This window comes from Mycolicibacter algericus DSM 45454, assembly GCF_002086455.1.
Lineage (GTDB): Bacteria > Actinomycetota > Actinomycetes > Mycobacteriales > Mycobacteriaceae > Mycobacterium > Mycobacterium algericum.
In genome coordinates this window covers 113,555-316,068 of record NZ_MVHC01000003.1, presented here as the reverse complement: position 1 = coordinate 316,068, position 202,514 = coordinate 113,555, and the positions used below count along the sequence as shown (strand labels likewise).

The following is a 202,514-nucleotide window of genomic DNA, read 5'->3' as shown; positions in this document are numbered from 1 at the left end:
CGTTTGCCCCCCCGCCGCCTCCCGCGCCGGCGCCGCCGCCCGCGGACCCGTTGGTGTTCCCGCCCCCGCCGGAGCCCGCACCGCCTGTGCCCGGTGAGCCGGGTGCGATGCCGGGCGAGCCGGGTGCCGTGCCGGGTGAGCCCGGCGGGCCCGGTGAGCCGGGCTCGGCACAGCAGGGTGCGGTTCCGGTCGCGGCCGGCCCGGTCGCCGGGCAGAATCCCGAACCGTTCACCGGCACCGCGCCGTTCCTGCCCCCGTCGTTCAACCCCTTGGACGGATCGATGGTGGGCGTCGCGAAACCGATCATCATCAACTTCCAGCGGCCGATCGCCGACAAGGCGATGGCTGAGCAGGCCATCCACATCTCGTCGAACCCGCCGGTACCCGGCAAGTTCTACTGGATGACCCCCAGCCAGGTGCGGTGGCGCCCGTTCGACTTCTGGCCCGCCCACACCACCGTCAACATCGACGCGGCCGGCACCAAGTCGAGCTTCCGCACCGGCGATTCCCTGGTGGCCACCGCCGACGACAAGACACACCAGATGACGATCACCCGCAACGGCAAGCTGGAGAAGACATTCCCGATGTCGATGGGCATGTCGAGCGGTGGGCACGAGACTCCCAACGGCACTTACTACGTGCTGGAGAAGTTCCCCACGCTGGTGATGGACTCCTCCACCTACGGGGTGCCGATCAACTCCACCTACGGCTACAAGGTGACGGTGCAGGACGCGGTCCGCATCGACAACAGCGGCGGCTTCGTGCACAGCGCCCCCTGGTCGGTCAATGACCAGGGCAAGCGCAACGTCAGCCACGGCTGCATCAACCTGAGCCCGGCCAACGCCAAGTGGTTCTACGACAACTTCGGCAGCGGCGACCCGGTCGTGGTGAAGAACTCCGTCGGCACCTACACCAAGAACGACGGCGCCCAAGACTGGCAGATGTAGCGGCACCCTTTCGCGTCTGCTCGCCGGGGAAAACCGGGCCCGGGGGTCAGTTCCAGATGCGGACGCGCTGTGCGGGCTCGAGATACAGCGCGTCGTCGGGCGTGACATCGAACGCCTCGTAGAACGCGTCCATGTTGCGTACCACCCCGTTGCAGCGGAACTCCGGCGGTGAATGTGGGTCCACCGCCAGCCGCCGGATCGCCTCGGCATCACGGGATTTGGTGCGCCACACCTGCGCCCAGCCGTAGAAGACGCGCTGCACTCCGGTCAGTCCGTCGATCACCGGCGCCTCGGCGCCGTCCAGCGACAACTGATACGCGAGCAGGGCGATCGAAAGCCCGCCGAGATCGCCGATGTTCTCCCCGACGGTGAACGCCCCATTGACATGTGAGTCGTGCTGTCCGTCGCGCAGCGCCCGCGGCACATACGTCTCGTACTGGGCGATCAACGCGCTGGTGCGGGTACCGAACTCGGTGCGGTCGGCGTCGGTCCACCAGTCGATCAGGTTTCCGTCGCCGTCGTACTTGGCGCCCTGATCGTCGAACCCGTGCCCGATCTCGTGGCCGATCACCGCGCCGATCCCACCGTAGTTGGCGGCGTCGTCGGCGTCGGCGTCGAAGAACGGCGGCTGCAGGATCGCGGCCGGGAAGACGATCTCGTTCATCCCCGGGTTGTAGTAGGCGTTGACGGTCTGCGGCGTCATGAACCATTCGTCGCGGTCGACCGGGGAGCCCAGCTTCGCCAGTTCACGGTCGTAGTTGACCGCGTAGCCGCGCAGGAAGTTGCCGTACAGGTCGGCGCGATCGGTGACCAGCGCCGAATAGTCGCGCCAGTTGGCGGGGTAGCCGACCTTGGCGGTGAACTTGTCCAGCTTGGCCAGTGCCCGCTCCCGGGTCTGCGGCGTCATCCAGGCCAGCCCGGTGATGCTCACCCGGTAGGCCTCCCGCAGATTGGCGACCAGCGCATCGATGCGCGCCTTGGCGTCCGGTGGGAAATACTTTGCCACGTAAAGTCTTCCGACGGCATCACCCATCAGTGATTCCACCAGGGACACGCCGCGCTTCCACCGCTCCCGGATCTGTTCGGTGCCCGACAGCCGTCGACCGTAGAACTCGAAATCCTCGGCGACCAGCGCATCGGTGAGGATCCCGGCGCGGCCGTGAATCAGCCGCCAGCGCGCCCAGTCCTGCCAATCGGCGAGCTCGACCGAGGACCACAGCGCGGCGAACGCAGTCAGATAGTCGGGTTGGCGTACCACCAGTTCGGTCGTGACATCGCCGGCGACACCGAGGGCGCCGACCCAGCCCGCCCAGTCGAACCCGGGTGCCTCCTGCGGCAGCCCGGCGAAGGTGCGCAGGTTGTAGCCCAGCTCCGCGTCGCGGCGCTTCACCACGTCCCAGTGCGCGCCGGCCAACCTGGTCTCCAGCGCGACGATCCGGGCCGCGACCGCGGCGTAGCCGCTCGGCTCGCCGCCGTAGACGAGCGCGAACATCGCGGCGATGTGGCCCGGGTAGGCGGCCAGGATCTCGGCGTGCTGGTCGTCGCGGTAGTAGGACTCGTCCGGCAACCCGAGACCCGACTGGGTCAGGTGCAGCAGATAACGGGTGGAGTCCTTGGAGTCGGTGTCGACATACAGGCCGACGCCCCCGCCGACCCCGGTGCGCTGACATGCGCCCAGCACCCGCGCGAGGGTGTCACGGTCACCGGCTGCGTCGATCGCGGAAAGCTCCGCCAGCAGGGGTTCCACCCCGCGCTCGGCCACGGTCTGTTCGTCGAGGAAGCTGGCGAACAGGTCGCCGATCCGGCGCTCGTCGCTGCCGGCCGCCGCGCCCGAGGCCGCGGGTTGATGCGCCGGTTCCAGCGTCGCCGCTCCGCTGCCGAGACTCGCCAAACCGGCGGCTTCGGCGAGCAGGTCGCGGACCTGGCGTTCGGCCCGGTCGAACAGGGCGCGGAACGCACCGTCGGTGGCGCGGTCCGGCGGCATCTCGTAGCCGTCGAGCCAGCGGCCGTTGACATGTCCGAACAGGTCGTCCTGCACGCGGATGGTGCCGTCGAGGTGGCTGAGGTCAAGGCCGGAACGGGTGGCTGGTGAGATCATCGGGCCCATCCTTTCACGGCGAACCGTACAGCCGTCCTGTAGCGTCACCGCCATGCCTGACGAGGAGCAGCCCGACATCTCCACCGCAGCGGACGGCGACGTCGTCGAACCCGGCGAGACCACCGTCGAGACGCCCCGGGACGACCAGAAACCCGCCACCAAGAAAGGCGCCCCGCCGGCGGCCAAGGCGCCCAAGGGCGGCATCTCCGGCTACGGACTGGCATCGGCGTTCCTGGGCCTGGTCGCGATCGGCGCGCTGGTGTTCGGCTTGATCACCTGGAGCATGCACCGCGACGACGTCGACGAGCGCGCCTATCGCAGCCGGGTGCTGCAGACCGCCGCCAGTTGGACCAGCGTGCTGATCAACCTCAATGCCGAGAACGTCGAGAAGGGGATGACGCGGCTGCGCGACAAGACCGTCGGCGAACTCAACAGCGAGTTCGACGCCGCGCTGGAGCCCTACCGGGAAGTGGTGCAGAAGATCCAGTCCCGAAGCAGTGGCCGGATCGAGGCGGTCGCCATCGAGTTGGAGCGCCACAACCTCGACGACCCGGCCGCCGGGAATGACCAGCCGCCGAGCCCCGGCCGCACCGACCCGGTGATGGTGATCGCCACCTCGATCGCCGAGAACGTGGGAGGCCGACCGCAGACCGTGCACTGGGCGCTGCACCTCGACGTCACCGACGTGGACGGGCACCTGATGATTTCCCGATTGAGGTCGATCCGATGAGCAAGCTGGGGCTCCTGAAGTCGCGAACGCTGTGGCGGGTGCTGGCCTTCGACATCGCCGCGCCGCTGGCCGCGATCGGTGGCCTGCTGCTGGTCGGGCTGATGCTTGACTGGCCGCTGTGGTGGGTGTCGGTCTGCTCGGTGCTGGTGCTGCTCATCGTCGAGGGCATGGTGGTGAACTTCCTGCTGCTGCGTCGCGATGCCGTCACGGTCGGCACCGACGACGACCGGCCGGGCCTTCGCATGGGGGTGGTCGCCCTGGCCGCCTCGGCGCTGGTGGCCGCGGCGGTGCTCGGATACCTGCGCTGGACGGTGCCGGACCAGGAGCTGGAGGCGGACTCCGGCGAGGTGGTCAAGACGGCGGTCGCCATGGCTGAGGCGGCGGCGACGGTGTCACCGGCCAACCCGGACGCGTCGATCGAGAAGGCGGCGACGTTCATGGTCCCGGACCGGGTCAACGCCTTCCGGGAAAGCATCGGCCGGACCGCCACCGAGATGGCCAACCGCAACATCGCGGTCGACGCGCAGAACCTCAGTGCCGGCGTCGAGGCGCTCGGTCCGTCGGCGGCTCGGGTCGCGGTGGTGCTGCGCAGCGTTCAGACCGTGGCGAACCAGCAGGTCAAGCAGGCGGTGGTGCCGGTGCGGGTGACCCTGACCAAGCGGGGCGGCCAGTGGATGGTGCTGGAGATGTCACCGATCCACGCGCGCTGACCCCGGCGGCTACAGCACGTCGGGTGCGCCGCGAGTCTGCAGTTTGACGAACCGGTCCGACAGTCGGCGCATCCGGATCATCAGCGAGGCCGGCGGGCTGACGGTGCCGTCGAGGTACTCGCGAAGCGTGTCGGCGGGCACGCCGGCCCGCGAGCAGAACTCCTCCTGGCTCAGGCCCGACCGCTCGATCAGCACTCGCACGTGGCGGGCGACCTCGGCGCGCTCGTTGGCCTCCAGGTGGGCCCGGGCACGGGTCAGCACCTCCGACAGCGCCTTGGAGATGCCGTAGGGGCCGGTACCCGCCAGGACTTCTTCGACCTGCCGGGCGGTGCGCCCGTACGGGTCGCGCTTGAGTGCGACCACGATGAGCTGCCAGGTGGCGATGTCGCCGGTCTGCAGTGCGGCGCGGATGGCCGACGTCGACCAGAACTCCACCGGCCGGTCGGTGCTGCCGGACCGGGGTGGCTGCGGTGCACGGCGTCGGTCCGGGGCCAACGTCACCTCGCCTCCTCCAGCATCGACACCGCAACCGCCAGGCAGCGCGCCCGGACGTGTTCCCACTCCGTTCCGGCCGGGGGCGCACCGTCGCCGGAGTTGTCCACTTCGCGTTCGACCGGTTCCGGGTCGGCGAGCCGACAGACCAGCTGCGTGGCCATCCATTGGCGGTCGGCTGGTTGCCCAGAGTAGTACCTGTCGACCCCGCCAAGTGCCGCAGCAACGGTTTGCGGGTCGAGCACGTCGACGAGCTCGGCCAGTTCGCGGTAGTCCCGCGGGCTGTTGCGCGACATCAGCAGGTACCCCTTGAGGCGCAGCGTCTCTGCGCAGGTGGGGACCTGCAGCCGGTCGCCGGTCGGCAGCTGGACCGCCGCGGTCTCCATCGGCCGGCACCGGGTCAACGCCGGGCCCTCGAATCCGATCTCGTTCGCGACCCAGGACTCGGTCTCGAGCGCGTCGAGGGCCACCGCGAGCCGGCGCCGCCACACGGTGACGGGATGCACCGGCCGTATCGCCCGGGGTAGGGCCCGGCCGCCACCGCCACGAGACGGCCAGCCGCCGGCCAGCTTGGCCAGCGCGTTGCCCACCGCCTTACCGCCGGCGGGCGCGGTCGCCGCAGCTACCGGCAGCGCTTCGATCTTGCTGGTGGCCACCTCGGCCATGCCGCAGCCTCGCAGCGCCAGCGGGTCGCCGACGCAGACCGCATCGGGAACCAGTTCCTTGAGCCGGGCCGCCGACTTCACCACCGCCCGCAGATCGGCACTGGGGGTGATCAGCGCGGAGATGTCATCGGGAATCATCACCACATCGCCCAGATCCACTGTGGGCAGCGGTTTTTCGAAGTCCACCGACGGCAGCAGCCAGGCCAGCCAGCGCGGCAGCCACCAGTTCCATTCGGCGAAAATCGCCATCAGCGCCGGCACCAGCACCAGCCGCACCACCGTGGCGTCGACCGCGATCGCCACCGCACAGGCCACCCCCAACTCGGCGACCAGCGGCATCCCGGCAAACGCGAAGCCGATGAACACCGCGATCATGATCAGCGCGGCGCTGGTGATGGTGCGCGCACTGGTGCTCACGCCATGGGCGACAGCGTCGTGGGTGTTGCCGGACTGCAGGAAGCGTTCCCGGATCCGGGTCAGCAGGAAGATCTCGTAGTCCATCGACAGCCCGAACGTCATCGCTAGCACGATCGGTGGGATGAAGCTGTCGACCGACCCGGTCGGTGTCAACCCGAACCGCTCCAGCCAGCCCCACTGGAACACGATCACCAGGCTCCCGTAGGCGGCCCCCACCGACAGCACCGTCATCACGACGCCCTTGAACGCCAGGAACACCGACTGGATTGAGATCAACAGCATCACGAACGCGATCAGCGCCACGAACACCAGCACCAGCGGTTCGGTCGCCGCGACCCGGTCGTCGAAATCCTTGATCAACGCCGTGGGCCCGCCGACATCCACCCGCACCGACGACGAACCGGCCGCCGCCGGCAGCTGGTCGCGCATCCAGTCGATGGTCTCGCGGGCGGCCATGTCCTCCGGGTCGACCGACAGCACCGCCGACAGCAGCCCACTGCTGTCGTCGTCGCCGAAGACCGGAGGCGAGACCGAGGCGATATTGGGCGCGCGGCTCATCTCCTGGCGCACCGCGGCGAACGTCTCGGCGTGCGAGGGTGCCGAGGCGTCCGCGCCGGGAATGGTGACCAGCACCCGGACCGGCCCCAACGCACCCGGACCCAGTGCCTGGGCCGCCGCGGCCACCCCGCCCCGGATCTCGTGGGAGGAGTCGAACTGCCGCAGCATGCTGTTGCCCTGTTCCAGCGACAGCGCCGGCGCCGCCAGCGTCAGCAGCAATCCGGCGGCCAGCAGTGCCGACACCCACGGGCGGCGCATCACCCAGGCCGTCCAGCGGGTCCAGAAGCGCGACTGGGCGGCCGGGCTGCGCGACCAATTCAGCAGCGCCGACCGTTTGGCGACCGGGCGGCCGAACACGGCCAGCACCACCGGAGTGAGGCTGACCGCCGCCAGCACCGCGACGGAGACGGCCAGGATCGCGCCGGTGGCCATCGACACCAGCACCGGGGTGTTGATCAGATAGATGCCGGTGAGCGACGCCACCACGGTCAGGCCGGACAGCACCACCGCCAGCCCGGACGTCGCCATCGCCGCGTCGACGGCCTCCTGCGGTTGGCGGCCGGCCCGCAGCTCTTCGCGGTAGCGCATCAGGATGAACAGCGAATAGTCGATCGCCAGCGCGATGCCGAACATCGACACCGTCGAGGTGACGAACACCGACATCGTGGTGAACATCGACAGCAGATAGACCAGCCCCATCGTGACGATCACCGTGCCGATCCCGAGGGCCAGCGGGATGGCGGCGGCCGCCAGGGAGCCGAACACCGCCAGCAACACGATCAGCACGATCGGCATGTTCCACTGTTCGGCCGCCGCGATGTCCTGCTTGGTCTTGGCCGACGCCGCGGCCCCCAGAGCGCCCTGCCCGATCACATACAGGTTCACCGAGCCGTTCTCGATCCGGCCGGGGTGTTCGCCTTCCACGCCCAGCCTGGCGCGCAGCTTCTTGGCGATGTCGACCGCGCCGGTGTTGTCGAAGTCCACCCGCAGCGACACCACATAGGGCCGGTCGGGCCGCGGCGGCGGCTGCATTTGATCGGGAACCACCGTCACGCTGGGCACCTCGCCGGCGACACGCTGCAACAGCGCCACGGCGTCCTGCATGTCGTGGTAGGTGGCGTCGGCGCGCGGAGCCGCCACCAGGGCCAGCGGCGAGGCACCCTGGTCGGGGAAGTGATCCTCGAGTTGATACTGCACATACAGCGACTGCGATCCCTCGACCTCGAAGCCCCCGCCGGTGAGGTGACCGGAGTGGTTGGCGGCCAGATAGAGCGATGGGAGCACAGCCAGAAGCCAACCTGTGAAGACCACCCAGCGGAATCTGCGCAGGTTGCTGCTGAAGCGCATCATGAACTGCTGGATTTCGGTTCTCCCCGCTCTCGCCCGCACCGGTGCGTCGCGTGCTGCGAGCCTACCGCAGCAAGCGGTGGCGCCGGCGCTTTCTCGTCGCCTCTGAGCTGGTCCGATGCGGTCCGGGAACCGCACTGTGACCAGGCCGACGTGCGCTCGGGTGGCGGCGTACTGCCGATGCTGACAGGATGGCGAGCGGTCCCGCCGGGTTCGGCGAGCGGTGTAGTTCCGCGAGCAAGAGATTCGGCGACGACGGCCCCGTCCCATCGTGCCGCTGCTGCCGGGAGACCTCCCGCCACATCCGACCAGCCGAACGTCTCCGCAACGTGGCGGAACCGCCGGAAATCTCACCAGTTGTGAGGAGAATTCGTGAACACCACCCGTGCCGTCCTGCTTCGCACGCGGACCCTCGGCGCCGTCGCCGCCCTGTTGGTGGGCGGCGCCGCGACCGTCGCCTTGCTGTCGGTGCCGTCGGTGCCGTCGGCGACCGCCTCCAAGGATCCCTGCGTGGCCAGCGAGCTCGCCCGGACCGTCGGCAAGGCCGTCACCTCGACCGGCGACTACCTCGACTCCCACCCGGACACCAACCAGGTGCTGACCGGGGCGCTGCAGCAGCAGCCCGGCCCGCAGACGCTGGCGGACCTCAAGAGCTACTTTGACGCCAATCCGAAGGTCGGCGACGACCTGGCCAAGATCACCGCACCGGTGACCGAGGTGAGCGACCGGTGCAAGCTGGCGGTCAACCTGCCGCAGGTACTCGGGCTGCTGCAGGCCGCCCAGGGCCAGGGTGGCCTGCCGGGAGGTCTGCCCGGCGGTGGCCTGCCGGTGAGCGGTCCGCCGGCCGGGGGAGTGACCCAACCGATCGCGGTTCGCTGACGGCGGTTTCGCAGCCGGGAGTGTCCCGGCAGCCGGAATCCTGGGTGCGGAAGACGAAGAGGAACAGCACCCACCCGACGGCGCCGACGAGCAACCAACTGATCATCCGGTAGACCAGCACCGCGGAGATGGCATCCGGCCAGCTCAAGCCGCTAGACACCAGGCCCGGGACCAATACGGCCTCGACGACCAGCAGTCCGCCTGGGATCAGCGGAATCGTTCCCGCGGCGCGGGCGGCGGCATAGGCCACCGTCAATCCGGCCACCGACGCGCTGCCGCCGGTAGCGTAGGCCGCGCACGCCAAGCAGGCGACGTCGGCGATCCAGTTGAACAACGACCAGCCGAATGCCGTCGACGCATCCCGGCGGCCCAGGCTGACCGACTCCAATTGCCCCAGCATTCGGCGCCAGGTAGTCACGCCGGTGTCGGCGGGCTTGTCGCGCACCGAGTTGAACCAGCACAGGACGCGCACCCCGATGCCGTCGATCAACTCCGGGCGCGACGCGACCGCCTGGGCCAGCAGCAGCAGCGCGACGAAACCACCGAGGGTGAACAGCAGCGAGAACGGATTGTCGCGTGCACCCAGCAGAAAGGCGCCGCCCAGGCCCAACAGCGCCAGCCCGACCGCCTGCAGCACCCCCGACATCACCAGCTGCCAGGACGCCACCACCGGCGAAGCGCCCCAGCGCCGCTGTTGGCGGTACAGGAAGGTGGTCGACAGCACCGGACCGCCGGGCAGCGTGGTGCTCAGCGAGTTGGCGGCGTAAAAGGCCGCCTCGGATCGCCACTGCGTGACGTGCACCCCGGCCGAGCGCAGCAGGGTGCGCTGGATCTGCGCGAAGCTGTGCATGGATGCCGCCGCCGCCAGGGTCGCGCCGAACAGCCAGCGGCTGTCGGCGCGCCACAGACTGCCCCACGCCGTGGCGAGCTGGTCCCACACCAGCACGATCTCAACCGTCAGCACCACTGCGACAAGCCCGGCGATGACCGGACGCACCCAGTTGCGGGCACCGGCCGGACGTTGCGGAGCCCCGGCCGGGACGTCGATTACGTGGTGCGACACGGGATTAGAGGTTAGCCGCGTGACAGCGATATCCGGCTACTGTATGTGCTCTCGCTGCGGCATCGTTACGCTACCGGAATGTCAGCCAGCGCAGCCGAATCCGTCCATCCGACCGTGCGCAAGGCGGCAGCCTGGGCCTGGCGCCTGTTGGTGTTGTTCGCTGCGGTGCTGGTGGTCCTGCTGATCGCCCGACGGCTCGAAGTCATCGTCGTCCCGGTGGCGCTGGCGATGATGATGTCGGCGTTGCTGCTGCCCGGCGTGGACCGGCTGGACCGGGCCGGGGTCCCCCGAGGCCTGGCGGTGTTCCTGCTGTTGCTCACCGGTGTGGCGGTGCTGGCCGCGCTGCTGAGCTTCGTGATCGACGAGTTCATCGACGGCCTGCCCGAGCTGGTCGAGCAGGTCACCCAGATGGTCAACTCGACACAACACTGGCTGATCGAAGGCCCACTGCACCTGAGCAGCGACCAGATAGACAAGGCCGGCGCCACCGTGATCACCGAGTTGCGCAACAACCAGGCCAAGCTGACCAGCGGCGCGTTGTCGACGGCCGAGACCATCACCAAGATCTTCACCGGTGCGTTCGTCGTGCTGTTCACGCTGATCTTCTTCCTCTACGGCGGCCGCGACATCTGGCGGTTCACCGTCCGGTTCTTCCCCAGTGACGTGCGGGCCAAGGTGCACGCGGCGGGGGTCGCCGGCTTCGAGTCGCTGATCGGCTACATCCGGGCGACCTTCCTGGTGGCGCTGGTGGACGCCGTCGGGATCGGCATAGGCCTGGCTGTCATGGCCGTGCCGTTGGCGTTGCCGTTGGCATCCCTGGTTTTCCTGGGAGCCTTCATTCCGCTGGTGGGTGCCGTGCTCACCGGACTGTTGGCGGTGCTGGTCGCCCTGATAGCCAAGGGCTGGATCTATGCGTTGGTCACCCTGGGCCTGATCGTCGCCGTCAACCAGCTCGAGGCCCATGTGCTGCAGCCGCTGGTGATGGGCCGGGCGATGTCGATCCACCCGCTGGCGGTGGTGCTGGGGATCTCCACCGGGGCGATCCTGGCCGGTATCGTCGGCGCGCTGCTGGCCGTCCCGACGATCGCGTTCATCGACCGGGCGGTGCGGGTACTGGTCGGCTCACACGACGCCGAAGATGCGGCGCCCGAAGAGGATGCGACGCCCGAGCAGGATGTCGAACCCGGGGCGGATGCGGCGCCCGAGGAGGAGATCAGTACCGGCCCTCCCGGCGCAGCAACTCCGCCGCACTGAGACCACCGGCGGCGCCGCGCCGCTGCGGATTGTCGCCGCTCTTGTCGCCCTTATCGCCCTTGTCTCCCTGGTCGCGGGGGGCGGTGAGCTTCTCGGTCGCCGGACTGTCCGGGCCCGCCGGGTCGCCCTGAACCGGAATGGCGGTGGTGGGGGCGTTCTCGGTGTCCTCCGGGGGCCCGGCGGGTTTGGGCAACGACCGCGTCCGCTCGTCGGACGGCCGCGGTTCGGCAGGGTCCTGCCGGCCACGCGAGCGTGGCGATCCCGCATCCCGGCCGCCGCGCAGCTCGCCCAGCCAGGACTCGATTTCGCGGTCCCCACCGGCCGGACCCTCGGCGGGGGACTCGACCCGCTCGGTCACCGGATCAGCCGCCTGGAACCGCGTGGTCGGCGCCTCGGGAGGTCCGGCGTTGATCCGGCTGGTCCGAGCGCCCGACGGGCTGCCCGTCACGGGCCGCGTCGGCAACTGTTCGGTCGCCCGCGGCCGGGCCTGACCACCGGCGGTGGGATGGGTCGGGTCGTGCGATGGCCGCGCCGGGGCCGCGCCCGCCGGTGCCGTGGCAAGCGGTGCCGGCGCGCTGGGGCGGGTCACCCTGCGCTTGCGCTCGTCGGGCAGCCGGATCTCGCCCAGCCCGATCCGGTTCTGGATGCGCTTCATCCAGCGCGGCGCCCACCAGCAGTCGTCGCCGAGCAGTTTCATCACCGACGGCACCAGGAACATCCGGATCACGGTGGCATCGAGCAGCAGCGCCGCCATCAGGCCGAACGCCAGGTACTTCATCATCACCAGGTCGGAGAACACGAACGACGCGGCAACCACCGCGAGGATCAGTGCGGCAGCGGTGATCAGCCGCCCGGTGGTCGCGGTGCCGATCCGGATGGCCTCGGAGGTCGACATCCCGGACTCGCGGGCCTCCACCATCCGGGACACCAGGAACACCTCGTAGTCGGTGGCCAGCCCCCAGCCGACGGCCACCACCAGGGCGATGATCACCACCATCAGCGGCGTCGGGGTGAAGTTCATCAGCCCGGCGCCGTGTCCGTCGACGAAGATCCAGGTCAGGATGCCCATCGTCGAACCGATGGTCAGGGCGCTCATCACCGCGGCCTTCAGTGGCAGCACCAGCGAACCGAATGCCAGGAACATCAACAGCGTAGTCGTGGTCAGCAGGATCACCAGCATCAGCGGACCGCGGTCGATCATCGTGTGGATGCTGTCCTGCTCGAGCGCCGGGGTGCCGCCGACCAGCACGGACAGCCCTTTCGGTGTGCTCAGTGAGCGCAACGCCTTGATCTTCTGCGCCGCGTCGTTGCGGTTGACCAGACCGTTCTCGATCACCCGGGTGCTGTCGTCCTTCGACGCACCGGGCAGGTAGGGCCGTTCCTTCCACATGTCGTCGGGGTTGTCGTCGGGGACGACGAACCCGCTGATCGACATCGCGCGGTTGCGGATGTCGGCGACCTGCTGGTCGGTCACCGGCTTGTCGGCGGTGCTCTTGATCACCAGCGTCAGCTTCTCGGTGCGAAAACCCGGGAAGATCTCGTCGAAGTGCTCCTGGGCCATCCGGGCGGTGTTGTCGGGCGGCAGATACTTCTCGCTCATCCCGCCGAACGTCAGCTTGCCCAGGGGGATGATCAGCAAGATCATTCCGACCACGATCGGGATCGCGAACGCCAGCGGCCGCTGCATCACGAAGTTGACCAGCTTGCCCCAGAACCCGGCCTCGACCTCTTCGCGAGTCTTGGTCTTCTGGGTCTTCTCGGCGAACCAGCCGATGATCCGGTTGGAGAACTCCCAGTCGCGCAGGAACGGGATGCGGTACAGGGTGCGCACCCCGAGGGCGTCGACGTTGGTGCCCAGCACGCCGAGAATGGCCGGCAGCAGGGTGATCGACAGCAGGGCCGCCAGGCCCACCGAGGCGAAGATCGCATACGTCAGCGAATGCACGAATCCTTGCGGCAGCACCAGCAGGCTGGCGCTGGAGGCGATGATCAGCACCGCCGAGAACACCACGGTGCGCCCCGCGGTCATCACCGATCGCCGCACCGCCGCCTCGGTGTCGTAGCCCTCGGCGATCTCCTCACGGAACCGGCTCACCACGAACAGGCCGTAGTCGATCGCGATACCGAGGCCGATCAGTGACACCACCGGTTGGGCGAAGAAGTGCACCGGACCGAACATCGCGGCGAACCGCAGGATGCCCGTGGCCCCGGCGATGCTCAAACCGCCGACGATGACCGGCAGGCTGGCGGCGACCACACCGCCGAACACGAAGAACAGCACCACCGCCACCAGCGGAAGCGCCAACACCTCCATCCGCTTCTCGTCGCTGGCGATGGTGCCGGTCAGCGCGCTGGCGATCGGCTGCAGGCCGCCCAGCTCGACCTTGCCGCCGTCGAGCTCCTGCAGCGCGGGCTCGGCCGCCTGGTAATTCTTGAGGATGGTGTCGTCGTCGTCACCCTTGAGCTGGATCGATGCGAACGCGTGCTTCTTGTCCGCGTCGGCCATGGTGGCCAGCGCCTCGGGGTTGGTGAAGTAGCCGACCCAGCTCAGGATCTGGTCGGGGTGGTCGTCCTTGACCTTGTTCAGTCCGTTCTTGACCCCGTCGAACCACTGCTTGTCATCGACTGTCTCGCCCTTGGGGGCGGTGAAGACCGCCACGACGTGACTGGTCCGGTCCCGGCCGTAGACCTCGTCGCCGAGTACCGACGCCTGGACCGACTGACTGCCGTCGTCGTAAAAACCACTCTGGGTGACGTGGTCGCCCAGACTCATGCCGTAGACCCCACCGCCCAAGCAGAGCGCCACCATCACGCCGATTACGATGAACCGGTAGCGGTATACAGTTCGACCCCACCAGGCGAACACCTATACGCTCCTCACTAAAGTCTGTTGCGACATCTTTCGGACCCGCGCGTCCCTTGCCAGGTTGTCCAATTGTTACTCGCGCGAGGCCAGCAGTGAGCTCAGCGGCCGGAACGGCTGCAGCCACGCCCCTTGCTCCGGCAGCGAATCCAGGCTGATCCGCGGCAGCCGCTCCCGGAACACACCAGGAATGTCTTCCAGGTCGACAAACTCCAAGGTATCCGAGGCTAGCGCCCAGCTGGCATGTTCGCGAAATCCGAGCACCGAGACGGTTATGCCGAGTGCACAGAGTTCTTCCAGCGGTTCCCGGAACGCCTGACCGTCGGCCGACGCCACTGCGACCGCCGCCAGCCCCTGGTCCCGCCGCAGCGCGATGTGTTCGAGCATGTCGGAGTCGACATCACTGTTCTCGCCGATCTTCGGTTTGGCGAAGACCGCGAAACCCACGTTACGCAACGCCTCCACCCACGGCCGGACGACGTCGGCGCTGCCCGGGGCGATGTTGGTGAACACGGTGGCCTCCGGCTCGACCGGCTGCTGCGGGTGACGTGCCGAGATCTCGGCGGTGCGGTTCAGCAGCCAGCGGCCCAAGGCGTCGAACCGGGGCCGTTCGGCTCCCGTCGGGCGGCGGCCCAGGATCGCGCCCAAGCCCATGTCCAGGTTCGGCGCGTCCCACACCAGCAGCACCCGACGGGCCGGTGGTGCGTCGGAGGTCGCGTCGTCCGGGAGCTGCGTCGACCGGGCAGGAACCTCCGCCACAGCGTCGCTCACCGCGGCTTCTCCCAGATCAACTCGGTGATGGCACTGCCGGCGTCGCGGCCCTTCGCTTCGTACTTGGTGGTGGGCCGGGCAACCGAGATCGGCAGTGTCGGAACGGGATTCGTCACCCGGCGCAGGCCGGGCTCGCCGTCGCCGGACTCGGCGATCTGTTCGGCGTAGCCGGCATGGTCGGTCGCCGCGTGCAGCACCCCGCCCGGCTGCAGCCGATCGGCGATCAGGGCCATGGTGGCCGGTTGCAGCAGCCGCCGCTTGTGGTGCCGCGCCTTGGGCCACGGGTCGGGAAAGAACACCCGCACCCCGGTCAGTGACTCCCGGGCGATCAGGTGCTCCAGCACGTCGAGGCCGTCGCCGCGCAGCAGCCGGACGTTGGTGAGCTGTTCGCGTTCGATGGCACACAGCAACTGTGCCAGCCCGCGCTCGTAGACCTCCACGGCGATCACGTCCAAGTGAGGCTCGGCCCGGGCCATCGCGACCGTCGAGGTGCCGGCTCCGCAGCCGATCTCCAGCACCAGCGGGGCCGCGCGGCCGAACCAGCGTTGCGGATCCAGCGGATCGGGGCGGTCGGCACCGTCCGGCGGCACTGGGACGTCGGCGCCCAGTTCGGGCCAGAGTCGCTCCCAGGTTCGGCGCTGGCCGGCGGAGAGTGCGGAGTGCCGGTAGCGGACGCTGAAATTTCGGGCCCGCCGCGCAGCCGGTGCGTCGATGCCGGCGACGTCCGATGACGATTCGACGTCGCGCTGCGCATGCATGCAGTCCATGGTGGCCCATGTCCTCGGGTGTACCCACGGCGCGGTCCACATTGATACCCAACAGTTGCTTTGCGGGGCCGCCGGGATCGGCGCGCGGACACCGTGGCACGGTGACTCGCATCCCGGCGGCACAGCTGACACCATGGCCTGCAAGTGGTGGGCCGATTGGGCGATGCGGGAGGGCATGGTCGTGACACAGGGGCGCCAGCTCTTCGCCGACGGGCTGACCCGGCTGGCCGCCGACCTCTCCGATCCACGGCTGTCGTCGATCGCCGTGGACGTCAACGCGCCGTTGCGGGTCGCGGTGTGCGGGCGGCGCGGGGTGGGCCGACGCACCGTGGCCGCCGCGCTGGCCGCCGCCGGGCTGGAGGTCAGGTGCGCACCCGACAGCGGGCCGAAAGCCGCGACCGCCGACGCCGCGGTGTATGTCGTGGCCGAAGCGGTCAAACCGGAGGACCCGGCGGAGATCGTCAAGGTGCGCTCGGCGCGGCGCCGACCGGTGCTGGTGGTGCTGAACAAGGCGGACCTACCCGGACGAGCCTGCGTTGACGGCATCGCGACGGCCAGCAGGGCGCCGGCCGCACCGCTGTCGGGCTTGTTCGCGCTCGCCGCACTGGCTGGTCGCCTGGACGGTGAGCTGTGGGCCGCGCTGGGCACGCTAGCCTCCGCACCCGCCGATCTCCGCTCGGCCGACCACTTCATCAGTTGTGCGCACCCGGTGCCACGGCAGCTGCGCGAGCGGCTCTGCGCCGCCCTCGACCTGTCCGGAATCGAGCAGCTGCTCGAGCCTGCCCGGCGCGGCGAGACGGTGACGCAGGGCAGGGCGTTGCTGCGCCGGCTCAGCGGCATCGATGGCGTCGTCGCACGCCTGGCCGCGCTGGGTGCCGGCGTTCATCACCGGCGGACGTCGGAGGCGGTGGTCCGGCTTGAGGCGCTGGCGGTCGGCCAGGACTTCGCGGCCCGCATCGATGAGTTCCTCAACTGCGACGGGACGGTGGCGGCCCGGATGGCCGCAGCAGCCGCGGTGGTCCAGGAGCAAGGCACACCGGGAGAACGGGCGCTGCGCCGGGCGCGTCGCTGGCAGGGCCACCGCAGCGCACCGGTGGGCGTCATCGAGCGTGCCTGCGCCGCCGACATCGCCAGGGGTTCGCTGCGGGACTGGGCCAGGACGCGAGGCCGCCGATGACCACCCTCGACCCGGACCCGGCCGCCGAGGACCCGGTCGCGGCGGTGGACGCCCTGGTGGCCGAGATCGCCCCCGTTCTACGGCCGCCTGCGGTGCGGCGCCGCGACGTGGTCATGGTCACCGGGCCCTGGCTGGCCGGGGTCAGCGCGGTGGCCGGGGTGCTGGCCGAGCGCCTGCGGCAGTGGCCGGTCGTCGAAGCCGCCGAACTGCCGCCGGGCGAGGTGCCGACGGCGGTGGTGTTCGTGGTCTCGGCCGCGGCGGCAATGACCGAGTCCGACTGCGCGCTGCTCGACGCCGCGGCCGCCCACACCGACGTGGTGATCGGAGTGGTGTCCAAGATCGATGTGCACCGGCAGTGGCGGGAGATGCAGCAGACCGCCCGCGAGGCGCTGGCCGACTACGCGCCGCGCTACCGCGACGTGGCGTGGGTGGGGGCGGCCGCGGCGCCCGAGCGCGGCGAACCCCGGGTGGACGACCTGGTCGCGGAACTGGCCAAACAACTGGGTGACAGCGATGTGCAGCGGCGGAACCGGTTGCGGTCCTGGGAGTTCCAATTGCGCACCGACGCCGACCGGATCGACCGCGACGCCCGCGCGGAGGGGCGGCGAGCACGGGTGACATTGCTGCAGGAGCAGCGCGACGAGGTGGTGCGGCAGCGGCGGATGTCGAAATCGGAGCGGGTGATCGGATTGCGCAGCCGCATCGCCCAGGCCCGGGTGCAGCTGTCCTATTTCGCCCGCAAGCGCTGCGCCTCGGTGCGCGGCGAGCTCGCCGAGGACGCCGCGGGCATGACCCGGCGCCGGTTGCCGCAGTTCGAGGCCTATGTGCGCGGCCGGCTGGAGGAGGTTGTGGCCGACGTCGACCAGGGCGTCTCGGAGCACCTGGCCGACGTGGCCCAGGAGTTGGGCCTGTCCGGCGACGCCGCGGCGACGACTTCGACCCCGCAGTTCGAGACCGGCGCGCCGGCGTTGTCGTCGCGGCGGTTGGAGACCCAGCTGATGACCCTGCTCGGTGCCGGCTTCGGGCTGGGGGTGGCGTTGGCGCTGAGCCGGTTGTTCGCCAACCTGGCCCCGGGGTTGACCGCAGCCGGCGCGGTGGCGTGCGTTGTAGTCGGCGTCGCGGTCACGGTGTGGGTGGTCCGCATCCGTGGCCTGCTGCGAGACCGGGCGGTGCTTGATCGCTGGGTGGGCGAGGCCACCGCCGCGCTGCGCTCCGCCTTGCAGGAACTGGTGGCGCTGCGGGTGGTGGCCGCCGAGTCCGCACTCACCGCCGAGCTCGCCGAGCGCAACGAAACCGAGGCGGTGCGGGCCGCTGACCGGATCGCCGGGCTGGACCGGGAACTGCGTGAGCACGCGGCCGCGACCGCCCGGGCCGCCGCGGTGCGGGATCGGCAGCTCCCGACGCTGCACCGGGCGCTGGCCGCGGTGCGGTCCGAGCTCGGCGGTTCAGTGAGGCTCGACGGAGGAGAGGCGAAGCTGGGACCGCCGCGTGGGCCCGGCGGTTCAGTGAGGCTCGACGGAGGAGAGGCGAAGCTGGGACCGCCGCGTGGGCCCGGCGGTTCAGCGAGGCTCGACGGAGGAGAGGCGAAGTTGGGACCGCCGCGTGGGCCCGGCGGTTCAGCGAGGCTCGACGGAGGAGAGGCGAAGTTGGGAGCGCCGCGTGGGCCCGGCGGTTCAGTGAGGCTCGACGGAGGAGAGGCGAAGTTGGGACCGCCGCGTGGGCCGCATGAGCTGGGCCAACTCGATCCCCCGAACACCGCCCGGACGGCGGCCGATTAGCGGCGTGTATGCCCGCTTCGCCGCTCGTGGTTCTGCACGGTAACCTCTTATCTAATGAAGGTATAAGAGGTGGACTGCGGCGCACACCAGCGGCAATGCCACGACGTGACACGGGTTACAACAGGAGAGTTCAATGACCTCAGCGACCATCCCCGGTCTGGACAACGCCCCGACGAAACACCGCGGGTTGCTGGCCTGGGTTCAGGAGGTCGCGGAGCTCACCCAGCCGGACCGGGTGGAGTGGTCGGACGGTTCGGAGGCCGAGTGGGACCGGCTGATGGCCGACCTCGTGGCGGCCGGAACCGCGGTCAAACTCGACGACGAGAAGAAGCCCAACTCCTACCTGGCGCTCTCCGACCCCGCCGACGTGGCCCGGGTCGAATCCCGAACCTTCATCTGCACCCGCACCAAAGAGGGAGCCGGCCCCACCAACAACTGGGTGGACCCCGACGAGATGCGGGCCACCATGACCGAGCTGTACCGGGGCTGCATGCGCGGGCGCACCATGTATGTGGTGCCGTTCTGTATGGGACCGCTGGGTGCTGAGGACCCGAAGCTCGGCGTCGAGCTGACCGACTCGCCCTACGTGGTGACGTCGATGAAGATCATGACCCGGATGGGCACCGCGGCGCTGGAGAAGATCGGCACCGACGGGGCGTTCGTCAAGGGCCTGCACTCGGTCGGTGCGCCGCTGGCCGAGGGCCAGCAGGACGTGCCGTGGCCGTGCAACTCCGAGAAATACATCACCCACTTCCCCGAGACCCGCGAGATCTGGAGTTACGGCTCCGGCTACGGCGGCAACGCGCTGCTGGGCAAGAAGTGCTACGCACTGCGGATCGCGTCGGCGATGGCCCACGACGAGGGCTGGCTGGCCGAGCACATGCTGATCCTCAAGCTGATCTCGCCGGAGAACAAGGCTTACTACATCGCCGCCGCCTTCCCGTCGGCCTGCGGCAAGACCAACCTGGCGATGATCCAGCCCACGATCCCGGGCTGGCGGGCCGAGACCCTCGGCGACGACATCGCCTGGATGCGGTTCGGCAAGGACGGCCGGCTCTATGCGGTGAACCCGGAGGCAGGCTTCTTCGGGGTGGCGCCGGGCACCTCCAACAGCTCCAACCCGAACGCGATGAAGACCATCGAGGCCGGCAACACCATCTACACCAACGTCGCCCACACCGACGACAACGACATCTGGTGGGAGGGCATCGACGGCGAGACGCCGGAGCACCTGACCGACTGGAAGGGCAACGACTGGACTCCCGAGTCGGGCACCCCTGCCGCGCACCCGAACTCGCGCTACTGCACCCCGATGTCGCAGTGCCCGATCCTGGCTCCCGAGTGGGACGACCCGGCCGGCGTGCCGATCTCGGCGATCCTGTTCGGCGCCCGCCGCAAGACCACCGTTCCGTTGGTGAGCGAGGCCCGCGACTGGCAGCACGGGGTGTTCACCGGCGCCACGATGGGTTCCGAGCAGACCGCCGCCGCTGAAGGCACGGTGGGCAAGGTCCGGAGGGACCCGATGGCGATGCTGCCGTTCATCGGCTACAACGCCGGCCACTACATGCAGCACTGGATCGACATCGGCAAGAACTCCGATGAGTCCAAGCTGCCGAAGGTGTTCTTCGTCAACTGGTTCCGCCGCGGCGAAGACGGCCGTTTCCTGTGGCCGGGCTTCGGTGAGAACAGCCGGGTGCTCAAGTGGATCATCGACCGGGTCGAGGGCAAGGGCTCCGGGGAGTCGACGCCGATCGGCACGGTGCCCCGCGCCTCGGATCTGGACCTCACCGGGCTGGACGTCGACACTGCTGACGTGGAGCAGGCGCTGGTCGTCGACGCCGACGAGTGGCGTGCCGAGTTGCCGCTGATCGAGGAGTGGTTCGAGTTCATCGGCGACCAATTGCCCACCGGTCTGCGCGACGAGTTCGACGCGCTCAAGCAGCGCCTGGGCTGAGTTTCTTTCCGCGAACAGACACAGAATCGCACAAATGCCGCGTCGCGGGTGCGAGTCTGTGTCTGGTCACAGGTGAGCGACCCCACTTGACACCCGTCAAGTTTGGCGACGGTACAGTTTGCCCATGCAGATTCGCGAACATGTTGGCGCCGACAAGCCGGCCATCATCTTGCACCCGTCGGGCACCGTCATCACCTTCGACGATCTTGAGGCGCGCGCGAACCGGCTGGCGCACTTCTTCCGCCGGGCCGGGCTGGCCGAGGGCGACACCGTCGCGATCCTCATGGAGAACAACGAGCACATCCATGCGGTGATGTGGGCAGCGCGGCGCAGCGGCCTGTACTACGTGCCGATCAACACCCACCTGACCGCGGCGGAGGCCGCCTACATCATCGACAACAGCTCCGCCAAGGCGGTTATCGGCTCAGCCGCGCTGCGCACCATTTGCGAGAACTTGGCCGCGCATCTTCCGGGCGGCCTCCCCAGCCTGCTGTTGATCGCTGATGACGACTTGGAGGGCTGGCAGCGCTACCCGGAATGCGTTGCCGACCAGCCCGATACCCCTATCGACGACGAGATCGAGGGCGATCTGCTGCAGTACTCGTCCGGCACCACCGGGCGACCCAAGGGGATCAAACGCGCACTGCCGCATCTGCCGCCGGCTGAGGCGCCCGGCCTGATGACGATGCTGGTGGCCGTCTGGATGTCCCCCGACTCCGTCTACCTGAGTCCGGCGCCGCTCTACCACACCGCCCCGTCGGTCTGGTCGATGACCGCGCAGGCCGCCGGTATCACCACGGTGGTGCTGGAGAAGTTCGATCCGGAGGGCTGCCTGGAGGCGATTCAGCGCTACGGCGTCACCCACGCCCAGTTCGTGCCCGCCCACTTCGCCCGGCTGCTGAAACTGCCTGATGCGATCAGGAATTCGTACGACGTCTCCAGTTTGCAACGGGTGATGCACGCTGCCGCGCCGTGTCCGGTGGAGATCAAGAAGCAGATGATCGACTGGTGGGGGCCGATCGTCGACGAGTACTACGCCTCGTCCGAGGCGCACGGTTCGACGTTGATCGCCGCCGAAGACTGGTTGCTACACCCCGGTTCGGTCGGCAAGCCGATGCTGGGTGCGGTGCACATCCTCGACGAGGACGGCAACGAGCTGCCCGCGGGCGAGGCCGGCGAGATCTACTTCGAGGGCGGCAACGCCTTCGAGTACCTCAATGACCCGGACAAGACCGCCAAGTCACGCCACCCCCGCGGCTGGGTGACGGTCGGCGACGTCGGTTACCTCGATGAGGAGGGCTACCTGTACCTCACCGACCGTCGCCACCACATGATCATTTCGGGCGGGGTGAACATCTACCCGCAGGAAGCCGAGAACCTGCTGATCACTCACCCGAAGGTGATGGATGCCGCGGTGTTCGGGATCCCCGACGACGAGATGGGGCAGCGCGTCAAGGCCGCGGTGCAGACCGTCGATCCGGCAGACGCCACCGACGCATTCGCTGAGGAGTTATTGGTGTGGTTGCGGGAACGGTTGGCGCACTACAAGTGTCCGCGCTCGATCTCCTTCGAGTCCCAGCTGCCGCGCACCGACACTGGCAAGCTCTATAAGAACGAGCTGGTGGCGAAGTACTCGGCGTAGCCCGGCTCAGCCATCACGGGCTGTAACGCAGCCACAGCGGCAGGGCCGCGTCGAGCAACTGCATGAACTTGAACAACCCGACGCGGTACTCGCCCGACCCCAACGGGTTGAGGCGGTATTCGGGAAATGCGATGCCGACCCCGAAGAGTCCGGGCGCCAGGATGCCGTTGCTGGCGTCGTATTTCAGCGGACCCCACTGCGGAGTCACCGGATGTGGTCGGGGTTCGAACCCCACCGTGTAGACGACGTGGGTGCATTCCTGCAGCCGGTCGGCGAACCGGGGATCGCCTACCCAACACCGATGCAGACGTTCCGGAAGTGTCCCGTCGATGTTCTCGCGAGCCCACTGCGCGGCTTCGCCCTTGAGGCCAGTGTCATCGAAAAGGATCCAATCCTCCAGGTATACCGCGTATTTGAGTGGGCTTCGGTAAAAATTGATCACCCTGCTCGCCGAGGTCGCCAACAGGTTCGGCAGCGCGATCATCGAGGAATGCGACGAACCGAACACCGCGACGGTAGCGCCGGCGAGGGCGAGTTGTGCAAGGCGGCCCGGATCCAGGGCTGCCTCGATCTCGATCACCTCGAGTCCGGGATAGTCGAGTTTCGTGGGGGTCGAACCGACTGCAAGGACCACATTCGTCGACCTGATCTCCCTGTGGTCGGTGCGCACCGTCCAGCGCCGGTGCTGGAGCCACAGTTGCGTCGCCATCGCCTGCAATCGGTTTACCCGGCCGCCCAACTGTTCTGAGATCCACACCAACGGCTCGGCGATCATGCCGAGTGGGCACGTCTGGTCCGGATCGGTGGTGGTCAGTGCAAACCGGGGCGCCTGGCCGAACCGAAACGACGGCGAAGCGTTCAAGTAGTCCAGAAACAGCCCGACCTGGGTGTTGCTCGAGACGGCCCGCCACTTGGCGCCCAGGTCACCAGCGCCGAATTCCGGGTCTATCCAGGCGATCTCATCCGCCGCGATGCCGTGATCGAGCAGTCGGCCGACGGCGGCGATGCCGGCCGGGCCCGCTCCGATGACGGTCCAGGAGTACCCCGTTGCGTCCATTCCTCCATGGTCCCTCGGGAATGGCTGTCCGGATAGTCGGCCGGCGCGCTCAGCGGATCAGCTGCTGGGGGCAGACGGCGTCAGGGCTTCATGGTCAGGAGGTGCTGCCGGGGGTGCCCGCCCGCCCTTGACTGCCGGATTCCCCATGGACGGTGCCGGGTCCGCCACGGCCGCCGGGACCGGCCAGGCCACCGGTGGCGCCGTGGCTGCCGTCGCCGCCGTTGCCGCCCGCCCCGCCGTCGCCGCCATCACCGCCGAAACCGGCCCCGCCTCCGCCGATACCGCCGTGGCCGCCGTTGCCGCCACGGCCGCCGTCGCCGCTGGCGTCGCCGCCGTTGCCGGCGTCGCCGCCGTTGCCGGCGTCGCTGCCACTGATACCGACGATCAGCGGGGTGCCGCCGCCGCCGGCGCCGCCGGCCCCGCCGGCCCCGCCGGTGCTGGCCGTCCCGGTTGCGGCGCCGCCGTCACCGCCGTGCCCACCGTGTCCGCCCCCGGCGGTGTCGCCGCTGCCGCCGACCTTCCCGCCGGCACCGCCTTGTCCACCGGCCCCGCCGGTGCTGCCGGTGCCACTCGCGGCGCCGCCGTTGCCGCCGTTGCCGCCGTCCCCGCCGCCCCCGCGAAGCTGACCGGCTTCGCCGCCGTTGCCACCTCGGCCGCCCGCTCCGCCGGTGCTGCCATTGCCTTCGGCGGCACTGCCGTCGCCGCCGGCACCGCCGACGCCGCCCGTGCCGTAGAGGTAACTGCCGTCGCCGCCGTGACCCCCGTTGCCGCCCGCCCCACCGTCGCCGGTGCCGTGGCCGCCGTGGCCGCCGTTGCCGCCGTTGCCCCACATATCGCCGCCGTGGCCGCCGTTACCGCCGTCGGCGCCGAGCCCGCCGGCCCCGCCGTCGCCGCCGTTGCCGAAGCCACCGGCGTGGCCGCCGTTGCCACCGGCGATACCTTCGAGATTCGACGACCAGCCATCGCCGCCGTCGCCGAACCACAAGCCCCCGGCGCCGCCGTCGGGATGGTCCTCGGTGCCGTCAACCCCGTTGCAGATCACGCCGCAAGCGCCCTGGGCCAGCGGAGCGAACAGCGGATTGACCAGATCGCTGAACTGCTGGCCGAACGGGCTGTTGAGCCAGTCCTGCATGGTGTCGTGTAGCCATCCGTAGAGGACGTCCATACCGTTCGCCTCCGCGCTCAACGGCACGGCGTCGAAGCCGCCCAGATCCGCGTCGGCGGGGGTCCAGGCGGCGGGATCGAACCAATCGAGGCCCGGCGTCGCATCGCCGCTGTCGTCGACCGGCAACCCGAAGAGCGGGCTGAACACGTCCACCACCCAGTCGAACCCGTCGGCCTGAGCAGGAGGGGAGCTCACCGGTGCCGCTCCCAACGCGATCAACGCCGCCAGCGCGGGCGCCGCCCGCCGCGCCCGACGCGGCAGTGCGACACCGTACGTTCCTCGACGCCGCGCGGCAGTGCTGAGGCGAAGCGACATGGCGGCCTACCTTCCGGTTTCGAGTCGAGGCAACCGTAACCTGCGGCATACAGCCTGACAGGTCGGTGGCCCGAAGGGGACTTTTCTCCGTGTTCCGAGTGCTGGCCTAATTCAGTCGAGCCGTAACAGGCCATAAAAATGAGTTTTAAGCTTCACTTGTCCATCAACATAGAGGTAAGCCTGGCAAAGAGTACCGCAGTTTGCTATCGGAGCCCGAATTGCAGGTTCGGTGAAGGCGCTCCCCGGCTGCATCCCCGTCGAAAGCGGGCATCACGGATGGCGCAACGCACCGATGCGCCGCTTCGGATCAGATCCCCCCGCGGGCCACCAGTTGCGCGGCGATCACGTTGCGCTGGATCTCGTTGGTGCCCTCGCCAACGATCATCAGCGGCGCATCCCGGAAGTAGCGTTCGACGTCGTACTCGGTGGAGTAGCCATAGCCGCCGTGGATGCGCACCGCGTCCAACGCGATCTCCATGGCCACCTCGGAGGCGAACAGCTTGGCCATGCCGGCTTCCATGTCGCAGCGCTGGCCGCTGTCGTAACGTTCTGCGGCGTAGCGGGTCAGCTGGCGGGCGGCGGTCAGTTTGGTGGCCATCTCGGCCAGGTAATTGCCGACGCTTTGATGCTTCCAGATCGGCTGCCCGAAGCTCTCCCGTTGTTGGGCGTAGGCCAGCGCATCCTCCAGCGCGGCCGTCGCCACCCCCAACGCCCGCGCCGCCACCTGGATGCGGCCGGTCTCGAGGCCCTTCATCATCTGCGCGAAACCGGCTCCGGGCGTGCCGCCGAGCACCGCCGTGCCCGGCACTATGCAGTCGTCGAAGCTCAGCTCGCAGCTCTCCACACCCTTGTAACCCAGCTTGGGCAGGTCTCGGGAGATGGTCAGCCCGGCAATCGGGTTGTCCACCAACAACACCGAAATGCCGCGGTGCCGCGGAGTGGCCCGCGGATCGGTCTTGGCCAGCAGGGCGATCAACCCGGAATGGCGGGCATTGGAAATCCAGGTCTTGGCCCCGTTGATCACCAGGGTCTCGGGATCGGCAACGGGTACTGCGGTGGTCGTCATGTTCTGCAGGTCGCTGCCCCCGCCGGGTTCGGTCAGCGCCATGGTGGCCCGCAGCGCGCCGGTGGCCATGGCGGGCAGGTAGCGCCGCTGCTGCTCGTCGGTTCCGAACAGCGTCAGCAGTTTGGCGACGACGGTGTGTCCGCCCATCGCCCCGGCCAGGCTCATCCAGCCGCGGGCCAACTCCTGGGTCACCAGGACGTAGCACGGCATGGACACCGGAGTGCCGCCGTACTCCTCGGGGACGGCCAGCCCGTAGATGCCCAGGTGCTTCATCTGGTCGATCCACGCCTGCGGGTAGGTGTTGGCGTGCTCGACATCGCGGACCGTCGGCTTGACCTCCCGGTCGACGAAGGCCCGCACCGTCTCGACCAGGATCGACTCTTCGTCGGTCAGCGAGAAACTCATCGGTTCACCGTATGTCAGGATCATCTGATGATCGACGCGCCCTACTTCGACGACCTGCATGTCGGCCAGGTGTTCGACGCGGCTCCGGCGATGACACTGACTGCCGGAACCGCCGCCCTACATCAGGCGATCCTCGGTGACCGGCTGAGACTGCCGCTGGACGGCGAACTGTGCCGGCTGGTCACCGGAGCCGTGACACCGTTGGCCCACCCCGGCTTGGTGTGTGACGTGGCGATCGGACAGTCCACGCTGGTGACCCGCCGGGTCAAAGCCAACCTGTTCTACCGCGGCCTGGCCTTCTTCCGGTACCCGGTGATCGGCGACACGCTGTTCACCCGTACCGAAGTCGTAGGCCTGAAACAGAATTCGGCCAAGCCGGGCCGGGAGCCCACCGGCCTGGTGGCGCTACGGGTGACCACCATCGACCAGGTCGACCGATTGGTGCTCGACTTCTACCGCTGCGCGATGCTGCCGCTATCACCGGATGCCGCCGACACCGGTCACCGCGACGACCTGTCCGCCATCGGGGCCGGGCTTGCGACGCCACCGGATGTCACCGCGCACTGGGACGCCGACGAGTTCCGGCAGCGAGTGCCCGGCCCGCATTTCGACGAAGCCGCGGGCGACTTGAAAGATGTAGTGCTGACCAGCACCGGCGATGTCGTGTCCTCCGCCCCGGAGTTGGCCCGCTTGACCCTTAATATCGCTGCTACACACCATGATTCGCGTCCGGGGGGACAGCGGCTGGTCTACGGCGGCCACACCATCGGACTGGCGCTGGCACAGGCCTGCCGCCTACTGCCGAACCTGGCCACCGTGGTGGGCTGGCAGTCCTGCGACCACACCGGGCCGGTCCACGAAGGGGACACGCTCTACAGCGAACTGCACGTGGAATCGGCCGCCGACAACATGCTGGGGCTGCGATCGCTGGTCTACGCCGTGGGCGACCCGGATCGCCAGGTGCTGGACTGGCGTTTCACCGCCCTGCAGTTCTGAGCGCTCGCGGGAAAACTAGTGCGGCAGGTCGCGGAACGGGGCGTCGCGGTAGGGATCCGGCTCCTTGGGCAAGCCGAGCACCCGCTCGCCGATGATGTTGCGCTGAATCTGGTCGGTGCCGCCGCCGATCGAGGTGAAGTAGGCGTTGAGCGCCCGAAACGTCACCGCGTCGCCGACCGGATTCTCCGGTCCGCTCAGCATCGATTCGGCGCCGACGATCTCGGTCTCGACGCGCGCGGTCTCGTGCAGAATCCGCGACATCGCGATCTTGCCGAGCGCCAGCAGGGTGGCGGCCTCGGCACGGTCGGCGCGGGTCTTGGCGCGCTGGTTGTTCCATCGGTTCACCGTCGACAGTGCTTGCACACGGGCGATCTGCTGGCGGATATGGGAGTCGCCGAGGCAGCCGGCCTCGCGCGCCGATTCGACCAGGCCGCCGGTCTTTTCACGGCGACCGCGGCTGGTGCGCGCGATGTCGCCCATGAGCCGGCGTTCGTAGCCCAGCGCGACCTGCAGCACCGACCAGCCGGCACTCGGTTCGCCGATCCGGTTCGCGTCGGGCACCCGGGCGTCGGTCAAGAACACCTCGTTGAACTCCGACTCGCCGGTGATCTGGTGGATCGGCCGGATCTCCACGCCCGGCTGGCGCATTGGCAGCATGAAGAAGGTGATCCCGTTGTGCTTGGGTACGTCCGGATCGGTGCGCGCCACCAGCATGCCGTAGTCGGCAGTCGTGGCGAACGACGTCCACACCTTCTGGCCGTTGACAACCCAGTCATCACCGTCGCGTTCGGCGCGGGTGCGCAGGCCGGCCAGATCCGATCCGGCGCCGGGCTCGCTGTAGAGCAGGCACCATTTGCTCTCGCCGCGCAGTGCCGGGGGCAACAGTCTGCGCTGCTGCTCTTCGGAGCCGCAGTCGTGGATGGTGCAGGCGAACAGATCGGTCCGGTCGTGACCGCTGCCGGGTGCCCCGACAGCAGCGAATTCCGCTGCCACCAACCGCGATTGCCGATCGGTGAGCCCACGTCCGTAGCGGGCGCGCTCCCAGCTCGGCGCGGTCCAGCCCGCGTCGAGAACGGCGGCGGCGAACGTCGCCCGGTCGACATCGGGAGACCAGTTGGCCGCCAGCCAGTCCCGGACCTCGGCGCGCAGGACGTCGTCGTCGCGACCGTCGCTCATCTCACGCTCCGATCTCCCGCAGGTAGCGTTCACGGTGCCAGGCCGGGTTGCCGAACAACTGGGCGTCGCCGCGCGCCCGCCGCAGATACCGGTGGGCGGGGTGCTCCCAGGTGAACCCGATGCCCCCGTGGACCTGGATGTTGGTGGCGCCCACGAACACGAACGCCTCCGAGCAGTACGCCTGAGCAAGGGCGAGATCGGCCACCCAGCCCGGCGAGCCGTCGGCGGCGGCAGCGGCGACGTGGCGGGCGGCCGACACCGCCGACTCGGCCTCCAACAGCATGTCGGCGCACATGTGCTTGACGGCCTGGAAGCTGCCGATCGCCCGGCCGAACTGGTAGCGGGTCTTGGCGTAGTCGCGGGCCATCTCCATGGCGCGCCGGGCCGCGCCGGCCTGCTCGCCGAGCAGTGCCACCGCGGAGCGGTCCAACGCGGCGGTGAAAACCTCGACGCCGCAGCCCGGTTCGCCGATCGCAATGGCCGGCGCGCCGGCCAGCCGGACGGTGCACAGCCGGCGCGACTGGTCGACCGTGGTCAATGGTTCCACGGTGACACCCGGCCCAGCGGTGTCCACGGCGAAGACTCCGGGTCCGGACGCCGTGTCGGCCAGCACATAGATCGAATCGGCGCCGTCGGCATCGAGCACGAACCGCTTCTCGCCGGTCAGCACCGGGGAGTCGTCACCGCGGGCCGACGTCGCCGGCCTCGCGGGCGGGCGGGGCGAGGAGCCCTCGGCGAAGGCGAGCGCGATCCGGGTGTCCCCGGCGGCGATCCCCGGCAGCACGGCTTCGCATTGCGCTGGATCGCCTAGGGCAGCAATCAGATTCACAGCGAGCACTGCCGTCGACAAGTAAGGCCCGTCGAACAGTGCCCGGCCCAGTTCCTCGGCCACCACGCCCACCTCGACCGGACCGGCCCCCGCCCCGCCGTACTCCTCGGGCACCAGCATTCCCAGCAGGCCCATCGCCGCCAGTTCGCCCCAGCTGTCGCCGTCGGCCTTGGCCATCAAGTCGGCGACCGCACCGCGCAACGCCTGCAGTTCCTCGCGATCGGCCACCAGATCAGGTCTCCTTGAAGGCGTTTCGCAGGCTCGCGCACTGGCTGGCGAAGAACGACCGCGAGACCGGCGCCTTGGTCAGCAGCAGATCGAATCCGTGGAACGCTCCCGGGACGGTTTCGACCTCGCACGGCACGCCCGCGGCCCGCAGCCGCTCCGCGTAGGCCAGGTTCTCGTCATGAAACAGGTCCAGCGTGCCCACCCCGATCCAGGCGGGCGCCAGCCCCCTCAGGTCTGCGCGGCGGGCCGGCACCGCGAGCTGCGGATCGGCATCGCCCAGGTACGACGTCCAGCCGAAAAGGTTGCTCCGCGGATTCCACAACCGGTAGCCGCGATCGGCCGGCAAGTGCGCGCTGCGGTCATCGAGCATCGGGTAGACCAGCAGCTGCAGTACCGGTTGCGCGTCGCCGCGGTCGGCCGCCAACTGCGCCAACGCGGCGGCGAGCCCGCCGCCTGCGCTGGCCCCGCCGATCGCCACCCGCGTCGGATCCACGCCGGCCAGCCCGGCCAGCAGTAGTAGCCCGGCCCAGCAGTCCTCCAACGCAGCCGGGTATGGGTGTTGCGGCGCCAACCGGTAGTCGACCGAGGCGACCGTGATGCCGAGTTCGTCGCTGAACCTGCGACAGAGCCGGTCATCCTGCGCGGCCGTGCCGATGACGTAGCCGCCGCCGTGGATCCACAGCAGCGCCGGCGCCGGAGCGGCGGGACGATGCGGTGGCCGATAGACCCGCACACTGCCGCCCGAGGGCAGGGGGAGCACCTCGATGCCGCTGGGGGTGCGTCGGCCCTGCAGGCCGGCAAGTGCCCGGATCGCCGGCAGTGTCCTGGGCCCGATGCCGCCCCGCGGCAGGAATCGCGCGGCCCGGCGCAGATCTGGATGAAACCCGCTGCTTACCATCGGCTCAGTATTGCCGGTGCCGGATCCGTTCCGTGGACAACCCGCCCGATTGCGGTTTACCCCGGCGTAACCGCGGTACTCTCCGGTAATGACGGCAGCACCGCAGACCCCGAAGTCGGGCTGGAATGTGACCGGTCGCCTGCGCTGGTTGAAGCGGGCCCGGACGGCGGACTACCTGCTCGCATTCAGCGTCGCTTCAGCTTCGCTGCCGGTGGTCGGGAAGCGGCTGGAACCCCTGGGCGGAATGACCGCGATGGGGGTATGGGGGACCCGCCACATGCCGGAGTTCCTCTCCAGCGCGGCCAGGTCATGGCTGACCCCGGGTGCCGCCACCGCCCGGAAGCAGGCGCGGGAGCAGACGCGCGCGGTCTCCGAGGCCGCCCTTCGCGGTGTCGTCACCGCATCCGAGCTGGCCATCGAGTGGCCGCAACCGGAGCAGGCGCCGCCGGTGTGGAAGGCGCTGCAGCACCGCCGCCACATTCACCGCTCCGGGGTGCGTTACGGCAGCGACCCCGCCCAGGTGCTCGACGTGTGGGCGCCCCGCGACCTGCCGACGACACCGGCGCCGGTGCTGATCTATATCCCCGGGGGAGCCTGGGTGCACGGCAGCCGGATGCTGCAGGGCTATGCGCTGCTGTCGCACCTGGCCGAGCGAGGCTGGGTGTGCCTGTCGATCGACTACCGCGTCGCGCCGCACAACCGCTGGCCGCGCCACATCATCGACGTCAAGACCGCGATCGCCTGGGCGCACGCCAACGTCGACAAGTTCGGCGGCGACCGCAACTTCGTCGCGGTGGCGGGTTCGTCGGCCGGCGGACACCTGGCCGCGCTGGCCGGGTTGACCGGCAGTGCTGCCGGTGATCGGGAATTCGCGGACCGGCTCCCCGAGGGCGCCGACACCTCGGTGGACGCCGTGGTCGGTATCTACGGCCGCTACGACTGGCAGGACAGGTCCACTCCGGAGCGGGTCGCGTTCGTCGACTTCCTGGAGCGGGTGGTGGTCGGCCGATCGATCCGGCGCCACGGCGACATCTACCAGCAGGCCTCCCCGATTGCGCGGGTGCATCCCGGGGCGCCGCCGTTCATGCTCGTGCACGGCAGCGCCGACACCGTCATCCCGGTGGCGCAGGCCCGCGCCTTCGCCGACCGGCTGCGGGCGGTGTCGCGCTCCAAGGTCGGCTACCTGGAGTTGCCCGGGGCAGGGCACGGTTTCGACCTGACCGACGGATCCCGGACGGGCGCAATGAGTACGGCTATCGGGTTGTTTCTCAACCAGATTCACCGAGACCGCACCACGATCGGCGGCAAACAAGTCATCTGAACAGCGTCGGCTGCTGCCCAGCCGAGGTATTGTCGCAGCATGGGAAGCGGTCGGCGGTGAAGCGCCTCAGCGGGTGGGATGCCGTTCTGCTCTACAGCGAGACGCCGAACGTGCACATGCACACCCTCAAGGTCGCGATTATCGAGCTGGATGGCGATCGGCAGGGCTTCGACGTCAATGCCTTCCGGCAGGTGATCCACGGCCGGCTCTACAAACTGGACCCGTTCCGCTACCAACTGGTGGACATCCCCGGCAAGTTCCACCACCCGATGTGGCGGGAGAACTGCAAAGTCGACCTGACCTACCACATCCGGCCGTGGTCGCTGCCGGCACCGGGCGGCCGCCGCGAACTCGATGAGGCCATCGGTCAGATCGCCAGTACGCCGCTGGACCGCAGCCGGCCGCTGTGGGAGATGTACTTCATCGAGGGCCTGGCCAACAACCGCATCGCGGTGGTCGGCAAGATCCACCACGCCCTCGCCGACGGGATCGCCTCGGCGAACCTGATGGCGCGCGGCATGGACCTGGTGGCCGGCCCGAATTCCGAACGGGCTTCCTACGAAACCGATCCCGCCCCCACCGGCGGCCAGCTGGTGCGCTCGGCCTTCCGGGACCACCTGCGGCAGCTGGGCAGGATACCGGCGACCATCGGCTACACCGCGGCCGGTGTGCGGCGGGTGCGGCGCAGCACCCGCAAACTGTCCGCCGACCTGACGCGGCCGTTCACACCGCCACCGAGCTTCATCAACCACATGTTGACCCCGGAACGCCGGTTCGCCACGGCGACCCTCGCACTGGCCGACGTCAAGGAGACCAGTAAACAGCTGGGCGCCACGATCAACGACATGGTGCTGGCCGTTTCGGCCGGCGCGTTGCGCACGCTGCTGCTGCGTTACGACGGGAAGGCGGATCATCCGCTGCTGGCATCGGTGCCCATGAGCTTCGACTTCTCCCCGGACCGGATCTCCGGAAACCGGTTCTCCGGGGTGCTGGTGGCGTTGCCGGTGGACGTCGATGACGTGCTGGTGCGCGTCGACAAGGCCCGGGAGGCAGCAAATCTGGCCAAAGAGGCCCACCACCTGGTCGGGCCGGAGCTGGTCAGCCGGTGGTCGGCGTATCTGCCGCCCGCCCCGGCGGAGTCATTGTTCCGCTGGCTGTCCAACCGCGACGGACAGAACAAGGTGCTCAACCTCAACATCTCCAACGTGCCCGGCCCGCGGGAGCGCGGGCGGGTCGGCGGCGCGCTGGTCACCGAGATCTATTCGGTGGGGCCGTTGACCGCCGGCAGCGGGTTGAACATCACCGTGTGGAGCTACGTCGACCAGCTCAACATCTCCGTGCTGACCGACGGCGCCACCGTGGACGACCCGCACGAGGTGACCAGCGCCATGGTCGACGAGTTCATCGCGATCCGTCGTGCCGCAGGGCTTTCCGAGACGCTGACACCGGTCGAGACCGCGATGGCCCCGGCCTGAATCGGATCGCCCGGAGAAACTCACCCCGATGCGCCGAGCGTGCAACGGTATGGGATCAGGTGCCGGCCATCGCCTGCAACTCGCGTCGCAGCACCTTGCCGGTGTTGTTGCGCGGCAGTGCCTCCAGGATGGTGATGGCGCGCGGCACCTTGTAGCCGGCCAGGTTGTCGCGGACGTGCTGCTTGAGCTCATCGGGGGTGGCCGAAGCGCCCGGCTCCAGCACCACGAAGGCCACCAGTCGCTGCCCGTAGTCGGCGTCGTCGACGCCGATCACGGCGGCCTCGGCGACGGCGCCATGGCTGATGAGCGCCTTCTCGGTCTCGATCGGGTAGACGTTCTCGCCGCCGGATACGATCATCTCGTCGTCGCGGCCCACCACGAAAAGCCTTCCGGTGGCGTCGAAGTAGCCCAGATCGCCGGACGCCATGAAACCGTCGTGGAACTGCTTGGAGTCGCCACCGGTGTAGCCCTCGAACTGGGACGAGTTGCGCACAAAGATCTGCCCGGTGATACCGTCCGCCACCTCGGCGAAATCGGGGTCGAGGATCCGGATCTCGGTGCCCGGCGCCGGCCGGCCCGCGGTGTCGGGTGAATAGCGCAGGTCTTCCGGTGTGGCCAGCGCGATCATGCCGGCCTCGGTTGCGTTGTAGTTGTTATAGACGACGTCGCCGAAGGCGTCCATGAACGCCGTCACCACGTCCGGGCGCATCCGCGAGCCAGACGCCGTCGCGAACCGCAGCGAGCGGCAGGGGTATTCGGCGCGGACATCATCTGGCAACGCCATGATCCGGTCGAACATGACCGGCACGACGCATAATCCGGCCGCATCGTTGTACTCCACCAGTGCCAGGGTCGCCTCGGGGTCGAACTTCCGCCGGGTTGCGATGGTGCAGGCCATCGTCAACGCCAGTGCTAGCTGCGAGAACCCCCAGGCGTGAAACATCGGGGCAGCGATGACCACGGTTTCCTCGGTGTGCCAAGGGATTCTGTCGAAGATCGCCGCGAGATCGGCGACCCCGCCGCCGCCGCGACCGGAGCGCCGCGCGCCCTTCGGGGTGCCGGTGGTTCCGGAGGTGAGCATGACCAGGCTGCCGGTGCGGGCCGGTTTGGCCGGGCGCTGCCCGGTGTTGGCGTCGATCAGGTCATCCGCCGTCAGCCCGGGGATGTCGGAGTCGGCCCAGCTCACCACCCGGACGCACCGGGACTCGGCCGGCACGGCCAGATCCACCGCCGCGGCGAACTCCTCGTCGTAGAAGATCAGGTCGACACCTTCGCGGGCCACGACCTCGGCCAGTGCCGGTCCGGCGAAGCTGGTGTTGAGCAGCAGTACGTCGGCGCCGATCCGATTGGCAGCGGCCAGCGCCTCGATGAAGCCGCGGTGGTTGCGGCACATCAGCGCGACCGTCTGCGGCGTCCGCCCGGGCAGCCGCTGCAGACCGGCGGCCAGCGCATCACAGCGCCGGTCGAGCTCGCGGTAGCTCAGGCTGCCGCGCTCATCGATGATCGCCGGACGGTCGCCGCAACGTTGTGCGGCCATCGCGATTCCGATGGTGGTGGTACCGCCCTCGCGGGCTGCCGCGGCGGCGACCCGCAGGTATTTGTCGGGCCGCAGCGGCGCCAGCAGCCCGGCGCGGGCGAAGGTTTGCAGCATCGATCCGATGCGCGCGAGCCGGTCGAACGGTCCGGGGGCCATTGCGCTCAGCCCAGGACTGGGAGGCGGCGTTCGGCCGCGAGCTTGTCGAGTGCGTCCTGCATGACGGAGCGCACGTAGGCGTCGACGACGTCAATGTCGGGATCCTCACCGAACTCGGCGACGATGTCGATCGGCTCGCACACCTGCATGACGATCTTGGTCGGCAGCGGCAGGTTGATCGGCAGCACCGCGGACAACCCGAAGGGGAAGCCGAACGAGATCGGCAGGATCTTGACCCGCATCAGCTTGTCCAGTCGCAGCGCTTTGGCGACTCCGGTGCCGCGGGAGAGATAGAACTGGCTCTGCTGTCCGCCGATCCCCACCGCCGGCACGAGCGGCACACCCGCGTTGATCGCCGCCCGGATGTAGCCTTTGCGGCCGGCGAAGTCGATCTTGTTCTCTTCCAGCGTGGGCCGGTAGACGTCATAGTCGCCGCCGGGGAAGACCACCACCACGCCACCGGAGCGCAGTGCCTCGTCGGCGTTGGCGTGGTTGGCCGGGATGAAGCCGGTCTTGCGGAAGAAGTCGGCAGTGGCCCCGGTGAAGATGATGTCGTGGCTGAGCGTGTAGACCGGACGCTCGTAGCCGAATTTGTCGTAGAAGCCGGTGGCGAACACCGGCACGTCCATCGCAAACAGCCCACCGGAGTGGTTGGAGACCACCAGGGCGCCGCCGTTCGGGAACGAGTCCAGGCCCCGCACCTCGGAGCGGTGATACCCCTTGATCAGCGGCCGCAGCAGCCCCATCACTCGTTCGGTCAGGCCCGGATCCCACTTGGTGATGGGCCCGGGCACGTCCTCAGACCAGTCGCTGTCGGGTGTGTCCACCACGGCCCCCTCAATTGAAACGTGTTCTAGTTTTGCCCATGTTACCGGCTTGAGGTGGCCGTGGATAACATCGGCGAAATGGACTGGCAGTCGGGGGAGTCGCGTTTCGATCTGCGGGCGTACTTCGACCGGGTGGCATATCGCGGCGGTACCGAGCCGACGTTGCAGACATTGACCGGATTGGTGGCCGCGCACGTCCGCCGCATCCCGTTCGAGAACCTCGACCCCTTGATGGGTGTGCCGGTGGTCGATCTGAGCCTGCCGGCGCTGACCGCCAAGCTGGTCACGCGGCGCCGTGGCGGCTACTGCTATGAGCAGAACGGCCTGCTGCTCGGCGTGCTGCGCGCACTCGGGTTCGGAGTCGAGCGGCTGGCGGGGCGGGTGGTGTGGATGAACCCGGACGGGCTCGACGGCCCGCCGCACCCGGAGACCCACCAGGCCCTGGCGGTGCGCATCCCGGGCTGCGACGAGCCGTACCTGGCCGATGTCGGATTCGGCGGACAGACACTGACATCACCGATCCGCCTGGTCGCCGACGAAGTCCAGCAGACACCCCACGAGCCGTTCCGGCTGCGCGGCCACGCGAGCGGCTATGTACTGGAAACGCAGCTCGGTGCGACCTGGCGGCCGCTGTACACCTTCGGCTTGCAGCCGCGGCCGCTGATCGACATGCAGGTGGGCAGTTGGTATGTGTCGACCTACCCGGAGTCGAACTTCGTCGCCGGGCTCAGCGCAGCACGGGTTACCGACGACGCCCGGGTGAACCTGCGCGGCCGCAACCTGACCATTCACTCCCGCGGCGGCACCGAACGGGTGCGCTTCGACGACGTCGCGCAGGTCTGTAACGCTCTGGCCGAGCGCTTCGGGATCGACCTGAGCGACCTCGGCGATGTCGAGGCCAGGGTGGCGCAGGTGCTCGACAGCTGAAGCCCGGCCCGGACCCCGTGGCGGTTCAGGGGCCGAGATGCGCTGAAAGCCCGGAACTCGACGCGCGTCGAAGGGCATGCTTGACCCATGGGTCACTACAAGAGCAACGTCCGCGACCTGGAATTCAACCTGTTCGAGCTGCTCGGTTTGGAGCAGTGCCTGGATCCCGCGCAGTCCGGAGGCGCCTTCGGTGACCTCGACGGCGACACGGTGCGCCAGATGCTGGCCGAAGCCGCCCGGCTCGCCGAAGGGCCGGTGGCCGAGTCATTCGCCGAGAGCGACCGCCATCCACCGGTATTCGATCCCGCCAGCCACACCGTCGCGCTGCCGGAGCCGTTCAAGGCGTCGCTGCGGGCCTGGCAGGAAGGCGAGTGGTTCCGGATCGGCCTGGCCGAGGATGTCGGCGGGGTGCCGGCGCCGGCGATGGTTTCCTGGGCGATCAACGAACTGGTGCTGGGCGCCAACCCGGCGGTGTTCATGTTCATGGCCGGTCCGATCTTCGCCAATATCCTCTACGGCCTGGGCAACGAGCAGCAGCGGCACTGGGCGGCCATGGCGATCGACCGGAACTGGGGCGCCACCATGGTATTAACGGAGCCGGATGCCGGCTCTGATGTGGGGGCCGGCCGCACCAAGGCGATCGAGCAGCCCGACGGCAGCTGGCACATCGACGGCGTCAAGCGGTTCATCACCAACGGCGACAGTGACGATCTGTTCGAGAACATCATGCACATGACCCTGGCCCGACCCGAGGGCGCCGGGCCGGGAACCAAGGGGCTCAGCCTGTTTCTGGTGCCCAAGTACCTACCCGATCCCGAGACCGGCGAACCGGGCGAGCGCAACGGGGTGTTCGTCACCGGATTGGAACACAAGATGGGACTGAAGGTCTCAACCACCTGCGAACTGACCTTCGGCCAGCATGACATCCCGGCGAAGGGCTGGCTGGTGGGCGACACCAGAAACGGTATCGCCCAGATGTTCCACGTCATCGAGTACGCCCGAATGATGGTGGGCACCAAAGCGATCGCCACCCTGTCCACCGGATATCTCAACGCACTGGAATATGCCAGGACCCGTATCCAGGGCGCGGACCTGACCCAGATGACCGACAAGACCGCGCCTCGGGTGACCATCATTCACCACCCGGATGTGCGGCGAGCCCTGATGATGCAGAAGGTGTACGCCGAGGGGATGCGGGCGTTGTACCTCTACACCGCGGCCCACCAGAACCCGTCGGTGGCGACGCTGGTCTCGGGTGCCGACGCCGAACTCGCCGAGCGGGTCAACGACCTGCTGCTGCCGATCGTCAAAGGCGTCGGCTCGGAACGGGCGTATCAGTACCTGACCGAATCACTGCAGACCTTCGGCGGATCGGGCTTCCTGCAGGACTACCCGATCGAGCAGTACATCCGCGACGCCAAGATCGACAGCCTCTACGAGGGCACCACGGCCATCCAGGCGCAGGACTTCTTCTTCCGCAAGATCGCGCGTGACCGCGGCGTGGCGCTCGGCCATCTGGTCACCCAGATCGAGGAGTTCCTCGACAGCGGCGATGCGCGTTCGGAGCTGGCCGACGCCCGCAAGCTGCTGGCCGCCGCACTCGACGACGTGCGGGCGATGGCCGCCGCCATGACCGGATACCTGATGGGGTCACAGCAGGAGCCCCGCGAGCTTTACCGCGTCGGCCTGGAATCGGTGCGGTTCCTGCTGGCCGTGGGGGATCTGGTGATCGGCTGGCTGTTGCTGCGGCAGGCCGAGATCGCGCTCGGCGCGCTCGAGGGTGACGTCACCGATGGCGACCGGGACTTCTACGCTGGAAAAGTTACCGCCGCAACGTTTTTCGCCGCCAACGTGCTGCCCCGGCTCAGTGCGGAGCGGCGCATCGTCGAAAACGACGACCTGGCTGTGATGGATCTGAGCGAGGACGCGTTCTGATCACGCGCTCACCGGGGGCACTACCCTCGATGGCTGTGGACACCCACACCCGCAAGTACCGGCTGCCCGACCACGGCTACACCATCGTCCGGTGGGCCCACGAGCTGGCCGAGGGCCGCGGCGCGGTGGTGGTGGAACCTGACGTCGAGCGGATCCGGCGGCCCGACGGCGCGCTGGCATTCGCCGACGCCGCCCCGTTCAAAACCGTGCCGGATGGTCCGCTGTCGGTGCTGCGCGAACTGCTCGACCTGGAGGCCCGGGAGATCCGAGTGTGGAGCAAAGCCGGATTCGCCAGGTTTCACAGGGGAGCCGCCGCTCGGCAGGCCGACCGGATCTGCCGGGCGCAGGGCAGTGAAGCCGCCGTCGACTGGGTGCTCGCTAACGCCACCGGCGCCGACGTCGACACCGATGAATTGCGGGACCGCCTTGGCGCGCGGCTCTTCACCGCCGGCGGATTCGACGAGGACTATTACCGCGCCGAGGTGGGACGCTGCATCGAGCACCGCCGCCATCGACTCAACGGCTGAGTTGCCGAACCTTGTACGTGGACGGCCACGACACCCGGGTCTCGTCACCGACCAATGCTGTTCCCTTCGCGCCGACGGTGACGTTGTAGGCCTCCTGGCCCGGGCCGACCTCACGGTTGGCGTGTTCTTGAGCCAGGTAGTACAGCTGATCGATCTCCAGGTCGACGAAGGCGACGAAGCTGGTCTTGCGCACCGCGTCACCGAAACCGGCGGTCATGCGATCCACCAGGATGCGCGAGGCGACCGCCGCCACGGCCAGGATTCCGAACGGGATCACCCAGTAGCACAGGTAGGTCAGCGGGGAACCCGGGTGGTGCAGCGTGGCGTCCGACACCGCGACCGGAGGGATCGCCGCCGATACCGACATCGCCGCAAGCGTCGCCAGCCAGATCCACGTCAGCCGGTTCACCACCGGGGCGAACAGCTCCGTCTGCACCACCGCCTCGGGCAGATCCGACTTCGCGACGTCGGCCACCACCGACTTGCCCAGCAGCGTGCTGGTCAGCAACACCGCGAACAGGGCGGCGAAACTCAGCGGTAGCGCCCACCGCTGCGCCCAATTCGCCAGCGGCAGCACCGCCAGCACCGCCAGCACCGCGAAAGTCGCAACGGCCCCGACCCCCAGTGGCCGGGCCGACGACTCGCGGTCGCCCACCATGACCGCGACCGCAACGGTCAGCGCCACCAACGCCGCGATCGACAGCGGCGCATTTCCCGCCAGCACCCAGTACACCGCCCACGGCGCGAACCAGACCAGAACTCCCACGACGGCAGTATAGGGGCTTACCGTTGCGTCAACGGGAGCCGAGATCAGCTCTCCAGCGTGTATCCCATCGGCATCAGCACGCTCTTCTGCTGCGTGAAGTGCTCGACGCCCTCCTTGCCGTTCTCCCGGCCGATCCCGGAGTTCTTGTAGCCGCCGAACGGGCAGCACGGGTCGAAGGCGTACCAGTTGATGCCGTAGGTCCCGGTGCGGATCTTGCTCGCGACCTCGATCCCGTGCGGGACATCAGTCGTCCACACGCTGCCGGCCAGCCCGTACACCGAGTCGTTGGCGATCGCGATCGCCTCCTCCTCGGTGTCGTAGCCGATGATGGACAGCACCGGCCCGAAGATCTCCTCCTGGGCAATGGTCATGGAGTTATCCACGTCGGCGAACACGGTCGGCTCGACGAAGAAGCCGGCGTCCAGACCCGCGGGGCGGCCGCCGCCGCAGACCAGCCGGGCACCCTCTTCGATGCCCTTGGCGATGTAGGACTCGACCCGCTCCCGTTGCTTCTCGGTGATCAGCGCACCGATCTGGGCGGCCGGGTCATCCGGCAGTCCGACCGGCAAGGCGGTGACGAAGTTCTTAATCGCCTCCACGATCTCCTCGTAGCGCGACCGCGGCGCCAGGATGCGGGTCTGGGCCACGCAGGCCTGCCCGGTGTTCATGATCCCGGAGAACACCAGCATCGGGATCGCCGACGCCAGGTCGACGTCGGGCAGCATGATCGCCGCCGACTTGCCGCCGAGTTCCAGCGTGCACGGCTTGAGCAGCTCCGCGGCGCGTTTACCGATCTCCTTGCCGACGGCCGAGCTGCCGGTGAAGGAGAAGATGTCCACGTCCGGGTTGGAGGTCAATGCCTGGCCGGTCTCGGCCCCGCCCGGCACCACCGACAACACCCCTTCCGGCAAGCCTGCGTCGGCGAACACCTGCGCCAGCGCGTTGGCGCTCAACGGCGTCTCGGCGGCCGGCTTGAGCACCACCGTGCAGCCGGCCAGCAGCGCCGGGCCCAGCTTGTTGACCGCCAGGAACAGCGGCACGTTCCAGGCGACGATCGCACCGACCACACCCAGCGGCTCGCGGCGCACCAGGGTCTGCCCGTAGGCGCCGGTGCGGACCTCTTCCCAGCTGACCTCGTCGACCGCGGGGCCGGCGAAGAAGTTCAGTGCACCGATGGAGCTCATCCAGTGCATGGTCTCCACCCCCGTCGGCGGCTGGCCCGTCTCGGCGGCCAACAGGCTGGTGAACAGCTCCTTGCGCTCCTCCATCAGCTTGATCGCGGCGGCGATGACCGCGGCCCGCTCGGCCGGCGGCGTCGACGGCCACGGTCCGGAGTCGAACGCTCGACGGGCCGCCGCAACTGCGTTATCAACGTCGTCCTTGGTGGCCAGCGGCACCTTGCCGACGTACTCGCCGGTGGCCGGCGAGTGGACTTCGATCACCTGGTCGGTGGCCGGGGCGGTCCACTTGCCGCCGATGAACAGGGTGTCGTATTCGGTCGCGGTGCTCACGGTCATGATTTTCGCTGCTCCTCCTCGTCGCTGCGCTCCGCCTCGTCGGCAGCGGTCATGGCGCACACCCTACCTAGCCGACGGGCGGATTAGAACACGTTGCAGTCAATGGGATCAGCGGGGCTGCATTACCAGCACCAGGTTGCTCACCAGGAACTCGCGAACACCGGGCACCGCGGTAATCGGCCACGCCCATCGGGGGTGATAGCGGGGGAAAGCCGCGACGAGCGCGCCGGTGTGGCGGGCCCAGTCCAGGCCATCGGCGGCCGACACCGCGAACAGCGACGAACCGTAGTTGTTCTTGGGTGGGTGGCCGTGGCGTCGGGTGTAGCGCCGGGCGGCCCGGTGCCCACCCAGATAGTGGCTCAAGCCCATCTCATGGCCGCCGAACGGACCCAGCCACACTGTGTATGACAGCACCACCAGCCCGCCGGGCCGGGTGACCCGTAGCATCTCCGCGCCGAGCCGCCAGGGCCGCGGTACATGCTCGGCCACGTTGGAGGACAGGCAGATGTCGACGCTGTCGTCGGCGAACGGCAACGCCATCCCGGAGGCGCGGACGAGGGCACCGGTGGGCGAAGCGGAACCGGCCGCCTGCATCGCATGCATCGCGTGTACTTCTCGGGGGTCCGGCTCGACCCCGACATAACGCAGGCCGGCCTCGGCGAACGCGGTGGCGAAGTACCCCGGCCCGCCACCGACGTCGAGCACCGTCCTGCCGGCCGGATCGTCGCCGCGCAGGCCCCGCCACAGGTCGGTGACCAGGTTCGCGGTGTCACCGGCCAGCGCGCCGTAGAACCGGGCCGGATCGCGCTGCTCGTAGCGGAACCGGTTCAGCAGGCGCACCGAGCGGCCTAGCGTCGCGCGTCGGGCGAACTCCTCGATGGCAGCCACCGGTCCAAGACTAGGCCCAGCCTGCGGGACTACCCTGTAGTCCTGTGTCCGCCGTGCGCTCCGTCCTGCTGCTGTGCTGGCGTGATACCGGGCACCCGCAGGGCGGGGGCAGCGAGACCTACCTGCAGCGCATCGGCGCGGAGTTGGCCGGCGCCGGGATCACGGTCACGCTGCGTACCGCCCGCTATCCGGGTTCACCCGAACATGAGGTCATCGACGGGGTGCGGGTCAGTCGGCGCGGCGGTCCCTACACCGTGTATCTGTGGGCGCTGGCGGTGATGGCCGCGGCGCGGATCGGACTCGGGCCGCTGCGGCGGGTCCGGCCGGACGTGGTGATCGACACCCAGAACGGCCTGCCGTTCCTGGCTCGGCTGATCTACGGCCGGCGGGTGGCGATGCTGGTGCACCACTGCCACCGCGAGCAGTGGCCGGTGGCCGGCCCGGTGCTGAGCCGGATCGGCTGGCTGGTGGAGTCGAGGCTGTCGCCGTGGCTGAACCGGCGCAACCAGTACCTGACGGTGTCGCTGCCCTCGGCGCGCGATCTGATCGAGCTGGGTGTGGGCGCCGAACGCATCGCGGTGGTGCGCAACGGTCTCGACGAGGCTCCGGCGCCGACGCTGTCCGCGCCCCGGGCCGAAGCGCCGCGGGTGGTGGTGTTGTCGCGGCTGGTGCCGCACAAGCAGATCGAGGACGCCCTGGACGCTGTGGCGGCATTGCGCAGCAGGGTGCCGGGTCTGCACCTCGACGTTATCGGCGGCGGTTGGTGGGGCGACCGGTTGGTGCAGCATGCCGCAGCGTTGGGCATCAGCGATGCGGTGACGTTCCACGGCCATGTCGACGAGACCACCAAACACCAGCTGGTGCAACGGGCTTGGGTGCATGTGCTGCCGTCCCGCAAGGAGGGCTGGGGGCTGGCCGTCATCGAGGCGGGCCAACACGGGGTGCCCACGATCGGCTACCGGGCCGCCGGCGGGCTGTCCGATTCGATCGTCGACGGCGTGACCGGGCTGCTGGTCGACGACCGCGACGAGCTCGTCGAGCAGCTCCATCGGCTGTTGGCCGATGCGGTGCTTCGCGAACAGCTCGGCGGCAAGGCGCAGGACCGCAGCGCCGAATTCTCGTGGCAGCAAAGCGCTGACGGGCTGCGCGAGGTGCTTGAGGCGGTCTGTGAGCGCCGCTACGTCAGCGGCGTGGTCTAGCCAGCAGAGCCGGAGGGGTGCCCATGACCGACATCGACGCAGCTCCCGTGCTGCTCTATGACGGCGTCTGCGGAGTCTGCAATCGAGCGGTCCAGGCCATCCTTCGGTTCGACCGGCACGGCACACTGCGGTTCGCCGCGCTGGACAGTGACTTCGCCCGGGCGGTGACGCAGCGCCATCCCGAACTGCGCGACATCGACTCGATGGTGTTCGTCGAGAACCCGGGCCGGCCCGACGAGCGCGTCAGCATCCGCTCGTCGGCGGCCCTGCGAGTGGTGAGTTATCTGGGCGGGCCGTTCCGGATGCTGCTCGCGGCGCGACTCATCCCGGCGGCGTTGCGCGACCGGCTCTACGATCGCTTCGCCGCCGTCCGCTACCGGCTCGCCGGCAGGCACGACAGCTGCCCGGTACCGGCTGCCGAGGTACGGGCCCGGTTCCTGGAGGCCTAGCCGCGTCTCAAGCTGCGCAGCGTGCTGGTCACGAACTTCCGCAGTGCCACGTCGCGTTCGTCCTGGGACTCTCCGACGGTGGTGAGCAGGGCATACACGCCGAGCAGGAAGAACGCCGCACTGTGGTAGGCGTCGACGTCGTCATACAGATCGCCGCGAAGCCGGGAGCGCTCGATCTCGGCAGCCAGCAGCACGAAGATCGGGTGATTGATCCATTGCTCGCGTTCGGGCCGGTTGGGCGAGAAGTACAAGCCGATCACATCGCGGAACAATGCTGAGCCCCAACGGCTTTCGAGAGCCAAGACCAATTCGACGATCGTCTTCAGCACCGCCGCGAGGTCCCGTCGGGTGTCGAGGAATCGACCGAGTTCATCGGCGAGCCGCATCTCGTCGCGTCGGATCAGCTCGAGAAGCACGTGTTCCTTGGTGGGGAAGTGGAAGTAGAAGGTACTGCGTGCCACCCCGGCGGCTTTGGCGATCGCGTTGATGTCGGCCGCATTGGTGCCGGCCCGCTGAAACTCCACGATGGCGGCGTCGAGCACGCGGGCACGTGTTCTACGGCGCTGGGCTTCACGCTGGGTCGCACTGTCTGGCACGGCCTCATTGTGCCGCAGCGGAGCGAGTCACTGACCCTTGTCACCCAAAAACGCCGTCGACGGCGTACCGAACCCGGCAATGGCAACATGATCGCCGCTTTTTCATTGTCATTTGTCAGCGAGTATGTTAGACCTAGCAACCGAGCGGGTGGTGGCAGACCAGGCAGGGGTGGGCGATGACGGCAGCGACGGCGATGAACACCAGAGGCCAGCGCATCCTGTTGTGGACAGTGCCGCCGGCGGCCGGGTTGTTCGCGCTGGCCTATCTGCTGTTCCCGGTGTTCTCCCCGCCGCTGTCACCGGCGCTGACGCCCGAACAGGTCGCGGCCTTCTTCGCCCAGAACGTCACCGGCATCCTGGGTGTGGCCATCTTGTGCAATCTCATCGCCTGCTCGCTGGTTCCGCTGTTCGCGGTGACCGCGGTGCAGATATCGCGGACTGCGACGTCGAGCAGTGTTTTCACCTACGCCTACCTACTCTGCGTCGGAGTCGGCCTCACGGCGTTCATCCTCGCCGACTACTGCTGGGCGATGGCAGCGTTTCGGCCCGAACGCGACCCGCAACTCATCAGCCTGCTCAACGACATGGCCTGGTTCTTCTTCATCGCGCCCGTCGGCACGATCATCGTGCAGAACATCTGCCTGGCCCTCAGCATCTACCTGGACGCGCGACCCGAGCCGATCTTTCCCCGCTGGGTGGCGCACTTCAACGTCGCGGCGGCCGTGCTGCTGGTACCCAGCGCATTCTCGCTGCTGCACAAGTCCGGGCCGCTGGCCTGGGACGGTGCCGTGTCGTTCACGCTGCGGCTCAGCGTGTTCGCCGTCTATCTCGTCGTGATGTTCGTCGTGCTGCTCGGCATCGTCAATCGCCAGAGTGACGACCACGAGGCCATGGCATGACCAAGAGCGTGGCCGCACCCGTCGTCGGGAGATCTCCGTCGCCGCGTAGGAACAACAAGCTCGACCAGTGGATCGCCTTCTGGTCCGTCCCGGTCTTCTTCGCACTCTTCGGGCTGGTCTTCGTCCCGCTGAGCTGGATGATGCCGCCCCGATCGCCGAGCAGCCCGCAGCCGCAGATCATCGAGTTCATGCAGTCGCACAACCTGCTGATCGCTTGTGCCGTACTGACGTTGGTGTTCGGTTTGGCGCCGGTGTCGAACGCCTGCTACCTCATCCAGATCAAGCGGATGTCTGTCAGTCCGGCTTTTCGCTACTGCGTCATGATGGGGGCGACGTGCGGCGCCATGGTCGGCATGTTGTTCCCGATGTTCTGTTTCGGGCTCGGCGCGTTCCGGCCGGGCTACGATCCGGCGATCCTGGCGATGCTCTACGACTTCGGCTACCTGGCCTTCATCGGCTCGTTGGGATGCTTCTGCATCATGTGGATGGCCTTCGGGCTGGCGATCATCCTCGACCGGAACAACATCCTGCCGAAATGGCTGGGCTACTACACCGTCTGGCAATACGTCACCGAGCTCATGGCCGCCCCCGTTTGGATCGCCAAGTCGGGACCGTTCGCCTGGAACGGGCTGATGACGTTCTGGCTGGCGATGACGCTGTACGTGTCATGGCAGTTCATCGTCTACACGTGCATCTTCCGGGCGATCAAGAACCAACCCGACGAAGAACTCGAGAACCGCTGGCTCGACGCGCGAGCCGCAGCGTCGCCGGCGGAGGCCGGCGCATGACCGAGGTCGCCGTCGGGCTCGGCGTCGGCACCGCCGAGACGCCGCGAAATGTCCGGCCGCGCGGGCACCTTCCGGGTGAAGCCAGCATGTGGTTCTTCGTCATCGGTGACCTGTTCATCTTCGCGGCCTACTTCGTGTCCTACATGTACTACCGCGGCCAAGACCATGCGGTGTTCCTGCAGAGCCAGGCACAGGTCAACCTGAGCATCGGCATCGTCAACACCGTTGTGTTGCTGACCAGTTCGCTGTTCGTCGCGCTGGGCACCTCGGCCGCGCGGGTCGGAAGGACGGTCGAGGCTCGCCGGTGGTTCTGCGCCGCGCTGGCGTGCGGGGCGGCTTTCCCCCTGCTCAAGATGTGCGAATACATCCCGGAGATCACTGCCGGGATGACACCGGGCACCGACCTGTTCTTCATGTACTACTTCGTGATGACGGGAATGCACCTGTGCCATGTGCTGCTGGGATTGGTGATTCTCTGCTTCGTCATCCGCGGATTGCGCGGACCGGTGGCACCGCGGATCTCGTTCGTGGAGACCGGCGCCACCTACTGGCACATGGTCGACGTGCTGTGGCTGATCTTGTTCGCGTTGCTCTACTTGATGAGGTGATCGGCGATGACCGCGTATCGGCGTAACCAGCTGATCTTCGTGTGGGCGCTACTGACGGCAGTGACGATCGCGTCGTGGCTGACCGCTCGCGACGGCGGCGAGGCGCACCGGCTGAGTGTCACGGTCACCGTCGTCGTGCTGCTGATCGCCGCGATCAAGACGCAGCTGGTGATCTGGCACTTCATGGAGGTCGGGCAGGCGCCCAGGTGGCTCAAGCTGACGACGAACGGGTGGCTGCTGGCGCTGTTCGGGCTGCTGTTCGGCTTCTACTTCGCCGCTGCCTAGATCCCGCCACCCAGTCATTCCCGGCTCGGGTGCCGCCGCTGCCGGATCCCCGCTGCGGCCAGCCCTGCGGCTCCCACCACCAGCATCGCCAGCCACCCCAGATGGGCGGCCACCACGGCTCGGCGCGCGGCGGCGGAGCCCTTCGGAGCACGGCCGCCGACCCGGTACACGGTGAAGTCGGAATCGCGGTAGGCGACCGGCAACCGGGACAGTGTCTTTGCCGCAGCGCCCAGTTCGCCGTCAGTGCCGGATTCGACGACCACCCAGCCCACCCCGTACACGCCGAGCGTCACCGGCTCGGCGCCGGACAGCAGCGCCTGTTGAACCGCCCGGGCGTGGGCGCCCTCACCGGGCACGGTCTGCCCGCCGACGCTCAGATCGCCGGTGGTGAGCACCTCGGCGCGCACCCACCGGCCCAGCGGGTCGAGCACCGGCGCCGGCCCGGCCCAGGCGAAGTGCCGCATCGTGTCGGCCGGCAGCACGGCGACCGGGCGCGGATCGGCGTTGATCTTCGCCGCCACCGCCGCCCAACCGGGCGGGTAGTGCACCGGCGAGATCCGGCCGCCCACACCCCAGGCCAGGTCGGGCAGCACAACGATCAGCGCGACGCAGCACGCCAGGGCCGCTCGCGGCGGCGGGAATCGGTCGCGCAGACCGACCACCGCGCCGGCGGCGGCCAGCACGTAACCCGGCACCGCCAGCGCCACCCACTTCTGGCCGTCGCGCAGCAGTCCGGCACCTGGCGCGACGTCCACCGCCCAGCCCAGCACCGCCAACCCGGGGCCGGTTGCCAGCATCGCCAACACCAGTACCGCCGTGCCCGCCAGCACCAGCAGCGGCCGCGCGGCGGGGATCTGCCGCACGGTCGGCACCCCCAGTGCCACCATGCCCAGTAGTACCGCCGTCGCCACCAGCGCGAAAACCGTTGTCCGGGAGCCGGGTACCGCATCGGCATTCCAGATACCGGCCAGCCCGGCAAGGCTGCCCAGGGTACCCAGGCCCGGCTCGGCACGGGCCGCGAACGCCGCCGCCCCGGCCGGCTCGCCGCGAACGGATCCCGGGCCCACCACCAGGGCCATCAGCCACGGCAGTGCGGCGGTCGCGGTGATCGCCACCGTGCCGGTCGCACACCACCACCGCGGCGGACCGGAACCCGGTGCCGCGACGCACACCAGCGCCACGACGGCGGCCAGCAGCAGCCCGGTCGGGGTCAATCCGGCCAGTGCCAGAAAGAACGCCAATCCGAACAACCCCGTGGGCCGCGGCGGCCCGTCGCTACCGGATCGCAGCCGCAGCATCGCTTCTGCCACCCAGGGCAGGCACCCGTAGCCGACCAGCAGGCTCCAATGCCCCTGCAGCAGTCGTTCGGCGACATAGGGATTCCAGATCGCGACGGTGACGGCCACCAGTTGGCCGGGCCGTCCGGCGTCCGGCAGCACCGTCGCCACCAGCCGCGCCGCACCGCAGCCGGCCAGCCACAGCGCTGCGATCAGCAACGTCTTGACCACGGTGCCGCCGTCGAACAGCCGCGAAGCCAGCGCCACCGCGAAGTCCTGCGGTACCGCCCGCGGCGCCGTCTCGCCCAGTCCGAGCGCGCTGCCGGTCAGATACGACCGCGGCGTCGACACCGCATCGCGCAACAGCAGATAGCCCGGCCGCAGCAGCGGCGCCAGCACCAGCAGCGTCAGTCCCAGTGCATAGCACGGCGCCACCCAGCGCCCGGCTCGCACCACCGCGGGCTCAGGGCTGGTCGGGAGTGGGATCCGGTTGACCGCGAGTCGGCGGGTCGGCCTCCGGTGGCGTGGCAGGGCGGTCCAACTGGGGACGCTGCGTCGGCAGCTTCTCGGTCTCGGCCTCGGCACCGGTAGCGGGTCCGGGCGACGGCGACTTGGGAGCGAAGCCGCCGAAGAACCCGCCGTCGGAGCCATCGCGGCCCGGCCGGTCCAGTGCGGCCTCGGCGGGCAGGCTGAACCAGCCGACCAGCACACCGCCGATCAACGCGATCAGCCCGGCGGCGGTGAAGGTGATCGGCAGGACCCGCGACCACAGGGCGACCCGGTCCCGCTCATTGCGGGCGGCGTTGACCTGCGCCTCGATGGTCTCCTCGGAGCTGACGACGGTGTAGTCGGCCAGCGCCACCTCCGGCTTCATCGGGTCACGGGCGTAGTAGTGGTTGGCGTGCAGCTTCGACTTGACGATGGTGCCCGAGACCGGGTCCACCCAGAGGGTCTTCTGCGCGGCGTAATACCGCGTCATGGTGATGTCCTCGTCGGGGTCGACGCCCTCGATGTTCCACATCCGGGCAGGGGCGGTGATCTCGCCGTCCTCGTCGTGGCCGTACAGCGACGGGTAGCGCACCGGCTCGGACAGCGTGCCGTCCGGGTCGTAGCCGACGTTCTGGGTGAACCGGTAGACGGTCAGCCCGTTGACGTCGTCCTCGCCCTCGTAGTTGGCCTCGTAGGCCTGCTGCGCGATCGGATCGAAGTACTGGTAGGACTGCTTCTGGGTGTCGAAGGGGAACCGGTAGGACAGCCCCTCGTGCGGCAGCGCGATGTTGGTGGGCGGGCTGTCGTCGTCGAAGTTCCGCGGCCGCTGCACCGAGCCGCCCGGGTGGCTGTCATCCGAAATCGCCTCGGCGGTACGGCGATCCACCGTCACGGTGTCGACGATCGCCAGCAACAGGCCGGTGTCCTTCTGCCGGTCCGCGCGCCGCAGCGAGGAGCCGGCCTGCAGGGTCACGACGTCGGCGTTGGCGGGCGCCTCGACGCCGATCTGCTCCTGGGACACCAGCGGCACTTCCTGGTCGACGACCGCGTGTTCACTCCCGAGCGATTCCGGGTCCAACGCGGCGCCACTGCCGTTGCTGATCAGGGTGACGTCGACGTCCAGGGGGATCTTGGCGATCTTGCCCGCGGTGTAGGTGGATAGCAGCAGGGCAGCGATCAACAATGCGGCACCGAGGCCCATGATTGCGCATGCCGCGATACGCATCATGACTGCTCGGTTCACGTCGCCGCACCCTTCCTTTCCGACCCACATCTAAACCTGTCTGACCCTAACAGCAGAAGTTCAAACAGCTAGTGTGTGTCCATTGATGCTTTGGACCGCGATCGGCTGAACCAGCAGGTGGGCGGCGTACGCAGTTTCCTGCCCGCCGTCGAGGGGATGCGCGCCTGCGCCGCCATCGGCGTGGTCATCACCCACGTGGCCTTCCAGACCGGGCACTCGTCGGGGATCACCGGCCGGTTGTGGGGGCGTTTCGACATGGCCGTGGCGGTGTTCTTCGCGCTGAGCGGGTTCTTGTTGTGGCGCGGGCATGCTGCGGCGGCGCGCGGGCTGCGGCAGACGCCGCCCACCGGGCATTACCTGCGCTCGCGCATCGTGCGGATCATGCCGGCCTACCTGGTGTCGGTGGTGGTGATCCTGGCGCTGCTGCCCGACGCCGGCGGCGCCAGCCTGACCGTGTGGCTGGCGAACCTGACGATGACGCAGATCTACGTGCCGCTCACCCTGACGCCGGGGCTGACCCAGATGTGGAGTCTGGCGGTGGAGGTCAGCTTCTACATCGCCCTGCCCTTCCTGGCGCTGGCGGCGCGGCGATTGCCGGTGCCCGCCCGGGTGCCGGTGATCGCGGCGGTGTCGCTGCTCAGCCTCGGCTGGGGCTTTCTACCGATCCACACGCCGTACGGAGTGAACCCGCTGAACTGGGCGCCGGCCTACGGTTGCTGGTTCGGGGCGGGCATGCTGCTGGCCGAGTGGGCCCACAGCCCGGTCACCCGGGTGCACCGGCTGGCCCGCCGGCGACTGCCGATGGCGGCCTTGACCCTCGCGGCGTTCTTGGTGGCCGCCTCGCCGCTGGCCGGCCCCGAAGGGCTGACCTCGGCCACCGTCGGCCAGTTCATCGTGCGCACCGCGATGGGCGGTGTACTGGCCTGGGCGCTGCTGGCGCCGCTGGTGCTGGACCGTCCCGACACACCGCATCGCTTCCTGGCCAGCGCGCCGATGGTCACGCTGGGCCGCTGGTCCTACGGGATCTTCATCTGGCATCTGGCCGCCCTGGACATGGTGTTCCCGGTGATCGGCCGATTCGCGTTCACCGGGGACATGGCGGTGGTGCTGGCGCTGACGATGGTATTCACCGTCGCGATCGCCGCGGTCAGCTACGCCCTGGTGGAACAACCGTGCCGGGAGATGCTGCGCAGTTGGGAGATCCGCCGGGCTGCCCGCGGTGCAATGCCGGCAGCCGGTCCGGTGGCACCCGAAGAGCCCGAGCCCGTCGGAGTGCACTGAGGCCGTGACCGGCGCCCGGCGTCACTCAGGCGGCCGCGCCCGACGGTGTGTAGTCGGCGACGTCGCTGGTGAACTCCGGTGTGCCGTAGGCCCTCAGCCGCCGCTGGAGTAGCCGCAGCACGTAAGCGTTCGTGAGTCGGCGCAGGGCGGGGGTTCGGGCGGCGCGTTGCACCACCAGGGCGCGGCCGTAGACGAACGGAGCGGTCAGCGCGACGCGCGCGAAGTCGCCCACGCTGAGCGTGACACCCATCTTCGCGGCCACGTCACGCTTGCCGCCGCTGAACATCTTGACGAAGAAGAATTTGCTGTAGCTCTTCTCGACCGCGTCGGCGATGCGCTCGCGCAGCGTGTCATCCTGCCGCAGGTACGCGTCCATCGTCGAGCGGACCAATTCCCCGCAGGTGGCATCGTCGAAGTCGTCGCGCAGCAAGGCCGACCGCGCGCTGAACAGCCGCAGGATCTCGCCCGGTGTGGTCGGTAACAACTCCTCGGGCAGACCGAGCAGGACGCAGCGATAGCGGCTGAACTCGACGACCGCTCGCTCGCTCGGCGTGAACTCCGTGCGCTTCTGGCGGTGGGCATCCATCGCCAGCAGGTAGAGGTTGATCATCCCGGCGGGCATCTGATCGAGCTGCGGAATCGGCAGCCCGTAGATGCCGACGTCCCATTTGTCGGAGCGCTTGAGCGCGTTGAAGCGGACCATCGAGTGCATCAGCCGCACCATGGCCGCCGCCTCGAATCCCGGCCCATACCGGTCCAGGGCGCCGGGCAGGGTGGTGACGGCGAAGAAGCTGGTCGTCTCGTTGACCCGCCGCGCGGCACGGTTGCCGGACAGGGCACCGGTCAGGGCCATCGGCAACGCTGCATAGGTATTGAGGAAGGTCGCGATGAACGCACCGCGCACGACGAACGGCGCCAGCAGCGCCATCGGGATTCGGGAGTCCTCGGCGCCCTTGCGGACCAGGTCCATGTCCAGCCAGTCCGGCGTGGCTTCCATGTCGGCGATGAACGCGGCCAACTCCGGCGGTGCGTCGGGCACCGCATCGATGCCCTTCCGGCAGGCCAGCTTGAGCATGCTGATCAAGGTGCTGACGCTGTACTGCCCCATCAGTGCGGCGTAGGAGTCGGCCACCACGTCGCCCAGCCAGGTCGCCGTGCAGACCAATTCGACTGCGGCTTCGTCGGCCAGCAGCTTGGCGCGGGTGGCGGGGCGGCCGCGCAGTGACGACACCTCGTCGGGATCGGTCGTGGTGCGGAAGGGCTGGGAGTCGAAGTCCAGCTCGCCGTAGAGCTCGGGCAGCAGCTCGGCTTGACGGCGGACCCGCTCGTGCAACTCGGGGTAGTGCGTGGGCATCCAAGACCTCCGGTAAACGACAGTACTGCTGCACGATGGCACAAATCCATGTAACTGTGTCACGATAACAGGTGGGAAGCCCCGCCGACAGACCCGTCGGCCCACCTCTCCTCGGCAGCCCAGCTCGCCGCGCAGCATGACAGGATGAACGCCATGGCCAGTCCGGCATCAGTCAAGGTCGGCGATCCCATGACCGGTACCGCGGGCGCCATCCTTGCGGCCGCTCGCGTGGAGTTCACCCGGCACGCGTTTCGCCGGGCCAACATCGATGCCGTTGCCCAGCGCGCCGGAGTGAGCCGGCGCACGCTTTACCGGCACTTCCCCACCAAAGAAGCACTCTTCGAGCACCTCGTGGAGGCCGACACCCAGGCCCTCTTCGCCGAGCTCGGCCAGGCTGCCCGGCGGCAGGATGCCGCCGGGGCGATCGTCGAATGCTTCACACTCGCCATGCGCCGCATCACCGAGAACCCCCTCGTTACCGCGGTTATCGAGAGCGAGCCGGAACTCGTCATCGGACTCAACACCCCCAACGGTGAACGGGCTTTCGTACGCGTCAGCAACCTGGTCGCCTCGACGCTGCGCCTCTGCGGAGTCACCATGCCCGACGAATCCGTGCTGGCCACCGCGGAGATCCTGGTGCGTCTGGTCGGATCCCTGCTCACCAACCGGGCGGGGGTCCTCGATATCACCGACACCGTCGCTGTTCGCAAATACGCCGAGACTTACCTCGCCCGGCTGGTTTGGTAGCCGGCGATAGTCAGCTCATGCCGCCCCGGCGAGCACAGCCACATCATTACGCCAGCTGCCCTGCGGGCGTGTAGTCGCGCGCGTCGCTGGTGAATTCGGGCTTGCCGTAGGTCTTCAGTCGGCGTTTCACAAGCCGTACGACGTAATCATCGGTGATCCGGCGCAGTGCCGGAATCCGGCTGGCGCGCCGTACCGCCAGCAGGCGCCCGAGAATGAACGGGTGCCGTCACCCCGATCCGCAGATAGTCGGCCGGCCCGACCGATACACCCTTGGCTTCGGCGACGGAACGGTCGCCGTTGCAGAAGGCCTTCAGGAAGGCCACCTTGCTGTAGCTCTTCTCCACGGCTTCGGCCATGCGTTCCCAACGGGTGTCAACAGGCCGCAGGTAGGCGGCCATGGTCGAGCGCACCATCTCCCCGCAGGTGGCGTCGTCGAAGTCCTCACGAAGCAGCGCCCCGCGGGTGTGGATGAGGTGGATGACCCCGGTGGGTGTGGTCGGCAGCAGTTCCTCGGGCAGACCGAGCAGAAACGCCCGGTAGCGGGTGAACTCGACGATCGCACGCTCGCTGGCGGTGAATTCGGCGCGGCCTCTCCGGCGGGCGGCAAGGGCCAGCAGGTAGAGGTTGATCATCCCGGCCGGCATCTGGTCGACCTGGGGGTCGGGATTCCGTAGACGCCGACGTCCCACTTCTCGGAGCGCTTGAGTGCGTTGTAGCGGACCATCGAGTGCATCAGCCGCACCATCGCTGCGGCTTCGAAGCCGGGGCCGTGACGCTCCAGCGCCCCGGGCAGCGTGGTGACCGCGAAGAAGCTGGTCGTCTCGTTGACCCGACGTGCGGCGCGCTTGCCCGACAGCGCACCGGTCAGTGCCATGGGCAGTGCAGCGTAGGTGTTGACGAAGGTCGCGATGAACGCACCCCGGGTGACGAACGGCGCCACCAGCGCCGCCGGGATGCGGGCATACCGAGCGCCCTCACGCACCAGGTCCATGTCCAGCCACGGCGGGGTGGCTTCCATATCGGCGATGAACGCGACCAGCTCGGGCGGGGCATCCGGCACGGCGTCGATGCCTTCGCGGCAGGCCAGTCGGAGCATGTCGATCAGCGCTGTGACGCTGTATTCGCTCATCAGCGCCGCGTAGGGGTCCGCCACCACATCGCCCAACAGCGTTGCCGTGCAGATCAACTCGACGGCCCGTGCATCGGCAAGGTATGGAGCACGGTCGGCGACCCACTCCGGCAGCGCGGTGCGGTCCGCCGGATCGGTCGTGGTGCGGTAGGGCTGTGCGTCGAAGTCGATGGCGCCGTAGAGGCCGGGCTGCAGCTCGCGTTGACTGCGAACACGTTGCGCAAGCTCGGGATAAAAGGCGGGCATCGCGGACCTCCGGATAACTAACAAGTTGTGAGTACACTAGTAACAGGTTGTTAGTTATGCTGTCAACCATGACTTCGGGACAACTCCGACGGCGCATGACAGCCGAGGCCCGACGCGGCCAGATTCTGGATGTGACCCACGCGATCGTGGACGCGGAGGGGTTTCACGCCGCCACCCCGAACCGGATAGCCGGCGAGGCCGGGATCAACCGATCGCTGATTTACCAGCAATTCGGTGACCCCGCTGGTTTGTTCGTCGCGCTGATCGATCGCGAGGCAGCGCGGGCGGGTGCCCAGTTCGCCGAGGTGATCTCTGAAACGACGGACTCCGGTGGGGGCGGCGGCCTGGTGAGCAGCTTCGACAGCGTGCTCAGAGCTGTCGACGCCCATCCCGCTACCTGGCGGCTGTTTCTGTTCCCCCCGCAGGGGGCGCCGCCGGAACTTCACGAGCGTCTCGCCCGAGCGCAAGCGGTGGTTCGCGGTTATCTGGTCGGCGAGCTACTGCGCGTCTACCCGGACCTGCCGGACCCCGAATACACCGCGCGCATGGTGCAAGCCGCCGCCCGCGAGCTTCTGCAGTTGCGTCTCAGCGATCCGGACGCCGCCACCTACGAACGGCTGCACGCCCTGGTCCGGTCGTTTGCCGTACGTGCCGATTCGCCGTCGCGGTGAGACTACGGACGGCGTCAGTAGCCGCCGGAGTGCTCGAAGATCTTGCGCGGGTTATCCACCAGCATGGTGCGCAGCTGCTCGTCGGTGACGCCGCGTTGCCGCAGCGCCGGGATCACATCGTTGTGGATGTGCAGGTAGTGCCAGTTGGGGGCGGCCACCGAACTCAGTTCGTTGGGCAGCGCATCGAAATAGCAGTTGGCGTCATGCGAGAGCACCATCTTGTCGGCATGGCCCCGTTCGCACAGCGCTGCCACGGTGTTGACCCGGTCCTCGAACGGCAGGATCAGGTCGATGCCGAACCGGTCCATGCCCAGATACGAACCGGCTGCGATCAGTTCTTCCAGGTAGCCCAGATCGGTTGAGTCCCCGGAGTGACCTATCACCACCCGGGACAGGTCGACACCCTCGTCCTCAAAGATGCGCTGCTGCTCGAGGCCGCGTCGCAGGCCGGCGTGGGTGTGGGTCGAGATCGGCGCCCCGGTACGGCGGTGGGCCTGGGCGACCGCGCGCAGCACTCGCTCGACTCCGGGGGTGACGCCGGGTTCATCGGTGGCGCACTTGAGGATTGCGGCCTTGACCCCGGTGTCGGCGATGCCCGACTCGATGTCGCGGACGAACATGTCGGCCATGATCTCCGGGCCGTCGAGCATGGTGCCGGGCCCCCGGTAGTGGAAGAAGAACGGTACGTCGTTGTAGGTGTAGACGCCGGTGGCCACCACGATGTTCAAGTCAGTGCCGGCGGCGACCCGCGCGATGCGGGGGATGTAGCGACCCAGGCCGATCACGGTCAGGTCGACGATGGTGTCGACTCCGGCGGCCTTCAACGCGCCCAGCCGGGTGATCGCGTCGGTGACCCGGGCGTCCTCGTCGCCCCAGGCGTCCGGGTAGTTCTGGGCGATTTCGGTGGTCATGATGAACACGTGCTCGTGCATCAAGGTGACGCCGAGATCGGCGGTGTCGATCGGTCCGCGCACGGTGTGGCATTGCGACATGGCCTGATCGTATGGAGCCCGCGGGGGCCATCGGTGGTCTTCGCCGAGAATGTTTTACGGGTCGGCCAGTAAGTTGTCCCGGATCTGGGTGTAGGAGTGGGCGAACAGCTCCACCTGGCGTGGGCTGAGCAGATCGAACAGGTTGGTGCGCACCGCGTTCACGTGGCCGGGCGCCGCCTGCCGCAGCTTGTCGTGCCCCGACTCGGTCAGCTCGGCGTACAGCCCCCGCTTGTCCTCGTCGCATTTGACCTGTCGCACCCAACCGGCCTCGGTCAGCCGCTTGACCGCGCGGGTGACCCCGCTACGGGTCGTCACGGTGATGTCGGCCAACTCGTTCATCCGCATGCGGTGCTCTGGGGCCTCCGAGAGCAGCGCGAGGGCCTCGAAGTCGGACAGCGTGATGCCGGAGTCGGTGGCCAGTTGCCGGTCCAGGGCCCGTAGCAGCAATCGGGTGCTGTCGAGGTAGGCGCGCCACATCCGGTGCTCTTCCACGCTCAGCCACTCGGTACCCATGCCTCACAATATAGTTTCGGTCGATATAACTGTCCACGCCGGACACCTCGCTTTACCTGGAATCAAGGCCGGGAATGGCCCAATAGATAGTTGCGTTGTCAACGATCATGTACAGTAACCAGCAACCAGGGAGGAGGGCCGCCGTGTCCGGCATGCAATTCGGCATCTTCACCGTCGGCGACGTCACCACCGACCCGACCACGGGCCGCACGCCGACCGAGGCGGAGCGCATCAAGGCGACGGTGACGATCGCCAAGAAGGCCGAGGAAGTAGGCCTGGATGTCTTCGCCACCGGGGAGCACCACAACCCACCGTTCGTGCCGTCGTCGCCGACGACCCTGCTGGGTTACATCGCAGCGCAGACCGAACGGATCCAGCTGACCACCGCGACCACCTTGATCACCACCAACGACCCGGTAAAGATCGCCGAGGACTACAGCGTGTTGCAGCACCTGGCCGACGGCCGGGTGGACCTGATGCTGGGCCGCGGCAATACCGGCCCGGTCTACCCGTGGTTCGGCAAGGACATCCGGGCCGCCCTGCCGCTCACCGTGGAGAACTACCGGCTGCTGCGCCGGCTGTGGCGCGAGGAGGTCGTCGATTTCAGCGGCGAGTACCGCGCCCCGTTGCACGGGTTCAGCCTGGCACCGCGACCGCTCGACGGGGTACCCCCGTTCGTCTGGCACGGCTCGATCCGCAGCCCCGAGATCGCCGAACTGGCGGCGTATTACGGCGACGGGTTCTTCGCCAACCACATCTTCTGGCCGCCGTCGCACACCAAGGCGATGGTGCAGTTGTACCGGCAGCGGTTCGAGCATTACGGCCACGGCAGTGCCGATCAGGCGATCGTCGGTCTGGGCGGCCAGGTGTTCATGCGACCGAACAGTCAGGACGCCGTCGATGAGTTCCGGCCCTACTTCGACAACGCGCCGGTCTACGGCCACGGCCCCAGCCTGGAGGAGTTCAGCGCCCAGACCCCGCTGACGGTCGGCTCACCGCAACAGGTGATCGACAAGACCCTGGGGTTCCGGGATTACGTCGGCGACTATCAACGCCAACTGTTCCTGATCGACCACGCGGGCCTGCCGCTCAAGACGGTGCTGCAGCAGCTCGATCTGCTCGGTGAGCACGTCGTCCCGGTGCTGCGCAAGGAGTTCGCGATCGGCCGGCCCACCCATGTTCCCGGCGCTCCGACGCACCAGTCGCTGGTCGAGGCCGCGGCCGCGCCCGAGATCGGCAGCGCGTCATGAAGCTGGCGGTGATCAGCGGGGGACTGCGCGAGCCGTCGTCGACCCGGCTGTTGGCCGACCGGCTCGTCGAGACGGCGCGCACGGACTATCCGAACGGATCTCCAAGGCGGCCAAGGACTTCACTCGGCTGCTGGAACTGCGCGCTCCCGGCGAACCGGTCAGCGCCGACATCGATGAGATGACACGCTTGCTTGCAGGCGCCGAATGAGAAGGAGAGAACGAGAATGACGAAGTTGGCGGTTATCTACTACTCGGCCACCGGTCACGGCACCGCGATGGCCCAGCGGGTGGCCCGGGCCGGCGAGGCCGCCGGCGCGGAGGTGCGGCTGCGGCACGTCGCGGAGACACGCGAGCCGGCCACCTTCGCGCAGAACCCGGCCTGGAGCGCCAACTACGAGGCGACCAAGGACCTGCCGGCAGCGACCGGCGACGACATCGTCTGGGCGGACGCCGTCATCTTCGGCTCGCCCACCCGATTCGGATCCCCCGCAGCGCAATTCCGTACCTTCATCGACGGCCTGGGCGGGCTGTGGGCCAAGGGGGAGCTGGCCGACAAGGTCTACGCCGGCTTCACCTCGAGCCAGACCACGCACGGTGGGCAGGAGTCCACGCTGCTGAACCTGTACGTCACGCTGATGCATTTCGGCGGCATCCTGGTGCCGCCGGGCTACACCGACCCGGTCAAGTTCGCCGACGGCAACCCCTACGGGGTCGGCCACATCACCGGCCCGGAGAACAAGAACGAGCTGAACGAGGCGACCCTGGCCGCGCTCGATCACCTGGCCACCCGGGTAGTGGGCGTCGCCGCGAAGATCGCCGGGGCATGACCCCGGCGCCAGGCCCGGCGCACAACTGACCCTTGAAGAGTGACGCACCTCACATTACGATGACCAGTGGTCATTCCAGTGAGGTGGTCCGATGCCGACGGTGACGTGGGGACGGGTCGACCCGGCGCGCCGGGCCGCCGTGCTGGAGGCCGCTGAGGCGGAGTTCAGCGCGCGCGGCTTCTCACACGGCAGCCTCAACGTCATCGCTCGGCGCGCCGAGGTCGCCAAGGGCAGCTTGTTCCAGTACTTCGCCGACAAGGCAGACCTGTACGCGTTCGTCGCCGACACCGCCGGCCAGCGAGTGCGCTCCTACATGGAGCGACGGATCGTCGACCTCGACCCCAGCCGGCCGTTCTTCGAATTCCTCACCGACATGCTCGACGTCTGGGTCGCCTACTTCGCCGACCACCCGCGGGAGCGGGCGCTGCACGCCGCGGCCAGCATGGAGATCGACACCGACGCCCGGATCAGCGTGCGGACCGTCGTCCACCGTCACTATCTGGAGGTGCTGCGCCCGCTGGTCGACGACGCGCAGGCTCGAGGGGACCTGCGTGCCGACGCCGACACCGGTGCGCTGCTGTCGCTGCTGCTGCTGATCGTCCCGCACCTGGCGCTGGCCCCTTACCTCCGCGGCATCGACCCCGTCCTCGGACTCGACGAGCACACTCCGGAACAACCGGCCCTGGCGATCCGCCGGCTGGTCGCCGTGCTGGCCGCGGCATTCGGCGGCGAGAGAACTCGCCATCGCCACCAATCCGAGGAGGCAGTTCCATGACCCGCACCCACTACGACTCATTGGCCGCCGGCGGGCTGAACTGGGACAGCCTGCCGCTCAAGCTGTTCGCCGGCGGGAACGCGAAATTCTGGAATCCCGCCGACATCGACTTCTCCCGCGACCGGGACGACTGGGAATCGCTCACCGACCGGGAACGCGATTACGCCGTCCGGCTGTGTGCGCAGTTCATCGCCGGCGAGGAGTCGGTCACCCAGGACATCCAGCCGTTCATGGCGGCGATGCGCGCCGAAGGCCGACTCGGCGACGAGATGTACCTGACCCAGTTCGCGTACGAGGAGGCCAAGCACACCCAGGTGTTCCGAATGTGGCTGGACGCGGTGGGGATAACCGACGACCTGCACGGCTACCTCGACGCGCTCCCGTCCTACCGGCGGATATTCAACGAGGAGTTGCCGGAATCGTTGGCCGGCCTGTCGGTCGATCCGTCTCCGGCGAGCCAGGTACGTGCGGCGGTGACCTACAACCACTTCGTCGAGGGCACGCTGGCGCTGACCGGTTACTACGCCTGGCACAAGATCTGCGTGCAGCGCGGCGTACTTCCGGGCATGCAGGCCCTCATCGGGCACATCGCCAACGACGAGCGACGGCACATGGCGTGGGGCACCTTCACGTGCCGGCGGCACGTCGCCGCCGACGACGCCAACTGGGAGGTGTTCGAAACACGGATGAACGAACTCCTGCCGCTGTTGGTGAGCTACAACGCGGAGGGCAGTGAGATCTACGGTGAGGACGTCCCGTTCGGACTGTCCTCCGACGAACTGCTGCAGTACTCGATGGACAAGGGGATGCGCCGGTTCGGCACCATCAGCAGCGCCCGCGGCCGCCCGGTCGGCGAGATCGACCTGGACTATTCGCCGGTACAGCTGGAGGACACCTTCGCCGACGAAGACCGCAAGATGCTGGCGGTCTCCGCCTGAGACGGCCGGCCCGGGTCAGGCCACCCACACCGTTTTGAGGTTGCAGAACTCCCGAATGCCGTGGCCGGACAGTTCCCGGCCGTACCCCGACCGCTTGATGCCGCCGAACGGCAACTCCGGGTAGGACACCGTCATGCCGTTGATGAAGACCTGGCCGGCCTCGATCTCGTCGGCGAACCGGCTGATCTCGGCGTCGTCGCGGGTCCAGGCGTTCGATCCCAGCCCGAAGGTGGTGGCATTGGCGATCTCGATCGCCTCGTCGATGTCGGCGACGCGGTACACCGAGGCCACCGGGCCGAACACCTCCTCGGTGAACAGGGCCATGTCACGGGTGATGTCGGTGATCACGGTCGGCGGGTAGAACCAGCCCGGGCGGTCGAGCCGCTTCCCGCCGCACTGGATCACCGCGCCGGCCGCCGCCGCGGTGTCCACCTGCTGTTCCACCTCGTCGCGGCCCTGTTCGGTGGCCAGCGGTCCGACGTCGGTGTCCGGGTCGGTCGGATCGCCGACCCGCAGCGCCGACATCTGGGCGGTGAACTCGGTGACGAAGTCGTCGTAGACGTCGGTGTGGACGATGAATCGCTTTGCCGCGATACAGGATTGGCCGTTGTTCTGTACCCGGGCCTTGACCGCGGTCGTCACCGCGGCGTCCACGTCGGCAGACGGCATCACGATGAACGGGTCGCTGCCGCCCAGCTCCAGCACCGTGTGTTTCACCTCGTCGCCGGCGATGGCCGCAACCGACCGTCCGGCCGGTTCGCTGCCGGTCAGCGTCGCCGCCGCCACCCGCGGGTCGCGCAGCACCCGCTCCACGGCGCCCGATCCGATCAGCAGGGTCTGGAAACAGCCGTCGGGAAAACCGGCGCGCGACAACAGTTCTTCCAGGTACAGCGCGGTCTGCGGCACATTGGAGGCGTGCTTGAGCAGACCGACGTTGCCGGCCATCAGGGCCGGCGCGGCGAACCGCACCGCTTGCCAGAGCGGGAAGTTCCACGGCATCACGGCCAGCACCACCCCGAGCGGCTGGTAGCGCGCGAACGCCTTGGACGCGTTGACCGCCGAGGCGTCAGGGGCGGGCTCATCGGCCAGCAGGGCTTCGCTGTGGTCGGCGTAGAACCGGAAGCCCTTGACGCATTTGAGTGCTTCGGCCTTGGCCGAGGTCAACGTCTTGCCCATCTCCAGCGTCATCATCGCGGCGACGTCGTCGGCTTCAGCCTCCAGCAGGTCGGCGGCCGCATGCGTCCAGCGGGCGCGCTGGGCGAAATCGGTGCGACGGTAGTCGGCGAAGCGGGCCGCCGCGCGGGCGATCGCGGCTTCGATCTGCGTTTCAGTGGCCGCGGTGAACGTCTTGACCGTCTCGCCGGTTGCCGGGTTGGTGGTGGCAATTGCGGGCACGCGAGTCTCCTTCGGGGCGCTGCGTCGTGGGGTGTGTAGGTCCAGCCTGCCACCATCGAACCGCGTAGGCTCGCGACGAGCCAGCGTCAGTACATCGATACGGGAGTCCTGGATGCGTTTCAACCCTCCGCCCAACTGGCCGCCTGCGCCGCCCGGCTGGGCGCCGGACGCGAACTGGGCGCCGGATCCGTCGTGGCCGCCTCCGCCGCCCGGCTGGCCGTTGTGGGTGGACGACTTCGGTCAGGGCGCAGCTCCGGGTGGCGCCCCGGTGCCGTATCCGCCCTACGGTGCGCCGTGGCCGATGCCGGCGCCCGAGCAGGGCTCGCGCAAGCGGCTGTGGCTCTCGCTGGCCGCGGCCGCGACGGCGGTCGTGGTCGGCCTAGGGCTGATGGTGGGCTTGGGTGGGCGCTTCACCGCGGCGGAGAAACCGTCCCGGAAGCCGGACATCACCGAGCTGACCTCGGACATGCTCGTCGAGCGCGCCTCCTTCCCGGACCCCTCCGGCGGCAAGTGGATCAGCGGCGTCAACAGCGCCGGCGACAGCCCCTCGGAGATGCCGAATCTGACCGTTGACCCCCCGGAATGCGCTGACTTCTACTCGAGTCCCAGTTCCGCCACCCAGACGGCGACGGCCACGTTGGCCAAGCTGCAACCCGGTGGCCTGCACTCGATGAGGGTTCGGCTGGCCCTGACGCCGGACCGTCCGGACCTCAAGGCGTTCGTGGACAAATGCCAGTCGTTCAAGCAGACCTTCGAGTCCGGTGGGCGCAGCGTCACCACTGATATCCAGCTCAGCCCGTTGGAGGCCGAGGGGGTGCCGTCGTGGGCGGTCGCGACGGTGATCACCAGTTCCAGCAAGGCGGCCATCCGGCTGCCGATCGCGATCACCGCCTCCACGATCTCCGGCTACTACCGCGGCGTGCTCGTCGTTGCCAGCAGCAATGACATCGGGCTCCGAACCGGCGATGACGAGTCGGAGGATGCCACCCACGCCGATGAGCTGGTGCAACTTTTCAACACCCAGATCGAGAAGCTCGAGGCTGCGCCGTAGCCGGCCCGGCGACCGTCGGCGCTTCCCGTGAGTGGGAATCCGGCGACAGGTTTGTCGGCGGGTCGGTCGTCACATTCCCGCACGGCGCGGGGGCTCGCCGGGATCGCGACCACCGCTGCTGACCACCGCGGCGGTCGCAGCCAGCACGGCGACCGAGACCAGGGCAGCCAGCTGCACGCCCGCGGAATGTCCGGCGTAGCCGTCCACCGATCGCCACGGGTGCCGGCACAACACCGCACCGGCCAGGATCAGCCCGCCGGAGCTCAAACCGAGCCGGGTCGCGTCGAACGCGCGCTGCCGATGGCGCAGCGCGAACATCGCGATCAGCGCCGCTCCGAACACGACGGCGCCGGCGGCACCGGCGATCAGCGTGCCGACCGTGAGCACGGCGATCCCCAGCTGTCCGCGGCTGGGCTGCCAGGGCCGCGCCGGCGGGCCGGGGCTGCGGATCCGCCGTGCCGGCCACCAGGCCAGCAGGGCCAGCAGCGGCAGTAGGGCCAGCCCGCCGGCCATCCCCAGGCGGTACATCCGGTTGGGGCCGAACCTCAACGTGATCGTGCCGTCCGTACCGGCGGGCACCACCCAGCCCTGCTGCCAACCGTTGACCGCGACCGGGACCAGTCGGCTGCCGTCGGGTGTGCGTGCCACCCAGCCGCGGTTGATGCTCTCCGGAACGACCAACACCCGGGTCGCCGACGCGTCGGAGACCGTCACCTCGCGCCGGGCGGGGCTCCAGGTGCCGACGACGGCGGGTGTCGTCGCGGTACCGCCCCCATCGCGGGTTGCCAGCGGCCCGGACAGCGTGGCGCTGTCGACGACGAACGCCGAACCCGGGCTGATCAGCAGTTCCTGTGCCCCGGGGGGCAGCGCGATCGGTCGCTGATCGCAGGGCTGGGCGCGTACCGGCTCGTCATCGAGCAAGGCGCCCACGGTGGTAGTGATCGAGGTGTGCACGAACCGGCCGGCGATCGCGACGATCGGGCCGTGGCCGCAGTCGACGGTGACCCGGCGCGCCCGGTTGCGGGCGGGGTCTGCGGGGGCGATCGGGCGGCCGTCGGCGCCGAGCACGCTGACCTCGGCCAGCCCGGGTGGTTTGAGCTGGTCGAAGCCGATCGCGGTGCGGTCGATCACGTCCTGCCACTCCAGCAGACTGATCGAGACGGTGTCGGTCACCCGCGGCTGCAGCCCTACCCGATGTTCGTCGGAGTCCGCCAGTTCCCGGACCTGCGGGCCCGAGCCGAGGTCGATGGCCACCAGCGTGGGCCGCGCCGGCAACGGGGACCTACTGGCGGCGAACCGCAATCCGGCCACCTCGACCGGGCGCGGCAACGTGATGGTCAGCGTCGGCGGGGAGCGGTGGGCGACCACCCGCTGCGACGCGGTCCAGGCGGTGCCCGGATCACCGTCCGCGGCGGCGTATGCCGACCCGAGCACGTCGAGCACGTCGGCGTCACCGCGGGCCCTTGCCGCGCCCGGCTCGGCGATCAGGTCGACCAGGTGGGGGCCCTGACGTGGCCGCACCCATACCGTCGGGGTCACCGAGATGGGCTGCGGCACGTTCAGGGTTCGGCTGAAGGTGGCGGGTTCCTCGGGCTCCAGCATCATCGATGCCGCGCAGCGGACGGCGCCGGAGGCCGCGGCACAGCCGGCCCGGCCGGGCAGGCCCGCCCCGAGATCCCATTGCGACACTCGCGCACCCGCCGGTGGGGCCGGCACGAGCGCGGTGTGGCGCAGGTCGACGGGATGCGCGTAACCCGAGGCGTCGTACTGGGTGACCGACAGGTCGGTGATACCGAACTGCACGCCGGGGGAACCGTCTTCGGTTCCCGACGCGGTGATCCGCACCCACGGCGTCTCGCCGTAGGGCAGCGCGGCGGTCAGCGGCTCGCCGGCGTGGTCGAACCGCAGTGTGGTGGTGCCGTTGACCGTGGAGATCTGGATCCGCCGTACCTGCGCGCCGACGGCCGTCGCGCTGGGTGTCACGGTGATGGTGCCGTTGGTCAATGGGTGGTCGAAGTCGATTTGCAGCCATTGGCCGACCGCCGACTGCAGCGCGTTGGAAACCCAGGCGGTGCCCGAGTCGCCGTCGATGGCGGCGGCCGGGGAGGTCGACGGTGCCACGTCGGGCAGCGCGGTGGCGTCCGAGGACGAACTGGACGCGGTGATCCGGCCGCCGATCCAGCCGCCGAACACCGTGGCGGCCCCGGGCGTCGGATAGTCCGGCACCCGGCTGTGGGTGTGGCGGGCGTCGCCGGCGGCCCGCAGCGTCGATGAGTGGTCGTCGACGCGGCCGTAGTCGGTCTCGCGGGCCAGCGGCGTGTCGGTGACGGTGATCCCACCGTTTCGCGGGGCACCGAGCCCGGCGCGGCGCGCGTCGGCCGTCATCAGTACCGGACCCTGCACCGGCTCGCCGCGCATCCGGCGATGCTCGTCGAGCCGCAGCAGCACCTCCGGGCCGCCCGCGATGCGTGGCATCGCATCGAGGTCGGCCAGATACGGTGCGCCCGGGTTCGCTCCGGCTGCCGGCTCGCCGACCCGGTAGATCTCGATCGCCGGATAGGCCGGGCGCAATCCGCTGTCGGAGACGAATCCGGGCACCGTGCCCGACCCGACCGGGTTGCCGAACTGGGCCACCCGCTGCAGCCCCGGCGAGCCGTCGACGGCGCGGTGAACCAGCAGCGGCCGGGCCGACCGCGAGGTGTCGGGGTCGAGGTCGTTGCGCACCACCAGATAGGAAATGCCTTGGCGGGCAAGGGTGTCGGCCAGCCCGGCCGAGGGGCGGCCGGCGGCGAAGAGCCGCTGCACCGAGTCCAGCGCCCGGATGGTCTGCGGCGGGGTCAGCGGAATGGAGTCGCGCACTCCCCAGGGACCCCCCGCTGTCTCACTGAGCACCTGCAGCGGCTCGTCGTGACTGGTGCCCCAGGTCTGAGTGGCGAACGGAGCCCCCGGTACCACCAACACCCGGCCCGGCGTCGGGCCGCCGGTGTTGTGTTCGCCGAGCCAGGCGGCGGCGTCGCGCCAATGCTGCGGCAGATCCTGAAATGTCCCCGGCGGAGTGAGCCGGCCGGTCCAGGCCAGCGACGTGCTGACCATCAGCGCGGTCAGCACCACCACGCCGACCGCCGCCGTCTTGTGGTGTTCGGGGTGAACGTAGGCACGCCGCCACACCGCTGCCGGTGCGCTGCCCGGCAGCGGTATACGGCCCAGCAGATAGGTGACTCCGAGCACCAGCGGGAGCCGGATCACCGACTCGAGTTTGTGCACGTTGCGCAGCGGGGCGCCGTCGGCATCGAGGAAGGTCTGCACGGCGTGTGCCAGCGGCGAACCCAGCCCGCCCGCGTAGCCCACCGCCAGCAGCGTCACCCCGATCAGCAGCATGGTGACCAGCCGCCCGGCGCCGGGTAGTCGCCGGCGCAGCATGCCGGTCAGCCCGGCCAGCCCGGCGGCAGCGACCAGGCAGGTGCCCAGGATCAGCACCGGGCGGGTGACCAGCGGTGCGCCGGCCGTGGCGTTCGGCGCGACGAAGGGCGTCCAGCTGTGGGTGCCGCGCAGTATCTCGGTCAGCGACGTCCACCGGGTGGTCACCCCGGCGGATTCGATGAAGTCCAGGAACGGCGGACTGACCCGGCCCAGCAACAGCAGGGCGACCAGCCACCAGGTCACCGCCAGCGCCAGCGCCAGCAGCCACCAGCCGGTGAAGGACCACCAGCGTCGGTTCGGGCGGTGACACAGCCACCAGATGATCGCCGGCAGGCAACCGGCCAGTGTCGCGACGGCGTTGACCGCGCCCATCAGTGCCACCGCCACGCCGGCTTGGCCGGCCAGCGCTCGCACCGGGCGTCCCGGCGTCTCGCTACCCGGCGCGCCCAACGCGCGTATCACCGGCAGCAGTACCCACGGGGCCAGCATCATCGGCAGCGTTTCCGATGAGATCGAGCCCATGGTGGTCAACACCCGCGGCGACAGCGCGAATGCGGCTGCGCCGATCAGCCGTGCCGTGGGGGTGCCGAGCCGCAACGTCTCGGCCACCCGCAGCAGACCCCAGAAACCCACCGTGAGCAGCAGCGCCCACCAGAGTCGCTGAATGATCCAGCCGGGCAGCCCCACGAAGTCACCGAGCAGGAAGAAGGCGCCGTGCGGGAAGAGGTAGCCGTAGGCCTGGTTCTGCACCTGACCGAACGGCAGTTCGCTGCTCCACAGGTTGACCGCGCGGGTCAGGAACCGCAGCGGATCGGCGGTCAGGTCCAGTTTGGTGTCCGGGGAGATTCGGCCGGGCGCCTGGATGAAACTGCAGGCCAACGCGACTGCGCCGACCAGCCACAGCCAGCGCCGCGACAACATTGTCACACCCTGCAACTCCGTCTGCGGACGGCCGGAAGTCGACGGCGTCCGCAGGTCAGCCGCGGTTGCCGTATTCCACCCTGTTCAGCACCGAGGACTGTGGGTCGCCCCCGGCGATCTGCGGCTTGGTGTCCTGTTGCACCATCAAGGTCACGCCGAAGACGGCCGCCGCGCCGAGCAGCACCCCGACGACAATGCTGATGGCCGCCGGTACCACGAACCGAGGCATGGTCTGGCTCCTTCCGCAGTCCCGCGACGTGATCTCGGGGCACCAACAACACCGCCCCCGGTGACCCCCGCCCGCCAACGTAGCACGCGCCGCATAAACACATGCGGTTCAGCGATCCTCGGCGAAGAAGAGGTGACGCTGGGGCCGCCGCATGAGCCCCGATGTTCCGGCCGTGACAGCATGGTGCGATGCCTGCATCGCCGACTCGACACCTGCCCGGTCTGCTGTTGGCGGCCGCGTTGCTGCCGGCGCTGACGACCGCCTGCTCCCACCGCACCGAGACACCCGCGCCGTCGACACCGGCGGAGTCGACGGACACCTCGACGGCCGCCGCGCCGGTTGACCCGGCCTGCAAGCAGTTGGCGGCTCTGCCGATCCGCGACAAGCTCGCGCAGCTGGTGATGGTCGGCGTCCGTGACGCGGCCGACGCGCGCGCGGTGGTCACCGACCATCATGTCGGCGGCATCTTCATCGGCAGCTGGACCGAGCTGTCGATGCTGACCGACGGTTCGCTGACCGAGATCAAGGAAGACCAGGCCGCCGCCGGTCCGCTGCCGCTGGCGGTCAGTGTCGACGAAGAGGGCGGCCGGGTGGCGCGGCTGTCCTCGCTGATCGGGTCCTCGCCGTCGGCCAAGGAGCTGGCGGCTACCCACAGCGCCGCGCAGGTGCGCGAGCTGGCGGCCGAGCGCGGCCGCAAGATGGCCGACCTGGGCATCACCATCGACTTCGCGCCCGTGGTCGACGTGGTCGCCGCCGGCACCGACGACGACACCGTGATCGGCGACCGCTCGTTCGGCTCGGACCCGGCCAAGGTGACCGAGTACGCCGGGGCGTACGCGCAGGGACTGCGTGACGCCGGGCTGCTGCCGGTGCTCAAACACTTCCCCGGCCACGGCCACGGCTCCGGTGACTCGCACACCGCCGGGGCGGTGGCCACGCCACCGCTGGCGCAGCTACAGGACAACGACCTGGTGCCCTATCGCACGCTGGTCACCCAGGCGCCGGTGGCGGTGATGATGGGACACCTGGAGGTGCCCGGCCTGACCGAGGACCCGGCCAGCCTGAGTCCGGCCGCGGTCAGCCTGTTGCGCGCCGGCACCGACTATCACGGCCCGGCGTTCTCCGGGCTGGTATTCACCGACGATCTGTCGTCGATGGCCGCCATCACCGAACACTACGGCGTCGCCGATGCGGTGTTGCGAAGCCTGCAGGCCGGCGTGGACATCGCGCTGTGGGTCACCACCGACGAGGTGCCGGCGGTGTTGGACCGGCTGGAGCAGGCGGTGGCGGCGGGCGAGTTGAAGCGTGAGGCGATCGATGCCTCGTTGGCGCGGTTGGCGGCGGTCAAGAAACCGGGAACGCACTGCCACGGCTGATACCGCCACCGCCGGACGCGAAGTTACTCTTCGGTAAGATCGTGCGGCAGAAGGTACGCGGAAGGAACCCCGAGGCGATGGCAGCTGGCAGTAAGCGGTTACCGCGGGCTGTGCGCGAACAGCAGATGCTCGACGCCGCGGTGCAGATGTTCTCGATCAACGGCTATCACGAGACCTCGATGGACTCGATCGCGGCGGCGGCCCAGATCTCCAAGCCGATGCTCTACCTGTACTACGGCTCCAAGGAGGAACTCTTCGGGGCGTGTCTGGACCGTGAGCTGGCGCGCTTCGTCGAGACGGTGCGCACCAGCATCGACTTCCAGCAGAGCCCGAAAGACCTGTTGCGGAACACGATCCGGTCGTTCCTGCACTACATCGACACCAACAGGGCGTCTTGGATCGTGATGTATTCGCAGGCCACCAGTTCGCAGGCGTTCGCCCACACCGTGCGGGAGGGGCGCGAGCGGATCGTCGAGCTGGTCGGCCGGCTGTTGCGGGCCGGCACCCGCAACCCCGAGCCCGGCGTCGACTTCGACATGATGGCGGTCGCACTGGTCGGCGCCGGCGAGGCGATCGCCAGCCGGGTCAGCACGGGCGACACCGACGTCGACGAGGCGGGCGAGCTGATGATCGACCTGTTCTGGCGCGGCCTCAAGGAGGCGCCCGGCGGCCGTGACGGCGCCGAGAGCGCCGCCGCGGGATAGCCCGGCCCGTCAGGCCGCGAAGAGCTCCTGGAACTCGGCGGTGATCTCCGAAACCGCCTGCTTGATCACGATGAATTCGAATCCGAGGGCGATGCTGCCAACCCGAACAGGCCGGCGATCGGCATGCCGAGCGCGTTGAGGATGTCTCCGGAACCGAGTTCTTGTGCGAACAGATTGGCGGCGTAGGCCGGAGCCGTGGTGAGCAAGGCGTTGACGAGATCCGCAGTCGGAAGCTGGTCTGCGGTCGGCTGTCGGTCGGCGGCAACGCCAGCAGATCACGCATCACCATGGTCGAATGGTGGCTGGAGCAACATATCTACGGACTCGTGGTTACCTCCGCCGAAGCGCTGGCCGCGCCCACACCGGGTTTCTCTGCGCGGGCCTACATGGACACGGTGATGGTGGTGGTCCGCGGGTTGGTGATGTCGATCCCGGTGTGGGGTATCGATGTCGTGAGCGCACGCTGGCAGGTCAGCAAGGCCAACCTGCTGCGGGCGGCCGGCCTCGCTGCCGAGATCGGCTGATCCGGCAAAGTGCCGGCTACAGTGCCCGCACCGCGCCGGTCAGATACGGATAGCCCTTGGCGATGTTGCGCAGCGACAGATCCCAGCCGCCCTCGACCCGGTCGACGTAGAGCCCCGGGCCGGCCGGCAGCAGCATCGGCTTGCCGAACCGCACCGTGTAGTCCACCGCGTCCGGCAGCGTCCCTTCGATATTCGCCAGAACCGCTGCCGCGGAGAACATTCCGTGGGCGATCACCGTCGGGAAGCCGAACAGCTTGGCGCCGATCGAGCTGGTGTGGATCGGATTGTGGTCACCGCCGGCGGAGGCGTAGCGGCGGATCTGACCGGGCGTGACCCGCAGCACCACGTTCGGCGGTCCCAGCTTGGGTTGTTTGGCCGGCGGCGGCTTGGGCTCATCGGACAGGCTGGTGCGCTGTTGATGCAGGAAGGTGGTCACCTGATGCCAGGCCAGGTCGTTGCCGACGTGGAGGTCGGTGACGATATCAACGAGCAGGCCCTTGCGATGTTCGCGCAGGTTCTCCGCGTGCACCTCGACGTCGACGGTGTCGGTGACCGCAATCGGCCGGTACTGGGTAATCCGGTTCTCGGTGTGCACCGAGCCCATTGCGGCGAACGGGAAATCGAACCCCGTCACCAGCGACATCACCGTGGGGAAGGTCAGCGCGAACGGGTAGGTGACCGGGACGTGGTTGCCGTAGCGCAACCCGGTGACGGCGGCGTACTCGGCGACGTGGCCGGCGTCGATGGCCAGGTCGTCGACCCGCAACGTCCGGTCCGGCAGGGCGCCGGACCGCGGAATGAACGGCAGCGCTCCGGCGACCGCGCGCAACATGTTCTTGGCGCCACTGGGTTGCGTCACGTCAGGCCCCCAGCATGGCTTGGCCGCAGACCCGGATGGTGTTGCCGGTCACCGCGTTTGACGCCGGGCTGGCGAAGTAGCCGATCAGCTCGGCGACATCGACGGGCTGGCCGCCCTGGAACAGCGAGTTCAGCCGGCGGCCCACCTCCCGGGTGGCCAACGGGATCGCCGCGGTCATCTCGGTCTCGATGAACCCCGGCGCGACGGCGTTGATCGTGATGCCCTTGTCCGCCAGCACCGGCGCCAGCGCATCGGTGAGCCCGATCATGCCGGCCTTGGTGGCCGCGTAGTTGGTCTGGCCGCGGTTGCCGGCGATGCCGGCCATCGATGACAGCCCGATCACTCTGCCGCCCTTACCGATACTGCCGCGCGACACCAGGCCTTCGGTAAGACGTTGCGGTGCAAGTAGGTTGACCGCCAGCACCGCGTTCCAGCGGGCGTCGTCCATGTTGGCCAGCAGCTTGTCGCGGGTGATACCGGCGTTGTTGACCAAGATGTCGGCGTTGCCGTCGTAGTGCTCTTTGAGGTGTGCGGCGATCTGGTCGACCGCGTCGTCGGCTGTGACGTCCAGTGCCAGCGCGGTGCCGTCCACCCGGGCGGCCGTTGCGTTGAGGGCCTCGGCCGCGCCTGGCACGTCGATCGCCACCACCTTGGCGCCGTCGCGGGCGAACACCTCGGCGATGGTGGCGCCGATGCCACGCGCGGCGCCGGTGATGATCGCCACCTTCCCCTCCAGCGGGCGGTCCCAATCGGCTGGCGCGGTGGCGTCATCGGCGCCGACGTAGAACACCTGCCCGTCGACGTAGGCCGAGCGGCCCGACAGGATGAATCGCATCGTCGATTCCAGGCCGGTGGCGCCCGGCTTGGCTTCCGGCGACAGGTACACCAGCTGCACGGTGGCGCCGCGTTGCAGCTCCTTGCCGAGCGAGCGGGTGAAGCCTTCCAGCGCCCGCTGGGCGATCCGCTCGTCGACGCTGCCGGTCGCCTCCGGCGTGGTGCCCACCACGACGAGCCGGCCGCAGCGGCCCACGTTGCGCAGCAGCGGCGTAAAGAAGTCGTGCAGCTCGGTCAGCCCCGCCGGTGAGTTGATGCCGGTGGCGTCGAGGACCAGCCCGCCGAACGAGTCGGCCCAGCGGCCACCGAGGTTGTCGCCGACCACCTCGTAGTCGCCGGCCAGCGCGGTGCGCAACGGTTCGACGACCCGGCCGGACCCGCCGATCAGCAGCGGCCCGGCCAGCGGTGGCTCGCCAACCCGGTAGCGGCGCAGCGTCTCGGCCTGGGGAACACCCAGTTGTTTGGACAGGAATGATCCCGGGGCGGAGTTCAGGATCTGGGACAACAGGTCGGTCGGGAGTTTGGGGGCCAGTTTAGGGGCCATCGTGCTGCCTTCCATGTGGGGACGTGCCTGGTGCAGGCCACGGTGTCGACAACGAACTTACTCCAGAGTAAGAATACTGGGTAGTATCACCCCGATCGTCCCGCCGGTGCGGGGCGCCCGACCACCAGACGGAGAGATCGTGGCACCTGGATCTGCTGCTAAGCCCACCCCCGCCGAGCCCGGCGCGCGTCGCCGCGTCGCCGTCCTCGGTGGTAACCGCATCCCGTTCGCACGCTCCGACGGCGCCTACGCCAGCGCGTCCAACCAGGATATGTTCACCGCGGCACTGGGCGGCCTGGTCGACCGGTTCGGCTTGGCCGGCGAGAAGTTGGATGCCGTGATCGGCGGCGCGGTGCTCAAGCACAGCCGGGACTTCAACCTGATCCGGGAATCCGTGCTCGGCTCGGCGCTGTCGCCCTACACGCCGGCCTTTGACCTGCAGCAGGCGTGCGGCACCGGATTGCAGGCGGCCATCTGCGCTGCCGACGGTATCGCCGCCGGCCGTTACGAGGTGGCAGCCGCGGGCGGGGTGGACACCACCTCGGATGCGCCGCTGGAGGTAGGCAACGAACTGCGCCGCACGCTGCTGGCGCTGCGCCGGTCCAAGTCGAACCTGGCGCGTCTGAAGCTGGTCGGCAAGCTGCCGGCCACCCTGGGTGTGGAGATCCCGGCCAACAAAGAAGCCCGCACCGGGCTTTCCATGGGTGAACACCAGGCGGTCACCACCAAGCAGATGGGGATCAAGCGGGTCGACCAGGATGAGCTGGCCGCGGCCAGCCACCGCAACATGGCCGCCGCCTACGACCGCGGCTTCTTCGACGACCTGGTCACCCCGTTTCAGGGCCTCTACCGCGACAACAACCTGCGGCCCGAGTCGAGCCCGGAGAAGTTGGCGACCCTCAAGCCGGTGTTCGGCGCGAAAGCCGGCGACGCCACCATGACCGCGGGCAATTCCACACCGCTGACCGACGGCGCGTCGGTGGCGCTGCTGGCCAGCGAGCAGTGGGCGGCCGCGCACAAGCTGACCCCGCTGGCGTACTTCGTCGACTCCGAGACGGCCGCCGTGGATTACGTCACCGGCCCGGACGGGCTGCTGATGGCGCCGACCTACGCGGTGCCGCGGCTGTTGGCCCGCAACGGACTGACGTTGCAGGACTTCGATTTCTACGAGATCCACGAGGCGTTCGCCTCGACGGTGCTGTGCCACTTGGCGGCGTGGGAGTCCGAGGATTACTGCAAGCAACGGCTGGGACTGGACGCCGCGCTGGGCGCGATCGATCGGTCCAAGCTCAACGTCAACGGCTCGTCGCTGGCAGCCGGGCACCCGTTCGCGGCCACCGGTGGGCGGATCGTGGCGCAGGCGGCCAAACAGATCGCCGAGGCCAAGGCGGCGAAGAAAGGCGCCTCGAAGAACAAGCCGGTACGGGCGCTGATCTCGATCTGCGCCGCGGGCGGTCAGGGCGTGGCCGCCATCTTGGAGGGCTAGCGCCCGCGGCGGCGACCAGACCGCCGACCACCAGGTTTGTGCCCGGGTGCCCGCGGGTAGTCAGCAGCACGGTTCGCTCCGCGCGGGCGTCCGGCCCACGGCATCGCGGAGCAACCTGCGTCTTGGCCCGCCGCTGGACTGAGGGGATCCAGCGGCGGCCAACTCATCCCGGCTAACCGCGCCGGCTTCGGGCCGCGCCGATCGCCCGGTCCCACAGCAGTAGTGCTCCGGCTTTCAGCTGGCTCGGTGTCGCCAGATCCTTGGCCATCAGCGCGCTCGCCGCGGCCTTGGTCTTCGCCGACGCCTTCGACATGTGCCCGGAGTCGAACGGCGGCTGCGGGTCGTATTCCAGCGACAGCTGGATGACCTTCGCGCGGTGCTCGCCGCCGATCCGTCCGGCCAGCCACAGTCCGAGGTCGATGCCGGCCGAGACTCCCGCACAGGTGACGATGTCGCCGGAGACCACGATGCGTTCGTCTGCGATCGTGGTGACCCCGAACGCCTTGAGGGCGGGCAGCGCCATCCAGTGGGAGGTGGCTCGCTTGCCGGAGAGCAGCCCGGCGGCCGCCAGGATGATCGACCCGGAGCACACCGATGCCGTCCAGGTGGCCGTGGAATGTGCGCGCCGCACCCACGCCAGCAGCTTCTCGTCGCGGGCGTGTTCGGTGGTAGTCATGCCGCCGGGTACCAGAATGACGTCGGGGGAGGGGGTTTCGTCGAACGAATGGGTGGCCGCGACGACGAGCACGCCGGAGTCGGCGGTGATCGGCCCGGGCTCGTGCCACAGAAACCGCACCCGGGCATCGGGCAGCCAGCGCAACACCTCATAGGGTCCGATGAAGTCCAGTGCCGTGAAGCCGGGATACAACACGATGGCGATCTGCATGGGTGTTCCTCTCAGGCGAAGGTCTTGCGGTAGTGGTCCGGTGAGATGCCGAGCCGGCGGATGAAGGTGCGGCGCAGGGTTTCTGCGGTGCCGAAGCCGCAGCGGCCCGCTATCGCGACGACGGTGTCGTCGGTTTCCTCGAGTTGTCGGCGTGCTGCCTCGGTGCGCACTTGTTCCACATAGGCGCCGGGCGCGATTCCGACCTCGTCGGTGAACACCCGGGTGAAGTGTCGGGGGCTCATGGCAGCGCGGGCGGCGAGTTCGGGAATCCGGTGCGGCCCAACGGGTTCGGACTCGATCAGCTCTTGCACGTCGCGGATCGGCGCGCGGCGGGCCCGTGGCAGCCAGGCCGGCGCCGCGAACTGAGACTGCCCGCCGGGTCTGCGCAGGTAGATCACCAGCCAGCGGGCCACCGTTTGGGCCACCTCGGTTCCGTGATCCTCTTCGATCAGCGCCAACGCCAGATCGATTCCGGCGGTGACCCCGGCCGCGGTCCACACCGACGCTGAGCTGCGCACGAAGATGGGTTCGGGATCGACGGTGACCGCTGGGAATTCGTGCGCCAGGGCGTCGGCGAACGCCCAGTGCGTGGTCGCGCGGCAGTCGTTCAGCAGGCCCGCCTGCGCGGCCAGGAACGCGCCGGTGCACACGCTGACCACCCGTCGGCAATGGGCGGCGGCGGTGCGGATCCACGCCACGGTCGCCGGGTCGGCCCGCGCCGCGTCGACACCCGCGCCGCCGGGCAGCACCACCGTGTCGAGACCCGATGTGGGCTCGGGCAGCGCGGTCGTGGCGATGGCTGGTCCGCTGCTGGTGGCGATCGCCGTACCGTCGACGCTTGCCACGCTGACGGCGTACCGGTCGGCGCGACCCTCGCCCAGCAGTGCCAGCGACGCGGCGGCGAACACCTCCGACGGACCGAACACGTCCAGCGCCTGGACGCCGGGGTAGCCGAGGACGACGACGTTGCGGGTCACGCCATCAGTGTCAGTCGTAGAACCCATGGCGTCTACGCCACACGTCCCACAGATCAGGACACGCGTCTGCTCGCCCGTCTGGGCCCGCCAATGCAACAGGCCCCCGAGGGATCGCCTCGGGGGCCTGCGCGGCCTGTGTTGCCGCGGCGTTCTAGAACGCCGCTTCGTCGAGCTCCATGATGTCGTTGTCGATGGCGTCGATCACCGAGCGAGTGCTGGTCAGCAGCGGCAAGAAGTTCTTGGTGAAGAACGATGCCACCGCGATCTTGCCCTCGTAGAACGCCCGGTCAGCGGCTGAAATATCGCCGGCGGCAGCGTCCAGGGCCTCGACGGCCACCGCGGCCTGGCGGGCCAGCAACCACCCGATCATCAGGTCGCCGACGCTCATCAGGAAGCGCACCGAGCCCAGCCCCACCTTGTAGATGCTGGCGATGTCCTCCTGCGCGGCCATCAGGTAGCCGGTCAGCGTCGCGGCCATGCCCTGCACATCGGCCAGCGCGGTGGCCAGCAGCTCACGCTCCGCCTTGAGCCGGCCGTTGCCGGACTCGTTGGCGATGAACGCCTCGATCTCGCCCGCGACGTGTGCCAGGGCCTGGCCCTTGTCCCGGATGATCTTGCGGAAGAAGAAGTCCTGCGCCTGAATCGCCGTGGTGCCCTCATACAGCGAGTCGATCTTGGCGTCACGGATGTACTGCTCGATCGGGTAGTCCTGCAGGAAGCCCGAGCCGCCGAGCGTCTGCAGACTCTCGGTGAGCTTGGCATAAGCCTGCTCGGAGCCGACACCCTTGACGATCGGCAGCATCAGGTCGTTGATGCGGACGGCGAGATCGGGCTCAACGCCGTGCAGCTTCTCGGCGACGGCGGCGTCCTGGTAGGTCGAGGTGTAGAGGTACAGCGCCCGCAGCCCCTCGGCGTAGGCCTTCTGGGTCATCAGCGACCGGCGCACGTCCGGGTGGTGGGTGATGGTCACCCGCGGCGCGGACTTGTCGGTCATCTGGGTCAGATCGGCGCCCTGCACCCGCTCCTTGGCGTACTCCAGCGCGTTGAGGTAGCCGGTGGACAGTGTGGCGATGGCTTTGGTGCCGACCATCATCCGGGCCTGTTCGATCACGTCGAACATCTGCGCGATGCCGTTGTGCACCTCGCCGACCAGCCAGCCCTTGGCCGGCACGCCGTGCTGGCCGAACGTGAGCTCACAGGTGGCCGAGACCTTCAGTCCCATCTTGTGCTCGACGTTGGTGACGAACACACCATTGCGCTCGCCGAGTTCCCCGGTCTCGAAGTCGAACAGGAACTTCGGCACGAAGAACAGCGACAGGCCTTTGGTACCGGGCTTGGCGCCCTCGGGCCGGGCCAGTACCAGGTGGAAGATGTTCTCGAACAGGTCGTCGGAGTCAGCGGAGGTGATGAACCGCTTGACGCCGTCGATGTGCCAGGAGCCGTCCGCCTGCTGGACGGCCTTGGTGCGGCCGGCGCCGACATCCGAGCCGGCATCGGGCTCGGTGAGCACCATGGTCGAGCCCCAGCCGCGCTCGGCGGCGATGACGGCCCACTTCTTCTGCTCTTCGGTGGCCACGTGGAAGAAGATGTTGGCGAAGCCGGCACCGCCGGCGTACATCCACACCGCCGGGTTGGCGCCGAGGATGTGTTCGTGCAGCGCCCACATCAGTGCCTTGGGCATCGGCATGCCGCCAAGCTGTTCGTCGATGCCGGCCCTGTCCCAGCCGGCCTCCAGCGTGGCGCGCACCGACTTCTTGAACGACTCGGGCAGCGTCACCGTGTGGGTGGCCGGGTCGAACACCGGCGGGTTGCGGTCGCCGTCGACGAAGGAGTCAGCAATCGGGCCCTCAGCCAGCCGGACCATCTCGCCGAGCATCTCCGTAGCGGTGTCGACGTCCAGGTCGGCGTATTCGCCCTGGCCGAAGACCTGGTCCAGGCCGAAGACCTCGAACAGGTTGAATACCTGGTCACGGACATTGCTCTTGTAGTGGCTCACAGCTTCCTCCTCATGGAATGCCACCTGTGGTTGGGTACTCGGGCTTAAGTTACCCACCAGTAACGTGCCCTGAAATATACCCCCTGGGAAGCACAGCGCAAGCCAGTGTGAGCTACATCCTCTTAGCTAACTAACCAACCAGTTGGTCTCACCTGGTCAGCCCGCTCCGCCGCGGCCGATCCGCCACGGCGGCGACGCGGCGGGTAGGGTTCTTCAGCGACCAGACCCGACGAGGTGAATGAGTTCCCGGTGAGTGCCCACGTGAGTTCCGCCAGCAATCTGACGCCGTCGTCGCTCCGGGAGGCGTTCGGCCATTTCCCGTCCGGCGTGGTGGCTGTCGCGGCCGAGGTCGACGGCATCCGGGTCGGGTTGGCCGCCAGCACCTTCGTGCCGGTGTCGCTCGAGCCGCCGCTGGTGTCGTTCTGCGTGCAGAACACCTCGACGACGTGGCCGAAACTCAAGGACTCGCCCCGGCTGGGCATCAGCGTGCTGGGTGAGGCGCACGACATCGCGGCCCGCACGCTGGCCGCCAAGACCGGCGACCGGTTCGCCGGGCTGGAAACGGTGACCAACGAAGGCGCGGTGTTCATCAAGGGCACCGGGGTATGGCTGGGCAGCTCGGTCGAGCAATTGGTGCCCGCCGGAGACCACACCATCGTGGTGCTGCGCGTCTGTGAGCTGACCGTCGACCCGGAGGTCACGCCGATCGTTTTCCACCGCAGCGGTTTCCGCCGGCTCGGCGGCTGATTGCCGCTGCGGCGCGGCCTCGCCGAAGGTGCGACGGCCACCGCAGATGTGTTGCTATGGGCAGATGGCGAATCCCAGTAGTGACCCCGGGCAATTGAGGTCCATGGCCGAGACGCTGGTGGGCGAGGCGGCGGCGTTCGTGCGGCGCCGCCGCGCCGAGGTATTCGGCGCGCAGACCGCCGATTCGGTCCACGGCCTGGTGCAGACGAAGAGCAGTCCGACCGATCCGGTGACGGTGGTCGACACCGAGACCGAGCGGTTCATCCGGGACCGGCTGGCCCGGCTGCGGCCCGGCGATGCGGTGCTGGGAGAGGAAGGCGGCGGTTCCGGCGACGTCTCCGGGCGCGACCCCGGTGCGGTCACCTGGGTCGTCGACCCGATCGACGGCACTGTCAACTTCATGTACGGCGTACCGGCCTACGCGGTCTCGGTGGCGGCGCAGGTCGGCGGCGTGTCAGTGGCCGGCGCGGTCGCGGACGTGGTCGGTGACCGGATCTATTCGGCCGGTGCCCGGCTGGGTGCACAGGTCACCGATCGGACGGGCACCGCTGCGCTGCGTTGCACCGAGGTCGCCGAACTGTCCGTGGCACTGCTCGGGACCGGCTTCGGGTACTCGCCCAACCGCCGGGCCGCGCAGGCGGTGTTGCTGGCCCGGTTGCTACCGGCGGTGCGCGACGTGCGGCGGATCGGCTCGGCGGCGCTGGATCTGTGCATGGTTGCCGCGGGACGGCTGGACGTGTATTACGAGCACGGGATCAAGCTGTGGGACCACGCGGCGGGATCGTTGATCGCGGCCGAGGCGGGCGCCCGGGTGGTGTTGCCGGGTCCGGAGCCCGACGGGGGCGATGTCATCATCGCCGCGGCACCCGGCATCGCCGACGAATTCATTGCGACGCTGCGGCGAGAGGGTGGTTTCGCCGCGATCCCGCAATAGTCACACCCGCCCCGGAATCGTGATGAAATTCACGCCAGAACCCATTTATTGCCTATCACGGGTTGACCGCGGTTTGATCACGTCGGTATAACGGATCGTGCGGATGCGCCCGTGCTCCCGAACCGCATCGACGCGGTATCGCTGGATAAGCGCATCATCTGCTGTCAAAGCCCAGGAGGTTTGGTGCCGCGACGAGCGGCAGTATCGCGTGCTGGAAACGTAACTAGAGATGCAAAGTAACCGAATGTATAGGTCGAAAAGATGACGATTTCTTTTGCTTCATTCGCGGTGGATACCGCCGCGTCCGCCACGGCCGGGACGAATGCGTATTCGATTCCCCATACCGCCCTCAACGACAACGTGACCATGCCCGTCTTGGGACTCGGGGTGGCGAAGCTGTCCGATGAGCAGACCGAGGCTTCGATTCTGGCCGCTCTGGAGAGCGGCTGCCGGCTGATCGACACCGCGGCCTCCTACGGCAACGAGGCCGTGGTGGGCCGCGCCATCAAGGCGTCCGGGGTCCCGCGTTCCGAACTGTTCGTCACCACCAAGCTGGGCACCTCCCGACAGGGGTACGCCAGCACCCTGGACGCCTGCCGCGAGAGCATCGACCGGCTCGGCCTGGACTACCTGGACATGTATCTGATCCACTGGCCGGCTCCGAAGGTGGGCAAGTACCTCGACAGCTGGCAGGCCATGATCCACGCCCGCGAACAGGGCCTGGTCCGCTCGATCGGCGTCTGCAACTTCACCGAGGACTTGCTCACCGAGCTCATCGACGAGACCTCGGTGGCGCCCGCACTCAACCAGGTCGAACTGCACCCGCTGTTCAATCAGGAGCGGCTGCGCCGGTTTCACGCCGAGCAGCGCATCGTCACCGAGGCGCACAGCCCGTTGGGCTTCGGCGAGCGCCACATCATCGTGCGGGTGATCGACAATCCGACGGTGAAGGCGATCGGCGCCAAGCACGACCGGTCGCCGGCGCAGGTGCTCATCCGCTGGAGTCTGCAGCTGGGTAATGTGGTCACCCCGCGCTCGTCGAGGCCACACCGGATCGCGGAGAACTTCGACGTCTTCGACTTCGAGTTGAGCGACGACGACATGGCACTGCTCAACGGGCTGCACAACGGAACCCGGATTCACCACCACCCGATGACGTTCCTGGGCACCTAAGGGCGGGGCCGGAATTCCTTCCACATCTCCGGGTAGGGCCCGCTCAGCGGTGCCGCTGGGGCCAGGATCTCGGCGATGTCGGCCAGATCATCGGGCCTCAGCTCCAGGTGCACCGCGGCGGCGCTGTCCTGCAGGTAGCCGACGTGCTGGGCGCCGACGATCGCGACGTGCACCCCCGGTTGCGCCAGTGCCCAGGCGAGCGCTAGCTGGCTCAGCGTGACACCCAGGTCCGCGGCCAGCGAGCGAAGTCCCTCAACTACTTTCAGATTCCGTGCGAACCCCTCGCCGCTGAAGATTCCGCTGCGGGCGCGCCAGTCGTCGTCGTCGAACCTGCTCTCGGCGGTGATGGTTCCGGTCAGCAGACCGTGCGCCAGCGCCCCGTAGACCAGCACGCCGATGTCGTTGTCGCGGCAGTAGGGCAACAAGCTGTCCTGCAGGTCGCGGCGCAGCATGTTGAACGGCGGCTGGACCGTTTCCACCGGAAGGGTCGCCGAGAACTGCGCGATCTGATCGACGTCGTAATTCGACACCCCGACGTGGCGGATCTTGCCCGCCGCGACCAATTCGGCCAGCGCGCCGGCGGTTTCGGCGGCAGGCACGCTCGGGTCGGGCCAATGCACCTGATACAGGTCGATGTGATCGATGCCCAACGCGGCCAGGCTGGTGTCGACGTCGTGGCGGAGCCATTCGGGCCGGGCGTCGCGGACCGGACCGTCGTCGGTCTCCCGCAGTCCGCCCTTGGTCGCGATCACCACCTCGTCACGGGCATGGTCGAGATCGTGGCGCAATGCGGTGCCGAGAATGCGCTCAGCGGTTCCGAATCCGTACTCGTGGGCGGTGTCGAAGAAGTTGAACCCCAGCTCGCGAGCCCGGCGGACGATTGCGATCGCGTTGTCCTCACGGACTTCGCCCCACGCCCCGCTGAACTCCCAGGTTCCCAGCGCCAGGCGCGAAACCTGCAGACCGCTTCGTCCCAGCGTGGTGGTCTTCACGGGTCAGTCAGGCTTGCGGCGGAAGATCTTTCGGCCGAGCCAGACGATCGGGTCGTAGCGATCTCCGGCCACCCGCTCCTTCATCGGGATGATGGCGTTGTCGGTGATCGTGATGTGTTCCGGGCAGACCTCGGTGCAGCACTTGGTGATGTTGCACAACCCGAGACCGGCCTCGTCCTGAGCCAACTGACGCCGGTCGGCGGTGTCCAGTGGGTGCATCTCCAACTCGGCCAGCCGGATGAACATCCGCGGGCCGGCGAAGTTCGGCTTGTTCTCCTCATGGTCCCGGATGACGTGGCAGACGTTCTGGCACAGGAAGCATTCGATGCACTTGCGGAACTCTTGGGACCGCTCGACGTCGACCTGCTGCATCCGGTACTCGCCGGGTTTGAGATTCGCCGGCGGCTTGAAGGACGGCATCTCGCGGGCCTTCTCGTAGTTGAAGGAGACGTCGGTGACCAGGTCGCGAATCACCGGGAAGGTCCGCACCGGCGTCACCGTGATGGTCTCATCCGGGGAGAACATCGACATCCGTGTCATGCACAACAGTCGGGGGAAGCCGTTGATCTCCGCCGAACACGAGCCGCACTTGCCGGCCTTGCAGTTCCAGCGCACCGCCAAGTCGGGTGTCTGGGTCGCCTGCAACCGATGGATGACGTCGAGGACCACCTCACCCTCGTTGACCTCGACCTCGAAGTCCTGCAGCCCACCACCGTCGATGTCGCCGCGCCATACCCGTAGCTGGGCGATATGTGTCATTACGCTCTCCGTCCCGGGTGTTGCGCCAGCTCTTCGTCGGTGTAGTACTTCTCCAGCTCGGAGATCTCGAACAGTTCCAGCAGGTCCTCACGCATCGCGGTCTGCGCCTCCGGGGTGATCGTGATGTCGGGCACCTCGCTGTCGTTGGCGACCCGGCAGACCAGCAGGGTCTTGCGCCAATTCGAGTCCATGCCAGGGTGGTCGTCTCGGGTGTGCCCGCCGCGGCTCTCGGTGCGCTGCAGCGCGGCCTTGGCCACGCACTCGCTGACCAGCAGCATGTTGCGCAGGTCGACGGCCAGATGCCAGCCCGGGTTGTAGTGCCGACCGCCCTCGACGGCCACGGTCGCGAACCGGGTCTTGAACTCCTCGAGCCGGGCCAGGGCCTGTTCCAGCTCGCCGGCGTTGCGGATGATGCCGACCAGGTCGTTCATCGACTGCTGGAGCTCGGCGTGCAGCGTGTACGGATTCTCGCCCGCGCCGCCGCCCGGCCGGTCGAGCGGGGCCAGAGCCAGCTTCGCCGCGGCCTCCAACGCCGCCGGTGCAACCGCCGGCCGACTGGCCAGCCCCCGCACGTACTCCGCGGCGCCCAGACCGGCACGGCGGCCGAAGACCAGCAGATCCGACAGCGAGTTGCCGCCCAGCCGGTTGGACCCGTGCATCCCGCCGGCGCATTCCCCGGCGGCGAACAGCCCCGGGACCGCGGCTGCCGCAGTGTCCGGGTCGACCTCGATACCGCCCATCACGTAGTGGCAGGTAGGACCCACCTCCATGGCGTCCTTGGTGATGTCGACCTCGGCGAGCTGCATGAACTGGTGGTACATCGAGGGCAGTCGGCGCTTGATCTCCTCCGGCTTGAGCCGGGAGGCGATGTCGAGGAACACCCCGCCGTGGGGTGAACCCCGTCCGGCCTTGACCTCGGAGTTGATGGCGCGGGCCACCTCGTCGCGCGGCAGCAGGTCGGGGGTGCGGCGGGCCGAGTCGTTGTCCTTGAGCCACTGGTCGGCTTCTTGCTCGGTTTCGGCGTACTGGCCTTTGAACACCGGTGGGATGTAGTCGAACATGAACCGCGTCCCGTCGGAGTTCTTGAGCACCCCGCCGTCGCCGCGCACACCCTCGGTGACCAGAATCCCCTTCACACTGGGCGGCCACACCATCCCGGTCGGATGGAACTGCACGAATTCCATATTGATCAACGTCGCGCCGGCCCGTAGCGCCAGCGCGTGTCCGTCGCCGGTGTACTCCCAGGAGTTCGAGGTCACCTTGAACGACTTGCCGATCCCGCCGGTGGCCAGCACCACCGCGGGCGTCTCGAACACGATGAACTTGCCGGATTCGCGCCAGTAGCCGAAGGCACCCGAAATCGCCCCGGTGGCATCGTCTTTGAGCAGTTCAGTGATGGTGCACTCGTGAAAGACCTTGATCTTCGCCTCGTAGTCGCCGAACTCGGCGTGATCGTCCTGCTGCAGCGAGACGACCTTCTGCTGCAGCGTGCGGATCATCTCCAGGCCGGTGCGGTCGCCGACGTGCGCCAATCGCGGATAGGTGTGGCCACCGAAGTTGCGCTGGTTGATCTTCCCGTCTTTGGTGCGGTCGAACAACGCGCCGTAGGTCTCCAACTCCCAGACCCGCTCCGGCGCCTCGCGGGCATGCAGTTCGGCCATCCGCCAGTTGTTGAGGAACTTGCCGCCGCGCATGGTGTCGCCGAAGTGCACCTGCCAGTTGTCTTTGTCGTTGACGTTGCCCATCGATGCGGCGGCGCCGCCCTCGGCCATCACGGTGTGCGCCTTGCCGAACAGCGACTTGCACACCACCGCCACGCTCAGGCCCTGCTGGCGGGCTTCGATGACCGCGCGCAGACCCGCGCCGCCGGCACCGATCACGACCACGTCGTAGGAGTGCCGTTCGACTTCAACCATGAATTCTCGCTTACTCTTCGTGTGAATGAGGCTTCGTCAGCCGATGAACCGGATATCGGTGAAGACGCCGCTGGCCACCATCCAGACATAGAAGTCGGTGAAGGCCAGCGTGCCCAGAGTGATCCAGGCGAACTGCTGGTGCCGGCCGTTGAACCAGCTGATCTTCGACCAAAGCCAGTAGCGCACCGGGTTTTTGGAGAAGTGCGTGAGCCGTCCACCCATGACGTGCCGGCAGGAGTGACAACCGCCGGTGTAGGCCCACAGCATTGCCACGTTGACGCAGAGCACGATGTTGCCCAGGCCGAACCCGAAACCACCGGCGCCACCGTTGGCGTCCGCGGAGTAGAACGCGGTGATCGCGTCATAGGTGTTCAGCATGGTGATGGCCAGGGCGGCGTAAAAGAAGTAGCGGTGGCTGTTCTGGATGATCAGCGGGAACCGGGTCTCCCCGGTGTAGCCGGCACGCGGTTCGGGCACTGCACATCCCGCCGGCGAGAGCCAGTAGGCGCGGTAGTAGGCCTTGCGGTAGTAGTAGCAGGTCAGCCGGAACGCCAACAGAAACGGCAGAACCAACGCACCCAGCGGAATCCACCAGGGGAATTCCGGCAGCCAGACCCCCAGGTGGCTGGAGCCCTCCACGCAGGATGCGCTGATACACGGCGAGTAGAACGGTGTCAGGTAGTGATATCTGTCGACCCAGTAGTCGCTGCCCCAGAACGCCCGGACCGTTGCGTAGAGAACCCACGCGCTGAGGAAGACATTGACCCGCAGCGGCGATAACCACCACCGGTCGGTGCGCAGGGTGCGATCCGCGATCCGTGCGCGAGTCGCCGAGAAGACGCCGGTGCCAGGACGGTTCACGGCGGGTGCGCTCATCTGGGGGTTCCCTTCGGCTGGATTTCGTCGGAGGGCGCCCCTTATACAAGCAGCACCCGGTGGGGTCAGTACCTGCCCTGGCCGCCGACGCCCTCGTCGTCGACGTCACGCCAGAATTCGCTGTCGTACTCGGTATCGGGGATCGCGATCTTCTCCTGGGCGCGCTCGGCGGCCCAGCGTTGCAGATCGAGTTCCCCGGCGTCGGATTCGAGGAGTTGAACATCGGCGAGGATGCGCTCGGCGTCCATCTCGATGCGGCGCATCCCAGGGATATCGCCGAACCGGGTCTTCAGTCCCAGCACGCAGCGCCGCAGGTCGCCAATCAGGGCGTGCAGTTCGGCGAGTTCGCTAGTGCTCGACACCGGTTCCTCCTCAGGTGTTACGGATCACAGTACGTTCACCCGATGCTAGCCACATCGGGAACCGGACGTGAGACAGATCACGTTGGTGTGGCGAAACGTCGGGCACAGAAAAACCCCCACACACGCTGTGTGCGGGGGTTTTCCGGGCCAGTCGTGGTTACGGCCTACTTGGTGATGGCGATCCGCTGCGGCTGGGCGCCGGCGTGGACGCCGGCTACCCGGACGCTCAGTACGCCGGCGTCGTAGGACGCCGAGACGTCGTCGCCGGTGACGTGCCCCGGTACCGCGAACGACCGGCGGAAGGCGCCGTAGCGCACTTCGCGCAGCGTGCGTTGGTGGTTACCGGAGTCGGCTTCGGTGTGCTCGTCGCGGCGCTCGCCGCGGATGACCAGACGGCCGCCGTCGAGTTCGACGGTCACGTCCTTCTCCACGTCGATGCCCGGGAGCTCCAGGCGGACCACCGCGTCGTCGCCGTCCTTGGTGATCTCGGCGGCGGGTCGGAAGCCGCCGGCCGCGGGCGTCCGCCAGTCGTTGGCCGTGGCCGGGCCGAAGAAGTCGCGTACCCACCGGTCGGTGTCGAACGGGCGGGGCCACAGAGTGAGGGTGCTCATTGGTGTCACTACCTTTCTTGGATTGCTGCCGCGCCGGTCGGTACCGGCCCGTCATCGAGTAGAACTTGAGTCGACCACGCTAAAGTTCCGCGTTCGCCGATAGTGAACAAACCCACACTCCGCGGACCTGGCGAGCACCCTCACAGCCACGTGAGCACACCGTCACACGGTTGTAACGCATGGCGATACTGCCGCAATATCGCCTTTCTAATCTCAGCGCATGGCCCCGATCGAAACGCCCCGCGCCGGCGACGCCGTTCGGGAACTGGTCGTAGTCGGACACGGCATGGTCGGCCACCGCTTCGTGGAGGCGCTGCGCAGTCGGGCCGGCAGTGGAAGCTGGCGGGTCACCGTGCTGGCCGAGGAGTCCGACCCGGCCTACTACCGGGTCGGGCTGACGTCTTACACCGACGGTTGGGACCGCTCCCGGCTGGCGCTGCCGGGCAACGACTACGCCGGCGACGAGCAGGTCCGGTTGCTGCTCAAATCCCGGGTCACCGAGATCGATCGCGGCGCCAAGATCGTGCAGACCGCCAACGGCGAGAGCTACCGCTACGACACCCTGGTGCTGGCGACCGGATCGCGGGCCTTCGTGCCGCCGGTGCCGGGCCATGATCTGCCGGGCTGCCACGTGTACCGCACCCTGGACGACCTCGACGGTATCCGCGCCGACATCGAATGCATGTTGGAAGCCGGCGGCACCCGCGCCGGTGTGGTCATCGGCGGCGGGCTGCTGGGCCTCGAGGCGGCCAACGCGCTGCGGGCATCCGGGATCGAACCGCACATCGTCGAGATGGCGCCGCGGCTGATGCCGCAGCAGCTCGACGACGCCGGCGGCTCGCTGCTGGGCCGGATGATCTCCGATCTGGGTATCGCCGTCCATGTCGGAGTCGGCACGCAGGCCATCGAACGCCGCACCCACGAGCACCGGTCGCCCACGTTGATGGTGCGGCTCTCCGACGACACGGTCATCGAGGCCGGACTGGTGATCTTCGCCGCCGGGGTCCGTCCGCGCGACGAGTTGGCCCGCGAGGCCGGCCTGTCGATCGCCGAGCGCGGCGGCGTACTCACGGACATCTCCTGTATGACCAGTGACGCCGATGTCTACGCGATCGGTGAGGTCGCCGCCATCGAGGGCGTCTGCTACGGCCTGGTCGGCCCCGGCTACACCAGCGCCGAGGTGGTCGCCGACCGGCTGCTCGACGGCCTGGCCGAATTCGGCGAAGCCGACATGTCCACCAAACTCAAGTTGCTCGGCGTCGACGTGGCCAGCTTCGGCGACGCGATGGGGACCACCGCGAACTCACTGTCGGTCGTGGTCAACGACCCGGTGAAGCGCACCTACGCCAAGCTGGTGCTCTCCGACGACGCCAAGACCCTGCTCGGCGGGATTCTTGTCGGAGACGCCACGTCATACGGTGTGCTGCGCCCGATGGTCGGCGCCGAATTGCCCGGCGATCCGCTCGACCTGATCGCGCCGTCGGGTTCCGGTGGCGACGGCAAGACGTCGTTGGGGATCGGTGCGCTGCCCGGGGCGGCGCAGATCTGTTCCTGCAACAACGTCACTAAGACCCAACTGTGCGAAGCGATCGCTGACGGCTGCTGCGACGTCCAGGCATTGAAGAACCGCACCAAGGCCGGCACCTCGTGCGGCTCCTGCATTCCGCTGCTCAAGGAGCTGCTGGTCGCCGAGGGCGTGGAGCAGTCGAAGGCGCTGTGCGAGCACTTCGCGCAGTCGCGCGCCGAACTCTTCCAGATCGTCCAGGTCACCGGGATCCGTACCTTCTCCGAGCTGCTGCAGCGCTTCGGGAGCGGCCACGGCTGCGACATCTGCAAGCCGACCGTCGCCTCCATCCTGGCGTCCACCGGTTCCGAGCACATCCTGGAGGGCGAGCAGGCGGCACTGCAGGACTCCAATGACCACTTCCTGGCCAACATTCAGCGCAACGGCAGCTACTCGGTGGTTCCCCGAGTGCCCGGCGGTGAGATCAAGCCCGAGCACCTGATCCTGATCGGTCAGATCGCGCAGGAGTTCGGGCTCTACACCAAGATCACCGGCGGTCAGCGGATCGACATGTTCGGCGCCCGAGTGGATCAGCTGCCGGCCATCTGGCGCAAGTTGGTCGATGCCGGCATGGAATCCGGTCAGGCATACGGCAAGTCGCTGCGCACCGTGAAGAGCTGTGTGGGCAGTGACTGGTGCCGCTACGGACAGCAGGACTCCGTGAAGATGGCCGTCGACCTGGAACTGCGCTATCGGGGCCTGCGCGCACCGCACAAGATCAAGATGGGTGTGTCCGGCTGCGCGCGCGAATGCGCCGAGGCGCGGGGCAAGGACGTCGGCGTGATCGCCACCGAGATCGGCTGGAATCTGTACGTCGGCGGCAACGGTGGGATGTCGCCCAAGCACGCCCAACTGCTCGCCTCCGACATCGACACCGAGACGGTGTTCCGTTACATCGACCGGTTCTTGATGTTCTACATCCGTACAGCGGATCGGCTGCAGCGCACCGCACCCTGGGTCGAGTCGATCGAAGGCGGGCTCGACCACATCCGCGAAGTCGTCTGCGACGACTCATTGGGCCTCGCTTCCGAATTCGAGGCAGCGATGGCCCGCCACGTCGACAACTACACCGACGAATGGAAGGGGGTGCTCGACGACCCGGAGAAGCTGGCGCGCTTTGTCTCGTTCGTCAACGCCCCCGACGCCGAAGACCCCACCGTCGCGTTCACCGAGCGCGACGGCCGCAAAGTTCCGTTACCCATCCCGGTACTGCGCACTGAGGAGGAATCATGATCACCACCACCGTCTCGACATGGACCACCGCCTGCCGGTATGACCAGCTCATCCCCGGCCTCGGCGTGGGGGTGTTGCTCGACAACGGCAAGCAGGCCGCGCTGTTCCGGCTCGATGACGGCTCGGTGCACGCGGTGTGCAATGTCGACCCGTTCTTCCGGGCGGCCGTGCTGTCGCGGGGCATCGTGGGTGACCGCGGCGGCCGGCTCTCGGTCATCTCGCCGCTGAAGAAGCAGGCGTTCGCCTTCGACGACGGCAGTTGCCTGGACGACCCCCGCATCTCGGTGCGGGTGTACCCGACGCGGGTGGTGGATGGCTACGTGCAGATCGGCCGGACCGGCGCCGAGCGGGCCGTCGCTTAACCGTTCGGCTGGTCGACCGCAAGCCGATAACCGCGTTTCACGACGGTAGCGATGATGTTCTTGTCGCCCAGCGTATTTCGTAGCCGCAGCACCGCCGTTTCCACCGCGTGCGTGCTACGGCCGTTGCCCGGCAGGGCGTCGAGCAGGTCGTCACGGGACACCACCTTGCCGGGATGACGAGCCAACGCGCGCAGCGTCGCCATCCCGGCGGGTGACACCGCCTTGGCCACCCCGTCGACCATCACGCAACTGCTGCGAACCTCGATCCGGTGGCCGGCGGCATACACGGCGCGGGAGCGCAACCGGGGAAGCTGGTCCACGATGTGGCGAGCCAACGCCCCCAGCCGCATCCGCCGCGGTGACGATGTGGGGACACCGAGCTGCGTCAGCGGCCGGGCTGTCAGCGGACCCACACACATCGCGTGTACCTCCGACCGCAGCGCGCCGAGCAGCTCATCGGAGATGCCGAGCTCGACGGCGCGGGTGAGCGTGGCCATCACCGCCGCGGCCGAGGTGAAGCTGACGGCGTCGAACTGCCGCTGGGCGATCTCGGTGGTCAGCTGGTCGAACTCTCCACCGGGCCGGGCCGCCCGCCACCGGTAGACCTGAATGGGCGTCACTTCGGCGCCCGCACAACGGAGTCGGTCGAGTAGTTCGGGAGCCGGATCCCAGCCGCCGCTGGTGCCGTGCAGCTGGACCGCGATGTGGTGGCCGCAGACACCCGCGGCCCGCAGGTAGCCGAGCATCGCGGCCGAAGATTCGGATTCTGGCGACCACTCCTCGGGCAGGTCCGCCGCGCGCAGTGCGCCCACCGCCTTCGGCCCACGAGCGACAATCCGGGCGGTGTGCAACGCCTCGATGAGTTCATCGGCCAGTCCCCACCCCTCGGCGGCGGCGATCCAGCCGCGGAAACCGATCGCGGTCGTCACCACCAGAATGTCGGGTGGTCTCGCGATCAATTCCTCCGTACAGCGGTGCAATTCGTCGTCATCGGTGAGGTCGACCATGTCGATCGCCGGAGCGGCACAGACGGTGGCACCGTGGCGCCGAAGCAGGGTGCAGAGCTCGTCGGCGCGACGCGACGAGGTCACCGCGACCCGGTAGCCGCTCAGCGCCGCCCGGTCCGGCCGGGTCATCCGAGAGCCGCCGCAGCGCCGGGATGCGGTCGCCGTTCCGGGCAGTCGCCGGCCCGGGTCGGCTCCGTCGCGGTGGCAGCCACCTCAGGCCGGGGCCAGGGCGGTCCGGGCGGGTTGCGCGGTGAGGAGCGGGATCCGCACATATCTGAACCAGGTCATCCCGGCGGCGCCGACGTAGCCGGCCATGAAGATCCAGAACGCCGTTGTGGCCGAACCACTGGACAGATATGACTGCCGCAACGCCAGATTGATCCCGACCCCGCCGAACGCCCCGATCGCCCCGGCGAAGCCGATCAACGCCCCCGACATGGCTCGCGACCACTGTCGCCGTTCACCCTCACTGAGGCCCAGGGTATGACTGCGGGCTTCGAAGACCGACGGGATCATCTTGTAGACCGAGCCGTTGCCGATCCCGGAGACGATGAACAACGCCACGAAGCCGACGCCGTAGCCCACCATGGTGGCGCTGGTGGTCGGACCGCCGTGATGGTCGGCCAGGACGCTGACACCGACGAGCACTCCCGCGGCCGCGAACATGCCACCGAATGCCGCCAGGGTGACCCGGCCACCGCCGAGCCGGTCGGCTATCCGGCCTCCGAAGATCCGGGCCAGCGACCCCAAAAGCGGGCCCAGAAATGCGATTTGAGCGGCGTGCAGCGAGGCCTGCGAGGGGCTCTGACCGCTGCCCATGAAACTGAGCTGAAGTACCTGGCCGAAGGCGAAGGAGAAGCCGATGAAGGAGCCGAAGGTACCGATGTAGAGCAGGGCGATGATCCAGGTGTCGGCCTCGGGCAGGATCGAGCGCATCGTGGACAGGTCGACCTTGTGGTTGTCCAGGTTGTCCATGAACAACGCCGCGCAGATCCCGGTCACCGCCAGGAACACCAGATAGACCGCGCACACCCAGTGGGGTTGCCGGTTGCCCGCGGTGGCCAGCACGGCCAACCCGATCAATTGGATCAGCGGCACGCCCAGGTTCCCCCCGCCGGCGTTGACCGCCAGCGCCCAGCCCTTGAGCCGGTTAGGGTAGAAGGCATTCACATTGGTCATCGAGGCGGCGAAATTACCGCCGCCGAGGCCGGTCGCCGCAGCGCACATCAGATACGGCCACAGGGGCAGTCCCGGGTGCGCCAGCAGCACCGTCATCGCCACCGTCGGGATCAACAGGACGAGCGCGGAGAAGACCGTCCAGTTGCGGCCGCCGAATGTCGCGGTCGCCAGCGAATAGGGGATACGTAATGCACCGCCGGCCAGGGTCGCGGTGGCCGCCAGGAGGAACTTGTCACCGGCGGTGAAGCCGTACACCGATTCCGGCATGAACAGCACCATCACCGACCAGATGGACCAGATCGAGAAGCCGACGTGTTCGGCGACCGTCGACCAGATCAGGTTGCGGCGGGCGATCTTGTCGTTTCCGGCCGCCCAAGCCACGGTGTCTTCGGGATCCCAGTCAGTGAGGAGGTGTGAACGAGCCATGTGGATAAGGTAGGAATGTTTCGTTACCGGAAAGCTGCACCGGATGTCCCCCCGGTGAACTTCTGCTCACGGCCCCGCCGTTCGGGTGTGAGACGCCATTGCCCGGGACGGTCGGCGCAGGTTCAGCGTCCCGATCGCGGTCAGCGCTGTCTTCCGGCCAGCGACCCGGCGGTCTCGAACGTTGCTACGGGCTGTCGCCGAAAAGCCTTGAGCCCACCGGAATCCGGGTCTGAGCGGTGATGAATCGATCGGCGATGATCCTGGCGATACCGGGGTGGGCACCCAGCGGTTCGGTCACCAGATCCGCCCCGGCGTCGTGCAGTCGACGCTGAAACAGCCCGTCCGCCAACAGATAAGAAGCGACCACCACTCGGATCGCTCCCCGGCGGCGCGCCGTGGCGACCGCGTCGGTCACGGTGGGGCCGCCGATGGCGGCGACCGCCGTCCCGACGGGCGAGCCGAGCAACCGCGACAGCATTCGAGCGGCCTGGACCAGGTCGGCGCGCGCCGTCGGGTCCGATGAGCCGGCCGCGGTCAGGATCACCGCATCCCCGGCCCGCCAGCCCGATTCGGCCAGCAGCGAGGCGACCACTGCGGCGACCCGGGGATCCGGTCCCAGCGCGGGTGTCAGCGTCACATTCGGGTGCCCACTGGCCAGGACATGCGTGGGCACGTCGACACCGACGTGGTAACCGCGGGCCAGAAAGGCCGGGACTACGACTGCCGGGCGGCCGGTCGCGGCTTCAGCGGAAAGGAGCTCTCCCGGCGTGGGTCCGAGCACGTCGACGAACGCCACCCGCACCGGCCGGGCCAGTAGCGCGCCGACCCGGTCGGCAAGCTCGCCGATCATCACCACGCCCTCGGGCCGGCGGGTTCCGTGTGCCACCAGGATCGGGATCATGCGGCCCCCGACTGGTAGTCGACTGCGAGCCGGTAGCCGCGCTTGACAACGGTGGCAACGATTTGGCTGTCGCCCAACGCGGTTCGCAGCCGAAGCACTGCGGTGTCCACCGCGTGCGTATTGCGTCCCTGGCCGGGCAGCGCTTGCAGCAACGCGTCGCGAGCCACGACGGCGCCCGGCCGGTGCGCCAGCACCCGCAGGGTGGCCAGGCCGGCGGGAGACACCGGCTTGACTATCCCGTCGACGAAGACCCGGTCGTCCGCAATCTCGATGAGGTGACCGGCCGCCTGAACGGTGCTCATGTATAAGGTTTAACGGCAGCGGATTTCGTCTGTGTTACCGACCGATTTCCAAACCGTTGCCTCGGTCGGACCGCGATCTCGGTCACACCGACACGGTTTCGGTGTCACGAGGGGGCACCGGGGTGGTCGCGGCCGGCATCCGGGGCGGGCGACGGACGTACCTCAGCCAGGTCAATGCGGCTGCCGCGCAATACGCTGCGAGGAAGATCCAGAAGGCGGGCGTCTCGCTGCCCGTGCTCGCGTAAGCCTGTCGCAACGTCAGGTTGATGGCCACCCCGCCGAGCGCGCCGACCGCCGTGGCGAAGCCGATCAAAGCGCCGGAATGCGAACGCGCCCAGTGCCGGCGTTCGGGTTCGGTGCGCTCCAGTGACCGGCTGCGGGCTTCGAAGATCGACGGGATCATCTTCAACACCGATCCGTTGCCCATCCCGGCCAGGATGAACAGCACCATGAATGCGGTGATGTAGAGGGCGATGGTGGACGAGGTCACCGAACCCGGGGTGCGGTCGTCGATCGTGCTGGTTATCGCCAATGCCGCTGCGGCCAACAACATTCCGACGAAGACGACGAACGTGACCCGTCCGCCGCCGCGCCGGTCGGCCACCCGGCCACCGTAGATGCGGGACAAGGCTCCCAACAGCGGTCCCAGGAAGGCGATCCGGGCGGCGTACAACGAGGCCTCGGCGGGACTATGGCCGGTCTCCTCGAACGTGACATGCAGCACTTGGGCGAACGCGAAAGCGAAGCCGATGAACGAGCCGAAAGCCGCGCAGTACAGTGCCGAGATGACCCAGCTGTCGGGGACCGCCAGGATCGACCGGATACTGCCCACCTCTTCGGCGCCGTGGTCGAGATTGTCCATCCGCAGGGCCGCACCGATGCCTACCAGCGCGAGCAGCACCAGATAGACAGCGCAGACGAGCTCCGGCTTGGTGTTGCCGGCGGTGGCCAGTACCAGCAGGCCGACCAGCTGAATGGCGGCCACCCCGAGGTTGCCGATACCGCCGCACAGCCCGAGCGCGACGCCTTTGAGGCGTTGCGGGTAGAAGGCGTCCACGTTGGCCAGCGATGCCGCGTAGTTGCCGCCGCCCAGTCCGGTCAGGGCCGCGCACACGAGATACATCCACAATGGCTGACCGGGGTTGACCAGCAACAACAGCGTGCCGACGGTGGGTATCAGCAGGATCAACGAGGAGAACACCGCCCAGTCGCGACCGCCGAACTTGGCGGTGGCCGACACGTAGGGAATCCGCGCACCCGCACCGACCAGGGTGGCGACCGCCGCGAGCAGCAGTTTGTCGCCCGGCGTTATGCCGTAAACCGACTCCGGCATGAACAGCACGACCACCGACCACAGTGACCAGATGGAGAAGGCAACGTGCATGGTCGCCGTCGACCAGATCAGGTTGCGCCGGGCGACGGCCTTATTGCCGTTCTCCCAGGCCGCGCAGTCCTCCGGATCGAATTCGCTGATGTGGGCGGGCGTCATTGACATCTCCTCGTGCTCTGAGCCACCGTCGCGGCCGTGCTGTGCGCCGCGGCGGGGCGCCGTGCGAACATACCCAGCTGAACTGGCAAGTTGCGGTGCAGAAGCTGTAAAAGCCTTGGAGTGCAAGCGCGCTGGCGTCTGCGGGTTGGCCGACAGTGGGCTGGAGAAGTGGCCTGCGTCACGCACTGGAGGATTGCGCGGGAGATTTGGCCGGCGTCAAGTGACGAATCGTTTCCGGCCGGAACCGGCCTCGATCAACCTAGCGGCAGCCAGCTGTTGACGGCTTGAGCGATCTGCAGGTACAGCGGAATGCCGATGGTCACGTTGTAGGAGAACGTCAGTCCCAGCGAAGCCGCCAGCGGCACCGTCGGACTGGCCTCGGGAATCGCGATTCGTTGCACTGCGGGGACGGCGATATACGAAGCCGCGCCGCACAGCACGGCGAACAGCACGTAGCTGCCTATCTCAAAGTGGGTGCCGGTGAGCTGAGCGTAGGTGTGGATGACGAGTATCCCTGCTATCGCAAAGAGATTCGGCGCCAACAGCCCGAACACGATCAATCCGTGGCCCGCGGCTCGCAGGTCCTTGAGTTTGCGCGACGCCGTCATCCCCATCTCGAGCAGGAACAGGCCCAGGATGCCCTGGAACGCGGTCACGAACACGTGGTCGCCTTCTGCGATGACCGCCGGGCCCTGCAGGCGGCCGATGAAGCCGATGATGATCCCGCCGAAAAGCAGGTACAGCCCCGGGTTGAGCAGTACTTCACGCAGCAGCGGGGCGCTGACCGGTGCCGCCGCCGCGGGCACCGGCTCCGCACCGGCCGGATCGGGATGCGTGCGCTTTTCCAGGGAGACCTGCAGTTCCTCCTCGGCCTCCAGTTGACGTGCGGTCACGGGTTGCTGTGCGCTCAACTGCGCGGCGGTGACCAACTCGGGGCGGGCCTCGGGGTTGTACCCGGGTTCGTCGGGCATGTTGCCCAGCGGGTCCATGCCGCGCTCACGGAACCGTGCCACCAGCAGCAGCGCCACGATGCAGCCCGGGATCTCCATGATGGCCAGCATCACCGGCATGTAGGCGTCGAAGGCGATGTCCAACGCGGCCAGTACCCCCAGGCAGGTGGCGAACGTGCCCGCCGAATCCGATCCGTAATAACCGGCCACGGTGGCCCGGTCGACACGTCGCATCCTCGTCATCCGGGACAGCATCCCGTAGGCGACGAATCCGATGACCAGGTTGGTGAGGAAGCCCAGCACGATGAAACCGAGGACACTGCCGATGCTCGATCCGTCGATGGTGGCGAGCTCCTGGCCGCCACGCCAGCCGATCGCCAGCAGTAGGTACAAGGTCAAGCCCTGGTACAGCACATAGGGGAATTCGAACTGGACTTTGAGTACCGGGATCAAAAAACCCATGTAGAAGAAGAGCAGCAGGGGCTTGAAGAGGTTATGGGTGAAGTTGTGCCAGAACTCAAGCAGCATGGCGTCTCCCGTGTCGATGGCCGGAGCCGGGTCAGACTACGCCGCGGGGCTGCCTGAAGCCGCTGTGGCGGGCTAGGCATTTGCTGTGTGGTCTGCGACCGGAAGAAACACGGCTGGGGATGTCCTCTTGTTCTATTCCGAGGTCTTGAAACGCCAGAGCTGCTAGTTTGCTGTGAAGGTAGTTGCCAAGCCTCTGGGAAGGCGCCGATGGTGCCGCGTCTTAGCCCCAGTTGGGGGATAATGCCGGCCCCCAACGGCCCCAACGGCTCGTAACTCCCGCGTTGGCCAACCGTCAACAGTCGGGAGCCGCGCATGTCAACCGGTGTATTCGGCAACGGCCACCGTGATGACCGCGGTGCCCATCGAGCCGACGCCGTCGCGGCCCGGTTCGGGGTTCCTCGGCGTATCGGCCCGGCGATTCGGCGTTCACGTTTGCAGCGCGGATTTCGGGGTGACCGCGTACAAGTGGCGCACGCTGCTGGAAGGGCTACCATGCGATTGTTCGTCCCACCCCGTACTGCCTCCTCCTGTCATTGAGTCGGATTCACGCTGCACCAGTTCCGGCAGCGCTTCACCCCAACCGTTTTGAGCCGCTGCCGAGAGACCTGATCCATGCAACAGAGCCTGACCGTTCCGGCCGAGAAGCCGCGCAATGGCGTAGCCGGTCTCAAGCACTGGCGCTACGATCTGCGGTCGGGTTTCACGGTGGCCATGATCTCGCTGCCGTTCTCGATGGGAATCGCGATCACCTCGGGCGCGCCGCCGATCTGCGGGATTGTGTCGGCGATCATCGCCGGTTTTGTGCTGCCGTTTCTGGGCGGCTCGTATGTGACCATCAGCGGCCCGGCGGCGGGTCTGGCGCCGGCCCTGTTCGCCGGCATGATCATGCTGGGACAAGTCCGGCTGGGCGACGGCGCCTCGGAATCCGAGTTGCTCGCGGTGGGTTACCCCCTGGTTCTGGTTGCCATCGCCCTTGCGGGCGTGGTGCAGGTGATCCTTGCCAGGTTGAAGGTGGCCCGTCTGAGCGCCATCTTCCCGGCCGCGGCCATTCAGGGCATGTTGTGCGCGATCGGCCTGATGATCATCGCCAAGCAGATCCCGCTGTTCATGGGTGTCACATTCGATGCCCGCGAATTCTGGGCGATCCTGGGCGAAGTGCCCCGCCGTGTCGGGTCGATCAACCCTGAGGTCTTCGGCCTGGGGATCGGCTGCCTGGCGGGGCTTTTCGTGCTGACGGCGATTTCTGGGCGGCTGTTGAAGGTTATGCCGCCTCCGGTCTGGGTGTTCCTCGCCGGCACGCTCGCCAGCGTATTCATCCTGAAGCTGGACGAGCACTACCTGATCAACGTCCCGGGTTCACTCATGGACGGGATTGTGCTGCCCGACTTCGGGACGGTGTTCGCCCATCCCGGACTATGGCTGCCGCTGGTCTACCTCGTCGTCACCTTGGTCTTGATCGACGGGGCCGAGTCCCTGGCCACGATCGCGGCCGTGGACAAGATCGACCCGTTTCGTCGCCGCTCCGACCCGGATCGGACCCTGCTGGCCATGGGCGCGTCCAACGTCGCTTCCAGCGCGCTCGGTGGCTTGACCATCATCCCCGGCATGGTCAAGAGCACGGCCAATATTCTGGGCGGCGGCCGCACCCAGTGGGCCAACTTTTACAACGCCTGCTTCTTGCTGATGTTCGTGCTGCTGTTCAGCGACCTGATCAACATGGTCCCTTTGACGGTGTTGGCCGCCGTCCTGGTGTTCATCGGCTACAAACTGTGTAGGCCTGCAGTTTGGCTCAATGTGGCACGGGTCGGGACAGAGCAGTTCCTCGTCTTCGCGATCACCTTGCTCGTGACGTTGACGACGGACCTGCTCATCGGTCTGCTCGCCGGCGTCGCCGTGAAGTTGGTACTGAATCTGTGGTTGGAGGGCCTTTGGCACACGGTGCACAGCCGCTCAGATTCCGCCAACCCGAGTCTTGTCGGCCGCTTCCTCGGTCTCTTCCGCAATCCGGTGGCGCAGCGGGGATTCGATGAGGGCGCCTACCACCTGTACCTGGATGGTTCACTGGTGTGTTTCAACCTGTTCCACGTCATTCGGGAGCTGGGCCAGTTTCCGCAGGATACCCAGACGGTGTACCTGCATGTGAGCTCGCGCGTGGCCGTCGTCGATCACACGACGAGTGAGACCCTTCGGCATTTCCTGGAGGAGTTCAGCGGCCAGAATGAGAGCCCGACGCTGCTGATCGAGGGATTGGACCACATGCGGCCCCTCTCCAAGCACGAGATGAGCACCCGAATCGCCCTGGCCGGCCTCGAGGAGTTAGGGAGCCCCCAACCAACGGATTTACGGCCCACTGCGCCACAGGAAACAGCAGGAGATTCAGAAACTCCCCGCTACCAGACGCCGCCGTCGCGCCAGTCGCAGGCCAGGTCTGAGGTGGTGTCCAGGTCGAACTCTATCGGCATCACAAAAACGGTGCCGTCGGCTTCGGGGGTACGCTGCGGCCCGGTCGGAGACAGCACCGATGTCGGCCCGCGCCACGGCAGCCAACCGCGCGAACTGTAGATCCGCCGGCTGATCTCGGCCGAACTGAGCGCGCCGACTTCGAAGGCGCCCCGGATCACCTGTTCGCAGGCATCCAACACCGCGGTCGCCAAGCCCTTGCCCCGGTGGTCTTCGGCGACCGCGACGGCCTCCACGTAGCCGCAACGCAGCGATCGGCCGCGGTACAGCAGGTGGCGCCGGACCACTGCACCGTGGGCGATAAGTATGCCGCGGCGCCAGATGAGGGCGTGCATACCGCCGAGCGCGTGCTGCCAGTGGCCGCCGGGGGGCGCGTCACCTGCGGCCCCAAAGGCGTGGTCGACGAGTTGGCGGGCGCCGCGACGGGTGTCGTCGTCCAGATCGGAGGTGTGGATCAGGCGTGCGGTGTTGACCTGGCCGGGCACCCGCCGGCCTACCAGCTCGAGTGGTCGGACGGATGGTGACGCGGACGCGACCAGTGCATCCGCACGGTCTGTCCGGGCCTGATCTGCCCCAGCGTGTCGATGTCCTCCTCGACCACCACACCGACCACCGGGTAGGCGCCGGTGACGGGATGGTCCGGGCCGAGGATGATCGGGAAACCGTTCGGTGGAACCTGGATCGCGCCGCGATCGGCGCCCTCGGCGGGTAGCTGCCGCTCCGGCCACCGGTATTCCAGCGGCATCCCCACCAGCCGCATCCCGACCCGGTCACTGCGGTTGGTGACCAGCCAGTTGGTTCGCACCATGACGTCGGGGTCGACGAACCAATCATCGCGGGGTCCGGGGGTCACCCGCAGCTCGACCACGTCGTCCGGGATCGTCGCCACCGGTGCCTGGTCGATCTCCGGATAGTCGCCGGTCCGTTCGCCGATCTCCAGTACGTCGCCGTCGCGCAACGGCGCCGGGCCGATCGCCGCCATCACGTCGTAGCTGCGCGAGCCCAGCACGGGCGTGACCTCGATGCCCCCGCGTACCGCGAGGTAGGTTCGCAAGCCGGACCGGGGGGTGCCCAGTGAGATCAGCTGTCCGTCGTGGACGCGCTGAATACTGTTGGTGCCGAACGTAACCCCGTCGACTTCTGGATCGGTGTCGGCGCCGGTGACCGCGATGTCGACATCGCCGCCGTGAACGCGCGCGGCGAATCCGCCGAATGCGACCTCGATGGTGGCCCGATCGTCGGGATTGGCCACCAGACGGTTGGCCAGCTGGTGCGACCGGCGATCGGCGGCCCCGGACCGGGTGACACCCAGATGGCCCAGCCCGGCCCGGCCCAGGTCCTCGACCAAGGCCAGCGGACCGGTACGCAGGATCTCCAACGTGGTCATGTCATCCTCCCGTCACACGGCCCGGAACTGCACCGTCAGGCCCGGTGTCAGCAGCGCCGGGTTGGGCCGTTGCAGGTCCCACAGCACCGCGTCCGTGCGACCGATCAACTGCCAGCCGCCCGGCCACTGGCGCGGGTAGACACCGCTGAACTGTCCGGCCAGCGCCACCGAGCCGGCCGGAACGGTGTCGCGCAAGTCGGCACGGCGCGGCACTTCTAGCCGCGGGTCGCCGCCGATCAGGTAGGCGAAGCCCGGTGTGGAGCCGCCGAATCCGACCCGCCACGGCGTCGTGGTGTGAGCGTTGATCACCTGCGCGACGGTCAAGCCGGTGCGCTCGGCCACCTCGGCGAGGTCGGCGCCGTCGTAGACCACGTCGATCACCACATCGATGGCGGCGTCATGCGCGGTGGGTTCGAGCTCATCCGGTTCGACGGTCAGTTTGGCCAACCGTCGCCGTACGTCTGTCTGGTAGCCGGGCGCGGCCAGTTTCACGAAGATGGTGTGCGACGCCGGGATGATGTCGACCACCCCGGGTAACGCTGCGGCGGTCAGGGCCCGCAAGGCTGAGGTCCATGCCAGCACCTCGGCGGTCCGGTCGAACTGCAACAGCAGCGCGCAGTCGCCGTAGTCGACGATGCTGTGAGTCTGGGTGAGATCCGTGAAATCCAGTGTCGCGCTCATGCCCCCGACCGTAGTCGCGGAAAGTGAGCCAGGCCACATTTCTGGCGGCTATGCCAGAGGGGTCTTACCGAATACGCAGAGTTCAGGTCAGCTGAGCGCCTTGGCGATGAGGCCGGGCAGTTGGTCGGCCACCAGCTGGTAGCTCAGCGGGGAGGCGAAGGCGATCGCGCCGGCCTGCTCCTTGGTGGTGAAGACGCTGCGCGACTCGTACGCGGCGATGTCCGCATCGTCGAGCAGCGCCCCGCGTTCGTCGTCGCTGTCGGTGGTCCAGATCAGTACGTCAGCGGCGCCGAGAACCGAACCGATCCGGTCGTGCTCGATCACCGCGGGGGCATCGGCGAGGGTGAGTCCCATCCGGGCCAGGAACTCGGCACGCCAGCCGGTGCTGGTGGCGACGTTTCCGTGGTCGAGGCGGCCTGCCAGCAGCAGCACCGTCTTGCCCTTGAAACCGGGGTGTGCCGCAGCGACTTCGGCGAACCTGGCGTCGACGCCGTCGACGAGTTCCCGCATCTGCTGCGCCTGATGCACCGCCTGGCCGATGGCGGCCGCCTGGGTCTTCCACGGCTCGAAGAAGGCATCGCCGCCCGACTGCGGCACGGTCGGCGCGATCGCGGACAGCTGCTGGTAGGTGTCGGCGTCCACCCCGGCGTTCGTCGCGATGATCAGGTCCGGCTTGAGTTCGGCGATCTGGGCGACCGCGATTCCGTTGTCCAGGTCCAGCACCGTGGGTTCGGCGTCACCGAGGCGCTGTTGCGCCCAGGGCCACACCGCGAACGGCTGGTCGCCGAACCAGTTGGTGATCGCGATCGGCACGACGCCCAGGGCGAGCAGGTCGTCCTGACCCGTGTAGCCGGCGCAGACGACCCGCTTGGGCGGTTCGGGCACGGTGGTCTCGCCGAAGAGATGCGCGATGGTCACCGGGCCCGGTGCGCCGCCGTCCGGATGGTCGCCCGACGAGCAGGCCGCCAGCAGCGCGGCGCCCCCCGCCGCGCCGCAGAGGCCGAAGAAGCCGCGCCGACTCCACTGGTCCCGCATTGCGCGAGATTAACGCTGATCAGCGAGGTTGGCCATACCCGCCGCCGCCCGGCGTCTCGATCACCAGCACGTCGCCGGGCGCCATGTCGGTCGAGTCGCAGCCCGCCAGCTCGGTCAGCTCGCCGTCGGCGCGCACCACCCGGTTGTGCCCCAGCGCCCCCGGTGATCCGCCGGCCATGCCGTAGGGCGCCACCGCCCGATGTCCCGACAGCACACTGACGGTCATCGGCTCGCGGAACTCGATGCGCCGCAGCCCGCCGTCGCCGCCGGTCCAGCGCCCCGAGCCGCCGCTGCCCCGCCGGATGGCGAACTCGCGCAACAACACCGGGAAACGCATCTCGAGCACCTCCGGGTCGGTGAGGCGGGAGTTGGTCATGTGGGTCTGCACCACCGCGGCGCCGTCGAAGCCGTCGCCGGCGCCGGAGCCGGAGCCGAGTGTCTCGTAGTACTGGTGGCCGGCATTGCCGAACGTGACGTTGTTCATCGTGCCGGAACCTTCGGCCTGCACCCGCAGCGCGGCCAGTAGTGCCCCGGTGATCGCCTGGGAGGTTTCGACGTTCCCGGCCACCACCGCGGCCGGATAGCCCGGCGCCAGCATCGTCGCGTCCGGAATCGTGATACGCAGCGGGCGCAGGCAGCCGTCGTTGATCGGGATGTCGTCCTCGACGAGGGTGCGGAATACGTAGAGCACCGCGGCGCTCGCTACCGACGACGGCGCGTTGAAATTCGTCGCCAACTGGGGCGAGGTTCCGTCGAAGTCGATGGTGGCGCTGCGGGCGGCGCGGTCGACGGTCACCCGCACCGCGATCGTCGCACCGGAGTCCATCACATAGCGGTATTCGCCGTCGTCGAGGGAGTCGATCACCCGGCGCACCGCCTCCTCGGCGTTGTCCTGCACGTGACGCATGTACGCCTGCACGACATCCAGGCCGAAATGATCGATCATCGCCCGGATCTCGTCGATGCCCTTCTGGTTGGCGGCGACCTGTGCGCGCAGGTCCGCGAGGTTGGTGTCGGGGCTGCGTGACGGGAATCGTCCACCGGTGAGCAGCGATCGGGTCTGCGCTTCGCGGAACTGCCCGTCGTCGACCAGTAGCCAGTTGTCGAACAGCACCCCTTCCTCGTCGACGGTACTGCTGTCGGCTGGCATGGAACCCGGTGTGGCTCCGCCGATTTCGGCGTGATGGCCGCGGGATGCGACGAAGAACAGTACCGGGTCGTCCGGGCTCGCGGAGTCGCGGTAGACCGGGGTGATGACAGTGATATCCGGCAGGTGGGTACCGCCGTGGTACGGGTCGTTGACCGCGTAGACCTGACCGGGCCGCAGCTGCCCGGCGCGCCGGGCGATCACCTCCTTGACGGTGGCGCCCATCGACCCCAGGTGCACCGGGATGTGCGGTGCGTTGGCGACCAGGTTGCCGTCCGCGTCGAACAGTGCGCAGGAGAAGTCCAGTCGTTCACGGATATTCACCGATTGAGCGGTGGCCTCCAGCCGGGTGCCCATCTGCTCGGCGATGGCCATGAACAGGTTGTTGAAGATCTCCAGCAGCACCGGATCAGCGTGAGTCCCGGCATCATCCGGCGCCGCGGCCGCCGTCCGTCGCAGCAGCAGCTGTCCGTCGGCGGTCAGCTGCGCCCGCCAACCGTCGTCGACGACGGTGGTGGCGTTGTCCTCGGCGATGATGGCCGGTCCGGACACCAGGTCGGCCGGGGTGATCGCGTCGCGCCGGTATAGCGGCGCGTCACGCCAACTGCCGCCGGTGTAGAGCCGAACGGCCTCGGCGGGGTGGCGTCCGGTGCCCGAAGCCGTCTGATCGGCCAGCTCGGGCTGTTCGGTGAGGCCTGTCGCCTCGACCGCGACCGCTTCGGCGATCAACGGACGCTCCATCAAGAACGAGTACATGCTGCGGTGGATGTCTTCGAATGCCGCCGTCATCTGCGCGATGTCGGCCAGTTCGACGGGGATGGCGGTGTCGGTGCCCTGGTAGCGCAGGTGAACCCGCCGTGTCACCCGGATCCGGTCGGCCGGAATATCTTGGTCGGCAAGGGCTGCGCGTGCCTGCCGTTCCAGACCGTCGGCGACGTCGCCGAGTTCGGGCGCCGCCGAGTCGAGCCGGGCCTCGACGGAGCGCTCCCGTATCACCGTGGTGTCGGCCAGTCCGATGCCCAGCGCGGACAGCACGCCGGCCATCGGCGGCACCAGCACCGTGCGGATGCCGAGTTCGTCGGCGACCGCACAGGCGTGCTGGCCACCGGCCCCGCCGAAGGTGGTCAGGGCGTAGCGGGTGATGTCGTGGCCCTTGGCCACCGAGATCTTCTTGACCGCGTTGGCCATGTTTGCCACCGCGATCCGCAGGAACCCTTCGGCGACCTGCTCGGGGCTGCGGGCCGCCGAATTCTGGCCGGTGGCCGCATGGATTGTGGCGGCCAGGTCGGAGAAGCCCCGGCGCACCGCGGCGGCGTCCAGTGGCTCGTCGCCGGAGGGGCCGAACACCGGCGGGAAATGCGCCGGCTGGATACGCCCGAGCAGCACGTTGGCGTCGGTGACGGTCAGCGGGCCACCGCGCCGGTAGCAGGCCGGTCCCGGGTCGGCACCCGCGGATTCCGGCCCCACCCGATATCGGCTGCCGTCGAAGTGCAGGATCGACCCGCCGCCGGCGGCGACGGTGTGGATGTGCAGCATCGGCGCGCGCAGCCGAACCCCGGCGACCTCGGTGGTGAACACCCGCTCGTAGCCGCCCGACGCGGCGCTGTAATGCGAGACGTCGGTGGAGGTTCCACCCATGTCGAACCCGATCACCGCGTCGAATCCGGCCAGCGCCGACATCGCGACCATGCCCACGATCCCCCCGGCGGGCCCGGACAGGATCGCATCCTTGCCGCGGAAGTGATCGGCCGCCGTCAGCCCACCGTTGGATTGCATGAACATCAGCCGCACCCCGCGCAGTTCGTCGGCCACCTGGGCGACGTAGCGGCGCAGCACCGGGGACAGGTAGGCGTCGACGACCGCGGTGTCGCCACGTGGAATCAGCTTGGGCAGCGGGCTGACTTCACTCGACAGCGAGATCTGGGAGAAGCCCAGCTGTTCGGCCAGCGCACCGATCGCCTGTTCGTGCGCCGGGTTCCGGTAACTGTGCAGGCACACCACCGCCACTGAGCGGATCCCGTCGGCGTGCGCGGCGCGCAGCGCCTCGCCCAGCGCGTCCAGATCCGGTGCGCGCAGTACACTGCCGTCGGCGCCGACACGCTCGTCGACCTCCACGGTCCGCTCATAGAGCTGATCGGGCAGCACGATGTGGCGGTCGAAGATACGCGGCCGGTTCTGGTAGCCGATGCGCAGCGCATCGCCGAACCCGCGGGTGATGACCAGCAAAGTGCGCTCCCCGGCGCGCTCCAGCAGGGCGTTGGTGGCCACCGTGGTGCCCATCCGCACTGCTTCGACGGTGCCGGGCGGAATCGGCGCGTCGTCGGGGACCTGCAGCAGGGCGCGGATTCCGGCCACCGCGGCGTCGCGGTACCGGTCGGGGTTCTCCGAGAGCAGTTTGTGGGTGAGCAGGCGCCCATCGGGCCGCCGGGCCACGATGTCGGTGAAGGTGCCGCCCCGGTCGATCCAGAACTGCCACATCGTCGACACGGCCCCTATTGTGCCCAACCGTCGGTCGGCCGGGGCGTGGACGCCGGATCGCAGGGCCGCTGGTTGGTCAGCAGGGACACCGCAAACTCGCCGTAGGCGTGTGCGGTCTGTTCGGGTGTGGCGGGACCGGCGGCGTTGAACCACTGCGGCAGCGAGGTGCACATGGTCGCGATGGCGCGCCCGGCGATCCGGCGGTCGGCGGCGTGGCCGAGCACTGTCGCGACGCCATCGACGGCACTGACGCCGGCTTCCTCCGCTGCCCGGTCGATCGCGGCATCGAGCATGTGCTGCACCTTGTTTCGCGATTCGGCAATGCGCCTCCGGTTGGCCGGGTTCAGGCTGCGCATCTCGCTGGCGCCGATGAACGCCAGTTTCTGGCGATGGGTGTGGAACAGCGCCAGCGCCTCGACGATGCGCCGCACCTGCTCGATGCCGGTTGACGCGCCGGTGCGTGCGGCCGCAACGCGCCAGTGCAGTTCGGCCATGGTCGCATCCAGTATCGCGACCAGCAGCGCCTGCTTGTCGGGGTAGTGGTGGTAGATGCCGGGCACGCTCATGGCCGCGCGTGCGGCCACATCGCGCATGGTGCTGCCGTGGTAGCCGGTGTCTACGAAGGCGTCCACGGCCGCGCGCAGCACGGTGTCCAGAACCAACGGCGGAAACGCTCGCCAGTCGCGTGGGGGCAACCCCGGCTGCGCCACGGCTCGATCCGATTCGGGGGCGGGTATGCCGACGCCGCCGCTCAGGAGTTGCGCGGCCGTCACGCCCAATGCCTGCGCGTACTGCTGCAGCCGCGTCACCGAGATCCCGGTCTTGCCGTTCTCGACCGCGCTGACGGTGGCCGCGCTGAGCGCCAGGCGCTGTGCCAGTTCGCGCACGGTCATGCCCCGGGCCCGACGCGCCGCCCGGATCGCACCGCCGCACGAGGCGGTCGCATCTACCGCTGTGTTCAGCATTACTGAACTATAGCGCTTCGGAATCTTCTGTACCGCCTGCTGTTTTGACTGGACAGCGCCTTCTGTGTCACAGTCCGTACTGTTCGGGCCGAACGATTGGTCGGTCAGGTGACGGTGCTGAGGGAGTGACATGGCAGTCGAGCTGAGCTACTCGCCGGACGTGACGGCGCTCGTCGAGAAGACGCGGGCATTCATCGAGGACGTGGTGCTTCCGGTCGAGGACCGCTACGGCGGGGACATCGCCGCGGCCGGCGGTGACGCCGTGATCAAGGAGCTGCAGGCGGCGGCCCGGCAAGCCGGGGTGTTTGCGCCGCATGCTCCGGTCGAGTACGGCGGCCTGGGCCTGAACATGTCCGACCGGGCGCCGGTATTCGAGGCCGCGGGGTACTCACTGTTCGGTCCGGCAGCGGTGAATATCGCAGCACCGGACGAGGGCAATGTCCATCTGCTGGCGGAGGTGGCCAGCGCCGAGCAGAAGGCGCGCTACCTGGCCCCGTTGGCGGCCGGCGACGTGCGGTCGGCATTCGCGATGACCGAACCCGCGCCGGGGGCGGGATCGGATCCGGCCGCGCTGACCACCAAAGCCGAACGCCGGTCGGGGGATTGGTACATCACCGGCCGCAAGTGGTACATCACCGGTGCCGACGGCGCCGCGTTCTTCATCGCGATGGCCCGCACCTCCGGGGAGCCCGGGCAGCGCGGCGGGGCGACCATGTTCCTGGTGCCCGCCGACGCCGCGGGTCTGACCGTCGGCAGGCACCTGCAGACCCTCGACCGCTCCATGGTCGGTGGTCACTGCGAGGTGCTCTTCGACGACGTCCGGGTGGCCGACGACGCGGTGCTCGGTGAGGTCGACCGCGGCTTCGAGTACGCCCAGGTCCGGCTGGGGCCGGCACGGATGACTCATGTGATGCGCTGGCTGGGCGCGGCCCGTCGCGGACACGACACCGCACTGGCCCATGTCGTGGAGCGCCAAGCCTTCGGATCCACGCTGGGTGAGCTGGGCATGATCCAGAACATGGTGGCCGACAACGAGATCGACATCGCCGCCACCCGCGCACTGCTGGTGCGCGCCTGCTGGGAGCTGGATCAGGGCTCAGCCGCAGGGGACGCGACGTCGATCGCCAAGACCTTCGCCGCCGAGGCGATCTTCCGCATCGTCGACCGCAGCGTGCAGATGTGCGGCGCGCTCGGCGTCACCGAGGAGCTGCCGCCGGCGCGGCTGTCCCGGGAAGTGCGTCCGTTCCGGGTATACGACGGCCCCTCGGAGGTGCACCGCTGGGCCATCGCCAAGCGTCGGGTCGGTGCTGCCCGGCGGGCACTCAAGGCGCCCCGGCAGTGACGGTCGAAGGGCTCGACGGCGCTGCGCTTCGCCGGTACCTCACCGACAGCGGCATTCCGGTTCAGGGTGAGCTCGCCGTCGAACTGATCGCCGGTGGGCGGTCGAACCTCACCTTCAAGGTCAGCGACGAGGTGTCGCAGTGGGTCGTCCGCAGGCCTCCGCTCGGCGGCCTCACACCCTCGGCGCACGACGTGGGCCGCGAATTCGTGGTCACCCGAGGCTTATACGGCACCGCTGTGCCGATCGCCCGGCCGGTCGCCTTCGACGCCGACGGCACGGTGTGCGGCGCGCCGCTGACCGTCACGGAGTTCGTGACCGGGCGGGTCTACCGGCACAAGGACGATCTCGACGTGCTGTCGGAGGCGGACCTGGCCGCCAACGCCACCGCGCTGGTAAGGGTGCTTGTCGACCTGCACGCGGTCGACTACCGCGCCGTCGGGCTGGAATCCTTCGGCAGGCCGGACGGCTTCCTGGAGCGCCAGGTGCGGCTGTGGGCCCGCCAGTGGGAACTGGTCAAGACCCGCGAGATCGATGACGTGGCGCCGCTGGCGGCCGCGCTCGCCGATGCTGTTCCACAGACCCCGCAGCCGTCGGTGGTGCACGGCGACTTCCGCATCGACAACACCATCTGCGATCCCGAGCAACCGGACGTCATCCGGGCGGTCGTGGACTGGGAGATGTCCACCCTCGGTGACCCGCTCACCGACATCGCGCTGATGTGCGCCTACCGGTCACCGGCTTTCGACGGCGTCTTCGGTCATCCCGCGGCGTGGACCAGTGCGCGACTGCCGTCGGCGGATGCGCTCGCCGAAGAGTATGCGCGGCGTTCCGGACGTGACCTGGGGCAGTGGAATTTCTACCTGGCGCTGGCGAACTTCAAGATCGGTGTCATCGCCGAGGGCATCACCCACCGGGCCCAGCATGGTGCGAAAGACGTGCTCAACGCCGGCGAAGCGGCGCAGGCCACGCCGGAGTTCATCGCGGCGGCACGAAAAGCGTTGAAGCGCTGCTGAAACTACGAAAGGTGACTCACGTGAGCGTACTGGACAAGTTCCGGATGGACGGCCGCGTCGCCGTGGTGACCGGGGCATCCTCGGGCCTGGGCGTGCATTTCGCCCGGGCCTTCGCCGAGGCGGGAGCTGATGTCGTGTTAGCGGCGCGGCGGGTGGAGAAACTCGCCGCGGCCGCCGAGCTGGTCGCGGCGACGGGACGCACCGCCCTGCCGGTGGCGACCGACATCGCCGACCCGGATGCCGCGACCAATATGGTCGAGGCCGCCATGGAGCGGTTCGGCCGGGTCGACGTGCTGGTCAACAACGCCGGTGTCGGAACGGCGCACCCCGCCACCCGCGAGACCCCGGAGCAGTTCCGGGAGGTGATCGACATCAACCTCAACGGGGCCTACTGGGCCGCACAGGCCTGCGGACGGGTGATGCAGCCCGGTTCGTCGATCGTCAACATCTCCAGTGTCCTGGGGTTGACCACCGCCGGGCTGCCGCAAGCCGCGTACGCCGCGAGCAAGGCCGGCCTGCTCGGTCTGACCCGCGACCTGGCCCAGCAGTGGGGCAGCCGCAAAGGCATCCGGGTCAACGCCATTGCGCCCGGCTTCTTCCAGACGGAGATGACCGACCAGTACCGCCCGGGCTACCTGGACAGCATCTCCCATCGGATCGTGCTGGGACGCATGGGCGACCCCGAGGAACTGGCGGCGACCGTGCTCTGGCTGGCCTCCGAGGCCGGCGGCTACGTCACCGGGCAGACCCTGGCGGTCGACGGCGGCTTCACCATCAACTGAAGTCGCCGGGCATCGATCCGCGATAGCCTCGGTTGATGCGCTCAGACCCGACCCGACTGTCCCAGCTGGGGGCCGGATCCGAGCCCGACATCGCCGCCATGTTGCTGGCCCGCGTGGGCGACCGGCATCTAGGATTGCGTACCCGACAGCAGGATTGGACCTGGGACGAGGTGGTGCGCGAATCCGCCGCACGCGCCGAGTTGGCCGCCGAACTCCGCCGTGACGGGCCCTTCCACATCGGAGTGCTGCTGGACAACACCGAAGATTTCGTGTTCTGGCTCGGCGCCGCGGCGCTGGCCGGTGCGGTGATCGTCGGGATCAATCCCACCCGCGGCGACGCCGAACTGGCGGCAGAGATCCGGCATGCCGATTGTCAGCTGATCGTCACCGACACCGCCGGATTCGAACGGCTGCGCGGTCTGGACCACGGCTTGGATGCCGACCGCTTCCTGGTGACCGACGACCCGGACTACACCGGACGGGTGCGCGCGCACCAGGTGGCGCCGGCCGCCGCGGCCGGCGTCGGCCCGGAGTCACTGCTGCTGTTGTTGTTCACCTCCGGCACCACCGGCGCCTCGAAGGCGGTCAAGTGCAGCCAGGGCCGGCTGGCCCGCATCGCGGCGGCCGCCACCGCCAAGTTCGGCCATGTGCGCTCCGACGTCGACTACTGCTGCATGCCGCTGTTCCACGGCAACGCGATCATGGCGCTGTGGGCACCGGCATTGGCCAACGGGGCCACGATCTGCCTGACACCGAAGTTCTCGGCGTCGCAATTCCTGCCCGACGTGCGCTACTTCGGCGCGACGTTCTTCACCTACGTGGGTAAGGCAATGGGCTATCTGCTGGCCACCGAGGAACGTCCCGACGATGCCGACAACACCCTGGTCCGTGGCTTCGGCACCGAGGCGTCACCGCAGGATCAGGCGGAGTTCCGCCGGCGGTTCGGCGCCGTGCTGCACGAGGGCTACGGGTCCAGCGAAGGCGGCAACGCCGCGGTACCCGACCCGGCGGCCCCACCCGGCGCGCTGGGCCGCCCGGCCCACCCCGGTATCGCCGTAGTCGACCCGCAGACCCGCGCCGACTGCCCGGTGGCGGTCCTCGACGAGCACGGCCGGGTGACCAACGCCGACGACGCGGTCGGCGAGATCGTGGACAAGACCGGCGCCCGAGACTTCGAGGGCTACTACAAAAACGATGCCGCCGACGCCGAAAAGGTGCGCGACGGCTGGTATTGGACCGGCGATCTCGGCTACCGCGACGAGGCCGGCTTCCTGTACTTCGCCGGCCGGCGCGGCGACTGGATCCGGGTCGACGGCGAGAACACCTCGGCACTGACCGTCGAACGGGTGCTGCGCCGCCATCCGCGGGTCATCAGCGCCGGGGTGTACGCGGTGCCCGACCCTCGCTCGGGCGATCAGGTGATGGCCGCGATCGAGGTCGCCGATCCGGACGGTTTCGACGCGGCCGAGTTCGCGGCGTATCTGGCCGGCCAGGCCGACCTCGGCAGCAAGGGCACACCGCGCTTCCTGCGGATCTCGGCCAGGCTGCCGGTGACGGGTTCGAACAAGGTGCTCAAACGTGAACTGCAGCAGCAACGTTGGCATACCGGCGACCCGGTGTACCGCTGGGCGGGGCGGGGAGAGCCGGCCTACACCCGGATGTCCGACGAGCACAAGCGGTCGCTGGACACCGAGTTCGCGACGTACGGGCGGCAGAGCTACCTGCGTGACGGCGGGAAGAGCCGATGAGCGACTGCGCGGTCCGCTAATGCTTCCGCTGTTCCCACGGGCTGTAGTCGGCGATCAGCTCCTCCTGTGGCGGGCGCTGCCCGGCCGGGACGTGCTGCAGGTTGATCCGCACCCGGTACCAGATCGAACTCGGCCCGCGCATGCCGTCGACCAGTACGTCCGCCGGCGTCAGCCGGTCGGCCGCCGCGGCATGCCGTTCGCGCCAGACATCGAGCGCGGCGATCGCCTCGTCTTTGGTCTTGGTGCGGGCGATCTCGATCAACGGCAGCGGTGAAGTACGGCGGCCGTCAACGTTCTTGCGTGCCCCCTTGGGTGCCTTCTCCGCCGGGCCTTGCGCTTCGGCCAGTTCGAGCAGCGACTCCAGGTCACCGACCGGCTCGTTCATGCCCGCCCACGGGTCGCCGATCCGCGCGACGCGGTCCGGCACGGTGTCGATGGTGAACGCCGCCGGATCGGCGTCGGGTACCTCGTCCCAGGACAGCGGTGTTGACACGCGGGCGTCGGGGGTGGCTCGCACCGAATAGGCCGAGGCGACCGTGCGGTCCTTGGCATTCTGGTTGAAGTCCACAAAGACTCGGGCGCCCCGTTCCTCTTTCCACCACCGGCTGGTGGCCGATTGCGGTGCGCGCCGCTCGATCTCGCGGGCCACCGCCTGCGCGGCCAGCCGAACCTGCCGGAACTCCCATCGGGGCGCGAGCCGGGCGTAGATGTGCATACCCCGCGATCCCGACGTCTTCGGCCAGGCGATCAGCCCGTGATCGGCCAACACCTCCCGCGCGAGCAGTGCCACCTCGACGATCTGCGGCCAGCCGACACCGGGCATCGGATCGAGATCGACGCGAAGTTCATCGGGGTGCTCCAAGTCGCCGGCGCGCACCGGGTGTGGGTTGAGGTCCACGCAGCCCAGGTTGATCACCCAGGCCAGCCCGGCCGCATCGTCGATGACGACCTCTTGCGCCGACCGGCCCGAGGCGTAGCGCAGTTCGGCGACCGACACCCAGTCCGGGCGGTTGGCCGGTGCCCGCTTCTGGAAGACGGCCTCGGCGTCGATGCCGTCGACGAAGCGTTTGAGGATCATGGGTCGCCCGGCCACCCCGGCCAGCGCGCCGTCGGCCACCGCCAGGTAGTAGCGAATCAGCTCCAGCTTGGTGCGCGAAGCGGTGCCGTCGCGTCCGGGGAACACCACCTTGTCCGGGTGGGTAACCGCCACCCGGTGTCCCGACACGTCCAGCGACAATCCGCCGGCCATGACCGCCATGCTAGCCAGAGGTCGAATCCACTGTCGGGCAGCGACCTGCGTCACATAAGGTTGGGCCATGGCAAAGCTCACCGACCTGCCAAGTCAGGCCGTCAACACGCTCGGTCGTTACCTGGAACGAGGAAGTGCCGAGCTGCACTATCTGCGCAAGGTCCTTCAGTCCGGTGCTTTGCGGCTGGAATCACCCGGCATCATCGCGAGCGCGATCGCCGACGGGGCCCGTTGGGGCGAGCTCGGGATGATTCCGGCGCTGAACGCCCGCCGTAACCCGAACGGCCTGGCCGTCATCGACGACGACGGCAGCATCACCTTCAAAGAGCTCGACGACGCCGCCAATGCGGTGGCCAATGGCCTGGTCGCGATGGGTGTGCGAGGTGGCGACGGGGTGGCGATCCTGGCCCGTAACCACCGCTGGTTCTTGATCGCCAACTACGGCTGCGCCCGGGTCGGCGCCCGGCTGATCCTGCTGAACAGCGAATTCTCCGGCCCGCAGATCAAAGACGTCTCTGAACGCGAAGGCGCCAAACTGATCATCTACGACGACGAGTACACCGAGGCGGTCTCGCAGGCCGACCCCCCGTTGGGCAAGCTGCGGGCGCTGGGAGTCAACCCCGACAGCGACCAACCGTCGGGCAGCGCCGACGAGACGCTGGCGCAGCTGATCGCCCGCAGCAGCAAGGCACGCGCGCCGAAGGTCACCAAGCACGCCTCGATCATCATCTTGACCTCCGGCACCACCGGCACCCCCAAGGGCGCCAACCGCAGCACCCCGCCCACCCTCGCCCCGATCGGCGGGATCCTGTCGCACGTCCCGTTCCGCGCCGGTGAGGTGACGTCGCTGCCGTCCCCGATGTTCCACGCGTTGGGCTACCTGCACGGCACCCTGGCGATGTTCTTCGGCTCGACACTGGTGCTGCGACGCCGGTTCAAGCCGGCCACCGTGCTGGAGGACCTGGAGAAGCACAAGGTGACCGGGATTGTCGTGGTTCCGGTCATGCTGTCGCGGATCCTCGACCAGTTGGAGAAGACCAGTCCCAAGCCGGATCTGTCGAACCTGCGGATCGTGTTCGTGTCCGGTTCACAGCTCGGCGCCGAGTTGGCCACCCGGGCGATGAAGGATCTGGGCCCGGTGATCTACAACATGTACGGCTCGACCGAGGTCGCGTTCGCCACCATCGCCGATCCGGGCGACCTGCAGTACAACCCGGCGACGGTGGGACAGGTGGTCAAGGGCGTCAAGGTCCGAATCCTCGACGACAACGGCCACCAGCTGCCGCAGGGCGAGGTCGGCCGGATCTTCGTCGGCAACTTCTTCCCGTTCGAGGGCTACACCGGCGGCGGGGGCAAACAGATCATCGACGGACTGCTGTCATCGGGAGACGTGGGCTATTTCGACGAGCGGGGGCTGCTCTACGTGTCCGGCCGCGATGACGAGATGATCGTCTCCGGCGGTGAGAACGTCTTCCCCGCCGAGGTCGAAGACCTGATCAGCGGGCACCCCGAGGTGATCGAGGCGACCGCGCTGGGCGTGGAGGACAAGGAGTGGGGCGCGCGGCTGCGGGCGTTCGTGGTCAAGAAGGAAGGCTCCTCCGTCGACGAGGACACCATCAAGGTCTATGTGAAGGAGCATCTGGCCCGCTACAAGGTGCCGCGCGAGGTGGTCTTTCTCGACGAGTTGCCGCGCAACCCCACCGGCAAGATCCTCAAGCGCGAGCTCCGCGAGCTGTAGGTCCCGTTTCTGGCGCGAGCGTGCGCGTCCCCGGTACGACACTCCGTGCCGGAGCCGGGACTACGCACGCTCGCGGCACGGGTCAGGTGACGCTTGCGATCGGCAACTTCCAGGTGGCGCCGCTGATATCGGTGAGCACAAGGGTGTACCGGTGTGCCGCGTTCCAGCGTGTCCGTTCGGTGTCGATCGTCACCCGAGCTTTCGCGCCCAACGGGACGACGAGGCTGTGGGCGCCGGGCTCCACCTTGGCCACGTAGCGGTTGGTGATCGCCGTTCTGGGCAGCCGGCTGAGCTCCGCGCCATCGAGCTTGACCACGGTGTCGCCGGCGGTGTCGTCGCGGACGCCGACGCCGATCAGAAACGAGCCGTACACGTCGGCGCCTTCGGTGCGGAAGAGCTCGAATTGCAGGCTGTTGTCGGCTATGTGGGCGTCGGTGATCTCGATGACCGGCGCTACCGATTTATTGTGCAGCGGGCCATAAACCCCGCCGTGAAAATGCTGGTTGGTGAACAACGCCACGGTCAGGATCAATATCGAGCCGCTGACCACGACGGGTGTCCTGACGTTGATTGCGCCCGAGCTCAGCCAGTTGAACCATTTCTGCTGCGCCAGCCGCAGAATCCTGCCCGAAACGATGCGATCCACGGAATAGCGCCCGCCGCCGCTCAAAAACAGCATGAAACCGCAGGCCATCCCGAGGATCCCGATTTGCCACTCGTCCAGGCAGGTGGTGCCCAGCCAGCCGGCGCTGAGCAGGATGCCGAACGCCAACCCCAGGACCGCCAAACTCATGATCCGGGTGAGAAAACCAATCATCACGCAGATCCCGACGACGCCTTCCACGATGGTGAACACCGTCATCGCCACCGCGAGCAGACCGGGGTGGGTCAGCAGGTGCTCGATGATCGGGCCGATGCCAAGCGCGTGCGGCAGAAAATGGTTGAACTTCTCGCCGATATAGCCGGGCAGATTCGGATCCAATTTGTCGGCGATGCCGACACGGCGCCAGAAAGCTGAAAAGTACGTCCACCCGATGACCAGTCGGACCGGCAGTGCGAAAAGCGCCGCGGTAGTGAAATGACGTTCGAGGGTCCCGGCTTTTTCGATGGTGTCAGCGGTCACGGGGCACCTCCGGTGCAGTAGTTTCCTTGGCTTCCAGGAGTGATCGGGCGATGTAGTCGGCAGCGGGCCAACTCAGTAGGTGAGGGTCTTGTAGCCTTGCTCCTGTAGTCCGAGTGCATACGTCAGAGCGTTCCCGGTGGTGGGAATCTCGGGTGGCAGGAGAGCCGGATCGATGCCCGTCCTCTGGACTGAAATATTGCAGGCCACGACTTTGAGTCCGTCGTCGATCACGGCCCGACGGACCGCATCCTTCACCGCCGGAGTCGTTGCGATCTCTTGGACCAATTGTCCGTACGCCACAATCTGAAAATCAATGGCCGAGCTCTTCGCCTTGAGCTCCCGGCCCGTCATTATGGCTCCGTCCAAGTGCCGTCCGTCGGAAGCCAGCAATGCGTACTTGCCATCGGCCCTAACAGCGTTCTCCGTTGCGAGGATCTCTTCAACGCTCGGCGGCTGAGCATATGCCGGGTTGGCGACTCCGAGTGGGATGATGGCCACTGCGGCCGTCAGGGTCAAAAGCTTACTGAACTTTTTCACGTACCCTCCATCGTTCACCCCGTCAACGATCCCGCACCGCTCCTACGTACCTACGTAGTAGCTACATAGGTATCGATGTTTCTAGCATGCTGGAGCCGATCGACGCAATCGGGATGAGTCCACGGCGGATCCCGGCAGGTCCGGCATCGACACACCCGTCTCACGCGGGACGGTGCAGCTGGGCTCGACCCAGCGTTGGCGCGGCGGCACCCGATGACGGCGACCGTTTGCGGTGTTGGCGTCGCCTGATTCGGTATTTCGTTGGCGCGCTTAAGTTCTCGATCCTCCCGCGGTCTGGCCGGCGCGATAAGTTAGCCAGGATGCGGTTTTCGACTCCTACGGATCGCGGGGCAGCCCCAGCAGACGCTCGGCGATGATGTTGAGCTGAACCTCCGAGGTGCCGCCGTAAATCGTTGTGGCACGGCTCATCAGCAGATACTCAGCCCACTTGCCGGGCAGTTGCTCGCGGTCACCGATCGCGGCGTCGCCGGCGAAGGTGCTCACCCCGAATTCGGCGTAGCCCTGGCCGGTCCGCATCGACAGCAGCTTGGACACCGCCGCCGCGGGCATCGGGTCCTTGCCCGCCAGGGTCAACAGCGTTGAGCGCAGGTTAAGCAGCTTGGCGGCGTGCCCTTCGGCGATCAACTCGCCGGCTCGGCGCTGCTCACCCTGATCGAACTGGCCGTCGCGGATGAAGTCCACGAACCCGTCGAGGCTGGCCAGGAACGGCATCTCGGACCCGCCGATCGACACCCGCTCGGCGGTCAGCGTGTTGCGGCTGACCTCCCAGCCCCGGTTCACCTCGCCGAGCACCAGCTCGTCGGGGATGAACACATCGTCGATGAACACGGTGTTGAACATCGCCCCGCCGGTGAGTTCACGCAGCGGACTGACGGTCACGCCCTCACTTTTCATGTCCAGCAAGAAGTAGGTGATGCCATCGTGTTTGGGGGCCGCGGCGTCGGTCCGCGCCAGCAGGGCTCCCCATGACGAGAACTGCGCGGCCGACGTCCAGATCTTCTGTCCGCTGATCCGCCAGCCGCCGTCGACCTTGGTGGCCTTGGTGGTCAGGCTGGCCAGGTCCGAACCCGCGCCCGGCTCGGAGAACAGCTGGCACCACACCATCTCGCCGCGGAACGTGGGCGGCAGGAAACGCTGCTTCTGCTCTTCGGTGCCGAACGCCACGATCGACGGGATGAGCCACGCCGCGATACCCATCCCCTGGCGGCGCACCCGGCCGGCCGCGAACTCCTGCTCGATGATGATCTGCTCGATCGGCTCGGCGGCCCGCCCCCACGGCTTCGGCAGGTAGGGCAGTACCCAGCCGCCCTCGGCGATCGCCACGGTGCGCTCGTCGCGCGGTATGGCCTTGAGCGCGGCCACCTCCGCACGGATCTCCGCCCGCAGTTTCTCGGTTTCGGGATCCAGGTCGATGTCGATCTTGCGCATCCCGCCGGCAGTGGCGGTGTCGACGACCTGCTGCGGGTAGTCGGCGCGACGGCCGAACGAGGCGGCCAGGATCAGTGCCCGCCGGTAATAGACGCCCGCGTCGTGCTCCCAGGTGAAACCGATCCCACCGTGGACCTGGATGCAGTCCTGGGTGCAGTGCTGCGCCGCCTCCGGGGCCAGGGTCGCAGCCACCGCGGCCGCGAACGGCACGGCCGCAACCGCGGCGTCGTTCCCGGTTGCCTCGTCGATCGCGCGGGCGGCGTCCCACACCGCGGCGGTGGCGCGTTCGGTGGTGGCGATCATCTCGGCGCACTTGTGTTTGATGGCCTGGAACTGACCGATCGGCCGGCCGAACTGTTCGCGGATCTTGGCGTACTCCGCCGCGGTGTCGGTGGCCCACCGGGCCACCCCGACCGCCTCGGCGGACAGCAGTGTCGAGATCAGCGCGTGCGCCTGCGCCTGGTTGAGGTTGCCCAGCACGGCTTTGTCGTCGACCTCGACACCATTGGCCCGCACGTGGGCGATCGGACGTAGCGGGTCCACGCTTTCCACCGGCTCGATCTCAAGCTGGTCGGCACTCAGCACCACCCAAGCTTCGCCGCTGTCGATCGCCACGGGGAGCACGAGCAGCGACGCCTGGGCGGCCGCCGCGACGGCACGGACCTCACCGCGGATCACCAAGCCGTCACCGTGGGCGGTGGCCGTCAGTCCGGGGTTGAGGGTGTAGCTGGCGATGACCTCGCCGGTGGCCAGACCCGCCAACTCGGGGGCGGTCGGATCATGGGCGGCGATCAAGGCGCCGGCGATCGCCGACGGCACGAACGGGCCGGGCACCGCGGCATAGCCGAACTCGGCCAGCACCACCGCCAGCTCCAGGATGCCGAACCCCTGCCCGCCGACTTGTTCGGCCAGGTGCACCCCCGCCAGACCCTGCTCGGCGGCGGCCCGCCAGTACGGCGGCGGGTTCTCGATCGGGTTGTCCATTGCCGCATGCAACAACTCGGACGGCACCGCCCGTGTCAGAAGTGACCGCACTGAATCGGCGAGGTCCTGATGCTCAGATGTGATCGCTATGGGCATGTTGCGCCTTTCGGTGTGTGCGTGGGGCCAAACTAACAACCGGTCGGTTGGTTGACTACCTCGGTCAAGGGTTGACCGTCGCGCAGCCGGCGACAGTTGTCGACGGCGGCGCTCAGATAGCGCTGCATGGTGTCGGCGGTGTACCAGCTGACATGGGGAGTCAGCACCACGTTGTCCAAGCCGAGCAGGGGGTTGTCCGGGCTGACCGGCTCAACGGCGAACACATCGAGACCCGCGCCGCCCAGCCGCCCGCTCGCCAGCGCCTCGGTCAGCGCGGTCTCGTCGACGACGGTGCCGCGCGCGGTGTTGACCAGCACCGCCCCGGGTTTCATGCGCGCCAGGCCGGCCCGGTCGATCAATCCCTCGGTGGCCGCCGTCAACGGCACGTGCAGCGACACGACATCGGCTTCGGCCAGCAGCTCCGGCAATGAGCGCCAGCCGGGGCGACCGTCATCGCGGGTGCTGGTGTGCAGCACGTTGGCGCCCATGGCGGAGACGATCCCGGCGACGCGTCGGGCGATGCTGCCGTACCCGACCAGACCCACGGTGCAGCCGCCGATGTCGCGGCAGCGCTCACCGAGATCCGGATCGGTGGGCCAACCGGACCCCTGGCGCGTCGAGCGATCCAGCGACACCAGTCGGCGCAACACCGCCAGCATCAGCAGCACGGCGCCCTCGGCCACCGATGCCGCGTTGGCGCCGGGCATGTTGGCAACCGCGATGCCGCACTCGGTGGCGGCCCCGACGTCGATGGTGTTGATCCCGACGCCGAACTTCTGCACCAGTCGCAGTCGCGGTCCACCGCGCAGGTCCTCGCCGGACAGCGGACGCAGCACGTGCCAGATCACCTCGGCATCGGCCAGCTCACGCCGGAAGGCGGTGTCGTCGTCGGCGGCGCACCACCGAATATCGAGCCAGTCCGATTCCGGCGCAACGAAGTCGATGACCTTCGGCCCGGGGATGAAATGCGCCAGGACTCTCACCGCCGGCATGTCAAGTGGTCTCCTCGGTATAGATGGCCCGATAGAAGACGTTGGCCAGGGTTCGGATGCAGGCGTCATCGTCCGGCGCGGCGCCGCCGCGACGGGGGGCGGCCAGTTGGACGTAGCAGAACTGGTTCAGCATCGACACGATCGCCACCGCGAGTAGTTCGGGATCGTCATCGGCGCAGTGGCCGTCAGCTTGCGCTCGTTTCACCGTTTCGGTGATGAAAGCCACTGGTACCGCGCAGATCTCCGCCCAGTAACGGGCGAAGTCGTCGTTGACCATCGCCAGTTGGGAGACTCCGACCATCTCGGCGAGTCGGTTGCGGTAGGTATACCAGTGGGCGGCGGCGGCCTGCTCGATACGCTCCCGGTTCGACAGCCCGTGCCGAACGGCGCCGGAGACCCGCTCGCCGGCCTCATCGCGGAACCGCAGCGCCCACTCCCGGACCATCGCTTCTTTGGAGTCGTAGTAGTTGTAGAACGACGCGGCCGATCGACCGGCCTCGGCAGCGATGTCGGCGATGGTGGTGGCCAGCACACCTTTGCGGGCGATCACCGCCCGTGCCGCGGAGTCGATCGCCGCCTGGGTGCGTCGGCCCCGACGAGTCGGCAACGGGTCGCGGTGAATGGGCTCTTCGGAGAGGGTCGACACCGAATCGGTTCTCCTGTCGCTGCCGGGGCTGGATCAAACTTGAATCTGATGTTAGATTCAGATTCTGATCTTGACCAGAGGAGTCGCGATGATCAAGCCGCACGGTGTCAACACCGAGTTCGAGATCAGTGGGATCAACCACGTCGCGCTGGTCTGCGCCGACATGGCCCGAACGGTCGACTTCTACAGCAACGTGCTCGGCATGCCGTTGGTCAAGTCCCTGGATCTGCCCGCCGGGATGGGCCAGCACTTCTTCTTCGACGCCGGCAACGGTGACTGCGTCGCCTTCTTCTGGTTCGCCGAAGCACCGGATCGCGTACCGGGCATCTCATCGCCGGTCGCCATCCCGGGCGTCGGTGAGATCGTCAGCGCGGTGAGCACCATGAACCACTTGGCCTTTCACGTGCCCGCAGACAAGTTCGACGCCTACCGCCAGCGACTCAAGGACAAAGGTGTCCGGGTCGGGCCCGTTCTCAACCACGACATGTCCGAATTCCAGGCCAGCCCGACCCTGCATCCCGGTGTGTACGTCCGGTCGTTCTACTTCCTCGATCCCGACGGAATTACACTTGAGTTCGCTTGCTGGACAAAGGAGTTCACTCCAGGCGAGGAACACGTCACGCCGAAGACCGAAGCCGACCGGAGGGTTCCGGCCGTCACCACTTAGTCTCGGTACAGCGCCGGATCGCCGAGTTTGTCCAGCAGTGCGGCCAGTTGCTCGATCAAGCGTTCCGGCTTGAACCGCACTTCACCGGCCAGCCAGGCGCTGATCGTCTGGGCGACCCCACCGACGACGAAGTGTCCGGCCGCTTTGATCCGGTCGTTTTCCGGCAGTCGCAGCGCGCTGCCAGCGTGCTGGCCAGATAACATCGCCAGCAGCGCACTGGATTCCACCCGTTTGCGTACCACCACTGCGTTGCTCAGATGCACGCCGAACAGCAGTCGCCCGATCCGGGCGTCACCTACGATCGTCTGCACGATGTTGGCGATTCCGGCCCGGGTCTGCTCGCCGGGCGGCGCCGCCTTCACGACCGACTGGGTCTTGGCGGCCAGGTCGGCGATGACGGAGTCGAAGACCGCGCTGACGAACTCTTCCTTGTCGGCGAAGCTCTCGTAGAAATAGCGCGCGGTCAGGCCGGCCTGCCGGCAGATGCCCCGCACGGTCAGTTCCGCAATCTGCGGCACGTCGGCCCCGAGAAGGTCGAGCCCGGCCTCGAGGAGTCGGGCTCGGCGCGATGCCCGGCGTTCGACGGCGTCGACCCCGCCGTACAGGCGCGCCCCCGACACATTGGTGGACACCATGTCGAACATCTTGGCACCGGGCCTGACACAGAGCAATGTCCAGAAGCCGGCGTTCTCAGGATTGCGGGTGCGGCGATGCCGGGCATCAGGCGGAGCTGAGGCGCCGTTGTCCCAGCGGGATGCACGTCAGCGCTGGTGCGCGCCGGGCCCTCCAGGGAAAATTCTCTGTGATTTCGGTTGACGAAACATCAGAAAACCCCTAATGTTAGCCAAGCCACGATCTGAACAAGATCACCGGTTACAAACAAGGGAACATATCATGAAGCCGATCATACTAGGCGTCGCCGCCGGAGGTGCCGCAGCAGCATTCCTCACCGCGGCGACCGCCGGCGCCGAGGTCTCGGAGACTCCGGGGACCTGGACGCCGACCTATAACGTCGACACCGCCGAGATTCTGCAGGCGGCGAACTCGTTCACGAACACTTGGGCCGTCACGTCGATCTTCACTCACAGTGACGGCGAGGCGCTCGCAGGAACGACCTACCTCACCCCGTCGACGGGTGGGCTCAACGCCCTGTTCATCGATGACGCCACCGGTGATATCTACAACCAGAACCAGCTCGGGCTGGGCTTCACCAACCTGTACTACGACGCCGACGGCGACGGCAAGGACGTCGTCGACATCCTGAAGACGCCCTTCGGAAACATCGACATCTCGTCGATGGCGGCGTGGTTCGCGCCGGCCGACGTGGCAGACCTGACCCCGGCGTCGCCGCTGGAAGCGCTGGAGAACGCCGGCTTGTACAGCGCCCTGAACCTGGGCCTGGGTGAGGACGCTCCTGCCGACGTGACGTGGAATCCGACCTACGCCCTCGACGGTGCTCAGCTGCTCGACGTCAACGACCCGCTCTCGCAGACCTGGAAGTTGACGGCTGCCTTCACCAACGATGACGGCGAGATGCTGTCGGGCACCAACTACATCACGCAGTCGTTGTTCGGTGGCGGCATCAACAACCAGTTCGTCACCACCGACGGGGATGTGTACGCGCAGCACCAGCTGGGGCTGGGCTTCACCAACCTGTACTACGACGCCGACGGCGACGGCAAGGATGTCATTGACATCCTGAAGACGCCCTTCGGAAACTTCGACATCTCGTCGATGGCATCGTGGTTCGCGCCGACCGACTTCTCCGATGTCGACGCGGTCTCGCCGGTGGCCGATCTGGAGGACGCCGGTCTCTACAGCGTCCTGGACCTCGGTCTGCTGACGCCGGACGTGTAATCAACCACACAGCAAGCACGAATGCCCCGGTTCTGCCGGGGCATTCGTGTCTCTATGGCCCAGACCGGCCCGCGCAGCGCTGTCCGTCGGGGCGGTATCCGTCAGTGCGCCACTTCCCGCTGGACGTTATCGATCCGACGGGTCCAGCCGCGGGAATCGAGGTGCTCCAGCAGCGGGATCGCCACCCGTCGAGTGGTGCGCAACGCCTGCTTGGCCTGCGTGGCGGTGAAGGGCTGGGTCAACGACGCCAGTTCACGCATCGCCAGCGCCGGCGCCGTCGGCAGCAGCACCACCGACTCGGTCAGCCGCAGCAAGCGGCCGGCCCGCTCGGCCGCGGCCAGCTCGCGGATCCCCAGTCGCAGGGCGGCCAGGTCGTCCGCGTCGGGGGCTCGGAACGGCTCGGCGGCAAGGCGAGACTCCAACGTGGCGATCGCGGCTTCGGCCGGCCCGAGATCGCCACCGGTGCCCGCCATCCGGATCAGGCCGTCATGGAGCTCCAGCCCGGCGTCACGAACCACCTCGTCGAGCAGGCCCACTTCGGGCAACCCCAACAGATCAGCCGCTGCCCCGCTGGACATCCCGGCCGACAACGGGTTTCGCTCATGCAGCTCCCGCGTCGCCGAACCCAGGCGTTCCAGCCAGCCCTGGTAGGTGCTCGTCTGAACCCACCAGCCACGGACCTCGCGCACCCCGGCAGGCACCGCCGTGCAGTCGTAGCCCAGCAGCTGCAGCCGGGCGCGGAACACCGCACCCCGGTCGGCCACCACTGCTGCCGGATCGTCGCCGGATGTCAGCGCCGCCAGCACAACCCCGCGCCGGGTGCCGTCGCCGCGGCGCCGCAGCGCCGGAGGATCGGGATCGAGCACGCGGACCCCGGCCACCACCCGCCGTCCACCAGGGTCGCGCAACACCAGTCGATCCGAAAGCGCCAGCGGCAGCGAATGTTCCAGCGTGAGCCGGGCATGGTCGTCGTCGAACGGCCGAAGCCGGGCCGGTACCGACGCGGTGCCGACGTGCACCACCAGGTGTTCGGGCGCCTGGCTGAGCGCGAGACCGGTTGCACGGCGCACATCCACCGTGCTGGGGGTCGGCCACGCATCGACCGTGACCAGCGTGTCGCCGCGGTGCACGTCTGCTGCCGGCACCCCCCGCAGGTTGACGGCCACCCGTGCCGTCGGCGACACCGTCGCGCAGTCGTGACCGCAACTCTGCAACCCACGAACGGTCACCTCGCGCGGCTGTCCCCGCCCGAGCAGGATAAGCCGGTCACCGCGAGCCAGCGTGCCCGCGGTGAGGGTGCCGGTGGTCACGGTCCCGGCGCCGGTGATGCTGAACGAGCGGTCCACCCACAGCCGAACCCGTGCGGTCGGGCAGGGCGCGGGCAGCCGGGACACCACCTCGTCGAGCGCCGTTCGCAGCTCGGTCAGGCCGACACCGGAGGCGGCGGACACCGCCACGACGGGGGCATCGTGCAGCCCGGTCTCGGCGAGTTCGGCGCGGGTCGCGGCCAGCACCTCGGCGACCCGGGCGGGTGGCACCCGGTCGATGCGGGTCAGCGCCACCAGACCGTGCGAAAAGCCCAGCGCGGCAAGGGCGTCGCGATGATCAGACGACTGCGACCGCCAGCCCTCGTCGGCCGCGACCACGAAACACACCACCGGCGCCGGGCCCAGACCGGCCAGGGTGTTGGTGAGGAAGCGTTCATGCCCGGGCACGTCGACGAACGCCACCGGGGCACCCGAGGGCAGTGTGGTCCACGCGAACCCGAGATCGATGGTGAGTCCGCGGCGGCGCTCCTCGGCCCACCGGTCGGGCTCCATTCCGGTCAACGCTCGCACCAGGGTGGATTTACCGTGGTCGACGTGTCCGGCCGTGGCTACGACGAACATTGCCACATCACGGTCACTCCAACGCCGCGCGCACCGCGGCCAGCAACCGCGCGTCGTCGGCCTCGGGGACGCAGCGCAGGTCGAGCAGGCAGGCGCCGTCGTGCACCCTGGGCAAGACCGCGGGATCGCCGGCGCGCAGCCGGGCGGCGGCTGTCTCGGGCAGTCGCACCGCCCAGCCGGGCAACGGGACGCCGGGTGCGCCGCCGCCGCCGACCCGCCCGTCATGCGGAACAATCTCGGCGCCAACAGCGGTCGCGAGCAGCTCAGCGCGGCACCGCAGGGATTCGGTGTCGGCGTGCAATGCCAACGTCACCGGTGGCAGGCCACCGGCCACGGTGGCTTCGAGCGCGGCCAGCGCAAGCTTGTCGGCCCGCACCGCTCGGGCCAGCGGATGACGGGCCAGTCGGGCGACGATCTCACGGCGCCCCAACACCAGCCCGGCCTGCGGCCCGCCGAGCAGTTTGTCCCCGCTGGCGGTCACCACGTCGGCGCCGGCGGCCAGCGCGCTCGCCGCATCCGGCTCGTCGGGCAGCAGCGTGTCGGCAGCGAGCAGCCCGCTGCCCAGGTCGGCCAGCAGGGCCACACCGTGCTCGTCGGCCAGCGCCCGCAACTCGCGTAGCCCGACCGCCGCGGTGAACCCCTGCACGGCGAAGTTGCTGGGATGCACCTTGAGAATGCAGCCCGTCTGCGGTCCCAGCGCCTCGGCGTAATCGTGCAGGTGGGTGCGGTTGGTGGTGCCGACCTCGCGCAGCACCGCGCCGGTGGAGGCGATCAGATCGGGTAGCCGGAAGCCGGCGCCGATCTCGATCAGCTCGCCGCGGCTGACGACTACTTCTTTTCCGGCTACCCCCGGCCCGGTGGCCAGCGCGGTGGTGGCCAGTACCAGCGCAGCGGCGCCGTTGTTGACCACCAGTGCGTCCTCGGCGGCCGGACACGCCGCCAGCAGCGCGGCACGCGCGGCGACGCCGCGTTTGGACCGGGCTCCGGTTTCCAGGTCCAATTCGACGTCGACATAGCCGGCGGCCGCCACGAGCGCCTCGACTGCCGCCGCCGACAGTGGAGCCCGGCCCAGGTTGGTGTGGATCACCACTCCGGTGGCGTTGAGCACCGGCCGCAGTGTGGATCCGGAATGAGATGAAAGACGTTCCAGCACCGATGATTCCACCGCGTCGGGCGCCAGTTCCCCGCGGCGCGCCCGATCCTGGGCGTCGTGCACCACCGCCCGGATGGTGCGATCGCCGAGCCGGGTGGCTGCCTGGCGCACCGCAGGCAGCGCCAGCAGTGCATCGGTGCGTGGAATGGCGCGACGCGGATCGACCTGGCTCACAGCCCCTCCTGTCCGATGGCGGAGGCGGACGGGAATCGAACCCGCCAGACCGAGTTGCTCGGCCTCACCGGTTTTGAAGACCGGGGAGCCCACCAGGACCCAAACGCCTCCGCTGTTAAACCTAACCGGTGTGGCTAGCCTGAACCGATGACCATCCGGCTCACCGGCTACGCGCACGGCGGCGGCTGTGCCTGCAAGATCCCGCCCGGCGAACTCGAGGACGCGGTGCGCGGCCTGGCAGGACAGGCGCACGATCGGGTGTTGGTCGGGCTCGACGACGGCGACGACGCGGCCGCGGTGCTGGTGCGCGACGACCTCGCCGTGCTGTCCACCGCCGACTTCTTCACGCCCGTCGTCGACGACGCCTATGACTGGGGCCGCATCGCGGCCGCCAACGCGCTCTCGGACATCTACGCGATGGGTGGGACCCCGGTGGTCGCGATCAACCTGGTGGGCTGGCCGCGGGAGACGCTGCCGATGGAGCTGATGAGCGAGGTGCTGCGCGGCGGCCTGGCGGTCGCGCAGCAGGCGGGCTGTCCGGTGATCGGCGGGCACTCCATCGATGATCCGGAGCCCAAGTACGGCATGGCTGTCACCGGGGTGGCCGACCCGAAGAAGCTGCTGCGCAACGACTCCGCCGCACCCGGTCTTCCGCTGACGCTGACCAAGCCGATCGGGGTCGGACTGCTCAACAACCGGCACAAGCGGACCGGGGAGGTCTCCGTCGAGGCCGTCGAGCTGATGACCCGGCTCAACCGCGACGCGGCCCGCGAAGCGGTGGAAGCGGGCGTCCGGGCCGCCACCGACGTCACGGGCTTCGGGCTGCTCGGCCACCTGCACAAGATGTGCCGGGCATCCGGGGTGGGCGCGGTGATCGACCGCGGCGCGGTGCCGGTGATCGGCGGCGCGGTCGAGGCGCTGCGCGACGGCTTCGTCTCCGGCGGCACGCAGCGCAACCTGGACTGGGTGCGCCCGCACCTGCGTCCCGGACCCGGTATCACCGAGGACGATCTGCTGCTGCTGGCCGACGCCCAGACCTCCGGTGGTCTGCTGATTGCCGGGGAGCTTTCCGGGTATCCCGTAATCGGGCATACCGTCCCCGGAAGCGGAGTCGAGGTGCGATGAGTATGAGCCGGTTCAAGGTCGGCGACCACGTGCGGTGGAACTCCGAAGCCGGGCACGTCAGCGGGCGCATCACCAAGGTGCACACCGAAGACACCGACTGCAAGGGACATCGCCGCCACTGCACGCCCGAGGACCCGCAATACGAGATCAAGAGCGACAAGACCGATCACATCGCGATGCACAAGGGTGCGGCGCTGCACAAGCTCGACGGCTGACTCCGCTCAGCCGGCGGTCGTGATCGAATCCCCGGTGATACCCGCTGCCCGCCGCGCCGCCAGGCGACGCTTCTGCGGTTCGATGGTGTAGCGGGGATCCTTCGCCGACTCGATGCCGGCCTCGAACACCCCGAACCGGGTCAGCGCCGAGGCCCCCAGCAGTGCCAGCCCGGACAGCGCCGCCACCGCGCGGTGCCGCCCGCCCAGCAGCGTCCCGACACCGCCGGCGATCGCCAATCCTTCACTGCACCGCAGCATCGCCCCGGCCCGGCCCTGCTGCAGCGGCTCGGCGGCGATCGGGTCCATCCGGTGCTCCATCGCCCGGGTCGCGATGACGTCACCGATGACTCCCAGCACCGCCAGTCGTCGCGCCGGCCCGGCTTCGGTCACCGGCGTCGTCAGCATCGCCAGGCCGCCGGCGGCCAGGCTCGCCGAGCTGACGAACACGAACGGCAGATCGCGGTGGGCGCCGTGCCAGGTCGGGGTGGCGGTGTCGCCCAGCAGCACCGCGGTGTAGACGGCCAGCGGCGCAGCGAACACGGCGGCCTCCAGGCCGGCCGGTCCTTCGGCCGCCCGCAGCACCGGCCGCAGTGGGCCCAGGGGTAGCCACTCGCCGGTCATGCGATCGACCTCGGCGGCGGCCGCAACCCCGGCGCCCGCGCCGAAACCCGACAGGATCCAGGATCCGAGGCTCATCGGTGAGGTGAGTTTGATGGTGCGCAGCATGTTGACGAAGCGCTCCGGTCGACCGAGGTCGCTGATCAGCGCCGCCGCGCTCAACATGATCGCCACCAGCGCCGCCAGCCGGGAGTTGCGGCGCAACACCTTTCGCCCGGTGAGCTGGGCACCGGCAGCCAGCAGACCTGAGCCGCCGGCCAGGCCGCCGAGGAACAGGTAGGCGGCGATCTCGTGCGTCCACGGCGCCGGCTTGACCACCGGGCGCCCGTAGTAGGAGCTGAACGCCACGTCGGGCACCATCGGCATCTCGCGGCCACCGTCGCCGCCGCCACGGCGCCGACGCCTGCCGCGGCGCGGATCGTCCGAGACGGTGCTCATGACCGCCCCCCCAGGAATGCGACGGCGGCGGCGGCCAGCATCCCGGCCGCGGCCAGGGCCGACCGCTTGAACATCGCCGGCAGATCGGCGGTGCCGACCCGCGGGTCCGGTGGCAGGCCGTAGACCTCCGGCTCGTCGAGCAACAGAAAGACCGATCCGGTGCCGCCGACGCCATCGTGCTCGTTGGCGCCGTAGAGCCGGGCCTCGGTGCGGCCCTGAGCGTGCAGTCGGGCCACCCGCTCGCGGGCATCGGCCACCAGATCGTCGTGGTCACCGAACTTGATCGATTCGGTGGGACAGGTCTTGGCGCAGGCCGGAGTTCCGCCGTCGACCAGCCGGTCGTAGCACATGGTGCACTTCTGGGCGATCCCGACTTCTGCCACGCCGGGAGCGGCGCCGCGGGCGGACTTCGGCGCCGCTGTGCCGTCGGTGCGACGCTCGATCACCCCGAACGGGCAGGCCGGCACGCAGTTTCCGCAGCCGTTGCAGACGTCGTCCTGCACCACGACCGTGCCGAACTCGGTGCGGAACAGCGAGCCCGTCGGGCAGACGTCCAGGCATCCGGCGTGCGTGCAGTGCTTGCAGACGTCCGAGGCCATCAGCCAGCGGAACTGCTCGGTAGCCGGCGGCGCGATATCCGTTGCTGCGCCAGGCATTTTGGGCATGCCCAGATCGATCAGCTGTCGCCCCGATTCGCGGGCGTTCGCGATGGCGTCGGCGCCCTGTTCGATGAACGCGACGTGCCGCCAGGTGTTGGCGCCCAGCGAGCCGGTGTTGTCATAGGAGGATCCGAGCAGCTCCAGGTCGCCGTCGGCCGGGTTGTGGTTCCACTCCTTGCAGGCCACCTCACAGGCCTTGCAGCCGATGCAGATCGAGGTGTCGGTGAGGAAGCCTTTACGCCGGTGTTGCGCTGACCATCGCGCGTCGGCGGCGGGGTTGGTCGGTCCTGAAAGTTGGCCCATCAGTCCCGCCTTTCCGGGTCGACAGCGGTGTTGCCGGTCTCCGGTGTTGCGCCGGAACGGCTTTGGTATTCGGTGATCAGCCGCAGCAGCTCCTCGCCGTGCGGTCGCCGGCCCGGCCGGATGTCGCAGGAACCGGCCTTGGACTCCTGGATCTGCACGTTCGGATCCAGGGTCACCCCGAGCAGGTCGTTGGCGGCGTCGCCGCTGACCACCGCGTCGCCACCGACACCCCAGTGATACGGCAGCCCGATCTGGTGCACGGTGTGTCCGCCGACGATCAGCGGTGTCATCCGGTCGGTCACCAGGACGCGCGCCTCGATCGCCGCCCGCGGCGAGATGATGGTCGCCCAGCCGTAGTTCTCCAGGCCCCGCTCGGCGGCCAGCGCGGGGGAGACCTCGCAGAACATCTCCGGCTGCAGTTCGGCCAGATACGGCAACCAGCGGCTCATGCCGCCGGCGGTGTGGTGCTCGGTGAGGCGGTAGGTGGTGAACACGTACGGGTAGACGTCGGCGCCCGGCTCACCGGCACTGGGAGCCGACAGATTGTCTTTGCGCGGGAAGGTGATTCGAGCCGGATTGCGCTGCTGGAGATACACCGCGTTGGCGATCGGTGACTCCTGCGGTTCGTAGTGGGTCGGCAGCGGGCCGTCCACCACGCCCTTGGGCGCGAACAACCAACCCTTGCCGTCGGACTGCATCACGAACGGGTCGTCACCGGCCAACGCGTCCGGACCGCCCGACGCCGGATCCGGCCGGGCGCCCGGGGCACGGTCGACCACGAAGTCGGGCACGTCATCGCCGGTCCAGCGGCCGGCTTGCGCGTCCCACCAGACGTAGCGCTTCCGTTCACTCCACGGCACCCCGTCCGGGTCCGCCGACGCCCGGTTGTACAAGATCCGCCGGTCGGCCGGCCAGGCCCAACCCCACTGCGACTGGCTGCGGCTCGGCCCGCCGTTGGGCACCCGCCGGGCGGCCTGGTTGACGCCGTCCGCGTAAACCCCGGTGTAGATCCAGCAGCCGCCGGCCGTGGTCCCGTCGGCGCGCAATTCGGTGTAGGACGACAGCGGCCGGCCGGCGTCGTCGCCGGTGAGCTGATGCCCGTTGATCTCGGCCAGCACGAACTCGGGATCCGGGTCGCCGTGCTCGTCGACGGGGTAGTCCCAGACCAGATCCAGCAGCGGCCGGTCTCGCGGATCGGTCGACCCGGCCAGCTTGGCGCGGATGCGGTTGCCCAGTTCGACGAAGAACTGCAACTCGCTGATGCAGTCTCCCGGCGGGGCCACGGCCTGATGGCGCCATTGCAGCAGCCGTTGGGTCTGGGTGAACGTCCCGGCCTTCTCGACGTGACCGGCAGCCGGTAGGAAGAACACCTCGGTCTCGATGTCTTGCGTGCGCAGCTCGCCGGAGGCGATCTCGGGACCGTCCTTCCACCAGGTGGCCGACTCGATCAGGTTCAGATCCCGTACCACCAGCCACTTCAGGTGCGCCATGCCCAGCCGCTGTTGGCGCCCGTTGGCCGAACCGACCGCCGGGTTCTGACCGAGCAGGAAGTAGCCCTCGACTTCGTCGGCCAGCATCCCGGTCACGGTCTGATAGGTGCCGTGGGCTCCGGTCAGCCGGGGCAGGTAGTGATAAGCCCAGTCGTTGTCGGCGGTCGCGGCGTCGCCCCACCACGCCTTGAGCAGGCTGATCAGGTAGGCGTCGGCGTCCGCCCAGAAACCCTTCTGGCTCTTCGACCCGACGCGGCCCAGGTAGGCACCGAGGGTGTCGTCGCGCCCGGCCTTGGGCATCGGCAGATAGCCGGGCAGCATGTCGTAGAGGGTCGGGATGTCGGTGGAACCTTGAATGCTGGCATGCCCGCGCAGCGCCATGATGCCGCCGCCCGGCCGGCCCACGTTGCCCAGCAGCAGCTGCAGGATCGCGGCGGTGCGGATGTACTGGGCGCCCAGGGTGTGCTGTGTCCAGCCCACCGCGTAGGCGAAGCACGTGGTGCGTTCCCGCCCCGAGTTGGACGTGACGGCGCGCGCCAGGTAGTCGAACAGTTCGGTGTCAATGCCGCAGACGTCGCGGACCATCTCCGGGGTGTAGCGCGCGTAGTGCCGCTTGAGGATCTGGAAGACTGTGCGCGGGTGCTGCAGGGTCTGATCGCGCCGCACCCGGGGGTGTTCGAGTGCCGCGCCGCCGCTGCCGAGCGTCTCGCCGAGCGAGCGCGCCGATGCGCTGGCGCCGTGCTCATGACCACCGCCGGGCGAGCCGATGTCGTCCTCGCCGGCGTCGCGGCTTTGGTACGCCCACGTCGACGGGTCGTACTGCCCGGTCTCCGGGTCGAACCCGGAGAACAGCCCGCCCAGGTCCTCGGTGTCGCGGAAGTCCTCGCTGACCAGCGTCGCGGCGTTGGTGTAGGCGAGCACGTAGTCACGAAACCACAAGTCGTGGGTGAGCACGTGGTTGATCAGCGCACCCAGCAGCACCACGTCGGAGCCGGCCCGGATCGGAATGTGCGTGTCACACACCGCCGACGTGCGGGTGAACCGCGGGTCGACATGGATCACGGTGGCGCCCCGGCTCCGGGCTTCTTCGACCCACTGGAATCCGACCGGATGGCACTCGGCCATGTTGGAGCCCTGGATGACGATGCAGTCGGCATTCGCCATGTCTTGCAGGGACTGTGTCGCGCCACCGCGACCGAAGGAGGCTCCCAGACCGGGAACCGTGGCGGAGTGTCAAATACGAGCTTGATTGTCGATCTGTATCGCGCCGGCGGCGGTGAAGAGCTTCTTGATGACGTAGTTCTCTTCGTTGTCCAGCGTGGCGCCGCCCAGCGAGGCGATCCCCATGGTGCGCCGCAGCGGCCGGCCGTAGTCGTCGTGGTCCTGCCAGCCGTTGCGCCGGGAGGCGATGAACCGGTCGGCCACCATGTCGATCGCGGTGTCCAACTCCAGCGGCTGCCAGTCACTGGCGCGGGGCGCCCGGTAGAGCACGGTGATCTGCCGCCCGGGAGAGTTGACCAGTTGTTCGCTCGCCGCGCCCTTGGGACACAGCCGGCCGCGTGAGATCGGCGAGTCCGGATCGCCCTCGATCTGCACCACTTTCTCGTCCTTGACGTAGACGCGCTGCCCGCAGCCCACCGCGCAGTAGGGGCAGATGCTCTGCACCACTCGGTCGGCGGTCGCGGTTCGCGGCACGGTGGCGCGGGTGCGTTCGGAGGTGACGGCCGGCCCGCGGCCGAACACGTCACCGGTGCGCAGTTGCCGGATCACCGGCCACTCCAGGAATTTTCGCGGAACCATCTTCAGAGCCTAAGGGAACCGGCCGCGCTCCCGCAGCCGAGCAAGCATGATGGAGCAATGAGTCGGATAACGCAGCGGCGCCGGGTGAGCCATGTCGCGGCCGGTGCCGCGACGCAGCGCCCCGAGACGCTGGCGGTGGAGGAGCCGCTGGAGATCCGCCTCAACGGCACGCCGCTGAGCGTCACCATGCGTACGCCGGGATCGGATGTCGAACTGGCGCAGGGCTTCCTGCTCACCGAGGGCATCATCTCCGGGCGCGCCGACGTGCTGAGCGCGCGCTACTGCGGTACGCCGGCCGGGCCCAACACCTACAACGTGCTCGATGTGACGCTGGCGCCCGGCGTGCCGCCGCCCACGGTCGACGTCACCCGCAACTTCTATACGACTTCATCTTGCGGGATCTGCGGCAAGGCTTCGCTGGACGCGGTACAACTGGCCAGCCGGTACTGTCCGGGCGATGACCCGGTCAGCGTCACCGCGGCGGCGATCACCGCGATGCCGGACCGACTGCGCTCAGCGCAGGACGTGTTCGACCGCACCGGTGGCCTGCACGCCGCCGCACTGTTCAGCTCCGACGGGTCGGTTCTGGTGGTACGGGAGGACATCGGCCGGCACAACGCCGTCGACAAAGTGATCGGCTGGGCGCTGGAACGTAACCGGATACCGCTGTCGGGCACCGTCCTGCTGGTCAGCGGTCGGGCGTCGTTCGAACTGACCCAGAAGGCGGTGATGGCCGGGATCCCAGTGCTGGCCGCACTGTCGGCGCCCTCCTCGTTGGCCGTGGACCTGGCCAGCCAATCCGGCCTGACCCTGGTGGCATTCCTCCGCGGTGACTCGATGAACGTCTACAGCCGGGCCGACCGCATCGTCGGTTGAACGTAGTCGCAGGCGCGCGATATAGCCGGGAAAACCATCCGCAGACGCGGCAATAAACCCGCGTTCGATCTTGCATTTCCGGCTACAAGTATTAATGTGTCCAGACTGAGCAGATCCTGATCGAAGAGGGGTGCAGGATGACCGGTCGTAGCCGTGACAGTCGGGGCAAACGCCTGCTCGGGACCGCAGCCGGAGCGTTCCTGGTCGCCGGGATGGTGCCGATCGCCGCCGCTCCCACCGCGCACGCCGACGATCTCTGGGATCTGATCGTCGACCCGTTCGTCAACGTCTTCGACGGTGGCACGGGCGATGGCGCCGACCCGTTCGCCGGGTTCGGCGATACCAATCTCGTCTTCGGTCTGGGCAGCGCGGAGTCCGGTCCACTCGACTTCGCGCAGTCGATCAACGATGCGCTCCAAGCCTGGCTCGCCAGCGACTCCGGCATACAGCTGGCCGAGATGATCAACGCGCCGTTCGTCTACCTGTTCGGACGCGATCTGATCGGCAACGGCCTGGACGACTTCACCGGGGAGAACACCTCGCTGCTGGGCAGCACCGGCATGTTCGGTGATCTGGGCGACGGCGGGTTCCTGTTCGGCAACGGCGGCGCCGGAGCCGACGGAGTGGCCGGCGTGAACGGCGGCGCTGGTTGGGACGGTGGTTCGGCCGGCATGTTCGGCAACGGCGGTGACGGCGGCGCCGGTGCGGCGGGTGCCGCCGGCGGGGCCGGTGGTGACGGCGGCAGCTGGTTCGGCAATGGCGGCCATGGCGGTGACGGCGGCGCCGGCGACACCGCCGGAATGGTCGGCGGAAACGGCGGTGCGGGCGGCAATGCCGGATCCTGGCTCGGCGACGGCGGCGATGGCGGCGATGGCGGCGCCGGCGTCAAGGGCGTCCAGGCACTGAACAGCGGCGCCGGCAGTGCCGGCGGCAACGGCGGAGTCGGCGGCAACGGTGCCTCCGTGGGAACGGGTAACGGTGGTAACGGCGGTGCCGGTGGCAACGGCGGCAACGGTGCCGACGTGGCGGGCAGCGGTGGCGGTGGTGGCGGTAGCACCGGTGGCGGAACCGGCGGTGGCGGCGGTGGCGGCAGCACCGAAGCGAACACCGCCGGCGGCAACGGTGGTACCGGTGGAGCGGGCGGCAGTGCCGGGCTGATGTCGGGCAACGGCGGCAATGGCGGAGCCGGCGGAAACGGCGGCTTCGCCGGTGTCAGAGGCCCGGACACCCCCGGCGGTCAGGGCGGTGCCGGTGGCCAGGGCGGCGCGGGCAGCATCAACGGCGACAACGGCGAGGCCGGAGCCGCCGGCAACACCCCCGGCAGCAAGGGCGGCGGCGGGGACGGCTGCGTTCCCAACCCGGGTGGCGGCGGTCCCGGCGGCCCCGGCAGCGGCACCGGTTGTGGTGGCGGCGGCGGAGGCTAACCGCTCGGGGAGCCTGCCGGTGCGGCGCGGTCGATCACAGCGACGATCGCCCAGCCGAGCATCCCGGCCGCGAGGCCGAATCCGAGGTGGAACAGCGCCTTCTCGCCGATGGCCACCATCCCGAACGAGTGGCCGACGATGAGCCACCTCGTGAGTGGAACAACAAGCGCGACAAGGTGAACCGGGGCGGCGGCCAGTGCGACCAGCCACCGGCGTGCCCGTACCGCGGGACTTGCGATCAGCAGGTACAGCAACACCGCGGCGCCCAGGTAGCGGATGCTGGCCCACGGCCCGGGCCCGGATTGCAGCAGCAGGGTCGCCGCTGTGGATGCGGCCCCCACGGCGAGCACGGTGGGCGGTCTGCGGGTGGTCAATGCCACGGCCACCAGCAGTGTCAGCCACACCAGGCCGCGGTGTCCGGGCAGTGCCAGCGGCATCCGCACGTCAGCGGAGATGGTGATCACGGCGGCGGCAGCGGCCGGAAAAACCACCTCGCGGGCCAGCGCCAGACTCGTCGCGTTACGGGCTGCCCACGGCATCACAGTCATCGCCTCAAGGTAGGCCTGACGGCCGCGCCACACAACCTCATCTGCGGTCCAGAACGACGTGTTAAAGCTTGAATACGCATCGATGCCGACATACGGTCATGCACATGCGGTCATCTGCCGGGCACCTGCTCCGAATGGGTCTGACGGTCCTCGTCGTCAGCACCGGAATCGGGGGGTGCGCCGCCGATTCCGACGCCGGGTACCACCTGGTCGTCCGGCAGGACGGTCGAGTGCTGGACGAGTTCGATCTGGCACGGCTGGGTGAACTGCCGCAGATCGAGATCACCACCCCGCAGTCGCACGGCAGCCCGGTACAGCGCGGCCCGTCGGTGCGCACGGTGCTGGACGCCGCCGGGGCTGCCGACATCCGCAGTGTCCGCATCGAGGGCAGCGACCCCGCGCAGACGCTGACCGCCGCCGAACTCACCGACCGGGTCGTGCTGAGTTTCACCAAGCGCGACACCGTCAAGCTGGCCGCGGCCGACCTCGACCGTGACCGGTGGGTGCGCGACGTGCAGACCGTGGTCGTCAACCCGTGACGGTCTTCGCCGGCGTCGATCTGCTGATCGCCATCGATGACACCGATGACCGGTTCAGTCCCGGCACCGGCCGGCGCGCCCGAGCGTTGCTGTGCGAACTGGCCGCCGCGGGTTTGGGCAGTGCAGCCGGTGCCACCCGCCACCAACTGCTGGTCGACGACCGCGTGCCCTATACCTCGCACAATTCCAGCGCCTGCCTGGCCTGGCGTAGCCCAGCCGGCGACCCGCACGCGGTACGCGGCGAGATCATCGACTACACCGCCCGGTTCCTGGAACGCGTCTGCCCACCGGCCGCCGACCCGGGCCTCGCCGTCGCGGTCCCGGCCGACCTGTCCGACATCGGACCGCTGGTGGAGTTCGGCCGGCGGGCCAAACGCGAAGTGCTGCACCGTGCCGAGGCTCGGCACCTCGCCGACGAACTCGGGGTGCAGCTGTCCGGGCACGGGGGAACCCACGACGGGGTGGTGGGTGCGCTGTCGGCTATCGGCCTGCAGCTCTCCGGCGACGACGGCCTGTTCATCACGCTGCCCGGCCTCGCTGACCTGCCCCACGCGGCGACTGTCGACGAACTGCTGGCGAGCGTGCCCATCGACGAAGCCCGCGACGGCGGCAACCGCCGACCCGCGGCCGGGGAGCGTATCGAGTTGGGTGACTGGGTCCGGCCGGTTCTGCTGGGGGGCGCCGCTGTGCTCCTGCTGGAACCACCTGTCGAGCAACCCGATGGGCGGCGCCACTGGCGGACCGCACCGCGGGCGGTCGTCAAGAAGTATTGAGGTGCTTCCGCAGCTACGGGAAGATCGACCGACTCGGTAGGCATATCGTGACTGAGAAAGCGGAATTATTCCGCAGCTAAGGCCAGTGAAAAGGTGTTCGTCGGCTAGAGTTCTTGAGGTCCCTTGAGGTCGACGGCCTACGCCGCGTTCGTTGCCGGAAGGAGCTTCGTCATGGTCCTGCACGTCGTTCCCGAAGGCTTGGCCGCGACGAGCGCGGCGGTGGAGGCAATCGCCGCCACCCTGGCGGCCGCCCACGCGTCAGCGGCCCCGCTGATCACCGCGGTGGTTCCGCCGGCGATGGACCCGGTGTCGCTGCAAGCCGCGGCGGAACTGAGCATGCAGGGCAGCCAGCATGAGGCCGTCGCCGCGCGCGGCACCGAGGTGCTGGGCCGGGCCGGGGTCGGCGTAGCCGCGGCCGGGGCGAATTACCAGGCCGCCGACACGTCGGCCGCGTCGGCGTTTCCGCGGTAGCGGTGCGGTGATGTCCGCCCTCGTGTGGATGGCGGCCCCGCCGGAGACGCATTCGGCGATGCTGAGCACAGGCCCGGGACCCGGTGCGCTCCTTGCCGCGTCGGCCGCCTGGACCGCCTTGAGCGGGGAGTATCTCAGCGCCGCAACCGAACTCGCTGCCGTGCTGGCAGATTCCCAGGGTGTGTGGGCCGGTGCGACGGCGGACGCCTATGCTGCTGCGCACCTGCCCTACCTGGCCTGGCTGCAGCTGGCCGGCACCCTCAGTGCCCGGACCGCCACCCAGCACGAGGTGATCGCGACGGCCTACAGCAGCGCGTTGGCGGAGATGCCCACGCTCGCCGAGCTCGCCGCCAACCACGCCACCCACGCGGTGCTGGTTGCGACCAACTTCTTCGGTGTCAACACCATTCCGATCGCCGTCAACGAGGCCGACTACGCGCGGATGTGGATTCAGGCGGCCACCGTTATGAGCGTCTACCAGGCCACCACCGAGACCGCGCGCAGCCTGGGGCATACCAGTGGCGGAACCCAAGCGGGCTCCGCTGCCGCCGGGGACGGCGGTGGCGGCGGTGGCGGCAGCGGCGGCGGAGGCAGCGGAAACTTCGACCTGCCGACACCGGCGGAGATCTGGCAGATGCTCTTCGGTCGTGACGGAGACCAGGTGCCCGGACAGGGCCAGCCCAACTGGAGTCCGGCGGAATTCCTGCAGAATCTGTCGAACTTCTTCAACGGTAACGAGAAGGCGCTGGCCTGGCTGCAACAGAACTTCCAGGGCCCGCTGACGCCCGCCCAGTGGTGGCAGCTGTCGAGCTACTTCATCGCGTGGCAGACCTACCGTGCGGTCAATTGGACGCTGCGCAGCCTGCGCTTTTTCGCCCAGCTGTCCCCGCTGTTGGCCGGTGTCGGCTTGAACCTGTCGATCGCCAACCTGGGGGTGCTGGCACCGGTGGCCGGCGTGTCGGGACTGGCCGGCTTGTCCGGACTGTCCGGGTTGGCCGGCATCGCGGCGCCGCCGGTGATGCCGGCGCCCGCGCCGGTGGCGCCGGTCATCTCGGGTGGTACGGCGCCGCCCGCGCCGGTTCCGGCCGCGGTGCCCGGGCCGGCTGCGCCTGCCGCCCCGGCCGCGTTGATACCGACAGCCCCCGCTGCCGCCCCGCCGCCGCCGGCGGCACCGCCGCTGATCGGCACCGAAGGCACGTTCCACAGCTACCTGGTGGGCTGGCTCCCCGCATCGCAGCGCACCGCCGCCACCGTGGCCTCGAAGGCGGCCCGGCGCGCACCCGACATCGCGGTGCCCGCGGCGGTCACCGAGTCGGTGCGGGGCGCGGCGCGGCAACCAGGTCGCCGCCGCGGAACCTTGATCGACCCCGGTTACCGCTATGAGTACCTCGAGGAGCACGACCCGGGCGCTGCACCGCAGGTCCAGCACGGCTCGGCGGGGTTCACCGGCACCCTCGGTGCGACCGGGGTGACGCAGCCTGCGGGGTTGGCGGAATTGGCGCGCGATGAGTTCGGCCGGGGCCCCAGGCTTCCGATGCTGCCGGACTCCTGGGGGAACAGCCCACGGGCCGAACCAACTTAAGTACCGCAATCGCGGACCAGGAGCCGATTAGCAGGACGTAGATTCTGTTAAATTCCGGATGATCTGCCCGTAAATATTGACTTGGGTCATGCCTGCGGGCGTACCGTCGGAAGGTGTCCGTGGCAGCGCTGTGACGGCGAGCAGTCGGTCGTGCCCGGGGAACCGTACCGGTGTGCTTCACGACTAACCGGTAGACGGAGAAAGGAGTGCGGCGATGAGTATGTTGGATGCCCATATTCCGCAGTTGGTGGCCTCGGAGTCGGCGTTTGGGGCGAAGGCGGCGTTGATGCGGTCGACGATGGCGCAGGCTGAGCAGGCGGCGTTGTCGGCGCAGGCGTTTCATGTCGGTGAGGCGGCGGCGGCGTTTCAGGGTTCGCATGCGCGGTTTGTGGCGATGGCGGCGCGGGTGAATGCGTTGCTGGATATGGCGCAGGTGAATCTGGCTGATGCGGGCAGTACTTATGTCGCGGCCGATGCGGCGGCGGCGTCGGGTTACACCGGGGTTTAGAAGGGGTTTGTGTGATGTCGCAGATTATGTACAACTACCCGGCGATGTTGGCCCATGCCGGGGAGATGAATGGGGATGCGGGCACGTTGCAGGCCGTCGGTGCTGATATCGCCAGTGAGCAGGCGGCGTTGCAGGCGGCGTGGCAGGGCGATACGGGGATGACGTATCAGGCCTGGCAGGTGCAGTGGAATCAGGCGATGGAGGAGTTGGTGCGGGCGTATCACGCGATGGCGATGACGCATGAGACCAACACGTTGATGATGAACGCCCGCGACACCGCCGAAGCCGCCAAGTGGGGCTGACCGCGCGACGAACCTGCGCGGGTCGGGGCGCGACCAGCGGGGATCACGCGCTGATCACTCCGGCGTAGGGTCACTGGAATGCCTGAGATGCGCAGTGAAGGTGACAGTTGGGACATCACCACAAGTGTCGGCATGACCGCGTTGCGGGTGGCCGCAGCCAGGGCGTTAGAGGCCCGCAAGCCCGATCCGGTGGCGGTCGATCCCTATGCCGAGGTGTTCTGCCGGGCGGCGGGCGGGGACTGGCAAGCGGTGGTGGAGGGCAACCTGCCCGATCATCGACTGTTGACCAGTGACTTCGGCGAGCACTTCGTCAACTATCAAGGCGCGCGCACCCACTACTTCGACGACTACTTCCGTCGCGTCGCCGAGGCGGGTGTGCGGCAGGTGGTGATCTTGGCGGCCGGGCTGGACTCCCGGGCCTACCGATTGGACTGGCCGGACGGGACGACGATCTTCGAACTGGACCAGCCTCAGGTGCTGGCCTTCAAGAGCTACGTGCTCTCCCAGCGCGGCATCCGGCCGACCGCGGAGCGGCGCGAGGTCGCCGTCGACCTTCGCGAGGACTGGCCCGCGGCGCTTGTGGCCAGTGGCTTCGATCCGGCCCAGCCCTCGGCGTGGATCGCCGAGGGCGTGCTGGTCTACCTTCCGGCCGATGCGCAGGAACAGTTGTTCACCGGTATCGACGGCCTGGCGGCTCCCGGCAGCCACCTGGCGGTCGAGGACGGCGCCCCGCTGCCGGACGAGGTGTTCCAAGCCGCGGTACAGGCCGAAGTCGTCGCCGGCGACGACAGCCGCGTCTTCCATCAACTCATCTACAACGAGCGCTGCGCGCCGGCCGATCAGTGGTTCGGCGAGCGCGGCTGGACCGCGGTGGCGACGCCGTTGGCGGACTACCTGCGTGAGCTGGGGCGTCCGGTACCGGGTCCGGACAGCGAAGCCGGCCCGATGGTGGCCCGGAATTCGCTGGTCCGGGCGGTCAAAAGGTAGGGGCCGTCGAGAACGCCAGCCACTGTCGTCAACATGCCCCGGATGGGGTAACGTTCCAGCAAACGAAAATCATTTTCAATAAGGAGCCGGGGTATGAGGGTGAACGATGTCGGTGCTCCCGCGGCGGGTCTACCTGCCGAAGGAGCGGGGAATGCGGTGATGCAGCCCACCCGACGATCGCTCGAACCGGCCTCGACAGTTAGCTTATGCAATGCTAACTTCAGCCGAGTTAACTTGGGGAATATTGGTGAAGGGGCGAGCCACGCATGAACAACGGTGACGCGGCTCTGTTGGCACCGCAACCTCGGATCGACGAGGAGACTCTCAGCCGGTTCGCCACCTGCTGTCGTGCCCTGGGCATCCCCGTGTACCAGCGGCAACGGCCCGCCGATCTGGTTGCGGCCCGCACCGGTTTCGCCGCGCTGACCCGTGTCGCGCACGAGCAGTGCGATGCCTGGACCGGCCTGGCCGCTGCCGGCGACCAGTCACCGCGGGTGCTGGCCGCCGTCTCGCAGACCGCTGCGAGCGCCGGGGCACTGCAGCGCCGACTGGACCTGCCGCAGGGCGCGCTCGGGTTCCACTACGACACCGGGCTCTACCTGAAGCTGCGCGCCACCGAGGCCGACGACTTCCACCTGGCGCACGCCGCCCAGCTGGCGATGGCGGGCCGCTGCGCGGAGGCGAACGAGATCGTCGCCGAGATCACCGCCCGGCGCCCGAACTGGAACGACGCACGCTGGCTGGCGATCTCGGTGAACCACCACGCCGGGCGGTGGTCGGACATGGTCAAGCTGCTGACCCCGATCGTCAACGACCCCGACCGAGACGAGCTGTTCAGCCACGCCGCCAAGATCGCGCTGGGCGTCGCGCTGGCCCGGCTGGGCATGTACGCCCCGGCACTGTCCTACCTGGAGGAGCCCGACGGCCCGATCGCCGTCGCGGCCACCGACGGGGCACTGGCCAAGGGGCTGATCCTGCGGGCGCAGGGCGAGGATGAGACGGCCGAGGAGGTGCTGCAGGACCTCTACGCAGCCAACCCGGAGAACGAGCAGGTCGAAGAGGCCCTGCTGGACACCAGCTTCGGGATCGTCACGACTACCGCCGCGCGGATCGAGGCGCGGACCGACCCCTGGGACCCCCAGACGGAGCCGAGCGCCGAGGACTTCATCGACCCCGCCGCCCACGAACGCAAGGCCGAGCTGCTGGCCGAGGCCGAACGCGAACTCGGCGAGTTCATCGGCCTGTCCGAGGTCAAGAACCAGGTGCAGCGGCTCAAGAGTTCGGTCGCCATGGAGGTGGTGCGCAAGCAGCACGGACTGGCCGTCGGCCAGCGCACCCACCACCTGGTGTTCGCCGGGCCGCCCGGAACCGGTAAGACCACCATCGCCCGCGTGGTCGCCAAGATCTACTGCGGTCTGGGGCTGCTGAAGAAAGAGAACATCAAAGAGGTGCACCGTGCCGACCTGATCGGTCAGCACATCGGTGAGACCGAGGCCAAGACCAATGCGATCATCGACAGTGCGCTGGACGGCGTGCTGTTCCTCGATGAGGCCTACGCCCTGGTGGCCACCGGCGCCAAGAACGACTTCGGACTGGTCGCGATCGACACACTGCTGGCGCGGATGGAGAACGACCGTGACCGGCTGGTGGTGATCGTCGCCGGTTACCGCGCCGACCTGGACCGGTTCCTGGACACCAACGAAGGTCTGCGGTCGCGGTTCACCCGCAGCATCGACTTCCCGTCCTACCAGCCGCCGGAGCTGGTCGAGATCGCCTACAAGATGGCCGAACAGCGCGACAGCCGTTTCGAGCCGGCGGCGCTTGAGGAGATGCAGGCGTTGTTCCACCAGTTGGCCGAGGCGTCGCACCCCGACGCCAACGGCATCGCCCGGCGCAGCCTGGACATCGCCGGCAACGGCCGGTTCGTGCGAAACCTGGTCGAACGCTCGGAAGAGGAGCGCGAGTTCCGGCTCGACCACTCCGAGCAGTCCGGCACCGGGGTGTTCACCGATGAGGAGCTCATGACCATCACGACCGAAGACGTCCGTTACTCGGTGACGCCGTTGCTGCGTGGCCTGGGACTGGAGGCGAACGCGTGAGTGCCGCGCAATCCGACCGGCCCGAGGAGGAGCGGCGCTCCTTCGCATCGCGCACCCCGGTCAACGAGAACCCCGACCGCGTCGAATACCGGCGAGGGTTCGTCACCAAGCATCAGGTCAGCGGTTGGCGCTTCGTGATGCGCCGGATCGCCTCGGGGGTGGCCCTGCACGACACCCGGATGCTGGTCGAGCCGCTGCGCTCACAGGCGCGCGCCGTGCTCATGGGTCTGCTGGTGCTGGCCACCGTCGCCGGTGGCTGTTTCGTGTTCACCTTGATCTGGCCCAACAGTGCCGCTGCCAATGACCCGGTGCTGGCGGACAAGTCGACGTCGGCGCTGTATGTGCGGGTCGGAGACCAGTTGCACCCGGTGCTGAACCTGACCTCGGCGCGGTTGATCGCCGGCCGCCCGGTCAATCCCACCGCGGTGAAAAGCGCCGGGCTGGACAAGATCCCGCGCGGCAACCTGATCGGCATCCCGGGAGCTCCGGAACGGATGGTGCAGAACACCAGCCGCGACGCGGACTGGACGGTGTGCGACTCGGTGGCCGGCTCGGAAGCCGGGGTCACGGTGATCGGCGGGCCGCTGGGCGACGGCGGCTCCCGGGCCGGTGCACTCGACGCACACCAGGTGGTGCTGGCCGACAACGGTTCCGGAGCATGGCTGCTCTGGGACGGCAAACGCAGCCGGATCGACCTGGCCGACCGCGCCATCACCGGCGCGCTCGGGCTCGGCGAGAAGGGCACCGCCGTTCCCGCGCCCCGCTCGATCTCGACGGGCCTGTTCAACGTGATCCCGGAGGCGCCCCCGCTGACCGCGCCGGTGATCCCCGGCGCAGGCGACAAGCCGTCGTTCGACCTGCCGGGGGACGCGCCGGTGGGCGCGGTCATGGCCGCGCACGCCCTAGAGGGCAACGAGCAGGGCACCCTGCGCTACTACGCGGTACTGCCGGACGGCCTGCAACCGATCTCCGGCGTGGTCGCCGCGGTGCTGCGCAACACCGACTCCCACGGGCTGGACCGCCCGCCGCTGCTCGGCGCCGACGACGTCGCCCGGCTGCCGGTGTCGCACGCACTGGACGTCTCCCGCTTCCCCGAGCAGCCGGTCAGCGTCATCGATTCGGTGGCCGACCCGCTCACCTGCGCGCATTGGAGCCGGGCGGCCGGCGCCAGCACCAGCTCGCTGACGCTGCTGTCCGGCTCGTCGCTGCCGCTGCGCGACGGTGTCCGGACCCTGGATCTGGTCGGCGCCGGAGTCGGCGGGACCGCCGCGCGGGTCGCGCTGGCACCGGGCACCGGCTACTTCGTTCAGAGCGTCAGCGCCGATCCGACCGCCGACCACTCGGCGGGACCGCTGTTCTGGATCGCCGACACCGGCGTGCGCTACGGCGTCAACACCGAGAGCGGAACCGCCGGTAGCGACGGTGACACCGTGGCTGCGCTGGGGCTGAGCCGGCCCGCAGTGCCCATCCCGTGGTCGGTGCTGTCGCAATTCGCCCTCGGTCCCACGCTGTCGCGCGCCGACGCCCTGCTGGCCCACGACGGGCTGGCACCGGATCAACGACCCGTTCGCCGCGCCACCACCGAGCTGGGTGCAACCAACGGGGGAGAGACCCGATGAGCCGACTGATCTTCGAGGCCCACCGCCGGCTGCCGGCGCCGCCCACCGACAAGGGCACCATCACCATCGAGCCCCCACCCGAATTGCCGCGGATGGTGCCGGCGTCGTTCCTGCAGCGGGCGCTGCCGGTGGTGATCGTGATCCTGATCGTGGGCATGGTGATCGCGATGGTCGCCACCGGTATGCGGCTCATCTCCCCGGTGATGCTGTTCTTCCCGTTCGCCCTGCTGGTGGCGGCGGCAGGCATCTATCGCGGTGGCGACAAGAAGACCCGCACCGTCGAGGTCGACGCCGAGCGCGCCGACTACCTGCGCTACCTGTCGGTGGTCCGGGACAACATCCGGGGGTCGGCCGCCAAACAGCGGGCCGCCGCGGAATGGTCGCACCCCGACCCGTCGGATCTGGCCGCCGTCCCCGGCTCACGCCGGCAATGGGAGCGCGACCCACACGACGAGGACTTCCTGGTGGTGCGCACCGGCCGTCATTCGGTGCCGCTGGCCAGCCCGGTGCGGGTCACCGACACCGCCGACGAGATCGACCTGGAGCCGGTGTCGCACAGCGCTTTACGCAGCCTGCTCGACACCCAGCGCACGGTGCGCGACGTGCCCGTCGGCCTGGATCTGACGAAGGTCTCCCGGATCACCGTGCTCGGTGAGGGTGACACGGCCGCCGATGACGTGCGCAGCACGCTGCGGGCCTGGGTCGCCCAGGCCGTCACCTGGCACGACCCGACCATGCTCGGGGTGGCGCTGGCTTCGCCCGGTCTGGAAACCGCGGACTGGTCATGGCTGAAGTGGCTGCCACACGTCGACATCCCCGGCTCCGTGGACGGCGTCGGCCCGGCGCGCTACCTGGCGTCGGGCCCCGAGGAGTTGGCCGCGCTGCTGGCTCCGGCACTGGCCGAACGCCCGGCGTTCACCGGGGGTCCGGCCGAGACGGCGCGGCACCTGCTGGTGATCATCGACGACCCCGATTTCGACGTCGCGGCATCGTCGCTGGGCGCCGCGCGTGCCGGGGTCACCATCGTGCAGCGCAGCAGCGTCGCGCCGAACCGCGAGCAGTACTCCGACCCCGAGCGGCCGATCCTGCGCATCGCCGGGGACGCCGACGGGGCAAGCCGAGCCCGGGCCATCGACCGCTGGCAGACCGGCGGCTGGCAGCGCTACGTGGATCACGCCGATGCTTTGACCACCGACGAGGCCGCCCACCTGGCGCGGCGGCTGTCGCGCTGGGACTCCAACCCGACCCACGCCGGGCTGCGGTCGGCCAGTACCCGCGGCGCCACCTTCACCACGCTGCTGGGCATCCCCGACGCCTCGCGGCTGGACGTGCCCGCGCTGTGGGCGCCGCGGAACCGCGACGAGGAACTGCGGGTACCGATCGGCGTCACCGCGACCGGCGAGCCGCTGATCTTCGACCTCAAGGACGAGGCCGAGGGTGGCATGGGGCCGCACGGCCTGATGATCGGCATGACCGGGTCCGGCAAATCCCAGACCCTGATGTCGATTCTGCTGTCGCTGCTGACGACGCACTCGGCGGATCGGCTGATCGTGATTTACGCCGATTTCAAGGGTGAGGCCGGCGCCGACATCTTCCGGCACTTCCCGCAGGTCGTCGCGGTCATCTCCAACATGGCCGAGAAGCGCTCGCTGGCCGATCGGTTCGCCGACACGCTGCGCGGCGAGGTGGCACGGCGCGAGTTGCTGCTGCGGGAGGCCGGCCGTCGGGTGCAGGGCAGTGCGTTCAACTCGGTGACCGAGTACGAGTCCGCGATCGCCGCGGGCCACGATCTGGCCCCGATTCCGACGCTGTTCATCGTCGCCGACGAGTTCACGCTGATGCTCGCCGACCACCCGGAGTACGCCGAGCTGTTCGACTACGTCGCGCGCAAGGGTCGATCGTTCAGGATTCACATCCTGTTCGCCTCGCAGACCCTGGACGTCGGCAAGATCAAAGACATCGACAAGAACACCTCCTACCGAATCGGCCTGAAGGTAGCCAGTCCCAGCGTCTCTCGCCAGATCATCGGGGTGGAAGACGCCTACCACATCGAATCCGGCAAGGAGCACAAGGGCGAGGGCTTCTTGGTGCCCGCCCCGGGCGCGGCGCCGATCAAGTTCCGCAGCACCTACGTCGACGGCATCTACGACCCGCCGCGGCAATCCAGAACCGTTGTGATGCACGCGATTCCAGAGCCCAAGCTGTTCACCGCCGGACCGGTGGCCTCCGGCGAGGAGACCACCGTGGTGGCCGAGGCCGAAGATGAGACGCACGCCCCGCCGCGCAAGTTGATCGCGACGATCGGCGACCAGCTGGCCAACTACGGGCCCCAAGCGCCGGTGCTGTGGCTGCCACCGCTGGACGAGCCGATCCCGCTGGTCTCGGCGCTGGCTCGAGCCGGCATCGGCGAGCGGCAGCTGCGCTGGCCGCTGGGCGAGATCGACAAGCCGTTCGACATGCGTCGCGATCCGCTGGTGTTCGACGCCCGCTCGGCCAGCGGCAACATGCTCATCCACGGCGGGCCCAAGTCTGGGAAAACGACTGCGCTGCAGACCTTCATCATGTCGGCGGCCAGCCTGCACTCACCGCGCGAGGTGACCTTCTACTGCCTGGACTACGGCGGCGGCCAACTGCGCGGGCTCGAGGACCTGGCGCATGTGGGCAGTGTCGCCTCCGGGCTGGAGCCCGAGCGGATCCGGCGCACCTTCGGTGAACTGGAGCAACTGCTCACCGCCCGCCAGCAGCGGGAGGCGTTCCGCGACGGCAGCATCGGTTCGCTCAACGACGGGTACGGCGAGGTCTTCCTGGTCATCGACAACCTGTACGCCTTCAGCCGGGACAACACCGATGCGTTCAACACCCGGAACCCGTTGCTGGCCAAGGTGACCGAGCTGGTCAACGTCGGCCTGGCCTACGGTATCCACGTGGTCGTCACCACCCCGAGCTGGCTCGAGGTGCCGTTGGCGATGCGCGACGGACTGGGCTTGCGCCTGGAACTGAAGCTGCACGACCCGCGGGACAGCAACGTCCGGGTGGCGGGGGCACTGACCCGGCCCGCCGAGGCGGTGCCCGCCAACCAGCCGGGCCGCGGCCTGACGATGGCCGCCGAGCACTTCCTGATCGCCGAACCGGACCTGGGCCAGATCGCCGAGATCAACGCCCGCCACCCCGGTCTGGCGGCGCCGCCCGTGCGCCTGCTGCCGACCAACCTGGCCCCGGAAGAGGTCGGGACGCTGTGGCCCGGCCCGGAGCGGATCGTGATCGGTCAGCGCGAAGAGGACCTGGCTCCGGTGGAACTCGACTTCACCGCCAACCCGCTGGTGATGGTGCTCGGGGACAACAAGTCCGGCAAGACCACCCTGCTGCGCCACATCATCCGCACCGTGCGGGAGAACAGCACCGCCGAGCAGGTCGCGTTCACGGTGTTGGACCGCCGGCTGCACCTGGTCGACGAACCGTTGTTCGCCGACAACGAGTACACCGCCAACGTCGATCGAGTGATCCCGGCGATGCTGGGCCTGTCGGCGCTGATCGGCTCGCGCCGGCCGCCGGCCGGGCTGTCGGCCGCGGATCTCGCCGGATGGACCTACGAGGGACACACCCACTACCTGATCATCGACGACGTCGACGCCATCCCGGATTCCCCGGCGCTGACCGGCCCGTACGCGGGTCAACGGCCGTGGACCAACCTGATCGGGCTGCTGTCGCAGGCGCAGGACCTGGGGCTGCGCGTGATCGTGACCGGTCGGGCCACCGGGTCAGCGCACGCGCTGATGACCAACCCGCTGTTGCGGCGCCTCAACGACCTGCAGGCCACCACGCTGATGTTGTCGGGCAACCCGGCCGATTCCGGCAAGATCCGCGGCCAGCGGTTCGGCCGGTTGCCGGCGGGCCGGGCCATGCTGCTCGGCGACAGCGATGAACCCACCTACCTACAGCTGGTCAATCCACTGTTCAGCGAGAGCCTGACGCGCTGACGCGCATCGAAGGGAAGGAGAAACAGCCATGACTCTCAACGTGGTTCCCGAAGGCCTTGCCGCCGCCAGTGCAGCGGTCGAGGCGTTGACCGCCCGTCTGGCGGCCGCACAGGCCGCCGCCGCCCCGCTGATCACCGCGGTGGTGCCGCCGGCGGCCGACCCGGTCTCACTGCAGACCGCCGCGGGCTTCAGCGCCCAAGGTACCGAGCACGCCGCGGTGGCCGCCCAGGGCGCCACCGAGCTCGGTCGCGCGGGCGTGGGCGTCGGTGAGTCCGGCGTCAACTACGCCGCCGGCGACGCGGCAGGTGCGTCGAGATACTTCATGGGGTCGCGCGGCTGATGATTTCCGCCCCGGTCTGGATCGCCTCCCCCCCGGAGGTGCATTCGGCAATGCTGAGCAGCGGCCCCGGCCCGGGTCCGCTGCTGTCGGCTGCCGGGGCGTGGAATGCGCTGAGCGTCGAGTACGCCTCGGTCGCCGACGAACTCACCGCGCTGCTGGGCGCGGTGCAAAGCGGTGCGTGGCAGGGCCCCAGCGCCGAGCAGTATCTGGCGGCGCATGCGCCGTACCTGGCGTGGCTGGGCAAAGCCAGCGCGGACAGTGCCGGGGTGGCCGCCCAGCACGAGGTGGCGGCATCGGCCTACGCGTCGGCGCTGGCGACGATGCCGACGCTGGCCGAGCTGGCCGCCAACCACATGACCCATGGGGTGTTGGTCGCCACCAACTTCTTCGGCATCAACACCATCCCCATTGCGCTCAACGAAGCCGACTACGCCCGGATGTGGGTCCAGGCGGCCACCACCATGAGCACCTACCATGCGGTGTCCGGTGCGGCACTGGCGTCGGCGCCGCGCACCGTGCAGGCGCCGCCGGTGCTCAAAGCCGACACCGCGCAGCCGGCCGCTGACACGTCGTCGGACATCGGGGATTTCTTCACCCGGCTGTGGGATCAACTGGTCCAGTTCTTCACCGACCCGATCGGGGTGATCCGCGAGATCCTCAGTAGCCCCGGTGCCCTTGTCACTTGGTTCCCATTGCTCTTCTTCATCGCCTACGAGGCTTTCTTCATCCCGTTCGGCTGGACCTTCTGGTCGCTGTTGTTCGCCAGTGCGGCGCTGGTGCCGATCCTGCTCGGAGTGGGGCTGGGCCACCTCGCCGACATGCTGGGCGGGGAGTTGGCCCCCGACGGCGACCTGAAGCCGGTGCCGGTCGCGGTCGCCCCGTCCGGCGACCGGGCGACTCCGGTGGTGGCCGGTTTCAGCCCGAGCGTCGCCACCCCCGGTGCAGCGAGCGTCACCGCCGCACCGGCCACGCCGGCGGCGGCACCGGCGCCCGCGGCGGGCGGGGCCATCGGATTCGGCTACCTGGTCGCCGGTGGCGACCCCGGTACCGGGCTGGGGCCGACCCTGACCGACCGCAACAAGGCGCAAGCACCGGCCTCGCGGGTGCCCGCGGCTGCGGCGGCGGTGGGCGCCTCGGCTCGGGAACGGTCTCGCGCGCGGCGGCGCCGGCGCGCCGTGCTGCACGACCACGCCGATGAGTACATGGACATGGATTCAGGCCCGGCCGGTCCGGTCGATGAGCCGGCGTCGGCCGCGGGCTCGGATCGTGGTGCCGGGGCGCTCGGTTTCACCGGAACCGTGGGCGGGCGCGGTACCGCGGCCGCGTCGGGGCTGACCACCCTGGCAGGCGACGGATTCGGTGGCGGGCCGGGCGTGCCAATGCTTCCCGAAACCTGGAGTGAGAACGAACTTTCCGGTCCGGAGCCGGAAACAGAACCGGAGAAATAGATGGAGAAAGGAGTGCGGCGATGAGTATGTTGGATGCCCATATTCCGCAGTTGGTGGCCTCGGAGTCGGCGTTTGGGGCGAAGGCGGCGTTGATGCGGTCGACGATGGCGCAGGCTGAGCAGGCGGCGTTGTCGGCGCAGGCGTTTCATGTCGGTGAGGCGGCGGCGGCGTTTCAGGGTTCGCATGCGCGGTTTGTGGCGATGGCGGCGCGGGTGAATGCGTTGCTGGATATGGCGCAGGTGAATCTGGCGGATGCGGGTTCGACGTATGTTGCTGCCGATGCGGCGGCGGCGTCGGGTTACACCGGGGTTTAGAAGGGGTTTGTGTGATGTCGCAGATTATGTACAACTACCCGGCGATGTTGGCCCATGCCGGGGAGATGAATGGGTATGCGGGCACGTTGCAGGCCGTCGGTGCTGATATCGCCAGTGAGCAGGCGGCGTTGCAGGCGGCGTGGCAGGGCGATACGGGGATGACGTATCAGGCCTGGCAGGTGCAGTGGAATCAGGCGATGGAGGAGTTGGTGCGGGCGTATCACGCGATGGCGATGACGCATGAGACCAACACGTTGATGATGAACGCCCGCGACACCGCCGAAGCCGCCAAGTGGGGCTAGCCGCCATGTTCTGCTCGACGAAGGAAGGCCGCCGGCGTGAACTGGGGGACTGAACCCAACGCTGCCGAACTGACGGTCGAGCAAGCTTGGTACATCGCGGAAACCATTGGCGCCGGGTCTTTCCCGTGGGTATTGGCGATCACCATGCCCTACACCGACGCCGGGGAACGCGGTGCGTTCATGGCACGCCAGCGCGAGGAACTGACCCGGATGGGAGTTGTCTCGCCGGACGGCACGATCAACGCGTATGTGGCCGAATGGATTCGGGTGGTGTGCTTCCCGGATCGTTGGCTGGATCTGCGTTACGTGGGTTCACCGTCCGGCGGGGCCGACGAGATGCTGCGCGGCATCGTGGCGCGCCGCGACCCCGGCAGTGCCAAGCCCACCCGGACGGTGGTGGCGCTGCGCAACGCCCAGCTGGTCACCTTCACCGCGATGGACATCGCCGACTCGCGGCTGCTGGTCCCGGTGCTCGGCGCCGGTCTGCGGCAGCGCCCGCCGGCCCGATTCGACGAGTTCACCCTGCCCGCCCGGGTCGGGGTGCGCGCCGACGAGCGGCTGCGCGCCGGCGCCCCGCTCGGCGAAGTTCTTGATTACCTGGGTATTCCAGCATCAGCGCGACCGGTCGTGGAGTCGGTGTTCGCCGGCCCGCGCAGCTACGTCGAGGTTGTCGCGGGCTGCGCCCAGAACGGCCGGCACGCCACCACGGAGGTCGGGATGAGCTTGGTCGACACCGAGCAGGGCCGCATCCTGGTCACCCCGTCGCAGGCCTTCGACGGCGAATGGGTGTCGACCTTCCGGCCCGGAACCGACTTCGCGACCGCCGTCGCGATCGAAGAGCTGACCGCCACGCTGCCCGAGGGCCAGTGGTTCCCCGGTCAGCGACTGTCCCGAGATTTCACCACCCAGCCGTCCTAGCAGAGAAAAGAATAGAGAACACCAATGACCGAAGCTCCGGTGCTGACCAGTGCCGCCATGCCGATCGTCCGTATCGCGGTGCTGGCCGACAGGCGGCTGACCGAGATCGCCGTCCCCGCGGAGTTGCCGCTGCGCGAAATCCTGCCGGCGGTGCAACGCCTGGTGGCCCCGGACTCCGGTGACTCGGCTGATTCAGCCGATCCGGGCACCGGTGTGACGACCCGGCTGAGCCTTGCGCCGGTCGGCGGTGCACCGTTCAGCCTGGACGCCAGCCTGGACACCGTCGGGGTGGTGGACGGCGACCTGTTGGCGCTTCGGCCCGTGCCGGTCGGCCCGGCGGCGCCCGGCATCGTCGAGGACATCGCCGACGCCGCGGTCATCTTCTCGGCGTCGCGCCGTAAGCCGTGGGGCGGCAACCACATCCGGCGTGGCGCACTGGCCGCCGGGGCGGCGCTGATCTTCGCGGCCACCGGCCTGGCCACCGCGCATCGGGCGCTCACCGGTGAACCGGCCGGGTTGCTGGCCACCGTGGCCATCGCGCTGGTGGCCGTCCTGGCGGCGCTGCTGTGCCGGACCCGGTCGGCCGAGGCGGCGCTGACGCTGTCGATCGCGGCGCTGGTGCCGGTCGCCGCGGCAGGCACCCTGGCGGTACCCGGACTGTTCAGCCCGGCGCACGTGGTGCTGGGCGCCGCGGCGGTCAGCGCGTGGTCGCTGATCTGTCTGATCCTGCCGCCCGGCGGCGGCGGTGAGCGCGGGATCGCCTTCTTCACCGCGGCCGTGGTCGCCGGGGTCGGCGTGCTGGCGGCGGCCGCCGTCAAAACCTTCTGGGAGCTGCCGTTCCTCAGCCTCGGTTGCGGGCTCATCACCGCTTCGCTGCTGCTGACCGTTGCCGCTCCGCAACTCTCGGCGCTCTGGGCGCGGCTGCCGCTACCGGTGATCCCGGCGCCGGGTGACCCGACCCCGTCGGCGCTGCCGCAGCGTGTGCTCGAGGACCTGCCTCGCCGCGTTCGGGTCACCGACGCCCACCAGACCGGCTTCGTCGCCGGCGCCGTTTTGCTCGCCGTGCTCGGCTCGGTGGCGATCGCCTTTGCGCCCGAAGGCCTTTCGGGCTGGGCGTGGTACGTGGTCGCGGGCATCGCGCTGGCCTCGGTGCTGCGCGCCCGGGTGTGGGACTCGGCGTGGTGCAAGGCCTGGCTGCTGGCCCAGCCGCACCTGACCGCGGTCGTGCTGCTGGCCTGCTACGCCGCGACCGGCCGGTTCGCGGCCGCCTTCGGCGCGGTGGTGGTGCTGGCCGCCCTGGTGGCGGTGTGGGTGGTGGTCGCGCTGAGCCCGACGGTCGCATCGCCGGACAGCTACTCGCTGCCGGTGCGGCGGTTGGTCGGCTTCCTGGCCTCCGGCGTCGATGCCACCTTGATCCCCGTCATGGCCTACCTGGTCGGCATTTTCGCCTGGGTCCTGTCTCGATGACCGTTGCCGACACGCACAGCTGGAGCCGAAGGGCGGTCCGGGGGGCCGGGATCACGGCCCTGGCCGCGCTGCTGACCAGTGCCCCGGCGCTGGCGATCACGCCGCCGACGATCGACCCGACGGTGCCGCCACCCAACGGTGCACCCGGCCCCGTCGCGGCGATGGAGCAACGCGGCGACTGCGTGAGTTCGGGCGTGCTGCCCGGCAGCGACGTCGGCACGGCGACCGCCGGACAGCGGATGCTCGACCTGCCCGCGGCGTGGCAGTTCTCCCGCGGCGAGGGCCAGACAGTGGCCGTCATCGACACCGGCGTGCGGCCGGGCCCGCGGCTGCCGGCGGTGGACCCGGGCGGTGACTACCTGGGCACCACCGACGGCCTGACCGACTGCGACGGTCACGGAACCCTGGTCGCCGGCATCATCGCCGGCCAGCCCGCGCCGGAGGGCCAGGACGGTTTCACCGGCGTGGCCCCCGCGGCGCGACTGCTGTCGCTGCGTACCGCCTCGGCCTCGGTCTCGCCGCGGTTGGCCGGGGACGACCCTCGAACGGCCCGGGTGGTCACCGACATCACCGCGCTCTCGCGGGCCATCGTGCACGCCGCCGACCTCGGCGCCCGGGTCATCACCATCTCGACCACCACGTGCCTGCCGGCCGACCGCAACGTCGACCAGACCGCCCTGGGCGCGGCGTTGCGCTACGCGGCGGTGGAGAAGGACGCGCTGATCGTGGCTGCTGCCGGCGACAACGGGCAGACCGGGTCGGTCGGCGGCGGGGGTGAGGCGTGCGAGTCCAATCCGCTCACCGACCTCAGCCGCCCGCACGATCCGCGCAACTGGACGGGCGTCAGCTCGCTGTCGGTGCCGTCGTGGTGGCAGCCCTACGTGCTGTCGGTGGCGTCGCTGTCCTCGAACGAGCAGCCGTCGAGCTTCACCATGGCCGGGCCGTGGGTCGGCGTCGCCGCACCCGGGGAGGGCGTCGTCTCGGTCAGTAACCGCGACGACGGGGGTCTGGCCAACGGGCTTCCCGGGAACCAGGGCAGGCTGGTGCCGCTCACCGGCACCGGCTACGCCGCCGGCTACGTCGCGGGCGTGGCCGCGCTGGTTCGCAGCCGCTACCCCGACCTGAACGCCATGCAGGTGGCGCACCGGATCGTCGCCACCGCCCACAACGGCGCCCGCGCGCCGTCGGCTCTGGTGGGTGCCGGGACCGTCGACGCGGTGGCCGCCCTGACGTGGGAATTGACACCGCTCGCGGATCCGGCTTTCTCACCGTCGAAGAAACTGTCCCCCCCGCCGGCCCCGCAACCGGAGGACCCGGCGCCGCGGATCGTGGCCTTCGCCGGAACCGCGCTGCTGGGCGGGCTGGTCGTCGCCGTCGCTGTCGGCGCCGCAGCGGCCGCCCGCCGACGAAAGGAAAACCAGCTGTGAGCCCGTACCGTTCCACCATCCCCCGGCCCGGCCCGGCCAGAATCGCACTGGTTCTGCTCGCCGTCGTGCCGGCACTGCTGGCCTACCCCTGGCCGACCCCCCGGGACCGCTGGGTGCTCGCCGTGGGGGTCGCGGTGGCGATCGTGCTGCTGAGTTGGTGGCACGGCCTGCACCTGACCACGATCGTCCGGCGCCGGCTGGCCATGTCGCGTTCGAGCCGCGGCACACACACCGACCGGCGAGCGGTCTCCGGGGCGCGGACGACGTCGGCACTGCGGATCGCGGCCGCGGCCGCCGGGGATACGTTGCCGCTCTCGGTGATTGCCGGCTACCTCAACCGGTACGGTCTGCAGGCCGACGCCGTGCGCATCACCAGCCGCGGCACCCGGCCGGAAGGCGGTGCCGATGAAACCGACACCTGGATCGGTCTGACATTCTCGGCCGCACGGAATCTGGCCGCACTGCAGGCCCGCTCGCCGGAGATCCCGTTGCAGCGCACCGCTGACATCGCGGTGCGCCGACTCGCCGACCATCTCCGCGAGATCGGTTGGGACACCACGCTTGTCGCCGCTGACGAGATCCCTCCGCTGATCGACTCGGGCGCGCGGGAGACGTGGCGGTCCGTGGTCGACGGCTCGGGTGATCACGTTGCCGCCTACCAGGTCGCCATCGACGCGGCGCTGGGGGACACGCTGAGCCGGATCCGGGCCTCGAACGCCGGAGAGACCTGGACGGTACTGGAATTCGCCGACGACGGTGGCCGGCGGACCGTCGCGGCCGCGTGTGCGCTGCGTACCGGGTCGGCGCCCGGCGGCGCGGCCCCGCTGGCCGGTCTGGTTTCCGAGCAGGGCAAGCACCGCAGCGCGCTGCTGAGCCTGCATCCGCTCTCTGGCAGCCGCCTCGACGGCGGTGCGGTGCTGGCGGACGACGAGCTCGCCGGACTGCGGTGGCCCGTCGCGGCGTCGGACTTGGCAGCGCGCTAGCGGGTCGCCGCCGTCAGGTCATCGGCGTCAGAACATGTATCCGCGCAGAAATGCGGTCATCCGGCGCAGGTAGGTCGGCTGGCTGACATGCAGCACGTGGTTCCCCGGGAACCAGTGCAGCGCACATCGATCCCAGTGCCGCCAGAGCATCTCGGACTGCTCGGGCGGTGCCAACCGGTCACCCAGGCCGGTGATGATCAGCCGGCGGTCCTTAGCCACCAGCGGCGGGTAGTTCAGCGGCGAATGGTACGCCGTCGCGTCGGTGAACGCGCCGTGGTCGACCCGGCCCAGCAGTTGACCGGCCTGTACCACCTTGTTGGCCGGGAACCAGTCGCGGATCTCCGAATCGACCGAGACCACTGGAACATTCGGGATCACCGCCTGCAGCCGGGGCTCGACCGCGGCGAGCAGTGCGCTGGTGTAACCGCCCAATGACAGGCCGGTCAACGCGATGCGGTCGACGCCGGTGAACTCCAGATAGTCGACCACCGAGCGGAAATCGTGGACGGCTTGGGCCATCGCCTCGGCAAAACCCGCCAAGCCGTGCGAGAAGATACCGTATCCGCTGAAGGGCGAGTACTTCTCGGCGCGCCGGCCGTGAAACGGCAGGGTGAACAACACGACGTCGTAGCCGGACCGGTAGAACCACGGCAGTGAGAAGAACAGGCCGTTGAACAGATACGCCGATCCCATGAAACCGTGGATGACGCACAGCGTCGGCCGCGGCCCGTCGTCGTGACGCCAGTGCTGAAACCGCGCGATATTGTTCTGGCCCAGAGTGTTCCAAGAATCCCTCATGGCCGGGTTGACGGCTTCGAAGCCGCTGTGGAACGACACGTTCTCCACCGTGCCGCGCGCCACCCGCTCAGCGAGCGGGTTGGCCCGCCGCGAGCAGATCCGCGGCAGCGTCGTCGGCGCCGGAAAGGATCTGGCCGGGTCGCCTGCTGCGGCCAACTCGGCGTAGAACGCCAGTCGTTCCCGTTCCCGCCGCGACTGTTCGCGCCCGATCGCGGTGGTCAGCACCGACGGAATCATCGACGCCGCGACCATGGATGCGACCGCGGTTCGCAGGCCGATATCGGCGAACGCCGACGCGTCGACGATCAGCTTGTCCCGCAACGACAACTCGCTGCGCTCGGGCAGGCCCCTCGGGCCCGCGTCGGCGCCCGGAACATCGGGGACCGGGATGGACGGAGTGGCGTCAGTGGTCACGGTCGCCGGCCTTTCTGTCAAGCGGATGGTAGCGCGATCTCGAACAATCGGGCGGCATTGTCGTAGAGCACGCCCCGCAGCCAGCCGTCGTCGATGCCGGGAACTGCGGTGACGGCGGTCAGTGCGTCGCGGTACCGGTACGGGATGTTCGGAAAGTCGCTGCCGAATACGATCCGCTCACCGGCGTCACGCAGTCGCGCCTGCTCACCGGCCGGAAAGGGCATCATTTCGTCGACGAACGCGGTGAACGCCATGGTGGTGTCCAGGTGCACAGCGGCCGAATCCAGGCAGATGTCGAGGAATTCACCGTATTCGGGCATACCCATGTGCGCGACGATCAGCGGCAGCCGCGGGTGACGGCGCAGCAGTCGCCGAACCGGTTCGGGACCGGTGAACCGCCCGGGTTGTGGTCCGGAGCCGCAGTGGGTCACGACCGGGATGCCGGAATCGGAGATCATTCCCCAAACATCGTCGAGTAGCGGATCGTTGGGGTCGTAGTCGCCGACCTGGATGTGTGCCTTGAACAGCCGGGTGCCGGCGTGGATGGCCGCACCGACGTAGTCGGCCGCCCCCGGCTCGGGGTAGAACGTCGCAGTGGACAGACAATCCGGTGTCTCGCGGGCGAATTCGGCCGACCATTGGTTCAGCCACGCCGCCATCTGCGGCTTGTGCGGATAGACCAGTGAGGTGAATCGGCGCACTCCGAAGGACCGCAGTGTCTCGACACGGTGGGCCTCGTCGGTGCGGTAGGTGATGGGCCAGCTGCGTCCCACCATCGGGCCTGCCGAGTCGAAGTAATTCCACACCTTGTCCATCACCGGTTTCGGCATGAAATGGGTATGCACGTCGATGATTCCCGGCAACCCGAGCCCGGACCAGATCCGCTGGACCGCGGCCGCCTCGTCGTCGCTCATGGTTGCTCCCAGCTGTTCTCGGAGATGAACTCGCTCAAGGGTTTCCGGTAGGCCCAGTCGTCCAGTTCCAGCGCCGGCCGATCCGGAAACTCCGGAACCGGGCCCAGGCACAGGATCGCCACCGGCTCCGCGTCGGCGGGCATACCCAACAGTTGCGCCAGCGGCCGCGGTTCGAACAGCGAGACCCACCCCATGCCCAGCCCCTCGGCGCGGGCCGCCAGCCACAGGTTCTGGATGGCGCACGACACCGATGCCAGGTCCATCTGTGGCAGCGTGCGGCGGCCGAAGATGTGGGCACCTCTACCATCGCGCAGCGCCACCACCAGCAGTTCGGCGCAGTCGCGGATGCCTTCCACCTTCAGTGCCAGGAACTCCTGTTCGCGCCGCCCTAGCGCGCGAGCGGTGCGGTGACGTTCCTCGTCGACCAGCGTGTGGATGCGTTGCCGCAGGGTGTCGTCGGTGATCCGGACGAACCGCCACGGCTGCATGAGCCCCACGCTGGGCGCGGCGTGCGCCGCGGCCAGCAGGCGTGTCAGCACGTTCGGGTCGACGGTGCTGTCGGGAAGGAAGCGGCGCATGTCGCGCCGTTCGGCGATCACCCGGTAGACGGCTCGGCGCTCCTGCGCGGTGAAGGACGGATCGGCCACGCGATCATGGTAGGAGTCACACGAAGGGATGCCCGCCATGAAACGTTCGGAACTGCTGGATAAGCTGTCCGCCGGCTCCACCGGTGCGCTGGTCTACGGCGAACCGCACCAGACCCCCGACGGCGCCACGGTCATCACCGCCACCCGCATTCAGGCCGGCCGCGACGGTTCGGCGGTGACCGCCACGCCGCTGGGCGTCATGGTGATCCGCGGTGACAAGGCCAGGTGGGTGGCCGCCGTCAACGCCGACCGGATCGCCTTGGTGGGAGTGCTCACCGGCCTGGTGTCGGCGGTGATCGCATCGCTGGCGGTGCTGCGCCGCCCGCCCTGGCCGGACCTGCGGAGCGTCGGCGTGCGGCGCGATCCGACGTCATGAGGCCGTCGGCGGCGCGCGTCTCCGCACTGGTCTCGGTCGTTGTCGCGGCGGCGGTCTGTGCCCTGATGCTGGTGGGCTACCGGCAGGGCTGGGGCTGGCTGGCCACCGTCGATGCCGCGGCGCTCGACGCCAGTTACGACATCGGGGTCAAACACCCGGCGTGGGTGCGGTTCTGGGACGGGTTGTCCACCGTCTTCGCACCGGCCGTGTTCCGGGTGCTGGCCATGGTGGCGGTGGTGGTCGCGTTGCTGCGGCGCCGGTTGCGGCCGGCACTGTTCCTGTTGCTGACGGTGGAGTTGAGCGGCCTGCTGACCGCCGCGGCCAAGGCCTCGGTCGACCGGCCCCGCCCGGTGACCGCGTTGGCGACCGCATCGTCGTCGTCGTTTCCGTCCGGGCACGCGCTCGGGGTGACGGTCGCGGTGGGTGCACTGTTGGTGCTGGTGTTGCCGGTGCTGCGGGGCAGCGCCCGGGTGGCGGCCGTCGGCGGCGGTGCGCTGGTGGTGGCCGCAGTCGGCATCGCCCGGGTGGCGCTGGGCGTGCACCATCCCTCCGACGTGCTGGCCGGCTGGGCGCTGGGCTGGGCGTATCTGACGGCCTGGGTGCTGTTACTCAAACCGTGGCAGGCTTGAGGAGATGACCAGCTATGACGCCGACCCGGTGGGGGCACTCGTGTGCTCGCGTAAGGGCTGCAGCGCCGTCGCGACGTTCGGCATGCTGTGGAACAACCCGAAGCTGCACACCCCCGAACGTCGCAAGGTGTGGCTGACCTGTCCCGAGCACCGGGAGTACTTCCGCGGCTATCTGTCGTCGCGTGGTCTGCTCAAGGACGAGGCGCCGGTCGAAGACCTACCGCGCCGTGCCGAACCGTGACCCGGCGCGCCGGGACCGGTGTTTGACGCTCCCGCGGCACCCGCCGATGATGAGCCGATGCGCCGACTGCTGAGCGTGTTCTGCGCTGCCCTGTGCACCGCCGCCACGGCGCTGGTGGCGGCGCCCGGCGCCCAAGCCGATGTCACGCCGTGGTTTGCGCGGTCAGTGGGGAACGCGGCCCAGGTGATCTCGGTGGTCGGGGTCGGCGGTTCCGACGCCAAGATGGACGTCTACCAGCGCAGCGCGACGGGGTGGCAACCGGTGGCGGCCGGCATACCCGCCCACGTCGGTTCCGCCGGGATGGCGCAGCAGGCCAAGAGCGGCTACCCCGCCACCCCGATGGGCGTGTTCACGCTGCCGTATGCGTTCGGCACCGCGCCGAATCCCGGTGGCGGACTGCAGTATGTCCAGGTCGGTCCGGACCACTGGTGGGACGGTGACGACCACAGCCCGACTTTCAACACCATGCAGGTCTGCAAGAAGCAACAGTGCCCGTTCGACACCGGCGAGAGCGAGAACCTCCAGATTCCGCAGTACAAGCATGCGGTGGTGATGGGCGTCAACACCGCCCGCACCCCCGGTGACGGCGCGGCATTCTTCTTTCACACCACCGACGGCGGCCCGACTGCGGGTTGCGTGGCCATCGACGACGCCAAGCTGGTGCAGATCATCCAGTGGCTGCGACCCGGGGCGGTCATGGCAATCGCGCAATAGCGCGCCGGTGACGGTCGTTACACCTCCGCGCAGTAGGTGGCTCGCGCGATACCGACGAATTGCGATGCCTTGGTCAGGGTCAGGCTCGGATTGGCGTTCTTGACGCCCTTGGCCGCCTGATTGACGCTGTGTCCCTCGGCGATGTACCGGCATACCGCCTGACCGCCGGCCACCGCGTCGGCCGGGTTCGGGTAGGAGATGCCCATCTGGTCGAGTGCGCCGAGGAAACCGGCGTCGCCGGGTTCGGCGGCGGCCGGGGCGGCCAGCCCTATCAGACCTGCCATCGCGAACACCGCCACCGTGGGTTTGCGAGCCCTCATCGTGTCCTCCGTCGGCCGGTTAGTCAGTTGGGGCAGTACGAAGTTCGCGCGACCATCACGAATCGGGCGGCGTTTTTCACTGACAAGCCGCGGTTGGAGATCCGCAGCGCGCGGGCGGCGCCGTCGGTCTGGTGTCCGGCGTGCAGGTAGTCACAGACCTGGCGTCCGACGGCCACGGCCTCCTGCGGGTCGGTGTATTCGATGCCTGCCTGGTCGATCGCGTTGAGGAACGCGACATCCGGATCAGTGTCGGCGTGTGCCGGCGCGCCGAGCCCGACCAGCGCGGCGGCGCTGATCGCGGTCAGAATCCATCGTGCGTGCTTCACAGTGTTGAAAGCATCGCGGCCCGGGATTAATCACCACCTGCCATGACGTGAATAGCGGGTGAACACCAACCGTCTGATCTGCATCGGCGCTACCTCGGCGGCGACCAGCCGGTCCGGTGCGCCGCAGATTTCATCGACGCGCCACTGTGCTGACCACCTGACCGTAACCCCGAGTTCACTTCGGCGGCGTTTCCTCATCGCCGGGTGACTTCTCGGAGAACTACAGGCGAACTGTGGGTTAGCTGCTAAGGGGCTGTGATGTACCTGGACTATAGTGTTCTGCCCCCGGAGATCAACTCCGGTCGCATCTACGCAGGGCCCGGGTCCGGATCAATGCTGACCGCCGCGGCGGAGTGGGAGCAGCTGGCCGCCGAACTGCACACCGCCGCGGCCGGATACGACTCGGTGACGTCGGGGTTGGCCGCCGGCTCGTGGGCCGGCCCGGCCGCGGCCGCGATGGCTGCCGCCGCCCAGCCGTACGTGGCGTGGCTGCGCGGCACCGGTGCGCAGGCGGAGCAGACGTCCCGACAGGCCGCGGCCGCCGCGGAGGCGTATGTGACGGCGCTCGCGGCGGTGGTGCCACCGCCGGTGATCGCGGCCAACCGGGTCCTGCTCAATGGGCTTGTCGCCACCAACTTCTTCGGACAGAACTCCCCGGCGATCGGTGAGGCCGAACGCCAGTACGCCGAGATGTGGGCCCAGGACGCCGCCGCGATGTACCGCTACGCGAGTTCTTCGGCTGCCGCGTCGACGCTGACCGCATTCGGTCAGCCGCCACCGACGACCAACGCGTCCGGCCAGGCCGCTCAGTCCGCGGCGGTGACCCAGGCCGGCGCCACGGCCGCCGGCAGCGGCGTCACCGACGGGGTGTCGGGTCTGCTCACCTCGGTGACGTCGATCATCGGTCAGTTCTCGCCGTTCACCGGGCTGGCGACGCAGGGCATGAGCGCCACCATGACGGGTTGGTCTGGCACCGCGAACATGCTCAGCAATATCAACAATGGCATCGGTCTGGCCGCCTTCACGGCCGAAAACCCGGGCGGCTTGGGCGAAATCCTCAACCCGCCGATGATCGGGCCGGCCGGTTTGGGCCTCGGCGGGTTGGGCCTGGGCGGTGGCGGTCTGGGTGGTGGCTTGGGCGGCGGTGGCTTGGGCGCCGGGCTGTCGGCGAGCGCGGGCAGCGCGTTGCGGATCGGGGGATTGTCGGTGCCGCACGGCTGGGCGATGCCGGCCACGCTGGCTTCAGCCGTCGGTCCGGCCGGGGCGGCCCTGCCTGCCCCGGGGGTGCCGGGGGCCGTTGCCGGCGGCCTGCCGGGAACGGCATTCGGCGAGACCATGCTCGGCACCCTCGCGGGTCGCGGCCTGGGCGCAGCGACGTCTCGCGCCGTTTCGAATCGACGCACGGTCGTGCCCCGACCGCCGGCCGCGGGCTGAGTGGGAGCCGGGGTGGATTTCGCGCTGCTCCCCCCGGAGGTCAATTCCGGGCGGATGTACACCGGCCCCGGGGCGGCGCCGATGCTGGCGGCGGCCTCGGCCTGGGATGTCCTTGCCGCCGACCTGGAGGTGGCCGCCGTCGGGTATGCGGAGGTGATCGCGAGCCTGACCGGCCACGAATGGTCTGGCCCCGCATCGGCGGCGATGGTCAATGCGGCGATGCCGTACGTGGCGTGGCTGCAGGCCAACTGCGTCAAGGCCGAGCAGACCGCCATCCAGGCCAAGACGGTGGCGGCGGCCTACGAGGCCGCGTTTGCCGCGACCGTGCCGCCGGCCGAGGTGGCCGCCAATCGGGCATTGCTCGCGGCGCTGGTCGCCACCAACTTCCTGGGCCAGAACACTCCGGCCATCGCCGCCACCGAAGCGCACTACGGCGAGATGTGGGCGCAGGACGCCGTCGCGATGTACGGGTATGCAGCGGTTGCTACGCCGGCCAGCGCCCTGCCGACCGTGGACCAGCCGCCGCGCACCACCAACCCGGCCGGCCCCGGCGTTCAGTCCGCTGCGGCCTCACATGCGGCCGGAACCAGTGCTCATGCACACCTCAATGGCGCGATACACAGCGTGCTGCACCAACTATCGACATCGAGCGGCACGTCGGGTACGTCGTCGGAGTCGCTGGCCGATCTGCTGAATCCGCTGACGCCCTATACCAGCGTCGCCGCCAGCGGGATCAGCTTCGACTCCAGCATGTACACCGTGGTCAGCAACGGCGCCGGCTGGGGACGGCTGCTGTTCGTCCGCGGTGGCGTCGAGGGTGCGTTGACGTTCGAGGGGCTGGGCCCGCGCGGTGTGCTGTCGTCGTCCACGACGCCGGCGGTCGGTGCCGGCATGGGCCGGGCGGTCCCGGTCGGGCGACTGTCGGTACCGCCGAGATGGGCCAGCGCGGCACCGCAGCTGCGGGCGACCGCATTCACCCTGGCCGCTGCCGACGCCCCGGCCGTCACCGCTTTGCCGCCGGGCACGGCGTTCCACGAGGCGCTGATGGGAACGACCGCCGGGCAGGGCGCAGTGACCGACACCAGTGGTGCTCGCGGCCAGAAGACGGGCAAGAAGAACGAGGAGCAGGACGGCCAGCCCATCACCACGCTGACCAACGGCAACGGCTGGTTGGCGTCATCCTGGGCGTATCACAATCGACCGCGGGAGGGGCGGCCGCTGCCGACCCATTGGCGCACCGGGCCTTCAGACCAGTCCGCGTAGGTTATCGGCGCTCGCGCTCCAAGTAGTGGCTGACCATGTCGATCAGTGCCCGCCGTTCGGCTTGCCAGTCGAATTCGCCGCCGACGATCATCTGTGCCAACACGATTCCCCGCAGCGACGCCCAGATCACCTCGACCACACCGGAATCCGCCGGATCATCGGAGACCAGCACGCCCAGCCGGTTGATCGCGGAGTTCATCTGCAGCAGGTGCTCGTGGGACTGCTCGCCGAGGCTGCCGCGGGTGGCTCGCAGGATCTCGAACGCCGCCAGTGAGGTCGGGCTGGCGTAGCAGCGCCACGCGGTGTCGACGACGGCCTCGATGCGCTGCCGCAGTCCCAGTCCGCCGACGTCGACCGCCGACAGGCTCGTCAGCAACCGGGCGACGCCGTCGTCGACCACGGCCATCAGCAGCCCGTTGCGGTCGCCGAAGTGGTACTGGATGACGCCCCATGTCACCCCGGCCCGTTCGGCGACGTGCTTGGCGGTGGCCGCGCCGAAGCCCTCGTCGGTGATGCAGCGCACCGTCTCCTCGATGATCCGGGCACGAGTGTCGTCGCCGCGCTTGCGGGGCGCGGTGGTTCGCCGGGTCGGTCCGGGAGACGCGGTGGTGCCAGCGGAAATACCCATTGTTGACTTTATAACATAGTCGGGTCTATTTTTTCTTCCGTGACCGAATCCAGGTATGCGTCGCTGTCGCGCGACGAGTTGGCCGTGCTGGTACCCGAGCTGTTGCTGATCGGGCACATGATCGACCGCTCCGGGATGGCCTGGTGCATCCAAGAGTTCGGCCGTGAGGAGATGCTGCAGATCGCCATCGAGGAGTGGGCGGGCTCGAGTCCGGTCTACACCCAGCGCATGCAACGGGCGCTGGGCTACGTCGGCGACGATGTGCCCACCATCTTCAAGGGCCTGCAGTTCGACATCGGCTCACCGCCGCAGTTCATGGACTTCCGCTTCACCGTCCACGACCGCTGGAACGGCGAATTCGAGTTGGCCAGCTGCGGCGCGTTGCTCGACGTGGAGCCGATGGGCGAGGACTACGTCTTCGGCATGTGCCACACCATCGAGGACCCGACGTTCGACGCCACCGCGGTGGCGACCAACGTGAAGGCGCAGTGCCGCCCCGTACACCGGCCGCCCCGCACGCCGGCGGACCGGCAGCCGCACTGCTGCTGGACCGTCATCATCGACGAGTCCTATCCGGACGCCCAGCCGATCCCCGCGTTGGCGGTGATCAGCGAAACCAACGCGGCCACCTGGCAACTCGGCGAGATCGATCCGGCCGCCGAGGGACTGTCGGACTACACCGGGCCGCTGCTGTCCGATGTCGACTTCACCGCGTTCTCCCACTCGGCACTGGTCCGGATCGCCGATGAGGTGTGTCTGCAGATGCACCTGCTGTACCTGTCGTTCGCGCTGGCGGTGCGCGCGCGGGCCGAGACCGACGAGCTGGCGGTCTCGGTGGGCCGCCGTCAGCTGACCGGGCTGGCAGGGCTGGGCGCGATGCGCATCAAGGACGCCATGCGGCTCTCCGACGACATCGCCGGGGCGCTGCGCACCTTCGAGTTGCACCCGTTGCTCAATCCGGCGGGCTACGTGCGCGCCGAGATCGGTGAGGACCGGATTGCGGTGCGTCGCTCACCTGCGCACGACGACGGTGCCTGGATTTCGCTGTGTTCGCCGGCCGAGGTCAACCCGTTGCAGGCCATCGCGACCGCGGTCAACCCGCTGCTGCGGGTGAGCGTCGGGGGGTCCGACGACGAGTGGACGGCACAACTGACCGAGACCGACACCGAGGCCAAGGAGTTGCCCGAGGTGATGGTGACCAAGGTCAGCGGCGGTGCGACCTTCCAGTTCCGCACCCGAAAGTCGTTGCCGCTAACGGTTGTATAACCTTATGGTCTCGGCGGTGGCGGCTCACCGGGCCGTGCCCCTAACGTGGTCGCGACCCCTAGCCGTTGTCGATCCAAGGTAATCAGCATATGTACGACCCGCAGGCCGACGATGTCACCCGGGAAGCGGACGCAATCGGAGCGACCCAGCTGGCGCCGACGGTTACGTCAGGCCCCGGTTCCGGTGTCGTGGACGCCTACGCCTGGTCGCAGGAGGACGGCAGCGCCGGCGCCGAACCGGTGCCCTACGTCGAGGACCGCTACGACCAGTCGCCGGGCACCGGACGCCGACCGGTTACCCCGCCGCCCCCGGCGCCGGTCCCCGGTCGCCGCCATCCGTCGCGGCTACCGCTGTACGCACTCGGTTTCGGCATCCTGGTTGCGCTGATCGCGGTCGCCGGCGCGCTTTACAGCTTGGCGCGCAACTCCGAGGAGCAAGCCCCAGTGCAGCCGGAGACCAGTGCCGTGGTGGCGCCGCCCACCCCGCCGTCCAGCGAGTTGCCACCGCCTCCGGCTCCCAGCACGCCCGCCCCGCCACCTCCGCCGGCGGCCACCACACCGGCACCGCCGCCGACCACGACCGCGCCGCCGAGCACCACCGCGCCGCCCACCACGACGACGGCACCCCCGACCACGACCGCGCCGCCGAGCACCACCGCGCCGCCGAGCACCACCGCGCCGCCGACCACGACCGTGCCGATGACCACCGAGTACCTGCGAATCCCCTTGGTGCCGATACCGATACCGATCACCGTTCCGGAGAACTAAGCCCGCCCGCGGATCAGCGGAACCAACACCGAGGCGGAGAACGCCGTGATCTCGGCGTGGGTGTGCAAGTGCGGCGGCCCACCCGGCGTCAGCAGCAGCGACTGGGTCAGCCGGGCCAGCACCGCTGACAGGGAAGCGATCTCGCTTGCGTCGGTCGAGCCGCCGGAGCGCTCCCGCACCAACCGGATGCGCTCGGCGAGGAACGCCGACGCCAGCTCGACCACGTCACCGGCTCCGATCGTCAGCGCTCGCAGTGTCTCGTCACGGTCCACCTCGAGCAGCTGGTGCAGTAATCGGTTGTCGCGCAACGTGACCAGGGTCGTGGTGCAGAACCGCACGATGTAGTCATCGATCTCGGCGTCGGCCGGATGGTCGGCCAACATGCCGGTGCCGGAGTCGATCTGCGTCAGCACCCGCCCGGCCTCGTAGAGGAACGCGGCCGCGACGATATCGCTCTTGGCGCCCAGTCGCCGGTAGAGCGTGGCGCGGTTGATCCCGGCGCGGCGGGCGATGTCGTCGGTACTGGTCCGCCGGACACCGGTCAAGGCGAACTGCTCCAGCGCGGCCCGCAGGATGGGGGCATCGGCGTCGGACTCGTCTGGCGCCCCGAGCAGCGCAAACAACGGATTGGCGACCATCGAGGTCGAATCTACCGCCGAGGACATTGCCAACAACTCGGAACGATGCAACAATTATTGTTGAATCGTTGCACAGCGGAGAGGATGCGGCCATGGCTATCCGGCAGTCCCAGCCACCGGTCGACCGGGGTCTGAACCTGGCCGACTACGTCGGTGAGGGTTTCCTGTTCCTCGGCGCGGGCGTGACGGTGCTGCTGCAGCTGGCCGAGCCCGGCGTCGGACACGGCGTCGCCGATCACTCCACGGTGCTGTCCCGGCCGCTGGACCGGCTGCGCACCACCATGACCTACATCTACGTCACCACCCTCGGCACCGAGGAGGAGCGGCGCGCCGTGGCCAAGATGGTCAACCAGGCGCACGTGCCGGTGAAGTCGAAGCCGGACGGCCCGGTGGTCTACAACGGCTTCGACCCCGATCTGCAGCTGTGGGTGGCGGCCACGCTTTACAAGAACGGCCAAGACCTCTACGAGCGCTTCCTGGGCCCGATGGACGACGCCACGGCCGAACGGCTGTATCAGCAGTCCGGGGTCTACGGCACCACGCTGCAGGTCAAGCCGGAGATGTGGCCGCCGACCCGCGCCGAGTTCGAGCAGTACTGGCAGCGCAAGCTCGACGAGCTGACCATCGACGACCATGTTCGGGCGTTCTGCCATGAGCTGTTCCGCGGCGGCGACTCGCCGCTGCTGATCCGGCTCGGTATGCCGTTGAACCGGTGGATCACCCGCGGCCTGCTGCCGCCGCAACTCCGCGAGCAACTGCACTGGAGCTGGAGCCCGCGCGACCAGCAGCTGTTCGACGCGCTGATGGCGGTGCTACCGCCGGTGTACCGGCTGGTGCCGCGGCCGATCCGCTGGTTGCCGTCGCGCTACTACTTGTGGGCGATGCGGCGCCGGCTGAGCAGCGGGCGCCGGCTGATCGACGAGCGCGACCGGGTCGACGCCGCCTGACACTGGCCGGATCCCGCCCGCCGCGGGCACACTGGGTGGGACACCGGGCCGGAAGGGGTTGGCGATGAGCAACGACGGTGCATTCGGATTCGATTCCGAGGACCTGGACCGGATGATGCGCGAGGCCGGTGAGGGGCTGCGCGCCGCATTCGACCGGTTCTCCGGAGCGTTCGGCCCGGGCAACCGGGCGGGCTGGGGCGGAATTCTCGCCGATCTGGCCCAGGCGGCGCGGTCCGGGCCGCCGACCACCGGCGAGACCGGTGACGGCGTGTGGGCCATCTACACCGTCGGCGACGACGGCGCGGCCCGGGTCGAGCAGGTCTACGCCACCGAGATCGACGCCCTGCGCGCCAGCCAACGCAACCCCGACCTCAGGCGAAAAGTACGGTTTTTGCCCTATGGGATTGCCGTCGGTGTGCTCGACGACAGCGCCGACCAAAGCGAGTGACGTAGGCCACCGACAGGTGGGGCACGCCTGGTTTGACACGGTTCCGGCGTGGGTTACATTGCCACCGTGCCTGAGATGAACCGCCGCCAAGTCATGTTGATGCTGGGTGCCGGGGCGCTGGCGGCCACCGCCCCGAACCCGCTGGCCAGAGCTGTTCCCGCACCTCCCGGGGCGCCCGGCGACCCGACGCAGCCACCGGCCGCGCCGGCCGATCCGGCGGCGCCCGCCGCCGGCGCCAAGCCCGGCGGCTTCATCTGGCATGACGAGTTCGACGGTCCGGCCGGTTCCGCCCCCGACCGGTCGAAGTGGACGATCTCCAACCACCGCACCCCGATCCGGCGCCCGGTCGGCTGGGACCGGCCCGAGTACTTCTACCAGTACCGCGACAGCCGGCAGAACGTTTTCCTCGACGGCAAGTCCAACCTGGTCATCCGTGCCACCCAGGAGGGCAACACCTACTTCGGCGGGCTGGTGCACGGTAACTGGCGTGGCGGTATCGGCACCACCTGGGAAGCCCGCATCAAGCTGAACTGCCAGACGGCGGGTTGCTGGCCGGCGTGGTGGTTGTCCAACGACGACCCGGGCCGCGAGGGCGAGATCGACATGATGGAGTGGTACGGCAACGGCGAGTGGCCGTCCGGCACCACCGTGCACGCCAACCCGTACGGCACCGCGTTCGAAACATTCGCGTTTCCGGTCGACGGCAACTGGCACAACTGGCGCGTCACCTGGAATGCCAGCGGCATGTACTTCTGGCAGGACTACGTCGAGGGGATGGAGCCCTACTTCAGCGTCCCGGCGGCGGGCATCGAAGATATCGAGGAACCGGTCCGCGTCTGGCCGTTCAACGACCCGGGCTACACCGTGTTCCCGATCCTGAACCTCGCGGTCGGCGGTTCCGGGGGCGGGGACGCGCGGCAGGGGTCCTACCCGGCGGACATGCTGATCGACTGGGTGCGCGTCTTCTAACCGGCGTTCCGCCGTGCCGTCGACACCGATCGATGGCACCATTCGAAGATGCCCGAGATCAATCGACGCAGCCTGATGCTGACCACCGGGATCGGGATGCTGGCCACCGCGATGCGCATCCCGGAGGCCTGGGCGCAGCCGTCGCCGGTGGGCCCGCTGCCCGCCGCGCCGGCACAGACCTACCTGTTCAGTGACGAGTTCGACGGTCCCGCCGGCTCGGCCCCGGATTCGGCGAAGTGGACGGTGGCGCGAGCCCGCGAGTCCATGAAGGATCCGACCTTCTGGGAGCGGCCCGAAAACGTCGGGCAGTACCGCGACGATCGCCGCAACGTGTTCCTCGACGGCAAGTCCAACCTGGTGCTGCGCGCCGCCAAAGACGGCAACACCTACTACAGCGGCAAGGTCCAGAGCCGGTGGACCGGCGGCATCGGCCACACCTGGGAAGCCCGCATCAAGCTCAACTGCCTGACCCCCGGCGCCTGGCCGGCCTGGTGGATGGGCAACGAGGATCGCGGCGAGATCGACGTCCTGGAGTGGTACGGCAACGGCAACTGGCCGTCGGCGACCACCGTCCACACCAAAGCCAACGGGGCCGAATGGGCCACCCAGCAGATCGCGCTGGACAGTGCCTGGCACACCTGGCGGTGCCGGTGGGACACCGACGGCATCCGGTTCTGGCGCGACTACGTCGACGGCGCCGCGCCCTACTTCACGGTCCCGGCGAACTCGGTCGCCGACTGGCCCTTCAATGATCCCGGCTACCAGGTGTTCACGGTGCTGAATCTGGCCGTCGCGGGTTCGGGCGGCGGCGACCCCGGCCCGGGCAACTATCCGGCGGAGATGCTGGTCGACTGGATACGGGTGTTCTAAGCGACGGTGTGCTGGTCGAGCCAGGCCACACCTTCTCGCGCCGACCGGAACAGCGCGCCGCGCTCGCCGAAATATCCGGCGATCGCCCCGATCCCGGGGAGCAGACTGAGCCGCTGGTACAGCTTCGTCGGGTGCGGGCGCTTAGCCGCTTCCTCGAAGGTTGCCCGCAGGATCCCGGCCAGCTGCCAAACGGTCCGGGTGATCACCACCGGGGTCGACGAGGTGATGGTCTTCAGGGGCTTCCAGCCCGGCGGCGGAGTTTCGGGGAGCGGCTCGGGATCGGGCGGCGGCGGCACGTCGAGGTCCTCGGGAAGATCCCGCCGGCACAGCACCGACGCGAGCAGTCGCACCTGCTCGCGTCGGTCGGTGACGCCGTACTCGCGGGCCAGCGCACACAGCACGATGGCGTGATTGACGAACCCGGCAAGCTCGCCGACCGGCACCACCCGCGACAGCCACCCGAAGACGCGCGGCGAGGCCACCACCACGGTGTTCAGCGCGCCGACCCGGTGCACCCACCAGTGCACGCGCTCATCGCGGCTCATCCGCTCCCAGGCGGCGGTGCCCGGCAGGTCGGCGGCGTTCATCAACTGTGCGCCGGCGTTTCTGGCACGGTCGGCGGCGCTGGGGCCGCGGCCGGCCTCGTGGCGGCGTCGGCGTAGCCGGAACCGCCGGACCCGGCCGGTCAGCCCGCGCGGCGGGCTGAGCAGTCGGCGGGTGCGCTGGCGCAGGCCGATCGGATCGGATTGCGCCAGCAGGTCGAGCAGCGGGTTGATAACGGCTACCGCGCGGTTCAAGGCGTCGGCGACCTCGGCATCGGTGAGGGTGGCGTGCGGCTTCGGGAATAGGCCCATGGTGGTGATTGTGCTGTGCGTGGGCGCCCCGCGTGGAGTTTGATGACCGGAATCGCCGATGATGCCGGCTCCGGAGCCGCCGGCCTACCCCGGAGAGCCGGCGTTCCCGTCGCTTCCGAACAACCAACCGCCGTCACCGCCGGGTCCGCCGGCACCGCCGGCACCGCCGTCACCGCCAATGCCGATGTAGGCGACACTGCCGCCGGAGCCGCCGGCAGCACCGTCGGTACCGTCACCGCCGGCACCACCGTTACCGAAGTACGCCGCGCCGCCGGCGCCGCCAACACCGGAAGCGGCAGTACCGCCGTCACCGCCGTCACCGAACCACAGCCCGCCGGGCTGGCCGGCAGCCTCCTCCAAAGTGCCGCCGCTGTAACCGTCGGCGCCATTGCCGATCAGGATTTGCCCGTTGCCGAACGATTCGTTGAGCACATAGCGGAAAACGATCCCGAAGTCGGTCTGCATCCAGTTCTGCATCATCGTGTGAAACGGCTGGTAGATCCACGTCTCAGCCCAGGTGGTGAAGTCGTCCGCCGCCGCGCTGCCCGCAAGACCGTCCAGGCTCCAGCTGGCCGAGTCGAACCAATTAACGGCATCCGAGGCGCCACCGTCATCGACCCAGGCGGACATGTCGAACACGTCCGCGATCCAATCGAACTCGTCGGCCTGGGCCGGGGCCGACGGCATCACGCCGAACGTCAGGAACGCCCCCACCGACGCCACGGTCCCCACCGCGCGATTCCGCCGACGCGACCGCGCCTGCCTAGTGCTCCCCACACCCAGGCTCCCCCGATTCGCCATGCCCCCGTTCCCTTCCTTACCGTGCTCCCGGCCGCGGACGATTTTCTGTAACACGTTGGTAACTCAACGCTTAGTACTTTCTAAGGTAGGTGGACGTTAACTTGTTGTCAACGATGTTCGATATTGTCATCCGAGTTGCGTCATTTTGCGTCAGATAGATGACCCTTGGTGTGCCTGATGTGGGATGAGCCCACTGGAGGATCGGTACCCCAAGGTCGTTGGCGCGGGAACGTCACCGCTCGTGACCGATGGAAGGTTGCGCCGAACCGGGCGCCAGGCCCAACGAAATCTCAGCTACGGGGCCGGGTCCGCGGTCTACCGCGATGGCCGGCAATCGTCAGCCCGCGACGGGGGCGACTGCCCTTGATTGCCTGACCTGGTCAAACGTGGAGCCGATGACGGGAATCGAACCCGCGTATTCAGCTTGGGAAGCTGATGTTCTGCCATTGAACTACATCGGCATGGGTGCGCTAGCAGGCTAGCACCTGCGGCCCGACCGGCAGCCAACGATGGCGCCGAGTGTGCGGAATGGTCGGCGCACCCGCCGAAAAGCCAACCAAACCGCACTGTCGGCGCTGCGGGCGATGCGCCAGCCGAGCGGATACGCTCGTCCGGTGCTGCTCTCCGACCGTGATCTGCGGGCCGAAATCGCCGCCGGCCGCCTGGCCCTCGACCCCTTCGACGACACCCTGGTCCAGCCGTCCAGCGTGGACGTCCGCCTCGACAACCTGTTCCGGGTGTTCAACAACACCCGGTACACCCACATCGATCCCGCCAAGCAGCAGGACGAGCTGACCACGCTGGTCGAACCCAAAGCCGGCGAGCCGTTCGTGCTGCACCCCGGCGAGTTCGTGCTGGGCTCCACCCTGGAGTGCTGCACGTTGCCCGACGATCTGGCCGGCCGGCTGGAGGGCAAGTCGAGCCTGGGCCGCCTTGGCCTGCTGACCCACTCCACCGCGGGATTCATCGACCCGGGTTTCTCCGGACACATCACCTTGGAGCTGTCCAACGTGGCGAATCTGCCGATCACGTTGTGGCCGGGTATGAAGATCGGCCAGCTGTGTCTGCTGCGGCTGACGAGTCCGGCGGAGCACCCATACGGCAGTACGCGAGTAGGGTCGAAATATCAGGGCCAGCGCGGGCCGACGCCGTCCCGCTCGTACCAGAACTTCATCCAGTCCGGTTAGCCCTTCGGCTGTGACAGCCGCCCCGCGGCTGAGATGTAGCCGGTACCGGCTGGCCCTGCGGGGGTGCGGCCCTCAGTACTGGCCGATCAGCAGTGGGTGGAGGTAGCTGTGGACATCGTTCTCGGGGTATCGGTTGCACCCTCGACGGTCCGCATGGTCCTGGTGGAAGGCGAAGGTGCCGACGGGGTCACGGTGGAGCACGACGACTTCGACGTCGGCGCCGACACCCAGAGCGCCCCGGAGCGGGTGGTCTCGGCGATCCTGGGCACCCGCGAAGGTGCTCGTGAGGGCGGCTATCAGCTCAGTTCGACCGGGGTGACCTGGAGCGACCCGGCCGAAGCCACCGCGCTGCGCGAGGCCCTGATAGGGCACAAGGTCGAGAACGTGATGCTGGTGTCGGCGTTCCTGGCCGCCGCCGCCCTGGCTCAGGCGGTGGGCAGCGCGACGCGCTACGCCCGCACCGCCCTGTTGTTCGTCGAACCTGACGCCGCCACCCTTGCGGTGGTCAACTCCGATGACGGTGAGATCACCGAGGTCCATCGGCAGCCGCTGTCACCCGACGACGACAGCGCGGTCGGCGAGTTGACCGAACTGGTTGCCGGCGCGCAACGGCTGGAGTCGCGTCCCGACGGGTTGTTCGTGGTGGGGTCGGGCGGGGTCAACGTCGCGATGATCAAACCGGAGTTGGGCAAGGCCAGCCCGCTGCCGGTCAGCGCGCCCGAGGAACCCGACATGGCGTTGGCCCGTGGTGCGGCGCTGGCCAGTGCGCACGCCCCGCTGTTCGTGTCCTCCACCCGGGCGGTGGCCTGGGCGCAGGACCCCGGCACCGGCTCGCTGGATCCGGCGGTGGTCAGCTCCGGATACGCCTACGTCCCGGCCGAGGAGGTCGACTACAACGCCACCGCCGACATCGAGCCGCTGGCCTACAGCGCGGTCCCGGACTACACCGACAGCGGCTACCTTCCCTCGGCCGCCCAGCGCGTCGTCGACCAGCCGGAGCTCGTCGACTCCCGGCTGCTGGACTTCACCACCGGAATACAGCAGCGCGAACGCAAACCGATGCTGGTCACCGGCGGCGTCGCGGCGTTGTTCGTGGTCGGGGTGCTGGCGTTGGCGGTAGCGCTGGCGGTGGGCATGCGGGCGGCCAACCACCACGGTCCCGACGTGCGCGCCAACGTCGTCAAACCCCCGCCGTCCAAGGCCGCCGTCCCGTCCCCGGCCCCCCCACCGCAGGAGGCTCCGCCGCCGGTGCCGGCCGGCGAACAAGCTCCGCCGCGTGCCCCGGCACCTGCGCCGCGGGCCCCCGCTCCTGCGCCCGCACCGGTGGCACCAGCGCCGCCGCCGCCGGCGCTCCCGCCCCCGCCTGCGCTGCCGCCGCCGATGATCCCGGACCTCAACATTCCCGGCCTGCCCGGCGGACCCCCGATCCTCGGCCCGCCTAAAGGGGGTTGGGACGGTGACGGCGGCTGGGGTCGTGGTGGTCACGGTAAAGGCGGTAAAGGCAAAGGCAAAGGTAAAGGCGGGATCAAGATCCCGATCCCCATTCCGGGCCTCCACTTCTGAGGTGGGGATTTATCTCGCAAACCGATAAGATGGGCTAATCAATCGGCGGCCGAAGGCGAGGAGGTGCAGTGGACATCGTGCTCGGTGTGTCGACGGCACCGCCGTCGGTGCGCATGGTCCTCGTCGAGGGCGAGAACGCCGGTGGCGTCACCGTCGACGAGGACGGCTTCGAGGTTGACACCGCAGGCGCTGCATTCCCCGACCAGGTGGTGTCGGCCATCCTGGGCACCCAGGAGAGCGCGCAGCAGGGCGGCTACCGGTTGGCGTCGACGGGGGTGACCGTCGCCGACCAGGTGCAGGCCGGTCAGCTGCGCGACGCCCTGGCCGACCGCCGGGTCGAGAACGTGATGCTGGTGTCGGCCTTCCTGGCGGCGGCCGCGCTGGCCCAGACCGTGGGCGGAACGATCGGCTACGAGCGGACCGCACTGATGTTCATCGAGCCCCAGGGTGCGACGCTGGCCGTCGTCGACTCGACGGACGGCTCGATCACCGAAGTGAGTCGCGTGGCGCTGCCGCCCGACGACGACGCGGCGCTCGTCGAGCTGACCGTCCTGGCCGCCCAGGCCGGTCGGCTCGAGTCCCGGCCCGACGGGCTGTTCGTGGTCGGATCCGGCGTCAATGTCGGCTTGGTCAAGCCCGAGCTGGACGCGGTCAGCGCGATCCCGGTCAGTGTTCCCGAGGAGCCGGACACAGCGCTGGCACGGGGAGCGGCGCTGGCCAGCGCCCATGCGCCGCTGTTCGACTCGTCGACGTCGGCACTGGCCTGGGCCCGCGACCCGGGGACCGGCGTGATCGACCCGAATCTGGTCGCGCTGGCCTACGCTCAGCAGGCCGACTACGACGCCACGATCGGTGAGTATGCGCTGGCCTACAGCGCGATCCCCGATGATGCCGACAGTGGCTACCTGGCCTTCGACGATGCGGAAAGTACCGCGAACGTTATCGCCGCGGACTACCACCCGCCGAGTTCTGGCGTCCGGCGTGGCGATGAGCTCGAGCCGGCTCGGCGTCGCAATCCGTTTCTGCTGGCCGGTAGCGGCCTCGCGGCTTTCTTCGTCGTCGGGGTTGCCTCCTTGCTCGTGGTGCTGGCGGTCAGTATCCGGCCCACCGCATCCGAGCATCCCGCGCCGAGCCAACACATCGTCGTACCCACTCAAGTGGTGCCCGCTCAAAAGGCGCCGGCACCTGTTCCCGAGGTGGCGCCCAAGGTGCCTCCGGCAGCTCCGGTACCGGCGGCTCCGGCGCCGGCGGCCCCGGCACCGCCCGTTGCGCAGGCCCCGGCGGCGCCCGCGCCGATGCCCGCAGCTCCGGCGCCGGCCCCAGCCGCGCCGGCTCCGGCGGCTCCGGCGGCTCCGGCGCCGATACCGATCCCGGTGCCCATCCAGGTGCCCGCCCCGCCGGTCGAGATTCCGTCGCCGGCCGCCCCGGCCCCGAAGCAGCCGGAGTTGCCGCCCATCTTCAAGCCGCCGGCCCAGAGTCCCCCGAAGAACGACAATCCGTCGTGGCTACCCGGGAACAACGGCGGTGGCAACAAGAAGGACAATCCGTCGTCGCTGCCGGGCAACAACGGGGGCGGCAACAAGGGCGGCAACCCGTCGTGGCTGCCGGGCGATAACGGCGGCGGCAACAAGGGCGGCAACAAGGGCGGCAACCCGTCACCGTGGCTGCCCGGGGTCGGCACCAACGGGGGCGGCAACAATCCCTGGTTGCCGGGTCTGGGGGGCGGTGGCAGCGGCAAGGGCGGCTGGCCCTTCTGAGCACCCCGATAATCCATTAGCCTGACGGCGTGGATTACGCCGCAGCATTGCTCGATGAGACCCGCGCTTTTGGCGAGCTGATCCGCTCCGGTGATCCCGGGCTGGCGGTTCCGAGTTGCCCAGAGTGGAATCTGACCCAGTTGTTCCGCCACGTCGGGCGCGGTCATCGGTGGGCAGCGCAGATCGTCGCCGACCGATTGGACCACGCGCTGGATCCCCGTGACGTCGTCGACGGCAAGCCGCCGGCGGACCCGGACGCGGCCATCGGCTGGCTGAACGACGGTGCCCAACGGGTGCTGGACGGGGTCGCGCAGGTCGGCCCCAACAACCCGGCGTGGACGTTCCTGGGACCGCGACCGGCGTCCTGGTGGGTGCGCCGCCGACTGCACGAGGCGACGGTGCACCGGGCCGACGCCGCACTGGCGCTGGGCGGCGATTTCGCCTTGCCGGCGGAGTTGGCCGCCGACGGCATCTCCGAGTTTCTCGACCTGATCACGGCACGCGCCGGTCGCGACGGGCAACCGCCGCTGGCCGACGGCCAGACCGTGCACCTGCACGCCACCGATGACGGGCTGGGACAGGCGGGCGAGTGGACCATCAGCCGGTCTGCCGACAACGCCGCACTCGTCTGGGCGCATGAGCACGGCAAGGGGTCGGTGGCACTGCGGGGTCCGGCCCGCGACCTCTTTCTGGCAATCATGAGCCGGGTTCCGGTGGCCGACACCGACATCGTGGTGTTCGGCGACGCGGCGGTGTGGCAGGAGTGGGTCGAGCACACCGCCTTCTGAGGGCGAGCCCACACGGTAGTTTGCAGGGCATGAGCACATCGGAGATCGCAACCGTCCTCGCCTGGCACGACGCTTTGGCCGCCGGTGACCTCGAGACCTTGGAGCAGTTGTCCAGCGACGGCATCGAGGTTGCCGACGCGAACGGCGCCGCGCAAGGTCATCAGGCGTTGCGGCGCTGGGCAGCCGAAGCCGAGATCACCGCCGGCATCGGCAGGATGTATGTGCACGACGGCGTGGTGGTGGCCGAATTGACCCCCGTCGGCGCCGGGTCCGCCCAGGCGGTCGCGTTCCGGGTGGTGCGCGATCAGGTTGCGGCGGTGTTCCGTCACGACGGCCTGGATGCGGCGCTGGCCGCCACGGATCTCACCGAGGCCGACCGGGTCGACTGAGCCTGCGCTGATGGCGGTTAGGCTCGACGGCATGCGCGGGATCATCCTGGCCGGTGGCTCGGGCACCCGCTTGTATCCGATCACGATGGGCGTCAGCAAGCAGTTGCTGCCGGTCTATGACAAACCGCTGGTCTACTACCCGCTGTGCACCTTGATGCTGGCGGGTATCCGCGACATCCAGGTGATCACCACCGGCCACGACGCGGCGGCGTTTCATCGATTACTCGGTGACGGAAGCGCATTCGGGGTCGACATCAGTTACGCGGTCCAGGACCAGCCCGACGGGCTGGCGCGGGCGTTCGTCATCGGTGCCGACCACATCGGTGCCGAGTCGGTCGCGCTGGTGTTGGGGGACAACATCTTCTACGGCCCCGGCCTCGGCACCAGCCTGCGTCGGCACCAAGCCGTCTCGGGCGCCGTCATTTTCGCCTACTGGATGGCCGATCCGTCAGCCTATGGCGTCATCGAGTTCAATGCCGACGGCGCGGCGGTGTCGGTGGAGGAGAAACCGGCGACCCCCAAATCCCACTACGCGATACCGGGGCTGTACTTCTACGACAACGACGTCGTCGAGATCGCTAGGGACTTAAAGCCTTCGGCGCGTGGCGAGTACGAAATCACCGACATCAACCAGGCCTACCTCGAGCAGGGCCGGCTCAGTGTCCAGGCGCTGGCCCGCGGCACCGCCTGGCTGGATACTGGGACATTCGACTCGCTGCTGGACGCCGGCGACTACGTGCGCACCATCGAGCGTCGCCAGGGCCTCAAGATCGGCATTCCCGAGGAGGTGGCCTGGCGGATGGGGTTCATCGACGACGACCACCTCGCGGCCCGAGCCGAGACGTTGCGCAAGTCCGGCTACGGCGATTACCTGTCGGGGTTGCTGCAGCGCAAATAGCGAGGTCCCGGCGCGGTCGCCCGGATCTCGTCAAACTGTCGGACCGCGGCGCTACAATCGAAAACATGTTCGATGATCGATTGTTGCAGCCGGAGCAGTTGGCCGAGGCCGACGACGCCGAGCTGGTGACCGCGATCACCGAGTGGGCCCAGGCCGAGGCGGCCGCGGCGGCACGCCGGCTGGCCGCGGTCGGTGAGTTGGTGGCCCGGCGAACCCGAGGGTCCGATGCGGTGAACCGGTCGCGCTGGTCCTGCGACTACTGGGATGCCGCAGCCTCCGAGGTTGCCGCTGCCGAGCAGATCAGCCACGGCATGGCCTCCTCGCAGATGTATCTGGCCTCCGCCTTGCGGGAGCGGCTGCCGAGGGTGGCCGCACTGTTTCTTGACGGGGCGATCAACTCCCGAGTGGTCGCCACGATCGTCTGGCGCACCGCCTTGATCACCAACCCCTACCTGCTGGACGCCGTCGACACCGAACTCGCCGCGATCGCCACCGGCCTCGGGCCGCTGTCGGCGGCCAAAACCGCTGCCGCCATCGACGCCCTGATCGACCGGTATGACCCCGAGGCCATCCGGCGCCAGGAGCGGGAGGCCCGGGGCCGCGGAATCGTCGTCGACACCCGCAACAGCGAAAACGGCACCACCGCCCTGTGGGGCCGGCTGTTTGCCACCGACGCCACCGCCCTCGACCGGCGCCTGACCCAGTTGGCCCACACCGTCTGCGACGACGACCCCCGGACTTTGGCTCAGCGCCGTGCTGATGCCCTCGGCGCCTTGGCTGCCGGAGCTGACAGCCTCGCCTGCGGTTGTGGCAACACCGATTGCCCGGCCAGCGGTGGTACCGATGCCCGGGCGGCCAACGTCACGGTCTATGTCCTTGCCGAACAGGCCGCCCTGGACGCCGCGGCCGATCCGGGATTCGGCAACGGCGACCAATCGCCACCCGCCCCGGCTCCCAAGACACAGGCCCGTCCGGCACGCTCTGGGGCCATCATCGGCGGCGGCACGGTTCCCGCGCCGCTGCTGGCTCGGCTCGTCAACGGTGGCGCCACCGTCAAACCACTCCGGCACCCGGAGGGTCTGCCTGCCGAGCCGCACTATCGGCCGTCTGCGGCCCTGGCGGCTTTCGTCCGGGCCCGCGACCTCGCCTGCCGATTCCCCGGCTGTGACCGGCCCGCCAGCTACTGCGACGTCGACCATGCCATCGCGTACCCGTTCGGCCCGACCCACCCGGCCAATCTGCGTTGCCTATGCCGAAAACATCACTTGCTCAAGACTTTTTGGACCGGCCCGGGTGGCTGGCACGATATCCAGCACCCTGATGGCACCGTGGAGTGGACCAGCCCCACCGGCCACATCTACACCACCCGGCCGGGCAGCAGACTGCTCTTCCCCACGCTGTGCATCCCTATCGGCCAACCATTGGCCACCGCACCACCACCGACGCAGCAAGCGGCCGTTTGCCGCACGCTGATGATGCCAACCCGACGACGCACTCGCGGCCAAGACCGCCGGGCAGCCATCAGGGCCGAGCGTGCGCTCAACCGCAACAGGCCTCCGCCGGCATAGCGCAAGCGGTTCCACGAAGGCGGCGCCGGTGGTAGAAAAGCCCGCATGAGGAACACCACCGGGGTTGCACTAGCGGCAGGTATGGCTACGGCGGCGGTGGGGTTGGCCGCCTTGGGCGCGGTGGGGGTGGCGCAGGCCGAGCCCCGCTACCACTGGTGCCCGGGCGAGCAGTGGAGCGGGTGGATGGGCTTCAACTGGAACACGAACTACTGCCACGACAACCACTATCTCGACAACGTCCCGCACGACCCGGAACATTGGCAGAACGGCGGTACCTACGATCCGAACTGGCCACCGCCGCCGCAACCGCCCTACTACAGCCGGTAGCCCACCAAGAAGTTGCCCAGTCGTTCGATGGCGCCGGACAAGTCGCGGGCCCACGGCAGCGTCACGATGCGCAGATGGTCCGGCGCTGGCCAGTTGAACCCGGTGCCCTGGGTCACCAGGATCTTCTCCTGCAGCAGCAGATCCAAGACCAGCTGCTCGTCGTCCTGGATCGGGTAGACCTCGGGGTCGAGTCGCGGGAACGCGTAGAGCGCACCACTCGGCTTGACGCAGGAGACGCCGGGAATCTCATTGAGCTTGCTCCAGGCCACGTCACGTTGTTCGAGCAGTCGACCGCCCGGCAGTACCAGGTCGTCGATGCTCTGATGGCCGCCCAATGCCACCTGAATAGCGTGCTGCGCCGGCACATTCGGGCACAGCCGCATGTTGGCGAGCAGATTGATGCCCTCCAGGAAACTGGTCGCGTGCTCCTTGGGGCCGGTGATCGCCACCCAGCCGGCCCGGTAACCCGCCACCCGATAGGCCTTCGACAACCCGTTGAAGGTCAGGCACAGCAGATCCGGCGCCAGGGTGGCCATGTTCGTGTGCTCGGCGTCGTCGTAGAGGATCTTGTCGTAGATCTCGTCGGCCAGCAGCAGGAGTTGATGCTTGCGGGCCAACTCGGCGATCTGGCTGAGCACCTCCCGCCCGTAGACGGCACCTGTCGGGTTGTTCGGGTTGATCACCACCAACGCCTTGGTCCGCTCGGTGATCTTCGATTCCATGTCGGCGATGTCGGGTTGCCAGCCCTGGGTCTCGTCGCACAGATAGTGCACCGGCGTCCCACCGGCCAGCGACGTCGACGCTGTCCACAGCGGATAGTCCGGAGCCGGGATCAGCACTTGATCGCCGTTGTCCAGCAGTGCCTGAAGCACCATGCTGATCAGCTCGGAGACCCCGTTGCCCAGATAGACGTCGTCGACGTCGAAGCGGGGGAACCCCTCGACCAGTTCGTAGCGGGTGACCACCGCGCGCCGCGCCGGCAGGATGCCCTGCGAATCCGAATATCCCTGCGCGTGCGGCAACGCCTGGATCATGTCGCGCATGATCACGTCGGGCGCCTCGAACCCGAACGGCGCCGGGTTGCCGATGTTGAGCTTGAGGATGCGGTGCCCCTCGGCCTCCATCCGGGCGGCCTGGGCATGGATCGGACCGCGGATCTCGTAGAGAACGTCCTGCAGTTTGGTCGACTGCGCGAACGTCCGCTGCCGCAGCTGGCTGCCTACGGCAGGCCAGGGCATCTGGTGAGGCAACTGGTGAGCGGTCACGTCGACAATGGTCCCATAGCTGTCCAATCAAAATTTGCCCGAGAAACAAGTTGGGGCCGTATGTGCACCCACACGGCCCCAACTTGTTATCTCAGCGTTTGCCCGGCGGTCGCGCCCCGCGCTGGATTCCCAGGCCCTTCACGGCGGGCTGTTCTTTGGGGGCCTCCGCTGGGGCGGCGGCCTCCGGAGCTGCCGCGGGCTCGGTGGCGGACGAGGCCGGCTCCGCGGCGGTCGATGCGGGCTCAGCGGCCGCAGCGGCCGGTTCCGCAGCTGCCGAGGTTGCCGCGGCGGGCTTCTTGGCGCCCGGCTTGCGGGCACCGGCCGCCATACCCAGGCCCTTGACCGGTGCCGCGGGTGCCGCCGGCGCTTCGGGTGCCGCCGGTTCCGCGGGCGTGGCAGCGGTGGTCGCTTCCGGGGCGGCCGGAGCCGCCGCTGCCTTCTTGGCGCCCGGACGCTTGGCCCCACCGGCCATCCCCAGCCCCTTCACCGGGGCTGCCGGAGCAGCGGGTGCCGCGGTGTCGGCCCCCGAGGCCGCCGATGCCGCTGTGGCCTCGGGGGCCTCGGTGGCCGGCGCGGCCGCCTTCTTGGCCCCCGGGCGCTTGGCCCCACCGGCCATCCCCAGCCCCTTGGCCGGGGCCGCGGTCTTGGCCTCGGCGGCCGGGGCCGCCGGCTTCTCCGCCGTCGCGGTGGCCGCGGCAGCAGGTGCCGCCGCCTCCTTCTTCGGCGCCGTCTTGACGGTCGCAGCGGCCGCCGCCGCAGCGGTGCCCTTCTCCGGCAACGTCACCCCGGACATGTCCAGCGAATCCAGCAGCAGCTGGGCGATGTCACGCACGTCCACGCCGGAACGCCCGGAGGCCTCGATCCGGTCGTCGACGCCGTCACTGATCATCACCCGGCAGAACGGGCAGGCGGTGGCGATGGTCGTGGCACCGGTGGCCAGCGCCTCGTCCACGCGGTCGTGGTTCACCCGCTTGCCGATGTGCTCTTCCATCCACATCCGGGCGCCGCCGGCGCCGCAGCAGAACGAGCGATCGCGGTTACGCGGCATCTCGACCAGATTGGCTCCCGCGGCGGTGACGAGCTCGCGGGGCGGCTCGTACACCTTGTTGTGCCGGCCCAGGAAGCACGGGTCGTGGTAGGTGACGTCGCGCGACATCGGGGTGACCGGGATCAGCTTCTTGTCCCGCACCAGCCGGTTGAGCACCTGGCTGTGGTGCAGCACCGTGTACTCGCTGCCCAGCTGCGGATATTCGCGCGAGATCGTGTTGAAGCAGTGCGGACAGCTGGCGATGATCTTGCGATCGGGTTTCTCCAGGCCGTCGAACAACTCGTTGAGCGTCTCGACGTTCTGGGTTGCCAACTGCTGGAACAGGAACTCGTTGCCGGACCGCCGCGCCGGGTCACCGGTGCAGGTCTCGCCGGTGCCCAGCACCAGGAACTTCACCCCGGCGGCGGCCAGCAGTTCGGCGGTCGCCTTGGTGGTCTTCTTGGCGCGGTCCTCATAGGCGCCCGCGCAGCCCACCCAGAACAGGTACTCGAAGCCGTCGAAGCTCTCGACGTCCTGGCCGTAGACCGGGATGTCGAAGTTGAGTTCGTCGATCCAGGCGGTGCGCTCGCTGGCGTTCTGCCCCCAGGGGTTGCCCTTGTTCTCCAGGTTCTTGAACAGCACGGCCAACTCGGACGGGAACTCAGACTCCACCAGCACCTGGTAGCGGCGCATGTCCAGGATGTGGTCGATGTGCTCGATGTCCACCGGGCACTGCTCGACGCAGGCGCCGCAGTTGGTGCAGGACCACAGCACGTCCGGGTCGATCACGCCGCCCTGTTCGGCGGTGCCGACCAGCGGGCGGGTGGCCTGTTCCGGACCGGAGCCACCGATGCGCTCGAAGCCCTTCTCCGGCACGTGGTGACCTGCCAGCGGTTTCGCGTCGGTCAGGTCGATGTCCATGTCCGGCGCGTCTTTGGTGCCGAGCAGGTAGGGCGCCTTGGCCATCCAGTGGTCACGCAGGTCCATGATCAACAACTTGGGGCTCAACGGCTTGCCGGTGTTCCACGCCGGGCACTGCGACTGGCAGCGGCCACATTCGGTACAGGTGGCGAAGTCGAGCATGCCCTTCCAGGAGAAGTCCTCGATCTTGCCGCGGCCGAAGACCGCGTCCTCCGGCGGGTCGTCGAAGTTCAGCGCCTCGCCCTCGTACTCGATCGGCAGCAGCGGGCCGAGGCCGTCGGGCAGCCGCTTGAAGGTGACGTTGATCGGGGCCAGGAAGATATGCAGGTGCTTGGAGTGCAGCACGATGATCAAGAACGCCAGCGCCACACCGATGTGCAGCAGCAGCGAGGCGGTCTCGATGGTCTCGTTCGCGGCGAGCCCCAACGGCTCCATGATCTTGCCCATCAGCTGCGACAGGTAGGCGCCGTTGCCGTAGGGCAGGCTGCCGGTGTTGACCGCGGCGCCGCGCAGCAGCAGGAAGGTCCACACCACGTTGAGGATCATGACCAGGATCAGCCAGGCGCCACCGTTGTGCGAGCCGTAGAACCTCGATTCCCGGCCCATCTCGCGCGGGTTGCGGATGATGCGGATGATCATGAACGCGAAGATCGACAGCGTGACCGCGGTGATGAAGAAGTCCTGCAGGAAGCCGAGCGCGTCCCAATGGCCGATGACCGGGATGGCGAAGTCGTGTTTGAACAGCTGGCCGTAGGCCTCGATGTAGACGGTCAGCAGCACGATGAACGCCCACATGGTGAAGAAGTGAGCGATGCCCGGAATCGACCACTTCAGCAGCTTGGCCTGGCCGGCGACCTCACGGACCTGGGTCCACACCCGGGCACCGACGTCGGAGACCCGCTCGGCGCCGACCTTCTGGCCGGACATGACCAGCTTGTACAGCCAGAACACTCGGCGTACGGCGAGAACTGCGACGAGCGCTGTCATGGACAGGCCGACGACCAGCCTGATCATCATCTGGACATTCTCGGTCACGGAGCGCCTCTCTCATCCAGAAGTTACCGGTCAGTAGCTTAACTGAAGTTACTGATGGGTAACTTACCGTCTATCTTGCGCAATACCTGTTCAAGCGCTGCTTGATGCTCGCCCATAGTGCCACCCCGTCCCCGCCCAGCGCGACGCAGGCTGGCCTAACTGTATCGACTTGCGACTGTTCGGAAGGGTTTTCGCGGCAGGGCGGCGCTATTGACCGTCCGTCCCGGCGGTGGTGGTCGGTGGCGCTTCGGTCGTGGTCGGGGGCTGGGTGGTGGTGGGTTGGGTGGTCGTCGGCGCAGTGGTGGTCGGCGCAGTGGTCGTCGTCGGTTCGGTGGTCGTGGTCGTGGTCGTGGGCGTTGGTTCGGTGGTGGTGGTAGTCGGTGGTTCGGTGGTGGTGGTAGCCGGCGGCGGTGACTCTTCCTGACCGGGGGGCGCCGGGGCGACCGGATTCGGGGCGGTCGACTCGCCCGGGGGCGCCACGGTGGAGGTGACCGACGTCGTCGCCGGCGTGGTGTCGCCGGAGTCCTTGTTCACCAGCCGGACCATGCTCCACACCAGCGTGGCGATCAGCAGCGCGGTGAGCACACCCCAGCCGATGAGCGCGAGCGGCCTCAGGTACCAGGGCGCCGGGGGCGGTTCGGCCGGTTCGGACCAGCCGGGCTGCGATCCGGTGGGGTCACGGTACTCGCTGTAGTAACCGGCCGGCTCGTCATATCTGTCGGCCCCGCGATAGTCGTAGTCGGCCATCCGGGTCGGTTCGTCGTTGGGGTCGTCCCGCGTTCGTTCCACGCACACCGATGGTAGGTGCTGCGGCTGACGAAACCCCGCGTCGGCGGCTGACGACTCGCTGTGCCGTCTACCGGGTGGCGCGCCGTCGCGCGACGAGCTCGAACACCGCTCGCCAGCCGAGCAGGAACACGGCGGTCACCGTCGACGCGACCGCGACGAACGACCACGCCACGCCCGTAGCGGTCGCTGCCCGCAACGCCATGCCGACCAGCACCGTCGATATCCAGACGATCACCCCGGTGGGGACAACAGCGGTGGGCCTGCGCCAGCCGCGGGACATCAGCCAGCCCAGCACCGTACCGCTCAGAAATGGCCAGGCCGTAGTTGCCAGGCCGCTGATATCGAGGCCCTCGTCGTGACTGCGGCGCCCCAGCGCGCAGAATACCAGGACGGCCACCACGTCGATGCCGAGCCAGGCCGGATCACGCTGCGGTCGCATGCGGCGAGAGTACCGAGCCGGCCTACCGGTACGGCGGGATGGTGATCACCGTCGGCAGCTCGGGAACCTTGGGCACCGGCGGGATGGTGATCACCGACGGCAGCGACGGCAGGCGCGGTCGGTGGCGATGCGTCTCGCTGGGCGCCGGGGGTTGCCGCGGCGGGGATTGTTGGGGTGGCGCCTGCCGAGGCGGGGGCGGCGCGGCGGTGGTGCTCGAAGCGCTCGGCGGGGTGCTGGTCGGACTTGTCGTGCTGGTCGGACTCGTCGTGCCGGCGGTGGTGCTCGACGAGCTGCCCGCCGGCGCGGTACCGCCGTCCCCCGGGCCGCGGCTGGTCAGCTGGACGATGCCCCAGATCACCAACGCGAGCATCAGCATAATGAGTCCGAACCAGGCGGTCAGCACCGACCGTCGGCGAAACCAGGGGGTGGGCGCCGACGCGGCGAAGTCCTCGGTGTCCGGATCGCCGGGAAGCTGCTGTTCGAACGGGTTGTAGGCGGGGTTGTACTGGGTCGGCGCATTGCCGGGCTGGTATCCCGGGTCGCCGGGGTGATGCCTGGGGCCGGCGGGGCCGAACGGCGCCGGCTGGGGGCCGGGCGGCTGCGGCCCGCGTTGCCCGTACTGGGTGGATCGGGTTGGGTCGTCCCCGGGTGTGCCGGAGCCGTGTGAAGATCCGAAGCGCGCCATTCCAGCGATCGTAACGGAAAGCGGTGGCTGCTGAGCTGGGCCAGAGGTCAGAACGTCTCGACGTTGTCGATGCTGACGAACATGCCGTGACCGGTGCGGTCGTTGGTGAATCGGGTGCCCTCGACGTCGGCGTCGATCTTCCAGCCCTCGGCCTGGTAGGTCAGGTAGTCGATGGTGACGACCGGGATGTCGCCGAGGTTGCCGAGCACCCACTGCACGGTGCCGTCGGAACTGACGCTGACACCGTTGGCATGCTCACCGCCCTTGAGCGGGCTGTTGGTGAACTCGGCTTCGCAGTCGACCTGCCGTGTCGAGATCTGGCACCGGGTCCGCCCGGACTTCGTCTCGATGAAGACATAACCGTTCTCGTCCGGCGGTAGGGCGATGGCGTCGCCGGGCTTGCCCGGGCTGCTCGACGACGGCGGCGCGGCGGGCGTCGAGGTGCTCGGCGGGGCGGTGGTGGGGCGGGGTGTCCGCAACGACGGCTCCGGTGGCCCGCTGCCGCCGGGCGCCGCGGTCGGGTTGCCGTCGACGGTGGTACTGCAGCCGGCCAGCAGCAGCGCGGCCGCCAGCACCAGTTGCCGGCTGAACGCCTTGGTTCTCGCCTGATCCGGTACCCGCACGCAGTCCCCCGCCGACATCGATTGGGCCACAGCCTACGCACCCTGTGACGTGAGTGGCTGCAGTGACGCGCGGTTCCGAACGTCGGGCACCGACGGGTCGGCGGCTGCGAGAAATCCGGCTGCGAGAAATCCGCCTACGAGAAATCCCGGAATGCCAACACGCCCCCGGCGACCGCCGTGACCGCAGCGAGCGCGTAGCCGAGCGCCGACCACCAGCCCCCGTGCAGGTAGGCCGTGACGGCGACGATCGCAATGGCGCAGAAGACCAGCACCATCCCGTACAGCGGAGGCTTGGCTGCGTACCGGTTGCCGGGCATGTGGTTTCGGCCTCCTACTCGTCCTGCTCGTCCTACTCGTCCGTTTCGGCTTGCGCGGCCACCGCAGGCGGTTGCTCGCCGGTGTCGGTGGGGGGCACGGCCGCGGCCGTCACCCGGTTACGCACCAGGTACCAGCCGGCTACCAGGCCCGGTCCGCCGACCAGCACCGCGGTGCGGATCCAGACGCCGTATTCGGGGTCGAACATCATCAGCACCACCACGGCGGCCAGGAAGGCCAGCGTGACGTAGCCGCTGTAGGGCGCCAGTGGCATCCGGAAGGCCGGCCGCTGCAGATCGCTTCGCTTGGTCAACGAGAAGAACCGCAGCTGGCAGGCGACGATCGTCGCCCATGCCGTGATCACGCCCAAGGCGGCGATGTTGAGCACGATCTCGAAGGCGTGCTCCGGTACGACGGCGTTCAGCGCGACCCCAAACAGGCCGATCGCGCCGGTCAGCAGGATGCCCCCGTAGGGCACACCGTTTCCGGACAGCGGTGCGGTGAACTTGGGACCGCTGCCGTTGACGGCCATCGATCGCAGGATCCGCCCGGTGGAATACAGGCCCGCGTTGAGGCTGGAGAACGCCGCGGTGAGCACCACCAGGTTCATCAGGCCGCCGGCACCGTTGAACCCGATCTTGGCGAAGAACGTCACGAACGGGCTCTCGCCGTGCTTGTAGGCGGTGTAGGGCAGCAGCAGCGCCAGCAGCACTACCGAGCCGACGTAGAAGATCGCGATCCGGGCCACCACCGAGTTGATCGCCCGCGGCATGATCTTCTCCGGCTCGGCGGTCTCACCGGCGGCGGTGCCGACCAGTTCGACCGCGGCGTAGGAGAACACCACACCCGAGGTGACCAGCACCAGGGGCAGTAGTCCGGTCGGCAGGAACCCGCCGTTGTCGACCCATAGGTGCAGGCCGGTGGACTGGCCGTCGACCTGAAAGCGGCCGCCCAGAAAGACGGTCCCGACGATCAGGAAGGTCACCAGGGCCACCACCTTGATCAGCGCGGCCCAGAACTCCAGCTCGCCGAAGAGCTTCACCGAGATCAGGTTCATCGACACCACCGACACCAGTGCGATCAGTGCCAGCACCCACTGTGGAACGACGTGGAACACGCCCCAGTAGTGGAAGTACGTCGCGATCGCGGTGGTATCGACGATCCCGGTCATCGACCAGTTGAGGAAGTACAGCCAGCCGGCGACGAATGCTGTTTTCTCCCCGAAGAATTCGCGGGCATACGACACGAACGACCCCGAGGTGGGGCGGTGCACCACCAGTTCGCCGAGCGCCCGCAGGATGAAGAACACGAAGATGCCGCAGATTCCGTAGACCAGGAACAGGGCGGGGCCGGCCTCGTGCAGGCGCCGGCCGGCCCCCAGGAACAGCCCGGTGCCGATCGCCCCGCCGATGGCGATCATCTGCACTTGACGAGGGTGGAGATCCTTGTGATAGCCCTCGTCTTCGCGGGCCAGCGCGGCCGGCGGGGCCAGGTGAGGGTCGGGGACCGTGGACATCGGTGCGAGAGTAACTCACCGGGCTGGTCGCAGGCGGCGACGGCGAGCACCGCTGCCCAGCCGGACCTGATCGCCGACTTCGCGGGTCCGTTGCCGGCGCGGATCATCGCCGAGATCCTCGGCATTCCCGAGGAAATGCGGCCGCAGCTGCTCGACCGGGGTGACCGCGGTGCACCGCTGCTCGATATCGGCGTGTCCTGGAAGATATTTCGGCACGCCATGCAATCGCTGCGGGAAAGCGACCGCGATTTCGGCGACCACATCGAACGGTTGCGTGACGAGCCCGGCGACGACATCTTCAGCCAGGTGATCCGCGACGGGGATCTTGACCGACGCGAACTGGGCGTGACGGCGTTGTTGGTCGTCGGCGCGGGATTCGAGACCACCGTCAATCTCATCGGCAACGCGATCGTGCTGTTGCTGCGTCACCGAGACCAGCTGGGCGGTGCCAACCACGACCCCGACGTCTTCGAGGACCCCGGCCGGTTCGACATCACCGGGCCCAACGCCAAAGATCACCTGTCCTTCAGCAGCGGAATCCACGCCTGCCTCGGGGCCAACCTGGCCCGCACGGAAGCCACCATCGCCCTGCGCGCGCTGTTCGAGCGATTTCCCGACCTGGCGCTCGCCGGCGCCTCGGCGCACCCGGCGACCGCCTAGGGGAACAAACCGGGTACCCCGCCCGTTGACCAGATCAACAAGTTGAGTCAATACCACTCAAGTCTGAGTTGACAGCGGGGCTGCGGCAAGCGCATCCTTGAGCGCAGTCCGCTCAGACTAGGGAATCGTCTATCAGGGAGGAACCACAATGGCTCGTGCGGTCGGAATCGACCTCGGGACCACCAACTCTTGCGTCTCGGTGCTGGAGGGCGGCGATCCTGTCGTCGTAGCAAACTCGGAGGGCTCGCGCACCACCCCGTCGGTCGTCGCGTTCGCCCGCAACGGTGAGGTGCTGGTCGGCCAGCCCGCCAAGAACCAGGCGGTCACCAACGTCGACCGCACCATCCGCTCGGTCAAGCGCCACATGGGCACCGACTGGAAAGTCGAGATCGACGGCAAGGACTACACCGCGCAGGAGATCAGCGCCCGGGTGTTGATGAAGCTCAAGCGCGACGCGGAGGCCTACCTCGGTGAGGACATCACCGACGCGGTCATCACCGTGCCCGCCTACTTCAACGACGCCCAGCGCCAGTCCACCAAGGAAGCCGGCCAGATCGCCGGCCTGAATGTACTGCGCATCGTCAACGAGCCCACCGCGGCCGCGTTGGCCTACGGGCTCGACAAGGGCCACAAGGAACAGACCATCCTGGTATTCGACCTCGGTGGCGGCACCTTCGACGTCTCGCTGCTGGAGATCGGCGAGGGCGTGGTCGAGGTGCGGGCGACCTCCGGTGACAACCACCTCGGTGGCGACGACTGGGACGACCGCGTCGTCGACTGGCTGGTCGACAAGTTCAAGGCCACGTCGGGTATCGACCTGACCAAGGACAAGATGGCGATGCAGCGGCTGCGGGAGGCGGCCGAGAAGGCCAAGATCGAGCTGTCGAGCTCGCAGAGCACCTCGATCAACCTGCCCTACATCACCGTCGACGCCGACAAGAACCCGCTGTTCCTCGACGAGCAGCTCACCCGCTCGGAGTTCCAGAAGATCACCCAGGATCTGCTGGACCGTGCCCGCAAGCCGTTCCAGTCGGTGATCAAGGACGCCGGTATCTCGGTGTCGGAGATCGACCACGTGGTGCTGGTGGGTGGTTCCACCCGGATGCCCGCGGTGACCGACCTGGTCAAGGAGCTGACCGGCGGCCAGGAGCCCAACAAGGGCGTCAACCCCGACGAGGTCGTCGCGGTGGGCGCCGCGCTGCAGGCCGGCGTGCTCAAGGGTGAGGTGAAAGACGTTCTGCTGCTTGACGTCACCCCGCTGTCGCTCGGTATCGAGACCAAGGGCGGCGTGATGACCAAGCTGATCGAGCGCAACACCACGATCCCGACCAAGCGGAGTGAGACCTTCACCACCGCCGACGACAACCAGCCGTCGGTGCAGATCCAGGTCTTCCAGGGTGAGCGCGAGATCGCCTCGCACAACAAGCTGCTCGGCTCCTTCGAGCTGACCGGTATCCCGCCGGCCCCGCGCGGTGTCCCGCAGATCGAGGTCACCTTCGACATCGACGCCAACGGCATCGTGCACGTCACCGCCAAGGACAAGGGCACCGGCAAGGAGAACACGATCAAGATCCAGGAGGGCTCCGGCCTGTCCCAGGAGGAGATCGACCGGATGATCAAGGACGCCGAGGCGCACGCCGACGAGGACCGCAAGCGTCGCGAAGAGGCCGACGTGCGCAACCAGGCCGAGTCGCTGGTCTACCAGACCGAGAAGTTCGTCACCGAGCAGCGTGAGGCCGAGGGCGGCTCCAAGGTTCCCGAGGACACCCTGGGCAAGGTCGACGCCGCCATCGGTGAGGCCAAGAAGGCGCTGGAGGGCACCGACATCGGCGCCATCAAGTCGGCGATGGAGAAGTTGGGCGTCGAATCGCAGGCGCTCGGCCAGGCGATCTACGAGGCCACCCAGGCCGAGCAGGCCGCTGAAGCCGGTGCAGCGTCCGGCGGTGACGACGATGTTGTCGACGCCGAAGTGGTCGATGATGGAGACACCAAGTGAGCGAAGGCGATTCACGCGAGCCGGCCCCGGAGAAGATCACCGTGACCGACAAGCGCCGCATCGACCCGGAAACCGGTGAGGTGCGGGCGGGTCCTGCCGGACCGGCTCCAAGCGAGCCGGCACCGGCGGATCCGGTCGTCGATGGTGGCGAGGTCGACCAGGTTGCGGAGCTGACCGCTGACCTGCAGCGGGTACAGGCCGACTTCGCGAACTACCGCAAGCGGGCCTTGCGCGACCAGCAGGGCGTCGCGGACCGGGCCAAGGCCTCGGTGGTGACCGAGCTGCTGCCGATCCTCGACGACCTGGACCGTGCCCGCAGCCACGGCGACCTCGAGGCGGGGCCACTGAAGGCATTGGGCGACAAGCTGACCAGTGTGCTCGACGGGCTGGGATTGGCAGCGTTCGGCGTCGAGGGCGACGAGTTCGATCCGCTGCTGCACGAGGCCGTCCAGCATGAGGGCGACGGAAGCCATTCGGTGATCGGCACCGTGCTGCGGCAGGGTTACAAGCTCGGTGAGCAGGTGCTGCGCCACGCCATGGTCGGCGTGGTCGACACCGTCCCGGACGGTGACCAGGGCAGCAGCGGGGCCGACGCCGACGACGAAGACGGCGGCGACGAGAATTGATCCAGGTGAGGAGGTGACGCGTCATGGCTCAGCGTGAATGGGTCGAGAAGGACTTCTACAAAGAGCTGGGCGTCTCCTCCGACGCCAGTGCCGAGGACGTCAAGCGGGCGGCCCGCCGGTTGCTCGCCGAGAATCATCCGGACCGCAACCCCGGTAACAAGGCGGCCGAAGATCGCTACAAGGCGGTGTCCGAGGCCAAGGAAGTGCTCACCGATCCGGCCAAGCGCAAAGAGTACGACGAGACCCGCCGGCTGTTCGCCGGTGGCGGGTTCGGACGGCGCTTCAACGGCGGCGGTGGCTTCGGCGGCGGCGGCGGCAACTTCGATCGGTTCAGCACCGGCGGCGACGGTAGCGAGTTCAACCTCAACGACCTGTTCGGCGCCGCCGGTCAGACCGGCGGCGCCAACATCGGCGATCTCTTCGGGGGCTTGTTCGGCCGCGGTGCACAGCAGCGGCCCAGCCGGCCGCGGCGCGGCAACGACCTGGAGACCGACTCCGAACTGAGCTTCCTGGAGGCGACCAAGGGCGTCGAGATGCCGTTGCGGCTTACCAGCGCCGCACCGTGCACCAACTGTCACGGCAGTGGCGCGCGACCGGGTACCAGTCCGCGAGTGTGCTCGTCCTGCAACGGATCCGGCGTCATCAACAGCAACCAGGGTGCGTTCGGATTCTCTGAGCCGTGTACCGACTGCCGCGGTAGCGGGTCGATCATCGAGCACCCGTGCTCGGAATGCAGGGGAACCGGGCGGGCGGCCCGCACCCGCACCATCAACGTGCGCATTCCGCCGGGTGTCGAAGACGGCCAACGGATTCGGCTGGCCGGCCAGGGCGAGGCGGGGCTGCGCGGTGCGCCGTCCGGCGATCTGTACGTGACGGTGCGGGTGCGTCCGGACAAGGTCTTCGGACGCGACGGCGACGACCTGACAGTCACCATCCCGGTCAGCTTCTCCGAACTCGCCTTGGGTACCACGCTTTCGGTGCCGACGCTGGACGGCAAGGTCGGCGTGCGGGTGCCGAAGGGCACCGCCGACGGTCGGATCCTGCGAGTGCGCGGACGCGGCGTTCCCAAGCGTGGTGGCGGCAATGGCGACCTGCTGGTCACGGTGAAGGTCGCGGTCCCGCCGAACCTGGAGGGCCACGCCCAGGACGCGCTGGAGGCGTACGCGGCCGCGGAGCGGTCCAGCGGATTCGACCCGCGGGCCGGATGGGCGGGTAACCGATCATGAGTAAATCCGAGAAGAACTCCCGCACCTTCCTGATCTCGGTGGCCGCCGAACTCGCCGGTATGCACGCGCAGACGCTGCGGACCTATGACCGGATCGGTCTGGTCAGTCCGCGCCGCAGCTCCGGCGGCGGGCGCCGCTACTCCGAGCGCGATGTCGACCTGCTGCGTGAGGTGCAGCGGCTCTCGCACGACGAGGGCGTCAACCTGGCCGGTATCAAGCGGATCATCGAGTTGACCAACCAGGTCGAGGCGCTGCAGTCGCGGCTCAAGGAGATGGCGGCCGAGCTGGAGATGTTGCGCGCCAACCAGCGCCGCGAGATCGCGGTGGTGCCCAAAAGCACCGCCGTGGTGGTGTGGAAGCCGCGTAGCTCCTAGCTCCCAACTGGCCCCAGGCCTCAGGCGACTCGGATCGAGAACTGGGCCACGCCGGGCGTTCCCAACCGTGCCACCGGGTAGCCGCCGCGGCGCAGCGCGTCAGTCGGTGCGGCCATCGGTTCGAAGCAGATCACGTCCTCGGTGGCCGGCGCGTAGATCTGTGCCGCCGGATAGCCCGTGTCGAAGTGCACCTCGATGCGTCGGCCACCGCCGGACAGCGCGAACACCGCGCCGGGGGCCACGTCGTCGAAGCCGTCATCAAACACCTTCTCGCCCAACAACTCGGTCGCCGACGGGTAGGGCGCGGTTGCCCCGGTGGGGATACCGCGGGCATCGACGATCCGCGAACGCATCGGCGGCGTGTCGATGCACCACTGCTCCCGGGGCACGCCGGGCAGCTGTAGATACGGGTGGAACCCGAAGCACAGCGGCACCGCCGCCTCGGTGGTGGCGGTGACCGTCGTGCGCACCGTCAGCGTGCGGTCGGCGATCCGGACGGCCAACCTCAGCAGATGCGGAAACGGGAAGGAAGCCAACAGGTCGGGCCGCGAACCGAAGTCGAGCTCGGCGGTCACCATCGACGCCGACTGTTCGGTCACCTGCCAGCCGGGGTCGCCGGCGAGTGTGCCGTGAATCGGAGCGCCATGGGCGTCGGTGTGCACTCCGCCAGATCCCGGGGTGAGCGTGACCTCGGTGTCGCCGACACGGTATCTGTTGCTGCTCAACCGGTTTGCCCACGGATGCAACAGCGGGATGCCCATGGTCTTGTGCTCGGCAACGTAAGCCTGCAGGCCCCGACGAAGGCCCAGTAGCTCCACGCCGCCGTCGGACAGTGAGGTGCCGATCATGCCGGCGCTCGGGACGAACGTCGCCGTGAGCTCCGACGACGGATCACGAAGGGTGCAGTCCTGGAACCGGGGCACGTTCACTCCGATAGCGGGTCGTGTTGAATACGTTGCGCAGGGGCACCTTTGGTGATCAGTGCGGCCGCGGTAGCTCGGGTCATCTCCGAGCCGCCGCAGATCAGGACCTGGCGATCGCTCCAGCTGCCGTAGCGGGTGACCACCTCGGCCAGCCGTCCGGTCTGCCGCACATGCAGGCCCCGCGGCGGGGTCACATCGGGGTAGTCGGCGGCCCAGTCGGGGTCGCGCGCGTACTCCGACACGGGGGTCACCGACAGCCACGGGTTGTGCGCAGCGATCTGCCACAGTGTGGGCAGGTCGTAGAGCTCGCACGGGTACCGCCCACCGAAGAACAGGTGCACGCGCGGATTGACGCCCCATCGGGTCAGATCCATGATGATCGCCCGCAGCGGTGCCAGGCCGGTGCTGCCGGCGATCATCAGCACGTCACCCCCATCTCGGTCGACGTGCAGGCCGCCGTGCGGGCTGGACAGCCGCCAACGGTCACCGGGCCGGGTCTCGTTGACGATCGCGGGGCTGACCAGGCCGCCGGGGACCCCGCGCACGTGGAATTCGATCGCACCGGTCTCGTCGGCCGGGATGGCGGGCGAGAAGTACCGCCACGAGCGCGGGCACTGCGGCACCTCGACTTTGACGTACTGGCCCGGATGGTAGGGCAGCGGGCGGTCCAACTGAATCCGGACGACGGCGAGGTCTCGCGAGACCCGCAGCTGTTCGACGACGGTGCCGTCCCACCAGGCCGGGCCGTCTTCGGCGTCGGCGGCACCGCCCATCACCCCGATGATCAGATTCAGGGACTCGCGGGCGGCGTCCTCGACCGCGGCGGTCCAGTCCTCGGCCAGCTCGTCGCGCAGGGCGGCGTAGAGCACGCGCCCCATGGTGCCGTAATGGTGTTGCGTCACACCGTATTTACGGTGATCTCGGCCGAGTTGCGCCAGAAATGCGACCGGTTCCTGGGCGCGCTGGGCGACGAGTTCGCCGTACACCCAGTTCATCGCCTGGGCAAAGGCGACGCGGATGGCGGTCAGGTCGGCGGGGAAGAGGTCTCGAGCCGACGGGTCGGTGCCGAACCAGCAGGTGAACAGGCGGCCGACGAAGCTGTCGCCGCCGCCGTCGGCGACGGCGAACGCGTTGCGCAGCGCCTGCAGTGCGTCACGGTCGTCTAGGCCCACGGCCGCGATCTTATGCTGACCAGCGGTGATAGCGGCTAGAGCGCGTGAATTCCGTTGTAGGTCACCATCGCACCGATGAGGACCAGGATGACCGCGAGTAGCGCGGCGTGTTGCTGCTCCATCCAGTCCTTGAGCCGGTTGAGTGCCGGATCGAAGCGGTCGCTTGCTGCCAGGTAGCCCACGATCGGGACCACGACCGTGGATGCGGCCACGGCCACGAAGAGCGCGGCCGCCTGCCAGTTGCCCGTGGCCGTCAGCCCGGCGCTGCCGATGGCCAGGCCGGCGGCCGCGCACATGAACAGCACCTCGGGCCGGATCACCGCCAGTGCCACGGCCGTCAGCCCGGCCCGGGGCGCGGTCATGGAGGTGAATGAGCGCATCCAACCCGGCATTTCGCCGTGCCGGTGCCGGGTCGCCCAGCGGTAGCCGCCGAAGGCGATCAGCGCCACGCCGACCACGATCCGCAGCCACGACGCCCAGGTCGGCGGTGTGCTGTTCAGGCCGCCCAGCAGGCCGGATGCGGCGACGAAGGCCGCGGTGAGGGCGGCGAGCCCGGCCAGCCAGCCGGTGAGGAATGACAGCCCGGTCTCGCGCGGGCGAGCGGTGTGCAGCACCAGCACCGCGGGGATGACGGTGATCGGGGAGAGCGCCACCACCAGCGCGAGCGGAATCAACGTGGTCAACAACGAACCCAGGCCGGACGTCATGGCAGCACCGTAGCCGTTCGGCCGACGGGCATCGCCCACGACGGCGGCGAACCGCCCGACACTTGCTATATACCCCTACCGGGTATAGGTTCGCAGCAATACTTCGACGGAAGGCGGATATGCCACCCAGGCCGCAATGTCCTGATCGGCGCCGGCCCGGCTCGGCGACGAGTCGCCGGTTCGGGGTGGCGGGCGTTATCGCCGCACTGGCCTGCACGCTGGGCTGCTGCCTGCCGGCGATCCTGGTGGCACTTGGGGTCGGCGCATCCGGGGCCGCAGGCATGGGCCATGCGGCGCACGGCGCCGGTGAGTCTCGGGGTGCCCTGCTCGACCTGTTGCACCGGGTCAGCCCGGCGCTGCTGATCGCGTCGATCGCGCTGGTCGCCGGCGCATTCGCGATGAGGCGACGCGCGGCGGTGCTGCCCGCGCTGTTGGCCGGGGTCGTGTTGTACCTCAGCGTTCACGGTCAGGCCGATCCCGCCGTGATGTATGCCGGTATGGCGATCGGCTACGGCGTCTGGATCGGCCTCTATTTCTGGACGCGCCGGTCAGCCCAGGCCTGCGAGCACGAGGCGGGTGGCGTAGGCGCCGAGGTCGGCGCTGCTCACCGGGAGCCGCCCATCGACCCGGTCCAGGGTCAGTGAGGTCGATTGCCGCTGCCACGGTCCCGCCGCCCCACCGGCTGTCCTGAGCGCCGCAGCGCAAACCGACCAAATTAGGGTTGAGCGGAACAGACTCAACCTTGACGACGTTGGACAACACGACAAGCATTTTTGGCGAGCCTTCCCAGGCCCGCTCTGACCCCGATATGGAGGTGTCGTGGACTCGTTCAACCCGACCACCAAGACGCAGGCGGCGCTGACCGCGGCGCTGCAGGCGGCCACCGCCGCCGGCAACCCGGAGATCCGGCCCGCACACCTGTTGCAGGCCCTGCTGACCCAGAATGACGGCATCGCCGCGCCGCTGCTGGAGGCGGTCGGCGTGAGCCCCGCGACGATCCGCACCGAGACCGAGAGTCTGCTGCACCGGCTGCCGCAGGCCAGCGGCGCCAGTGCGCAACCGCAGTTGTCCCGCGAATCGCTGGCGGCGATCACCGTCGGCCAGCAGTTGGCCACCGAGATGGACGACGAGTACGTCTCCACCGAACATCTGATGGTGGGGCTGGCCACCGGCGATTCCGACGTCGCCAAACTGCTCACCGGTCACGGTGCCTCGCCGCAGGCGCTGCGGGAGGCGTTCACCAAGGTGCGTGGCAGCGCCCGGGTCACCAGCCCCGACCCCGAGGCCAGCTACCAGGCGCTGGAGAAGTACTCGACCGACCTGACCGCCCGGGCCCGCGAGGGCAAGCTCGACCCGGTGATCGGGCGCGACACCGAGATCCGCCGGGTGGTGCAAGTGCTGTCTCGGCGCACCAAGAACAACCCGGTGCTCATCGGTGAACCCGGCGTCGGCAAGACCGCGATCGTCGAGGGCCTGGCCCAGCGCATCGTCGCTGGCGACGTTCCCGAGAGCCTGCGCGACAAGACCGTGGTCTCGCTGGATCTGGGTTCGATGGTGGCCGGCGCCAAGTATCGCGGCGAGTTCGAGGAACGGCTCAAGGCCGTTCTCGACGAGATCAAGGACGCCGCGGGGCAGGTCATCACCTTCATCGACGAGTTGCACACCATCGTGGGCGCCGGCGCCACCGGCGAGGGCGCGATGGACGCCGGCAACATGATCAAGCCGATGCTGGCCCGCGGCGAGCTGCGGCTGGTCGGCGCGACCACGCTGGAGGAGTACCGCAAGTACATCGAGAAGGACGCCGCGCTGGAGCGCCGCTTCCAGCAGGTCTACGTCGGCGAACCGTCGGCCGAGGACACCATCGGCATCTTGCGCGGGCTCAAGGAGCGCTACGAGGTGCACCACGGTGTGCGGATCACCGACTCGGCGCTGGTCGCCGCGGCCACCCTCTCCGACCGCTACATCACCGCGCGTTTCCTGCCGGACAAGGCCATCGACCTGGTCGACGAGGCCGCCTCCCGGCTGCGGATGGAGATCGACTCCCGGCCCGTCGAGATCGACGAGGTCGAGCGGCTGGTGCGTCGGCTCGAGATCGAAGAGATGGCGCTGAGCAAAGAAGAAGACGACGCGTCGGCGGACCGGCTGGAGAAGCTGCGTGCCGAATTGGCCGACTACAAGGAGAAACTGGCCGAGCTGACCGCCAGGTGGCACAACGAGAAGAACGCCATCGACGTCGTCCGCGAGCTCAAGGAGCAGCTGGAAACCCTACGCGGTGAGTCCGACCGCGCCGAACGCGACGGCGACCTGGCCAAGGCCGCCGAGCTGCGCTACGGGCGCATCCCCGAGGTGGAGAAGAAGCTGGAGGCGGCGCTACCCAAGGCCGAGGCCCGTGAGCAGGTGATGCTCAAGGAGGAGGTCGGTCCCGACGACATCGCCGACGTGGTGAGCGCCTGGACCGGCATCCCGGCCGGGCGGTTGCTGGAAGGCGAGACCGCCAAGCTGCTGCGGATGGAAGACGAACTCGCCAAGCGGGTCGTCGGACAGCGCAAGCCGGTGCAAGCGGTCTCCGACGCGGTGCGGCGCAGCCGGGCCGGGGTCGCCGACCCCAACCGGCCGACCGGTTCGTTCCTGTTCCTGGGCCCCACCGGCGTCGGCAAGACCGAGCTGGCCAAGGCGCTGGCCGACTTCCTCTTCGACGACGAGCGGGCCATGGTCCGCATCGACATGAGCGAGTACGGCGAGAAGCACTCGGTGGCACGGCTGGTCGGGGCGCCTCCCGGCTACATCGGCTACGACCAGGGCGGTCAGCTGACCGAGGCGGTGCGCCGCCGGCCCTACACGGTGGTGCTCTTCGACGAGGTGGAGAAGGCGCACCCGGACGTGTTCGACGTGCTGCTGCAGGTCCTCGACGAGGGCCGGCTCACCGACGGGCAGGGCCGCACCGTCGACTTCCGCAACACCATCCTGATCCTGACCTCCAACCTGGGATCGGGTGGCACCGACGAGGAGGTGATGGCGGCGGTACGGGCGGCGTTCAAGCCGGAGTTCATCAACCGGCTCGACGACGTGCTGATCTTCGAGGGCCTCAACCCCGAGGAACTGGTCCGGATCGTCGACATTCAGCTCGAACAGCTCGACAAGCGGTTGGCGCAGCGCCGGCTGGCACTCGAGGTGTCGTTGCCGGCCAAGAAGTGGCTGGCCGAGCGCGGGTTCGACCCGATCTACGGTGCCCGGCCGCTGCGCCGGTTGATCCAGCAGGCCATCGGCGACCAGTTGGCCAAGCTGCTGCTGGCCGGCGAGGTGCACGATGGTGACACCGTGCCCGTCAACATCAGTCCCGACGGCGACGCGCTGATCCTGGGCTGACAACGACACCGAATAGGCACAGGTCCCCCGAACCGGGTTCGGGGGACCTGTGTCTGTTGCGGGGTGGACTCTCCGGATGCGATGACGAAGCTGATCGGTTAGCCTAACGGTTACTGAGAAAGTCCAGTATTTTCCAATACTGTCGTTAATTCGGAGGGTTCGTCATGTCGGTTCGTGGTCATCGCCTGGTCGGGGCGGTCAGCGCCGCCGGGGCGTTCCTGGTGCTCAGCGCCCCTGCGCCCACGGCGCAGGCCGAATGGGACGACCTGTTCCAGCCCATCATCGACGCCTTCAGCATGGTCGACCCGGGCGTTGCTGCCGACACCGACCCGGGCAGCGCGTTGGCCTCGTTGGACACCCTGTTCGACGGCTGGTACCAGGACCTCATTTACAACCCGCTCAACAGCATTGCGCCGTGGCTGTTCGGTTCCGATCTGCCGGGCAGCGCTGTCGCCTACGGCCCCGACACCCCGGTTGCGGACCTCCCGTCGAGCTTCACCGTCCCGATGGATGTCAACCTGACCACCCAGCCGGTGATCGACGTCTCGATCGGCGGCGGCGCGCAGACAGAGGTGCTGGTCGACACCGGCGCGGCCGGGCTGGTCGTGCCGATCTGGAATATCAACCCCTTCGGCATCACCGGCCTGCCCACCGGCTTCAACATCGGCCAGTTCGGCGGAGCGCTGAACTACTTCTACGTGGAGCTGCCCACCACGGTCACGTTCACCGGCGTCGACGGGGACACCGTCACCGCCGACACCACGGTGGACGCGGTGCTCTTCGCCTTCCCGGCGGACCTGAACCCCTTCGGCGCCTGGTCTATTTACGACTATCTGGCCGGCTCCTCCACCGGCATCCTGGGCATCGGACCCAACGCGCTCGGACCCACACCCGACCACATTCCGACCGCTGATCTGCCGGGCACCCTCGGCAACGGCGTGCTGATCGACCAGCCCAACGGCCAGCTGATCTTCGGGGACAACCCGTATGAGAATGGCACCGTGATCCAGGGGGCACCGTGGACGATCAACTCCAGTGACCTGCAGGTGAGCATCAACGGTGCAGATCCCGTGACGGTGCGTGCCGTCATCGACTCTGGCGGGGTCTACGGCACCATGCCGACCTCCGCATTGGCAGGGTCCGGCGTGACACCGGTCAACGGATCCCTGCCGGACGGGACGACCATTCAGGTCTACACCAAGGACGGCACGCCGCTGTACAACTACACGGTGGGCTCCCAGCCGGGTGAGGTGCGCAGCCCGGTCGTGATCAGTAGCGGCGGCATGAACACCGGCAACTGGCTGTTCGCCCAGGAGCCGGTCTACATCAACTACGGTGTGCCCGGCGGCCAGACCATCGTTGGTGGCACCCTCATTCAGGCCGGAAGCTGACCCGCCCGGCGGTCGGTGATTTTTGGCTTTTTCTTGGGCAGATCCTCTGGTGCCCTGCGCCCTTGAGTGCGTTAGCTGACCGCGATTCGTCATGGACGCAACGGTCTGTGACCTCGCGCGGGGAGGTTCCAGGAGATGACGGCAGTTCGACGGAGGATGGTCGGTGCAACCGCGGCGGTCGCGGCGGTCGTGGCCTTCGGGGGCGTACCCGCGGCGCACGCCGACTTCGACGACCTCTTCGAGCCGATCATCGACGCGCTCAGTGCGGTCGACCCGGGCATAGCCGCCGATAGCGACCCCGGTTCGGCGCTGGCCTCGCTGGACAGCCTGATCGACGGCTGGTACCAGAATCTGGTCGCCACCCCGATCAACGACCTCGAGCAGTGGACATTCGGTGGGGCCACCGACGCGGGCACGGCCAGCAGCGCCGCCGCGTCCGGAGCGGACACCGCCGTCCCCGACAGCTTCACGGTTCCATTGCAGGTCAATGCCACCACCGAGCCCGTGGTGGACGTCTCGGTGGGGGGCGGCGGTACGGCGCCGGTGCTGGTCGACACCGGGGCGGCCGGCCTGGTCATGCCGATCTGGGACATCCCGTGGACCGGCATCACCGGGCTACCCACGGGGTTCAACATCGGCCAGTTCGGCGGTTCGCTGGACTACTTCTATGTCGAACTGCCCACCACCGTCACCTTCACCGACGCCGTCGGCGACACGGTCACCGCGGACACCAGCGTCGCCGCCGTACTCTTCGCCTTCCCAGCGGACTTCAACATCTTCGGCTCGTGGTCCATCGCCGACTACCTGGGCCCGGCCAACGTCGTCGGCGTGCTGGGCGTCGGAGCAAATGCGCTCGGGCCGAATCCCGGCGACATTCCGACCGCAAATCTGCCAGGGGATCTCGGTCACGGTGTGCTGATCGACCAGGCCGGCGACCAGTTGGTGTTCGGGGACAACCCGTTGACCGACGGAACTGCAGCCCACGGGTCGCCGTACACCGAACTGGCGGTCAGCATCAACGGCGCACCCGCCCAGCACGTGACCGCCGTCGTCGACTCCGGCGGTGTCTACGGCACCATGCCGTCATCAGTGCTGGAGGAGGCGGGCGTCACGCCGACGCAACTGGGAGTCTTGCCGAACGGAACGACGGTGCAGGTCTACACCGATGACGGTCAGACGTTGCTGTACTCCTACACGGTGAATTCATCGGATCCGTCGGCGCAGAGCCCGAGCGTGGTCGGTGGTGCCGGTGCCTTCATGAATACCGGCAACTTCCCCTTCGCCCAGCAACCGGTGTACATCTCATACAGTCCGAACGGTGTCGGGACCACCATCTTCGGCGGCTCCAACGCCCTCGAAGTGTGACGTTGACCTCTTGGAA

At 68.6% G+C, this 202,514-nt stretch carries 176 protein-coding genes, 2 tRNA genes and 6 pseudogenes; 97 read left to right on the top strand and 87 right to left on the bottom strand.

Annotation, left to right across the window (positions count from 1 at the left end):
- Positions 1-947, top strand: a 947-nt coding sequence (locus BST10_RS05015) for a L,D-transpeptidase (protein ID WP_207567899.1), incomplete at its 5' end; no start/stop codon positions are given.
- Positions 948-993: 46 nt separating this feature from the next.
- On the opposite strand, the gene BST10_RS05010 is transcribed toward BST10_RS05015, so the two are convergent.
- A complete protein-coding gene (locus BST10_RS05010; protein WP_083036783.1) occupies positions 994-3,045 on the bottom strand; it encodes a M13 family metallopeptidase in 2,052 nt (683 codons plus the stop codon).
- Between the two features lie 52 nt (positions 3,046-3,097).
- On the opposite strand from BST10_RS05010, the gene BST10_RS05005 reads away from it, so the two are divergent.
- Positions 3,098-3,775, top strand: a complete 678-nt coding sequence (locus BST10_RS05005) for a hypothetical protein (protein WP_013827106.1) — start codon at positions 3,098-3,100, stop codon at positions 3,773-3,775.
- Complete coding sequence (locus BST10_RS05000; RefSeq protein ID WP_013827107.1) at positions 3,772-4,485, top strand: hypothetical protein; 714 nt, start codon at positions 3,772-3,774, stop codon at positions 4,483-4,485. Before BST10_RS05005 ends, BST10_RS05000 begins: the two co-directional genes overlap by 4 nt.
- 9 nt (positions 4,486-4,494) lie before the next feature.
- Here BST10_RS05000 and BST10_RS04995 read toward each other — a convergent pair whose 3' ends face one another.
- Both BST10_RS04995 and BST10_RS04990 read right to left on the bottom strand, forming a co-directional pair.
- Entirely contained in the window at positions 4,495-4,986 is a 492-nt protein-coding gene (locus BST10_RS04995) for a helix-turn-helix domain-containing protein (RefSeq protein WP_013827108.1), read from the bottom strand.
- Positions 4,983-7,967: an MMPL family transporter gene (locus BST10_RS04990; RefSeq protein WP_041316705.1), complete on the bottom strand. Its 2,985-nt coding sequence runs from the start codon at positions 7,965-7,967 to the stop codon at positions 4,983-4,985. Before BST10_RS04990 ends, BST10_RS04995 begins: the two co-directional genes overlap by 4 nt.
- A gap of 369 nt (positions 7,968-8,336) precedes the next feature.
- Between BST10_RS04990 and BST10_RS04985 the strand changes: the two are divergent.
- Positions 8,337-8,690, top strand: a pseudogene (locus tag BST10_RS04985) (hemophore); the annotation flags it as partial.
- Between the two features lie 16 nt (positions 8,691-8,706).
- On the opposite strand, the gene BST10_RS04980 reads toward BST10_RS04985, so the two are convergent.
- Positions 8,707-9,840 (bottom strand): lysylphosphatidylglycerol synthase transmembrane domain-containing protein, encoded by a 1,134-nt coding sequence (locus tag BST10_RS04980; RefSeq protein ID WP_371869235.1) that lies wholly within the window; start codon positions 9,838-9,840, stop codon positions 8,707-8,709.
- Between the two features lie 144 nt (positions 9,841-9,984).
- On the opposite strand from BST10_RS04980, the gene BST10_RS04975 reads away from it, so the two are divergent.
- Positions 9,985-11,160, top strand: a complete 1,176-nt coding sequence (locus BST10_RS04975; protein WP_041316708.1) for an AI-2E family transporter — start codon at positions 9,985-9,987, stop codon at positions 11,158-11,160.
- Here the strand turns inward: BST10_RS04975 and mmpL3 are convergent.
- From mmpL3 to trmB, 3 genes are all read right to left on the bottom strand, one after another.
- The gene (gene mmpL3, locus BST10_RS04970; RefSeq protein ID WP_013827113.1) at positions 11,120-14,026 is read right to left on the bottom strand and encodes a trehalose monomycolate exporter MmpL3; all 2,907 of its coding nucleotides are present in this window, start codon (positions 14,024-14,026) and stop codon (positions 11,120-11,122) included. The genes BST10_RS04975 and mmpL3 overlap by 41 nt on opposite strands.
- A 72-nt stretch (positions 14,027-14,098) precedes the next feature.
- Complete coding sequence (locus BST10_RS04965) at positions 14,099-14,782, bottom strand: NYN domain-containing protein (protein WP_083036780.1); 684 nt, start codon at positions 14,780-14,782, stop codon at positions 14,099-14,101.
- Between the two features lie 8 nt (positions 14,783-14,790).
- Positions 14,791-15,552: a tRNA (guanosine(46)-N7)-methyltransferase TrmB gene (trmB, locus tag BST10_RS04960; protein WP_041319350.1), complete on the bottom strand. Its 762-nt coding sequence runs from the start codon at positions 15,550-15,552 to the stop codon at positions 14,791-14,793.
- Between trmB and BST10_RS04955 the strand changes: the two genes are divergently transcribed.
- The 4 genes and pseudogenes from BST10_RS04955 (at position 15,551) to fadD4 (ending at position 22,112) form a co-directional block, all read left to right on the top strand.
- Positions 15,551-16,738, top strand: a complete 1,188-nt coding sequence (locus tag BST10_RS04955; RefSeq protein ID WP_242665661.1) for a hypothetical protein — start codon at positions 15,551-15,553, stop codon at positions 16,736-16,738. The genes trmB and BST10_RS04955 overlap by 2 nt on opposite strands.
- A pseudogene (locus BST10_RS04950) lies at positions 16,735-18,180 on the top strand (hypothetical protein); the annotation flags it as partial. The gene BST10_RS04955 and the pseudogene BST10_RS04950, both read left to right, overlap by 4 nt.
- Before the next feature lie 469 nt (positions 18,181-18,649).
- Entirely contained in the window at positions 18,650-20,470 is a 1,821-nt protein-coding gene (locus tag BST10_RS04945; protein ID WP_083036702.1) for a phosphoenolpyruvate carboxykinase (GTP), read from the top strand.
- A 124-nt stretch (positions 20,471-20,594) separates the two neighbouring features.
- Complete coding sequence (fadD4, locus tag BST10_RS04940; RefSeq protein WP_083036699.1) at positions 20,595-22,112, top strand: fatty-acid--CoA ligase FadD4; 1,518 nt, start codon at positions 20,595-20,597, stop codon at positions 22,110-22,112.
- A 13-nt stretch (positions 22,113-22,125) separates the two neighbouring features.
- Here the strand turns inward: fadD4 and BST10_RS04935 are convergent, their stop codons facing one another.
- The 3 genes from BST10_RS04935 to BST10_RS04915 form a co-directional block, all read right to left on the bottom strand.
- A complete protein-coding gene (locus tag BST10_RS04935; RefSeq protein ID WP_083036696.1) occupies positions 22,126-23,169 on the bottom strand; it encodes an FAD-dependent oxidoreductase in 1,044 nt (347 codons plus the stop codon).
- 94 nt (positions 23,170-23,263) lie between these two features.
- Positions 23,264-24,649 (bottom strand): PGRS repeat-containing protein, encoded by a 1,386-nt coding sequence (locus BST10_RS23205; RefSeq protein ID WP_163762398.1) that lies wholly within the window; start codon positions 24,647-24,649, stop codon positions 23,264-23,266.
- Between the two features lie 307 nt (positions 24,650-24,956).
- On the bottom strand, positions 24,957-26,120 hold the full coding sequence (locus BST10_RS04915) for an acyl-CoA dehydrogenase family protein (RefSeq protein ID WP_083036775.1): 1,164 nt from the start codon (positions 26,118-26,120) through the stop codon (positions 24,957-24,959).
- A gap of 27 nt (positions 26,121-26,147) precedes the next feature.
- Between BST10_RS04915 and BST10_RS04910 the strand changes: the two genes are divergently transcribed.
- On the top strand, positions 26,148-27,116 hold the full coding sequence (locus BST10_RS04910; RefSeq protein WP_013827126.1) for a MaoC family dehydratase: 969 nt from the start codon (positions 26,148-26,150) through the stop codon (positions 27,114-27,116).
- Between the two features lie 15 nt (positions 27,117-27,131).
- Here the strand turns inward: BST10_RS04910 and BST10_RS04905 are convergent, their stop codons facing one another.
- Genes BST10_RS04905 through BST10_RS04895 form a run of 3 tightly spaced genes read right to left on the bottom strand, consistent with a single transcriptional unit; the run spans position 27,132 to position 30,247 of the window.
- On the bottom strand, positions 27,132-28,292 hold the full coding sequence (locus tag BST10_RS04905) for an acyl-CoA dehydrogenase family protein (protein WP_083036690.1): 1,161 nt from the start codon (positions 28,290-28,292) through the stop codon (positions 27,132-27,134).
- 1 nt (position 28,293) lies between these two features.
- The gene (locus BST10_RS04900; protein ID WP_083036688.1) at positions 28,294-29,349 is read right to left on the bottom strand and encodes an acyl-CoA dehydrogenase family protein; all 1,056 of its coding nucleotides are present in this window, start codon (positions 29,347-29,349) and stop codon (positions 28,294-28,296) included.
- A gap of 4 nt (positions 29,350-29,353) precedes the next feature.
- The gene (locus BST10_RS04895; RefSeq protein WP_083036685.1) at positions 29,354-30,247 is read right to left on the bottom strand and encodes an alpha/beta hydrolase; all 894 of its coding nucleotides are present in this window, start codon (positions 30,245-30,247) and stop codon (positions 29,354-29,356) included.
- A gap of 88 nt (positions 30,248-30,335) precedes the next feature.
- Here BST10_RS04895 and BST10_RS04890 point away from each other — a divergent pair, with 88 nt between their 5' ends.
- Together BST10_RS04890 and BST10_RS04885 are read left to right on the top strand one after the other, a co-directional pair.
- Positions 30,336-31,568 (top strand): alpha/beta hydrolase, encoded by a 1,233-nt coding sequence (locus BST10_RS04890; RefSeq protein ID WP_041316719.1) that lies wholly within the window; start codon positions 30,336-30,338, stop codon positions 31,566-31,568.
- 56 nt (positions 31,569-31,624) lie between these two features.
- Entirely contained in the window at positions 31,625-33,043 is a 1,419-nt protein-coding gene (locus BST10_RS04885; RefSeq protein ID WP_013827131.1) for a WS/DGAT/MGAT family O-acyltransferase, read from the top strand.
- 55 nt (positions 33,044-33,098) lie between these two features.
- On the opposite strand, the gene fadD12 is transcribed toward BST10_RS04885, so the two are convergent.
- A complete protein-coding gene (fadD12, locus tag BST10_RS04880; protein WP_083036682.1) occupies positions 33,099-34,736 on the bottom strand; it encodes an acyl-CoA ligase FadD12 in 1,638 nt (545 codons plus the stop codon).
- Between the two features lie 5 nt (positions 34,737-34,741).
- Positions 34,742-35,482, bottom strand: a complete 741-nt coding sequence (locus BST10_RS04875; RefSeq protein ID WP_235673756.1) for a 1-acyl-sn-glycerol-3-phosphate acyltransferase — start codon at positions 35,480-35,482, stop codon at positions 34,742-34,744.
- A gap of 159 nt (positions 35,483-35,641) precedes the next feature.
- On the opposite strand from BST10_RS04875, the gene BST10_RS04870 reads away from it, so the two are divergent.
- From BST10_RS04870 to BST10_RS04860, 3 genes are all read left to right on the top strand, one after another.
- A complete protein-coding gene (locus BST10_RS04870; RefSeq protein ID WP_083036769.1) occupies positions 35,642-36,490 on the top strand; it encodes an arylamine N-acetyltransferase family protein in 849 nt (282 codons plus the stop codon).
- Between the two features lie 87 nt (positions 36,491-36,577).
- On the top strand, positions 36,578-38,425 hold the full coding sequence (locus BST10_RS04865) for an acyl-CoA dehydrogenase (RefSeq protein ID WP_083036679.1): 1,848 nt from the start codon (positions 36,578-36,580) through the stop codon (positions 38,423-38,425).
- Positions 38,426-38,460: 35 nt separating this feature from the next.
- Positions 38,461-38,952, top strand: a complete 492-nt coding sequence (locus tag BST10_RS04860; protein WP_013827136.1) for a hypothetical protein — start codon at positions 38,461-38,463, stop codon at positions 38,950-38,952.
- Here the strand turns inward: BST10_RS04860 and BST10_RS04855 are convergent.
- The 3 genes from BST10_RS04855 to BST10_RS04845 form a co-directional block, all read right to left on the bottom strand.
- The gene (locus BST10_RS04855) at positions 38,942-39,718 is read right to left on the bottom strand and encodes a hypothetical protein (protein ID WP_083036676.1); all 777 of its coding nucleotides are present in this window, start codon (positions 39,716-39,718) and stop codon (positions 38,942-38,944) included. The genes BST10_RS04860 and BST10_RS04855 overlap by 11 nt on opposite strands.
- 44 nt (positions 39,719-39,762) lie before the next feature.
- Positions 39,763-41,235, bottom strand: a complete 1,473-nt coding sequence (locus BST10_RS04850; RefSeq protein WP_083036673.1) for an aldehyde dehydrogenase — start codon at positions 41,233-41,235, stop codon at positions 39,763-39,765.
- 108 nt (positions 41,236-41,343) lie between these two features.
- On the bottom strand, positions 41,344-42,123 hold the full coding sequence (locus BST10_RS04845) for a class I SAM-dependent methyltransferase (RefSeq protein ID WP_083036670.1): 780 nt from the start codon (positions 42,121-42,123) through the stop codon (positions 41,344-41,346).
- Positions 42,124-42,167: 44 nt separating this feature from the next.
- Here BST10_RS04845 and BST10_RS04840 point away from each other — a divergent pair, with 44 nt between their 5' ends.
- Entirely contained in the window at positions 42,168-43,322 is a 1,155-nt protein-coding gene (locus BST10_RS04840) for a glycosyltransferase family 4 protein (RefSeq protein ID WP_083036668.1), read from the top strand.
- A gap of 23 nt (positions 43,323-43,345) precedes the next feature.
- Positions 43,346-43,771, top strand: coding sequence for a thiol-disulfide oxidoreductase DCC family protein (locus BST10_RS04835; protein ID WP_083036667.1), 426 nt, complete (start codon positions 43,346-43,348; stop codon positions 43,769-43,771).
- Here BST10_RS04835 and BST10_RS04830 read toward each other — a convergent pair.
- Positions 43,768-44,385, bottom strand: a complete 618-nt coding sequence (locus BST10_RS04830; protein WP_083036666.1) for a TetR/AcrR family transcriptional regulator — start codon at positions 44,383-44,385, stop codon at positions 43,768-43,770. The genes BST10_RS04835 and BST10_RS04830 overlap by 4 nt on opposite strands.
- Before the next feature lie 158 nt (positions 44,386-44,543).
- On the opposite strand from BST10_RS04830, the gene BST10_RS04825 reads away from it, so the two are divergent.
- From BST10_RS04825 to BST10_RS04810, 4 genes are read left to right on the top strand one after another with little or no spacing between them, the layout of a single operon-like run.
- Positions 44,544-45,266 (top strand): hypothetical protein, encoded by a 723-nt coding sequence (locus tag BST10_RS04825; RefSeq protein WP_083036665.1) that lies wholly within the window; start codon positions 44,544-44,546, stop codon positions 45,264-45,266.
- Entirely contained in the window at positions 45,263-46,054 is a 792-nt protein-coding gene (locus tag BST10_RS04820; protein ID WP_083036664.1) for a hypothetical protein, read from the top strand. The genes BST10_RS04825 and BST10_RS04820 overlap by 4 nt, the downstream gene beginning before the upstream one ends.
- Positions 46,051-46,662, top strand: coding sequence for a cytochrome c oxidase subunit 3 (locus BST10_RS04815; RefSeq protein ID WP_083036663.1), 612 nt, complete (start codon positions 46,051-46,053; stop codon positions 46,660-46,662). The genes BST10_RS04820 and BST10_RS04815 overlap by 4 nt, the downstream gene beginning before the upstream one ends.
- A 6-nt stretch (positions 46,663-46,668) precedes the next feature.
- Positions 46,669-46,947, top strand: coding sequence for a cytochrome C oxidase subunit IV family protein (locus tag BST10_RS04810; RefSeq protein ID WP_083036662.1), 279 nt, complete (start codon positions 46,669-46,671; stop codon positions 46,945-46,947).
- Positions 46,948-46,961: 14 nt separating this feature from the next.
- Here the strand turns inward: BST10_RS04810 and BST10_RS04805 are convergent, their stop codons facing one another.
- Positions 46,962-48,680, bottom strand: a complete 1,719-nt coding sequence (locus BST10_RS04805; protein WP_083036661.1) for an MmpA family trehalose lipid delivery protein — start codon at positions 48,678-48,680, stop codon at positions 46,962-46,964.
- 7 nt (positions 48,681-48,687) lie between these two features.
- The gene (gene pgfA, locus BST10_RS04800; RefSeq protein ID WP_163762399.1) at positions 48,688-49,956 is read right to left on the bottom strand and encodes a cell envelope lipid trafficking protein PgfA; all 1,269 of its coding nucleotides are present in this window, start codon (positions 49,954-49,956) and stop codon (positions 48,688-48,690) included.
- Positions 49,957-50,112: 156 nt separating this feature from the next.
- On the opposite strand from pgfA, the gene BST10_RS04795 reads away from it, so the two are divergent.
- Positions 50,113-51,237 carry an acyltransferase family protein gene (locus BST10_RS04795; RefSeq protein ID WP_232062670.1) on the top strand — a complete coding sequence of 375 codons (1,125 nt, stop codon included), beginning with the start codon at positions 50,113-50,115 and terminating at the stop codon, positions 51,235-51,237.
- 25 nt (positions 51,238-51,262) lie between these two features.
- Here the strand turns inward: BST10_RS04795 and BST10_RS04790 are convergent, their stop codons facing one another.
- Positions 51,263-52,591: an oxygenase MpaB family protein gene (locus BST10_RS04790; protein WP_013827150.1), complete on the bottom strand. Its 1,329-nt coding sequence runs from the start codon at positions 52,589-52,591 to the stop codon at positions 51,263-51,265.
- Positions 52,592-52,744: 153 nt separating this feature from the next.
- Between BST10_RS04790 and BST10_RS04785 the strand changes: the two genes are divergently transcribed.
- Positions 52,745-53,338, top strand: a complete 594-nt coding sequence (locus BST10_RS04785) for a TetR/AcrR family transcriptional regulator (protein WP_013827151.1) — start codon at positions 52,745-52,747, stop codon at positions 53,336-53,338.
- A 46-nt stretch (positions 53,339-53,384) separates the two neighbouring features.
- Here BST10_RS04785 and BST10_RS24125 read toward each other — a convergent pair.
- Positions 53,385-54,713: pseudogene (locus BST10_RS24125) on the bottom strand (oxygenase MpaB family protein).
- 95 nt (positions 54,714-54,808) lie between these two features.
- On the opposite strand from BST10_RS24125, the gene BST10_RS04775 reads away from it, so the two are divergent.
- Positions 54,809-55,384 (top strand): TetR/AcrR family transcriptional regulator, encoded by a 576-nt coding sequence (locus tag BST10_RS04775; protein ID WP_083036659.1) that lies wholly within the window; start codon positions 54,809-54,811, stop codon positions 55,382-55,384.
- Positions 55,385-55,398: 14 nt separating this feature from the next.
- Here the strand turns inward: BST10_RS04775 and BST10_RS04770 are convergent, their stop codons facing one another.
- Both BST10_RS04770 and BST10_RS04765 read right to left on the bottom strand, forming a co-directional pair.
- Positions 55,399-56,376, bottom strand: coding sequence for a phosphotriesterase family protein (locus BST10_RS04770; protein ID WP_083036658.1), 978 nt, complete (start codon positions 56,374-56,376; stop codon positions 55,399-55,401).
- A 54-nt stretch (positions 56,377-56,430) separates the two neighbouring features.
- Entirely contained in the window at positions 56,431-56,889 is a 459-nt protein-coding gene (locus BST10_RS04765; RefSeq protein ID WP_083036657.1) for a MarR family winged helix-turn-helix transcriptional regulator, read from the bottom strand.
- A 152-nt stretch (positions 56,890-57,041) separates the two neighbouring features.
- On the opposite strand from BST10_RS04765, the gene BST10_RS04760 reads away from it, so the two are divergent.
- The 4 genes from BST10_RS04760 (at position 57,042) to BST10_RS04745 (ending at position 60,679) form a co-directional block, all read left to right on the top strand.
- Positions 57,042-58,139 (top strand): LLM class flavin-dependent oxidoreductase, encoded by a 1,098-nt coding sequence (locus tag BST10_RS04760; RefSeq protein WP_083036656.1) that lies wholly within the window; start codon positions 57,042-57,044, stop codon positions 58,137-58,139.
- 224 nt (positions 58,140-58,363) lie between these two features.
- Positions 58,364-58,966: an NAD(P)H:quinone oxidoreductase gene (wrbA, locus tag BST10_RS04755; RefSeq protein ID WP_083036655.1), complete on the top strand. Its 603-nt coding sequence runs from the start codon at positions 58,364-58,366 to the stop codon at positions 58,964-58,966.
- A 91-nt stretch (positions 58,967-59,057) separates the two neighbouring features.
- Positions 59,058-59,741 carry a TetR/AcrR family transcriptional regulator gene (locus BST10_RS04750; RefSeq protein WP_013827158.1) on the top strand — a complete coding sequence of 228 codons (684 nt, stop codon included), beginning with the start codon at positions 59,058-59,060 and terminating at the stop codon, positions 59,739-59,741.
- Entirely contained in the window at positions 59,738-60,679 is a 942-nt protein-coding gene (locus BST10_RS04745) for a R2-like ligand-binding oxidase (protein WP_083036653.1), read from the top strand. The genes BST10_RS04750 and BST10_RS04745 overlap by 4 nt, the downstream gene beginning before the upstream one ends.
- A 15-nt stretch (positions 60,680-60,694) precedes the next feature.
- Here the strand turns inward: BST10_RS04745 and BST10_RS04740 are convergent, their stop codons facing one another.
- Positions 60,695-62,074 (bottom strand): NADP-dependent succinic semialdehyde dehydrogenase, encoded by a 1,380-nt coding sequence (locus BST10_RS04740; protein WP_083036651.1) that lies wholly within the window; start codon positions 62,072-62,074, stop codon positions 60,695-60,697.
- Positions 62,075-62,186: 112 nt separating this feature from the next.
- Here BST10_RS04740 and BST10_RS04735 point away from each other — a divergent pair, with 112 nt between their 5' ends.
- A complete protein-coding gene (locus tag BST10_RS04735) occupies positions 62,187-63,125 on the top strand; it encodes a hypothetical protein (protein ID WP_235673674.1) in 939 nt (312 codons plus the stop codon).
- A gap of 69 nt (positions 63,126-63,194) precedes the next feature.
- Here BST10_RS04735 and BST10_RS04730 read toward each other — a convergent pair whose 3' ends face one another.
- A complete protein-coding gene (locus BST10_RS04730; protein WP_083036649.1) occupies positions 63,195-67,466 on the bottom strand; it encodes an alpha-(1->3)-arabinofuranosyltransferase domain-containing protein in 4,272 nt (1,423 codons plus the stop codon).
- 55 nt (positions 67,467-67,521) lie between these two features.
- Positions 67,522-67,695 (bottom strand): DUF2613 domain-containing protein, encoded by a 174-nt coding sequence (locus BST10_RS04725; protein WP_013827163.1) that lies wholly within the window; start codon positions 67,693-67,695, stop codon positions 67,522-67,524.
- A 188-nt stretch (positions 67,696-67,883) separates the two neighbouring features.
- Here BST10_RS04725 and BST10_RS04720 point away from each other — a divergent pair, with 188 nt between their 5' ends.
- A complete protein-coding gene (locus BST10_RS04720) occupies positions 67,884-69,071 on the top strand; it encodes a glycoside hydrolase family 3 N-terminal domain-containing protein (RefSeq protein WP_109559395.1) in 1,188 nt (395 codons plus the stop codon).
- A gap of 77 nt (positions 69,072-69,148) precedes the next feature.
- Positions 69,149-69,775, top strand: coding sequence for a TetR/AcrR family transcriptional regulator (locus tag BST10_RS04715; protein WP_041316745.1), 627 nt, complete (start codon positions 69,149-69,151; stop codon positions 69,773-69,775).
- A 65-nt stretch (positions 69,776-69,840) separates the two neighbouring features.
- Here BST10_RS04715 and BST10_RS23200 read toward each other — a convergent pair whose 3' ends face one another.
- On the bottom strand, positions 69,841-69,981 hold the full coding sequence (locus BST10_RS23200; protein WP_013827166.1) for a hypothetical protein: 141 nt from the start codon (positions 69,979-69,981) through the stop codon (positions 69,841-69,843).
- A gap of 120 nt (positions 69,982-70,101) precedes the next feature.
- On the opposite strand from BST10_RS23200, the gene BST10_RS04710 reads away from it, so the two are divergent.
- Positions 70,102-70,299, top strand: coding sequence for a hypothetical protein (locus tag BST10_RS04710; protein WP_133054404.1), 198 nt, complete (start codon positions 70,102-70,104; stop codon positions 70,297-70,299).
- A gap of 16 nt (positions 70,300-70,315) precedes the next feature.
- On the opposite strand, the gene BST10_RS04705 is transcribed toward BST10_RS04710, so the two are convergent.
- Positions 70,316-71,158, bottom strand: coding sequence for a MaoC/PaaZ C-terminal domain-containing protein (locus BST10_RS04705; protein ID WP_013827168.1), 843 nt, complete (start codon positions 71,156-71,158; stop codon positions 70,316-70,318).
- A 1-nt stretch (position 71,159) separates the two neighbouring features.
- Complete coding sequence (locus BST10_RS04700) at positions 71,160-72,524, bottom strand: 3-oxoacyl-ACP reductase (protein WP_083036762.1); 1,365 nt, start codon at positions 72,522-72,524, stop codon at positions 71,160-71,162.
- A gap of 151 nt (positions 72,525-72,675) precedes the next feature.
- Here BST10_RS04700 and BST10_RS04695 point away from each other — a divergent pair, with 151 nt between their 5' ends.
- Positions 72,676-74,022 (top strand): acetyl-CoA C-acetyltransferase, encoded by a 1,347-nt coding sequence (locus BST10_RS04695; protein WP_013827170.1) that lies wholly within the window; start codon positions 72,676-72,678, stop codon positions 74,020-74,022.
- A gap of 172 nt (positions 74,023-74,194) precedes the next feature.
- On the opposite strand, the gene BST10_RS04690 is transcribed toward BST10_RS04695, so the two are convergent.
- The 3 genes from BST10_RS04690 to BST10_RS04680 all read right to left on the bottom strand — a co-directional run bounded on the left by BST10_RS04690 (position 74,195) and on the right by BST10_RS04680 (position 77,881).
- Positions 74,195-74,908, bottom strand: a complete 714-nt coding sequence (locus BST10_RS04690) for a DJ-1/PfpI family protein (RefSeq protein WP_083036646.1) — start codon at positions 74,906-74,908, stop codon at positions 74,195-74,197.
- An 11-nt stretch (positions 74,909-74,919) separates the two neighbouring features.
- Entirely contained in the window at positions 74,920-75,885 is a 966-nt protein-coding gene (locus BST10_RS04685; protein ID WP_083036643.1) for a GlxA family transcriptional regulator, read from the bottom strand.
- A gap of 151 nt (positions 75,886-76,036) precedes the next feature.
- Positions 76,037-77,881: an acyl-CoA dehydrogenase gene (locus BST10_RS04680; protein ID WP_083036759.1), complete on the bottom strand. Its 1,845-nt coding sequence runs from the start codon at positions 77,879-77,881 to the stop codon at positions 76,037-76,039.
- A gap of 261 nt (positions 77,882-78,142) precedes the next feature.
- Between BST10_RS04680 and BST10_RS04675 the strand changes: the two genes are divergently transcribed.
- The 3 genes from BST10_RS04675 (at position 78,143) to BST10_RS04665 (ending at position 80,735) form a co-directional block, all read left to right on the top strand.
- Positions 78,143-78,628, top strand: coding sequence for a flavin reductase family protein (locus BST10_RS04675; RefSeq protein WP_083036757.1), 486 nt, complete (start codon positions 78,143-78,145; stop codon positions 78,626-78,628).
- A 64-nt stretch (positions 78,629-78,692) separates the two neighbouring features.
- Positions 78,693-79,562, top strand: coding sequence for an inositol monophosphatase family protein (locus tag BST10_RS04670; RefSeq protein ID WP_083036641.1), 870 nt, complete (start codon positions 78,693-78,695; stop codon positions 79,560-79,562).
- A 366-nt stretch (positions 79,563-79,928) separates the two neighbouring features.
- Positions 79,929-80,735 carry an aldo/keto reductase gene (locus BST10_RS04665; RefSeq protein ID WP_081465617.1) on the top strand — a complete coding sequence of 269 codons (807 nt, stop codon included), beginning with the start codon at positions 79,929-79,931 and terminating at the stop codon, positions 80,733-80,735.
- On the opposite strand, the gene BST10_RS04660 is transcribed toward BST10_RS04665, so the two are convergent.
- The 6 genes from BST10_RS04660 to BST10_RS04635 all read right to left on the bottom strand — a co-directional run bounded on the left by BST10_RS04660 (position 80,732) and on the right by BST10_RS04635 (position 86,251).
- Positions 80,732-81,727, bottom strand: coding sequence for an aldo/keto reductase (locus BST10_RS04660; protein ID WP_083036638.1), 996 nt, complete (start codon positions 81,725-81,727; stop codon positions 80,732-80,734). The two genes, BST10_RS04665 and BST10_RS04660, sit on opposite strands and share 4 nt — an antisense overlap.
- 3 nt (positions 81,728-81,730) lie before the next feature.
- A complete protein-coding gene (locus BST10_RS04655; RefSeq protein WP_083036637.1) occupies positions 81,731-82,486 on the bottom strand; it encodes a succinate dehydrogenase/fumarate reductase iron-sulfur subunit in 756 nt (251 codons plus the stop codon).
- On the bottom strand, positions 82,486-84,402 hold the full coding sequence (locus BST10_RS04650; RefSeq protein WP_083036636.1) for a fumarate reductase/succinate dehydrogenase flavoprotein subunit: 1,917 nt from the start codon (positions 84,400-84,402) through the stop codon (positions 82,486-82,488). Before BST10_RS04650 ends, BST10_RS04655 begins: the two co-directional genes overlap by 1 nt.
- 36 nt (positions 84,403-84,438) lie before the next feature.
- Positions 84,439-85,278: a hypothetical protein gene (locus BST10_RS04645; protein ID WP_041316752.1), complete on the bottom strand. Its 840-nt coding sequence runs from the start codon at positions 85,276-85,278 to the stop codon at positions 84,439-84,441.
- A gap of 65 nt (positions 85,279-85,343) precedes the next feature.
- Positions 85,344-85,640, bottom strand: a complete 297-nt coding sequence (locus BST10_RS04640; RefSeq protein ID WP_013827181.1) for a hypothetical protein — start codon at positions 85,638-85,640, stop codon at positions 85,344-85,346.
- Between the two features lie 164 nt (positions 85,641-85,804).
- Positions 85,805-86,251 (bottom strand): Hsp20/alpha crystallin family protein, encoded by a 447-nt coding sequence (locus tag BST10_RS04635; protein ID WP_083036635.1) that lies wholly within the window; start codon positions 86,249-86,251, stop codon positions 85,805-85,807.
- Between the two features lie 220 nt (positions 86,252-86,471).
- Here BST10_RS04635 and nirB point away from each other — a divergent pair, with 220 nt between their 5' ends.
- On the top strand, positions 86,472-89,048 hold the full coding sequence (gene nirB / locus BST10_RS04630; protein ID WP_083036634.1) for a nitrite reductase large subunit NirB: 2,577 nt from the start codon (positions 86,472-86,474) through the stop codon (positions 89,046-89,048).
- Positions 89,045-89,410 carry a nitrite reductase small subunit NirD gene (gene nirD / locus BST10_RS04625; RefSeq protein ID WP_013827184.1) on the top strand — a complete coding sequence of 122 codons (366 nt, stop codon included), beginning with the start codon at positions 89,045-89,047 and terminating at the stop codon, positions 89,408-89,410. Before nirB ends, nirD begins: the two co-directional genes overlap by 4 nt.
- Here the strand turns inward: nirD and BST10_RS04620 are convergent.
- The 6 genes and pseudogenes from BST10_RS04620 to BST10_RS04595 all read right to left on the bottom strand — a co-directional run bounded on the left by BST10_RS04620 (position 89,407) and on the right by BST10_RS04595 (position 96,192).
- Positions 89,407-90,546, bottom strand: coding sequence for a uroporphyrinogen-III synthase (locus BST10_RS04620; RefSeq protein ID WP_083036633.1), 1,140 nt, complete (start codon positions 90,544-90,546; stop codon positions 89,407-89,409). The genes nirD and BST10_RS04620 overlap by 4 nt on opposite strands.
- Positions 90,547-90,630: 84 nt before the next feature.
- Positions 90,631-92,022 (bottom strand): nitrate/nitrite transporter, encoded by a 1,392-nt coding sequence (locus BST10_RS04615; RefSeq protein ID WP_083036631.1) that lies wholly within the window; start codon positions 92,020-92,022, stop codon positions 90,631-90,633.
- 184 nt (positions 92,023-92,206) lie between these two features.
- A complete protein-coding gene (locus BST10_RS04610; protein ID WP_083036628.1) occupies positions 92,207-92,923 on the bottom strand; it encodes a sirohydrochlorin chelatase in 717 nt (238 codons plus the stop codon).
- Positions 92,920-93,219, bottom strand: a pseudogene (locus BST10_RS04605) (winged helix-turn-helix domain-containing protein); the annotation flags it as partial. The gene BST10_RS04610 and the pseudogene BST10_RS04605, both read right to left, overlap by 4 nt.
- A gap of 88 nt (positions 93,220-93,307) precedes the next feature.
- Positions 93,308-94,714, bottom strand: a complete 1,407-nt coding sequence (locus BST10_RS04600) for an MFS transporter (RefSeq protein ID WP_013827189.1) — start codon at positions 94,712-94,714, stop codon at positions 93,308-93,310.
- Between the two features lie 254 nt (positions 94,715-94,968).
- On the bottom strand, positions 94,969-96,192 hold the full coding sequence (locus BST10_RS04595; protein WP_083036625.1) for a sodium-dependent bicarbonate transport family permease: 1,224 nt from the start codon (positions 96,190-96,192) through the stop codon (positions 94,969-94,971).
- 612 nt (positions 96,193-96,804) lie between these two features.
- Between BST10_RS04595 and BST10_RS23695 the strand changes: the two are divergent.
- Positions 96,805-98,019 (top strand): annotated as a pseudogene (locus BST10_RS23695) (SulP family inorganic anion transporter); the annotation flags it as partial.
- 563 nt (positions 98,020-98,582) lie between these two features.
- Here BST10_RS23695 and BST10_RS04585 read toward each other — a convergent pair.
- The 6 genes from BST10_RS04585 to BST10_RS04560 form a co-directional block, all read right to left on the bottom strand.
- Positions 98,583-99,152 (bottom strand): GNAT family N-acetyltransferase, encoded by a 570-nt coding sequence (locus BST10_RS04585; RefSeq protein WP_275987687.1) that lies wholly within the window; start codon positions 99,150-99,152, stop codon positions 98,583-98,585.
- Positions 99,146-100,039, bottom strand: coding sequence for a 5-oxoprolinase/urea amidolyase family protein (locus BST10_RS04580; protein WP_083036620.1), 894 nt, complete (start codon positions 100,037-100,039; stop codon positions 99,146-99,148). The genes BST10_RS04585 and BST10_RS04580 overlap by 7 nt, the downstream gene beginning before the upstream one ends.
- Positions 100,040-100,051: 12 nt before the next feature.
- Positions 100,052-100,720 carry a 5-oxoprolinase subunit B family protein gene (locus BST10_RS04575; RefSeq protein ID WP_083036618.1) on the bottom strand — a complete coding sequence of 223 codons (669 nt, stop codon included), beginning with the start codon at positions 100,718-100,720 and terminating at the stop codon, positions 100,052-100,054.
- A gap of 87 nt (positions 100,721-100,807) precedes the next feature.
- Positions 100,808-101,755, bottom strand: a complete 948-nt coding sequence (locus BST10_RS04570) for an ABC transporter substrate-binding protein (RefSeq protein WP_083036616.1) — start codon at positions 101,753-101,755, stop codon at positions 100,808-100,810.
- Positions 101,756-101,774: 19 nt separating this feature from the next.
- Positions 101,775-105,380, bottom strand: coding sequence for a hydantoinase B/oxoprolinase family protein (locus tag BST10_RS04565; protein WP_083036613.1), 3,606 nt, complete (start codon positions 105,378-105,380; stop codon positions 101,775-101,777).
- Positions 105,381-105,394: 14 nt separating this feature from the next.
- On the bottom strand, positions 105,395-106,345 hold the full coding sequence (locus tag BST10_RS04560; protein ID WP_083036610.1) for a TetR-type transcription factor C-terminal domain-containing protein: 951 nt from the start codon (positions 106,343-106,345) through the stop codon (positions 105,395-105,397).
- A gap of 130 nt (positions 106,346-106,475) precedes the next feature.
- Between BST10_RS04560 and BST10_RS04555 the strand changes: the two genes are divergently transcribed.
- The 4 genes from BST10_RS04555 to casI are packed head-to-tail and all read left to right on the top strand — an operon-like array spanning position 106,476 to position 111,230.
- Positions 106,476-107,687, top strand: a complete 1,212-nt coding sequence (locus BST10_RS04555; protein ID WP_083036608.1) for an acyl-CoA dehydrogenase family protein — start codon at positions 106,476-106,478, stop codon at positions 107,685-107,687.
- On the top strand, positions 107,684-108,700 hold the full coding sequence (locus BST10_RS04550; protein ID WP_083036604.1) for a phosphotransferase family protein: 1,017 nt from the start codon (positions 107,684-107,686) through the stop codon (positions 108,698-108,700). The genes BST10_RS04555 and BST10_RS04550 overlap by 4 nt, the downstream gene beginning before the upstream one ends.
- 20 nt (positions 108,701-108,720) lie before the next feature.
- Positions 108,721-109,482 (top strand): SDR family NAD(P)-dependent oxidoreductase, encoded by a 762-nt coding sequence (locus BST10_RS04545; RefSeq protein WP_013827199.1) that lies wholly within the window; start codon positions 108,721-108,723, stop codon positions 109,480-109,482.
- Positions 109,483-109,517: 35 nt separating this feature from the next.
- The gene (gene casI / locus BST10_RS04540) at positions 109,518-111,230 is read left to right on the top strand and encodes a steroid-22-oyl-CoA synthetase (protein ID WP_083036602.1); all 1,713 of its coding nucleotides are present in this window, start codon (positions 109,518-109,520) and stop codon (positions 111,228-111,230) included.
- A gap of 16 nt (positions 111,231-111,246) precedes the next feature.
- Here the strand turns inward: casI and ligD are convergent, their stop codons facing one another.
- Complete coding sequence (ligD, locus tag BST10_RS04535) at positions 111,247-112,488, bottom strand: non-homologous end-joining DNA ligase (protein WP_083036600.1); 1,242 nt, start codon at positions 112,486-112,488, stop codon at positions 111,247-111,249.
- A 58-nt stretch (positions 112,489-112,546) separates the two neighbouring features.
- On the opposite strand from ligD, the gene fadD2 reads away from it, so the two are divergent.
- On the top strand, positions 112,547-114,217 hold the full coding sequence (gene fadD2, locus BST10_RS04530) for a long-chain-fatty-acid--CoA ligase FadD2 (protein ID WP_083036597.1): 1,671 nt from the start codon (positions 112,547-112,549) through the stop codon (positions 114,215-114,217).
- Between the two features lie 82 nt (positions 114,218-114,299).
- Here the strand turns inward: fadD2 and BST10_RS04525 are convergent, their stop codons facing one another.
- The 5 genes from BST10_RS04525 to BST10_RS04505 all read right to left on the bottom strand — a co-directional run bounded on the left by BST10_RS04525 (position 114,300) and on the right by BST10_RS04505 (position 120,044).
- Positions 114,300-115,340 carry a TQO small subunit DoxD gene (locus BST10_RS04525; protein WP_083036594.1) on the bottom strand — a complete coding sequence of 347 codons (1,041 nt, stop codon included), beginning with the start codon at positions 115,338-115,340 and terminating at the stop codon, positions 114,300-114,302.
- 72 nt (positions 115,341-115,412) lie between these two features.
- Positions 115,413-115,877 carry a hypothetical protein gene (locus BST10_RS04520; protein ID WP_133054403.1) on the bottom strand — a complete coding sequence of 155 codons (465 nt, stop codon included), beginning with the start codon at positions 115,875-115,877 and terminating at the stop codon, positions 115,413-115,415.
- Positions 115,878-116,213: 336 nt separating this feature from the next.
- Positions 116,214-118,406 (bottom strand): acyl-CoA dehydrogenase family protein, encoded by a 2,193-nt coding sequence (locus BST10_RS04515; RefSeq protein WP_083036589.1) that lies wholly within the window; start codon positions 118,404-118,406, stop codon positions 116,214-116,216.
- A 32-nt stretch (positions 118,407-118,438) separates the two neighbouring features.
- On the bottom strand, positions 118,439-119,398 hold the full coding sequence (locus BST10_RS04510; protein ID WP_205277444.1) for a 2-hydroxyacid dehydrogenase: 960 nt from the start codon (positions 119,396-119,398) through the stop codon (positions 118,439-118,441).
- Between the two features lies 1 nt (position 119,399).
- On the bottom strand, positions 119,400-120,044 hold the full coding sequence (locus BST10_RS04505; protein ID WP_083036587.1) for a TetR/AcrR family transcriptional regulator: 645 nt from the start codon (positions 120,042-120,044) through the stop codon (positions 119,400-119,402).
- 88 nt (positions 120,045-120,132) lie between these two features.
- On the opposite strand from BST10_RS04505, the gene BST10_RS04500 reads away from it, so the two are divergent.
- Positions 120,133-120,711 carry a VOC family protein gene (locus BST10_RS04500; RefSeq protein ID WP_083036583.1) on the top strand — a complete coding sequence of 193 codons (579 nt, stop codon included), beginning with the start codon at positions 120,133-120,135 and terminating at the stop codon, positions 120,709-120,711.
- Here the strand turns inward: BST10_RS04500 and BST10_RS04495 are convergent.
- The gene (locus tag BST10_RS04495) at positions 120,708-121,355 is read right to left on the bottom strand and encodes a TetR/AcrR family transcriptional regulator (RefSeq protein ID WP_371869195.1); all 648 of its coding nucleotides are present in this window, start codon (positions 121,353-121,355) and stop codon (positions 120,708-120,710) included. The genes BST10_RS04500 and BST10_RS04495 overlap by 4 nt on opposite strands.
- A gap of 250 nt (positions 121,356-121,605) precedes the next feature.
- On the opposite strand from BST10_RS04495, the gene BST10_RS04490 reads away from it, so the two are divergent.
- Entirely contained in the window at positions 121,606-122,568 is a 963-nt protein-coding gene (locus BST10_RS04490; RefSeq protein ID WP_083036579.1) for a hypothetical protein, read from the top strand.
- A gap of 101 nt (positions 122,569-122,669) precedes the next feature.
- On the opposite strand, the gene selB is transcribed toward BST10_RS04490, so the two are convergent.
- From selB to BST10_RS04475, 3 genes are all read right to left on the bottom strand, one after another.
- Positions 122,670-124,457, bottom strand: coding sequence for a selenocysteine-specific translation elongation factor (selB, locus tag BST10_RS04485; RefSeq protein ID WP_083036576.1), 1,788 nt, complete (start codon positions 124,455-124,457; stop codon positions 122,670-122,672).
- Positions 124,458-124,470: 13 nt separating this feature from the next.
- Entirely contained in the window at positions 124,471-125,784 is a 1,314-nt protein-coding gene (gene selA / locus BST10_RS04480; protein WP_083036573.1) for an L-seryl-tRNA(Sec) selenium transferase, read from the bottom strand.
- Positions 125,785-125,800: 16 nt separating this feature from the next.
- Positions 125,801-125,895 (bottom strand) — tRNA-Sec (locus BST10_RS04475).
- 36 nt (positions 125,896-125,931) lie between these two features.
- On the opposite strand from BST10_RS04475, the gene selD reads away from it, so the two are divergent.
- Positions 125,932-126,909, top strand: a complete 978-nt coding sequence (gene selD, locus BST10_RS04470; protein ID WP_083036570.1) for a selenide, water dikinase SelD — start codon at positions 125,932-125,934, stop codon at positions 126,907-126,909.
- Positions 126,910-126,911: 2 nt separating this feature from the next.
- On the top strand, positions 126,912-127,124 hold the full coding sequence (locus tag BST10_RS04465; protein ID WP_109559393.1) for a hypervirulence associated TUDOR domain-containing protein: 213 nt from the start codon (positions 126,912-126,914) through the stop codon (positions 127,122-127,124).
- A 6-nt stretch (positions 127,125-127,130) separates the two neighbouring features.
- On the opposite strand, the gene nrfD is transcribed toward BST10_RS04465, so the two are convergent.
- Genes nrfD through fdh form a run of 3 tightly spaced genes read right to left on the bottom strand, consistent with a single transcriptional unit; the run spans position 127,131 to position 132,432 of the window.
- A complete protein-coding gene (nrfD, locus tag BST10_RS04460) occupies positions 127,131-128,180 on the bottom strand; it encodes an NrfD/PsrC family molybdoenzyme membrane anchor subunit (protein WP_083036565.1) in 1,050 nt (349 codons plus the stop codon).
- Entirely contained in the window at positions 128,177-129,142 is a 966-nt protein-coding gene (locus tag BST10_RS04455; RefSeq protein WP_083036564.1) for a 4Fe-4S dicluster domain-containing protein, read from the bottom strand. Before BST10_RS04455 ends, nrfD begins: the two co-directional genes overlap by 4 nt.
- Positions 129,142-132,432, bottom strand: coding sequence for a formate dehydrogenase (gene fdh, locus BST10_RS04450; RefSeq protein WP_163762400.1), 3,291 nt, complete (start codon positions 132,430-132,432; stop codon positions 129,142-129,144). Before fdh ends, BST10_RS04455 begins: the two co-directional genes overlap by 1 nt.
- 57 nt (positions 132,433-132,489) lie before the next feature.
- Here fdh and fdhD point away from each other — a divergent pair, with 57 nt between their 5' ends.
- Together fdhD and BST10_RS23195 are read left to right on the top strand one after the other, a co-directional pair.
- Positions 132,490-133,308: a formate dehydrogenase accessory sulfurtransferase FdhD gene (fdhD, locus tag BST10_RS04440; protein WP_083036560.1), complete on the top strand. Its 819-nt coding sequence runs from the start codon at positions 132,490-132,492 to the stop codon at positions 133,306-133,308.
- Positions 133,309-133,445: 137 nt separating this feature from the next.
- Entirely contained in the window at positions 133,446-134,732 is a 1,287-nt protein-coding gene (locus BST10_RS23195) for a hypothetical protein (protein WP_163762401.1), read from the top strand.
- On the opposite strand, the gene BST10_RS04430 is transcribed toward BST10_RS23195, so the two are convergent.
- Positions 134,729-135,280, bottom strand: a complete 552-nt coding sequence (locus BST10_RS04430; RefSeq protein ID WP_049792982.1) for a hypothetical protein — start codon at positions 135,278-135,280, stop codon at positions 134,729-134,731. The genes BST10_RS23195 and BST10_RS04430 overlap by 4 nt on opposite strands.
- 104 nt (positions 135,281-135,384) lie before the next feature.
- Here BST10_RS04430 and BST10_RS04425 point away from each other — a divergent pair, with 104 nt between their 5' ends.
- The 18 genes from BST10_RS04425 to eccE all read left to right on the top strand — a co-directional run bounded on the left by BST10_RS04425 (position 135,385) and on the right by eccE (position 155,336).
- A complete protein-coding gene (locus BST10_RS04425) occupies positions 135,385-135,819 on the top strand; it encodes a hypothetical protein (protein WP_083036749.1) in 435 nt (144 codons plus the stop codon).
- Positions 135,816-136,592: a hypothetical protein gene (locus BST10_RS04420; RefSeq protein WP_083036558.1), complete on the top strand. Its 777-nt coding sequence runs from the start codon at positions 135,816-135,818 to the stop codon at positions 136,590-136,592. Before BST10_RS04425 ends, BST10_RS04420 begins: the two co-directional genes overlap by 4 nt.
- Before the next feature lie 171 nt (positions 136,593-136,763).
- Positions 136,764-137,063: a PE family protein gene (locus BST10_RS04415; protein WP_083036556.1), complete on the top strand. Its 300-nt coding sequence runs from the start codon at positions 136,764-136,766 to the stop codon at positions 137,061-137,063.
- Between the two features lie 10 nt (positions 137,064-137,073).
- Positions 137,074-138,645 (top strand): PPE family protein, encoded by a 1,572-nt coding sequence (locus tag BST10_RS04410; protein WP_235673675.1) that lies wholly within the window; start codon positions 137,074-137,076, stop codon positions 138,643-138,645.
- A 214-nt stretch (positions 138,646-138,859) separates the two neighbouring features.
- Complete coding sequence (locus BST10_RS04405) at positions 138,860-139,153, top strand: hypothetical protein (protein ID WP_041316776.1); 294 nt, start codon at positions 138,860-138,862, stop codon at positions 139,151-139,153.
- Positions 139,154-139,167: 14 nt separating this feature from the next.
- The gene (locus BST10_RS04400) at positions 139,168-139,455 is read left to right on the top strand and encodes a WXG100 family type VII secretion target (RefSeq protein ID WP_083036743.1); all 288 of its coding nucleotides are present in this window, start codon (positions 139,168-139,170) and stop codon (positions 139,453-139,455) included.
- 87 nt (positions 139,456-139,542) lie between these two features.
- Entirely contained in the window at positions 139,543-140,442 is a 900-nt protein-coding gene (locus BST10_RS04395; RefSeq protein ID WP_083036553.1) for a class I SAM-dependent methyltransferase, read from the top strand.
- Positions 140,443-140,708: 266 nt separating this feature from the next.
- Entirely contained in the window at positions 140,709-142,541 is a 1,833-nt protein-coding gene (eccA, locus tag BST10_RS04390) for a type VII secretion AAA-ATPase EccA (protein WP_083036550.1), read from the top strand.
- Positions 142,538-144,160, top strand: coding sequence for a type VII secretion protein EccB (gene eccB, locus BST10_RS04385; protein ID WP_083036548.1), 1,623 nt, complete (start codon positions 142,538-142,540; stop codon positions 144,158-144,160). The genes eccA and eccB overlap by 4 nt, the downstream gene beginning before the upstream one ends.
- Positions 144,157-148,137 (top strand): type VII secretion protein EccCa, encoded by a 3,981-nt coding sequence (eccCa, locus tag BST10_RS04380; RefSeq protein WP_083036545.1) that lies wholly within the window; start codon positions 144,157-144,159, stop codon positions 148,135-148,137. Before eccB ends, eccCa begins: the two co-directional genes overlap by 4 nt.
- A gap of 28 nt (positions 148,138-148,165) precedes the next feature.
- Positions 148,166-148,477 carry a PE family protein gene (locus BST10_RS04375; RefSeq protein WP_013827237.1) on the top strand — a complete coding sequence of 104 codons (312 nt, stop codon included), beginning with the start codon at positions 148,166-148,168 and terminating at the stop codon, positions 148,475-148,477.
- 2 nt (positions 148,478-148,479) lie between these two features.
- A complete protein-coding gene (locus tag BST10_RS04370) occupies positions 148,480-149,925 on the top strand; it encodes a PPE family protein (RefSeq protein WP_163762430.1) in 1,446 nt (481 codons plus the stop codon).
- 20 nt (positions 149,926-149,945) lie between these two features.
- Complete coding sequence (locus BST10_RS04365) at positions 149,946-150,239, top strand: hypothetical protein (RefSeq protein ID WP_041316776.1); 294 nt, start codon at positions 149,946-149,948, stop codon at positions 150,237-150,239.
- Between the two features lie 14 nt (positions 150,240-150,253).
- On the top strand, positions 150,254-150,541 hold the full coding sequence (locus tag BST10_RS04360; RefSeq protein ID WP_041316779.1) for a WXG100 family type VII secretion target: 288 nt from the start codon (positions 150,254-150,256) through the stop codon (positions 150,539-150,541).
- A gap of 36 nt (positions 150,542-150,577) precedes the next feature.
- Positions 150,578-151,459: an ESX secretion-associated protein EspG gene (locus BST10_RS04355; protein ID WP_083036540.1), complete on the top strand. Its 882-nt coding sequence runs from the start codon at positions 150,578-150,580 to the stop codon at positions 151,457-151,459.
- Positions 151,460-151,483: 24 nt separating this feature from the next.
- Complete coding sequence (eccD, locus tag BST10_RS04350; RefSeq protein WP_013827240.1) at positions 151,484-152,926, top strand: type VII secretion integral membrane protein EccD; 1,443 nt, start codon at positions 151,484-151,486, stop codon at positions 152,924-152,926.
- Entirely contained in the window at positions 152,923-154,353 is a 1,431-nt protein-coding gene (gene mycP / locus BST10_RS04345; protein ID WP_083036537.1) for a type VII secretion-associated serine protease mycosin, read from the top strand. Before eccD ends, mycP begins: the two co-directional genes overlap by 4 nt.
- A complete protein-coding gene (gene eccE, locus BST10_RS04340) occupies positions 154,350-155,336 on the top strand; it encodes a type VII secretion protein EccE (RefSeq protein ID WP_083036535.1) in 987 nt (328 codons plus the stop codon). Before mycP ends, eccE begins: the two co-directional genes overlap by 4 nt.
- Before the next feature lie 27 nt (positions 155,337-155,363).
- Here the strand turns inward: eccE and BST10_RS04335 are convergent, their stop codons facing one another.
- The 3 genes from BST10_RS04335 to bluB are packed head-to-tail and all read right to left on the bottom strand — an operon-like array spanning position 155,364 to position 158,148.
- Positions 155,364-156,548 carry an alpha/beta hydrolase family protein gene (locus BST10_RS04335; RefSeq protein ID WP_083036532.1) on the bottom strand — a complete coding sequence of 395 codons (1,185 nt, stop codon included), beginning with the start codon at positions 156,546-156,548 and terminating at the stop codon, positions 155,364-155,366.
- Between the two features lie 17 nt (positions 156,549-156,565).
- Entirely contained in the window at positions 156,566-157,462 is an 897-nt protein-coding gene (locus BST10_RS04330) for an amidohydrolase family protein (RefSeq protein ID WP_083036530.1), read from the bottom strand.
- On the bottom strand, positions 157,459-158,148 hold the full coding sequence (gene bluB, locus BST10_RS04325; RefSeq protein ID WP_083036527.1) for a 5,6-dimethylbenzimidazole synthase: 690 nt from the start codon (positions 158,146-158,148) through the stop codon (positions 157,459-157,461). The genes BST10_RS04330 and bluB overlap by 4 nt, the downstream gene beginning before the upstream one ends.
- On the opposite strand from bluB, the gene BST10_RS04320 reads away from it, so the two are divergent.
- The 4 genes from BST10_RS04320 to BST10_RS04305 are packed head-to-tail and all read left to right on the top strand — an operon-like array spanning position 158,147 to position 160,069.
- Complete coding sequence (locus BST10_RS04320) at positions 158,147-158,485, top strand: hypothetical protein (protein WP_083036524.1); 339 nt, start codon at positions 158,147-158,149, stop codon at positions 158,483-158,485. The two genes, bluB and BST10_RS04320, sit on opposite strands and share 2 nt — an antisense overlap.
- Complete coding sequence (locus BST10_RS04315) at positions 158,482-159,114, top strand: phosphatase PAP2 family protein (protein WP_049792816.1); 633 nt, start codon at positions 158,482-158,484, stop codon at positions 159,112-159,114. Before BST10_RS04320 ends, BST10_RS04315 begins: the two co-directional genes overlap by 4 nt.
- 4 nt (positions 159,115-159,118) lie before the next feature.
- Positions 159,119-159,355 carry a hypothetical protein gene (locus tag BST10_RS04310; RefSeq protein ID WP_013827248.1) on the top strand — a complete coding sequence of 79 codons (237 nt, stop codon included), beginning with the start codon at positions 159,119-159,121 and terminating at the stop codon, positions 159,353-159,355.
- 57 nt (positions 159,356-159,412) lie between these two features.
- Positions 159,413-160,069, top strand: coding sequence for a L,D-transpeptidase family protein (locus BST10_RS04305; protein WP_013827249.1), 657 nt, complete (start codon positions 159,413-159,415; stop codon positions 160,067-160,069).
- A 17-nt stretch (positions 160,070-160,086) separates the two neighbouring features.
- On the opposite strand, the gene BST10_RS04300 is transcribed toward BST10_RS04305, so the two are convergent.
- Together BST10_RS04300 and BST10_RS04295 are read right to left on the bottom strand one after the other, a co-directional pair.
- Positions 160,087-160,389, bottom strand: coding sequence for a DUF732 domain-containing protein (locus tag BST10_RS04300; RefSeq protein ID WP_013827250.1), 303 nt, complete (start codon positions 160,387-160,389; stop codon positions 160,087-160,089).
- A gap of 23 nt (positions 160,390-160,412) precedes the next feature.
- A complete protein-coding gene (locus BST10_RS04295) occupies positions 160,413-160,715 on the bottom strand; it encodes a DUF732 domain-containing protein (protein WP_013827251.1) in 303 nt (100 codons plus the stop codon).
- A 258-nt stretch (positions 160,716-160,973) separates the two neighbouring features.
- Here BST10_RS04295 and BST10_RS04290 point away from each other — a divergent pair, with 258 nt between their 5' ends.
- On the top strand, positions 160,974-162,149 hold the full coding sequence (locus BST10_RS04290; RefSeq protein WP_235673677.1) for a PPE family protein: 1,176 nt from the start codon (positions 160,974-160,976) through the stop codon (positions 162,147-162,149).
- A gap of 12 nt (positions 162,150-162,161) precedes the next feature.
- On the top strand, positions 162,162-163,412 hold the full coding sequence (locus BST10_RS04285) for a PPE family protein (RefSeq protein WP_133054402.1): 1,251 nt from the start codon (positions 162,162-162,164) through the stop codon (positions 163,410-163,412).
- A 1-nt stretch (position 163,413) separates the two neighbouring features.
- On the opposite strand, the gene BST10_RS04280 is transcribed toward BST10_RS04285, so the two are convergent.
- Positions 163,414-164,040, bottom strand: a complete 627-nt coding sequence (locus BST10_RS04280; protein WP_013827254.1) for a TetR/AcrR family transcriptional regulator — start codon at positions 164,038-164,040, stop codon at positions 163,414-163,416.
- Between the two features lie 39 nt (positions 164,041-164,079).
- Here BST10_RS04280 and BST10_RS04275 point away from each other — a divergent pair, with 39 nt between their 5' ends.
- Both BST10_RS04275 and BST10_RS22905 read left to right on the top strand, forming a co-directional pair.
- Positions 164,080-165,306 (top strand): hypothetical protein, encoded by a 1,227-nt coding sequence (locus tag BST10_RS04275; RefSeq protein WP_083036519.1) that lies wholly within the window; start codon positions 164,080-164,082, stop codon positions 165,304-165,306.
- A gap of 89 nt (positions 165,307-165,395) precedes the next feature.
- Positions 165,396-166,073 carry a hypothetical protein gene (locus BST10_RS22905; protein WP_133054401.1) on the top strand — a complete coding sequence of 226 codons (678 nt, stop codon included), beginning with the start codon at positions 165,396-165,398 and terminating at the stop codon, positions 166,071-166,073.
- Here the strand turns inward: BST10_RS22905 and BST10_RS04265 are convergent.
- The gene (locus tag BST10_RS04265) at positions 166,070-166,738 is read right to left on the bottom strand and encodes a TetR/AcrR family transcriptional regulator (RefSeq protein ID WP_235673678.1); all 669 of its coding nucleotides are present in this window, start codon (positions 166,736-166,738) and stop codon (positions 166,070-166,072) included. The genes BST10_RS22905 and BST10_RS04265 overlap by 4 nt on opposite strands.
- A 65-nt stretch (positions 166,739-166,803) precedes the next feature.
- Here BST10_RS04265 and BST10_RS04260 point away from each other — a divergent pair, with 65 nt between their 5' ends.
- From BST10_RS04260 to BST10_RS04245, 4 genes are all read left to right on the top strand, one after another.
- The gene (locus tag BST10_RS04260; protein ID WP_083036515.1) at positions 166,804-167,658 is read left to right on the top strand and encodes an oxygenase MpaB family protein; all 855 of its coding nucleotides are present in this window, start codon (positions 166,804-166,806) and stop codon (positions 167,656-167,658) included.
- Between the two features lie 64 nt (positions 167,659-167,722).
- Entirely contained in the window at positions 167,723-168,106 is a 384-nt protein-coding gene (locus BST10_RS04255) for a hypothetical protein (RefSeq protein WP_083036512.1), read from the top strand.
- Between the two features lie 75 nt (positions 168,107-168,181).
- The gene (locus tag BST10_RS04250) at positions 168,182-169,075 is read left to right on the top strand and encodes a glycoside hydrolase family 16 protein (protein ID WP_109559400.1); all 894 of its coding nucleotides are present in this window, start codon (positions 168,182-168,184) and stop codon (positions 169,073-169,075) included.
- Between the two features lie 48 nt (positions 169,076-169,123).
- Positions 169,124-169,945: a glycoside hydrolase family 16 protein gene (locus BST10_RS04245; protein ID WP_083036508.1), complete on the top strand. Its 822-nt coding sequence runs from the start codon at positions 169,124-169,126 to the stop codon at positions 169,943-169,945.
- Here BST10_RS04245 and BST10_RS04240 read toward each other — a convergent pair.
- The 3 genes from BST10_RS04240 to BST10_RS04230 all read right to left on the bottom strand — a co-directional run bounded on the left by BST10_RS04240 (position 169,942) and on the right by BST10_RS04230 (position 172,061).
- Positions 169,942-170,799, bottom strand: coding sequence for a hypothetical protein (locus BST10_RS04240; RefSeq protein WP_083036505.1), 858 nt, complete (start codon positions 170,797-170,799; stop codon positions 169,942-169,944). The genes BST10_RS04245 and BST10_RS04240 overlap by 4 nt on opposite strands.
- Before the next feature lie 84 nt (positions 170,800-170,883).
- Positions 170,884-171,522, bottom strand: a complete 639-nt coding sequence (locus BST10_RS24120) for a PGRS repeat-containing protein (protein ID WP_163762402.1) — start codon at positions 171,520-171,522, stop codon at positions 170,884-170,886.
- Between the two features lie 465 nt (positions 171,523-171,987).
- A tRNA-Gly gene (locus tag BST10_RS04230) sits at positions 171,988-172,061 on the bottom strand.
- Between the two features lie 153 nt (positions 172,062-172,214).
- Between BST10_RS04230 and dcd the strand changes: the two genes are divergently transcribed.
- The 8 genes from dcd to BST10_RS04190 all read left to right on the top strand — a co-directional run bounded on the left by dcd (position 172,215) and on the right by BST10_RS04190 (position 180,077).
- Positions 172,215-172,787, top strand: coding sequence for a dCTP deaminase (gene dcd / locus BST10_RS04225; RefSeq protein ID WP_083036736.1), 573 nt, complete (start codon positions 172,215-172,217; stop codon positions 172,785-172,787).
- A 108-nt stretch (positions 172,788-172,895) separates the two neighbouring features.
- Positions 172,896-174,350: a DUF7159 family protein gene (locus tag BST10_RS04220; protein WP_165757175.1), complete on the top strand. Its 1,455-nt coding sequence runs from the start codon at positions 172,896-172,898 to the stop codon at positions 174,348-174,350.
- Positions 174,351-174,418: 68 nt separating this feature from the next.
- A complete protein-coding gene (locus tag BST10_RS04215; protein ID WP_083036503.1) occupies positions 174,419-176,107 on the top strand; it encodes a DUF7159 family protein in 1,689 nt (562 codons plus the stop codon).
- Positions 176,108-176,136: 29 nt separating this feature from the next.
- The gene (locus BST10_RS04210) at positions 176,137-176,895 is read left to right on the top strand and encodes a maleylpyruvate isomerase family mycothiol-dependent enzyme (RefSeq protein WP_083036501.1); all 759 of its coding nucleotides are present in this window, start codon (positions 176,137-176,139) and stop codon (positions 176,893-176,895) included.
- Between the two features lie 29 nt (positions 176,896-176,924).
- Positions 176,925-177,284 carry a nuclear transport factor 2 family protein gene (locus BST10_RS04205; protein WP_083036498.1) on the top strand — a complete coding sequence of 120 codons (360 nt, stop codon included), beginning with the start codon at positions 176,925-176,927 and terminating at the stop codon, positions 177,282-177,284.
- 31 nt (positions 177,285-177,315) lie between these two features.
- Positions 177,316-178,182, top strand: coding sequence for a glucose-1-phosphate thymidylyltransferase RfbA (gene rfbA / locus BST10_RS04200; RefSeq protein ID WP_083036496.1), 867 nt, complete (start codon positions 177,316-177,318; stop codon positions 178,180-178,182).
- A gap of 65 nt (positions 178,183-178,247) precedes the next feature.
- Positions 178,248-179,750: an HNH endonuclease signature motif containing protein gene (locus tag BST10_RS04195; RefSeq protein ID WP_083036493.1), complete on the top strand. Its 1,503-nt coding sequence runs from the start codon at positions 178,248-178,250 to the stop codon at positions 179,748-179,750.
- Positions 179,751-179,795: 45 nt separating this feature from the next.
- A complete protein-coding gene (locus BST10_RS04190; RefSeq protein ID WP_133054400.1) occupies positions 179,796-180,077 on the top strand; it encodes an Mtp family mycobacterial-type pilin in 282 nt (93 codons plus the stop codon).
- On the opposite strand, the gene BST10_RS04185 is transcribed toward BST10_RS04190, so the two are convergent.
- The 8 genes from BST10_RS04185 to BST10_RS04150 form a co-directional block, all read right to left on the bottom strand.
- Complete coding sequence (locus tag BST10_RS04185; protein WP_083036488.1) at positions 180,065-181,369, bottom strand: pyridoxal phosphate-dependent aminotransferase; 1,305 nt, start codon at positions 181,367-181,369, stop codon at positions 180,065-180,067. The two genes, BST10_RS04190 and BST10_RS04185, sit on opposite strands and share 13 nt — an antisense overlap.
- Before the next feature lie 64 nt (positions 181,370-181,433).
- Complete coding sequence (locus tag BST10_RS04180; RefSeq protein WP_083036734.1) at positions 181,434-184,307, bottom strand: (Fe-S)-binding protein; 2,874 nt, start codon at positions 184,305-184,307, stop codon at positions 181,434-181,436.
- A 225-nt stretch (positions 184,308-184,532) separates the two neighbouring features.
- Positions 184,533-185,114, bottom strand: coding sequence for a hypothetical protein (locus tag BST10_RS23185; RefSeq protein WP_083036487.1), 582 nt, complete (start codon positions 185,112-185,114; stop codon positions 184,533-184,535).
- A gap of 67 nt (positions 185,115-185,181) precedes the next feature.
- Entirely contained in the window at positions 185,182-185,553 is a 372-nt protein-coding gene (locus BST10_RS04170; RefSeq protein WP_013827274.1) for a DUF3054 domain-containing protein, read from the bottom strand.
- A 22-nt stretch (positions 185,554-185,575) separates the two neighbouring features.
- Complete coding sequence (locus BST10_RS04165) at positions 185,576-186,238, bottom strand: hypothetical protein (RefSeq protein ID WP_083036485.1); 663 nt, start codon at positions 186,236-186,238, stop codon at positions 185,576-185,578.
- Positions 186,239-186,285: 47 nt separating this feature from the next.
- On the bottom strand, positions 186,286-186,861 hold the full coding sequence (locus tag BST10_RS04160) for a hypothetical protein (RefSeq protein WP_371869238.1): 576 nt from the start codon (positions 186,859-186,861) through the stop codon (positions 186,286-186,288).
- 134 nt (positions 186,862-186,995) lie between these two features.
- Positions 186,996-187,178, bottom strand: a complete 183-nt coding sequence (locus tag BST10_RS04155) for a hypothetical protein (protein WP_083036482.1) — start codon at positions 187,176-187,178, stop codon at positions 186,996-186,998.
- A 32-nt stretch (positions 187,179-187,210) separates the two neighbouring features.
- The gene (locus BST10_RS04150; RefSeq protein WP_083036480.1) at positions 187,211-188,692 is read right to left on the bottom strand and encodes an amino acid permease; all 1,482 of its coding nucleotides are present in this window, start codon (positions 188,690-188,692) and stop codon (positions 187,211-187,213) included.
- A 57-nt stretch (positions 188,693-188,749) separates the two neighbouring features.
- On the opposite strand from BST10_RS04150, the pseudogene BST10_RS04145 reads away from it, so the two are divergent.
- The 5 genes and pseudogenes from BST10_RS04145 to BST10_RS04125 all read left to right on the top strand — a co-directional run.
- Positions 188,750-189,328 (top strand): annotated as a pseudogene (locus BST10_RS04145) (cytochrome P450); the annotation flags it as partial.
- Positions 189,329-189,500: 172 nt separating this feature from the next.
- A complete protein-coding gene (gene dnaK / locus BST10_RS04140) occupies positions 189,501-191,348 on the top strand; it encodes a molecular chaperone DnaK (protein ID WP_083036478.1) in 1,848 nt (615 codons plus the stop codon).
- Positions 191,345-191,974, top strand: coding sequence for a nucleotide exchange factor GrpE (gene grpE, locus BST10_RS04135; protein ID WP_083036477.1), 630 nt, complete (start codon positions 191,345-191,347; stop codon positions 191,972-191,974). Before dnaK ends, grpE begins: the two co-directional genes overlap by 4 nt.
- Positions 191,975-191,997: 23 nt before the next feature.
- A complete protein-coding gene (gene dnaJ, locus BST10_RS04130; protein ID WP_083036476.1) occupies positions 191,998-193,200 on the top strand; it encodes a molecular chaperone DnaJ in 1,203 nt (400 codons plus the stop codon).
- Positions 193,197-193,574 carry a heat shock protein transcriptional repressor HspR gene (locus BST10_RS04125; RefSeq protein ID WP_083036475.1) on the top strand — a complete coding sequence of 126 codons (378 nt, stop codon included), beginning with the start codon at positions 193,197-193,199 and terminating at the stop codon, positions 193,572-193,574. Before dnaJ ends, BST10_RS04125 begins: the two co-directional genes overlap by 4 nt.
- Before the next feature lie 20 nt (positions 193,575-193,594).
- Here the strand turns inward: BST10_RS04125 and BST10_RS04120 are convergent, their stop codons facing one another.
- The 3 genes from BST10_RS04120 to BST10_RS04110 are packed head-to-tail and all read right to left on the bottom strand — an operon-like array spanning position 193,595 to position 196,376.
- Positions 193,595-194,497, bottom strand: coding sequence for an aldose 1-epimerase (locus tag BST10_RS04120; protein WP_083036732.1), 903 nt, complete (start codon positions 194,495-194,497; stop codon positions 193,595-193,597).
- Positions 194,498-194,499: 2 nt separating this feature from the next.
- Complete coding sequence (locus BST10_RS04115) at positions 194,500-195,669, bottom strand: FAD-binding oxidoreductase (protein ID WP_083036474.1); 1,170 nt, start codon at positions 195,667-195,669, stop codon at positions 194,500-194,502.
- A 35-nt stretch (positions 195,670-195,704) separates the two neighbouring features.
- Positions 195,705-196,376, bottom strand: coding sequence for a GAP family protein (locus BST10_RS04110; RefSeq protein WP_083036473.1), 672 nt, complete (start codon positions 196,374-196,376; stop codon positions 195,705-195,707).
- A gap of 185 nt (positions 196,377-196,561) precedes the next feature.
- On the opposite strand from BST10_RS04110, the gene BST10_RS04105 reads away from it, so the two are divergent.
- The 4 genes from BST10_RS04105 (at position 196,562) to BST10_RS04090 (ending at position 202,498) form a co-directional block, all read left to right on the top strand.
- Positions 196,562-197,020, top strand: coding sequence for a hypothetical protein (locus BST10_RS04105; protein ID WP_083036472.1), 459 nt, complete (start codon positions 196,562-196,564; stop codon positions 197,018-197,020).
- A 175-nt stretch (positions 197,021-197,195) separates the two neighbouring features.
- Complete coding sequence (clpB, locus tag BST10_RS04100; protein WP_083036471.1) at positions 197,196-199,742, top strand: ATP-dependent chaperone ClpB; 2,547 nt, start codon at positions 197,196-197,198, stop codon at positions 199,740-199,742.
- 164 nt (positions 199,743-199,906) lie between these two features.
- A complete protein-coding gene (locus tag BST10_RS04095) occupies positions 199,907-201,133 on the top strand; it encodes a PecA family PE domain-processing aspartic protease (RefSeq protein ID WP_083036470.1) in 1,227 nt (408 codons plus the stop codon).
- A 135-nt stretch (positions 201,134-201,268) separates the two neighbouring features.
- Entirely contained in the window at positions 201,269-202,498 is a 1,230-nt protein-coding gene (locus BST10_RS04090; protein ID WP_235673680.1) for a PecA family PE domain-processing aspartic protease, read from the top strand.
- Positions 202,499-202,514 lie beyond the last annotated feature (16 nt).

What these genes read in the sequence shown, in the direction of transcription:
- BST10_RS04600 (WP_013827189.1), bottom strand. Translation starts at nt 94,714, where the DNA reads ATGACGCCCGCCCACATCAGCGAATTCGATCCGGAGGACTGCGCGGCC.
- BST10_RS04615 (WP_083036631.1), bottom strand. Translation starts at nt 92,022, where the DNA reads ATGGCTCGTTCACACCTCCTCACTGACTGGGATCCCGAAGACACCGTG.
- BST10_RS04490 (WP_083036579.1), top strand. Translation starts at nt 121,606, where the DNA reads ATGAAGCCGATCATACTAGGCGTCGCCGCCGGAGGTGCCGCAGCAGCA.
- BST10_RS04745 (WP_083036653.1), top strand. Translation starts at nt 59,738, where the DNA reads ATGACCCGCACCCACTACGACTCATTGGCCGCCGGCGGGCTGAACTGG.
- BST10_RS23195 (WP_163762401.1), top strand. Translation starts at nt 133,446, where the DNA reads ATGACCGGTCGTAGCCGTGACAGTCGGGGCAAACGCCTGCTCGGGACC.
- BST10_RS04785 (WP_013827151.1), top strand. Translation starts at nt 52,745, where the DNA reads ATGGCCAGTCCGGCATCAGTCAAGGTCGGCGATCCCATGACCGGTACC.
- BST10_RS23205 (WP_163762398.1), bottom strand. Translation starts at nt 24,649, where the DNA reads ATGTCGCTTCGCCTCAGCACTGCCGCGCGGCGTCGAGGAACGTACGGT.
- BST10_RS04890 (WP_041316719.1), top strand. Translation starts at nt 30,336, where the DNA reads ATGACGGCAGCACCGCAGACCCCGAAGTCGGGCTGGAATGTGACCGGT.
- BST10_RS04205 (WP_083036498.1), top strand. Translation starts at nt 176,925, where the DNA reads ATGAGCACATCGGAGATCGCAACCGTCCTCGCCTGGCACGACGCTTTG.
- nirB (WP_083036634.1), top strand. Translation starts at nt 86,472, where the DNA reads ATGGCCCCGATCGAAACGCCCCGCGCCGGCGACGCCGTTCGGGAACTG.
- BST10_RS04850 (WP_083036673.1), bottom strand. Translation starts at nt 41,235, where the DNA reads ATGACCGTGAGCACCGCGACCGAATACGACACCCTGTTCATCGGCGGC.
- BST10_RS04620 (WP_083036633.1), bottom strand. Translation starts at nt 90,546, where the DNA reads ATGACCCGGCCGGACCGGGCGGCGCTGAGCGGCTACCGGGTCGCGGTG.
- dnaK (WP_083036478.1), top strand. Translation starts at nt 189,501, where the DNA reads ATGGCTCGTGCGGTCGGAATCGACCTCGGGACCACCAACTCTTGCGTC.
- mycP (WP_083036537.1), top strand. Translation starts at nt 152,923, where the DNA reads ATGACCGTTGCCGACACGCACAGCTGGAGCCGAAGGGCGGTCCGGGGG.
- BST10_RS04315 (WP_049792816.1), top strand. Translation starts at nt 158,482, where the DNA reads ATGAGGCCGTCGGCGGCGCGCGTCTCCGCACTGGTCTCGGTCGTTGTC.
- rfbA (WP_083036496.1), top strand. Translation starts at nt 177,316, where the DNA reads ATGCGCGGGATCATCCTGGCCGGTGGCTCGGGCACCCGCTTGTATCCG.
- BST10_RS04165 (WP_083036485.1), bottom strand. Translation starts at nt 186,238, where the DNA reads ATGGCGCGCTTCGGATCTTCACACGGCTCCGGCACACCCGGGGACGAC.
- BST10_RS04665 (WP_081465617.1), top strand. Translation starts at nt 79,929, where the DNA reads ATGCCCGTCTTGGGACTCGGGGTGGCGAAGCTGTCCGATGAGCAGACC.
- BST10_RS04425 (WP_083036749.1), top strand. Translation starts at nt 135,385, where the DNA reads ATGCGGTCATCTGCCGGGCACCTGCTCCGAATGGGTCTGACGGTCCTC.
- BST10_RS22905 (WP_133054401.1), top strand. Translation starts at nt 165,396, where the DNA reads ATGTACGACCCGCAGGCCGACGATGTCACCCGGGAAGCGGACGCAATC.
- BST10_RS04510 (WP_205277444.1), bottom strand. Translation starts at nt 119,398, where the DNA reads ATGCCGGCGGTGAGAGTCCTGGCGCATTTCATCCCCGGGCCGAAGGTC.
- BST10_RS04635 (WP_083036635.1), bottom strand. Translation starts at nt 86,251, where the DNA reads ATGAGCACCCTCACTCTGTGGCCCCGCCCGTTCGACACCGACCGGTGG.
- BST10_RS04290 (WP_235673677.1), top strand. Translation starts at nt 160,974, where the DNA reads ATGTACCTGGACTATAGTGTTCTGCCCCCGGAGATCAACTCCGGTCGC.
- trmB (WP_041319350.1), bottom strand. Translation starts at nt 15,552, where the DNA reads ATGCATGCGCAGCGCGACGTCGAATCGTCATCGGACGTCGCCGGCATC.
- BST10_RS04465 (WP_109559393.1), top strand. Translation starts at nt 126,912, where the DNA reads ATGAGCCGGTTCAAGGTCGGCGACCACGTGCGGTGGAACTCCGAAGCC.
- BST10_RS04580 (WP_083036620.1), bottom strand. Translation starts at nt 100,039, where the DNA reads ATGACCACGTTGGAGATCCTGCGTACCGGTCCGCTGGCCTTGGTCGAG.
- BST10_RS04670 (WP_083036641.1), top strand. Translation starts at nt 78,693, where the DNA reads ATGGCGAATCCCAGTAGTGACCCCGGGCAATTGAGGTCCATGGCCGAG.
- BST10_RS04765 (WP_083036657.1), bottom strand. Translation starts at nt 56,889, where the DNA reads ATGGGTACCGAGTGGCTGAGCGTGGAAGAGCACCGGATGTGGCGCGCC.
- BST10_RS05005 (WP_013827106.1), top strand. Translation starts at nt 3,098, where the DNA reads ATGCCTGACGAGGAGCAGCCCGACATCTCCACCGCAGCGGACGGCGAC.
- BST10_RS04560 (WP_083036610.1), bottom strand. Translation starts at nt 106,345, where the DNA reads ATGCTGAACACAGCGGTAGATGCGACCGCCTCGTGCGGCGGTGCGATC.
- eccA (WP_083036550.1), top strand. Translation starts at nt 140,709, where the DNA reads ATGAACAACGGTGACGCGGCTCTGTTGGCACCGCAACCTCGGATCGAC.
- BST10_RS04610 (WP_083036628.1), bottom strand. Translation starts at nt 92,923, where the DNA reads ATGATCCCGATCCTGGTGGCACACGGAACCCGCCGGCCCGAGGGCGTG.
- BST10_RS04195 (WP_083036493.1), top strand. Translation starts at nt 178,248, where the DNA reads ATGTTCGATGATCGATTGTTGCAGCCGGAGCAGTTGGCCGAGGCCGAC.
- selD (WP_083036570.1), top strand. Translation starts at nt 125,932, where the DNA reads ATGACCATCCGGCTCACCGGCTACGCGCACGGCGGCGGCTGTGCCTGC.
- BST10_RS04870 (WP_083036769.1), top strand. Translation starts at nt 35,642, where the DNA reads ATGGACTGGCAGTCGGGGGAGTCGCGTTTCGATCTGCGGGCGTACTTC.
- BST10_RS04750 (WP_013827158.1), top strand. Translation starts at nt 59,058, where the DNA reads ATGCCGACGGTGACGTGGGGACGGGTCGACCCGGCGCGCCGGGCCGCC.
- BST10_RS04955 (WP_242665661.1), top strand. Translation starts at nt 15,551, where the DNA reads ATGCAGTCCATGGTGGCCCATGTCCTCGGGTGTACCCACGGCGCGGTC.
- BST10_RS04720 (WP_109559395.1), top strand. Translation starts at nt 67,884, where the DNA reads ATGCCTGCATCGCCGACTCGACACCTGCCCGGTCTGCTGTTGGCGGCC.
- BST10_RS04945 (WP_083036702.1), top strand. Translation starts at nt 18,650, where the DNA reads ATGACCTCAGCGACCATCCCCGGTCTGGACAACGCCCCGACGAAACAC.
- bluB (WP_083036527.1), bottom strand. Translation starts at nt 158,148, where the DNA reads ATGGCGGGCATCCCTTCGTGTGACTCCTACCATGATCGCGTGGCCGAT.
- BST10_RS04150 (WP_083036480.1), bottom strand. Translation starts at nt 188,692, where the DNA reads ATGTCCACGGTCCCCGACCCTCACCTGGCCCCGCCGGCCGCGCTGGCC.
- BST10_RS04815 (WP_083036663.1), top strand. Translation starts at nt 46,051, where the DNA reads ATGACCGAGGTCGCCGTCGGGCTCGGCGTCGGCACCGCCGAGACGCCG.
- fadD2 (WP_083036597.1), top strand. Translation starts at nt 112,547, where the DNA reads ATGGCAAAGCTCACCGACCTGCCAAGTCAGGCCGTCAACACGCTCGGT.
- BST10_RS04515 (WP_083036589.1), bottom strand. Translation starts at nt 118,406, where the DNA reads ATGCCCATAGCGATCACATCTGAGCATCAGGACCTCGCCGATTCAGTG.
- eccCa (WP_083036545.1), top strand. Translation starts at nt 144,157, where the DNA reads ATGAGCCGACTGATCTTCGAGGCCCACCGCCGGCTGCCGGCGCCGCCC.
- BST10_RS04125 (WP_083036475.1), top strand. Translation starts at nt 193,197, where the DNA reads ATGAGTAAATCCGAGAAGAACTCCCGCACCTTCCTGATCTCGGTGGCC.
- BST10_RS04155 (WP_083036482.1), bottom strand. Translation starts at nt 187,178, where the DNA reads ATGCCCGGCAACCGGTACGCAGCCAAGCCTCCGCTGTACGGGATGGTG.
- BST10_RS04375 (WP_013827237.1), top strand. Translation starts at nt 148,166, where the DNA reads ATGACTCTCAACGTGGTTCCCGAAGGCCTTGCCGCCGCCAGTGCAGCG.
- BST10_RS04170 (WP_013827274.1), bottom strand. Translation starts at nt 185,553, where the DNA reads ATGCGACCGCAGCGTGATCCGGCCTGGCTCGGCATCGACGTGGTGGCC.
- fadD12 (WP_083036682.1), bottom strand. Translation starts at nt 34,736, where the DNA reads ATGGCCCCCGGACCGTTCGACCGGCTCGCGCGCATCGGATCGATGCTG.
- BST10_RS04190 (WP_133054400.1), top strand. Translation starts at nt 179,796, where the DNA reads ATGAGGAACACCACCGGGGTTGCACTAGCGGCAGGTATGGCTACGGCG.
- BST10_RS04330 (WP_083036530.1), bottom strand. Translation starts at nt 157,462, where the DNA reads ATGAGCGACGACGAGGCGGCCGCGGTCCAGCGGATCTGGTCCGGGCTC.
- BST10_RS04255 (WP_083036512.1), top strand. Translation starts at nt 167,723, where the DNA reads ATGAGCAACGACGGTGCATTCGGATTCGATTCCGAGGACCTGGACCGG.
- fadD4 (WP_083036699.1), top strand. Translation starts at nt 20,595, where the DNA reads ATGCAGATTCGCGAACATGTTGGCGCCGACAAGCCGGCCATCATCTTG.
- wrbA (WP_083036655.1), top strand. Translation starts at nt 58,364, where the DNA reads ATGACGAAGTTGGCGGTTATCTACTACTCGGCCACCGGTCACGGCACC.
- BST10_RS04810 (WP_083036662.1), top strand. Translation starts at nt 46,669, where the DNA reads ATGACCGCGTATCGGCGTAACCAGCTGATCTTCGTGTGGGCGCTACTG.
- BST10_RS04835 (WP_083036667.1), top strand. Translation starts at nt 43,346, where the DNA reads ATGACCGACATCGACGCAGCTCCCGTGCTGCTCTATGACGGCGTCTGC.
- BST10_RS04645 (WP_041316752.1), bottom strand. Translation starts at nt 85,278, where the DNA reads ATGAGCGCACCCGCCGTGAACCGTCCTGGCACCGGCGTCTTCTCGGCG.
- BST10_RS04095 (WP_083036470.1), top strand. Translation starts at nt 199,907, where the DNA reads ATGTCGGTTCGTGGTCATCGCCTGGTCGGGGCGGTCAGCGCCGCCGGG.
- BST10_RS04650 (WP_083036636.1), bottom strand. Translation starts at nt 84,402, where the DNA reads ATGGTTGAAGTCGAACGGCACTCCTACGACGTGGTCGTGATCGGTGCC.
- BST10_RS04365 (WP_041316776.1), top strand. Translation starts at nt 149,946, where the DNA reads ATGAGTATGTTGGATGCCCATATTCCGCAGTTGGTGGCCTCGGAGTCG.
- nrfD (WP_083036565.1), bottom strand. Translation starts at nt 128,180, where the DNA reads ATGAGCACCGTCTCGGACGATCCGCGCCGCGGCAGGCGTCGGCGCCGT.
- BST10_RS04655 (WP_083036637.1), bottom strand. Translation starts at nt 82,486, where the DNA reads ATGACACATATCGCCCAGCTACGGGTATGGCGCGGCGACATCGACGGT.
- BST10_RS04415 (WP_083036556.1), top strand. Translation starts at nt 136,764, where the DNA reads ATGGTCCTGCACGTCGTTCCCGAAGGCTTGGCCGCGACGAGCGCGGCG.
- casI (WP_083036602.1), top strand. Translation starts at nt 109,518, where the DNA reads ATGCGCTCAGACCCGACCCGACTGTCCCAGCTGGGGGCCGGATCCGAG.
- BST10_RS04915 (WP_083036775.1), bottom strand. Translation starts at nt 26,120, where the DNA reads ATGAGTTTCTCGCTGACCGACGAAGAGTCGATCCTGGTCGAGACGGTG.
- nirD (WP_013827184.1), top strand. Translation starts at nt 89,045, where the DNA reads ATGATCACCACCACCGTCTCGACATGGACCACCGCCTGCCGGTATGAC.
- BST10_RS04455 (WP_083036564.1), bottom strand. Translation starts at nt 129,142, where the DNA reads ATGGGCCAACTTTCAGGACCGACCAACCCCGCCGCCGACGCGCGATGG.
- BST10_RS04875 (WP_235673756.1), bottom strand. Translation starts at nt 35,482, where the DNA reads ATGGGGCTGCTGCGGCCGCTGATCAAGGGGTATCACCGCTCCGAGGTG.
- BST10_RS04825 (WP_083036665.1), top strand. Translation starts at nt 44,544, where the DNA reads ATGACGGCAGCGACGGCGATGAACACCAGAGGCCAGCGCATCCTGTTG.
- BST10_RS04395 (WP_083036553.1), top strand. Translation starts at nt 139,543, where the DNA reads ATGCGCAGTGAAGGTGACAGTTGGGACATCACCACAAGTGTCGGCATG.
- BST10_RS04730 (WP_083036649.1), bottom strand. Translation starts at nt 67,466, where the DNA reads ATGTTGTCGCGGCGCTGGCTGTGGCTGGTCGGCGCAGTCGCGTTGGCC.
- BST10_RS04990 (WP_041316705.1), bottom strand. Translation starts at nt 7,967, where the DNA reads ATGATGCGCTTCAGCAGCAACCTGCGCAGATTCCGCTGGGTGGTCTTC.
- BST10_RS04555 (WP_083036608.1), top strand. Translation starts at nt 106,476, where the DNA reads ATGGCAGTCGAGCTGAGCTACTCGCCGGACGTGACGGCGCTCGTCGAG.
- BST10_RS04595 (WP_083036625.1), bottom strand. Translation starts at nt 96,192, where the DNA reads ATGCTGCTTGAGTTCTGGCACAACTTCACCCATAACCTCTTCAAGCCC.
- BST10_RS04775 (WP_083036659.1), top strand. Translation starts at nt 54,809, where the DNA reads ATGACAGCCGAGGCCCGACGCGGCCAGATTCTGGATGTGACCCACGCG.
- BST10_RS04500 (WP_083036583.1), top strand. Translation starts at nt 120,133, where the DNA reads ATGATCAAGCCGCACGGTGTCAACACCGAGTTCGAGATCAGTGGGATC.
- BST10_RS04400 (WP_083036743.1), top strand. Translation starts at nt 139,168, where the DNA reads ATGTCGCAGATTATGTACAACTACCCGGCGATGTTGGCCCATGCCGGG.
- BST10_RS04565 (WP_083036613.1), bottom strand. Translation starts at nt 105,380, where the DNA reads ATGTGGCAGTTCTGGATCGACCGGGGCGGCACCTTCACCGACATCGTG.
- eccD (WP_013827240.1), top strand. Translation starts at nt 151,484, where the DNA reads ATGACCGAAGCTCCGGTGCTGACCAGTGCCGCCATGCCGATCGTCCGT.
- BST10_RS04865 (WP_083036679.1), top strand. Translation starts at nt 36,578, where the DNA reads ATGGGTCACTACAAGAGCAACGTCCGCGACCTGGAATTCAACCTGTTC.
- BST10_RS04430 (WP_049792982.1), bottom strand. Translation starts at nt 135,280, where the DNA reads ATGACTGTGATGCCGTGGGCAGCCCGTAACGCGACGAGTCTGGCGCTG.
- BST10_RS04495 (WP_371869195.1), bottom strand. Translation starts at nt 121,355, where the DNA reads ATGTTCGACATGGTGTCCACCAATGTGTCGGGGGCGCGCCTGTACGGC.
- BST10_RS05000 (WP_013827107.1), top strand. Translation starts at nt 3,772, where the DNA reads ATGAGCAAGCTGGGGCTCCTGAAGTCGCGAACGCTGTGGCGGGTGCTG.
- BST10_RS04180 (WP_083036734.1), bottom strand. Translation starts at nt 184,307, where the DNA reads ATGATGATCAGGCTGGTCGTCGGCCTGTCCATGACAGCGCTCGTCGCA.
- BST10_RS04575 (WP_083036618.1), bottom strand. Translation starts at nt 100,720, where the DNA reads ATGAGCGCGACACTGGATTTCACGGATCTCACCCAGACTCACAGCATC.
- BST10_RS04410 (WP_235673675.1), top strand. Translation starts at nt 137,074, where the DNA reads ATGTCCGCCCTCGTGTGGATGGCGGCCCCGCCGGAGACGCATTCGGCG.
- BST10_RS04090 (WP_235673680.1), top strand. Translation starts at nt 201,269, where the DNA reads ATGACGGCAGTTCGACGGAGGATGGTCGGTGCAACCGCGGCGGTCGCG.
- BST10_RS04690 (WP_083036646.1), bottom strand. Translation starts at nt 74,908, where the DNA reads ATGCAGATCGCCATCGTGTTGTATCCCGGCTTCACGGCACTGGACTTC.
- BST10_RS04110 (WP_083036473.1), bottom strand. Translation starts at nt 196,376, where the DNA reads ATGACGTCCGGCCTGGGTTCGTTGTTGACCACGTTGATTCCGCTCGCG.
- BST10_RS04735 (WP_235673674.1), top strand. Translation starts at nt 62,187, where the DNA reads ATGCGTTTCAACCCTCCGCCCAACTGGCCGCCTGCGCCGCCCGGCTGG.
- BST10_RS04715 (WP_041316745.1), top strand. Translation starts at nt 69,149, where the DNA reads ATGGCAGCTGGCAGTAAGCGGTTACCGCGGGCTGTGCGCGAACAGCAG.
- BST10_RS04975 (WP_041316708.1), top strand. Translation starts at nt 9,985, where the DNA reads ATGTCAGCCAGCGCAGCCGAATCCGTCCATCCGACCGTGCGCAAGGCG.
- BST10_RS04895 (WP_083036685.1), bottom strand. Translation starts at nt 30,247, where the DNA reads ATGGTAAGCAGCGGGTTTCATCCAGATCTGCGCCGGGCCGCGCGATTC.
- selB (WP_083036576.1), bottom strand. Translation starts at nt 124,457, where the DNA reads ATGTTCGTCGTAGCCACGGCCGGACACGTCGACCACGGTAAATCCACC.
- BST10_RS04795 (WP_232062670.1), top strand. Translation starts at nt 50,113, where the DNA reads ATGCGCGCCTGCGCCGCCATCGGCGTGGTCATCACCCACGTGGCCTTC.
- BST10_RS04570 (WP_083036616.1), bottom strand. Translation starts at nt 101,755, where the DNA reads ATGCGGGACCAGTGGAGTCGGCGCGGCTTCTTCGGCCTCTGCGGCGCG.
- BST10_RS04240 (WP_083036505.1), bottom strand. Translation starts at nt 170,799, where the DNA reads ATGGGCCTATTCCCGAAGCCGCACGCCACCCTCACCGATGCCGAGGTC.
- BST10_RS04790 (WP_013827150.1), bottom strand. Translation starts at nt 52,591, where the DNA reads ATGCCCACGCACTACCCCGAGTTGCACGAGCGGGTCCGCCGTCAAGCC.
- BST10_RS04320 (WP_083036524.1), top strand. Translation starts at nt 158,147, where the DNA reads ATGAAACGTTCGGAACTGCTGGATAAGCTGTCCGCCGGCTCCACCGGT.
- BST10_RS04905 (WP_083036690.1), bottom strand. Translation starts at nt 28,292, where the DNA reads ATGAGCGACGGTCGCGACGACGACGTCCTGCGCGCCGAGGTCCGGGAC.
- BST10_RS04250 (WP_109559400.1), top strand. Translation starts at nt 168,182, where the DNA reads ATGAACCGCCGCCAAGTCATGTTGATGCTGGGTGCCGGGGCGCTGGCG.
- BST10_RS04405 (WP_041316776.1), top strand. Translation starts at nt 138,860, where the DNA reads ATGAGTATGTTGGATGCCCATATTCCGCAGTTGGTGGCCTCGGAGTCG.
- BST10_RS04910 (WP_013827126.1), top strand. Translation starts at nt 26,148, where the DNA reads ATGATCGACGCGCCCTACTTCGACGACCTGCATGTCGGCCAGGTGTTC.
- BST10_RS04770 (WP_083036658.1), bottom strand. Translation starts at nt 56,376, where the DNA reads ATGTCGCAATGCCACACCGTGCGCGGACCGATCGACACCGCCGATCTC.
- BST10_RS04265 (WP_235673678.1), bottom strand. Translation starts at nt 166,738, where the DNA reads ATGTCCTCGGCGGTAGATTCGACCTCGATGGTCGCCAATCCGTTGTTT.
- BST10_RS04245 (WP_083036508.1), top strand. Translation starts at nt 169,124, where the DNA reads ATGCCCGAGATCAATCGACGCAGCCTGATGCTGACCACCGGGATCGGG.
- BST10_RS04280 (WP_013827254.1), bottom strand. Translation starts at nt 164,040, where the DNA reads ATGGGTATTTCCGCTGGCACCACCGCGTCTCCCGGACCGACCCGGCGA.
- BST10_RS04310 (WP_013827248.1), top strand. Translation starts at nt 159,119, where the DNA reads ATGACCAGCTATGACGCCGACCCGGTGGGGGCACTCGTGTGCTCGCGT.
- ligD (WP_083036600.1), bottom strand. Translation starts at nt 112,488, where the DNA reads ATGGCGGTCATGGCCGGCGGATTGTCGCTGGACGTGTCGGGACACCGG.
- BST10_RS04300 (WP_013827250.1), bottom strand. Translation starts at nt 160,389, where the DNA reads ATGAGGGCTCGCAAACCCACGGTGGCGGTGTTCGCGATGGCAGGTCTG.
- BST10_RS04260 (WP_083036515.1), top strand. Translation starts at nt 166,804, where the DNA reads ATGGCTATCCGGCAGTCCCAGCCACCGGTCGACCGGGGTCTGAACCTG.
- fdhD (WP_083036560.1), top strand. Translation starts at nt 132,490, where the DNA reads ATGAGTCGGATAACGCAGCGGCGCCGGGTGAGCCATGTCGCGGCCGGT.
- BST10_RS04725 (WP_013827163.1), bottom strand. Translation starts at nt 67,695, where the DNA reads ATGCCTCGGTTCGTGGTACCGGCGGCCATCAGCATTGTCGTCGGGGTG.
- BST10_RS04760 (WP_083036656.1), top strand. Translation starts at nt 57,042, where the DNA reads ATGCAATTCGGCATCTTCACCGTCGGCGACGTCACCACCGACCCGACC.
- dnaJ (WP_083036476.1), top strand. Translation starts at nt 191,998, where the DNA reads ATGGCTCAGCGTGAATGGGTCGAGAAGGACTTCTACAAAGAGCTGGGC.
- BST10_RS04935 (WP_083036696.1), bottom strand. Translation starts at nt 23,169, where the DNA reads ATGGACGCAACGGGGTACTCCTGGACCGTCATCGGAGCGGGCCCGGCC.
- BST10_RS04820 (WP_083036664.1), top strand. Translation starts at nt 45,263, where the DNA reads ATGACCAAGAGCGTGGCCGCACCCGTCGTCGGGAGATCTCCGTCGCCG.
- BST10_RS04305 (WP_013827249.1), top strand. Translation starts at nt 159,413, where the DNA reads ATGCGCCGACTGCTGAGCGTGTTCTGCGCTGCCCTGTGCACCGCCGCC.
- BST10_RS04360 (WP_041316779.1), top strand. Translation starts at nt 150,254, where the DNA reads ATGTCGCAGATTATGTACAACTACCCGGCGATGTTGGCCCATGCCGGG.
- BST10_RS05010 (WP_083036783.1), bottom strand. Translation starts at nt 3,045, where the DNA reads ATGATCTCACCAGCCACCCGTTCCGGCCTTGACCTCAGCCACCTCGAC.